At 64.7% G+C, this 218627-nt stretch carries 226 protein-coding genes and 4 pseudogenes (2 of these 230 running past the window's edge); 90 read left to right on the top strand and 140 right to left on the bottom strand.

Features of this window, described 5'->3' with window-relative positions; all coding sequences use genetic code 11:
• The 31 genes from AC1ZV1_RS08885 to AC1ZV1_RS08735 form a co-directional block, all read right to left on the bottom strand.
• On the bottom strand, positions 1-513 hold the 5' portion of the coding sequence (locus tag AC1ZV1_RS08885) for a C40 family peptidase (protein ID WP_484296380.1). The gene continues 249 nt to the left of window position 1, outside the view; only the first 513 of its 762 coding nucleotides appear in the window; the start codon lies at positions 511-513; the stop codon falls past the left edge of the window.
• Positions 514-515: 2 nt separating this feature from the next.
• A complete protein-coding gene (locus tag AC1ZV1_RS08880) occupies positions 516-1262 on the bottom strand; it encodes a phage minor tail protein L (RefSeq protein WP_484296379.1) in 747 nt (248 codons plus the stop codon).
• Positions 1259-1597, bottom strand: a complete 339-nt coding sequence (locus AC1ZV1_RS08875) for a phage tail protein (protein ID WP_024762934.1) — start codon at positions 1595-1597, stop codon at positions 1259-1261. The genes AC1ZV1_RS08880 and AC1ZV1_RS08875 overlap by 4 nt, the downstream gene beginning before the upstream one ends.
• Positions 1597-4851, bottom strand: coding sequence for a phage tail tape measure protein (locus tag AC1ZV1_RS08870; RefSeq protein WP_484296378.1), 3255 nt, complete (start codon positions 4849-4851; stop codon positions 1597-1599). Before AC1ZV1_RS08870 ends, AC1ZV1_RS08875 begins: the two co-directional genes overlap by 1 nt.
• Positions 4852-4890: 39 nt before the next feature.
• On the bottom strand, positions 4891-5118 hold the full coding sequence (locus AC1ZV1_RS08865; RefSeq protein ID WP_484296377.1) for a hypothetical protein: 228 nt from the start codon (positions 5116-5118) through the stop codon (positions 4891-4893).
• Positions 5115-5459 (bottom strand): hypothetical protein, encoded by a 345-nt coding sequence (locus tag AC1ZV1_RS08860; protein ID WP_484296376.1) that lies wholly within the window; start codon positions 5457-5459, stop codon positions 5115-5117. Before AC1ZV1_RS08860 ends, AC1ZV1_RS08865 begins: the two co-directional genes overlap by 4 nt.
• A 44-nt stretch (positions 5460-5503) precedes the next feature.
• On the bottom strand, positions 5504-6004 hold the full coding sequence (locus AC1ZV1_RS08855; protein ID WP_484296375.1) for a hypothetical protein: 501 nt from the start codon (positions 6002-6004) through the stop codon (positions 5504-5506).
• Positions 6005-6036: 32 nt separating this feature from the next.
• Entirely contained in the window at positions 6037-6423 is a 387-nt protein-coding gene (locus tag AC1ZV1_RS08850) for a DUF3168 domain-containing protein (protein ID WP_236225379.1), read from the bottom strand.
• The gene (locus AC1ZV1_RS08845; RefSeq protein WP_484296374.1) at positions 6416-6988 is read right to left on the bottom strand and encodes an HK97 gp10 family phage protein; all 573 of its coding nucleotides are present in this window, start codon (positions 6986-6988) and stop codon (positions 6416-6418) included. The genes AC1ZV1_RS08850 and AC1ZV1_RS08845 overlap by 8 nt, the downstream gene beginning before the upstream one ends.
• 3 nt (positions 6989-6991) lie before the next feature.
• Complete coding sequence (locus AC1ZV1_RS08840; RefSeq protein WP_484296373.1) at positions 6992-7174, bottom strand: hypothetical protein; 183 nt, start codon at positions 7172-7174, stop codon at positions 6992-6994.
• 5 nt (positions 7175-7179) lie between these two features.
• Positions 7180-7503: a head-tail adaptor protein gene (locus tag AC1ZV1_RS08835; protein WP_484296372.1), complete on the bottom strand. Its 324-nt coding sequence runs from the start codon at positions 7501-7503 to the stop codon at positions 7180-7182.
• Entirely contained in the window at positions 7503-7826 is a 324-nt protein-coding gene (locus AC1ZV1_RS08830; RefSeq protein ID WP_484296371.1) for a head-tail connector protein, read from the bottom strand. Before AC1ZV1_RS08830 ends, AC1ZV1_RS08835 begins: the two co-directional genes overlap by 1 nt.
• Positions 7826-8029, bottom strand: coding sequence for a DUF7302 family protein (locus tag AC1ZV1_RS08825; protein ID WP_484296370.1), 204 nt, complete (start codon positions 8027-8029; stop codon positions 7826-7828). Before AC1ZV1_RS08825 ends, AC1ZV1_RS08830 begins: the two co-directional genes overlap by 1 nt.
• A 59-nt stretch (positions 8030-8088) precedes the next feature.
• Positions 8089-9288 carry a phage major capsid protein gene (locus tag AC1ZV1_RS08820; protein WP_484296369.1) on the bottom strand — a complete coding sequence of 400 codons (1200 nt, stop codon included), beginning with the start codon at positions 9286-9288 and terminating at the stop codon, positions 8089-8091.
• On the bottom strand, positions 9285-9929 hold the full coding sequence (locus tag AC1ZV1_RS08815) for an HK97 family phage prohead protease (protein WP_065085425.1): 645 nt from the start codon (positions 9927-9929) through the stop codon (positions 9285-9287). The genes AC1ZV1_RS08820 and AC1ZV1_RS08815 overlap by 4 nt, the downstream gene beginning before the upstream one ends.
• The gene (locus AC1ZV1_RS08810) at positions 9913-11136 is read right to left on the bottom strand and encodes a phage portal protein (RefSeq protein WP_484296368.1); all 1224 of its coding nucleotides are present in this window, start codon (positions 11134-11136) and stop codon (positions 9913-9915) included. The genes AC1ZV1_RS08815 and AC1ZV1_RS08810 overlap by 17 nt, the downstream gene beginning before the upstream one ends.
• Positions 11133-12815, bottom strand: a complete 1683-nt coding sequence (locus tag AC1ZV1_RS08805; protein WP_484296367.1) for a terminase large subunit — start codon at positions 12813-12815, stop codon at positions 11133-11135. The genes AC1ZV1_RS08810 and AC1ZV1_RS08805 overlap by 4 nt, the downstream gene beginning before the upstream one ends.
• Before the next feature lie 3 nt (positions 12816-12818).
• Positions 12819-13319 carry a terminase small subunit gene (locus AC1ZV1_RS08800; protein WP_484296366.1) on the bottom strand — a complete coding sequence of 167 codons (501 nt, stop codon included), beginning with the start codon at positions 13317-13319 and terminating at the stop codon, positions 12819-12821.
• A gap of 101 nt (positions 13320-13420) precedes the next feature.
• On the bottom strand, positions 13421-13759 hold the full coding sequence (locus AC1ZV1_RS08795; RefSeq protein WP_484296365.1) for an HNH endonuclease: 339 nt from the start codon (positions 13757-13759) through the stop codon (positions 13421-13423).
• A 3-nt stretch (positions 13760-13762) separates the two neighbouring features.
• Positions 13763-14092, bottom strand: a complete 330-nt coding sequence (locus tag AC1ZV1_RS08790; RefSeq protein ID WP_279834319.1) for a phage holin, lambda family — start codon at positions 14090-14092, stop codon at positions 13763-13765.
• 105 nt (positions 14093-14197) lie between these two features.
• A complete protein-coding gene (locus AC1ZV1_RS08785) occupies positions 14198-14371 on the bottom strand; it encodes a hypothetical protein (RefSeq protein ID WP_484296364.1) in 174 nt (57 codons plus the stop codon).
• Positions 14349-15011: a hypothetical protein gene (locus tag AC1ZV1_RS08780; protein WP_484296363.1), complete on the bottom strand. Its 663-nt coding sequence runs from the start codon at positions 15009-15011 to the stop codon at positions 14349-14351. The genes AC1ZV1_RS08785 and AC1ZV1_RS08780 overlap by 23 nt, the downstream gene beginning before the upstream one ends.
• A gap of 392 nt (positions 15012-15403) precedes the next feature.
• Entirely contained in the window at positions 15404-15778 is a 375-nt protein-coding gene (locus tag AC1ZV1_RS08775; RefSeq protein ID WP_484296362.1) for an antiterminator Q family protein, read from the bottom strand.
• Positions 15775-16353 carry a recombination protein NinG gene (locus AC1ZV1_RS08770; protein WP_484296361.1) on the bottom strand — a complete coding sequence of 193 codons (579 nt, stop codon included), beginning with the start codon at positions 16351-16353 and terminating at the stop codon, positions 15775-15777. Before AC1ZV1_RS08770 ends, AC1ZV1_RS08775 begins: the two co-directional genes overlap by 4 nt.
• Positions 16354-16356: 3 nt before the next feature.
• Entirely contained in the window at positions 16357-16671 is a 315-nt protein-coding gene (locus AC1ZV1_RS08765; RefSeq protein ID WP_484296360.1) for a hypothetical protein, read from the bottom strand.
• Positions 16649-16936, bottom strand: coding sequence for a hypothetical protein (locus tag AC1ZV1_RS08760; RefSeq protein ID WP_484296359.1), 288 nt, complete (start codon positions 16934-16936; stop codon positions 16649-16651). Before AC1ZV1_RS08760 ends, AC1ZV1_RS08765 begins: the two co-directional genes overlap by 23 nt.
• Complete coding sequence (locus tag AC1ZV1_RS08755) at positions 16923-17108, bottom strand: hypothetical protein (protein WP_484296358.1); 186 nt, start codon at positions 17106-17108, stop codon at positions 16923-16925. Before AC1ZV1_RS08755 ends, AC1ZV1_RS08760 begins: the two co-directional genes overlap by 14 nt.
• Before the next feature lie 56 nt (positions 17109-17164).
• Positions 17165-18025: a helix-turn-helix domain-containing protein gene (locus tag AC1ZV1_RS08750; protein ID WP_484296357.1), complete on the bottom strand. Its 861-nt coding sequence runs from the start codon at positions 18023-18025 to the stop codon at positions 17165-17167.
• On the bottom strand, positions 18022-18756 hold the full coding sequence (locus AC1ZV1_RS08745; protein WP_484296356.1) for a phage antirepressor KilAC domain-containing protein: 735 nt from the start codon (positions 18754-18756) through the stop codon (positions 18022-18024). Before AC1ZV1_RS08745 ends, AC1ZV1_RS08750 begins: the two co-directional genes overlap by 4 nt.
• 59 nt (positions 18757-18815) lie before the next feature.
• On the bottom strand, positions 18816-19250 hold the full coding sequence (locus AC1ZV1_RS08740; RefSeq protein WP_484296355.1) for a phage regulatory CII family protein: 435 nt from the start codon (positions 19248-19250) through the stop codon (positions 18816-18818).
• A 65-nt stretch (positions 19251-19315) separates the two neighbouring features.
• Complete coding sequence (locus tag AC1ZV1_RS08735; RefSeq protein WP_205337549.1) at positions 19316-19492, bottom strand: Cro/CI family transcriptional regulator; 177 nt, start codon at positions 19490-19492, stop codon at positions 19316-19318.
• Between the two features lie 88 nt (positions 19493-19580).
• Between AC1ZV1_RS08735 and AC1ZV1_RS08730 the strand changes: the two genes are divergently transcribed.
• The 4 genes from AC1ZV1_RS08730 to AC1ZV1_RS08715 all read left to right on the top strand — a co-directional run bounded on the left by AC1ZV1_RS08730 (position 19581) and on the right by AC1ZV1_RS08715 (position 22842).
• A complete protein-coding gene (locus AC1ZV1_RS08730) occupies positions 19581-20441 on the top strand; it encodes an XRE family transcriptional regulator (RefSeq protein ID WP_484296354.1) in 861 nt (286 codons plus the stop codon).
• A 45-nt stretch (positions 20442-20486) separates the two neighbouring features.
• Positions 20487-21230, top strand: coding sequence for a HipA family kinase (locus AC1ZV1_RS08725; protein ID WP_484296353.1), 744 nt, complete (start codon positions 20487-20489; stop codon positions 21228-21230).
• The gene (locus AC1ZV1_RS08720) at positions 21227-22060 is read left to right on the top strand and encodes a DUF3037 domain-containing protein (RefSeq protein WP_484296352.1); all 834 of its coding nucleotides are present in this window, start codon (positions 21227-21229) and stop codon (positions 22058-22060) included. The genes AC1ZV1_RS08725 and AC1ZV1_RS08720 overlap by 4 nt, the downstream gene beginning before the upstream one ends.
• 356 nt (positions 22061-22416) lie before the next feature.
• Positions 22417-22842 (top strand): hypothetical protein, encoded by a 426-nt coding sequence (locus AC1ZV1_RS08715; protein WP_484296351.1) that lies wholly within the window; start codon positions 22417-22419, stop codon positions 22840-22842.
• Between the two features lie 70 nt (positions 22843-22912).
• Here the strand turns inward: AC1ZV1_RS08715 and AC1ZV1_RS08710 are convergent, their stop codons facing one another.
• From AC1ZV1_RS08710 to AC1ZV1_RS08700, 3 genes are all read right to left on the bottom strand, one after another.
• On the bottom strand, positions 22913-23161 hold the full coding sequence (locus AC1ZV1_RS08710; protein ID WP_484296350.1) for a hypothetical protein: 249 nt from the start codon (positions 23159-23161) through the stop codon (positions 22913-22915).
• Between the two features lie 98 nt (positions 23162-23259).
• Positions 23260-23598, bottom strand: a complete 339-nt coding sequence (locus AC1ZV1_RS08705; RefSeq protein ID WP_484296349.1) for a DUF1654 domain-containing protein — start codon at positions 23596-23598, stop codon at positions 23260-23262.
• Positions 23599-24224: 626 nt separating this feature from the next.
• Entirely contained in the window at positions 24225-24677 is a 453-nt protein-coding gene (locus tag AC1ZV1_RS08700) for a hypothetical protein (protein ID WP_484296348.1), read from the bottom strand.
• A gap of 98 nt (positions 24678-24775) precedes the next feature.
• Here AC1ZV1_RS08700 and AC1ZV1_RS08695 point away from each other — a divergent pair, with 98 nt between their 5' ends.
• The 10 genes from AC1ZV1_RS08695 to fdxA all read left to right on the top strand — a co-directional run bounded on the left by AC1ZV1_RS08695 (position 24776) and on the right by fdxA (position 32419).
• Positions 24776-25027, top strand: a complete 252-nt coding sequence (locus AC1ZV1_RS08695; RefSeq protein ID WP_484296347.1) for a hypothetical protein — start codon at positions 24776-24778, stop codon at positions 25025-25027.
• 233 nt (positions 25028-25260) lie between these two features.
• A complete protein-coding gene (locus AC1ZV1_RS08690; RefSeq protein WP_484296346.1) occupies positions 25261-25521 on the top strand; it encodes a hypothetical protein in 261 nt (86 codons plus the stop codon).
• Positions 25521-25835, top strand: coding sequence for a hypothetical protein (locus AC1ZV1_RS08685; RefSeq protein ID WP_484296345.1), 315 nt, complete (start codon positions 25521-25523; stop codon positions 25833-25835). The genes AC1ZV1_RS08690 and AC1ZV1_RS08685 overlap by 1 nt, the downstream gene beginning before the upstream one ends.
• Positions 25832-25996 carry a hypothetical protein gene (locus AC1ZV1_RS08680; RefSeq protein WP_484296344.1) on the top strand — a complete coding sequence of 55 codons (165 nt, stop codon included), beginning with the start codon at positions 25832-25834 and terminating at the stop codon, positions 25994-25996. The genes AC1ZV1_RS08685 and AC1ZV1_RS08680 overlap by 4 nt, the downstream gene beginning before the upstream one ends.
• Positions 25997-26055: 59 nt before the next feature.
• Entirely contained in the window at positions 26056-26853 is a 798-nt protein-coding gene (locus tag AC1ZV1_RS08675) for a hypothetical protein (RefSeq protein WP_484296343.1), read from the top strand.
• Complete coding sequence (locus AC1ZV1_RS08670) at positions 26850-27191, top strand: hypothetical protein (RefSeq protein WP_484296342.1); 342 nt, start codon at positions 26850-26852, stop codon at positions 27189-27191. Before AC1ZV1_RS08675 ends, AC1ZV1_RS08670 begins: the two co-directional genes overlap by 4 nt.
• 1023 nt (positions 27192-28214) lie before the next feature.
• The gene (locus AC1ZV1_RS08665) at positions 28215-28418 is read left to right on the top strand and encodes a DUF4224 domain-containing protein (RefSeq protein ID WP_243778939.1); all 204 of its coding nucleotides are present in this window, start codon (positions 28215-28217) and stop codon (positions 28416-28418) included.
• 10 nt (positions 28419-28428) lie between these two features.
• The gene (locus tag AC1ZV1_RS08660) at positions 28429-29409 is read left to right on the top strand and encodes a tyrosine-type recombinase/integrase (RefSeq protein WP_484296341.1); all 981 of its coding nucleotides are present in this window, start codon (positions 28429-28431) and stop codon (positions 29407-29409) included.
• A 20-nt stretch (positions 29410-29429) separates the two neighbouring features.
• Positions 29430-32030: a DNA mismatch repair protein MutS gene (gene mutS / locus AC1ZV1_RS08655; RefSeq protein ID WP_484296340.1), complete on the top strand. Its 2601-nt coding sequence runs from the start codon at positions 29430-29432 to the stop codon at positions 32028-32030.
• A 65-nt stretch (positions 32031-32095) separates the two neighbouring features.
• Positions 32096-32419: a ferredoxin FdxA gene (fdxA, locus tag AC1ZV1_RS08650; RefSeq protein WP_015476292.1), complete on the top strand. Its 324-nt coding sequence runs from the start codon at positions 32096-32098 to the stop codon at positions 32417-32419.
• Between the two features lie 431 nt (positions 32420-32850).
• On the opposite strand, the gene rpoS is transcribed toward fdxA, so the two are convergent.
• The 8 genes and pseudogenes from rpoS to AC1ZV1_RS08610 form a co-directional block, all read right to left on the bottom strand.
• Positions 32851-33855 carry an RNA polymerase sigma factor RpoS gene (gene rpoS, locus AC1ZV1_RS08645; protein ID WP_038803400.1) on the bottom strand — a complete coding sequence of 335 codons (1005 nt, stop codon included), beginning with the start codon at positions 33853-33855 and terminating at the stop codon, positions 32851-32853.
• A 95-nt stretch (positions 33856-33950) separates the two neighbouring features.
• Positions 33951-34718: pseudogene (locus AC1ZV1_RS08640) on the bottom strand (peptidoglycan DD-metalloendopeptidase family protein); the annotation flags it as partial.
• A 154-nt stretch (positions 34719-34872) separates the two neighbouring features.
• Positions 34873-35508, bottom strand: a complete 636-nt coding sequence (locus AC1ZV1_RS08635; protein WP_484296339.1) for a protein-L-isoaspartate(D-aspartate) O-methyltransferase — start codon at positions 35506-35508, stop codon at positions 34873-34875.
• 25 nt (positions 35509-35533) lie between these two features.
• The gene (gene surE / locus AC1ZV1_RS08630; protein ID WP_484296338.1) at positions 35534-36292 is read right to left on the bottom strand and encodes a 5'/3'-nucleotidase SurE; all 759 of its coding nucleotides are present in this window, start codon (positions 36290-36292) and stop codon (positions 35534-35536) included.
• Positions 36280-37338 carry a tRNA pseudouridine(13) synthase TruD gene (truD, locus tag AC1ZV1_RS08625; protein ID WP_484296337.1) on the bottom strand — a complete coding sequence of 353 codons (1059 nt, stop codon included), beginning with the start codon at positions 37336-37338 and terminating at the stop codon, positions 36280-36282. Before truD ends, surE begins: the two co-directional genes overlap by 13 nt.
• Positions 37335-37808, bottom strand: coding sequence for a 2-C-methyl-D-erythritol 2,4-cyclodiphosphate synthase (gene ispF / locus AC1ZV1_RS08620; RefSeq protein WP_484296336.1), 474 nt, complete (start codon positions 37806-37808; stop codon positions 37335-37337). The genes truD and ispF overlap by 4 nt, the downstream gene beginning before the upstream one ends.
• A 59-nt stretch (positions 37809-37867) precedes the next feature.
• Complete coding sequence (gene fghA / locus AC1ZV1_RS08615; protein ID WP_484296335.1) at positions 37868-38719, bottom strand: S-formylglutathione hydrolase; 852 nt, start codon at positions 38717-38719, stop codon at positions 37868-37870.
• Positions 38720-38764: 45 nt separating this feature from the next.
• Positions 38765-39877 carry an S-(hydroxymethyl)glutathione dehydrogenase/class III alcohol dehydrogenase gene (locus tag AC1ZV1_RS08610; RefSeq protein ID WP_484296334.1) on the bottom strand — a complete coding sequence of 371 codons (1113 nt, stop codon included), beginning with the start codon at positions 39875-39877 and terminating at the stop codon, positions 38765-38767.
• Positions 39878-40092: 215 nt separating this feature from the next.
• Here AC1ZV1_RS08610 and AC1ZV1_RS08605 point away from each other — a divergent pair, with 215 nt between their 5' ends.
• From AC1ZV1_RS08605 to yedF, 3 genes are all read left to right on the top strand, one after another.
• Entirely contained in the window at positions 40093-40986 is an 894-nt protein-coding gene (locus tag AC1ZV1_RS08605; protein WP_484296333.1) for a LysR substrate-binding domain-containing protein, read from the top strand.
• A 69-nt stretch (positions 40987-41055) separates the two neighbouring features.
• Positions 41056-42282 (top strand): selenium metabolism membrane protein YedE/FdhT, encoded by a 1227-nt coding sequence (yedE, locus tag AC1ZV1_RS08600; RefSeq protein WP_484296332.1) that lies wholly within the window; start codon positions 41056-41058, stop codon positions 42280-42282.
• The gene (yedF, locus tag AC1ZV1_RS08595) at positions 42248-42496 is read left to right on the top strand and encodes a sulfurtransferase-like selenium metabolism protein YedF (RefSeq protein ID WP_015476281.1); all 249 of its coding nucleotides are present in this window, start codon (positions 42248-42250) and stop codon (positions 42494-42496) included. The genes yedE and yedF overlap by 35 nt, the downstream gene beginning before the upstream one ends.
• 111 nt (positions 42497-42607) lie before the next feature.
• Here the strand turns inward: yedF and ispD are convergent, their stop codons facing one another.
• From ispD to rpsB, 23 genes are all read right to left on the bottom strand, one after another.
• Entirely contained in the window at positions 42608-43306 is a 699-nt protein-coding gene (ispD, locus tag AC1ZV1_RS08590; RefSeq protein ID WP_484296331.1) for a 2-C-methyl-D-erythritol 4-phosphate cytidylyltransferase, read from the bottom strand.
• Complete coding sequence (gene ftsB / locus AC1ZV1_RS08585) at positions 43303-43587, bottom strand: cell division protein FtsB (protein ID WP_484296330.1); 285 nt, start codon at positions 43585-43587, stop codon at positions 43303-43305. Before ftsB ends, ispD begins: the two co-directional genes overlap by 4 nt.
• 63 nt (positions 43588-43650) lie before the next feature.
• Positions 43651-44940, bottom strand: a complete 1290-nt coding sequence (eno, locus tag AC1ZV1_RS08580; RefSeq protein ID WP_416747692.1) for a phosphopyruvate hydratase — start codon at positions 44938-44940, stop codon at positions 43651-43653.
• A gap of 106 nt (positions 44941-45046) precedes the next feature.
• Positions 45047-45892 carry a 3-deoxy-8-phosphooctulonate synthase gene (gene kdsA, locus AC1ZV1_RS08575; RefSeq protein ID WP_484296329.1) on the bottom strand — a complete coding sequence of 282 codons (846 nt, stop codon included), beginning with the start codon at positions 45890-45892 and terminating at the stop codon, positions 45047-45049.
• A 2-nt stretch (positions 45893-45894) separates the two neighbouring features.
• Entirely contained in the window at positions 45895-47523 is a 1629-nt protein-coding gene (locus AC1ZV1_RS08570) for a CTP synthase (RefSeq protein ID WP_484296328.1), read from the bottom strand.
• A 171-nt stretch (positions 47524-47694) separates the two neighbouring features.
• Complete coding sequence (gene tilS / locus AC1ZV1_RS08565) at positions 47695-49014, bottom strand: tRNA lysidine(34) synthetase TilS (RefSeq protein WP_484297529.1); 1320 nt, start codon at positions 49012-49014, stop codon at positions 47695-47697.
• Positions 49015-49084: 70 nt separating this feature from the next.
• The gene (gene accA, locus AC1ZV1_RS08560) at positions 49085-50035 is read right to left on the bottom strand and encodes an acetyl-CoA carboxylase carboxyl transferase subunit alpha (RefSeq protein ID WP_484296327.1); all 951 of its coding nucleotides are present in this window, start codon (positions 50033-50035) and stop codon (positions 49085-49087) included.
• 114 nt (positions 50036-50149) lie between these two features.
• Positions 50150-53680 carry a DNA polymerase III subunit alpha gene (gene dnaE, locus AC1ZV1_RS08555; RefSeq protein WP_484296326.1) on the bottom strand — a complete coding sequence of 1177 codons (3531 nt, stop codon included), beginning with the start codon at positions 53678-53680 and terminating at the stop codon, positions 50150-50152.
• A gap of 154 nt (positions 53681-53834) precedes the next feature.
• A complete protein-coding gene (gene rnhB, locus AC1ZV1_RS08550; protein ID WP_484296325.1) occupies positions 53835-54446 on the bottom strand; it encodes a ribonuclease HII in 612 nt (203 codons plus the stop codon).
• Positions 54446-55588 carry a lipid-A-disaccharide synthase gene (gene lpxB, locus AC1ZV1_RS08545; protein WP_484296324.1) on the bottom strand — a complete coding sequence of 381 codons (1143 nt, stop codon included), beginning with the start codon at positions 55586-55588 and terminating at the stop codon, positions 54446-54448. Before lpxB ends, rnhB begins: the two co-directional genes overlap by 1 nt.
• 2 nt (positions 55589-55590) lie before the next feature.
• On the bottom strand, positions 55591-56367 hold the full coding sequence (gene lpxA, locus AC1ZV1_RS08540; RefSeq protein ID WP_484296323.1) for an acyl-ACP--UDP-N-acetylglucosamine O-acyltransferase: 777 nt from the start codon (positions 56365-56367) through the stop codon (positions 55591-55593).
• Positions 56364-56804, bottom strand: a complete 441-nt coding sequence (gene fabZ / locus AC1ZV1_RS08535) for a 3-hydroxyacyl-ACP dehydratase FabZ (protein WP_138522697.1) — start codon at positions 56802-56804, stop codon at positions 56364-56366. The genes lpxA and fabZ overlap by 4 nt, the downstream gene beginning before the upstream one ends.
• 48 nt (positions 56805-56852) lie before the next feature.
• Entirely contained in the window at positions 56853-57914 is a 1062-nt protein-coding gene (gene lpxD, locus AC1ZV1_RS08530) for a UDP-3-O-(3-hydroxymyristoyl)glucosamine N-acyltransferase (protein WP_484296322.1), read from the bottom strand.
• Complete coding sequence (locus AC1ZV1_RS08525; protein WP_017521188.1) at positions 57914-58417, bottom strand: OmpH family outer membrane protein; 504 nt, start codon at positions 58415-58417, stop codon at positions 57914-57916. The genes lpxD and AC1ZV1_RS08525 overlap by 1 nt, the downstream gene beginning before the upstream one ends.
• Before the next feature lie 48 nt (positions 58418-58465).
• Positions 58466-60841, bottom strand: coding sequence for an outer membrane protein assembly factor BamA (gene bamA, locus AC1ZV1_RS08520; protein WP_484296321.1), 2376 nt, complete (start codon positions 60839-60841; stop codon positions 58466-58468).
• Between the two features lie 73 nt (positions 60842-60914).
• A complete protein-coding gene (rseP, locus tag AC1ZV1_RS08515; RefSeq protein WP_484296320.1) occupies positions 60915-62267 on the bottom strand; it encodes an RIP metalloprotease RseP in 1353 nt (450 codons plus the stop codon).
• Positions 62268-62283: 16 nt separating this feature from the next.
• A complete protein-coding gene (gene ispC / locus AC1ZV1_RS08510; RefSeq protein ID WP_484296319.1) occupies positions 62284-63474 on the bottom strand; it encodes a 1-deoxy-D-xylulose-5-phosphate reductoisomerase in 1191 nt (396 codons plus the stop codon).
• Positions 63471-64286, bottom strand: coding sequence for a phosphatidate cytidylyltransferase (locus AC1ZV1_RS08505; protein WP_484296318.1), 816 nt, complete (start codon positions 64284-64286; stop codon positions 63471-63473). Before AC1ZV1_RS08505 ends, ispC begins: the two co-directional genes overlap by 4 nt.
• Complete coding sequence (gene uppS / locus AC1ZV1_RS08500) at positions 64280-65035, bottom strand: polyprenyl diphosphate synthase (RefSeq protein ID WP_484296317.1); 756 nt, start codon at positions 65033-65035, stop codon at positions 64280-64282. The genes AC1ZV1_RS08505 and uppS overlap by 7 nt, the downstream gene beginning before the upstream one ends.
• Before the next feature lie 16 nt (positions 65036-65051).
• On the bottom strand, positions 65052-65609 hold the full coding sequence (gene frr / locus AC1ZV1_RS08495) for a ribosome recycling factor (protein WP_024766083.1): 558 nt from the start codon (positions 65607-65609) through the stop codon (positions 65052-65054).
• Between the two features lies 1 nt (position 65610).
• Positions 65611-66348, bottom strand: a complete 738-nt coding sequence (pyrH, locus tag AC1ZV1_RS08490; protein ID WP_017521181.1) for a UMP kinase — start codon at positions 66346-66348, stop codon at positions 65611-65613.
• Positions 66349-66554: 206 nt separating this feature from the next.
• On the bottom strand, positions 66555-67424 hold the full coding sequence (gene tsf, locus AC1ZV1_RS08485; protein ID WP_017521180.1) for a translation elongation factor Ts: 870 nt from the start codon (positions 67422-67424) through the stop codon (positions 66555-66557).
• A gap of 125 nt (positions 67425-67549) precedes the next feature.
• Positions 67550-68290 carry a 30S ribosomal protein S2 gene (rpsB, locus tag AC1ZV1_RS08480; protein ID WP_017521179.1) on the bottom strand — a complete coding sequence of 247 codons (741 nt, stop codon included), beginning with the start codon at positions 68288-68290 and terminating at the stop codon, positions 67550-67552.
• A gap of 317 nt (positions 68291-68607) precedes the next feature.
• On the opposite strand from rpsB, the gene map reads away from it, so the two are divergent.
• From map to dapC, 3 genes are all read left to right on the top strand, one after another.
• Positions 68608-69390: a type I methionyl aminopeptidase gene (gene map, locus AC1ZV1_RS08475; RefSeq protein WP_484296316.1), complete on the top strand. Its 783-nt coding sequence runs from the start codon at positions 68608-68610 to the stop codon at positions 69388-69390.
• 141 nt (positions 69391-69531) lie between these two features.
• Positions 69532-72231 (top strand): [protein-PII] uridylyltransferase, encoded by a 2700-nt coding sequence (locus AC1ZV1_RS08470; RefSeq protein ID WP_484296315.1) that lies wholly within the window; start codon positions 69532-69534, stop codon positions 72229-72231.
• A 37-nt stretch (positions 72232-72268) separates the two neighbouring features.
• Positions 72269-73465 carry a succinyldiaminopimelate transaminase gene (gene dapC / locus AC1ZV1_RS08465; RefSeq protein ID WP_484296314.1) on the top strand — a complete coding sequence of 399 codons (1197 nt, stop codon included), beginning with the start codon at positions 72269-72271 and terminating at the stop codon, positions 73463-73465.
• A 292-nt stretch (positions 73466-73757) separates the two neighbouring features.
• On the opposite strand, the gene AC1ZV1_RS08460 is transcribed toward dapC, so the two are convergent.
• Positions 73758-75419, bottom strand: a complete 1662-nt coding sequence (locus AC1ZV1_RS08460) for a Na+/H+ antiporter (protein WP_484296313.1) — start codon at positions 75417-75419, stop codon at positions 73758-73760.
• 213 nt (positions 75420-75632) lie between these two features.
• Here AC1ZV1_RS08460 and AC1ZV1_RS08455 point away from each other — a divergent pair, with 213 nt between their 5' ends.
• The 5 genes from AC1ZV1_RS08455 to AC1ZV1_RS08435 all read left to right on the top strand — a co-directional run bounded on the left by AC1ZV1_RS08455 (position 75633) and on the right by AC1ZV1_RS08435 (position 79361).
• Positions 75633-75941: an arsenate reductase gene (locus AC1ZV1_RS08455; protein WP_484296312.1), complete on the top strand. Its 309-nt coding sequence runs from the start codon at positions 75633-75635 to the stop codon at positions 75939-75941.
• 11 nt (positions 75942-75952) lie between these two features.
• Entirely contained in the window at positions 75953-76579 is a 627-nt protein-coding gene (locus tag AC1ZV1_RS08450; protein WP_484296311.1) for a LysE family translocator, read from the top strand.
• Positions 76580-76621: 42 nt separating this feature from the next.
• The gene (dapD, locus tag AC1ZV1_RS08445) at positions 76622-77656 is read left to right on the top strand and encodes a 2,3,4,5-tetrahydropyridine-2,6-dicarboxylate N-succinyltransferase (protein WP_484296310.1); all 1035 of its coding nucleotides are present in this window, start codon (positions 76622-76624) and stop codon (positions 77654-77656) included.
• 95 nt (positions 77657-77751) lie between these two features.
• Positions 77752-78957: an aminotransferase class V-fold PLP-dependent enzyme gene (locus AC1ZV1_RS08440; RefSeq protein ID WP_484296309.1), complete on the top strand. Its 1206-nt coding sequence runs from the start codon at positions 77752-77754 to the stop codon at positions 78955-78957.
• On the top strand, positions 78954-79361 hold the full coding sequence (locus AC1ZV1_RS08435) for a SufE family protein (RefSeq protein ID WP_484296308.1): 408 nt from the start codon (positions 78954-78956) through the stop codon (positions 79359-79361). The genes AC1ZV1_RS08440 and AC1ZV1_RS08435 overlap by 4 nt, the downstream gene beginning before the upstream one ends.
• A gap of 93 nt (positions 79362-79454) precedes the next feature.
• Here the strand turns inward: AC1ZV1_RS08435 and tcdA are convergent, their stop codons facing one another.
• Entirely contained in the window at positions 79455-80261 is an 807-nt protein-coding gene (gene tcdA / locus AC1ZV1_RS08430) for a tRNA cyclic N6-threonylcarbamoyladenosine(37) synthase TcdA (RefSeq protein ID WP_484296307.1), read from the bottom strand.
• A 302-nt stretch (positions 80262-80563) separates the two neighbouring features.
• On the opposite strand from tcdA, the gene AC1ZV1_RS08425 reads away from it, so the two are divergent.
• From AC1ZV1_RS08425 to AC1ZV1_RS08405, 5 genes are all read left to right on the top strand, one after another.
• A complete protein-coding gene (locus AC1ZV1_RS08425) occupies positions 80564-83164 on the top strand; it encodes a glycosyltransferase (RefSeq protein WP_484296306.1) in 2601 nt (866 codons plus the stop codon).
• Between the two features lie 83 nt (positions 83165-83247).
• Positions 83248-84405, top strand: a complete 1158-nt coding sequence (gene dapE / locus AC1ZV1_RS08420) for a succinyl-diaminopimelate desuccinylase (protein ID WP_484296305.1) — start codon at positions 83248-83250, stop codon at positions 84403-84405.
• Positions 84402-84593, top strand: coding sequence for a hypothetical protein (locus AC1ZV1_RS08415; protein WP_259756614.1), 192 nt, complete (start codon positions 84402-84404; stop codon positions 84591-84593). The genes dapE and AC1ZV1_RS08415 overlap by 4 nt, the downstream gene beginning before the upstream one ends.
• Entirely contained in the window at positions 84587-85396 is an 810-nt protein-coding gene (locus AC1ZV1_RS08410) for a putative RNA methyltransferase (protein WP_484296304.1), read from the top strand. Before AC1ZV1_RS08415 ends, AC1ZV1_RS08410 begins: the two co-directional genes overlap by 7 nt.
• A 10-nt stretch (positions 85397-85406) precedes the next feature.
• On the top strand, positions 85407-85778 hold the full coding sequence (locus AC1ZV1_RS08405; RefSeq protein ID WP_484296303.1) for a hypothetical protein: 372 nt from the start codon (positions 85407-85409) through the stop codon (positions 85776-85778).
• A gap of 69 nt (positions 85779-85847) precedes the next feature.
• Here the strand turns inward: AC1ZV1_RS08405 and AC1ZV1_RS08400 are convergent, their stop codons facing one another.
• Both AC1ZV1_RS08400 and AC1ZV1_RS08395 read right to left on the bottom strand, forming a co-directional pair.
• Positions 85848-86057 carry a cold-shock protein gene (locus AC1ZV1_RS08400; RefSeq protein WP_015476243.1) on the bottom strand — a complete coding sequence of 70 codons (210 nt, stop codon included), beginning with the start codon at positions 86055-86057 and terminating at the stop codon, positions 85848-85850.
• Between the two features lie 548 nt (positions 86058-86605).
• A complete protein-coding gene (locus AC1ZV1_RS08395) occupies positions 86606-87076 on the bottom strand; it encodes a hypothetical protein (protein ID WP_484296302.1) in 471 nt (156 codons plus the stop codon).
• 169 nt (positions 87077-87245) lie between these two features.
• On the opposite strand from AC1ZV1_RS08395, the gene plsB reads away from it, so the two are divergent.
• From plsB to AC1ZV1_RS08370, 5 genes are all read left to right on the top strand, one after another.
• Entirely contained in the window at positions 87246-89756 is a 2511-nt protein-coding gene (gene plsB / locus AC1ZV1_RS08390; protein WP_484296301.1) for a glycerol-3-phosphate 1-O-acyltransferase PlsB, read from the top strand.
• 91 nt (positions 89757-89847) lie between these two features.
• Complete coding sequence (locus AC1ZV1_RS08385; protein WP_484296300.1) at positions 89848-90294, top strand: low molecular weight protein-tyrosine-phosphatase; 447 nt, start codon at positions 89848-89850, stop codon at positions 90292-90294.
• A gap of 28 nt (positions 90295-90322) precedes the next feature.
• Entirely contained in the window at positions 90323-91408 is a 1086-nt protein-coding gene (locus AC1ZV1_RS08380) for a glycosyltransferase (RefSeq protein WP_484296299.1), read from the top strand.
• Positions 91409-91495: 87 nt separating this feature from the next.
• A complete protein-coding gene (locus tag AC1ZV1_RS08375) occupies positions 91496-91894 on the top strand; it encodes a YbaY family lipoprotein (protein ID WP_484296298.1) in 399 nt (132 codons plus the stop codon).
• Positions 91895-92002: 108 nt separating this feature from the next.
• Positions 92003-92680, top strand: coding sequence for a DUF4197 domain-containing protein (locus tag AC1ZV1_RS08370; RefSeq protein WP_484296297.1), 678 nt, complete (start codon positions 92003-92005; stop codon positions 92678-92680).
• A 136-nt stretch (positions 92681-92816) separates the two neighbouring features.
• Here AC1ZV1_RS08370 and AC1ZV1_RS08365 read toward each other — a convergent pair whose 3' ends face one another.
• The gene (locus AC1ZV1_RS08365) at positions 92817-95885 is read right to left on the bottom strand and encodes an efflux RND transporter permease subunit (protein WP_484296296.1); all 3069 of its coding nucleotides are present in this window, start codon (positions 95883-95885) and stop codon (positions 92817-92819) included.
• Positions 95886-95891: 6 nt separating this feature from the next.
• A complete protein-coding gene (locus AC1ZV1_RS08360; protein WP_484296295.1) occupies positions 95892-96995 on the bottom strand; it encodes an efflux RND transporter periplasmic adaptor subunit in 1104 nt (367 codons plus the stop codon).
• Positions 96996-97092: 97 nt separating this feature from the next.
• Between AC1ZV1_RS08360 and AC1ZV1_RS08355 the strand changes: the two genes are divergently transcribed.
• Positions 97093-97731, top strand: coding sequence for a TetR/AcrR family transcriptional regulator (locus tag AC1ZV1_RS08355; RefSeq protein ID WP_484296293.1), 639 nt, complete (start codon positions 97093-97095; stop codon positions 97729-97731).
• A 6-nt stretch (positions 97732-97737) separates the two neighbouring features.
• Here AC1ZV1_RS08355 and AC1ZV1_RS08350 read toward each other — a convergent pair whose 3' ends face one another.
• From AC1ZV1_RS08350 to ppc, 8 genes are all read right to left on the bottom strand, one after another.
• Positions 97738-99018, bottom strand: a complete 1281-nt coding sequence (locus tag AC1ZV1_RS08350; RefSeq protein WP_484296292.1) for a cytochrome P450 — start codon at positions 99016-99018, stop codon at positions 97738-97740.
• A gap of 26 nt (positions 99019-99044) precedes the next feature.
• Positions 99045-99854, bottom strand: coding sequence for a class I SAM-dependent methyltransferase (locus AC1ZV1_RS08345; protein ID WP_484296291.1), 810 nt, complete (start codon positions 99852-99854; stop codon positions 99045-99047).
• Positions 99855-99917: 63 nt separating this feature from the next.
• A complete protein-coding gene (locus tag AC1ZV1_RS08340; protein ID WP_484296290.1) occupies positions 99918-100745 on the bottom strand; it encodes an isocitrate lyase/PEP mutase family protein in 828 nt (275 codons plus the stop codon).
• Positions 100746-100820: 75 nt separating this feature from the next.
• Positions 100821-101681, bottom strand: a complete 861-nt coding sequence (locus AC1ZV1_RS08335; RefSeq protein WP_484297528.1) for a DUF72 domain-containing protein — start codon at positions 101679-101681, stop codon at positions 100821-100823.
• Positions 101678-102025: a hypothetical protein gene (locus AC1ZV1_RS08330; protein WP_484296289.1), complete on the bottom strand. Its 348-nt coding sequence runs from the start codon at positions 102023-102025 to the stop codon at positions 101678-101680. The genes AC1ZV1_RS08335 and AC1ZV1_RS08330 overlap by 4 nt, the downstream gene beginning before the upstream one ends.
• A gap of 66 nt (positions 102026-102091) precedes the next feature.
• The gene (tsaB, locus tag AC1ZV1_RS08325; protein ID WP_484296288.1) at positions 102092-102766 is read right to left on the bottom strand and encodes a tRNA (adenosine(37)-N6)-threonylcarbamoyltransferase complex dimerization subunit type 1 TsaB; all 675 of its coding nucleotides are present in this window, start codon (positions 102764-102766) and stop codon (positions 102092-102094) included.
• Positions 102767-102869: 103 nt separating this feature from the next.
• The gene (adk, locus tag AC1ZV1_RS08320; RefSeq protein ID WP_088417914.1) at positions 102870-103517 is read right to left on the bottom strand and encodes an adenylate kinase; all 648 of its coding nucleotides are present in this window, start codon (positions 103515-103517) and stop codon (positions 102870-102872) included.
• A 248-nt stretch (positions 103518-103765) separates the two neighbouring features.
• Positions 103766-106402 (bottom strand): phosphoenolpyruvate carboxylase, encoded by a 2637-nt coding sequence (gene ppc / locus AC1ZV1_RS08315; RefSeq protein ID WP_484296287.1) that lies wholly within the window; start codon positions 106400-106402, stop codon positions 103766-103768.
• 208 nt (positions 106403-106610) lie between these two features.
• Here ppc and AC1ZV1_RS08310 point away from each other — a divergent pair, with 208 nt between their 5' ends.
• Positions 106611-106946, top strand: a complete 336-nt coding sequence (locus AC1ZV1_RS08310; RefSeq protein WP_484296286.1) for a pilin assembly protein — start codon at positions 106611-106613, stop codon at positions 106944-106946.
• 134 nt (positions 106947-107080) lie between these two features.
• Here AC1ZV1_RS08310 and cadR read toward each other — a convergent pair whose 3' ends face one another.
• Positions 107081-107548 (bottom strand): Cd(II)/Pb(II)-responsive transcriptional regulator, encoded by a 468-nt coding sequence (gene cadR, locus AC1ZV1_RS08305; protein ID WP_017521130.1) that lies wholly within the window; start codon positions 107546-107548, stop codon positions 107081-107083.
• Between the two features lie 87 nt (positions 107549-107635).
• On the opposite strand from cadR, the gene AC1ZV1_RS08300 reads away from it, so the two are divergent.
• From AC1ZV1_RS08300 to lptF, 3 genes are all read left to right on the top strand, one after another.
• On the top strand, positions 107636-109990 hold the full coding sequence (locus tag AC1ZV1_RS08300; protein WP_484296285.1) for a heavy metal translocating P-type ATPase: 2355 nt from the start codon (positions 107636-107638) through the stop codon (positions 109988-109990).
• A gap of 176 nt (positions 109991-110166) precedes the next feature.
• The gene (locus AC1ZV1_RS08295) at positions 110167-110577 is read left to right on the top strand and encodes a DUF4398 domain-containing protein (RefSeq protein ID WP_484296284.1); all 411 of its coding nucleotides are present in this window, start codon (positions 110167-110169) and stop codon (positions 110575-110577) included.
• A 37-nt stretch (positions 110578-110614) separates the two neighbouring features.
• Positions 110615-111406: a lipotoxin F family OmpA-related lipoprotein LptF gene (gene lptF / locus AC1ZV1_RS08290; RefSeq protein ID WP_484296283.1), complete on the top strand. Its 792-nt coding sequence runs from the start codon at positions 110615-110617 to the stop codon at positions 111404-111406.
• A 70-nt stretch (positions 111407-111476) separates the two neighbouring features.
• Here the strand turns inward: lptF and AC1ZV1_RS08285 are convergent, their stop codons facing one another.
• From AC1ZV1_RS08285 to AC1ZV1_RS08215, 15 genes are all read right to left on the bottom strand, one after another.
• The gene (locus AC1ZV1_RS08285) at positions 111477-111986 is read right to left on the bottom strand and encodes an O-acetyl-ADP-ribose deacetylase (protein ID WP_484296282.1); all 510 of its coding nucleotides are present in this window, start codon (positions 111984-111986) and stop codon (positions 111477-111479) included.
• Between the two features lie 38 nt (positions 111987-112024).
• Entirely contained in the window at positions 112025-112351 is a 327-nt protein-coding gene (locus AC1ZV1_RS08280) for a PA3694 family proteiin (protein WP_484296281.1), read from the bottom strand.
• Positions 112348-113283 carry an alpha/beta hydrolase gene (locus AC1ZV1_RS08275; protein ID WP_484296280.1) on the bottom strand — a complete coding sequence of 312 codons (936 nt, stop codon included), beginning with the start codon at positions 113281-113283 and terminating at the stop codon, positions 112348-112350. Before AC1ZV1_RS08275 ends, AC1ZV1_RS08280 begins: the two co-directional genes overlap by 4 nt.
• A gap of 87 nt (positions 113284-113370) precedes the next feature.
• Positions 113371-114675: a flavohemoglobin expression-modulating QEGLA motif protein gene (locus tag AC1ZV1_RS08270; protein ID WP_484296279.1), complete on the bottom strand. Its 1305-nt coding sequence runs from the start codon at positions 114673-114675 to the stop codon at positions 113371-113373.
• Positions 114672-115235 (bottom strand): hypothetical protein, encoded by a 564-nt coding sequence (locus AC1ZV1_RS08265; protein WP_484296278.1) that lies wholly within the window; start codon positions 115233-115235, stop codon positions 114672-114674. Before AC1ZV1_RS08265 ends, AC1ZV1_RS08270 begins: the two co-directional genes overlap by 4 nt.
• Positions 115236-115342: 107 nt before the next feature.
• Positions 115343-116059, bottom strand: coding sequence for a TetR/AcrR family transcriptional regulator (locus tag AC1ZV1_RS08260; RefSeq protein WP_484296277.1), 717 nt, complete (start codon positions 116057-116059; stop codon positions 115343-115345).
• A 392-nt stretch (positions 116060-116451) separates the two neighbouring features.
• The gene (gene lysS / locus AC1ZV1_RS08255; protein WP_484296276.1) at positions 116452-117957 is read right to left on the bottom strand and encodes a lysine--tRNA ligase; all 1506 of its coding nucleotides are present in this window, start codon (positions 117955-117957) and stop codon (positions 116452-116454) included.
• Positions 117958-118039: 82 nt separating this feature from the next.
• A protein-coding gene (gene prfB / locus AC1ZV1_RS08250) for a peptide chain release factor 2 (protein WP_138212621.1) occupies positions 118040-119135 on the bottom strand; the annotation gives its coding sequence in 2 pieces (ribosomal slippage) (positions 118040-119062 and positions 119064-119135; 1095 coding nt in all).
• A gap of 119 nt (positions 119136-119254) precedes the next feature.
• The gene (locus tag AC1ZV1_RS08245; RefSeq protein ID WP_484296275.1) at positions 119255-120265 is read right to left on the bottom strand and encodes a diguanylate cyclase domain-containing protein; all 1011 of its coding nucleotides are present in this window, start codon (positions 120263-120265) and stop codon (positions 119255-119257) included.
• Positions 120266-120289: 24 nt separating this feature from the next.
• Complete coding sequence (cheB, locus tag AC1ZV1_RS08240) at positions 120290-121297, bottom strand: chemotaxis-specific protein-glutamate methyltransferase CheB (RefSeq protein WP_484296274.1); 1008 nt, start codon at positions 121295-121297, stop codon at positions 120290-120292.
• Positions 121294-123570, bottom strand: a complete 2277-nt coding sequence (locus tag AC1ZV1_RS08235) for a response regulator (RefSeq protein WP_484296273.1) — start codon at positions 123568-123570, stop codon at positions 121294-121296. Before AC1ZV1_RS08235 ends, cheB begins: the two co-directional genes overlap by 4 nt.
• The gene (locus AC1ZV1_RS08230; protein WP_484296272.1) at positions 123567-124268 is read right to left on the bottom strand and encodes a chemotaxis protein CheW; all 702 of its coding nucleotides are present in this window, start codon (positions 124266-124268) and stop codon (positions 123567-123569) included. The genes AC1ZV1_RS08235 and AC1ZV1_RS08230 overlap by 4 nt, the downstream gene beginning before the upstream one ends.
• Entirely contained in the window at positions 124261-125496 is a 1236-nt protein-coding gene (locus AC1ZV1_RS08225) for a CheR family methyltransferase (RefSeq protein WP_484296271.1), read from the bottom strand. Before AC1ZV1_RS08225 ends, AC1ZV1_RS08230 begins: the two co-directional genes overlap by 8 nt.
• Positions 125493-126005 carry a chemotaxis protein CheW gene (locus AC1ZV1_RS08220; RefSeq protein ID WP_484296270.1) on the bottom strand — a complete coding sequence of 171 codons (513 nt, stop codon included), beginning with the start codon at positions 126003-126005 and terminating at the stop codon, positions 125493-125495. The genes AC1ZV1_RS08225 and AC1ZV1_RS08220 overlap by 4 nt, the downstream gene beginning before the upstream one ends.
• Positions 125980-127599: a methyl-accepting chemotaxis protein gene (locus AC1ZV1_RS08215; RefSeq protein ID WP_484296269.1), complete on the bottom strand. Its 1620-nt coding sequence runs from the start codon at positions 127597-127599 to the stop codon at positions 125980-125982. Before AC1ZV1_RS08215 ends, AC1ZV1_RS08220 begins: the two co-directional genes overlap by 26 nt.
• A gap of 203 nt (positions 127600-127802) precedes the next feature.
• Between AC1ZV1_RS08215 and AC1ZV1_RS08210 the strand changes: the two genes are divergently transcribed.
• From AC1ZV1_RS08210 to AC1ZV1_RS08200, 3 genes are all read left to right on the top strand, one after another.
• Positions 127803-128240 (top strand): YqaA family protein, encoded by a 438-nt coding sequence (locus AC1ZV1_RS08210; RefSeq protein WP_484296268.1) that lies wholly within the window; start codon positions 127803-127805, stop codon positions 128238-128240.
• Positions 128241-128396: 156 nt separating this feature from the next.
• Positions 128397-130019: a methyl-accepting chemotaxis protein gene (locus AC1ZV1_RS08205; protein ID WP_484296267.1), complete on the top strand. Its 1623-nt coding sequence runs from the start codon at positions 128397-128399 to the stop codon at positions 130017-130019.
• Positions 130020-130137: 118 nt separating this feature from the next.
• A complete protein-coding gene (locus tag AC1ZV1_RS08200) occupies positions 130138-130530 on the top strand; it encodes a hypothetical protein (RefSeq protein WP_484296266.1) in 393 nt (130 codons plus the stop codon).
• A gap of 91 nt (positions 130531-130621) precedes the next feature.
• Here AC1ZV1_RS08200 and AC1ZV1_RS08195 read toward each other — a convergent pair whose 3' ends face one another.
• The 3 genes from AC1ZV1_RS08195 to AC1ZV1_RS08185 all read right to left on the bottom strand — a co-directional run bounded on the left by AC1ZV1_RS08195 (position 130622) and on the right by AC1ZV1_RS08185 (position 134468).
• Positions 130622-130906: a hypothetical protein gene (locus AC1ZV1_RS08195; protein ID WP_484296265.1), complete on the bottom strand. Its 285-nt coding sequence runs from the start codon at positions 130904-130906 to the stop codon at positions 130622-130624.
• A 148-nt stretch (positions 130907-131054) separates the two neighbouring features.
• Positions 131055-132677 carry an MFS transporter gene (locus AC1ZV1_RS08190; protein WP_484296264.1) on the bottom strand — a complete coding sequence of 541 codons (1623 nt, stop codon included), beginning with the start codon at positions 132675-132677 and terminating at the stop codon, positions 131055-131057.
• Positions 132678-132803: 126 nt separating this feature from the next.
• Positions 132804-134468, bottom strand: a complete 1665-nt coding sequence (locus tag AC1ZV1_RS08185) for a GMC family oxidoreductase (RefSeq protein WP_484296263.1) — start codon at positions 134466-134468, stop codon at positions 132804-132806.
• Positions 134469-134735: 267 nt separating this feature from the next.
• Between AC1ZV1_RS08185 and AC1ZV1_RS08180 the strand changes: the two genes are divergently transcribed.
• The 3 genes and pseudogenes from AC1ZV1_RS08180 (at position 134736) to AC1ZV1_RS08170 (ending at position 138046) form a co-directional block, all read left to right on the top strand.
• Positions 134736-135641 carry a LysR family transcriptional regulator gene (locus AC1ZV1_RS08180; protein WP_484296262.1) on the top strand — a complete coding sequence of 302 codons (906 nt, stop codon included), beginning with the start codon at positions 134736-134738 and terminating at the stop codon, positions 135639-135641.
• 158 nt (positions 135642-135799) lie between these two features.
• Positions 135800-137140: pseudogene (locus tag AC1ZV1_RS08175) on the top strand (cache domain-containing protein); the annotation flags it as partial.
• A 150-nt stretch (positions 137141-137290) separates the two neighbouring features.
• Positions 137291-138046, top strand: a complete 756-nt coding sequence (locus AC1ZV1_RS08170; protein WP_484297527.1) for a methyl-accepting chemotaxis protein — start codon at positions 137291-137293, stop codon at positions 138044-138046.
• Positions 138047-138085: 39 nt separating this feature from the next.
• On the opposite strand, the gene eco is transcribed toward AC1ZV1_RS08170, so the two are convergent.
• From eco to AC1ZV1_RS08155, 3 genes are all read right to left on the bottom strand, one after another.
• On the bottom strand, positions 138086-138568 hold the full coding sequence (eco, locus tag AC1ZV1_RS08165) for a serine protease inhibitor ecotin (RefSeq protein ID WP_484296261.1): 483 nt from the start codon (positions 138566-138568) through the stop codon (positions 138086-138088).
• Between the two features lie 109 nt (positions 138569-138677).
• Positions 138678-139415, bottom strand: coding sequence for a tellurite resistance TerB family protein (locus tag AC1ZV1_RS08160; RefSeq protein ID WP_484296260.1), 738 nt, complete (start codon positions 139413-139415; stop codon positions 138678-138680).
• A gap of 123 nt (positions 139416-139538) precedes the next feature.
• A complete protein-coding gene (locus tag AC1ZV1_RS08155) occupies positions 139539-140252 on the bottom strand; it encodes a tellurite resistance TerB family protein (RefSeq protein ID WP_484296259.1) in 714 nt (237 codons plus the stop codon).
• A 245-nt stretch (positions 140253-140497) separates the two neighbouring features.
• Here AC1ZV1_RS08155 and AC1ZV1_RS08150 point away from each other — a divergent pair, with 245 nt between their 5' ends.
• The 11 genes and pseudogenes from AC1ZV1_RS08150 (at position 140498) to AC1ZV1_RS08100 (ending at position 153031) form a co-directional block, all read left to right on the top strand.
• Positions 140498-141409: a LysR family transcriptional regulator gene (locus tag AC1ZV1_RS08150; RefSeq protein WP_484296258.1), complete on the top strand. Its 912-nt coding sequence runs from the start codon at positions 140498-140500 to the stop codon at positions 141407-141409.
• A 176-nt stretch (positions 141410-141585) separates the two neighbouring features.
• Positions 141586-143040, top strand: a complete 1455-nt coding sequence (locus tag AC1ZV1_RS08145; protein ID WP_484296257.1) for a gamma-aminobutyraldehyde dehydrogenase — start codon at positions 141586-141588, stop codon at positions 143038-143040.
• 130 nt (positions 143041-143170) lie between these two features.
• Complete coding sequence (gene ydcS, locus AC1ZV1_RS08140) at positions 143171-144316, top strand: putative ABC transporter substrate-binding protein YdcS (protein WP_484296256.1); 1146 nt, start codon at positions 143171-143173, stop codon at positions 144314-144316.
• Between the two features lie 243 nt (positions 144317-144559).
• Positions 144560-145588 (top strand): ABC transporter ATP-binding protein, encoded by a 1029-nt coding sequence (locus tag AC1ZV1_RS08135; RefSeq protein WP_484296255.1) that lies wholly within the window; start codon positions 144560-144562, stop codon positions 145586-145588.
• Position 145589: 1 nt separating this feature from the next.
• Positions 145590-146540, top strand: coding sequence for an ABC transporter permease (locus AC1ZV1_RS08130; protein WP_038803387.1), 951 nt, complete (start codon positions 145590-145592; stop codon positions 146538-146540).
• The gene (locus AC1ZV1_RS08125) at positions 146530-147336 is read left to right on the top strand and encodes an ABC transporter permease (RefSeq protein ID WP_484296254.1); all 807 of its coding nucleotides are present in this window, start codon (positions 146530-146532) and stop codon (positions 147334-147336) included. The genes AC1ZV1_RS08130 and AC1ZV1_RS08125 overlap by 11 nt, the downstream gene beginning before the upstream one ends.
• Before the next feature lie 275 nt (positions 147337-147611).
• Entirely contained in the window at positions 147612-149036 is a 1425-nt protein-coding gene (locus AC1ZV1_RS08120; RefSeq protein WP_484296253.1) for a gamma-aminobutyraldehyde dehydrogenase, read from the top strand.
• A gap of 293 nt (positions 149037-149329) precedes the next feature.
• On the top strand, positions 149330-151192 hold the full coding sequence (locus AC1ZV1_RS08115) for an FAD-dependent oxidoreductase (RefSeq protein ID WP_484296252.1): 1863 nt from the start codon (positions 149330-149332) through the stop codon (positions 151190-151192).
• An 86-nt stretch (positions 151193-151278) separates the two neighbouring features.
• The gene (locus AC1ZV1_RS08110; RefSeq protein ID WP_045209913.1) at positions 151279-151755 is read left to right on the top strand and encodes an ester cyclase; all 477 of its coding nucleotides are present in this window, start codon (positions 151279-151281) and stop codon (positions 151753-151755) included.
• Positions 151756-151873: 118 nt separating this feature from the next.
• Positions 151874-152167, top strand: a pseudogene (locus AC1ZV1_RS08105) (methyl-accepting chemotaxis protein); the annotation flags it as partial.
• Between the two features lie 132 nt (positions 152168-152299).
• Positions 152300-153031, top strand: a complete 732-nt coding sequence (locus tag AC1ZV1_RS08100; protein ID WP_484297526.1) for a cache domain-containing protein — start codon at positions 152300-152302, stop codon at positions 153029-153031.
• Between the two features lie 70 nt (positions 153032-153101).
• On the opposite strand, the gene AC1ZV1_RS08095 is transcribed toward AC1ZV1_RS08100, so the two are convergent.
• From AC1ZV1_RS08095 to AC1ZV1_RS08080, 4 genes are all read right to left on the bottom strand, one after another.
• Positions 153102-153431: a hypothetical protein gene (locus AC1ZV1_RS08095; protein WP_484296251.1), complete on the bottom strand. Its 330-nt coding sequence runs from the start codon at positions 153429-153431 to the stop codon at positions 153102-153104.
• Between the two features lie 157 nt (positions 153432-153588).
• Complete coding sequence (locus AC1ZV1_RS08090) at positions 153589-154695, bottom strand: NADH:flavin oxidoreductase/NADH oxidase (protein ID WP_484296250.1); 1107 nt, start codon at positions 154693-154695, stop codon at positions 153589-153591.
• Positions 154696-154893: 198 nt separating this feature from the next.
• Positions 154894-155202, bottom strand: coding sequence for a ferric uptake regulator family protein (locus AC1ZV1_RS08085; protein WP_484296249.1), 309 nt, complete (start codon positions 155200-155202; stop codon positions 154894-154896).
• Between the two features lie 8 nt (positions 155203-155210).
• Positions 155211-155831: a hypothetical protein gene (locus AC1ZV1_RS08080; RefSeq protein ID WP_484296248.1), complete on the bottom strand. Its 621-nt coding sequence runs from the start codon at positions 155829-155831 to the stop codon at positions 155211-155213.
• Between the two features lie 302 nt (positions 155832-156133).
• Between AC1ZV1_RS08080 and AC1ZV1_RS08075 the strand changes: the two genes are divergently transcribed.
• The 3 genes from AC1ZV1_RS08075 to AC1ZV1_RS08065 are packed head-to-tail and all read left to right on the top strand — an operon-like array spanning position 156134 to position 158156.
• On the top strand, positions 156134-157318 hold the full coding sequence (locus AC1ZV1_RS08075) for a PepSY-associated TM helix domain-containing protein (protein WP_484296247.1): 1185 nt from the start codon (positions 156134-156136) through the stop codon (positions 157316-157318).
• Positions 157315-157839 carry a thiamine pyrophosphate-binding protein gene (locus tag AC1ZV1_RS08070; RefSeq protein WP_484296246.1) on the top strand — a complete coding sequence of 175 codons (525 nt, stop codon included), beginning with the start codon at positions 157315-157317 and terminating at the stop codon, positions 157837-157839. The genes AC1ZV1_RS08075 and AC1ZV1_RS08070 overlap by 4 nt, the downstream gene beginning before the upstream one ends.
• Entirely contained in the window at positions 157836-158156 is a 321-nt protein-coding gene (locus tag AC1ZV1_RS08065; protein ID WP_484296245.1) for a hypothetical protein, read from the top strand. Before AC1ZV1_RS08070 ends, AC1ZV1_RS08065 begins: the two co-directional genes overlap by 4 nt.
• 114 nt (positions 158157-158270) lie before the next feature.
• On the opposite strand, the gene recJ is transcribed toward AC1ZV1_RS08065, so the two are convergent.
• The 3 genes from recJ to AC1ZV1_RS08050 form a co-directional block, all read right to left on the bottom strand.
• Positions 158271-159986 (bottom strand): single-stranded-DNA-specific exonuclease RecJ, encoded by a 1716-nt coding sequence (gene recJ, locus AC1ZV1_RS08060; protein WP_484296244.1) that lies wholly within the window; start codon positions 159984-159986, stop codon positions 158271-158273.
• A gap of 155 nt (positions 159987-160141) precedes the next feature.
• On the bottom strand, positions 160142-160681 hold the full coding sequence (locus tag AC1ZV1_RS08055) for a YaeQ family protein (RefSeq protein WP_484296243.1): 540 nt from the start codon (positions 160679-160681) through the stop codon (positions 160142-160144).
• Positions 160682-160741: 60 nt separating this feature from the next.
• Complete coding sequence (locus AC1ZV1_RS08050) at positions 160742-161920, bottom strand: GGDEF domain-containing protein (protein ID WP_484296242.1); 1179 nt, start codon at positions 161918-161920, stop codon at positions 160742-160744.
• Positions 161921-162178: 258 nt separating this feature from the next.
• On the opposite strand from AC1ZV1_RS08050, the gene AC1ZV1_RS08045 reads away from it, so the two are divergent.
• The gene (locus tag AC1ZV1_RS08045) at positions 162179-163378 is read left to right on the top strand and encodes a CaiB/BaiF CoA transferase family protein (protein WP_484296241.1); all 1200 of its coding nucleotides are present in this window, start codon (positions 162179-162181) and stop codon (positions 163376-163378) included.
• A 72-nt stretch (positions 163379-163450) separates the two neighbouring features.
• Here AC1ZV1_RS08045 and AC1ZV1_RS08040 read toward each other — a convergent pair whose 3' ends face one another.
• Both AC1ZV1_RS08040 and AC1ZV1_RS08035 read right to left on the bottom strand, forming a co-directional pair.
• Positions 163451-164137, bottom strand: coding sequence for a GntR family transcriptional regulator (locus AC1ZV1_RS08040; RefSeq protein WP_484296240.1), 687 nt, complete (start codon positions 164135-164137; stop codon positions 163451-163453).
• A 72-nt stretch (positions 164138-164209) separates the two neighbouring features.
• Entirely contained in the window at positions 164210-164944 is a 735-nt protein-coding gene (locus AC1ZV1_RS08035; protein WP_024765199.1) for an SDR family NAD(P)-dependent oxidoreductase, read from the bottom strand.
• Positions 164945-165272: 328 nt separating this feature from the next.
• Here AC1ZV1_RS08035 and AC1ZV1_RS08030 point away from each other — a divergent pair, with 328 nt between their 5' ends.
• The 3 genes from AC1ZV1_RS08030 to AC1ZV1_RS08020 all read left to right on the top strand — a co-directional run bounded on the left by AC1ZV1_RS08030 (position 165273) and on the right by AC1ZV1_RS08020 (position 168812).
• Positions 165273-166301, top strand: coding sequence for an ABC transporter substrate-binding protein (locus AC1ZV1_RS08030; RefSeq protein ID WP_484296239.1), 1029 nt, complete (start codon positions 165273-165275; stop codon positions 166299-166301).
• A 109-nt stretch (positions 166302-166410) separates the two neighbouring features.
• Positions 166411-167493, top strand: coding sequence for a phosphotransferase (locus AC1ZV1_RS08025; RefSeq protein WP_484296238.1), 1083 nt, complete (start codon positions 166411-166413; stop codon positions 167491-167493).
• A complete protein-coding gene (locus AC1ZV1_RS08020) occupies positions 167490-168812 on the top strand; it encodes an aspartate aminotransferase family protein (RefSeq protein WP_484296237.1) in 1323 nt (440 codons plus the stop codon). Before AC1ZV1_RS08025 ends, AC1ZV1_RS08020 begins: the two co-directional genes overlap by 4 nt.
• 77 nt (positions 168813-168889) lie before the next feature.
• Here AC1ZV1_RS08020 and AC1ZV1_RS08015 read toward each other — a convergent pair whose 3' ends face one another.
• The 3 genes from AC1ZV1_RS08015 to AC1ZV1_RS08005 form a co-directional block, all read right to left on the bottom strand.
• The gene (locus AC1ZV1_RS08015; RefSeq protein ID WP_484296236.1) at positions 168890-169348 is read right to left on the bottom strand and encodes a sn-glycerol-3-phosphate transporter; all 459 of its coding nucleotides are present in this window, start codon (positions 169346-169348) and stop codon (positions 168890-168892) included.
• Positions 169349-169362: 14 nt separating this feature from the next.
• Positions 169363-169827, bottom strand: a complete 465-nt coding sequence (locus AC1ZV1_RS08010) for an outer membrane lipoprotein (RefSeq protein WP_484296235.1) — start codon at positions 169825-169827, stop codon at positions 169363-169365.
• Positions 169828-169941: 114 nt separating this feature from the next.
• Positions 169942-170871: a LysR family transcriptional regulator gene (locus tag AC1ZV1_RS08005; RefSeq protein ID WP_484296234.1), complete on the bottom strand. Its 930-nt coding sequence runs from the start codon at positions 170869-170871 to the stop codon at positions 169942-169944.
• A 93-nt stretch (positions 170872-170964) separates the two neighbouring features.
• Between AC1ZV1_RS08005 and AC1ZV1_RS08000 the strand changes: the two genes are divergently transcribed.
• A complete protein-coding gene (locus AC1ZV1_RS08000; protein WP_484296233.1) occupies positions 170965-171564 on the top strand; it encodes a short chain dehydrogenase in 600 nt (199 codons plus the stop codon).
• Positions 171565-171617: 53 nt separating this feature from the next.
• Here AC1ZV1_RS08000 and AC1ZV1_RS07995 read toward each other — a convergent pair whose 3' ends face one another.
• Positions 171618-172016: a DUF488 domain-containing protein gene (locus AC1ZV1_RS07995; RefSeq protein ID WP_484296232.1), complete on the bottom strand. Its 399-nt coding sequence runs from the start codon at positions 172014-172016 to the stop codon at positions 171618-171620.
• A gap of 86 nt (positions 172017-172102) precedes the next feature.
• Here AC1ZV1_RS07995 and AC1ZV1_RS07990 point away from each other — a divergent pair, with 86 nt between their 5' ends.
• On the top strand, positions 172103-172771 hold the full coding sequence (locus AC1ZV1_RS07990) for a COG3650 family protein (protein ID WP_484296231.1): 669 nt from the start codon (positions 172103-172105) through the stop codon (positions 172769-172771).
• A gap of 16 nt (positions 172772-172787) precedes the next feature.
• Here AC1ZV1_RS07990 and AC1ZV1_RS07985 read toward each other — a convergent pair whose 3' ends face one another.
• From AC1ZV1_RS07985 to AC1ZV1_RS07935, 11 genes are all read right to left on the bottom strand, one after another.
• Complete coding sequence (locus AC1ZV1_RS07985) at positions 172788-173039, bottom strand: hypothetical protein (protein ID WP_484296230.1); 252 nt, start codon at positions 173037-173039, stop codon at positions 172788-172790.
• Positions 173040-173053: 14 nt separating this feature from the next.
• A complete protein-coding gene (locus tag AC1ZV1_RS07980) occupies positions 173054-173743 on the bottom strand; it encodes an aspartate/glutamate racemase family protein (protein ID WP_484297525.1) in 690 nt (229 codons plus the stop codon).
• A gap of 9 nt (positions 173744-173752) precedes the next feature.
• Complete coding sequence (locus tag AC1ZV1_RS07975; protein WP_484296229.1) at positions 173753-174853, bottom strand: PLP-dependent cysteine synthase family protein; 1101 nt, start codon at positions 174851-174853, stop codon at positions 173753-173755.
• A 38-nt stretch (positions 174854-174891) separates the two neighbouring features.
• The gene (locus AC1ZV1_RS07970; protein WP_484296228.1) at positions 174892-175797 is read right to left on the bottom strand and encodes a DMT family transporter; all 906 of its coding nucleotides are present in this window, start codon (positions 175795-175797) and stop codon (positions 174892-174894) included.
• Between the two features lie 550 nt (positions 175798-176347).
• Positions 176348-176683, bottom strand: coding sequence for a Na+/H+ antiporter subunit G (locus AC1ZV1_RS07965; protein WP_484296227.1), 336 nt, complete (start codon positions 176681-176683; stop codon positions 176348-176350).
• Positions 176680-176949 (bottom strand): K+/H+ antiporter subunit F, encoded by a 270-nt coding sequence (locus AC1ZV1_RS07960; RefSeq protein WP_138212555.1) that lies wholly within the window; start codon positions 176947-176949, stop codon positions 176680-176682. Before AC1ZV1_RS07960 ends, AC1ZV1_RS07965 begins: the two co-directional genes overlap by 4 nt.
• Positions 176934-177434, bottom strand: a complete 501-nt coding sequence (locus tag AC1ZV1_RS07955) for a Na+/H+ antiporter subunit E (protein WP_484296226.1) — start codon at positions 177432-177434, stop codon at positions 176934-176936. The genes AC1ZV1_RS07960 and AC1ZV1_RS07955 overlap by 16 nt, the downstream gene beginning before the upstream one ends.
• Positions 177431-178927 carry a monovalent cation/H+ antiporter subunit D gene (locus AC1ZV1_RS07950; protein ID WP_484296225.1) on the bottom strand — a complete coding sequence of 499 codons (1497 nt, stop codon included), beginning with the start codon at positions 178925-178927 and terminating at the stop codon, positions 177431-177433. Before AC1ZV1_RS07950 ends, AC1ZV1_RS07955 begins: the two co-directional genes overlap by 4 nt.
• Positions 178924-179265, bottom strand: a complete 342-nt coding sequence (locus tag AC1ZV1_RS07945) for a Na+/H+ antiporter subunit C (protein WP_484296224.1) — start codon at positions 179263-179265, stop codon at positions 178924-178926. Before AC1ZV1_RS07945 ends, AC1ZV1_RS07950 begins: the two co-directional genes overlap by 4 nt.
• Positions 179265-182081 carry a monovalent cation/H+ antiporter subunit A gene (locus tag AC1ZV1_RS07940; RefSeq protein ID WP_484296223.1) on the bottom strand — a complete coding sequence of 939 codons (2817 nt, stop codon included), beginning with the start codon at positions 182079-182081 and terminating at the stop codon, positions 179265-179267. The genes AC1ZV1_RS07945 and AC1ZV1_RS07940 overlap by 1 nt, the downstream gene beginning before the upstream one ends.
• Before the next feature lie 259 nt (positions 182082-182340).
• Complete coding sequence (locus AC1ZV1_RS07935; protein WP_192436074.1) at positions 182341-182805, bottom strand: outer membrane lipoprotein; 465 nt, start codon at positions 182803-182805, stop codon at positions 182341-182343.
• Positions 182806-183011: 206 nt separating this feature from the next.
• On the opposite strand from AC1ZV1_RS07935, the gene AC1ZV1_RS07930 reads away from it, so the two are divergent.
• Positions 183012-183248, top strand: a complete 237-nt coding sequence (locus AC1ZV1_RS07930; RefSeq protein WP_484296222.1) for a hypothetical protein — start codon at positions 183012-183014, stop codon at positions 183246-183248.
• Here the strand turns inward: AC1ZV1_RS07930 and AC1ZV1_RS07925 are convergent.
• From AC1ZV1_RS07925 to dinG, 6 genes are all read right to left on the bottom strand, one after another.
• A complete protein-coding gene (locus tag AC1ZV1_RS07925; RefSeq protein WP_484296221.1) occupies positions 183233-184372 on the bottom strand; it encodes a glycerate kinase in 1140 nt (379 codons plus the stop codon). The genes AC1ZV1_RS07930 and AC1ZV1_RS07925 overlap by 16 nt on opposite strands.
• A gap of 195 nt (positions 184373-184567) precedes the next feature.
• Positions 184568-185215 (bottom strand): pyridoxamine 5'-phosphate oxidase, encoded by a 648-nt coding sequence (pdxH, locus tag AC1ZV1_RS07920; protein ID WP_484296220.1) that lies wholly within the window; start codon positions 185213-185215, stop codon positions 184568-184570.
• Between the two features lie 108 nt (positions 185216-185323).
• The gene (locus AC1ZV1_RS07915) at positions 185324-186133 is read right to left on the bottom strand and encodes an OmpA family protein (RefSeq protein ID WP_484296219.1); all 810 of its coding nucleotides are present in this window, start codon (positions 186131-186133) and stop codon (positions 185324-185326) included.
• Between the two features lie 242 nt (positions 186134-186375).
• A complete protein-coding gene (locus AC1ZV1_RS07910; RefSeq protein WP_484296218.1) occupies positions 186376-187521 on the bottom strand; it encodes a serine hydrolase domain-containing protein in 1146 nt (381 codons plus the stop codon).
• 115 nt (positions 187522-187636) lie between these two features.
• Positions 187637-189919, bottom strand: coding sequence for a beta-galactosidase (locus AC1ZV1_RS07905; protein WP_484296217.1), 2283 nt, complete (start codon positions 189917-189919; stop codon positions 187637-187639).
• Positions 189920-190123: 204 nt separating this feature from the next.
• Complete coding sequence (dinG, locus tag AC1ZV1_RS07900) at positions 190124-192268, bottom strand: ATP-dependent DNA helicase DinG (RefSeq protein WP_484296216.1); 2145 nt, start codon at positions 192266-192268, stop codon at positions 190124-190126.
• A 122-nt stretch (positions 192269-192390) separates the two neighbouring features.
• Between dinG and AC1ZV1_RS07895 the strand changes: the two genes are divergently transcribed.
• Positions 192391-192855 carry a CopD family protein gene (locus tag AC1ZV1_RS07895; protein WP_484296215.1) on the top strand — a complete coding sequence of 155 codons (465 nt, stop codon included), beginning with the start codon at positions 192391-192393 and terminating at the stop codon, positions 192853-192855.
• 79 nt (positions 192856-192934) lie between these two features.
• Here the strand turns inward: AC1ZV1_RS07895 and AC1ZV1_RS07890 are convergent, their stop codons facing one another.
• From AC1ZV1_RS07890 to AC1ZV1_RS07880, 3 genes are all read right to left on the bottom strand, one after another.
• The gene (locus tag AC1ZV1_RS07890) at positions 192935-193699 is read right to left on the bottom strand and encodes a collagen-like protein (protein WP_484296214.1); all 765 of its coding nucleotides are present in this window, start codon (positions 193697-193699) and stop codon (positions 192935-192937) included.
• The gene (locus AC1ZV1_RS07885) at positions 193692-193994 is read right to left on the bottom strand and encodes a DUF1145 domain-containing protein (protein ID WP_484296213.1); all 303 of its coding nucleotides are present in this window, start codon (positions 193992-193994) and stop codon (positions 193692-193694) included. The genes AC1ZV1_RS07890 and AC1ZV1_RS07885 overlap by 8 nt, the downstream gene beginning before the upstream one ends.
• A gap of 120 nt (positions 193995-194114) precedes the next feature.
• Positions 194115-194747: an OmpA family protein gene (locus AC1ZV1_RS07880; RefSeq protein WP_484296212.1), complete on the bottom strand. Its 633-nt coding sequence runs from the start codon at positions 194745-194747 to the stop codon at positions 194115-194117.
• Between the two features lie 140 nt (positions 194748-194887).
• On the opposite strand from AC1ZV1_RS07880, the gene AC1ZV1_RS07875 reads away from it, so the two are divergent.
• The 9 genes and pseudogenes from AC1ZV1_RS07875 to AC1ZV1_RS07835 all read left to right on the top strand — a co-directional run bounded on the left by AC1ZV1_RS07875 (position 194888) and on the right by AC1ZV1_RS07835 (position 203133).
• Positions 194888-195376: a DUF6231 family protein gene (locus AC1ZV1_RS07875; protein ID WP_484296211.1), complete on the top strand. Its 489-nt coding sequence runs from the start codon at positions 194888-194890 to the stop codon at positions 195374-195376.
• Between the two features lie 224 nt (positions 195377-195600).
• Positions 195601-196887, top strand: a complete 1287-nt coding sequence (locus tag AC1ZV1_RS07870) for a tyrosine-type recombinase/integrase (RefSeq protein WP_484296210.1) — start codon at positions 195601-195603, stop codon at positions 196885-196887.
• A 402-nt stretch (positions 196888-197289) separates the two neighbouring features.
• A pseudogene (locus AC1ZV1_RS07865) lies at positions 197290-197424 on the top strand (PAAR domain-containing protein); the annotation flags it as partial.
• A 306-nt stretch (positions 197425-197730) separates the two neighbouring features.
• Entirely contained in the window at positions 197731-198909 is a 1179-nt protein-coding gene (locus AC1ZV1_RS07860) for an S-type pyocin domain-containing protein (protein ID WP_484297524.1), read from the top strand.
• On the top strand, positions 198909-199163 hold the full coding sequence (locus tag AC1ZV1_RS07855; RefSeq protein ID WP_484296209.1) for a bacteriocin immunity protein: 255 nt from the start codon (positions 198909-198911) through the stop codon (positions 199161-199163). The genes AC1ZV1_RS07860 and AC1ZV1_RS07855 overlap by 1 nt, the downstream gene beginning before the upstream one ends.
• Before the next feature lie 81 nt (positions 199164-199244).
• Positions 199245-199649, top strand: a complete 405-nt coding sequence (locus AC1ZV1_RS07850; RefSeq protein WP_484296208.1) for a DUF2251 domain-containing protein — start codon at positions 199245-199247, stop codon at positions 199647-199649.
• A 530-nt stretch (positions 199650-200179) separates the two neighbouring features.
• On the top strand, positions 200180-200833 hold the full coding sequence (locus AC1ZV1_RS07845) for a hypothetical protein (protein WP_484296207.1): 654 nt from the start codon (positions 200180-200182) through the stop codon (positions 200831-200833).
• Positions 200834-201910: 1077 nt separating this feature from the next.
• Positions 201911-202384, top strand: a complete 474-nt coding sequence (locus tag AC1ZV1_RS07840) for a YchJ family protein (RefSeq protein ID WP_484296206.1) — start codon at positions 201911-201913, stop codon at positions 202382-202384.
• Positions 202385-202506: 122 nt separating this feature from the next.
• Positions 202507-203133 (top strand): trimeric intracellular cation channel family protein, encoded by a 627-nt coding sequence (locus tag AC1ZV1_RS07835; protein ID WP_484296205.1) that lies wholly within the window; start codon positions 202507-202509, stop codon positions 203131-203133.
• Here AC1ZV1_RS07835 and AC1ZV1_RS07830 read toward each other — a convergent pair whose 3' ends face one another.
• On the bottom strand, positions 203134-203688 hold the full coding sequence (locus AC1ZV1_RS07830; RefSeq protein ID WP_484296204.1) for a hypothetical protein: 555 nt from the start codon (positions 203686-203688) through the stop codon (positions 203134-203136). It abuts the gene before it with no gap.
• A 122-nt stretch (positions 203689-203810) separates the two neighbouring features.
• Here AC1ZV1_RS07830 and AC1ZV1_RS07825 point away from each other — a divergent pair, with 122 nt between their 5' ends.
• The 4 genes from AC1ZV1_RS07825 (at position 203811) to AC1ZV1_RS07810 (ending at position 207980) form a co-directional block, all read left to right on the top strand.
• Positions 203811-204296: an LEA/WHy family protein gene (locus AC1ZV1_RS07825; protein ID WP_484296203.1), complete on the top strand. Its 486-nt coding sequence runs from the start codon at positions 203811-203813 to the stop codon at positions 204294-204296.
• An 8-nt stretch (positions 204297-204304) separates the two neighbouring features.
• The gene (locus AC1ZV1_RS07820; RefSeq protein WP_024765232.1) at positions 204305-204505 is read left to right on the top strand and encodes an SEC-C metal-binding domain-containing protein; all 201 of its coding nucleotides are present in this window, start codon (positions 204305-204307) and stop codon (positions 204503-204505) included.
• A 180-nt stretch (positions 204506-204685) separates the two neighbouring features.
• Complete coding sequence (locus tag AC1ZV1_RS07815; RefSeq protein WP_484296202.1) at positions 204686-207226, top strand: penicillin acylase family protein; 2541 nt, start codon at positions 204686-204688, stop codon at positions 207224-207226.
• 196 nt (positions 207227-207422) lie between these two features.
• The gene (locus AC1ZV1_RS07810; protein WP_484296201.1) at positions 207423-207980 is read left to right on the top strand and encodes an AAA family ATPase; all 558 of its coding nucleotides are present in this window, start codon (positions 207423-207425) and stop codon (positions 207978-207980) included.
• On the opposite strand, the gene AC1ZV1_RS07805 is transcribed toward AC1ZV1_RS07810, so the two are convergent.
• Complete coding sequence (locus AC1ZV1_RS07805; protein WP_484296200.1) at positions 207954-208544, bottom strand: hypothetical protein; 591 nt, start codon at positions 208542-208544, stop codon at positions 207954-207956. The two genes, AC1ZV1_RS07810 and AC1ZV1_RS07805, sit on opposite strands and share 27 nt — an antisense overlap.
• Positions 208545-208570: 26 nt before the next feature.
• Positions 208571-209137, bottom strand: a complete 567-nt coding sequence (gene dcd, locus AC1ZV1_RS07800) for a dCTP deaminase (protein ID WP_017521037.1) — start codon at positions 209135-209137, stop codon at positions 208571-208573.
• On the opposite strand from dcd, the gene AC1ZV1_RS07795 reads away from it, so the two are divergent.
• Positions 209118-209777: a hypothetical protein gene (locus tag AC1ZV1_RS07795; RefSeq protein WP_484296199.1), complete on the top strand. Its 660-nt coding sequence runs from the start codon at positions 209118-209120 to the stop codon at positions 209775-209777. The two genes, dcd and AC1ZV1_RS07795, sit on opposite strands and share 20 nt — an antisense overlap.
• A 4-nt stretch (positions 209778-209781) precedes the next feature.
• Here AC1ZV1_RS07795 and AC1ZV1_RS07790 read toward each other — a convergent pair whose 3' ends face one another.
• Both AC1ZV1_RS07790 and apbC read right to left on the bottom strand, forming a co-directional pair.
• Positions 209782-210393 carry a hypothetical protein gene (locus tag AC1ZV1_RS07790; protein ID WP_484296198.1) on the bottom strand — a complete coding sequence of 204 codons (612 nt, stop codon included), beginning with the start codon at positions 210391-210393 and terminating at the stop codon, positions 209782-209784.
• 15 nt (positions 210394-210408) lie between these two features.
• Positions 210409-211503: an iron-sulfur cluster carrier protein ApbC gene (apbC, locus tag AC1ZV1_RS07785; protein ID WP_138212531.1), complete on the bottom strand. Its 1095-nt coding sequence runs from the start codon at positions 211501-211503 to the stop codon at positions 210409-210411.
• A gap of 186 nt (positions 211504-211689) precedes the next feature.
• Between apbC and metG the strand changes: the two genes are divergently transcribed.
• Genes metG through AC1ZV1_RS07760 form a run of 5 tightly spaced genes read left to right on the top strand, consistent with a single transcriptional unit; the run spans position 211690 to position 216412 of the window.
• On the top strand, positions 211690-213723 hold the full coding sequence (gene metG, locus AC1ZV1_RS07780) for a methionine--tRNA ligase (protein WP_484296197.1): 2034 nt from the start codon (positions 211690-211692) through the stop codon (positions 213721-213723).
• 29 nt (positions 213724-213752) lie between these two features.
• On the top strand, positions 213753-214556 hold the full coding sequence (locus AC1ZV1_RS07775) for a DUF4349 domain-containing protein (protein WP_484296196.1): 804 nt from the start codon (positions 213753-213755) through the stop codon (positions 214554-214556).
• Complete coding sequence (locus AC1ZV1_RS07770; RefSeq protein WP_484296195.1) at positions 214553-214888, top strand: hypothetical protein; 336 nt, start codon at positions 214553-214555, stop codon at positions 214886-214888. The genes AC1ZV1_RS07775 and AC1ZV1_RS07770 overlap by 4 nt, the downstream gene beginning before the upstream one ends.
• A complete protein-coding gene (locus tag AC1ZV1_RS07765) occupies positions 214888-216003 on the top strand; it encodes a glutathionylspermidine synthase family protein (RefSeq protein WP_484296194.1) in 1116 nt (371 codons plus the stop codon). The genes AC1ZV1_RS07770 and AC1ZV1_RS07765 overlap by 1 nt, the downstream gene beginning before the upstream one ends.
• Positions 216004-216013: 10 nt before the next feature.
• Positions 216014-216412, top strand: coding sequence for a DUF350 domain-containing protein (locus AC1ZV1_RS07760; protein ID WP_484296193.1), 399 nt, complete (start codon positions 216014-216016; stop codon positions 216410-216412).
• Here the strand turns inward: AC1ZV1_RS07760 and AC1ZV1_RS07755 are convergent.
• On the bottom strand, positions 216406-216936 hold the full coding sequence (locus AC1ZV1_RS07755; RefSeq protein ID WP_484296192.1) for a hypothetical protein: 531 nt from the start codon (positions 216934-216936) through the stop codon (positions 216406-216408). The two genes, AC1ZV1_RS07760 and AC1ZV1_RS07755, sit on opposite strands and share 7 nt — an antisense overlap.
• 208 nt (positions 216937-217144) lie before the next feature.
• On the opposite strand from AC1ZV1_RS07755, the gene rsxA reads away from it, so the two are divergent.
• The 3 genes in view from rsxA to rsxC are tightly spaced (each overlapping or abutting the next) and all read left to right on the top strand, a layout consistent with a single transcriptional unit that may run on beyond the window.
• On the top strand, positions 217145-217729 hold the full coding sequence (gene rsxA / locus AC1ZV1_RS07750; RefSeq protein WP_484296191.1) for an electron transport complex subunit RsxA: 585 nt from the start codon (positions 217145-217147) through the stop codon (positions 217727-217729).
• Positions 217726-218280 carry an electron transport complex subunit RsxB gene (rsxB, locus tag AC1ZV1_RS07745; protein ID WP_484296190.1) on the top strand — a complete coding sequence of 185 codons (555 nt, stop codon included), beginning with the start codon at positions 217726-217728 and terminating at the stop codon, positions 218278-218280. The genes rsxA and rsxB overlap by 4 nt, the downstream gene beginning before the upstream one ends.
• Positions 218277-218627 carry the 5' portion of an electron transport complex subunit RsxC gene (rsxC, locus tag AC1ZV1_RS07740; protein ID WP_484296189.1) on the top strand. 1959 nt of this gene lie beyond the right edge of the window, so the window shows 351 of its 2310 coding nt (coding positions 1-351); the start codon lies at positions 218277-218279; its stop codon lies beyond the right edge, outside the window. Before rsxB ends, rsxC begins: the two co-directional genes overlap by 4 nt.

Here is a 218627-nt window from a genome sequence, read left to right as displayed (position 1 = left end):
GTAGAAACCCGCCGCCTCGAAGTGCTGCTCATAGAGGCTAGGACCATCGACCCGCTCCCACCATCCGTCCTGGCGCTCGAAGCGCTCGAACTCTAGCCCCCACTCGCGCTGGTACCAGTCGGCGCAGACCTGCCAACAATCCCAAGCACCATGGACGAAAGGTCGCCCCAGCAGAGGAATGTTGCCCGCCGGCGCGATTGTCCGCAGGTCTCCCTCCGGCCAACTGAGGATGTGCCAAGGCAGGCCGGAGGCCTCGCACATGGCCAAATCGTGTGGCGACGGCCTACTGGTGGCGTCCGGGTGGCTATGCACGATGGCCACCACTTCGCCCAGGTCCTCCGCCGCGGCGTAGTCCTCCGGGTGCATCCGGAACTCCTCCAGCGGCTGGCTGGCCGTATTCCGGCAGCGGACGTACTGCTGCGCCCCGCCGTTGCCGATGACCACGCCGCACGCCTCGCGCGGGTACTCCTCGGCCGCGTGCGCCTGAATGGCGTTCAGGATCTGCTTGCGCATGGTCAGCTCCGAGCGATCAGAGACACGGCGGGGAAGCCGCCGAAGGGCAACTGATTGCCCTGCCCCCAACGCTTATTGCAGGACCGATAGAGGCCGGCACACTGGTCCTTCGCCGGGTCGTCGGTCGGGTTGTCGTCGATGTCGAAATACGGGCCGGTGTAGCCGCAGTCAGGACCGCGATAGCCACCAGTCATGCACCAGTGGCACAGCGTGGTCATCTGCCGGCCAATAGCCTCATTGCCGACATCGCCAGGGCTGGCCAGCTCCCACTCGACCACCTGGTTGTCCTCGCCGGTCTTCTGGTCGATGTACCAGATGCTGATCGACTCCTGCGTGGGGTCCGCATCCGGGTTACCGCCAGGGAAGTTCTCCGCATCCAGGAACTCGGCCAACGTCTCGCGGATGGTCAGCTGGAAGTTGGCCAAGTCATCGAAGGCCAGGCAGAGCGCCGTGAGGCGCCCGCTGACGTTACCCGCTGAGAACTTCGGACGAACCGCCGTGCCATCGCCGTTGGCCTCGATGCCGCTGATCTGCACTGGCCAAGCTGCGTACTCCTGCCCCTGCCACCAGATCGACTTCGCCGGCAGCTGATCCGCACTGGCGCCGGCGGCTGCCAGCTCCTGCGGGGTGTGCGGGATGGCGTGTCCGTGAAAGCGCAGCACGTCAGCGCCGAACTCACTGCCGTCCAGTTCGAACAGCATGATCTCGGAGCCAGGCTCCAACTTCTGGAGCTGCAGAATGAGGCTCATGGATGGAATGCCTGGTCAAAAGTGAGCGAGAGAACCTCGATCGCGCCAGGCCGCCGCTGCTTGCGGTACGCCTTGCACTTGTACATGCCCAGCTCGCCGCCGGGCGGCGTCCACAGAAAGGATCGGTAACCCTTGTGCCGGCGAATGAAGTCGAGGATCGGGCCTACCTCATCCGGAAGGCCCCCGAAGGTCAGCGACCAGCTCTGGCTCTCGCCGTTGATCCCATCACCGGACTCCTGCGCATACCCATCGCCGAATTGCGACGTGCGCGTGCGCAGGGTGCCGTCGACATCCGCCTCGTCATCGGGCACCCAGGAAAACGTCTCGATTGCCATCAGCCCCTCCCGGCCGCGTTGCGGTAGCTGACGCCGCCAGGGCGCCACGAATCAGCGACGGCGCGCTCTGCCGCCGCCTTCATCTGCAACTGCATGTTCTGCTGCAGCGCCTCCTGGTCCAGCTCCATGCCTTCCGAACTGCGGTCTTCAACAGTGACCGCGACCGGAGCGTTGACCTGCAGCGCGGTCCCACCGCCGCCGCCCACCGAGCGGACGCCCAGCGAGCCGTCGGCGCCGCGAGCCAGCGGCAGGATCGCCTCCGGCCCAGCCTCGCCCATGACTCCCGTTCGCCCGCCCGCCATACCGAAAGCAGTCGGGCGGCTGACGATGGAGTTGGTGAAGGCCGCGCCGTTGGCGAAGAACTGCACGCCATTGGCCCAGGCGCCGCCGTCGGCCTGAGCAGCTGCCCAGTTCGAATACGCGCTGCTGGTGTAGCCGGAGGCAGAAGCGCCGGCCGAGGCCGAGCCCCCCATCCAGCCACTGACGGCGGAGACACCGATACCGAGCGCGCCACTGAGTAGGCCGGTCGCCGCCTGCTGGCTGGCAATCCGCGCCATGTCGTTGATCACGCTGTTGGAGAAGTCGCGGAACTTGAATTTGCCCGTGGTGGTGAAGTCAGCGAGCGAGTTGCGCGCGGTGTCGAAGCCAGTGGTGAGCATGTCATCGGTGGCCGATGCAACGTCCGCCGCATCCGCCTGGATGTTCTGCCACGCCCGGCGGGCGCCGTTGCGATAGTCCCGCTGCGCATCGAGTCGAGCACCGTAGCCGTCGACCTCCATCTGCAGTTCGCGCGCCTGGAAGTCGGCGAGATCCGCCAGCCGCTGCTCGTAGGCCGCCGGCCCCAGGCGTCGGCTCGCGTCCTCCTGCTGGGCCTCCAGCTCGCGCCGAAGGTCGGCGTACTTCTTCCGCACGGCGTCCAGCCGCTGCACCTGGTCACGCTCATCGTCGCCGAGGCCGATACCAGCGACGTCGGAGTTGATCGCATCCTGGCGCGCCTGCAGCACCACCTCCATGGCCTTCCGGTAGGCATCGGCACTGTTGCGCCGCTGCTCGGCCAGCTTCTGCTCCTGCTGGATGCGCTTCTGAATCGAACCGTCGGCATAGGCCTCGTTCAGGTTCTTGATCCCGAGTTCCATCTCGGCGCTGGTGATTTTGCCGGCGGCCTGCGCCTTTCGCAGTTTTTCCACACCCTCGGCCAGATCCTCCAGGCGCTTCTTCTCCGGCAGCGCCTTGTCGATCAGCGCGTCCAGCGCCTTGACCTCATCCTGTAGCGACTTCGTGCGCGCTTTGCCGCTCGCCGTTGCCGCCTGGTTGGCCTTCTTCTGCGCCTCGATCGCGTTCGCGGCCGAGAGGATCGCCTGGCGGTCAGTCTCGGTCAGGTCGATGTTGTCGGCAATGAACCGATTCGCCGCCTTGATCGCGTCGTTGTTGTCCTGCAGGCCGCCCAGTTGCTTCTGCAGCGTCTCCAGGTAGGTCTGCCCGGCGCTGCTCATGCCGGTCTTGGCGGCGTTGTTTGCGTTGGTCGCCGCCGTGTTTTCCTGGGTGACACCGGTCAGCACGCGCAGGGTTTCGGCGATCAGGCCGGAGCGGTGATCGGCGTCACCGATCGCGCCGGCCTGGCTGATCCACTGCTGCAGGGTGCCGGCCGGCACCTGCATACGATCGGCCACTTCCTTCAGGATCGGCGACAGGTCCTGGCCAGAGGCGCGCGCCTGGTTCAGCCGCTCGATCAGCGACTGGTAATCGCGCAACTGCTGGGTGTACAGCCCGTTGGAATCCCGCGCCGGCGCGGTGACCATCGCCGATCGGATCGACTGGGACAGCGTGCCGTAGGCTTCCTTGACCTTGTCGGTGGCGTTGATCTGCTCCTGCTGCCACTTCACCAGCGAGGCTTCGCGCTGGTCACGGTTGAGCTTGGCGAACTCCTCCCGCAGCTGCTGCACGGGCTTGTGCAGGTCGTCCAGGCTGACGCCCGCCTGGTCGGCGTTGTCGCGCAGCAGCAGGAACGATGCTGCCGCCGTGCCGGCAAGCAGGGCCAGCCCCATCGGGCCGCCCAGTACGGTCAGCAGGCCGGCCGAGGCAGCGCGCAGACCAGCCTGCGCCGTAGCCACCGAGGCCGTGGCAGCAGCTTCACGCTGCCGCGCCTGGGCGAGCTGGATCGACATCTGCGTCTGCACGGCGGTACCGCGCGCGGCAGCCGCCTCCCTGGCCGCCAACACGGTCAGCGTCTCTGCCTTGCGCTGGTCGGCAATCGCCGCCTGCATCACTGCCTCGGCCTGTCCAATACGCGCGGCGCGATCTGCGAGGGCGGTCTTGATGGCGAGCGCGCCACGAGCGGTGTACACCGTCAACGCAGCAACGCCCGCCCCCGCCATGACAGCAGCAACGGAGCCAATGTTATCGCCCACTAGGCTGATCACGCTGGCCAGCCCAGCCACCACGCCGGTGCTCTCCTCCATGCGGCCGAAGAAGTCACCGAGGGCGTTCTGGATGTTGACCAGGGCGTCCTGCACGCTCACCGACATATCGGCGGCGGCTTTGCGGTTCACTTCGACCGTGCGTAACAGGCCAGTGTTGATGTCATCGAGCGATAGTTTGCCCTGCACGCCGAGCTTGCGGATCTCCTCCGCGCTCTTGCCGGTGGCACTGGCGATCGCGTCGACGATGGTCGGCATCGCATCCTGAATGGACACCCAGCCATCGGCCTCAACCTTGCCGGTCTGCAGAGCCTTCGAGTAGGCACCGAGCGCCGAGCTGGCCTTGTCAGCCGACGCGGCGTTGGTCACCAGCAGGAAACTGAAGCTGTCGGTGATGTCGAGGGTTTGCTGGGTGTCGAAGCCCAGCGAACGCATCACGTCCGCCGTGCGGATGTATAGCTCCTGCGCCTCGGCCAACGGCCGGTAGGTCTCCTGCGCAGTGCGCAGCAGGTGCTGCTGAACCTCGTTGTATTCCTCGGTGCTGCCAGTGGCCATCTTCAGGCGGTCGGCAATCTGCCCGTAGGCGTCCACCTGGTGGATGATGCTGCCCACGAGGCCGGCGCCGGCGATCGCGGCGAAGGCGCCACGTATCAGCGTTCCGGCTTGCTGCGCGCCTTGGGCCGTCCGATCAAACGCAGAATCGACCTGCGCCAGGTTGCGGTCGATGCTCTGGGTCGTCTTGGCGACCACGCTGTCCGCGCTCGCCAGCTCCCGGCGAAGCTGGGCAGTGGTGGCCTCCAGCTGGATCAGCATCCCCTGGACTTCTTGGTCGGACATCATGTTCTCCGGGCGCAAAAAAGCCGCCCGAAGGCGGCGCTATGGTTCCTGTCGTCCCCGCAGGAATGCCTTCAAACGATCGGCCACGCTGGCCTTCTGTTTCGGCGCGGACTGCTGCTGAGCCTTACCGCCGCCCATCCAATCCAGGCGGGCATCCAGCGCCATCATGATCTGCGGGATGGGCGTTCTCCATGCAGTGTCAGGCGGCCAAGCCAGCCAGCCGGTGGCCACGCCGAACAGGTAGTCGACGTAACTGCCATTCCTCACTGCGCTGTGCTGGCCGCCACGGGCTTTCCCCGTTCGGCGATGCTCGGCGGCACCGGGCTCAGCAGGCCGGTGATGTAGTCGGTGAGCTGCGCGGAGACCTTGACCACGCCAGTCTCGAAAACCTGCGTAGCGAGTGTCGTGTGCTCCTCCGGCTTCAAGCCGGCGGCAGCGATCACCACGTCAGCGCAGGCACCAATGCTCAGAAGGCGCATGGATTCCATCGCCGGGCGCAGGCCACCGAAGCGCGACTCGATCTTCAGCGCGGCCTCCAGGGTCGGCTGCAGCGTGTAGGTACGGGCACCGATCACCAGCGTGACGGTGCCGTGCAGGGCTTCACTCATGAAGGGTTCTCACTCAGGAGGAGACGGGGCAAAAGCCCCGTCGATCAGGGGCCAGCCGGAGTCGGGGTGACTTCCAGAATGTCGGTGTTGATGCCGAAGGTCATGTTCCGGCGCACCACGTTGTCGGCGCTGCCGGGCGCCACAGTGTTGTTCATCACCTTCACACCGAAGTAGAAGGTGGTCGGCAGGATCACCGGATTGGCCGAGGGGTCGCCGTCGTTGAGGGTGATCTTCAGGTTGTAGTTGCCTTTCGAGCGGTCCTTGTGTGCCACCTTGACTGCGTTCTGACCGGCGTCGCCATTGTCCAGGCCGACAGTGAGGGTCAGGTCACCGGCATCAGCGGTGCCCTTGTACTTTCGCACCCGGCCATCACCCAGCGAGGTGAAGTTCACGCTGCTGAAGGTGTCGCCGAACTCGCCCAGGTCCTCGATCTCGCCGATGTCGACGTAAGTGTCGGCCTTGTACTCGGCCTCGGTGTCCGCCGGCGTTTTGCTGCCGAGGGCCGCGCGGCAGCCGGCAGCCGTGTTGAGATTGTCTTCTGCCATGGTGTCCTCCACTGGCGTTGGGTTGGTGGTGCTCAGGTAGTGGTGATGACGCGCACCGTGGCCGACCCCATGTAGGTTCGGCCGTCAGGCTCGCGGTTGGTGTCCGTGTCGACCAGGCGCACCGAGACGGCGCGGCCGGCCGACAACGCGAGCGGGCGCTCGTCCAGCGCGTCCTCAATCTGACCGAGGATCTGCTTGACCTCGGCCTGCCCCTGGTGGTCGCTCCAGACGCTCAGGTACAGCAGGCGCAGTTTTCGCTTGCGGCCCGAGATCGGGCTGGTGTTGCGCGACACCTCACGATCAAGCGTGACGTAGGGGTAAGGCGTGTCCGCCGGTACCGCGTCGAAGACCGGCACGCTGAGCTCGGCGGTCAGGCGCTGGTAGACGGCCTGCTGCAGAGGGAATCCGTTGTCAGCCACTGCTGGCTCCTTTCGCTGCACGCGCCAAGGTGCTTCTGATGGCGCCGCGGATGATGACCAAGATGTCGTCGCGATTCAGGTCCCAGCTCGGGCGGAGCCAAGGATGAGCCGGCCGCGCCGGAATGTCCGGGTAGTAACCGAAGAAGTGCGTGCCGTCTGACTTGTTCTCGGTCTCACGACGGCCCAGCCGGTTGCGGCCGGAAAGCTTGCTGCGATCACGGTTGACCGTGTGGCCGCCGCCAATTGCATCGGCGTCCTGCCGGCGATAGAGCGTCCCGCTGTAACCCTTGGTCCCGTACTCGATGAACTTCAGGTAGAAGAATTCGCGGTTGTCGGCCTTGCCGATGATGCCGATCCGGGCGTCGAGTCCGTTCTTGCTTACCTTCACCTGGAGCGCGTTGGCGCCATCGCCGGTGTCACGGGCAATCAGGTTCTGCTGCGTGGCCAGCACCAGGTCGGCAGCCTCGGCCATCGCCTTGGGCAGGTCGCTCTTGTCGATGGCTGCGATACGGCGAAGCACACCACGCAACTTGAAGTCGCCCTTGATGCGCGATCGCCTGGCCATGACTTACTCCTTGCGGACGCGCTTGCGGGGTTCCGCCTCAACTGCTTGCGGGTTGGCCTTGCCATCGTCGAAGACCAGCCCGCGGGCGATCAGCTTGTTCAGGGTCTTTGCCGGCAGGTGGCTGACGTCGTCGCCCTTCTCGGCCTTCACCGCGCCGGTGAGGCGCCCGGTAGCTCGAAGCACCATGTGGATTACCTCGGGGTGGGGGCGACGCTCGAGCACAACAGGCGCAGCATGTCGCTGTCGTTGTCCTCGAGCGCGGCCTCGATGGTGTAGGTTTTCTTGTGCACGAGGCGGCGGCCAGCGATTAGGTCATCAGCAGGACGCGCGCGGATCTCCGCGGTGACCGTGGCTTGCAGCTGGCTGGCCACCGTGGAGGTGCGCCCAGTCGGCATGGTGATTTCCACCCAGACCTTCCGAAGCTCCACCCAGTGCTCGCTGTACCCGCCGCCGCCATCAGGGATGCGCTGCAGCGCCTGGAGAGACGCAAGGTGTCGAAGTCCGCCGGCTCTCATCAGAATCGCTTCCTGTACCAGAGAAGGCGCTCGACACCGAGCGGAATGGTCGTGGCGATGGTGCCCAGCGCTACCGCCTCGCGGGTCGCATACCAGTGAGCCACCAGCAGGTAGACCGCTTGCCAGATGTCAGGCGTGACCAGCAACTGATTCGGCTCGCTCGGAGCGGCCTCCACCAGCTCGACGTCGCAGTGCTGCTCGACGTGGAACAGCGCCGCCTCGACATAGCCCTTGATCAGCTCGTCCTCGACGTCGTTGTCGACCTTGGCTTGCAGCTTGATCCGGGTCAGAAGCTCGGGATGCGCGTTCCAGTCGATGACCATCACTTGGCCTCTTTCGGCGCCGCGGGCTTCGCTTCCTTCGGCTTGGCCTTCTCGGTCACTTCTTCGGCCAGGCCCTTGCCGATCAGGACGTGGGCGTACTCGTCGTCTACATCCTCGAACACCTGGCCCGCCTTCACCTTGGCAGACTCAGCGCCCAGCTTCGCGGCATCACCGACGAAGCCCCATTTCGCTTTGATCTTCATGTTTGCTCCAGATGCAAAAAGGCCGGCGTAGCGGCCGGCCTTCATGGATGGGAAGTGGATCAGGCAGTCGGGAACAGGCCTTTCACCAGCGCTTCGCGACGGCGCACACCGAGGCCCAGACGTTCCTCGACCAGCAGTGCGCGCTCGTTCTTGATGAACTGATCGTTGATCAGGCCCATCTTGAACAGGAACGACATACGGTCGAACAGCACCGAGGAGCGCGCGAAGTTGGCCACCAGGAACTCGCCGCCAGTGTCCGCGTCGCCCTCGTCGACGCTGTCCGAAGTGATCACCGGGCGGCCCCAGAGGATCGGGGTAACCAGGCCCTGCAGGTTGGCGAACAGGTAACGGTTCTCGCCGTCCTTCTGCAGCTCGATGTTCATCCAGTCCAGCTCGGACATCACCAGGCCGTCAGCCGACAGCTTCGACTGCTTGCGCACCTGGTAGATGGCACGGCGCATGATGTCGATCGCGGTGTCGCCGGCCTTGGTCAGGTTCGAGTCGTAGGTGGTCGCCTGGGTCATCAGGCCGTTCAGGTTCTCGCCGGTACCGTCGCCCTTGAGGATCTGCGCCTCCTCTTCCAGCTTCAGGTCGTAGCGCAGCAGCTCCTGCAGGTAGGCGAGCAGTTGCGGCACGTCATCCAGGGCCTCATCGGTGACCGGCATCCAGACCGCGATCTTCTTGACGCGATCGGTCTTGGTCTCGAAGGTCACGTTGCTGGTCGGCTTGAGGCCGCCTTCCGCCACCGGCGCGGCGCCGCGAGTGTGGAGCAGCTCGCGGAAGTAGCTGTACTGCTGGCCGGAGACTGGCACGGTGGTGAGCAGGTCGCGAATGCGCAGCTCCTGGCGGATGCCAGGCTGGATGACCGGGTCATAGTTCGGCGCAACGATGCCGGCGCTGGTGACCTTGGTTTCCTTCATCGACGCCAGGTCGGATTTGGTGACATCGAGCTCCGCCAGGGAAACCGACTTCTGCTGCAGGGACTTGTAGCCGTCGTGGTTCTTCACCAGGTCGATGAAGGATTTCCCCTCACCCGGCTGGCCGCGCAGCTTGACGCCCTTCTGCTCCAGATCCTGCACCTGGTCGATGACCTTCTGCAGTTCGTCCTTCTGGGTCTGGATATCCTTCTTCAGCTCGGTGGCAACCTGGTTGCCCTTCTCCAGCTCGACCATCGCCGCATCGTACTTGGCCTGCAAGCCGGTGAAGCCGTTCTTCAGCTGCAGCTCCAGGGAGTCTTTCAGTTCTTTCACTTCGCTCATGGCGTAGCTCCAAAATGGGTTGTGAACAGGGTTGAAATGTCTTTCAGCTCTTCCACGATCGCCGTGGCCTCGCTTCCGCCATCACGGCGGAGCGCGGAGTAGCCGAGCGAAGCGACTGCCGCCGCCTCCTTCTGCGAGAGGCCCATGCGTTCGCGCAGGGCGTTCTCGAAAAGCCGAATGTCCGACTTGACGCTGAGTACTTCCGCCTCGGGGTTCATGCCGAACGGCACGAAGGACGCCTCCCACAATTCGGCAGACTTGATGACGCGGACCTGCCGGCCGGCGCGCTGCTCGAAGGTGGCCTCGATGGTGTTGAAGCCGATGGACATGCTGTCGAGCGAACCGTCCTTCATCAGCTCGTAGGCGTCGCGCGCATAGCTGACTGCGAGGTTTACCCGTCCCTTGAGGTACAGGCCCCGGTCGTCCTGGGTGAACTCCGAGTTGCCTACCAGGCGCGTCAGGTCGTGGTACAGGGCCAGCTTCAGCCGGCCGTTGCGGGCGGTCTTCACCCGGGTGAAGGCGCCCTTGAGGATCACGTCGTCGCCCAAGTCGACGTTGTCGAACACCGCGGCGTAGCCCTCGAAGTTGCCCGCCTCGTCGGCGGCCTTCACCTCGAAGGGGCAATCAAGTTTGCTGAGCATTGGTCTGCATCTCCCAACGGGTGACCTGGTTGTACTTGTCGTCAGCGAGCGGCGGCAGGTTCTCCTTGGCGCGCACTTCATTGACGTGCATCCAGCCCGAACCACCGGAGCCGCCCAGGGCGGCGGTGTAATACGCTGACCGCCCGGCGCTGTCAGCGCGCAGCAAGCCCTCGACCGCGAACTCGACGAAGCGCGGCGAGCCGCCATAGAGCTTGTCGTTGAACTCGTCCTCGACCGCGTCGATGTAGGGCTTCAGGCCAAAGGTGACGAAGCCGATCAGCTGCTGCTCCAGGTTGGAGCCCATGATCGAGGTCTTGCCGGCTCGGTTGGCCAGCCAGAGGGGCACGCCATAAATGCCCGCCAGCGCTTCCTCCTGGAATTGCTGGGACTCGATGAACTGTGCGTCCTTCTGGCTAATGCCGGCGGGGACGATGGTCGGCCCGCCCTGCAGAATCCCCATCTTGCCGAGGTCGTCGACGTCGCCCTCTCGGACGTCCGGGAACTTCGCCAGGATCTGGGCCTGTTGCTTCTGGGTCAGGAAGTCCTTGTAGATGACATAGCCGCCGGTGAAGCCGCCCTTACGCATGAAGCGCGCCGACCATTGCTGGCCTGCCTTGGCCAGGCCCATGGTCTCGGCCTGATACTCAAGCGGCGACAGCCCGACGATTCCGTCAAGGCTGAAGATCTTGAAGTGCAGCATGTTCTCCGGCGAGACCGGGAGCCGGGCGCCGTTCTTCGGCTGCACCCAGTACAGCAGTTCGTCATCGGTATCGATCGTTACCGCGTCGCAGGCCAGCGGCACCAGGCCGATGGGGGCGCCGTTCCTGTTGCGTTCGATCAGAGCGAAGGCGTTGCCCTTCAGGGCCATGTTCACGACAACGAACTTCAGGAAGTTCAGCCTTGTCATGAATGGGTTGGGCTTGCGCAGGAGCTTCTGCGCACCGTCCTTGCGCGGCACCTGCTTGCGCGGGGTGTCGCCGTCCGAATCCTCGTAGAGCTTCAGCGGCAAGCCGGCCAGCGACTCCGAGAGGATCTTGACGCAGGACCAGACCATGCTGATCGACAGCGCGGTCTTAGTCGTCACCCGAACGCCGGACTTGGTGCTCTTGCCGCCGATCTCCATGTCGACTTCGACATAGTTGCCCGTGGCAGGGTCGGTGTACCCGAACATCCGCCAGGTTTTGGGGTTGTACCATCGTGAGGTCATGAGCCGATGAGTCCGAAGAAACCGTTGTCGAGGTAGTCGTCCATGCCGCCGCGCGCCTCAGGGTTGAGGGACAGCAGCGTCACCGCGTTGAAGGTGGCCATCAGCGGGTCGATCTTCGCGGTGCCGGACGCTTGCTTGGTGATCAGGAAGGCGTTCGCCGACGGCACGCCCTTCGCGTTGCCGCAGGCCCAGGCCATCAGCGGTTGACCGCAGTGCAGCAGCACACCCTCAGCCAGCTTCCGCTCGGTGGTCTTTATCGCGCCGGTGAGCTTCCAGCCCTGGGAGATACCGATGGTCTGGTCTTCCTCGATCCCCGCCTCCAGCAAGGCATCGAGCACAGCGCCGATGCCGGCCGGGTCGAGCCCGACTTTGTCGAGCAGCCCTGCGTCATTGACTCGTGCGACGTACCTGGCCAGTTGCTCGACGTCGTCGCCGATCCTCTCAACGATCGTCAGGTCGCCGGCCGCCTCCAGGTCATGCAGGCGAGGTGCCTCCGACTTGCGGCGCTCCAGCACAGAGGGATGTGCCCAGGCATGGGACCAGTGCAGCCAGGTGCGGGCATCTCTCTCTCGCCCCATGATGGCCAGCCCTAAAAGGTCATCCAGGCCGCCGCCATCGACGCCGGCCACGATCACTTCGCAGCGCGTCAGAAGGTCGTCCAGGGTCATGCCCGGCGACGCTTGCGGCTCCCAGAAAGCAGCCCCCACCCAGGCGTCCGACATCAGCGCCAGGCCGATCTCGATGTTGAGGAACTTGGCGAGGAAGCCTCGCACCTCAGCCTCACCGTCCATCTCGGCCTGCATGAACAGGCGTTCGAGTGTCGGCCGGTCTACCGAGAACCCCATGTTGGGGTTCACCAGGTGGAAGTTCTCCGGACGCCGCGCCTCCCCGCTCTTGATCATCTCCGCGGGGAACTCGTAGATGACCGGCAGGAACCGGTTGTCCTCGATGCGCCCGTCGCGGACACCGCGTGCGTAGGTCAGCTTTGACTTGAAGACGCCAGCAGGCGGTTCGTTGGACTGGGTCGTCAACCAGATGATGAATCCTTCTGGTCGCGACAGCAGACCGCCCGTGGCCTCGCGGATCATGTCCGGCGCCTTGGGGTTCTTGCCGAACAGCCAGGCCTCGTCGATCAACACGCCGACGGCCTTTTTCCCGCCCACCACGTCACTGTCAGCAGCGACCACCTTCAGGGTGGCCCCAGTCTCGCGATGGGTGATCAGCCGCATGTGCGGCTGCACATGGAGCAGAGCCGACAGTTCGTCGTCGTGCTTCACCATCGCCGCCGCTGGCTTGAAGCTGTTGTCCGCGATCTCCTTGGTCGGCGCGAGGATGATGAACTCAGCCTCAAGCCGCCAATTGCGGATCAGCGCAGTCAGCATGATCGCGGCGGCGATAGTCGACTTCGAGTTCTTCTTCGGGATGCAGAGGAAGTACTCGGTGATCAGCCGCTGGCCGGTCTCGCTGTCGTAGCTGCCGAAGATTGCGCCTGCGAAGTCCAGCACCCACGGTGCACAAGCCGCCTCGATGGTCGGGCTACCGGGAGCGTCGACGATCTTCAACGCGCGGAAGACCTCGAGACCTTCCTCGGCCTCCGCCGGGAACAGCGGCGGCGGGATGATCGATTCGCCCGCACTCAGGCGCTGCCACCATTCGGGGCACGCAGTTGTCCAGAGCATGGGTTACCTCTTCACGACGGTGAGCGGTGGCTTGCTCTGGCTGAACTTGCCTTTGCCGACCTCCTTCGCTGCTTCCTGCTTCGCTTCCTTCTTGCCCTGCTCGCCCTTCTTGCCGTGCACATAGGGCATGGCGGTTTGGGCGGCATTGCGCCGGTCGAAGACCTTGGCGCGCGGCTCATTCATCAGGGCCAGCAACCACTCCAGGGGGTCTTCCGTGTTCGGCAAGCAGGTGAGGAATTCGCCGTCGGACTCATCGCCCTCGCGCAGATCGTCAACGTCATCAGCGGGCGGCTTCGAAGACTTTGCCGATCGCGCCTTGCCTTTAACATTCAGCTCGGCTTTTAACGCCTCGATCGCCGCGATGATCTTCGGATCTTTGGCCCACCGGGAACCCGACACGGAAGCGCTGGAGCCCAGGCAACCAGCGGCCTCGGCCGCTTCTTTGTTGGACGCACCACGGGCCTTCGCGTCAACAAACCGTCGCTGTTTGTCTGTTAACGCCATTAACAAAAAACCTTGGGGGTGGAAAAAATGTGCGAATGGGATCGGAGGCGGTCTAGCTGAGCGCCGATCCCCATAGTTCGATCCCCCCCTACCCGGGAGGATCAGCGACCGGCTCGGGCTGCCGCTTCCTCGCGCTGCTTGTCCGAGTCGTGACAGGGCTTGCAGAGCGGCTGCCAGTTCTCGCGGTCCCAGAAGAGCTCCGGGTCACCGTGGTGCGCCTCGATATGGTCAACGACGCTCGCCGCCGTGGTCATGCCCTTGCGTTGGCAGTAGACGCACAGCGGGTGATCCAGCAGGAAAGCCTCTCGGGCCTTCTGCCAGCGGTAGTCGTAGCCACGCTGGCTTGAGGTAAGACCGGCACGCCATGACCCAGGAGCTGCAGTTGCAAGCCGGGAGCGCTGCTCAGCCAGCTTCGGGCGTAGCGTCTTCAGCCGTGCCATGCCTTAGCTCTCCCGCCTAGGCAGCTTCCATTCGGCGAAGCGGTCAGCGATGTCGGCCAGCTTCTTCACACCCAGAAAGCCCGTGAATACACCGGCGGCAGTGGCCATGCTTTGAGGCAGGCCAAGCCACTCCATCACGGGGATCAGACCCAGGGTGATCAGCGTACAGAGCGCCGCTTCGAGCAGCGCCTGGCGCCGGGTGCCGCCACCGTAGATAACCCGGATCAGTGCAACCAGGAACGACAGAGCGCCGGCGTACAGCACGGGCGAGTGCTGGCTTAGCCAAGCGAGCACAAGCGCCCACGTCTCCGGTTTGTCGGGCATGTTGGCCATCTCGTTATCCCCTCTGCGGGGCTCAAATGAAATGGCCCAGCACTTGGGCTGGGCCAGAAACGAAAAAGCCCGGCTCAAGGGCCGGGCTCATTCATAAAAAACCGTTTAGCTACGCTTAGCTACCAGCTTCGGGGTTTGAATACCCTGACGAACGCATGCAGCTTGAAGGCTTTCATCGGCCTCCTTGTAACGGCGCAGTTGCTCCAGAGACGTATCCAGGTTCGGCTTCACGTCACCATTGCCATTGAACGCTTTGTTACTCAGCGCGAACGTCTTCATGTGTTGCTCCTTGGTCGGGGAATACGGGGAAGACACAGTCTTTGTTCCCGTAATATGCCTCATACATGTGTTTCAGGTGATGCTGATAAGCGACCTCTTCCAGTACCAACGATGCATTGCTGAGAGTAGTCCATCCTAGCCTATTCAATAATGCATCAAAGAGATCATCAAAAATCTTGATCTTTGCCAACAGAGAGGTTTTCACCGGATCGCCATCCTTTAGGCTCTCTGCGAAGCAGTAGTAATCACCGTTTTGCCCGCAGACTTGGCGGGGGCGGTGGTACATCAAAACCGCAGGCTTCAGCGGCATCAGCGACTTGACATGCGGAGCTGGCCACAGCCAAAACCACAACCACAGAGTCGCAGCGGCGCTCATTAGGTATCGACCAATGGTGATCTCGACTTGAGCCTTCGAATGCACGATCGCTCCAATCAAGGCGAACATCGCATCGACCTCACCACCAGCATTGTGCCGGATATGAACTTCGATCAAATCGCCCTGCTTACCATCCTGCAAGGCCTGAATGATCGGCACAACTGTTGCGACAGTGATCTCGCTGCGCAGTTCAATGACCGTACGACCTACGAGTTCCTCATTCGCCGCTTCTAACTCTGCCGCTGGAGCTGCTCCACCTTCCATCTTTGCCTGATCACCTCATCCCAAAGGCGGCGGATAGTAACTAAATGGCCACATTGTTCACAATGGCATTTAGCCACATCTCTTAATCTGATTTGCAAAAAAACCCGACTCAAGGGTCGGGTTTTAACGCAATCTTCACCGCTAAGCAGACGGATGAGAACATGCAGCAAATTTCGCTCATTTGCGCGCGCAAGTCAACCGCCAACAGCGAATCATGGCAGAAGGCCAGTTCACACATTGGCAGCGATATCACTGAAGAGTGAGGCGGGACAGCCGGTCTAGAGGGGGGCGAGATGTCGTGCGAAGGTTCGCCGAAGCGGCAAAACCGCAATGTGACACGAACTCTATATGCGCTGATTATCACTGTCAATATGTCCAGCCTGTATATCCACTCAGGCTGCCTTGCGTTCCTCCATCAGGAAGCAGGCAGTGATCGCGGACAGCCCTGCGCGAACAAGCATCCGAGCGTCCGCATAGCTGCGGTCCATGCGGTCGCCAACCTCGCGATAGGTGAGGCCGTGGACGAAGTAATAGGTCATGCTCTCCACCACCTCCGGATCATCCGTTACCAGACTGGCGAGGTAGCGATCCACCTGCAGGGCTCGGTCATCACTGATCAGCAAGTCGGGCGACTTGAACCGCTTTTCGTTGGCAGGGTTGCGCAACATGATCGCCAGCAGGGGTGACGCGCAACGCGGCACCCCGTTATCTCGCCACACCCAGAGGCCGTACTGCTCCATCAGGAACTCGGTCGCTTTGATCTTCATGCTGCTCCCCTTTTCAGCTCGCGCACCTTGGCGCGGAAGTGGGCCTTCAGGGCCTTGATCTGTTCAACGTTGAGCTTCAGCGGTTCGTGCTTCCCCTCCAGGCGCGCCACTCGGTCGCTGCCGATGCGCTGGATGAGGCGGATGCGGTACTCCAGGATGTTCCCGGACAGCTGCGTGTTGCAGGGCGAGCACTGCTTGTGGACGTTGTCCTCGTCGAAACGCAGTTCCGGGCAGGCGCCAACGGATCGATAGTGGCCGGCGTCGTACTTGCCCTGGTGGTGGCGGTCACAGGAGATGCAGGGCTTGTCGGCATCGCGCAGGCGGATGTACTCGTTGAAAGCCTGCTGGGCCTCCTTCAGGTGATCCGCCCTGCTCTTCAGCTTCTCTTTGCGCTCCTTGATCTCGCGCCGCTCCCGGCGCTGGAATGCCACCCGATCCTTCTCGCGCTGCGCGGCCACCAGCTTCAGACCACAAAGCGGGCTGCACACGGCCTGCAACTGGCGGTCTGGACTGAAGGGCGCTCGGCATTGCTTGCACTTCTTCGCCTTTGGCTTCTTCTGAAGGGACTGTCGCATTGGTCAGTCCCCTCGATAGTGAGAGCCGCCTGGGCCCTTCTTGTTGTTCCACTCGCTGTCCTTGTTGCCAGCGATGATCGAGCAGCGGATGCGCTCAGACAGGTCGTTCTCGGCCTTGTTGGCCCGCTGCCCGAGCGCCCATGCCAAGTCGTGGATGCTCACGCCCTCTATCCCCCGCGCCACCCAGCCCACGCCGGCGCAATCGCCGCAAGGCAGCTGATAGAACACCCCTTCCACCGTGCCGGTTCCGCGACACGGCCGGCAGCGCTCAACCTGAATCTGATCGCGCTTGAAGTCAGGCCCGTGCTTCTTCGGCATGCGCCCTCCGCTTGATCTCGTCATCCAGGAGGCTGAGTTCGGCGCGGATGTCTCGCCCCTTCGCTTCCAGATCGCGGAGCCTGGTCCAATCGGTCTTCGCCACTTTCCGGGCGCGGATCTTCGAGCCGCCGCGAGTACGCTTGGTCGATACGCCAGCCGCGAAACGCTGGCTCTCACCATTGAGCTTGGCGCGCGCAGCACCATCAGACCTCGCAGCCTGAAGCTGCTCGAAGGTCATTGAGACGATCTGCTCAGGCGTCAGCACGGGCCACCTCGCTTTCTTCCATGTCGGTCTTGATGATCGCCACCACCTCATCACGGGTGGCCAGGTAGAACGACGGTTCGCGGCCACCTGGGCGCGTCACCGTGTAACGGGTCTCCGGCAGCCGGCATACAGCGACGGTGTAGCCGGCATCGGTCATCCAGCAGTCAGTCACCTGTCTACCATCGGCATTACGCTTTGCGCGCCACTTCAAGGGCTCGTTGATCACGGTCACTGCACACCTCCGGTTGTACCTTGCTGCGCTGCCTTGGCCGCCCGCTGTTGCTGGAACATGAGCGTGGCCTGCTGCCGGGAGTACTCCGCCTGAGCCTCTTCGAACGATGGCTTATTTGCCTTCGGCGGCGCCGGCGGTGGCTGGGTGGCCCACTGGGTCCGGTAAGACTCCGCCTTGGCCAGCAGCGAGCCCAGGTCATGGCAGTTCCGCGTCAGGTAGGCATCGCTGATGGTGACGAAGAATGCGGCCACCGCCGGAGCCTCATCGGCACCCAAGCGCTTCAGCAGGTCTCGGACCTGGGCGTTGACCTTGGAGTTGCGAACGGGGTCGGTGCCATAGCGATTGCGATACGCCGCGGCGTATGCCGTCCAGATGGCCCGGCACCCCTCCTGGCGAATCAATTCTTCGTCGGGCTGGCCGGAACCGGCCGGCGAAAGGTTCTTTGATGGTTCTACTGACGGTTCTATTACGGTTCTGGGTGCAGCAGCTGCGGGGGTGGGGTGCACTTCCTGCGGGGCCTGGGGTGCAGCAGGTTCGGGGGTGGGTGCATTTGCTGCGGGGGTGCATTTCTTGCGGGGGCGCACTTTCTGCGGGGGTGCAAATGCTGCTGGGGTTACGGTGAACATGGTCGAGCGGCCCTGGCGGGACTCGATACGCAGAACCTTACATTCGTTCAGCACCTTGATGGCCTGCTGAACCGCCCGCTCGGACAGGCAGGTGCGCTCACCGATCTTCGCCACCGATGGCCAGCAGACACCCTCATCGTTCGCGTTGTCAGCAAGGCTGATCAGGACAGATTTCTGGGCAGGAGTAAGGCCCTGGAGCGGCCAGCAGGCCGACATGATGATCGTGCTCACTGTCCGCGCTCCAACTGGTGCTCGGCCCAGAGACTGGCAACATACTGCACACCCTTCGTGGTGAAGCGCGCTTGGGTGTAGGCGTGGCTGTTGTGCTCACTGGTGCCCGTCCGGGTCTCGAACCGGCCAGCGGCGATGTGGTTGCTGTGGGCTGTGAGCGTGCCGTTCAGGTAGTACATCACCTTCCGCTTGATCAGCATCTCGCGCAGCTGGTGCTCGTTCGCCTTCAGCAGCTTCGCTACCTGGCGGAAGCCCATCGAGCCCTTCGTATCGACGTAGCGGTCGACAAACTCCACCTTCGGAGCAGCGATCATCAGGGCCTGCTCGGCAACCTGGCGCTGCTCGAACTGAACAGCCCAAGCCCTGGCGGCCTCTGCTGGATTGGCGAAGTTGGGAAGCGCCAGCACCGGAGCCTGCATGGCCTCCAGCTCCTGCCACCGATCAACGATCCGGGCAGTGAACTCGGGCGACAGGCGAGCGACCAGTACCAAGCTATCGCGCTTGGACAGAAGGTGCTCGGGGTACTCCTGGCCGTTCTGTTCGTGGACGTAGGGGGTCTCCACAGATTGTGTTACCCCCTGCTCAACCAACTCTCGCGCAGTGCGGAGTACTTGGTCATGGCGTCGACCAGTGAGCTCGGCGATCTCGCGCGAGGTCATCGTCATGCGCGCCACGTTTTGCACAAGGTGATTTCGTGGCGCGGTATTGCTGGTGTCAGAAGTGATGTGCATACTGCCTCCTGCGATCTGAACCCCGGCCCTGTGTCCCCACACCCTGCCGGGGTTTGTTTTTATCGGGCCCCGACCTTCGCTCGAGCGGTCTCGATGACAATGTCGATCTTGTTCTTCGCCTCCTCCCCTTCCCGCTCAATCCGCTTGAACTCCATCCGCGTGACCTTGCCGTCGGCCAGCGCCTCGATGGCAGCTTTCGTCACGTCTGCCGCCTCGCTGGCCATGGCGAGCGTGGCGTTCGCCAGGCAATCGGCCGGCTGAACGTCACGGCGCACCAGGTGGAAGCCAAAGTTGTGCGCCAGTTCCTGCAGCGGTCGGAGATCGCCCGTGTGCAGCAGGATCTGGTAGAGGTGGTTGATGGTCAGCTTGTGCGAGTCGTTGTCCGGGTTCGCGCGCTGCAGCAGGCTCACATGGGGCAAGCCCATCTTGGCCGCCAGCTCCTTGGCCCCGGCGTCTTCTACTGCGTCGTGGCACGCCCTCAGGAACTCTTGCATTCGTAAATCCTCTGGATTCTTTCCGTGGAGCCCGGACAGGGCTGCTGGCAATCTGTAGCTACTGGTCAGGCGGCGCTCTTTGGCGCGCTGGCCCGGAGGACACCCTTCGTGATCAGCTCAAGCTGGTACTGGCGCAGCTCCGGGACTTCTTCCCACTGGCGAACTGCCTCGTAGGAAACCTTCAAGGCTTTGGCCAACTTCGATATCGATCCGAAGTGCTGGATGGCTTGCTTTTTGGTCATGCAGACCTCCTTTGCTGTGCACAAATTCAAGCATGCTTGTACATATAAGGCAAGCATGCTTGGCAAGCGCTCTTGTAGATTGCAGCCAATGAAAACCACTGAACGCATCACCAAGCTCGTGCTCGCAAGGAAACCCGCCATCGGGGTCCGAGGCGTGAAAAGGGACATAGCTACCACTTGTGGGATCAGCTACGAGGCAGTGCGCCAGTGGTTTGCAGGAGACACGGAGAACATCAGGAACGAGAACCTGGTGGCTCTCGCTGAGGGGTACGACACAACTGTCGACTGGCTTCTATCGGGAAAGGGCGAACCGCCGCGAAGGAAATCAACCCCTTCCCCGGAGGGGGCGCCCTCCAAGATACCCACAAGCTCAGCCGACATTGTGCGACGCATGCTTGAGAAGCACGGCAAGGGCCTGAGCGACGATGCTAGACGAAGCATCGTCGATGCTGTCGAAGCAGAGACTCCAGCGCAGGACACCAGCAATGTGATCGTCGCCGACTTTTCCCGGCCTGGCCCAGCAGGCGATGAGATCAGCATCGCGCACTACGACATCCGTGGCGCCATGGGCAACGGCCAGGTGCCGGCCGACTACCCCGAGATGCTGCGCGACGTGAAGGTCAGCCAGGAGCAGCTGCGCAAGCTCGGCGTCACTTACGATGATCCGAATCACCTGAAGATGGTGTACGGCTGGGGCCACTCGATGGCGCCGACCATCAAGCACGCCGATCCGATGATCGTGAACATCAACATCCGTGAGTTCGACGGCGACGGAATCTTCATCTTCACCTGGCAGGGCCACCTCTACATCAAGCGCCTACAGGTTCAGGATGCCGAGCACTTCGAGATGATCTCGGATAACAAGCAGCACAAGGATAGGGTCATCCGGATGGATGAGACCTACATTCACGCCAAGGTGCTCCTGGTGTGGAACGCACATTTGGTTTGAGCAATTGAGGCTTGTGCGTTGAGCCTCGGCAAGCAAGGGAATTGAATGCCAAAACGTGTAATCGCCGAGGAGATCATCCGCCAAAGTGACCAGGGTGTGTCGGTGCGCCCCTTCCTAGTCCGGGCGAGCGATGGTTACCGTTACTTCGTAAAAGGGCTGAACCGTGCCGGCGGGCCCTCTTTGATTTCCGAGGTCATCGCCGCTGAGCTTGGCACCTGCTTAGGGCTTCCGATACCCGAATGGCGCCTGATGGAGATTCCCCAAGGCCTGATCGATTTCAGCCCTGCCGAAAACGTCACGGACCTATCAGGAGGACCAGCCTTCGCCTCAAGGCAGGTTGATAACGTGAACGAGCTGATGTGGGCCGGCTTGAAGAACGTCCCGCTGGAGCTTCAACGCAAACTGCTGGTTTTCGATTGGTGGATCCAGAACGGAGACAGAACCCTTGGCGAGCTAGGCGGGAACGTTAACCTGCTTCTGGACTCTACAGGTAACCTAGTGGTGATTGATCACAACGTCGCCTTCGATGTCACGCTGACCGCGGAGGAGTTTTGCCACAATCACGTATTCCGCGACCAGCTGCGTCATTTCCAAGACCTGGTCACCCGTCAGGATTACGAACGTGAGCTTGACGCAGCGCTTGCACAGTGGGATAGGATTTCAGCCCTGCTCCCCCTAGAGTGGCTTTACCGGGATCAGGATGAGATCGACGAAACTGAACCAACCCTGCGTCAAAGGTATGCAACGCTGCAACTGTTCAGGGATGAGCGCTTCTGGGGGCAGCTATGAACTACTTCTGTAACTACTCGATTCTACGTTTTCTTCCCTATCCTGAGACTGGGGAATTCGTGAATATCGGGGTGGTTCTCCTGGCTAGCAATGGTGAGTTTCGTTACAAGATCGAGACCAAGCGTCAGCGCGTAACCCAGTTCTTCCACAAGCTCGATTCAAAAATCTACATCCGTGCGCGTACCGAGGTAGATCAGGAGCTCGCGCGTCTCTCGAGCTTCTTCAGCAAGCACAGCCATCAGCAGTCGACTCAGCTCGCAGCATTTAAAAGCCTTATCCTTCCGCGCGAAACAATGATGCGCTTCAGTTCGCCAGGTACTATCGCCGTGGATAGGGTCGACGAGGCCCTCGAGTCGATTTTCGATCACTACATCAATTTGAGCTTCGCCAGCAAAGAGTATGAAGAGAAGGTGCTGGAGCGTCAGCTAGGGCACCTATTGGCAGCAGCGAACCTCAAGCAACGCTATAAGGAAGACCGACTGGGTACTAGCGACTACCCGGTGAAATTCCCATATGTGCTGCTCGATGAAGAAGGTGCCGCGCAAGCCATCAAACCCATCCATCTTGGACACGATGAACCCGCCAAAATCCTGGAGCATGGCGATGCTTGGTTGGCTAAAGTTCGGAGACTGCACAAAGTTGATCGGTTGGCGCGTGACACCTTGTTCATTGCTTCTCCGCCGGCACATAAGCCGAAGTTAGTCACAGCCTATAACGACATTGTTGACCAACTCGCTGAAATAGACTCGGTTCGAGTGGTCAGCAATTCGCTACCCGAGCAGCTTTTGCTGGATCAGATTCGGTTAGGAATTCCTGAGTCGATTCACTGAAAAGAGCCCCGCTATTGCGGGGCTCTTTGTTTCTGGCTACCTCTCAGGCTCCATGTCCCTTGCGGCCTTCCGGGCCTCATCGAGGCTAGGGAACGGCCCCGCTCGAACACCCTCGTCGTTGAAGACCACCCAGCCCTTTTCGTTCTGCATGATCTCGTAGCCGTTTTCTCGGTAGATGTCTGGCCCTGCCATAAGAGTCTCCCGCTGGTGAGGTGATATGACGATGCATGAGCCAAAGTGAACCCACAAACGCTTTTTGAAGAGGCTGACAAGTTGTGTATTGCTCACCTCTAAAGCACCTTCCATCTCGCTCAAAAGGTGCATAGCATTCAGCCATCACTGCATGGAGCATCCTCATGGCACGACGCCGACCGCAAACCTTCCAGTCTTGGGCCCTGGGCCTCATCGGCGTGCTCATCACTTGCGTGGTGATGTACTACGCGCGAGTAGCTGCGATCGAGTACATGGCCGAGCGGCAGATTGAGAGGGCGCAGGCAGCCATGGCGAAGATCCAGGAGCAGGCCGCGCACCAGCAACAGCAGCTCCGCCCTGCCCCTCCGTCCCCTCACCAAGTCGATCAGTATGACGCCCAGGTCATGAAGGCTGCAGCTGAGTCACAGCGCCAGCATGACGCTGCATGGGACAAGTTCTACCAAGCACCCCGCGGCTGCGATAACTGGAAGACCGACCAGCAGATGGTCGAGTGCCAGAACCACAAGCTCCGCGCGAAGCGTGAATTTGAGGAAAAGTGGGCAGCAGGACAGCTAAAGACTGACGCCTAGCGGTTCTAAGCCAGGAAAAGGTACAGATATCACCAGCCCCTCATTGGCGGGGCTGGCTTCAAGTAATCCGTCACTTTTTGGGAGGATTGATGGCGCACGCCAGTTTTAGCGCCTTCTCCACCACTATCGAAGCGGCGGCTGCTCCAGCAACCCCAGCTATCGGTATGAGAACGACCTTCAACGCGCCAGCGATCTCATCAATATTGTTGCAGACCGCGCCGGGCATGGCTTGGATCTTTGCTTCACCGGCCAGATCCTCGGCGATAGCGAGTTCAGTTGCTTCCTCCAAAGCCTGCTTAGCTTTAGCTGAAATTGCCATGACTTTTCTCCTTTGGAGTAGCTCCCCATGAGCTACAACGCGGGAGAAATTAGATGGCGCTCGCGGGCGCCGAATCATTCATATGAATGACGGCACTATCAAAACGGCGCCGGCTGATCGTGCAGGTACTGCACCCTGAAGTCGGCCGGTAGCTCCTCCTCTTCTCCCTGGGCGCCCTCGCCCTCCTCTTCACTCGGCTGCCACTCCAGGACAGCCGTCCCATCCTCGAGCTTGGTCACCGTCAGACCATCCGTCTCCGCCAGCTCATCCATCACCTGGCTCCACGCCTCGTCCGTGTCGCTGTCCAGGCGCCAGATCACCGCGCGACGATCCGCCTGAGCCTTCGGGCTTCCCACCATCGCCGAGATTCGCAGGCGCAGACGATCCAGCGTGTGGATGCCGCTTCCCTTGGATGCCGAGACCGCTTGCTTCGTCATTTCCATAGCTCCTTGCCAACACTGTATGCACATACAGTAACTCCAAATCAAGCAAGTTTGCTTGCATATTAAAAACAAGCATGCTTTTATAAATACAAGCCGGCTTGCACGGCGACGCTCTTTAACAACGCACCCAATGACGAATACAGCACCTGCCGCTACCGGCGACCGGCGCACCCATCTAGAGGCCAACTGAGGGGCTGAAAGGTGGGGCGCGGCGAAACGCCAAACCGTGTGAATGACCCGATATGCAGGTGCGAAGGCTGGAGGCCGCCGGTAGCGGCGCCAGCAACCGACAACCAGAGGAGGAGCCTGCCCATGCAGTAGGAAGACCAGCCGGCGAACGGGCCGGCAGTAGCGCGCACCCTGCCCCACACATCAGGGCACCAGAGCTGCGGTAAGGCGCGCTCCATTCACCCAGGACCGATGACCACCACGGCACGCCGATTGGCCGAGGTGACCAGGAAGCTCAAAGCCCACCGAGAAGAAGCTCCCCAAGCGGTCGGCCGCTATGGAAGCAGACGGCACGATGAGTATGCAGCCGCGCAAGAACCCAGCAGGTGCGCGCGGCGCCAATGCATCACTGAAGCGCCTTCCCAAGAGGGCGCTTTGGGATGTGCAAGAAGCTAAGAGCAGGGCAGCTTGCGCAGGCAGGCGGCCGCGGCAGCCCCTCCTATAGCTCCAGCCATGAAGAATATGGGGATAGCGGACAAAAACAGGGAGAAGACGGCGTTTGCTCCTAAGCCCGCGAGTACTCCGGCAATGAGCCTATATCCCAGCGCTAGCGGTTCTCGCTTCCCTATAGCCAGCAAGAGCGCGCCATAGAGCAATCCGGCGAGTAAGGCTGGTATGGAACCCCAAAAGTACACGAACAAAAGGAACAGCATGACGCCTGCAAGAAAGCCGCTGAGACTCACGGAATGCCACCCATAGCCAAAGAATTTGGCGATGTAGCCAGGCAGCAGAAGGCCGAAGGCACCGACGGGGGGACCGATCAGAAGGAATGTCAAAGCCGCTTTACGCAACGGCCGAAGATTCGACCATTGCAACCGCCCTACAGCCACGCCGCGCTCGTCCATGTTTCTCCTCTAGCTCCCTGCGCCAAAGCCCGGCGCCTATACGACGCTTCGAATTCAAGCAGAAAAGCTGAGCACGCGCTGAGCGGGATGGAAAGAAGATGACCACGCAAGCAATGAACGCCCTGACCTGGACGCAGCCCTTCCAGCACGTCAGCCGGCTCGGTACTCCAGGCGCCCAGCGCTGGGCGACGGTCAGCAGCTACGCCAAGACCCTGCACGTGCTCAGCCGCTGGCAGCCGGGCAGCGGCCTTACCCCTGACACCGACAACTTCGAAAGCCTCGATGCCGCCCAGCGCGCCGGCGAGGAATGGACCAACGGTGCCCGCGCCATCCCCACGGGCGATCGCTAGGAGGATGCAGCCATGTAACCGACAGCCCTGGTAGTTCGGCAACAAGCCGGGCGAGCCGCGAAACGCTCACCGACATAAGGCGGACGTGAGCACGGAAAGCCCAGGCCCTAACTGGGCTTTCCTCCTTCCCTTACATGATCCCTTTCGAGAGCACTCCTCCGCGGCGCCCACCGGCGCATAGCCGCGCGCTGGAGTGCTGCCCAAAGGAAGCCACCACCCAGAAGGTGATCGCCATGCAACAGCTGAACATTCGCCCGCAGCTGGCCCAGCTGCTGACCCTGTCCGCCGCCGCCCGCGCGGCCTTCGAAGCGCGGCGCACCATCGTGGTGGAGAAGCCGGCCTACCAGGTGCGCCCCACCGGCCGAGGCTTCTTCCACATTATCGACACCGCCACCGACAAGGCCGCTGGCTTCCGCCGCTCCTACGCCGAAGCGGTCGCCTACGCCAAGCGCCTGACGATCATCAAGCGCGACGACATAGGAGCGGAAGGCTGATGGCCAAGTCCCAGCAAGAACGCAGCAAGGCTGCCGCCGAGAAGCGCCAGCGCCTGGACGAAACGGAGCTGCGCCACCGGGTGCGCCGCGGTACCCGCTCTATGCTGGAGAACCTGATGCGCTGGCATGGCATCGAGGAGCAGGCCGAGGCGATCCAGTTACTGATCATGCATGCCCATGACCTGGGCCCGGAGGGCTCCGCTCCCCTTCTCGCCATTCCGCGCCACGATTTCACGCCATCCGATTTCGTGGCGCGTCAGCTCGAAAGGCTCGGCAGGAAGGAGGCTGAACTGCTGGACCGGAGCGAGGCGTGAGCAGGCCTCTCTGCCTTCACGTCGCCTACTACCAGGGTCGCAAGGCCCGCGAAGAAGGCCGGCCTTTCCTTCCCCCACACGGGTTCAGCGCGGCCCGCTTCTGGTGGGTAGCCGGCTGGAACGACCGCGACATCGAGTGCCACGCCCTCGACGCTGCATAACCCCATCACCACGCCATCCGCTGCACTCGCGGCGCGGCGGCGCTCTACCTGGAGAAACCATGACCACCCAGTCTGACATCATCAAGCCGGACTCTCGCATCGTGGTCCAGTTCAGCTGCGGCGCCGCCTCGGCGGTTGCCGGCAAGCTGGCCTTGGCTCAGTACGGCGCCACCCACGATGTTCAGTTCCTGAACGCCTTCCTGGCCAACGAGCATGAGGATAATCGCCGCTTCCTCGCTGACTGCCAGGTCTGGACTGGCCGGTCCTTCACGGTGCTGCGCGACGAGAAGTACGGCGCCGACGCGCTCAACGTCTTCCGCCGCGAGCGCTACATGAAAGGTCGCACCGGCGCGCCCTGTACCAAGCTGCTGAAGCGCCGCTTGCTGGACGCATGGAAGCGTCCCGGCGACGTCATGGTGCTTGGCTTCACAGCCGAAGAGATCGACCGCCTGGATGACTTTCGCGAGCGAAACCCTGACCGCCCTGTAATCGCCCCGCTGATTGAGCGCGGACTGGATAAGGAGGATTGCAAAGCGATCATCCAGCGCGCCGGCATAGAGCTGCCGCTGATGTACCAGCTGGGCTACGAAAACGCCAACTGCATCGGTTGCGTAAAGGGTGGTGAGGGTTACTTCCGGGCGATCCGTGAAGACTTCCCCGAGCAATTCGAGGCGCTGTGTGTGATCCAGGACGACCTTGGCCCAGGTTCCTACCTGTTCCGGAATCGCGAGACAAACGTACGCTTCTCACTACGCCAGCTTGGCGAGGGGCCAGTAAGGCGTAACGAGAAGATCCCAGCATGCTCGTTCTTCTGCGAGATCGCATCCGCAGAGCTGATCCATAAGGAGCGCGCATGATCCGCCAGTCCGAACCGACTTACTGGGCGCGCCTCTTCCTGTCAGGGCCAGTCGAGGAAGCTAAACAGATCATCCGGCAGGAGTGTCGGCGGGAAGGCCTATGCGTAACGGTGGAGCCCACCACCTTCATCTACACCGGCGGCGAAGAAGCCGGGTATGTGGTCGGCCTGATCAACTATCCGCGCTTTCCTTCTTCACCCGAAGCCCTAGAGCAGAGGGCAAGAACACTTATGGAACTGTTGCTCCATGGCACCTATCAAGACTCCGCCCTGATGATGACCCCAAGCAATACGGAGTGGATCAGCCTTCGCCACGGCATCAACGAAACGGAGGGCTAGTCCACGCAAGGTTTGCCTCACTGATGATGGCAATCTCGCCGGGGTTGTCCGCTCTCCACGCCTTCAGCCAATTGATTGCTTCTTGCAGGTTAAACATTTGCCCCGGCAAACGGCCTGCCAGATGGGTACGCGTCACGAAGTACGGGCCGCAGGCGTAGCAATTGAAGCCAACGCCATCAATCCCCTTCCCGTTCGGCAGGTTCGCTACATCAGCCGCACAAATTACGCACGTCATAACGCCTCCTTGACCCGGCCCCATGCCGGGCCATCCGAACCTACCCCACTCCATGCCATTGCGCCACTACGGCATAAAGATGCCCGGCAGAGCCGGGCTTAGGCGGAATTACACGCGCTGAATTGTGCAGAAGGGCTGTTGAGGCGGATCGACAGACTGCCCCGACGACATCAGGATCAGTCCTACTACGGCGATGTTTTTGAAGAGGTATTTGCAGCTGCATATGCAGCGCCTATGCTTGGGCATGAGTACGTTCTCCTATGATCATGCTCACCTAGGCCCTCAGGTGGTAACGACACCTGGGGGCTTTCTATTTCTGTGCCCCTTGGACCTGCTTTCAAGGATAGATCGTTCTTTGGTGTGTAAAGGGCAAACCCGCGAGAAGTAACAGAAGTTCACTTGGCAAACAGGCTATCACGCTTGTTTCGACCCGCCTGTTTTTCTCCATCGCGCCTTAGCCTTTACGCGCAGACTACACCGCTCCTTCGCGCATGAAGGACGAAGCGCCTGGCCACAGGCCAATCCCCTCCTGACTCCCCTGCCTAACTTCACCAGCGCCGAAATTTGGCGCGAGGATTCCCTATGCCCGCAGAAAAGAGCCTGGCGTCTGGCGATCAGCTGGACGCTTCCACCTGGGACAATTTCGTCCAGCGCCTGTGCCATGACTGCCGTGGCATATCCGCCGGAGCGGCCGGAGTACGACGACCACGGCAGACCGCTGCGCGCCACAAAGGCATGACTACCCCAACACTGAACCCGCCGGCGCCAGCCGGCGAGGAGGCCTCGTCATGTTCATGACACAGGAAGAAGTGGCCGACCTGACCGGCCGCACCCGCGCCAGCGCGCAGATCCGCTGGCTGGATGAACACCAGCTCGGCTACGTGATCGACGCCAACGGGCGTCCGAAGGTCCTGCGGGAGGTAGTATTGTCCCGTCTGGGCTCCCGCCAGCAGCAGAAGAAAGAGCCGCGGCTACGCCTGACAGGCTCGTGAGGAGAGAGGCATGCGCCCGAGGAAGAAGGACCGTCACCTGCCGGCGTGCATGTATCACAAGCACGGCGCCTACTACCTGGTGAGGAAAGGGAAGTGGGAGCGTCTGGGCGAGGACTACCAGGCGGCGCTGCTGGAGTACGCCAGGAAGACCTCCCAGGCGAACACCGGCGGGATGGCGGCGCTGATCGACAAGGCACTGAAGCACCACATCAAGATCAAGAAACTCGCGGCAAACACCGTACTGCAGTACGAGCAGGCTGCGGAGCGGTTGAAGGACATCTTCGCCGAGTTCGAACCTGAGCAGGTACTGCCGAAGCACATCGCGGCGGTGAAGGTCGACTTGGCCGGCACGCCGAACATGTGCAACCGCATTCTTTCCTTCGCCCGCGTGGTGTTCGGCTACGCCCTGGAGTGGGGAATGGTCGACTCGAACCCCTGCATCGGCATCAAGCGGCATGAGGAGGCGCGCCGCGATCGCTACATCACGGACGCGGAGTTCGCAGCGATACTGAACGCTTGCAGCCCCTACATCCGCAACATCCTGGAGATGGCCTACCTCACCGGGCAGCGGATCAGCGACGTGATCAGCATCCACCTCTCCGACATTTCCGAGGACGGGATTGCCTTCACCCAGCAGAAGACCGGGTCGAAGCTCATCGTCTCGATGACGCCAGACCTTGAGGAGGTTATCGCCAGGGCGAAGGCTCTGCCGCGCAAGATCCGAACTCTCACCCTGTTCTGCGCGCGCGCCGGGCGCCCGGTGTCCTACCACACGGTCAAGGAAGCATTCGCCAAGGCCAGGGAGCAAGTCGGTGTGACCGACGTGACCATCCACGATATCCGTGCGAAGTCACTGACCGACGCCGACAACGAAGGGAAGAACGCCCAGGTCTTGGGTGGCCACTCCGATCCGAGAATGACTGCGCGATACCTTCGCGGGCGGTTGCCGAAGATCGCTCAGGCCCCGACAATGCCTGCCAAAGTTCGCTGAAGTATTAGACAGATACCCCCATGTCAAAAAGACAGACCTTCGAAGAGCCCAGCAGTGACGGGCTCTCCGCCCACACACCGATGATGCAGCAGTACTGGCGGCTGAAGAACCAGCACCCGGACCAGTTGATGTTCTACCGCATGGGCGACTTCTACGAGCTGTTCTACGAGGACGCCAAGAAAGCCGCCAAGCTGCTGGACATCACCCTGACCGCGCGCGGCCAGTCCGCCGGCAACTCCATCCCCATGGCCGGCATCCCCTTCCACTCCGCCGAAGGCTACCTGGCCAAGCTGGTGAAGCTCGGCGAATCAGTGGTGATCTGCGAACAGATCGGCGATCCGGCTACCAGCAAGGGGCCGGTGGAACGCCAGGTGGTGCGCATCCTGACTCCCGGCACCGTCAGTGACGAAGCGCTGCTCGACGAGCGCCGCGACAACCTGATCGCCGCCGTGCTGGGTGACGAGCGCCTGTTCGGCCTGGCCGTCCTGGACATCACCAGCGGCCGTTTCAACGTCCAGGAAATAAAAGGCTGGGAAACCTTGCTGGCCGAGCTGGAGCGCTTGAATCCCGCCGAGCTGCTGATCCCCGACGACTGGCCTCAAGGCCTGCCGGCAGAGAAGCGCCGCGGATCGCACCGCCGCGCCCCCTGGGACTTCGATCGCGACTCGGCGAAGAAGAGCCTGTGCCAGCAATTCGGTGTGCAGGACCTCAAGGGCTTTGGCTGCCAGGAATTGACCCTGGCCATCGGCGCCGCCGGCTGCCTGCTGACCTACGCCAAGGAGACCCAGCGCACCGCCCTGCCGCACCTGCGTAGCCTGCGTCACGAGCGCATCGACGACACCGTGATCCTCGATGGCGCCAGCCGCCGCAACCTGGAACTGGATACCAACCTGGCCGGCGGCCGCGACAACACCCTGCAATCGGTAGTCGACCGCTGCCAGACCGCCATGGGCAGCCGCCTGCTGACCCGCTGGCTGAACCGCCCGCTGCGCGACCGCGCCGTGCTCGAAGCCCGTCAGGAATCCATCGCCTGTCTGCTGGAGCGCTACCGCTTCGAAAACATCCAGCCGCAGTTGAAGGAGATCGGTGACGTCGAGCGCATCCTCGCTCGAATCGGCCTGCGTAACGCCCGCCCGCGCGACCTCGCCCGCCTGCGCGACGCACTCGCTGCGCTGCCGGAATTGCAGAACGGGATGACCGAGCTGGAAGCCCCGCACCTGGGCGAATTGGCCACCAGCATCCGTACCTACCCAGAACTGGCTGACCTGCTGGCCCGCGCCGTGATCGAAAACCCACCGGCGGTGATCCGCGATGGCGGCGTCATCGCCCGCGGCTACGACGCCGAGCTGGACGAGCTGCAGATGCTCAGCGAAAACGCCGGCCAGTACCTGATGGACCTGGAGACGCGCGAAAAAGCACGTACCGGCCTACCGAACCTGAAGGTCGGCTACAACCGCATCCACGGCTACTACATCGAACTGCCGCGCGTGCAGGCTGAACAGGCCCCAGCCGATTACATTCGCCGCCAGACCCTCAAAGGCGCCGAGCGCTTCATCACGCCCGAGCTGAAAGCCTTCGAAGACAAGGCACTGTCGGCCCAGAGCCGGGCCCTCGCCCGCGAGAAGCAGCTGTACGAGGAGCTGCTGGAGCTGTTGATCGGGCAGTTGGCGCCCTTGCAGGACACCGCTGCCGCCCTGGCCGAACTGGACGTGCTGTCCAACCTCGCCGAGCGTGCGCTGAACCTCGACTTGAACCGCCCACGCTTTGTCGAAGAGTCCGGCATTCTCATCGAGCAGGGCCGCCATCCGGTGGTCGAGCAGGTGCTGGATACGCCCTTCGTCGCCAACGATCTGAACCTCGACGAAGACACTCGCATGCTGGTCATTACCGGCCCGAACATGGGCGGTAAATCGACCTATATGCGACAAACCGCTCTGATCGTGCTGCTTGCGCACATCGGCAGTTTCGTCCCGGCCGCGCGTTGCGAGCTGTCTCTGGTGGACCGCATCTTCACCCGCATCGGCTCCTCCGACGACCTCGCTGGCGGCCGCTCCACCTTCATGGTGGAAATGAGTGAAACCGCGAACATCCTGCACAACGCCAGCGACCGTAGCCTGGTGCTGATGGACGAAGTGGGACGCGGCACCAGTACCTTTGACGGCCTGTCGCTGGCCTGGTCCGCCGCCGAGCATCTGGCCAAACTGCGCGCCTTCACACTGTTCGCCACTCACTATTTCGAGCTGACCGTGCTGCCCGAGAGCGAGCCAGCGGTAGCCAACGTGCACCTGAACGCGACCGAGCACAATGAACGCATCGTCTTCCTGCACCACGTGCTGCCCGGCCCGGCCAGCCAGAGTTATGGCTTGGCGGTCGCACAATTGGCAGGCGTACCGGGTGCGGTAATTCAGCGCGCCCGCGAACATCTGTCGCGCCTGGAAACCACCAGTCTGCCCCATGAAACACCGCGCTCGTCTGACCCGAAAAGCCCGGCGCCACTGCAAAGCGACCTGTTCGCCAGCCTGCCGCACCCGATCATCGAAGAGCTGATGCGGGTCAGCCCCGATGACCTGACGCCGCGTCAAGCTCTCGAATTGTTATATGCATGGAAGATGCGGGTCTGACGGAGCGCTGGACAAGCTGCTAGAATCGCGCGCGCTTAGCCGCCCGCCTGAGGAGAAAATTAGAAATGACCTTCGTCGTCACCGACAACTGCATCAAGTGCAAATACACCGACTGCGTGGAAGTATGCCCGGTGGACTGCTTCTACGAAGGCCCGAACTTCCTGGTCATCCACCCGGATGAGTGCATTGACTGCGCCCTGTGCGAACCGGAGTGCCCGGCACAGGCAATCTTCTCCGAGGACGAAGTCCCGGATGGCATGCAGGAGTTCATCGAGCTGAACAAGGATCTGGCCGATGTATGGCCGAACATCACCGAGAAGAAGGATTCTCTGCCGGACGCTGAAGAATGGGACGGCAAACCGAACAAGATGCAGTACCTGGAGCGCTGATCCGCGCCACCGGCAAAAAGAAAAGGCCCGCTTAGTGCGGGCCTTTCTGCATCTGGAACATCACTTTTTCGCGGGCAAAAAAAGGGGCGGGATAACCCGCCCACTCTTTCTTCCCTTCTTCATCATCCTGATGAACCGCATCCTGCGGTGGGTCCTGGCCGACATCCTTACCGGTCTGCGTCTTTCCGTGTACGCAGGAGTGATATTACCCGCCTGCCGGAGTGCGGCAACTGGGTCAGTTCCGCACACCCGGGCCAGCCATATGACGAATCTAAAAAAAACCATTTAAAAACAATAAGATAAAAATAATCGACGTGGAGGCTCTCGGCAACTCAAGCTTTACACTCACACATCTTGTAAGCGAATACTTACATCACCGCGCATAAAAAAGCCCGGAATCATCCGGGCTCTTTTGGGGTCAGCGCCCACCGTTACTGGAACAGTGCGTCACTCGACAGGCCGTTCTTCTCGAGAATCTCCCGCAGACGCTTGAGCGCTTCGACCTGAATCTGCCGAACCCGCTCGCGGGTCAGGCCGATTTCCTGGCCGACTTCCTCCAGGGTACTGCTTTCGTGGCCGCGCAGGCCGAAGCGGCGAATTACCACCTCACGCTGCTTATCGGTCAATTCGGACAACCACTGGTCGATGCTCTCGCTGAGGTCATCATCCTGCAGCAGTTCGCAGGGATCGGTAGGACGATCGTCGGTCAGGGTATCGAGCAGCGTCTTGTCCGAGTCCGGACCGAGGGAGACATCCACCGAAGTGACCCGCTCGTTCAGACCGAGCATCCGCTTGACCTCTTCCACCGGCTTCTCAAGCAGGTTGGCGATTTCCTCAGGCGACGGCTCGTGGTCCAGCTTGTGGGTTAGCTCACGAGCTGCCCGCAAATAGACGTTGAGTTCCTTCACCACATGAATCGGCAAGCGAATGGTGCGGGTCTGGTTCATGATGGCCCGTTCGATGGTCTGACGAATCCACCAGGTTGCATAGGTGGAGAAGCGGAAGCCACGCTCAGGATCGAATTTCTCGACAGCGCGGATCAGCCCGAGGTTGCCCTCTTCGATCAGGTCGAGCAGGGAGAGGCCGCGATTGACGTAACGTCGCGCGATCTTCACCACTAGACGCAGGTTGCTTTCGATCATTCGCCGCCGGCCGGCCGGGTCACCCTTCTGCGCAAGGCGCGCAAAATGGACTTCCTCTTCCGGAGTCAGGAGTGGCGAGAAACCGATTTCATTGAGGTACAGCTGGGTCGCGTCGAGTGCGCGGCTGTAGTCGATGTGCTTGTGTTGCTTGAGAGAGGAAAGTGAGGTGGCTTTAGGAGTGACTCGAAGCGATACCTGCTCTTCGGCAAATGACTCTTCGAGGATGATGCCAGGCTCCAGCAGGAGCACTTCATCATCGACGTCAAACTCCGGCCCTTCTTTTTTAAGTGCCATGTCGTTATCCCTTGCTGAGTTCGACAACAAGCCCAGGTGCGTCCTTATCCTTAGGACACCTAGGCCCGCTCACCCACGCAGGGGAACAGCCAGCATCAACGACTTGGCAGGTATTGCAGCGGATCTACAGGTTTACCCTGGCGGCGAATCTCGAAGTGCAGCTTCACCCGGTCGGTCCCTGTGGAGCCCATCTCGGCAATGTTCTGCCCGACTTTGACCTGTTGCCCTTCCCGCACCAGCAACCTGCGGTTGTGACCGTAGGCGCTTACGTAGGTATCGCTGTGCTTGATGATCACGAGTTCGCCGTAGCCCCGCAAACCACTACCGGCGTACACCACCGTGCCATTAGACGCAGCCAGGACAGGCTGGCCCAATTGCCCGGCTATATCAATCCCTTTATTCAAACTGCCGTTTGATGCAAACCGACCAATGAGCGTGCCATTGGTTGGCCATATCCACCCCCCGGGAGCGCCCCCTGCAACCGCCGGAGTTCCGCCACTCGCGGGCGGCTGAGTCGGAGTCGTGGCGGCAGGAGCGGTCGGTTTACTGGCGGTTGCGGGAGGAGTAGTCGGTTTGTTGACGACGACTGGTGCGACAGGCGTCGTATTTTTTGCGACAGACGGTGCTTTCGACGAGCCACCATCGAAGCGGATGGCCTGGCCGGGGCGAATCGTGTACGGCGCGGAGATATTGTTGCGCGCGGCCAGGGCTTTCCAGTCCCAGCCGTAGCGGAAGGCGATGGAGTACAGCGTGTCACCGGGACGCACCACATACTGGCCGCTGGTGACGGCAGGCTTTTGCTGGGCGTTGCGGTCCACCACGGTCGTGGTGCTGCGCGAAGTCGAAGAACAGGCCGCCAGCAGAGAGCAGACGGCAATGGCCACCACGGCGTGGCCCAGGCCCTTGATCCAGTTCCGTTGACACAGGGTCGCTGTCAAGCTCACCCATCCCCCTTATCCATGAATTGACGTCCAGCCTCACTGGCCGGCAGTTACCGCAATCTTGACCGGCCTGCTCTCAGCCTAGCGGACCATTGAGCAACGGGACGAAGCGCACGGAGTCCAGCACCTGGCGCTGGTAACCGTCGTCGGTGCGGACGATCAGCATCAACTGCTGCACTTCGCCGCCGCCAACCGGAATCACCAGACGCCCCCCAGGCGCCAGTTGATCCAACAGCGCCTGCGGGACCTCGGCCGCGGCCGCGGTGACGATGATGCCGTTGTAAGGCGCAAGGGCAGGCCAACCTTCCCAGCCATCGCCCCAACGAAAGACAACATTTCTCAGGTTTAGCTCCGCAAGTCGCTCCTTGGCGCGATCCTGCAGGGCCTGGATGCGCTCGACGGAGAACACCCGCTCCACCAGCTGTGACAGCACGGCGGTCTGGTAGCCGGAACCGGTACCAATCTCCAGCACCTTGTCCAGCGGGCCCGCGGCCAGCAGCAGCTCGGTCATCCGCGCCACCATGAAGGGCTGCGAGATGGTCTGGTTGTGCCCGATGGGCAGCGCGGTGTCTTCGTAGGCGCGGTGCGACAACGCCTCGTCGACGAACAGGTGGCGCGGCGTACGACGGATCACTTCCAGCACGTGGGCGTTGGACAGGCCTTCCTCGTACAGACGCTGAATGAGGCGCTCGCGGGTGCGCTGGGAGGTCATCCCGATTCCGCCACGGCGAGACAATTCATTGGCCATGGTCGAGCCCTCCGAGCCAGTCGCCAAGGACATTGAACGCCTCCCGGTAGGTCCGGTCCATCTGCAACGGCGTGATGGACACATAGCCCTGCATCACTGCGTGGAAGTCGGTGCCCTCGCCGCCATCCTCGGCATCGCCGGCCGCAGCGATCCAGTAGCCTTCCTTGCCGCGCGGGTTGACCACCTTGACCGGCGGCTTGGCGCGGGCGCGATGGCCCAGGCGGGTCAGCTGGATACCCTTGATGCGCTCCAGCGGCAGGTTGGGAATGTTCACGTTGAGCACGGTGCGCGGCGGCAGGTCGAGCGTCTCGTGGGACTCCACCAGCAGGCGGGCGTAGTGCATCGCCGCCGGCAGGTTGTCGGTCAGGCGCGAGCACAGCGAGAAGGCGAAGGCCGGACGCGCCAGGAAACGCCCTTCCAGCGCCGCTGCCACGGTACCCGAATAGAGTACGTCGTCGCCCAGGTTGGCACCGAGGTTGATGCCCGAGACGACCATCTCCGGCACCTCTTCGAGCAATCCGTTGAGGCCCAGGTGGACGCAGTCGGTCGGAGTGCCGTTGAGGCTGATGAAGCCATTGCCGAGGCGATGGGGATGCAGTGGCCGATCCAGCGTCAGCGAACTGCTCGCTCCGCTACGATCAGCTTCCGGGGCGATCACGACGCAGTCCGCATAAGCGGACAGCGCGTCGTGAAGCGCGGCGATACCGGGTGCAGTGACCCCGTCGTCGTTGGCAATCAATATGCGCATGGGCTTTCCGTCTGCCCTGCCGGCACGAGGTCGATCAGCTCGCGCACTACCACGGTGGCGAAGCAGCCAGCCGGCAGGACGAATTCCAGTTGCAGAATGTCAGGGGCGGGATAATGCCATGTAAGGCCCGGGATGGGGAGGCGCAGAATGCGCCGTTCGTGCGCCATGTCCGCACCGGCAAGCCACTGGCACAGCGCCATCTCGGCCTGCTGGACGTGGCGTTCGATGCCTCCGGGCACGCCAGTCGCCGGTGAGTCGCCGTCTCCCCACATCGGACCGGTGGGGTGCAGATCCAGCACCGCAAGGCGTGGATCGGAGCATTCCGCTTCGCCAGCGGGGAAGAAGCTGCGGCTGTCGGTGAACGCCAACAGATCACCGACTTGCGCCTGGTTCCAGGTGCCTTCCGCCACACGGCGGGCCAGCACCTGGTTGAAGATGAAGCTGCGGGCTGCCGAAAGCATCCGCGAGCGCATATTGCGATGCTCCGGCAGTTTGCCCCGTTCGGCGAAGCCACGGGCATCGAAGACGTTGCCGCCGTCATGGCCGAAACGCTGGGTGCCGAAGTAATTCGGCACGCCGTGGGTGACGATGGATTTCAGACGGGTTTCGAGCTGTTCACGGTCCGCCTGCAACTCGGTCAGGCGTAGTGTGAAACCGTTGGCCGAATGTGCGCCGCGCTGCAATTTGCGGCGATGGCGATTGCGCTCGAGGATGCGCAGGCTGTCGTCCTCGGCGGCAGCCAGGTCCGGATCGGACTTGCCCGGCAGGTGCAGGCTGAACCACTGACGGGTCAGCGCCTGGCGGTCCTTGAGACCGGCATAGCTGATCATCTTCACCGGCACACCAGCGGCGCGGGCCAGGCGACGGGCGGCTTCCTCGGTGTTCAGGCCGCGCTTCTCCACCCACAGCCAGAGATGCTCGCCATCACCGGAGAGCGGGATATCCAGCACCTCGTCGACCTGGAAGTCCTCGGCCACCGCCTTGAGCACGGCACGTCCGCAGGCATCGCCATGGGCGCGCGGGCCCAGCAGTTCCAACTCGGTCATGCGCGACCCAGCAGGGCGACGGCGTGAACCGCGATGCCCTCTTCACGGCCGGTGAAGCCGAGCTTCTCGGTGGTGGTGGCCTTGACGTTGACCTGGTCCAGGTCGACCTTCAGGTCGGCAGCGATGGTCTCGCGCATGCTCTGGATGTGCGGCGCCATCTTCGGTGCCTGGGCGATGATGGTGGTGTCGACGTTCTCTACTTTCCAGCCCTTGGCTTCCACCAGGCTCAGCACGTGACGCAGCAGCGCGCGGCTGTCGGCGCCCTTGAATTGCGGGTCGGTGTCGGGGAAGTGCTTGCCGATATCGCCCAGCGCACAGGCGCCCAGCAGGGCATCGGAGAGCGCGTGCAGCAGCACGTCGCCGTCGGAGTGGGCGACGAGCCCGAACTTGTGGGGAATACGCACGCCGCCGAGGGTGATGAAGTCGCCCTCGCCGAAGCGGTGCACGTCGTAGCCATGTCCGATACGCATGAAAAAACGCCCTGTAGATGTCAGGGCGTCGATTCTACCGGATCACCGCCCTGAGGGTGTCAGCCACAGAGCGCCGCGGCGTGGTGGCGCAGGTGATCTTCGATGAAGCTCGCAATGAAGTAATAGCTGTGGTCATAGCCGGGCTGCAGGCGCAACTCCAGCGGATGACCGACCGCTGCGGCCGCTTCGCGCAGGGCATCGGGCTTGAGCTGCACAACGAGGAAGTCGTCGCGATCGCCCTGGTCCACCAGGATCGGCAAGCGCTCGCCGGCGCTGGCCAGCAGTTCAACGGCGTCCCACTCGCGCCAGGCAGCCGGGTCTTCGCCGAAGAAGCGCCCAAGTGCCTTCTGCCCCCAGGGGCAATCGCTGGGATGAGTGATCGGTGCGAAGGCCGACAGCGACAGGTAGCGCCCCGGATTACGCAGGGCGCAGATCAGCGCGCCATGGCCACCCATGGAATGCCCGCTGATGCCGCGCTTCTGGGAAACCGGGAAGTTCGCCTCGACCAGCGCCGGCAGCTCCTGCACCACATAGTCGTGCATGCGGTAATGGCGCGCCCAGGGTTCCTGGGTCGCGTTGACGTAGAAACCAGCACCGAGGCCGAAGTCCCACGCACCGTCCGGGTCGCCTGGCACTTCCGGCCCGCGCGGACTGGTGTCCGGCGCGACGATGACCAGGCCCAGCTCGGCAGCCATGCGCTGCGCGCCGGCCTTCTGCATGAAGTTCTCGTCGGTGCAGGTCAGGCCAGAGAGCCAGTAGAGCACCGGCAGGCCTGCCTCGGGCTCGGCCTGGGGCGGCAGGTAAACCGCGAAGACCATGTCGCAGCCCAGGGTTGCGGACCGGTGGCGGTAGCGCTGGTGCCAGCCGCCAAAGCTTTTCTGGCTGCTGATGAGTTCGATGGAATCCGTCATGGGACCTCCTGTGAAGCCGGGCGCACGCGGCGCCCGGCAATTCGATCAGTAATGGATGACGGAGCGGATGCTCTTGCCTTCGTGCATCAGGTCGAACGCCTCGTTGATCTTCTCCAGCCCCATGGTGTGGGTGATGAAGGTATCCAGCGGGATTTCGCCCTTCTGTGCCTTTTCCACATAGCTCGGCAACTCGGTACGCCCCTTCACGCCACCGAAGGCAGAACCACGCCAGACGCGGCCGGTAACCAGCTGGAACGGACGGGTGCTGATTTCCTGGCCGGCGCCGGCGACACCGATAATGGTGGATTCGCCCCAGCCCTTGTGGCAGCACTCCAGTGCCGCACGCATCAGCTGGACGTTGCCCACGCACTCGAAGGAATAGTCCACGCCGCCATCGGTCAATTCGACGATCACGTCCTGGATCGGCTTCTGGTGATCCTTCGGATTGACGAAGTCGGTGGCGCCCAGTTCCTTGGCGATGTCGAACTTGGCCGGGTTGATGTCCACCGCGATGATGCGCGAGGCCTTGGCCATCTTCGCACCGATGATCGCAGCCAGGCCGATGCCGCCCAGGCCGAAGATAGCGACGGTGGCGCCCTCTTCTACCTTGGCGGTGTTCAGCACGGCGCCGATGCCAGTGGTCACGCCGCAACCGAGCAGGCAGACCTTCTCCAGCGGCGCCTCCTCGGGAATCTTGGCCAGTGAGATCTCGGGCAGCACGGTGTACTCGGAGAAGGTCGAGCAGCCCATGTAGTGGTAGATCGGCTCGCCCTTGTAGGAGAAGCGGCTGGTGCCATCGGGCATCAGGCCCTTGCCCTGAGTGGCGCGCACGGCCTGACAGAGATTGGTCTTGCCGGATTTGCAGAATTTGCACTCGCGACATTCGGCCGTGTACAGCGGGATCACGTGGTCGCCCACTTTCAGCGAGGTCACGCCCTCACCCACCGCTTCGACGATGCCGCCACCTTCGTGACCCAGGATGCACGGGAACACGCCCTCCGAATCCTGGCCGGACAAGGTATACGCGTCGGTATGGCAGACGCCGGTGGCGACGATGCGCACCAGCACTTCACCCTTCTGCGGCGGCGCCACATCCACTTCGACGATTTCCAACGGCTTGTTGGGGGCGAAGGCGACAGCGGCACGGGACTTGATCATCTGGAAACTCCTGAACGAAGGAAACAGCAACGCCCGCCAAGGGCGGACGGGTTCGGCGCGGCGGCCGGGAAACCGGGACGGGCCTGGGCCACGTCGGGGGCGTTCGGGGCAACGCGCCAAAAGCACGACCCAAAGCCTTGGAAGTGTAGAAAACCCCGTTTCAGGGAATAATCAGGCAATAATCAAAACATTATTGCCATACAGGGATAATCCAGATGCATCGCTGGGAAGGACTGGACGAATTCGTCGCCGTCGCCGAAACCGGCCAATTCACCGCCGCCGCCGAACGCCTGGGCGTTTCGTCATCCCATGTCAGCCGCCAGGTGGCTCGACTGGAGGAGCGCCTGCAGACCCGCCTGCTGTACCGCAATACGCGCAAGGTCACGCTGAGCGAGGCTGGCCAGACCTTCCTGCAGCATTGCCGGCGCCTGCAGGACGCCCGCGAGGAAGCGCTGCGTGCGGTCAGCGACCTGTCCGCCGAGCCAAAGGGCCTGCTGCGCATGACCTGCGCGGTGGCCTACGGGGAACGCTTCGTAGTGCCCCTGGTGAACGAGTTCATGGCGCAGTTCCCGCAATTGCGGGTGGAGATCGAACTGTCCAACCGCCAGCTGGATCTGTTCCACGAGGGCTTCGACCTGGCGATCCGCCTTGGCCGCTTGAGCGATTCACGGCTGGTGGCGACGCGCCTGGCACCGCGCGTGATGTACCTCTGTGCTACGCCGGACTATCTGGCGCGGCACGGCTCACCGCAGAGCGTCGCCGAACTGACACAGCACAACTGCCTGGTGGGCAGCAGCGACCAGTGGAGCTTCCTCGAGGAGGGCCGCGAAACCCAGCACCGGGTGCAGGGCAACTGGCGCTGCAACAGCGGCCAGGCGGTGCTCGACGCAGCGCTGCGTGGTTTCGGGCTGTGCCAGTTGCCGGATTACTACGTGCTGGAGCACCTGCGCAGTGGCCGCCTGGTCTCGCTGCTGGAAGCGCACCAGCCGCCCAATACCGGGGTCTGGGCGCTTTATCCACAGCAACGACACCTGTCGCCCAAAGTGCGGCAACTGGTGGACCACCTGAAAGAAGGCCTTCAGCACCTGCCGCCCTCCCTATTGCCCTGAGGCAAGCGTCTGGAGAGCGCCTTGGCTAGAATGGGCGGTTTTCCCACCCTTCGGACCAAGGACGACGACATGTCTGCCCTTTCTTCCTTCCGCGAGCGCTACCTGCTGCGCTTCTGGTCGCCATTGCCGACCCTGGTCGCCCTGGGCGTCATTTCGGCCTACTACTTCGCCATGACCGGCACCTTCTGGGCGGTCACCGGCGAGTTCACCCGCTGGGGCGGCCACGTGCTGTCCTGGTTCGGCCTGCAGCCCCAGGAATGGAGCTACTTCAAGATAATCGGCCTGCAGGGCACACCGCTTGACCGTATCGATGGCGTGATGATCATCGGCATGTTCCTCGGTGCGCTGGTCTGCGCACTCTGGGCCGGCAACGTCAGCCTGCGCTGGCCGACCAGCAAGCGCCGCCTGCTGCAGGGCCTGGTCGGCGGGGTGATCGCCGGCTTCGGCGCGCGCCTGGCGATGGGTTGCAACCTCGCGGCCTTCTTCACCGGCATCCCGATGTTCTCGGTACACGCCTGGGCCTTCATGTTCTCCACCGTGATCGGTGCCTGGTTCGGCGTGAAGATCAGCCTGCTGCCCTTCCTGCGTATCCCGCTGAAGGTCGGCGGCAAGGCCGCCGCCCTGCCGAGCGCTGAATCCCTGGCGCGTCGCGCCAAGCTGCAGTGGCGCCTGGGCATGGGCGTGCTGGCGATCGCCGCGCTGTTCGCCGCGTGGCGTTTCGAAGTCTCGCTGGTGCTGGGCATGGCCTGCCTGTTCGGCCTGCTGTTCGGCGGCCTGATCGAGCGTGCACAGATCTGCTTCACCAGCGCCGCCCGCGATCTCTGGACAACCGGCCGGACCCAGGCTGCGCTGGGCATCCTGCTGGGCATGGCGGCCGCCTGCGTCGGCACCTTCGCGGCTATCCACAACGGCCTGCCGCCGAAGATCTTCTGGATGGGCCCGAATGCCGTGATCGGCGGCGTGCTGTTCGGCATCGGCATCGTCCTCGCCGGCGGCTGTGAAACCGGCTGGATGTATCGCTCAATGGAAGGCCAGGTGCACTTCTGGGTAGTCGGTCTCGGCAACGTGATCGGTGGCACCCTGGTCGCGGTGTACTGGGACCAGCTCGGCACCAGCCTCGCCCTGCCCTATCCCAAGCTCAACCTGCTGCAGGAGTTCGGCCCTGGCGGCGGCCTGCTGATCACCTTCGCCGGCCTCGCCCTGTGCATGCTGCTGGTGCAACTCAACGCACAACGATTCACTCGCAAACGGAAACCATCCGATGCCCGACACCAAGACGCCGACGCTGTCGCTTGATCTGCGCGGCGAACATTGCCCGTATAACGCCATCGCCACCCTGGAAACCCTGGAGACGCTCAAGCCAGGCGACCTGCTGGAGGTGATCACCGACTGCTCGCAGTCCGTGCATGGCATCCCGGAAGACACCCAACGCCATGGCTACCACTGCCTGGCGGTTGAACAGCACGGGGCGCTGTTCCGCTTCCTGATCGAAGTGCCGCTGCTGGGGTGACGGTCGCTCAACCTGTAGGAACGCGCCGCGCACGCGATCGCGGGCATGGCCCGTGCCTACCGGGAGCTTTTGCGATCCGCCAGCAAGCGTGGCGGTCACAAGATCATAAGATCAGTGCTTGGCGAAGTTGCGCTGCAAGCGCTGCAGGTCTTCCGGGGTGGTGACCTTGATGTTGTCCACCCGGCCTTCCACCATCCGCGGCGCGTAGCCCGCCCACTCCATGGCAGAGGCCTCGTCGGTGATGGCGGCGTCGGCCACCAGCGCATCGGCGAGTGCGCGATGCAGCGCACCAAGTCGGAACATCTGTGGGGTGTAGGCCTGCCAGACCACACTGCGGTCGATGGTTTCGACCACGCGGCCATCAGCGCCCACGCGCTTCAGGGTATCCCGTGCCGGGACGCCGAGCAGGCCACCCACCGCATCGAACTCCAGCTCGCCGAGCAGGCGGTCCAGATCAGTGCGTGCGAGGTTCGGCCGCGCAGCGTCGTGCACCAACACCCAGTCGTCGCTGCCTGCGCCCAACTCGGTCAGGCGCAGCAGGCCATTGAGCACAGAATCGGCGCGCTCGCGGCCACCGTCGGCACGCTGGATCAATTCGTTGGAAGCGCTGGGCAGGGTTGGCCACCAGGGATCATCAGCAGCCAGGCACACCACCAGGCCCTTGAGCCGGGGGTGACCGAGGAAACAGTCGAGGGTGCGTTCGAGAATGCTGCGGCCAGCGAGGTCGAGGTATTGCTTGGGGCGGTCGGCGCGCATCCGCGAACCGATGCCGGCGGCCGGGATCACGGCCCAGAAGGCGGGAGTGGTCATTGCGCGAGCTGGTAGAGGGTTTCCTTGTCCTTGACCATGCCGAGTTCGTGCCGGGCACGCTCCTCGACGGTCTCGGTGCCTTTCTTGAGCTCGGCGACTTCCGCCTCGAGGATGCGGTTACGTTCGAGCAGGCGCTCGTTCTCGCCTTCCTGGTCAGCGATCTGCTTCTGCAGCTCGCGCACCTGCGCCAGGCTGCCATCGCCTACCCACAGGCGATACTGCAGGCCAGCCAGGGCCAGTATCAGTATGACGAACAGCCAGTAAGGGCTACGTAACCTCAAACCATCAGCTCCCTATACGCAAAGGGGTGGCTCCTGCCACCCCTTCACCGTACCAGACTCGGATCAGCCGCGGAATTCCGCGCGACCACGGTACGGCGCCTTGGCGCCCAGCTGCTCTTCGATGCGCAGCAGCTGGTTGTACTTGGAAACGCGGTCGGAGCGGCAGAGGGAGCCGGTCTTGATCTGACCAGCGGCAGTGCCGACTGCCAGGTCAGCGATGGTGCTGTCCTCGGTTTCACCCGAGCGGTGCGAAATCACCGCGGTGAAGCCGGCGGCCTTGGCCATCTGGATGGCCTCCAGGGTCTCGGTCAGCGAGCCGATCTGGTTGAACTTGATCAGGATCGAGTTACCGATCTTCTCGTCGATACCGCGCTTGAGGATCTTGGTGTTGGTTACGAACAGGTCATCACCGACCAATTGTACCTTCTCGCCGATCTTGTCGGTCAGGACCTTCCAGCCAGCCCAGTCGGACTCGTCCATGCCGTCTTCGATGGAGATAATCGGGTAGCGCTGGGTCAGGCCAGCCAGGTAGTCGGCGAAACCTTCGGCGCTGAAGACCTTGCCTTCGCCTTCCAGGTCGTACTGGCCGCCCTTGAAGAACTCGGAAGAGGCGCAGTCCAGAGCCAGGGTCACGTCGTCGCCCAGCTTGTAGCCGGCGTTGGCAACGGCTTCGGCGATGGCCGCCAGGGCATCTTCGTTGGAAGCCAGGTTCGGCGCGAAGCCACCTTCGTCACCCACCGCGGTGTTCAGGCCACGAGCCTTCAGCACAGCCTTGAGGTGGTGGAAGATCTCGGCGCCCATGCGCAGCGCGTCGGCGAAATTCTTGGCGCCAACCGGCTGAACCATGAACTCCTGGATGTCGACGTTGTTATCGGCGTGCTCGCCGCCGTTGATGATGTTCATCATCGGAACCGGCATGGAATACTGGCCCGGGGTGCCGTTGAGGTCGGCGATGTGCGCGTACAGCGGCACGCCCTTGGCCTGAGCGGCGGCCTTGGCGGCAGCCAGGGAGACAGCCAGGATGGCGTTGGCGCCCAGCTTGCCTTTGTTCTCGGTGCCGTCGAGGTCGATCATCGCGTGATCCAGACCTTTCTGATCAGCCGCGTCCTTGCCCAGCAGCAGGTCGCGGATCGGGCCGTTGATGTTGGCCACAGCCTTCAGCACGCCCTTGCCCAGGTAACGGCTCTTGTCGCCATCGCGCAGTTCGAGAGCCTCGCGGGAACCGGTGGATGCACCGGACGGGGCGCAAGCGCTGCCGACGATGCCGTTGTCCAGGATCACGTCCGCTTCAACGGTCGGGTTGCCGCGGGAGTCCAGGACCTCACGGCCCTTGATGTCGACGATCTTTGCCATTCTTGATAACACTCCGAAGATAGAGATAAACGGGGCGGCTGGTGAGACATCAGAACCTGCTCGATGCCCCGCCGCGCCTGGCGCAACGGGAACATCGAGCGGACTCTCAGGCAGTCTCGATAGTGGGGAAACTCTTGACCAGGTCATCCAGCTGCTTGAGCTGGGACAGGAACGGCTCGAGCTTGTTCAGGCGCAGGGCGCACGGACCGTCGCATTTGGCGTTCTCGGGGTCCGGATGGGCCTCAAGGAACAGGCCCGCCAGGCCCTGGCTCATGCCGGCCTTCGCCAGGTCGGTGACCTGGGCGCGGCGACCACCGGCAGAATCGGAGCGACCGCCCGGCATCTGCAGGGCGTGAGTCACGTCGAAGAACACCGGGTACTCGAACTGCTTCATGATGCCGAAGCCGAGCATGTCCACCACCAGGTTGTTGTACCCGAAGGAAGAGCCACGCTCGCAGAGGATCAGTTGGTCGTTACCCGCTTCCTCGCACTTGCGCAGGATGTGTTTCATCTCCTGCGGCGCGAGGAACTGGGCCTTCTTGATGTTGATCACCGCGTTGGTCTTGGCCATGGCTACGACCAGGTCGGTCTGCCGGGACAGGAAGGCCGGCAGCTGGATGATGTCGCAGACCTCGGCCACCGGAGCGGCCTGGTAGGGCTCGTGCACATCGGTAATGACCGGCACGTTGAAGGTCTTCTTGATCTCTTCGAAGATCTTCAGGCCTTCTTCCATGCCCGGACCACGGAACGAGGTGATCGAGGAGCGGTTGGCCTTGTCGAAGCTGGCCTTGAACACGTAGGGGATACCGAGCTTCTCGGTGACCTTCACGTACTCTTCGCAGACCTGCATCGCCAGGTCGCGCGACTCCAGCACGTTCATGCCGCCGAACAATACGTACGGCAGGTCATTGCCGATCCGGATATCACCGACGCGGATGATCTTCTGGGTCATGTTCAGGCTTTCCCGGCTTGCTTCAGGGCGGCGTTGACGAAGCCGCTGAACAGCGGGTGGCCATCACGCGGGGTGGAAGTGAATTCCGGGTGGAACTGGCAGGCGACGAACCACGGATGGTCCGGCGCTTCCACGACTTCCACCAGCGCGCCGTCGCCGGAGCGGCCGGAAATCTTCAGGCCAGCGGCTTCCAGTTGCGGACGCAGGTTGTTGTTCACTTCGTAGCGGTGACGGTGACGTTCAACGATCACGTCCTTGCCGTAGCAATCGTGCACCAGGGTACCGACGGACAGCAGGCATTCCTGGGCGCCCAGGCGCATGGTGCCGCCCAGGTCGGAGGCCTCGGTGCGCACTTCGGTGGCGCCGGTGGCGTCCTGCCATTCGGTGATCAGGCCGACAACCGGGTGGCCGCTGGACTTGTCGAACTCGGTGGAGTTGGCATCGGTCCAGCCCAGCACGTTGCGGGCGTACTCGATGACGGCCACCTGCATGCCCAGGCAGATGCCGAGGTACGGAACCTTGTTCTCACGGGCGTACTGGACGGCGGTGATCTTGCCTTCCACGCCGCGCAGGCCGAAGCCGCCCGGAACCAGGATGGCGTCAGCGCCTTCGAGCAGGCTGGTGCCCTGCTGCTCGATGTCCTCGGAGTCGATGTAGCGCAGGTTGACCTTGGTGCGGCTCTGGATGCCGGCATGGGTCATGGCTTCGATCAGCGACTTGTAGGCGTCGAGCAGTTCCATGTACTTGCCGACCATGGCGATGGTGACTTCACGCTCGGGGTTGAGCTTGGCGTCGACCACGCGGTCCCACTCGGACAGGTCAGCCGGGCCGCACTCCAGACCGAAACGCTCGACGACCAGGTCGTCGACGCCCTGGGCATGGAGCACGGACGGAATGCGGTAGATGGTGTCGACGTCTTCCAGCGAAATGACCGCACGCTCTTCCACGTTGGTGAAAAGGGCGATCTTGCGGCGGGAAGACACGTCCACCGGATGATCGGAACGGCAGATCAGGATGTCCGGCTGCAGACCGATGGAGCGCAGTTCCTTGACCGAATGCTGGGTCGGCTTGGTCTTGGTTTCGCCAGCGGTGGCGATGTACGGAACCAGCGTCAGGTGCATCAGCATGGCGCGGCGCGAACCGATCTCCACGCGCAGCTGCCGGATAGCCTCGAGGAAGGGTTGCGACTCGATGTCACCGACGGTGCCGCCCACTTCAACCAGGGCCACGTCGGCATCGCCGGCGCCCTTGATGATGCGACGCTTGATCTCGTCGGTGATGTGCGGGATCACCTGCACGGTGGCGCCCAGATAGTCACCACGGCGCTCCTTGCGCAGCACGTCCATGTAGACGCGGCCAGTGGTGAAGTTGTTGTTCTGGGTCATCGTGGTGCGAACGAAACGCTCGTAGTGGCCCAGATCGAGGTCGGTCTCAGCGCCATCGTGGGTGACGAACACCTCACCGTGCTGGAACGGGCTCATGGTGCCCGGGTCGACGTTGATGTAGGGATCCAGCTTGAGCATCGTGATCTTCAAGCCACGCGCTTCCAGAATGGCAGCCAAGGAAGCCGAGGCGATGCCTTTCCCCAATGAAGAAACAACACCACCCGTGACGAAGATGTAGCGCGTCATGAAAAGCCCTGAATGTCAGCGTTTAGGCGGCTCGGCCGCCGGGGAAGCGAAGGTGTCGGGTCCAGGACCCGGCTCACGACTTCGTCGTGAAAATAGCGAACTCCCACTGATTCGCAGGCGAATCAACAGGAGCGGTACAAGACGGGAGCGTAGTCTACCGGAAAGCCGCTATCAGCTCAAACCCGAGTCATTCGTCGGAGGTGTCCATCGCAGTGTCCAGCCCTGCGCCGCGTCGACCCGCAGGTCCGGCAGCAGCGCCACGCCGAGCAGTTCGTCGGCCCGCCAGAGCAGCGGCAGACGGCCCCGAAGGAAGGCCGGAATAGCCGCTTCGTTGAGCAGGCGCTTGAGGTCGCGCCTGCCGCGCCCGACCAGCGCCATCACCTCTCCACCCTGCCGGTAACGCACCTCCAGCGGCCCGCCCGGCGGCGCACCCTCGAAACGCAACGATCCATTGTCCGGCAATGAAAGCGGCTGTGACGGATCGCGCCAGGCCTGGCATTCCGCGCTGAAGCCGAGCCAGGGATTGGCCAGCCACCAGAGCCGGCCATGGGCTCGACGCAGCTCGCCATCGGCGAGCCGCCAGATCGGTTCGGCGTCTTCGCGAGCGTCGCGCAGGTTCTGCCAGCCGGCCCAGTGAGCACTGTCAGGCAGGCGTGCCAGCGGAGCAAGCCAGTGGCGCAGCGCATTGCGTTGGCGCGCTTCGCTGAGTTCAGCCAGCGCGGCGACGGCCAGCGATGGCAACTGCATGCCGATGTACTCGCTGCGCGCTCCTGCCGAAACCAGGTCGCTCTGTGCCAGTTCACCCAGCAGCCTGTCGGCCTCGGCCAGATGCTCCGCGCAGCGGGCGATGGTTTCGACCGCCGTTGGCCAGCGCTGGACAATGCCCGGCATCATCCGGTTGCGCAGGTAGTTGCGGTCGAAGTCATCGCTGGCGTTGGACGGATCCTCCACCCAGCTCAGCCCATGGCGGCGGGCGTAACGCTCCAACTCCGCACGACCAACCCCCAGTAACGGACGCAATAGCATTCCAGCGCCCAGCGGACGACTGGCGGCGATTCCGGACAAGCCGCGCACGCCTGCACCGCGAAACAGCCGGAACAGCACGGTTTCCGCCTGATCGTCGCGGTGCTGGCCGGTGAGCAGGCAGTCGCCCTCCTCCAACGCCGCAGTGAAAGCCGCATACCGAGCCTCACGCGCCGCGCGCTCGAGGCTGGCCCGGCCATCGACCTGCACAGCCTTCACCAGCAACGGCACGCCGAGCGAGTCGCACAGGCACTGGCAATGCTCCGGCCAGCCGTCAGCGACAGCCTGCAGGCCGTGATGCACATGGATGGCGGAGATCGGGGGCAAGGCCTCGCGGGAAGCGAGTTGCGCCAGGAGATGCAGGAGAACGGTGGAATCCAGGCCGCCGGAGAGGGCAACACGCCACGCCGGCGCAGTGCGCCAGGGTGCGAGCAGGCTCAGCAGTCGGGATTCGAGCTCAGAAGACATGGCGCAGGTCGGCAGGGTCGGGGGACGAGGCAAGGATACCTCGTCACCCGCACTGCGCCGAAGATGTCGATCAGGCGATGCCGTAGCTCATCAGGCGCTCGTAGCGGCGCGCGAGGAGCTCTTCGGTGCTGAGTTGGTTCAGGGTGTCGAGCTGGCCGAGCAAGGACTTGCGGATGGTCTCGGCCATGGCGGCCGGGTCACGGTGGGCGCTGCCCAGTGGCTCGGGAATGACGCTGTCGACGATGCCCAGATCCTTCAGGCGGTTGGCGGTGATACCCATGGCCTCGGCCGCTTCCGGCGCCTTCTCGGCAGTACGCCAGAGAATCGAGGCACAACCTTCAGGCGAGATGACCGCGTAGGTGGAGTACTGCAGCATGTTCAGCTGGTCGCACACACCGATGGCCAGTGCGCCGCCGGAACCCCCTTCGCCGATCACGGTCGCGATGATCGGGGTCTTGAGACGCGCCATGACGCGCAGGTTCCAGGCGATCGCCTCGCTCTGACCACGCTCTTCGGCGTCGATGCCCGGGTAGGCGCCCGGAGTGTCGATGAAGGTCAGGATCGGCATCTTGAAGCGTTCGGCCATTTCCATCAGGCGGCAGGCCTTGCGGTAGCCTTCCGGACGCGGCATGCCGAAGTTACGGCGCACCTTCTCGCGCACTTCACGGCCTTTCTGGTGGCCGATGATCATCACCGGCTGGTCTTCCAGGCGGGCAACGCCACCGACGATGGCGGCGTCATCGGCGAAATGACGGTCACCGTGCAGCTCTTCGAACTCGGTGAAGATGTGCTCGATGTAGTCGAGGGTGTAGGGGCGACGCGGATGGCGAGCAAGCTGGGCGATCTGCCAGCTGGACAGGTTGCCGAAGATGTTCTCGGTCAGCGCCTTGCTCTTCTCCTGCAGACGGGAAATTTCGTCGGTGATGTTCAGGGCGTTGTCGTTACCGACCAACCGCAGCTCTTCGATCTTGGCGTGCAGGTCGGCAATGGGCTGTTCGAAATCGAGAAAATTCGGGTTCATGGGCTATCCGTCGTTCTGTTGGCGGCTGGGCCTGGTCCGTAGGCGCCCTACCTTACGGTATCGGGCGCCGAGGGTCGAGACTGGCGGGCGGGCGGCCGTTGGCCACCGGCTTCACTAGCGGTAGTTCAGGAAGACGTTGTCGCGGCCGAACTGGTCACGCAACGCTTGAATCAGGTTGTCTGCGGGATCGATCCGCCACTGCTCGCCGAACTGCAACAGGGCGCGTGCCTGCTCGCCACTGTAGTCGACGGTGACCGGGCAACTACCGCGGTGACGGGTGCAGAGGTCGGCCAGCCAGCGCAGGCGATCACCCTTGAGCGCGTCGGCGTGGACGCGCACCCGCAGACTTTCCGCCAGCGAGGTGCGGGCTTCTTCCAGGCCCATCACGCGCTTGGCGCGCAGGCGCAGGCCGCCGGAGAAGTCGTCCTGACTGACCTCGCCCTCGATCACCACCAGCGCATCGGTCTGCAGCAGCGCCTGGTTGGCAGCGAAGGCCTCGGCGAACAGCGAGGCTTCGATACGGCCGGAGCGGTCGTCCAGGGTGACGAAGCCCATCTTGTCGCCACGCTTGTTCTTCATCACCCGCAGGTTGACGATCAGGCCGGCAACGGTCTGGGTATCACGCGCAGGCTTCAGCTCGACGATGCGCTGACGGGCAAAACGTCGCACCTCCCCCTCGTACTCGTCGATGGGGTGGCCGGTCAGGTAAAGGCCGAGAGTGTCCTTCTCGCCCTTCAGCCGCTCCTTGAGGTTGAGCTCCTTGACCTTGCGATGGTTGGCGTAGACGTCCGCCTCGGGTTCGGCGAACACCCCGCCGAACAGATCCATGTGGCCGCTGTCATGGCTGCGCGAGGTCTGCTCGGCGGCCTTGACGGCTTCCTCCATGGACGCCAGCAGCACGGCGCGGTTGATGTCGACGTGGGCATGGTAGGCCTTCTGCTCCTCGTGGAAATGCGGGCCGAGGCGGTCCAACGCACCGGCGCGGATCAGCGCTTCCAGGGTGCGCTTGTTGACGCGCTTGAGGTCGATGCGATCGCAGAAGTCGAACAGTGTCTTGAATGGCCCGCCCTCGTTGCGGCACTCGGTGATGGCCTCCACCGGACCTTCGCCGACGCCCTTGATCGCGCCCAGGCCGTAGACGATCTGGCCGTCGTCATCCACGGTGAAGCGGAACTCGGAGTTATTCACGTCCGGCGCCAGGATGCGCAGCTTCATGTGGCGGCACTCTTCGATGAGCGTCACCACCTTGTCGGTGTTCTGCATATCCGCGGTGAGAACCGCGGCCATGAACGGCGCTTTCCAGTGGGTCTTCAGCCAGGCAGTCTGGTACGACACCAGGCCGTAGGCGGCCGAGTGCGACTTGTTGAAGCCGTAGCCGGCGAACTTCTCCACCAGGTCGAAGATGTTACCCGCCAGGTTGGCATCGATGCCGTTGTTGGCACAGCCCTCGATGAAACCGCCACGCTGCTTGGCCATTTCCTCGGGCTTCTTCTTACCCATCGCGCGGCGCAGCATGTCCGCGCCACCGAGGCTGTAGCCCGCCATCACCTGAGCGATCTGCATCACCTGCTCCTGGTACAGGATGATGCCGTAGGTGGGCTTGAGAACGGGCTCCAGGCCGGCGTACTGGTAATCCGGGTGCGGGTAGGAGATTTCTTCCCGACCGTGCTTACGGTTGATGAAGTCGTCCACCATGCCCGACTGCAGCGGACCGGGACGGAACAGCGCCACCAGCGCGATGAGGTCTTCCAGGCAGTCCGGCTTGAGCTTCTTGATCAGCTCCTTCATGCCGCGCGATTCAAGCTGGAAGACTGCGGTGGTTTCCGCCTTCTGCAGCAGGTCGTAGGTCTTCTTGTCGTCCAGCGGGATGCGGTCGATGTCGACGAGGTCAGTCTCGCCGTTCTTCTGCTGGATGCGATGGATGATCTCCATCGCCCACTTGATGATGGTCAGGGTGCGCAGGCCGAGGAAGTCGAACTTCACCAGGCCGGCAGCCTCCACGTCGTCCTTGTCGAACTGGGTCACCAGGCCGGCGCCCTCTTCGTCACAGGCGATGGGCGCGAAGTCGGTCAGCTTGGTCGGCGCAATCACCACGCCACCGGCGTGCTTGCCGGTACCACGGGTGACACCTTCCAACTTGAGCGCCATGTCCCAGATTTCCTGGGCTTCCTCGTCGGTCTTGAGGAAGTCGCGGAGCATCTCTTCCTGCTCGAAGGCCTTCTCCAGGGTCATGCCCACTTCGAAGGGGATCATCTTCGACAGTTTGTCGGCCAGGCCGTAGGACTTGCCCTGCACCCGTGCCACGTCACGCACCACCGCCTTCGCAGCCATGGAGCCGAAGGTGATGATCTGGCTTACCGCGTTGCGGCCGTAGGCACCGGCCACGTAGTCGATTACCCGGTCGCGGCCTTCCATGCAGAAGTCGACGTCGAAGTCGGGCATGGAAATACGTTCGGGGTTCAGGAAGCGCTCGAACAGCAGGTCATAGGCCAACGGATCAAGGTCAGTGATCTTCAGCACGTAGGCGACCAGCGAGCCGGCACCCGAGCCCCGGCCGGGGCCCACTGGCACGCCGTTGTTCTTGGCCCACTTGATGAAGTCCATCACGATCAGGAAGTAGCCGGGGAAGCCCATCTGGATGATGGTCCCCAGTTCGAACTCCAGGCGGTCGACGTAGACCTGCCGTTTCTCTTCGTAGTTCGGCGTGGTGTCCTTCGGCCAGAGCACCGCCAGACGCTCTTCCAGGCCCTCGTAGGAGACGTGGCGCAGGTACTGGTTGATGTCCATGTCGTCATAAGGGATCGGGAAGTTGGGCAGGAAGTACTTGCCCAACTGCACCTCGATGTTGCAACGCTTGGCGATTTCGACGGAGTTTTCCAGAGCCTCCGGGATATCACTGAACAACTCGGCCATTTCTTCCGGGCTCTTCAGGTATTGCTGGTCGGAATAGTTGCGCGAGCGGCGCGGGTCATCCAGAGCGCGGCCTTCGCCAATGCACACGCGGGTCTCGTGGGCTTCGAAGTCAGCTTCCTTGATGAAACGCACATCGTTGGTCGCCACCAGCGGCGCACCACTGCGCACAGACAGGGCCACCGCAGCATGTACGTGCTCTTCGTCGTTGACCCGGTTGGTGCGTTGGATGTCGAGGTAGAAGCGGTCAGGGAAGACCTCCAGCCACTCAGCCAGCAGCGAATCCGCCAAGGCATCATCGCCCTCCAGCAGGGCCATGCCGATCTCGCCTTCCTTGGAGCCCGAAAGTGCGATCAGGCCTTCGGCGGCTTCCTTGACCCACTCGCGCTCGATGATGATCTCGCCATTGCGCTGGCCTTCCTGCCAGCCGCGGGAGATCAGCTCGGTCAGATTACGGTAACCCTTCGCGTTCATCGCCAGCAGGGTCAGGCGGGTCAGCGGGCCGTCCTCGTCGCGGTTGGCCAGCCAGATGTCGGCACCGCAGATCGGCTTGATGCCGCCCCCCATGGCCGTCTTGTAGAACTTCACCAGCGAGCACATGTTGCTCAGGTCGGTCACCGCCACCGCCGGCATACCTGCCCCGCCGACCGCCTTGATCAGCGGCTTGACCCGCACCAGGCCGTCGACCAGGGAAAATTCGGTGTGCAGACGCAGGTGAACGAAGGTGGCGGTCATGGTGGTCCTTGGCAAACGCGAAAAACGGCAAGCCCCGGATTGTACCGAGGCTGTCCGCAAAGCTACAGGGATCAATGGGCCAGCCGTCGCGCCGGGTGACTGACGTCACCGGCGAACCACTAGCCGCGAGGCATTCCAGAGTAATAACAGGGTGTTACAGGATACTGGCAGGGTTTTCCAGCAGGGCGCGCACCGGGCCGAAGGAGCGGCGGTGGATCGGCGTCGGCCCGAGACGCCTGAGGGCTTCGAGGTGCACCGGGGTCGGATAGCCCTTGTGCCCGGCGATGCCGTAGCCAGGGTAAAGCGCTTCCATTTCCTGCATCTCGCGGTCACGACTGACCTTGGCCAGGATCGAGGCGGCCGCGATGGCGGGAACCTTGGCATCACCCTGCACCACCGGCGCAGACGGGACCTTCAGCTTCGGACAGCGATTGCCATCGATCAGCGCGAGCTTCGGCGTGACGCTGAGACCTTCCACCGCGCGCTGCATCGCCAGCATGGTGGCGTGGAGGATGTTGAGCTGGTCGATCTCGTGCACGTCGGCGCGGGCGATGCACCAGGCCAGGGCCTTCTCTCGGATCTCGTCGAAGAGCTTTTCACGCTTGGCTTCGGTGAGCTTCTTGGAGTCATTCAGCCCGTTGATCGGGCGCGCCGGATCGAGAATCACCGCGGCAGTGACCACCGGCCCGCACAGCGGACCCCGGCCGACCTCGTCGACACCGGCAACCAGTTCTTCCACCAGGGTGAAGTCCAGGCCCATCTGCATCAGCGTTTCTCCACCAGGGCGAGCACCGCTTCGGCGGCCTGCACGGACGCATCCTGGCGCAGGGCGCGGTGGATGGCGTCGAAGGATTTGGTTTGCACGCTGCCGTCGTCGAGCAGAGGCAGCAAGGTCATTGCCAGCGCATCGGGCGTTGCCGCGTCCTGAATCAATTCGGGTACCAGCAGACGACCGGCCAGCAGGTTCGGCAGAGAGATGTACGGGCTCTTCACCAGGCGCTTGAGAATGCGATAGGTCATGGGGGCCACCTTGTAGGCGACGACCATCGGGCGCTTGTACAGCAGCGCTTCCAGCGTGGCGGTACCGGAGGCGATCAACACGGCATCGCACGCTGCGAGCGCCTCGTGGGAGGCACCGTCGAGCAACTGCACCGGTAGATCACGGCCGGCGAGCATCTCTTCGATCTGCACACGGCGCTCCGGGCTTGCGCAGGGCAGCACGAAACGCAGGCCGGGGCGATCCTGCAGCAGACGCTGGGCGGTATCGAGGAACAGCGCGCCAAGCTTGCCGACCTCTCCGCCCCGACTCCCGGGCAGGAGCGCGACGACACTAGCTCCCTGCGGCAGACCGAGACGTTCGCGCGCACCGGCACGATCAGCTTCCAGCGAAATGGTGTTGGCCAGCGGATGGCCGACGAAGCGCACCGGCACCGCATGCTCTTCGTAGAAGCGCGCCTCGAAGGGGAATAGCGCGAGCATCAGGTCGCAGGCTTCCTTGATCTTCAGTACCCGCTTCTGCCGCCAGGCCCAGACCGACGGGCTGACGTAGTGCACCGTACGGATACCCGCACGGCGCAGCTTCAATTCGATATTCAGGTTGAAGTCAGGCGCATCGATGCCGATGAACACGTCCGGCTTGGCCGCGATCAGCATCTGCACCAGGTCCTTGCGCCGGCGCAACAGCTCGCGCAGGCGGCCGAGCACCTCGACCAGCCCCATGACCGCCAGGCGTTCCATCGGGAAGTGCGATTGCAGCCCTTCAGCCTGCATGCGTGGACCGCCGACACCGATGAACTCGATGTCGGGGTGACGTTGCTTGAGCGCTTGCATGAGGCCGGAGCCGAGGATATCGCCGGACGCCTCGCCCGCGACCAGAGCGACGCGCAGCTTGCGTGCTGTCGGCTGCATGGTCAGCGGGTGATGCCGCGGGTGGAGCTCTGGATGGAGTCGCGGAACACCGCGACTTCCGGGAACTGCTCGGAGGTTTCAGCCAGCTCGGCGAGCGCCTCGTCCACCGTCAGCCCCTGGCGGTAGACCACCTTGTAGGCCCGGCGCAGCGCCTGGATCGACTCGGCGCTGAAACCGCGACGGCGGAGGCCCTCGAAGTTCATGCTGCGGGCCTCAGCGGGGTTGCCGAAGACCGTCACGTAGGCCGGGACGTCCTTGCCGATAGTGGTACCCATGCCGGAGAAGGCGTGGGCGCCGATGCGGCAGAACTGATGCACCAGGGTATAGCCGGAGAGGATCGCCCAATCATCCACATGAACATGTCCCGCCAGCGCGGTGTTGTTCACGAGGATGCAATGGTTGCCGATCACACTGTCATGACCGATGTGGACATAGGCCATGAGCAGGTTGTGATCACCAATGGTGGTTTCCGAACGATCCTGGATAGTGCCGCGATGGATGGTCACACCCTCGCGGATCACGTTGTGGTCGCCGATCACCAGACGAGTCGGCTCGCCCTTGTACTTCAAGTCGGGCGTGTCTTCGCCAACGCTGGAGAACTGGAAAATCCGATTGTGTTTACCGATCTTCGTGGGGCCTTTGACCACCACGTGCGGACCGATCACCGTACCTTCGCCGATCTCCACATCCGGCCCGACCATGGACCAGGGGCCCACTTCTACGTCGTCAGCCAGCTTTGCGCGCGGGTCGATGATGGCGCGAGGATCGATCAAACTCATAGTTTGCGTTCCGCACAGATGATTTCAGCCGAGCATACCGGCTTGCCGTCCACGGTGGCATTGCAGTCGAACTTCCAGATACCGCGTTTGACGCTGATGAACTGGGCGTTCAGCTGCAACTGGTCACCCGGCAGTACCGGCTGGCGGAAACGCAGCTTGTCGGAACCGACGAAGTAGTAGAGGGTGCCATCGGCCGGCTTCACGTCGAGCATCTTGAAACCGAGAATACCGGCCGCCTGGGCCATGGCCTCGATGATCAGCACGCCCGGCATGATCGGGTGCTGCGGGAAGTGGCCATTGAAGAACGGCTCGTTGATGCTGACATTCTTGTAGGCGCGAATGCGCTTGCCTTCGATGTCCAGCTCCACCACCCGATCCACCAGCAGGAAGGGGTAGCGATGAGGCAGGTATTCGCGAATCTCGTTGATGTCCATCATGTTCAGGGGAGCCTGTTCAGAAAAGGGAAACGCCAAAAAATGCGTGGATCACGCATCTGATGGAGCGTCTCCGCTTGGGGTCACGGCGGCCAGGCGCTTTTCCAGCTGCTGCAGACGACGGGCCATGTCATCCAGCTGACGAATGCGCGCGGCACTCTTCTTCCATTCAGCCGCAGGCTGCATGGCAGTACCGGACGAGTAGGAGCCCGGTTCGGTGATCGAACGGGTCACCATGGTCATCCCGGTGACGAAGACGTTGTCACAGATCTCGATGTGGCCGACCAGGCCGACACCGCCGGCAAGCATGCAGTGCTTGCCGATCTTGGCACTGCCGGAAATCCCGCAGCAGCCAGCCATGGCGGTGTGATCACCGATCTGCACGTTGTGGGCGATCATGATCTGGTTGTCCAGCTTCACGCCGTTGCCCACCAGGGTGTCGGACAGTGCACCACGGTCGATGGTGGTATTGGCACCAATCTCGACATCGTCGCCCAGGGTTACGCCGCCAATCTGCGCAATCTTCTGCCAGACACCCTTGTGGTTGGCAAAGCCGAAGCCTTCGCCACCCAGCACGGCGCCGGACTGGATCACCACACGCTTGCCGATGCAGACGTCGTGGTAAAGCGTCACGCGAGGTGCAAGCCAGCCACCTTCGCCAATCACGCTGCGCGCACCAACGAAGCAATGGGCACCGATGGTGACATTCGCACCAATCTGCGCACCCGCCTCGATCACGGCATAGGGTCCGATACTGGCCGTCGCATCGATCTGGGCACCTTCATCGACCACCGCAGTGGGATGAATGCCGACCGGCGCCTTGGGCTTGCGGTCGAACTGGTGGGACAGACCGGCATACGCCAGATAGGGATTGGGGACGATCAGTGCATTGCCGGCATAGCCTTCAGCGTCGGCGGCGGTCAGCAGGACGGCGCTGGCCTGGCTGTCGGCGAGGAACTTGCGATACTGTGGATTGGCCAGGAAGCTCAGTTGGCCGGCGCCTGCATCCTGCAGGGTAGCCAGCCCACTGATTACCTGAGCAGGATCGCCACGCAACTCGGCATCGAGTTGCGCAGCCAGTTCAGCGAGGGTAAAGGACAACTCGGTCATCATCAGCGCAGTTGGTTCATGCGCTCGATGACCTGGCGGGTGATGTCGTACTGCGGCTTGACGTCGACCACGGCACCACGCTCGACCACGAGGTCATAACCACCTTTCTTGATGGTTTCCTCGACGGCCTGGTCCAGCTTCGGCTTGAGCTTCTTCAGCATGTCACGGTCAGCGACGGCCTTGGCTTCGTTCAGCTCCTTGGACTGGAACTGGAAGTCACGGGCTTTCTGCTTGAAGTCACCCTCGGCCTTTTCACGCTCGGCATTGGACATCTTGCTGCCGCCGTTGACCAGCTTGTCCTGCAGGGACTTGGCATCGCTTTCCAGCGCCTTGAGCTTGTTCAGCTGCGGGCCAAACTTCTTCTCGGCGTCAACGGCGTACTGCTTGGCCGCATCCGACTCGAGGAGTGCCATCTGATAGTTGAGCACCGCGATCTTCATGTCGGCGAACGCGGGGCTCGCTGCCAGGGCGGCGGTGATCAGGACGAACTGGGTCAACTTACGCACAATGCACTCCTGCACAAAGCATGGTTGTCTTTACAACGATACGGCCAATTAGAAGGTCTGCCCCAGGGAGAACTGGAAGATCTGGGTTTCGGCGTTGTCCGGCTTCTTGATCGGAGTTGCCAGGCTGAAGCTCAGCGGGCCCAGCGCCGTGATCCAGGTCAGACCGACACCCGCAGACATCGCCATGTCCTGGAACTTGACGCCATCACAACCCTGGGTGGTTGAAATCGGGCAGTCGGTGTCGAACACGTTACCGATGTCATAGAACAGCACCGTCCGCAGTTGGCGCTGGTCCTTCACGAAGGGCAGCGGGAACAGCAGTTCTGCACCGCCGGTGATCATGATGTTACCACCGAAGGCTTGCGGATCCTGATCCGGGTCGGTGTAGCGGCCTTGGTCGTCAGGGCCGTCGCCGTTGTTGCGCGCCTTACTCGGCGTACTGCGCGGGCCGAGAGAGCTGTCCTTGAAGCCACGCACCGAGTTGAAACCACCGGCGTAGTAGTTCTCGTAGAACGGCAGGCGATCAGTGGAGCCATAGCCATCACCGTAGCCGAGCTCGGTGTGGAAGCGCATGGTGTAGTTCTCGGTCAGCGGCGCGAAGATCTGGCCACGATAGTCGATCTTGTAGAAGGACAGGTCGCTGCCCGGAATGGTGGACTCGAGCACCAGGCTCTGCGAGTGACCGCGGTTCGCCAGCACGCCCTTGTTCAGGGTCGATTCGGACCAGCCGATGGACGCCTTGAAGTTGGTGAAGCTGTCGCCTTCCTTCTCGATGAAGTCGAAGATCTCGTCAACGGTGTAGGCGCCGGTATCGAGGTTGTCGCGCTGCACGGTCAGGCCGTAGGTCAGGCGCGAGGTCTCGCTGATCGGGTAGCCGATGCTGACACCAGCACCCAGGCTATTCACCGAGTAGCTGGATACGTCGACGTCGAGCTTGTCGTAGTCGGTCTTGCGGTAGAAGGCGTTGTAGCCAAGGCTCACACCGTCGACGGTCCAGTAGGGGTCGACAAAGCCGAAGTTGTAACGGGTCTGGTAGTCGGATTTGGTCAGGCCGATGCTGACCTTGTTACCGGTACCCAGGAAGTTGTTCTGGCTGATCGAGCCACCGAGAATCAGACCGGCGCTCTGTGCGAAGCCCACACTGGCGGTGATCGAGCCGGAAGGCTGCTCTTCCACGCTGTAGTTGACGTCAACCTGGTCGTCGGTACCCGGGACCGCCGGGGTCTCGACGTTGACTTCCTTGAAGTAGCCCAGGCGCTCCAGACGCTGCTTGGACTGGTCGATCAGGTACGTCGAGGCCCAGCCACCTTCCATCTGCCGCATTTCGCGACGGAGTACCTGGTCCTCGGTCTTGGTGTTGCCACGGAAGTTGATGCGATTGACGTAGGCGCGCTTGCCCGGATCGACCACATAGGTGATCGACACGGTCTTGTTCTCGTCGTTCGGCTCGGGAACGCCGTTGACGTTGGCGAAGGTATAACCTTCGTTACCCAGGCGGCGGGTGATCAGGTCGGAGGTGGTGGTCATCACCTTGCGGGAAAACACCTGCCCTTTCTTCACCAGCAGCAGCTTCTTCACTTCCTCTTCCGGCACCTTCAGGTCGCCGGAGAGCTTCACGTCGCTGACGGTGTACTTCTCGCCTTCGTTGACGTTGACGGTGATATAGACGTGTTTCTTGTCCGGGGTGATGGATACCTGGGTGGAGGCGATATCCATGTGGATGTAGCCGCGGTCCAGGTAGTAGGAACGCAGACGTTCCAGGTCACCGGAGAGCTTCTCGCGGGAGTACTTGTCGTCGTTCTTGAAGAAGGACAGCCAGTTGGTGGTCTTCAGTTCGAACAGGTCGGTCAGGTCTTCCTCGGAGAAGACAGTGTTGCCCACCACGTTGACATGGGCGATGGCCGCCACGGTGCCTTCGTTGATGTTGATCTTCAGCGCGACGCGGTTGCGCGGCTGCGGCACCACTTCGGTCTCGATCTCGGCGGAGTAGCGGCCCTGGGCCACGTACTGGCGCTGCAGTTCGTTGCGCACGCCTTCGAGGGTCGCGCGCTGGAAGATTTCGCCTTCGGACAGGCCGGATTGCTTCAGCCCCTTCATCAGGTCTTCGGTGGTGATGGCCTTGTTGCCCTCGATCTCGATGCTGGAGATGGATGGACGCTCGACCACATTGACGATCAGCACATTGCCATCACGGCTGAGCTGAATGTCCTGGAAGAAGCCGGTCTTGAACAGCGAGCGGGTCGCTTCGACCAGACGGCGATCGTCGATCTGCTCACCGACGTTCAGCGGCAGCGCCGCGAACACGCTGCCGGCGGACACACGCTGCAGACCGTTGACCCGGATATCGGAAACAGTGAAGGACTCGGCGTGAACCTGGGCGATCATCAGCGCGGAAAGGGCCGCGGGAAGCAGAAAGCGTTTCATGGAGTCCTTTTATTCCAACTGACAAATAGAGAATCTGCCGCAAATGGCGGCAGATCCGAAATCCAATGGGCGGTTACAGCCGACTCAGATCGTTGACCAGGGCCAACAACATGACCCCGACTACCAGGCTGATGCCAATCTGCATCCCCCAAGCCTGGACCCGCTCCGACAGTGGGCGACCTCGCACCCACTCGACCATGTAGAACAGCAGATGCCCGCCATCGAGGACAGGAATCGGCAACAGGTTGAGAACCCCCAAACTGATACTCAGGTAGGCGAGGAAATGCAGAAAATCCCCTACGCCGGACTGGGCTGAAGCGCCCGCCACTTTAGCAATGGTTATCGGCCCGCTCAAGTTTTTTACCGAGAGCTGCCCGAGCACCATTTTCTTTAGAGAATCCAGAGTTAGGAGGCTCATGGACCAGGTTCGGGAGAGCGCCTGCCCCACCGCCGCGACCGGTCCGTAGCTCACTTCCCGGAGCATTTCCGGCGGCCACTGGCCACCCGCCACGCCAGCCCCCAGGTAGCCGGCTCTGGCCTTGCCCTCCCCTTTTGCCGCCAGGGTCAGGACGAGATCTTCATGCTGGCCGACGCGCTCGACGCCCAGAGTGACCTTGGCCTCCGGCCTGGCGCGGACGCGTTCGACCACCTGCTGCCAATCCGTGACCGCTTGCCCCTCAAGAGTGACGATCCGGTCACCAATCTGCAGGCCGGCTGCCTTGGCAGGGCCTTTGTCATCCAGTTCGGCGATGACCGGTGCGACAGCCGGTCGCCAGGGCTGCAGGCCCAGACCACCGATGGGGTCGGGGTTGTCTTCGTTCTTCAGCCAGGCGCTGATTCGCACCTGATGCACAGCGGGAACACTGGAACCCTGCTCCAGCACGGAAACACTGAGCTCACCGGTCTCGCCGAGACGACGCACCAGTTGCAGGTTGACACCACTCCAGCCATCGACCGCCTCGCCATCGACCGCCACCACTTCCTGGCCCGCCATCAGGCCAGCGTGCGCAGCCGGGCTGTCAGCCACCACGGAACCGATGATCGGCTTGACCTGCTGGCTGCCCAGCATCGCCAGCACCCAGAAGAACAGGATGGCCAGGAAGAAGTTGGCAATCGGCCCGGCGGCGACAATGGCAATACGCTGGAAAACCGTCTTGCGATTGAAGGCGCGATCGAGCAGTTCAGCAGGGACATCACCCTCGCGCTCGTCCAGCATCTTCACGTAACCGCCCAGGGGAATGGCGGCGACAACGAATTCGGTACCATGACGATCATGCCAGCGCACCAGCGGCGTGCCGAAGCCCACGGAGAAACGCAGTACCTTGACCCCGCAGCGGCGGGCGACCCAGAAGTGTCCGAACTCGTGGAAGGTGACCAGTACGCCCAGGGCGACAATCAGTCCCACCACCATATAAAGGGCGCTCATCGCTACCTCCTCGGGCTCAACACCCGTGTTCCTGCAACCACGCCTGCGCGGCGCTGCGTGCGCACTGGTCGGCGGCCAGCACCGCATCGAGCGATTCGACCGGCGCGGACGTCTCACGGTTCAGCACGTCGTCGATAATAACCGGGATATCGGTAAAGCGGATGCGTCGCTCGAGGAACGCCGCGACAGCCACCTCGTTCGCTGCATTGAGCATCGCGGGCGCACTGCCACCGGCCTCCGCGGCCTGACGCGCCAGGCGCAGGCAAGGGAAACGCTGCTCGTCGGGCGCACTGAAGTCCAGACGGGCGATGGAGAACAGATCCAGCGGCGAAACACCGGAATCAATGCGCTGCGGCCATGCCAGGGCATGGGCGATCGGGGTGCGCATGTCCGGATTGCCGAGCTGGGCCAGCACCGAACCATCGATATAGTCCACCAGGGAGTGGATCACGCTCTGCGGATGAATCACCACCTCGACCTTCGAGGGCGGCGCGTCGAACAGCCAGCAGGCCTCGATCAGCTCCAGCCCCTTGTTCATCATGCTGGCCGAATCGACGGATATCTTCCGCCCCATCGACCAGTTGGGGTGCGCGCAGGCCTGCTCAGGGGATACCTGTGCCAATTGCTCCAGTGGCGTCTCGCGAAACGGGCCGCCCGAAGCCGTCAGCAGGATACGGCGAACGCCCACTTCACCGAGCCCGCGGGCGTAATCCGCCGGCATGCACTGGAAGATCGCGTTGTGCTCGCTATCGATGGGTAACAGGACTGCGCCGCTGGCGCGCACGGCATCCATGAACAGGGCGCCGGACATGACCAGCGCCTCCTTGTTGGCCAGCAGCACCCGCTTGCCTGCCTCGACAGCAGCCAGGGTGGGCTTCAGGCCGGCAGCGCCGACAATGGCCGCCATCACCGCATCCACCTCGGGATGGGCGGAAACCTCGCAAAGCCCTGCCTCTCCCGCCAGCACGCGAGCCTGCAATCCGGCCGAATTCAGCCGATCCTGCAACGCACGCGCCTGTTCAAGCTCCGGCACCACGACGAAACGCGGCCGGTGGCGCAGACATAGCGTCTCCAACTCGACCAGACGGGAAAAGCCGCTGAGTGCAAAGACTCGATAACGATCAGGGTGACGCCCGATCACGTCGAGGGTGCTGAGACCGATCGATCCGGTCGCCCCCAGCACGGTGATCCACTGCGGATGACTCACGGTGCCCCCCAGCCCACAGCCCAGAGCAACGCGGTGAACACCGGGATTGCCGCTGTCAGGCTGTCGATGCGATCCAGCACACCGCCATGGCCCGGCAGCAGGTTACTGCTGTCCTTGAGCCCGGACTGGCGCTTGAACATGCTTTCAGTCAGGTCACCAATGACCGACAAGGCCACCACGACGGCCGTGCAGGGCAGCGCCAGCAGCAGCTCGCGAACACTCCAGTCACGGTAGATGGAGACAGCGACGGTGATAGCCAGGCACAGCGCCATGCCACCAATGAAACCCTCCCAGCTCTTGCCGGGGCTGACGCGCGGAGCCAGCTTGCGCTTGCCGAAGGCCTTGCCGGAAAAGTAGGCGCCGATATCGGCCGCCCAGACCAGCACCATGACGGCGACGATAAGCCAGTTGGACAGCGGCCATTGCTTGAGCAGCACCAGACCTTGCCAGGCCGGCAGAAGAATCAGCAGACCGATCAGCAGACGGCGCCAGCGGCCGCCCCAGCTCGACGCGCTGTCCGGGTAGGTCAGCACCATGACGGTGGCCAACCCCCACCAGAGCAAGGCCAGCACCAGCACGGCGCCTGCCATCTGCGGCAGCCAGGCCAGCACCAGCATCAGAACCGCCACCACAGCAGCGTAACCGACACGGGCAGGTTGTTCGTTGTAGCCAGCCAGCCGCGCCCATTCCCAGGCCCCCAGGCTGACCACCAGACCGATGAACAGCGAGAACGCTGCACCGTCGAGCAGGAAGAAACCACCCAGCGCGATCGGCAACAGGATCAGCGCCGTGATGATTCGTTGTTTCAACATGACGGGGGTGCCTCGGCCTCGACCTGCTCGCTGGTCTTGCCGAAGCGGCGCTGACGAGAGGCATAGTCCTGCAACGCAGCCTGCATGGCTTCGTGCTTGAAGTCGGGCCAGTAGAGATCGGAGAAATACAGCTCGGCATAGGCCAGCTGCCAGAGAAGGAAGTTACTGATGCGGTGCTCGCCGCCCGTGCGAATGCACAGGTCGGGTAACGGCTGGTCGCCAGTGGACAGACACCCCTGGATCAGCTCCGGGGTAATCTCTTCCGCCGCCAGATGACCGGCCTGCACTTCGCGGGCGAGGCGCTGGGCCGCCTGGGTGATGTCCCACTGGCCGCCATAGTTGGCTGCCACCTGCAGCAGCATGCTGCTGCCATTGGCGGTCAGCGCCTCGGCCTCGCGCATCGCTGCCTGCAATTCAGGGGCGAAGCGACTGCGATCGCCAATGATGCGCAGGCGAATGCCATTGGCGCTGAGCTTGCGAACCTCGCGGCGCAGGGCCATGAGGAACAGCTCCATCAGCGCACCGACCTCTTCGGCCGGACGCTGCCAGTTCTCGCTGGAGAAGGCGAACAGCGTCAGTACGTCGACGCCCGCCTCGGCACAGGTCTTGATCACCGCACGAACGGCATCCACGCCGGCCTTGTGCCCGGCCACGCCGGGCATCAGGCGCTTCTTCGCCCAGCGATTATTGCCGTCCATGATGATCGCCACGTGCCGGGGCACGGGCGTCACCTGCTTGGTCTTTTCCATGACGAGAGTCCGACCGTCAGACGGCCATCAGGTCCGCTTCCTTGGCCTCGAGGGCCTTTTCGATCTCAGCGACGAACTTGTCGGTAATCTTCTGCACGTCGTCACCCGCGCGGCGCTCTTCGTCCTCGCTGATTTCCTTCTCTTTCTGCAGATCCTTCAGCTGAGCAAGGGCATCGCGACGAATGTTGCGAACGGAAACACGGGCCTGCTCAGCCTCAGCGCGAGCCTGCTTGGTGAAGCCCTTGCGGGTTTCCTCGGTCAGGGCCGGCATCGGTACGCGAATAGTGGTGCCTGCAGTAGCCGGATTCAGCCCCAGGTCGGAGGTCATGATGGCCTTCTCGACCGCCTGGATCATGGTCTTGTCAAAGACACTCAGGGCCAGGGTACGGGAATCTTCCACGGTGACGTTGGCCACCTGGCGCAGCGGCGTGTCGGAACCATAGTAGGACACCATCACGCTATCCAGGATGCTCGGGTGCGCACGGCCAGTACGAATCTTGGCGAAGGCATGACCCAGGGCTTCCAGGGTTTTGCCCATACGATCCTGTGCTTCCTTCTTGATCTCGTTGATCATCTCAATCCTCCTCGATCAGGGTGCCTTCAGCACCACCTACAACAATATTCAGCAGCGCGCCGGGCTTGTTCATGTTGAACACGCGCAGCGGCATTTTCTGGTCCCGGCACAGGCAGATGGCGGTAAGGTCCATCACACCCAGCTTGCGATCGAGCACTTCATCGTACGTCAGACGCTCGAATTTCTCGGCATTCGGGTCCTTGAACGGATCGGCAGTGTACACGCCGTCCACCTTGGTCGCCTTGAGCACTACGTCAGCATCTATTTCGATGGCGCGCAGGCAGGCGGCGGAATCGGTGGTGAAGAACGGGTTACCGGTGCCGGCGGAGAAGATCACCACTTCACCACTCTTCAAGTGGCGCATGGCCTTGCGGCGGTCGTAGTGGTCGGTCACGCCGACCATGGAGATGGCGGACATGACGATGGCGGTGATATTGGAGCGCTCCAGGGCGTCGCGCATGGCCAGGCCGTTCATCACGGTGGCCAGCATGCCCATGTGGTCGCCGGTGACGCGATCCATGCCGGCCGCGGACAGCGCCGCACCACGGAACAGATTGCCGCCACCGATGACCAGACCGACCTGCACGCCGATTCCGACGAGTTGGCCGATCTCCAGCGCCATGCGGTCCAGCACCTTGGGATCGATGCCGAACTCCTCGGAGCCCATCAGGGCTTCGCCGCTCAGTTTTAGAAGAATGCGTTTATAGCGAGGTTGACGAGCGCTCAGCTGCTGAGCCATGACCTTTTTCTCCTGCGGCGATTGAATGCTGTGCGCCTTGCGGGCGCTTGGCGGAAAGCTTGGACCAGCCAGCCTTGCGGTGCGTTTAAACCCGCCTTGCGGGTGTGCGCCGCGGAAACCGCCCCTTTTGGTTTCCCCAGTTTGGCAAAGAGGCCGCGCGCGTTAGCGGGCAGCCTCTTGCGGGGCGACAGTCCTGAGACTGTCTATTACTGCTTGGAAGCGGCTACTTGAGCAGCAACCTCGGCAGCAAAGTCAGCTTCGACTTTCTCGATGCCTTCGCCTACTTCGAAACGAACGAAGGAAACGATTTCAGCGCCGGCTTTCTTGGCCAGGTCACCGACCTTGACTTCCGGATCCTTGACGAACGCTTGCTCGACCAGGCTGGCTTCGGCCAGGAACTTCGAGATACGGCCTTTGACCATGTTCTCGACGATGTTTTCCGGCTTGCCAGCGATCTTGTCGGCGTTCAGAGCGAGGAAGATTTCCTTCTCTTTGGCAACGGCTTCTTCGGAAACCTGCGACGGATCGAGGAACTGCGGGTTGCTGGCAGCGACGTGCATGGCGATGTCGCGAGCCAGTTCAGCGTTGCCGCCCTTCAGGGTAACCAGAACGCCGATACGGTGGCCGTGCAGGTAGGCACCAACCACTTCGCCTTCGGTGCGAGCCAGGCGACGGATGTTGACGTTCTCACCGCACTTGGCAACCAGGGCCTCGCGGGCCGGCTCTTGTTCCGCGATCAGCGGAGCAGCGTCGGTCAGCTTCTGGGCAACGGCCTTGTCCAGGCTGGCAGCGACGAAGTTCTTGAAGTCGTCCTGCAGGGCCAGGAAGTCGGTCTGCGAGTTGACTTCGATGATGGTGGCGGATTTGCCGTCGTCAGCGACCTTGGCGGCGATGGCGCCTTCGGCGGCGATGTTGCCAGCCTTCTTGGCAGCCTTGATGGCGCCGGAAGCGCGCATGTCATCGATGGCTTTCTCGATATCGCCTTCGGCGGCTACGAGTGCCTTCTTGCACTCCATCATGCCCTGGCCGGTACGCTCACGCAGTTCCTTGACCAGTGCTGCAGTAATTTCTGCCATTTCGAAATCCTCTTGAGTTGCTCTCAAAACCAGATCGCCCGGCAAACCGGGCGGAATTTTCGGGGTGGCAAAAAGGGGGCCTAGCCCCCTTCCTGCTCACCGTAGGACGTCTGGACGTCCTGGAATCAGCCTTCGGCGGATTCGGCCGGTGCTTCTTCGACGAACTCGTCGGCAGTCACGCCACCGGCGCTCTTGCCACGCAGGACAGCTTCAGCCATCGAGCCCAGGTACAGCTGAACGGCGCGGATGGCGTCGTCGTTACCCGGGATAACATAGTCAACGCCTTCCGGGCTGCTGTTGGTATCGACGATGCCGATGACCGGGATGCCCAGCTTGTTGGCTTCGGTGATAGCAATGCGCTCGTGGTCAACGTCGATCACGAACAGAGCGTCCGGCAGGCCGCCCATGTCCTTGATGCCGCCCAGGCTGCGATCCAGTTTTTCCAGATCACGGGAGCGCATCAGGGCTTCTTTCTTGGTCAGCTTGGCGAAGGTGCCGTCCTGGGACTGCACTTCCAGCTCGCGCAGACGCTTGATCGACTGGCGGATGGTCTTGTAGTTGGTGAGCATGCCGCCCAGCCAACGGTGGTCGACGTACGGCATGCCGCAACGGGCAGCTTCTTCGCGAACGATCTTGCCGGCGGAACGCTTGGTGCCGACGAACAGGATCTTGTTCTTGCCCTGGGCCAGGCGCTCAACGAAGGTCAGGGCCTCGTTGAACATCGGCAGGGTTTTTTCGAGGTTGATGATGTGGATCTTGTTGCGCGCGCCGAAAATGAACTTGCCCATTTTCGGGTTCCAGTAACGGGTCTGGTGGCCGAAGTGCACACCGGCCTTCAGCATATCGCGCATGTTGACTTGGGACATGATAGTTCCTCGATAAGTCGGGTTAGGCCTCCATGCATCCCAACGGCCAACCCTCCGACTGTGTCGAAAGGCACCCAGGCCATCGTGTCGATGCATGTGTGGGTTAATGCTCCGAAATGGCCGTAGCCTTCAGAGCGGGGCGCTTTATACCACAACCCCGGCCAGAACAAAACCCGAAAGGACGCCCGGCACCTCCCTGCCGCCTCGTCCGACCACCCCTGTCGGCCACCCACCCTTAATAGAAAGGCGCCAAATCTGATAGACTTGCGTATTCCTCTCATTTACCCGCGCGTACGCAGCGCCTGAAGAGAAGTCGCATGACCGTCACCATCAAGACGCCCGAAGACATCGAGAAAATGCGCGTCGCCGGCCGTCTGGCCGCCGAAGTGCTGGAAATGATCGGCGAACACGTCAAGCCCGGCGTTACCACCGACGAATTGGACCGCATCTGCCACGACTACATCGTCAACGTGCAGAAGGCCATTCCCGCGCCGCTGAACTACAAGGGCTTCCCCAAATCCATCTGCACCTCGATCAACCACGTGGTGTGCCACGGCATCCCCAATGAGAAGCCGCTCAAGGAAGGTGACATCGTCAACATCGACGTCACCGTGATCAAGGACGGCTATCACGGCGACACCAGCAAGATGTTCTCCGTCGGCAAGACCCCGGAATGGGCCGACCGCCTGTGCCAGATCACCCAGGAATGCATGTACAAGGGTATCGACGTGGTCAAGCCGGGCGCGCGCCTGGGCGACATCGGCGAAGTGATCCAGAAGTACGCCGAGAAGAATGGCTTCTCGGTGGTGCGCGAGTACTGCGGCCACGGCATCGGCAAGGTCTTCCACGAAGAGCCCCAGGTGCTGCACTACGGTCGCGCCGGCACAGGCCTGGAACTGAAGGAAGGCATGATTTTCACCATCGAGCCGATGATCAATCAGGGCCGACCGGAAACCCGCCTGCTGGGCGACGGCTGGACCGCCATCACCAAGGACCGCAAGCTGTCCGCCCAGTGGGAGCACACCGTGCTGGTCACCGCCGACGGCTACGAGATCCTGACCCTGCGCAACGACGAGAGCTTCCCGCGCACCTCGGCCTGAGCGCGGTTTGCATTCTTGCCGACGGCTGGGTAGAAGATACAAATCCCGGCCCGGCACAGCCACCGGGCCTTGCGCCAAGCGCACGGCCCGGTTGCCCTCTTGCCCCTGCCCTCCCCTAAGCCATTGATCAGGAAGGCCGCCATGCCGCAGGTGGATCCCGAGTTGTTCGACCGTGGGCAGTTCCAGGCAGAACTGGCCCTCAAATCCAGCCCTATCGCTGCCTTCAAGAAGGCGATTCGCCAGGCCAACGAGGTACTCGACGCCCGCTTCAACGGCGGCCGCGACATTCGCCGGCTGATCGAGGACCGCGCCTGGTTCGTCGACCAGATCCTGCAACAGGCCTGGAACCGCTTCGACTGGGGAGACGACGCCGACATCGCGCTGGTCGCCGTGGGCGGCTACGGGCGCGGCGAACTGCACCCGCACTCGGATATCGACCTGCTGATCCTGCTCGACAGCGAGGACCAGGAGTCCTTCCGCGAGCCCATCGAGGGCTTCCTCACCCTGCTCTGGGACATCGGCCTGGAAGTCGGCCAGAGCGTGCGCTCGGTCGCCGAGTGCGCCGAGGAAGCGCGCGCCGACCTCACCGTGGTTACCAACCTGATGGAGTGCCGGACCATCTCCGGCCCGGACAGCCTGCGCCAGCGCATGCTCGACGCCACCAGCGCGAAGGAGATGTGGCCCAGCGGCCAGTTCTACCTGGCCAAGCGCAAGGAACAGATCCACCGCCACACCAAGTACAACGACACCGAATACAACCTCGAACCCAACGTGAAGGGTTCGCCCGGCGGCCTGCGCGACATCCAGACGCTGCTGTGGGTCGCTCGCCGCCACTTCGGCAGCCTCAACCTGCACGCCCTGGTGCGCGAAGGTTTCCTGGTCGAGAGCGAATGCTCGGTGCTGGCCTCCAGCCAGGAATTCCTCTGGAAGGTCCGCTACGCCCTGCACATGCTTGCCGGCCGCGCAGAGGACCGCCTGCTGTTCGACCACCAGCGGCGCATCGCCGGCATGCTCGGCTACGAGGGCAACGACGCCAAGCTGGCGGTCGAGCGCTTCATGCAGAAGTACTACCGCGTGGTGATGGCCGTTTCCGAACTGAACGATCTGATCACCCAGCACTTCGAGGAAGTGATCCTGCGGGCCGGCGAGAACGGTCAGATCCAGTCGCTCAACAGCCGTTTCCAACTGCGTGACGGCTACCTGGAAGTCACCCACGCCAACGTTTTCAAGCGCACCCCGTTCGCCCTGCTGGAGATCTTCGTCCTGCTGGCCCAGCACCCGGAGATCAAGGGCGTGCGTGCCGACACGATCCGTTTGTTACGCGACAGCCGGCACCTGATCGACGACGACTTCCGCCACGACATCCGCAATACCAGCCTGTTCATCGAGCTGTTCAAGTGCCAGGAAGGCATCCACCGCAACCTGCGGCGGATGAACCGCTACGGCATCCTCGGCCGCTACCTGCCGGAGTTCGGCCTGATCGTCGGGCAGATGCAGCACGACCTATTCCACATCTATACGGTCGACGCGCACACCCTCAACCTGATCAAGCACCTGCGCAAGCTGCGCCGGCCGGACATGGCGGAGAAGTACCCGCTGGCCAGCAAGATCATGGAGCGACTGCCCAAGCCGGAGCTGATCTACATCGCCGGCCTCTACCACGACATCGCCAAGGGCCGCGGCGGCGATCACTCGGAACTGGGGGCGGTGGACGCCGAGCACTTCTGCCAGCGCCACCAGCTGCCGCCGTGGGACACCAACCTGGTGTCCTGGCTGGTGCAGAACCACCTGATCATGTCCACCACGGCCCAGCGCAAGGACCTGTCCGACCCGCAGGTGATCTACGACTTCGCGCAGTTGATGGGTAACCAGACCTACCTGGATTACCTCTACGTGCTCACCGTGGCCGACATCAACGCCACCAACCCGACGCTGTGGAACTCCTGGCGCGCCAGCCTGCTGCGCCAGCTCTACACCGAGACCAAGCGCGCACTGCGCCGTGGCCTGGAAAACCCGGTGGACCGCGAAGAGCAGATCCGCCAGACCCAGAGCGCGGCCATCGATATCCTGGTGCGCGGCGGCATCGACCAGGACGACGCCGAGCAACTCTGGAGCCAACTGGGCGACGACTACTTCCTGCGCCACACCGCCGCGGACGTGGCCTGGCACACCGAAGCCATTCTCCAGCACCCGGACGACGGTACCCCGCTGGTGCTGATCAAGGAAACCGCCCAGCGCGAATTCGAAGGCGGCACCCAGATCTTCATCTATGCCGGTGACCAGCACGACTTCTTCGCCGTGACCGTGGCAGCGATGGACCAGCTCAACCTGAACATTCAGGACGCGCGAATCATCACCTCCACCAGCCTGTTCACCCTCGACACCTATATAGTGCTCGACGCCGATGGCGGCTCGATCGGCAACAATCCCAGCCGGGTCGAGGAAATTCGCGAAGGCCTGGTCAACGCGCTGAAGGACCCGGACGAATACCCGACCATCATCCAGCGCCGTGTGCCGCGCCAGCTCAAGCACTTCGCCTTCAATCCCCAGGTGACCATTTCCACCGACGCGGCCCGTCAGGTCAGCGTGCTGGAAGTCACCGCACCGGATCGCCCCGGCCTGCTGGCGCGCATCGGCGGATTGTTCCTGGACTTCGACCTGTCGGTGCAGAACGCCAAGATCGCCACCCTGGGCGAGCGCGTAGAGGACGTCTTCTTCGTGACCGATGCGCACAACCAGCCGCTCTCCGACCCGGAGCTGTGCAAGCGCATCCAGACCGCGCTGGTGGACATCCTCTCAGACGGCGGCCAGCCGAGCATGCCGGTCCGCATCAGCATCTAATCCCCACTTTGAAAGCATCAGAACGAAAGAGCCTGCCATGAACCCTGCCCTCGACTCGCTCCAGCCCTACCCCTTCGAGAAGCTCCGCGCCCTGCTGGCCGGCGCCCAGCCGCCGGCCGAGCTGAAGCCCATCGCGCTGTCCATTGGCGAACCCAAGCACCGCTCGCCGGACTTCGTCGCCAAGGCACTGGCCGACAGCCTCGACCAGTTGGCGGTCTACCCGACCACCCTGGGCATTCCCGCCCTGCGCGAAGCCATCGCCACCTGGTGCGAACGCCGTTTCAAGGTGCCGGCCGGCTGGCTGGACGCCGCGCGCCATGTGCTGCCCGTCAACGGTACCCGTGAGGCGCTGTTCGCCTTCACCCAGACCGTGGTCGATCGCAACGCCAGGGGCCTGGTGATCAGCCCGAACCCGTTCTACCAGATCTACGAAGGCGCGGCCCTGCTGGCCGGCGCCGAGCCGCACTACCTGCCCTGCCTGGAAAACAACGGCTTCAACCCGGACTTCGACGCCGTCCCGGCCGACGTCTGGGCACGCTGCGAGATCCTCTTCCTCTGCTCGCCGGGCAACCCCACTGGCGCACTGGTCCCGCTGGAAACCCTGAAGAAGCTGATCGCCCTGGCCGACGAACACGACTTCGTGATCGCCGCCGACGAGTGCTACAGCGAGCTGTACTTCGACGAGCAGAACCCGCCGGCCGGCCTGCTGACCGCCTGCGCCGAACTGGGCCGCTCTGATTTTGCGCGCTGCGTGGTGTTCCACAGCCTGTCCAAGCGCTCCAACCTGCCGGGACTGCGCTCGGGCTTCGTCGCCGGTGACGCCGAGGTGCTGAAGAAATTCCTCCTCTACCGCACCTACCACGGCTGTGCCATGCCGGTTCAGACGCAACTGGCCAGCGTCGCGGCCTGGAAGGACGAGGACCATGTGCGCGCCAACCGTGACCTGTACCGCGAGAAGTTCGACGCCGTGCTGGACATCCTCGGCGGCGTGCTCGACGTACAGCGCCCGGACGGCAGCTTCTACCTGTGGGCGAAGACCCCGGTGGCCGACACCGCGTTCTGCCGCGGCCTCTTCGACCAGCAGCACGTCACCGTGGTACCGGGCTCGTACCTGTCCCGTGAAGTGAAGGGCGAGAACCCCGGCGCCAACCGCGTGCGCATGGCCCTGGTGGCTCCGCTGGCCGAGTGCGTCGAGGCGGCCGAGCGCATCAAGCGCTACGTGCAGGGCCTGTAAGCTGTGCTCTCGTAGGAGCGGAACTCTTCCGCGATCACCGCGATAGCGGTGCAAGTGCCTGTCACCGGCCTATCGGCCGGTTTGCGGATAAGATCCGCTCCTACCGGAAGATCCTGCGTGGACGTCAGCCCGCTCCCCCGCCCTCTCCCTGAAGGGAGAGGGAGCCGTCCACTGCCGCTGGCCAGCTCGGAGTTTCGCTTGACGCCGATCAGTCCCCTCTCCCTTCAGGGAGAGGGAAATCGGCGGTACGAAGTTTCAGGTAAAGACAGTTGCTCCTACCACAGCCGTCTCGCTAGACCCACCTCCCCGCCTTGCTGGTCACCCAGGCCTCCTGGCTGTCCAGCTCCCCCAGCACCTCGCGCATGGTTTCGTCGTCGATCTCGTGCTCGCGGCGCATCCGATACAGCTCCAGCCGCTGCGCCCGTAGCGCCTTGATGCGCAAAGCCTGATCGGCCAACTCCAGGCCACGGGCGCGTTCGCGGGCCTCCTGGCTATCCGGTGCCGGGTCCAGTTCGTGGCGGTATTCGGCCATGAGTCTCGCCTTCAGTTCTGCCAGCCGGGCCGCCTCATCGGCATCCGCGCCATCTTGAGCAGGCATTTCCTCACCTTCCAGCATGTGAATGGCCGCCGCAGCGGTCTTGCGCCAGACCGACTGCACTTCCCGCTCGCGCTGGTCATTGCTGGCCGCTGGCAGCCCCCGAAGCAGAATGGGCAATCCGATGGTGGCGGCGATCAGAGATACCAGGATGACTCCCGTGGCGATAAAGATGATCAGATCGCGCTGTGGGAAGGCCGACCCATCGAGCAGCAGCAACGGCACCGAAAGCACGCCCGCCAGCGTCACTGCCCCGCGCACGCCCCCCAGCGCCGAGATCGCCGACAGCCGCAAGACCGGCTCGCCTGATCGCCCACCCAGTTCGATGCCCCACCACTGTTCGAAGCGCACCGAAACCTTCCAGTAGCACCAGACCCAGCCGAAACGCAGCAGGAGCAGCACGGCGAATACCGCCAGCACGTAGAACAGCAGCAGCGACGAACGCCACATCACGTCGTCGGCATGGTGAGCAACGGACTTGAGGATGGCCGGCAGTTGCAGCCCCAGCAGCAGGAACACCACGCCGTTGAAGGCGAACTCCAGCATCGACCACACACTGCGATTGAGCAGTCGGGTGTTGGTCTGCCGGGGCAGCAGGTCGGCCCAGCTCTGCATCATCCCCGCCGCTACCGCCGCCAGGATGCCGGAGACGCCCAGTTCCTCGGCAATCATGTAACAGGCGAAAGGCAACAGCAGCATCAGCACCACATGGGTCGCCGGGTCATCCCAGCCACGACGGATCATCCAGGCGCGAATCCGCCCCAGCAGCCAACTGATGAATACCCCGCAGGCCAGCCCGCCCATCGCTACCAGCAGGAAGCTCAGGCTGGCGTCCATCAGCGAGAACGTGCCGGTCATGGCCGCCGCGATGGCAAATTTGAACGCCACCAGGCCCGACGCATCGTTCATCAGCGCCTCGCCCTGCAGCACATGCATCAGACGCTTTGGCAGGCGATCCTGGGCGATGGCCGAAACGGCCAGCGCATCCGTCGGCGACAGCACCGCTGCCAGGGCGAAGGCCGCTGCCCAGGGAATCTCGGGAATCAGCAGATGAATGAACACGCCGCCACCGAGCACGGTGAACAGCACAAGCGCGAAGGCCAGGGTGAGGATCGGCCAGCGCATCTTCCAGAACTCGCCCTTGGGCATGCGCCAACCATCAGCGAACAGCAGCGGCGGAATGAACAGGAACATGAACAGTTCCGGATCCAGCCCCACATGCAGCCCCAGACTCGGCCAGGCCAGTGCCGCGCCGGCGGCAATCTGTATCAGCGGCAGCGGCAGCGGGATCAACTGCGCCGCGAGACGGGTTCCCCCCACGACCAGCAGCAGGATGAGCACGGTGTAAACGGTTTGCATCGACGAACTCCCAGCACAGCTCTCCATTGAAGCACCCGTTGCGCGGCGGATCAGCCCCGTAATGGGCAAAAAACTGTTGCAAACGCTCGACCTCCCGGCGGCGTCCCGCAAGCGCTGCGGAAATGGCATAATCCCGCGCCTGAAAAAAGCATCGAAAAGGAGTAGCGCCCCGTGAGTGAGCGGACGCTGTATGGAATCAAAGCTTGCGACACCATGAAGAAAGCCCGCGTGTGGCTGGAAGAGCATGGCGTCGACTACGCCTTCCACGACTACAAGAGTAGCGGTATCGACCGCGAACACCTGCGCCGGTGGTGCACCGAGCATGGCTGGGAAACCGTCCTGAACCGTGCCGGTACCACCTTCCGCAAGCTGGACGACGCGCAGAAGGCCGATCTCGACCAGGACAAGGCCATCGAACTGATGGTCGCGCAGCCGTCGATGATCAAGCGTCCGGTGCTGGAGCTGGGTGATCGGACCCTGATCGGCTTCAAGCCCGACGCCTACGCCGCCGCGCTGGCCTGAGCACTGGAACGATGAGCATCGCCTGGGCCCTGTTCCTCCCCGCCTGCTTCGCCCTGAACCTGGCGCCGGGACCGAACAACCTGCTGTCACTGAACAACGCTGCCCGATTCGGCCTGCTGCGCGCCACCGTCGCCGGTGGTGGGCGCCTGCTCGCCTTCGCCGGCATGCTGGTCCTGGCCGCTTCGGGCCTTGCGCTGGTACTGCAAGCGTCGGCCTGGCTGTTCCTGGCGATCAAGCTGGTGGGCGCCGCCTACCTGCTGTGGCTCGCCGTACAACTGTGGCGCGCCCCGACGGCCCATCTGACGGTCGATGGTTCCCCGGTAGCTGCCACCAGCCTGTGGCGTCTGGCTCGCCAGGAGTTCTGGGTGGCCGCCGGCAATCCCAAGGCAATCCTCATCTTCACCGCTTTCCTGCCGCAGTTCGTCGATCCGCGTCAGGCCGTGGGCGCCCAGTTCGCCCAGCTCGGCGCAGCCTTCCTGCTTCTGGAATGGCTGGCCATCGCCCTTTACGGGCTCGCCGGGGTCCGCCTCGGCAAGCTGCTCGCCGGCGCACGCGCACGGCGCCTGTTCAACCGTGGTTGTGCCGCGCTGCTGGGCAGCGCCGGGCTGGGCCTGCTGCTCAGCCGCCGTCCGGGCTGACCGAATTCATTCTTCACGAATCTCTTTCAAGGAATCCCCCACATGTCGAAATCCCTGTTCAGCATCGCTTTCGGTGTCGGCACCCAGAACCGCCAGGGCAACTGGCTGGAAGTCTTCTACGCACAGCCGCTGCTCAACCCCAGCGTCGAGCTGGTCGCCGCCATTGCCCCGCTGCTGGCCTACGAAGGCGGCAACCAGGCGATCGCCTTCACCGCCCACCAGGCCTACCAGTTGGCCGACGCCGTTGAGTCCGTCGACGCCACCCAGGCTGCCCTGCTGAACCGCCTGGCCGAAAGCCAGAAGCCGCTGGTCGCCACGCTGCTGGCCGAAGACGCCGCCCCCAGCTCCACCCCGGAGGCGTACCTGAAGCTGCACCTGCTGTCCCACCGCCTGGTCAAACCGCACGGCCTGAACCTGACCGGCATCTTCCCGCTGCTGCCGAACGTGGCCTGGACCAACCAGGGCGCCGTGGACCTGGCCGAACTGGCCGAGCTGCAACTGGAAGCGCGCCTGAAGGGCAAGCTGCTGGAAGTCTTCTCCGTCGACAAGTTCCCGAAGATGACCGACTACGTGGTCCCGGCCGGTGTGCGCATCGCCGATACCGCTCGCGTACGCCTGGGCGCCTACATCGGTGAAGGCACCACCGTGATGCACGAAGGCTTCGTCAACTTCAACGGCGGCACCGAAGGCCCGGGCATGATCGAGGGCCGCGTCTCCGCGGGCGTGTTCGTCGGCAAGGGCTCCGACCTGGGCGGCGGCTGCTCCACCATGGGCACCCTGTCCGGCGGCGGCAACATCGTCATCAGCGTCGGTGAAGGCTGCCTGATCGGCGCCAACGCCGGCATCGGCATCCCGCTGGGCGACCGCAACATCGTCGAAGCCGGCCTGTACGTCACCGCCGGCACCAAGATCGCCGTGCTGGACGACCAGAACAATCTGGTGAAAGTGGTCAAGGGCCGCGACCTGGCCGGCCAGGCCGACCTGCTGTTCCGCCGCAACTCCCAGACCGGCGCAGTCGAGTGCAAGACCAACAAGACTGCCATCGAGCTGAACGAGGCGCTGCACGCGCACAACTAAGCTGGGCGCCCCGCTCGCGCGGGGTACGCACTAAGCTTGGAGAAGCGGGGGCTGCGGCCCCCGTTTTACTTTCTTCCGCAACCGGCCGCACGCCCATGTCCATTCCCTCGCCCTGGCGCTCCGACTTCCCGGCCCTCGCCGCCTTCGAGACCGAAGGCCAGACCTACCTCGACAGCGCCGCCACCGCGCAGAAGCCGCGCGCCATGATCGACGCACTGGCCGGCTACTACGCCAGCGGCGCCGCCAACGTGCATCGTGCCCAGCATCTGCCCGGCGAGCGCGCTACCCGTGCCTTCGAGGCGACCCGCACGCTGGCGGCCAACTGGCTCAACGGCGGCAGCCCGGCACAGCTGATCTTCACCCGCGGCGCCACCGAAGCGCTGAACCTGCTGGCCTACGGACTGGAAGGCCAGTTCCGGGCGGGCGACGAGATCGCCGTCAGCGCTCTCGAACATCACGCCAACCTCCTGCCCTGGCAGCAACTGGCACAGCGCCGTGGCCTTAAGCTGGTGGTGCTGCCACTGGACGCCGATGGCCGTATCGACCTGAACCGCGCCGCCAGCCTGATCGGCCCGCGCACCCGTCTGCTCGCCGTCAGTCAGCTGTCCAACGTGCTCGGCACCTGGCAGCCGCTGCCGGAACTGCTGCAGATGGCCCGCCAGCAGGGTGCACTGAGCGTGGTGGACGGCGCGCAAGGCGTGGTGCACGGTCGGCACAACCTGTCGGCACTGGGCTGTGATTTCTACGTCTGCTCCAGCCACAAGCTTTACGGCCCTGAAGGGCTCGGCCTGCTCTGGGGTCGCCCTGACGCACTGGAACGGCTGGCGCACTGGCAGTTCGGCGGCGAAATGGTGCGCGTGGCGGACTACTTCGACGCACAGTTCCATAGCGCGCCCATGGGCTTCGAAGCCGGCACCCCGCCTATCGGACCGGTGATCGCCCTGGGCGCCACCCTCGAGTGGCTGGCCGCGCAGGATAGCGCCGACGTCAGCGCCCACGAGGACTTCCTCCACGCCCGCCTGCTGGCCGGCCTGCGTGCCCGCGATGGCGTGCGCGTGCTGGGCGAGCCGGAGGTGGCATTGGCGAGCTTCGTGGTCGAGGGCGTGCACGTCTCCGACCTGGGCCACCTGCTCACCGAGCAGGGCATCGCCGTTCGCGCCGGACACCACTGCGCCATGCCGCTGATGAAGACCCTGGACGTCGCCGGCGCCCTGCGCGTTTCCGTCGGCCTGTACAACGACGGCGCCGACCTGGAACGCTTCTTCACCGCACTGGACAGCGCCCTGGAGCTGCTGCGGTGAGCCTGTCCGCCGGGGCCGCCGAGGCGCTGCAGTCCTTCACCGCCCTGAAAGGCTGGGAGCAACGCGCCCGCCTGCTGATGCAATGGGGCGAACGCCTGGAACCGCTGAGCGAGGCCGAGCGCGGCGACGAGCAGCGCGTACAGGGCTGCGAAAGCAACGTCTGGCTGGTGGCGGATCGGCGCGACGAGCGCTGGCACTTCCGCGCCTACAGCGATGCCCGCCTGCTGCGTGGTCTGCTGGCGTTGCTGCTGGTACGGGTGGATGGTCTACCGGCGGACGAGCTGTCCGCCATCGACCTACCGGACTGGTTCGATCAACTGGGCCTGGGCAGGCAACTGTCGCCGTCGCGCAGCAACGGTCTGAATGCCGTGCTGAAACGCATGCAGGATTTGATCTCCGCCTGAGGCGCTGGCCTATACGTAGGAGCGGACTCCGTCCGCGATAGGCCCGCATCGTGCCGGAGACCATCGCGGATAAATCCGCTCCTACAAAGGCAGTCAGCCTGCAGCGCGCTCCGAAGGCCGCCGCGCACCGGCGACGATCTTGTCCACCGCCCGCGCCGCCGCCACCATCCCGAAGGTCGCGGTGACCATCATCACCGCGCCAAAGCCGCCAGCGCAGTCGAGTTTCACGCCTTCGCCGACGAAGCTCTTGGACTGGCACACGGTGCCATCCGGCTTCGGATAGCGCAGTTGCTCGGTGGAGAACACGCACTGCACGCTGTAATGCCGGCCCGGCGTGCGCGAGAAGTTGTAGTCGCGGCGCAGCGTCGAGCGGACCTTGGCGGCCAGCGGATCGTTGAAGGTCTTGTTCAGGTCCGCGACCTGGATCTGCGTCGGGTCCACCTGCCCGCCCGCACCGCCAGTGGTGATGATCTGCAGCTTGCGGCGCTTGCACCAGGCAATCAGTGCAGCCTTGGCTGCGACGCTGTCGATACAGTCGATCACACAGTCCAGTTCGGGGGTGATGTAGTCCGCCATGGTCTCGCGGGTGACGAAGTCGGCCACGGCGTGCACGACGATGCCGGGATTGATTGCCCTCAGGCGCTCGGCCATCACCTCGACCTTGGGCTTCCCCACGGCGCCCTGGATGGCGTGAACCTGGCGATTGGTGTTGGTGACGCAGACGTCGTCCAGGTCGAACAGCGAAATTTCGCCCACGCCGCTGCGTGCCAGCGCCTCGGCCGCCCAGGAGCCGACGCCACCGATCCCGACCACCGCCACGTGGCTGGCCGCCAGTCGCTCCAGGCCTTCACGGCCGTAAAGCCGCGCAATTCCGCCGAAACGCTGTTCATCCAGTTGCATCACCCACACCTCATTCCGAAACGGCCGGCATTCTATAACGGCCGGGCTCCTGTAACGACCCGGCTCTGTCACGGCCAGCCCGGGCACGCCTGCAACAAAGCCGGAATGCCAGAGTCTCATTCACGTGCCTGCCACACATTCTAAACTGTCGGGAAACGCCCACGTGCGCCCATGCGGCGGATGGCGCCGGCAACCTGTACAGCCCCTGGAGTGCGGGGTAGGATGCGCCCCGACCGAAGGCTATCCCGTACAGAGATTGCCCCGGCCCCTCCCCGTTCCACCCTTTGGAACCCGATCGCACCATGCCTGCACGCAAGTTCGGCCTCAACCTGGTGGTGTTCGTCGCCCTCGCGGCACTCTTCACCGGCTTCTGGGCTCTCTATAACCGTCCCGTCAGCGTTCCCGACTGGCCGGAAAGCATTTCCGGATTCTCCTTCTCGCCCTTCCGCCTGAACCAGAATCCGCAGAAGAACCAGTTCCCCAGCGACGACGAGATCCGCTCGGACCTGGAGCTGGTCTCCAAACAGACCGACAACATCCGCACCTACTCGGTGAAGGGGTCGCTGGCCGATATCCCGCGCCTGGCCGAAGAGCTGGGCATGCGCGTCAGCCTGGGCATCTGGATCGGCCCGGACGAGGCCGAGAACGAAGCCGAGATCGAGCGCGGCATCGAGATCGCCAACAACTCGCGCAGTGTCGTCCGGGTGATCGTCGGCAACGAGGCGCTGTTCCGTCGCGAGGTCACCGTCGAGCAACTGACGGCCTACCTGGACCGCGTGCGCAAGGCGGTGAAGGTGCCAGTGACGACCGCCGAGCAGTGGCATATCTACGAGAAATACCCGGAGATGGCCAAGCACGTCGACCTGATCGCGGCCCACGTGCTGCCCTACTGGGAATACACGGCAATGAACGACGCCGTGCCGTTCGTCCTGGAACGTGCCAAGGAACTGCGCGCCAAGTTCCCGCGCAAGCCGCTGCTGCTGGCCGAGGTCGGCTGGCCGAGCAACGGACGCATGCGCGGCGGCGCCGACGCCACCCAGGCGGACCAGGCCATCTACCTGCGCACACTGACCAACGCGCTGAACAAGAAGGGCTACAACTACTTCGTCGTCGAGGCCTTCGATCAGCCGTGGAAAGTCGGTGACGAAGGCTCGGTCGGTGCCTACTGGGGCGTCTACAACGCGCAGCGCCAGCCCAAGTTCAACTTCGACGGGCCGGTGGTGAACATCCCGCAATGGCGCGCCCTGGCGGTGGCCTCTGTGGTGATGGCGCTGCTCGCCCTGACCTTGCTGATGATCGACGGCAGCGCTCTGCGCCAGCGCGGACGCACCTTCCTCACCGTGGTCGCCTTCGCCGGCGGCTCGGTGCTGGTGTGGATCGCCTACGACTACAGCCAGCAGTACAGCACCTGGTTCAGCATGACCGTCGGCGGCCTGCTGGGCATCGGCGCGCTGGGCGTGTTCATCGTCCTGCTCACCGAGGCCCACGAACTGGCGGAGACCGTCTGGGTGCGCAAGCGCCGCCGGCCGTTCGACCCGGTCCTCACCGATACCGGCTACCGGCCCAAGGTCTCGGTGCACGTGCCCTGCTACAACGAACCACCGGAGATGATGAAGAAGACCCTGGATGCGCTGTCCAGGCTCGACTATCCGGACTTCGAAGTCCTGATCATCGACAACAACACCAAGGACCCGGCGGTCTGGGAGCCAGTGCGCGATTATTGCGAGGTCCTGGGCCCGCGCTTCCGCTTCTTCCACGTAGCACCGCTGGCGGGCTTCAAGGGCGGCGCGTTGAACTACATCCTGCCGCATACCGCGCCGGACGTCGAAGTCGTCGCCGTGATCGATGCCGACTACTGCGTCGAGCCGAACTGGCTCAAGCAGATGGTGCCGCACTTCGCCGACCCGAAGATCGCCGTGGTGCAGTCCCCCCAGGACTACCACGATGGCGAGGAAAACGTCTTCAAGAAGCTCTGCTACGCCGAGTACAAGGGCTTCTTCCACATCGGCATGGTCACCCGCAACGACCGCGATGCGATCATCCAGCACGGCACCATGACGATGATCCGCCGTACCGTGATGGACGAGCTCAAGTGGGCCGACTGGACCATCTGCGAGGATGCCGAGCTGGGCCTGCGGGTGTTCGAGAAGGGCTATTCGGCCGCCTATTCGCACCAGAGCTTCGGCAAGGGTGTAATGCCTGACACCTTCATCGACTACAAGAAGCAGCGTTTCCGCTGGGCCTATGGCGCCATCCAGATCATGAAGGGCCACGCCCGCGCCCTGTTCCAGGGCAAGGACAGCAAGCTCACTCTGGGCCAGCGCTACCACTTCATCGCCGGCTGGCTGCCATGGATCGCGGACGGCATGAACATCTTCTTCACCGTCGGCGCGCTGCTCTGGTCCTCGGCGATGATCATCGTGCCCAAGCGGGTCGACCCGCCGCTGCTGATCTTCGCCATCCCGCCGCTGGCGCTGTTCTTCTTCAAGTTCGGCAAGATCATGTTCCTCTACCGCCGCGCGGTGGGCGTGGACCTCGTGCGCTCGTTCCAGGCGGCGGTGGCAGGCCTTGCGCTGTCGCACACCATCGCCAAGGCGGTGCTCTACGGGGCGTTCACCAAGACCATCCCGTTCTTCCGCACGCCGAAGATGGCCTCCAACCATGGCCTCCTCGTCGCCCTGGCCGAAGCGCGTGAGGAAGTGTTCATCATGCTGCTGCTGTGGGGCGCCGCGCTGGGCATCGTGCTGGTACAGGGCGTACCGAGCCGCGACATGATGTTCTGGGTGGCCATGCTGCTGGTGCAGTCGCTGCCCTACCTCGCCGCCCTGGTGATGGCGCTGCTCTCCGCCGCACCCAAGGCCCAGGAGGCGCCGGTCGCCAGCCCGGCGACACCGGCGGCCTGACCGCCCATCCGTAACCAAGAACGCCGGCCAAACGCCGGCGTTTTTGCTTTAAGATGGGCGCCTTTTTCCGTTCCACCCCCAGGATGCCCTCAATGTCCCTCTCGCCGACACTGGCCCTCGCCTGCGAGCTGATTCGCCGTCCCTCCGTCACACCGGTCGATGCCGACTGCCAGCAGCTGATGATGCAGCGCCTGGACGCCTGCGGCTTCGCCCTGGAGCCCATGCGCATCGAGGAGGTGGATAACTTCTGGGCCCTGCGCCAGGGCCGCGACGGCGCCAACGGCCCGGTGCTGTGCTTCGCCGGCCACACCGACGTGGTCCCCACCGGCCCCGAGCAGGCCTGGCAGCACCAGCCGTTCGACGCCCTGATCGACGCCGACGGCATGCTCTGCGGCCGCGGCGCGGCCGACATGAAAGGCAGCCTGGCGTCGATGATCATCGCCACCGAGCGCTTCGTCGCCGACCACCCGGACCACCGCGGCAGCATCGCCTACCTGATCACCAGCGACGAGGAAGGTCCGGCCCATCACGGCACCAAGGCCGTGGTCGAGCGCCTGAAGGCCCGCAACGAGCGCCTGGACTGGTGCATCGTCGGCGAGCCGTCGAGCACCACCCTGGTGGGTGACATCGTCAAGAACGGCCGTCGCGGATCCCTCGGCGCGACCCTCAGCGTACGCGGCAAGCAGGGCCACGTGGCCTACCCGCACCTGGCGAAGAACCCGATCCACCTCGCCGCCCCGGCCCTGGCCGAACTCGCCGCCGAGCACTGGGACAATGGCAACGACTACTTCCCGCCGACCAGCTTCCAGATCTCCAACATCAACGGCGGCACCGGCGCGACCAACGTGATCCCCGGCGAGCTGAAGGTGATCTTCAACTTCCGCTTCTCCACCGAATCCACCGTGGAAGGCCTGCAGCAGCGCGTCGCCGCGATCCTCGACAAGCATGGCCTGGAATGGCACATCGACTGGGCGCTCTCCGGCCTGCCGTTCCTCACCCAACCGGGTGAACTGCTCGATGGCGTGGCTGCGGCAATCCGCGCCGTCACCGGCCGCGAGACCACCCCGTCGACCTCCGGCGGCACCTCCGACGGCCGTTTCATCGCCACCATGGGCACCCAGGTGGTCGAACTCGGCCCGGTGAACGCCACCATCCACCAGGTGGACGAACGCGTACTGGCCAGCGACCTCGATGTGCTGACCGAAATCTACTACCAGACCCTGGTGCGACTGCTGGCATGACTGGACCGAACAAAGGCTTCTGCCTGGGCGCCGTACAGCCCGATACCCCGCCGCCCGCGCCAGCCGCCGAGCGTCGCTATTCCCTGCGCGTGTACCAGATCGCCCAGCGCCGCCGCTCGTTGCCCACGGTGCTGCGTAACGACCTGCCGCAGCCTCTGGTGCCGCCGCAAGGGAAGAAAGGATGCTGATCTGCCCACTGTGCCGCGAAGCGCTGACGGAGGCCGACAACGGTGTCGCCTGCTCAGCCGGCCACCGCTTCGACCGCGCCCGCCAGGGTTACCTGAACCTGCTGCCGGTGCAGCACAAGAAGAGCCTCGATCCGGGCGACAACGCCGCCATGGTCGAGGCGCGCCGGCACTTCCTCGGCGCCGACCACTACGCACCGCTGGCCAGGCGCCTGGCCGAACTGGCCGCCGAACGTGCTCCGGGCCGCTGGCTGGATATCGGTTGTGGCGAGGGCTACTACACCGCGCAACTGGGCGAAGCCCTGCCCGGCGCGGATGGCTATGCCCTGGACATCTCCCGCGAGGCCGTCAAACATGCCTGCAAGCGCGCCCCGCAACTGACCTGGATGGTCGCCAGCATGGCCCGCGTGCCTCTGGCCGATGCCTCCTGCCAGCTGCTGGCCAGCGTGTTCAGCCCGATCGACTGGAAGGAAGCCGCTCGCCTGCTGACACCGGGTGGCGGCGTGCTGCGCCTGGGGCCGGCACGCGATCACCTGCTGGAGCTGCGCCAGCGCCTGTACGACGAAGTGCGGGAGTACGTCGAGGACAAGCACCTCGCCGACCTGCCTGCAGCACTCAAGCCGGCACACACCGAACAACTGAGCTTCAAGCTGCCGCTGCACACCCGTGAAGCCCGCGAGCACCTGCTGGCGATGACGCCTCACGGCTGGCGGGTCAACCCCGAGCGGCGCGAGCGCATCCTCGCCGCGCCCTTCGAGGTCACGGTCGCGGTACGCTACGATTGGCTGGAACGCCAAGAACCCTGACGAGGACGCCATGCGCCAACCGGATATCGAGATCTACATCAAGGATGCCGACCAGGCCGCCGTCAGCGCCTGGCTGGAGAAGGCAATCGGCCCCTGCTCCGAATGGCGCACCCAGGGCGAGACCGTCAAGTGCACCGCCGGCAGCATTCCCGTCACCTGGCTGCCCAAGGCCGTGGGCAAGTGGAACAGCCTGTTCCTGGACAGCGACAAGACCCCGTGGGATGACGATGTCGCCTGCGCCCGCGATGCCTGCGCCGCGCTGGACGTGGAAGTACGCTGCGCACCGGGCAGCTGGAGCGAGGATCAGGGCGAAGAGGACGCGGACCGCTGGCTGAAGGTGACTGCCGCGGGCATCGAGGAAATCACCTGGCGCACGAGCTGAACCACCGCTTGCGCAAGACTGTAAAAACAAAGGCCCGTCCACTGGACGGGCCTTTGTACTTTCGGGGGCTCAGACCTTGGCGACGTCTTCCGCCTGGAGGCCTTTCTGACCCTGGATCACCGAGAACTCCACTTTCTGGCCTTCGACCAGGGAGCGGTGACCATCGCCACGAATGGCACGGTAGTGAACGAAAACGTCCGGACCGCTATCGCGTTGAATGAATCCATAACCTTTGGCGTCATTGAACCACTTGACGGTTCCGACCTCACGATCAGCCATTACCACACTCTCCAACTTGCCTATTATTTTTGGATGGCCCCCGGGAATGAGGACTTCGGCAGTCGCCGGCTGAACGCTTTCCTTATCATCCAACCCGCACCGAAAGGCACGCAGGAAGGTAATTCGAATAACGCCCGGTGGCGACAGCGCTCCCGAGTATATAAATCAAAAGTTACAGCTGAAAAGCACTTTTTCATTACCTCCGCGACCCTATGACCAATCCGGCCAAAGTGCCATTTTTCGGGGCCTGCAGAGCCATTTTGGTGCTCGTTACCCCGCGTAACGAAAGTGTTTCGAACGTGGACCTTTTCTCACTTCCCAGCATTTACGGCGGGTAATTTCGTTCCCGTTCATTGCTTTCCAGCGATCTGCGGATATGTATTTCAGATGCTGCGGGAATGCGCCCTCCAGTTCGCACTGCGGCAATATGCCCGCCCATTAATCTGCTGAATCGGTGACCCGCCAATCCATTTTGTTCGCTGAATTACGACTGCAGCTTGCCTCCTGTCCGCAACACCCTGCGGCCAGTCGTGCACCATCAAGGGACGTCAGGGACTGACCTGATAACCCCGCCCCTGCAGGCAGCCACTGTAGGCGCTGGCACTGGCCGAACTCTGCGCCTGGCTCTGGTTGCGGCGGTCCTCCCGGCGATCCTGGCGCTGGCGCGATGCGCCCACGACGGCACCGGCGGCGGCCACGTCACCGGCGCGGTTCTGCCGATACTGCTGCTTCGCATCATCGCTGGCGCGGTCGTAGACCTCATCATGTCGCTGCCCACGCACTTCGGCAGCGACGGCGCCCGCCGCCGCGCCCCTGGCGGCACCTCGAACCCGCCCGCCGACATTCAGGCTGGAACCGGTGGTCGTGCTGCTGGCCGCGTTGGCGGCAACGCTGTTGCACTCGGCCATGTCCTGCTGCATCTGCTGGCTGCTCTGGCCCTTGAGCGGGGAAACAGTCTGGGCCTGGGCAGGCGCCACGACCAGCAGGGCGAGCAGGCAACCCCAGGTGAATGTACGCATCGCGGAACCTCCTCGGAATGTCACCCCCTAAATGGCAGCATAGCCGCGCCCTGCGCGGCATCCGTCCATGCCGACAAAGCGCTCGCGGCTTTGCCGGAACGGGCCTAATCCGGCACACTAGCCGGCCTGAGCAATCGCTCGTTTTACCTCTGCCAGCCATAGGGCCTGTATGCCTCGTTACCCGTTCCGCCGCTTCGGTTTTGGTGCCCTGCGCCGCCTGCTGTACCTCTGGGTGCGCTCGGAAACCATCAACCAGTCGGCCTTCAGTCTGAAGATCGACCGCAGCAAACCGGTCCTCTACGTCCTGCAGCAGCCCTCGGTGAGCGATCTCGCCGTGGTCGATACCGAGTGCCGCAAGGCTGGCCTGCCGCGCCCGGTGATGCCGGTGGCAGTGGGTGAATCCATCGAGCCTGCGGCCTTCTTCTACCTGACGCCGGAGCCCGACTGGCTCGGCCGCCAGGACAAGCGCGGCGCGCCGCCGGCGCTGGTGCGCATGCTCGGTGCCATCGGCCAGAACGGCATCGATGACGCGCAGATCATCCCCGTCAGCGTGTTCTGGGGCCAATCGCCGGACAGCGAGAAGAGCGCCTGGAAGCTGCTGTTCGCCGACAACTGGGCCGTGACCGGCCGCCTGCGCAAGCTGGCGCGCATCCTCATTCTCGGCCGCAAGACCCGCGTGCAGTTCTCCGCCCCCATCCACCTGCGCGAGCTGGTGGAACAGAACAAAGGCCACGAACGTACGTTGCGCATGGTCCAGCGCATCCTGCGCGTGCACTTCCGCAACCAGAAGACGGCGGTAATCGGCCCGGACCTGTCCCATCGTCGCACCCTGGTCAAGGGCCTGCTGCGTGCACCGCTGGTGCGCCAGGCAATCCAGGAAGAATGCGAGACCCAGAAGATCTCCCAGGACAAGGCCGAGGCCGCCGCCCTGCGCTACGCCAACGAGATCGCCGCCGACGTCTCCTACCCGGTGATCCGTTTCCTCGAAGTGACCCTGACCTGGTTCTGGAACAAGCTCTACGAGGGCGTGAAGGTCAACCACATCGAGCGGGTGCAGGATGTCGCCCAGGGCCACGAGATCGTCTACGTGCCCTGCCACCGCAGCCACATCGACTACCTGCTGCTGTCCTACCTGCTGTTCCGCAACGGCCTCACCCCGCCGCACATCGCCGCCGGGATCAACCTCAACATGCCGGTGGTGGGCTCGATTCTGCGTCGCGGCGGCGCCTTCTTCATGCGCCGCAGCTTCAAGGGCAACCAGCTGTACACCGCAGTCTTCAACGAATACCTGCACACCCTGTTCAGCCGCGGCTTTTCCACCGAGTACTTCGTGGAAGGCGGCCGCTCCCGTACCGGACGCATGCTGCACCCGCGCACCGGCATGCTGGCGATCACCCTGCGCAGCTTCCTGCGCGACTCGCGCCGCCCCATCGTCTTCGTGCCCGTGTACATCGGCTACGAGCGCGTGCTCGAAGGCCGCACCTACCTGGGTGAACTGCGCGGCGCGGCGAAGAAGAAGGAATCGATCTTCGACATCTTCAAGGTCATCGGTGCGCTCAAACAGCGCTTCGGCCAGGTCTGGGTGAACTTCGGCGAACCGATCCACCTCGATCAGTTCCTCGACCAGCAGCAACCGGACTGGCGCCAGCAGGAGCTCGGCCCGGAATACCGCCCGGACTGGCTGTCGGACACCACCCATCACCTGGCCCGCGATGTGGCCCGCCATCTCAACGATGCCGCCGCGATCAACCCGGTGAACCTGGTGGCCCTGGCCCTGCTCTCCACCACGCGCCTGGCGCTGGACGAAACGGCGCTCGCCCGGGTGATCGACCTCTACCTCGACCTGCTGCGCAAAGTTCCCTACTCGCCCAGCGCCACGCTGCCCGAGGGTGACGGCCAGCAACTGATCGAGTACGTGAAGAGCATGAACCTGCTTAGCGAGCAGAAGGACGCCCTGGGTCGCATCTGCTACCTCGACGAGCAGAACGCGGTGCTGATGACGTACTACCGCAACAACGTGCTGCACATCTTCGCCCTGCCGGCGCTGATCGCCAGCTTCTTCCAGAACAGCGGGCGGATCAGCCGCGAGCAGTTGCTGCGCTACACCCGTGCCCTGTATCCGTACCTGCAGGCCGAGCTGTTCATCCGCTGGAGCCTGGACGAGCTGGATGCGGTGGTCGATCAATGGCTGCAGGCCATGGTCGCCAGCGAACTGCTCAAGCAGGAAAACGACACCTTCATCCGCCCGGCACCCAGCTCGCGCCAGTACGTGTTGCTGACCCTGCTGGCTCGCGCCATTGCCCAGACCCTGCAGCGCTTCTACATGTCGATCTCACTGGTGCTCAACGCCGGACAGAAGCAGCTCACCGCCGAGGAACTGGAAAACCTCTGCACCGTAATGGCCCAGCGCCTGTCGGTCCTCCATGGCCTCAACGCCCCGGAGTTCTTCGACAAGAGCCTGTTCCGCCACTTCATCCAGACCCTGCTGGACGAAGGCGTGCTGCGCAAGGACGAGAACGGCAAGCTGAGCTACCACGAACTGCTCGGCGAACTGGCCGAAGGCGCTGCCAAGCGCGTCCTGCCCGCGGAGATTCGCCTGTCGATTCGCCAGGTCGCCCTGGAGCGCCCCGAACAGGACGAAAGCGCCCCTGCCGAGCTGCCACCCGTCCGTCAAAACTGAGCCACACCGGACACCTGCCAGCGACTTGACGCCCCTGCACCGCGACCGATAGATTTCTGACGAATCATCGGTCGCGGTCAGGGACGCTCCCGTGTTCAACAGGATTCTGATCGTCTGTGTCGGCAACATCTGCCGCAGCCCCATCGCCGAACACCTGCTGCGAGAATCCCTGCAGGACACCGATATCGCCGTCGCCTCCGCCGGGCTCAGCGCCCTGGTCAACCATCCCGTCGACAGCACCGCCCTCGCCATCCTTCGCCGCCACGGCCATCAGCCCCACCCGCACAGCGCCCGCCAGCTCACCGCCGAACTGGTCCACGAGGCCAATCTCGTGCTGGTCATGGAACATTCGCAGATCCAGAGCGTGATCCGTCTCGCGCCCGAGGCGCGCGGCAAGACCTTCCTTCTGGGCAAATGGCAGGACGAGCGGGACATCCCCGACCCCTACCGACAGGGGCTGGACGCATTCGAGCAGGCCTACACGCTGATCGAGCCGGCCGTCGCCAGCTGGGCCAAGCGTGTCAGGTCACGCCGCTGAGGCATCACCCCAAGGGAGCGTTCGTGACATGGAAAGCCTGGGTACCGCGTCGAGCATCGCGCCCTCGAGCAACCACCAGACCGGCGCTCGCCGGCTGAAGATCCTGCATGTCACCGAGTCATTCGGTGGTGGCGTGACGTCCGCCATCAACTCGTACGTCTTCAACGCGCAGCAGCATCAGCATTACCTGTTCGCCTCGGTACGCGACGGCGACGCGACCGGGGAAGAGAACCAGGGCCTGCTGCACGGCATGGAACTCGTGCCGCGCCGGCTTTCCAGCCTGATGCGCCTGCGACAGTACATCGGCCAGTTGCAGCCGGACGTCATCCATCTGCACAGCACCTATGCCGGCGCCATCGCCCGCATGTTGCCGTTCGTACCGGCACGCAAGCTGGTCTATACCCCGCACGGTTTTGCCTTCCTGCGCGGCGACCATCCACTGCTGCTGCGCACCTACCAGGTCATCGAAACACTGCTGGCCAGGCGAACCGCGGTGATCGCCGGCTGCGGCCTGGATGAGCAGCGCATCGCGCAACGGTTGATCGACCCACAACGCACGCTGGAGCTGATCAATGTCTGCGACGATCTACCCGAGGTAACAGCGGTCCACAGCGAAACATCGCTGCCCGTTGTGGGTATGGTCGGCCGCATTGCCCGGCAGAAGGGTCACGCCTATTTCCGCGAAGTCGCGCAGGCCTGCCGCGGCGTCGCCCATTTCAAATGGATCGGTGGTGGCGAAGCCGACGCGACCCAGGCCCTGCTGGACGCCGGTGTCGAAGTCACCGGCTGGATCACCCGCCCGCAGGTACTGGCCCACATGAAAGGCCTGGATCTCTATTTCCATAGTGCGGCCTGGGACGGTTTTCCGATTTCCGTGCTGGAGGCCGCCAAGCTCGACCTGCCGATTCTCCTGCGGCGCATCGGCCCGTTCGAGGCCGAAGACCTGGCCACCCTGGAGCAGCCGGCCGCGGCGGCCCTTGAACTGAAAGCCTTTGCCGCAGGCGACTCCAGCGTGCGTGAACGTGCGCGCGACAACTGCCTGAAGATCCAGAGGCACCACAGCGCCGGCAACCTGCAGCAGGCCCTGGAGACGCTGTATTCGCGCTTTACCTGAAACCATTTGCCGATCCTGATCATGGCGAGGCAACTATCGCCGTGCACAATGGTCTGACGCCCCTTCGTGACCAAGGAGAGTCCCCTCATGAAAGCCCTGCCACTCCTGCTGATGACCGGCCTGCTCGCCGCCTGCAGCTCCACGCCCTCCGGCGACAAGGCGTCGCTGGACGGTGAAGTTTTCTACCTGCCGCGCATCGCCCTGCCGCCGACCGCACAGGTCACCGTCAGCCTGCAGGACGTGTCGCTGGCCGACGCTCCGGCCACCCATCTCGCCCAGCAGCAGCTGGAGTCCGGTCGCCAGGTACCGCTGGCGTTCCACCTGGATTACGACCGCAACCAGGTCAAACCGGGCCACAGCTACGCGGTCAGCGCGCGCATCGAGGACAACGGCCGCCTGCTGTTCATCACCACCGAACGCCACAGCGTGAAGCTCGATGGCAGCGATCCGCAGCCGCTGCGCGTCCGCGTCGACCCCGTGCGCTGATTCACCGCGCCGCCGGGTTTTCCCCGGCGGCCAACCTCCGTTAATCTCCCCCTCCCTTCTCCACCTCGGCGGTCTTCAGGGCCGCCGCGTTTCGCCAAGGAAGTACCGATGCTGCGATTCCCCGTTCTACTGGCCGGCGCCCTGCTGTCCTTCAATGCCTTCGCCCTGTCCCTCTCGGACCTCAGCCAGAGCGACGCTACCGGCGGCCTGAAGGATGCACTGACCCAGGGTGCGCAGGTGGCCGTGAAACAACTCAGCCAGCCCGGCGGCTTCAGCAATGACCCGGCCGTGCGCATCGAGCTGCCCGGCAAGCTGGGCAAGGCCGCCAAGACGATGAAGCAGTTCGGCATGGGTGCCCAGGTCGACCAGCTCGAAGCGAGCATGAACAAGGCCGCCGAGGCCGCCATGCCGCAGGCCCAGGCACTGCTGGTCGACGCGGTGAAGAAGATGACCGTGACCGACGCCAAGGGCATCCTCCAGGGCGGCGAGCACTCCGCCACCGACTACCTGAACCGCAGCAGCCGCGAGCAGCTGCGCGCCAAGTTCCTGCCAATCATCAAGCAGGCTACCGACCAGGTCGGCGTCGCCAAGCAGTACAACGCCTTCGCCAGCCAGGCCGCCGCCTTTGGCGTGGTCGACGCGAAGAACGCGAACATCGAGAACTATGTGACCGAGGAGGCGCTGGACGGCCTGTTCAAGCTTATCGCCGAGCAGGAGAAGACCATCCGCCAGAACCCGACCGCTGCCGCCACCGGCCTGGCGAAGAAGGTGTTCGGGGTGCTCTGAGCCTCGCCTCGACGAGAACGAAAAAGCCCGGCCATTGCCGGGCTTTTTCCTGCCTGCTCGATGTGCAGCTCATGAACGGGCCGCTCTGGGAGGCGCATGGCGCGCAATCGTGGGCATGGCCCGCCCCTGCCACGGGCTAAACCTCCTTCTTCACCCTGAACCAGGCCGCGTAAAGCGCCGGCAGGAACAGCAGGGTCAGCGCCGTGGCGACGATCAGGCCGCCCATGATCGCCACCGCCATCGGTCCGAAGAACACGCTTCGCGACAGCGGGATCATCGCCAGCACGGCGGCCAGAGCGGTCAGCACGATCGGGCGGAAGCGTCGCACCGTGGCCTCGATGATCGCGTGCCAGGTGTCCAGGCCGTGGGCGCGATCCTGCTCGATCTGATCCACGAGGATCACCGAGTTACGCATGATCATCCCGGCCAGGGCGATGGTGCCGAGCATGGCGACGAAACCGAAGGGCTTCTGGAACACCAGCAGGAACAGGGTCACCCCGATCAGCCCCAACGGTGCAGTGAGGAACACCATGATCATCCGCGAGAAGCTGCGCAACTGGATCATCAACAGGCTGAGCACCACCACGATGAACAGCGGCACGCCGGCATTCACCGAATTCTGTCCCTTGGCCGAATCCTCCACGGTGCCGCCGACTTCCAGCAGGTAGCCGTCAGGCAGCTCGGCACGGATCGGGTCCAGCGTCGGCGAAATCTGCTTCACCAGGGTCGCCGGCAGCGAGTCGTCGTAGATGTCGGCACGCACGGTCACGGTGGGCAGGCGGTTGCGCCGCCAGATGATGCCTTCCTCGAAGCCGTACTCCAGGGTCGCCACCTGCGACAGCGCCACGCTGCGCCCACTGCTGGTCTGCATCGACAGGCTGGGCAGCTGCGACAGGTCATGCCGGCCGCGCTCGTCGCCGCGCAGGAGGATCTCGATCAACTCGTTGTCCTCGCGGTAGTAACTGACGGTGGAACCGGTCAGCGAGCTCTGCAGGAACTGCGAGATATCCGAGGTGCTCACGCCCAGGGCACGCGCGCGTTCCTGGTCGATGTCGAGGAAGATCGCCTTGCTCGGCTCCTCCCAGTCCAGATGCACGTTCACCACATGGGGGTTCTCGCGCATCTTGTCGGCGACCTTGCGCGCCAGCTCGCGGACTTCCGGGATGTGCTCGCCGGAGACGCGGAACTGCACCGGGTAGCCCACCGGCGGACCATTCTCCAGGCGGCTGATGCGTGTACGCAGGGTCGGGAAGTCCTCGTTCATGTGCTTGATCAGCCACTGGCGAACCTCTTCACGCGACTCCAGGCTTTTCGCCAGGACCACGAACTGCGCGAAGCTCGCCGCCGGCAACTGCTGGTCCAGCGGCAGGTAGAAGCGCGGCGAACCGGTGCCGACATAGGCCACGTAGTTGTCGATGCCCGGATGCTCGGCGAGCATCTTCTCCAGGCGGTTGACCTGCTCGGTGGTGGCGGTCAGCGAATCGCCTTCGGCCAGCTTCAGGTCGACCAGCAGCTCCAGTCGCGCCGACGGCGGGAAGAACTGCTGCGGTACCAGGCGGAACAGCATGATCGAGCCGATGAAGGCGGCCACGGTCAGCAGGATCACCGTCTTGCGGTAGCGCACGCACCACTCCACCACGCGCCGGAAGCGCTGGTAGAACGGTGTCGAATACGGGTCGTGGCCCTTGTCGCTGCCGCCGTGCTTTTCCGCATGACGCTTGGCGAGGTCGGGCAGCAGCTTCTCGCCCAGGTAGGGCACGAAGACCACCGCCGCGATCCACGACACCAGCAGTGCAATGGTCACCACCTGGAACAGCGAGCGGGTGTACTCGCCAGTGCCCGACTGCGCGGTGGCGATGGGCAGGAAGCCGGCGGCGGTGACCAGCGTGCCGGTGAGCATCGGGAAGGCCGTACTGGTCCAGGCGTAGCTCGCCGCCTTGAGCCGGTCATAGCCCTGCTCCATCTTCACCGCCATCATCTCCACGGCGATGATCGCGTCGTCCACCAGCAGTCCCAGCGCCAGCACCAGGGCGCCGAGGGAAATCTTGTGCAGGCCGATGCCGAAGTAGTACATGCAGGCGAAGGTCATCGCCAGCACCAGCGGGATCGACAGCGCCACCACCAGGCCGGTGCGCAGGCCGAGGGAGAAGAAGCTCACCAGCAGCACGATGATCAGCGCCTCGGCCAGCACGCGGACGAACTCGCCCACGCCTTCGCGCACCGCCGCCGGCTGGTCGGACACCTTGCGCAGCTCCATGCCCGCCGGGAGCGTCTGCTGCAGGCGCTCGAACTCGGCGTCGAGCTTCTTGCCGAGCACCAGGATGTCGCCGCCGTCCTTCATGGCCACGGCGATGCCGATGGCGTCCTCGCCCATGAAGCGCATGCGCGGCGCGGGCGGGTCGTTGAAGCCACGGTGCACATCAGCCACGTCGCCGATGCGGAAGGTGCGGTCACCGACGCGGATCGGGAAGGAGCGAATGTCCTCCACCGAGTCGAAGCGCCCGGACACGCGCAGCTGCACGCGGTCGGTCGCCGTCTCGAAGAAGCCGGTGGCGGTCACCGCGTTCTGTTCTTCCAGCGCCTTCTGCACCGCCGCGAGCGGCAGGCCGAGGGTGGCGAGCTTGGTGTTGGACAGGTCGATCCAGATCTTCTCGTCCTGCAAGCCGACCAGCTCGACCTTGCCGACGTCCTTGATCCGCTGCAGTTGCAGTTGCAGGCGGTCGGCGTAGTCCTTGAGTACCGCGTAGTCGAAGCCCTTGCCCGATAGCGCGTAGATGTTGCCGAAGGTGGTGCCGAACTCGTCGTTGAAGAACGGCCCCTGGATACCCTGCGGCAGGGTGTAGCGGATGTCGTTGACCTTCTTGCGGATCTGGTACCAGAGCTCGGGAATGTCGCGGGAATGGAAGTCCTCGCGGGCGACGAAGGTCACCTGGGATTCACCGGGACGGGAGAAGGAGATGATGCGATCGAAATCGCCGGTCTCCATCAGCTTCTTCTCGATGCGCTCGGTGACCTGGCGCGAGACTTCCTCGGCAGTCGCACCTGGCCAGTTGGTCTTCACCACCATGGCCTTGAAGGTAAACGGCGGATCCTCGCTCTGCCCAAGCTTGGAGTAGGACAGTGCACCGACGATACCCAGCAGGAGCATGAGGTACAGGACGATGGAGCGGTTCTGCAGCGCCCAGGCGGAAAGGTTGAATTGCATCGGGCGTTACTCCTTCGCCACCAGCTTGACCGACCGGTTTTCCCGGTCGACAGGCCGTACCTCCTGACCTTCACGCAGCACCTGCACACCCGCTGCCACCACCCAGTCGCTGTCCTTCAGGCCTTCGAGTACCGGCACGCGATCCTCGGCGTACGGGCCGATGCGCACCGGACGACGATGCAGGGTGGATGTTTTCGGATCGACCACCCAGACGAACGGCTGGCCAGCTTCCGAAGTCAGCGCGGCGAGCGGCACGGCCAGCGGCACCGTGCCCTCGGCATGGATGTAGACGCGGGCGCTCTGGCCCAGCTCGGCCGGCACCTTGGCATCGTCGAACGCCACCCGCGCGGCAAAGGTGCGCGACTGCGGGTCGGCGGCCGGCGACAGCTCGCGGATCTTGCCGCTGAAACGCTTGTCACGCTGCGACCAGAGTTCGACGCTCACCGCTTCGCCGACGCGGAAGCGTTCGAAGGCATGTTCGGGGAAGCTGATCAGCACTTCACGGTCGCCATCGGCGGCCAGGGTGAAGACGGTCTGGCCGGCAGCGACCACCTGCCCCACTTCCACCCGACGGGTGGCGATCACGCCATCCTGGGGCGAACGCAGCACCGCATAGCCGGCCTGGTTGCTGGCCACATCGTACTCGGCGCGGATCTGCTTCACCCGCGCCTCGCCGGCGCGGTAGGTATTCTCGATGTTGTCGAACTGCGACTGGCTGACCAGCTGACGCTCCAGCAGGGTCTTGTAGCGGGCGTATTCGGAGCGCACGGTCTGCAGGTTGGCTTCGGCGGCGGCCACCTGGGCACGCGTGGCTTCAAGCTGTAAACGAACGTCTTCAGGATCGAGCTCCGCCAGCGGCTGGTCCTTCTTTACTCGTTCTCCGGTTTCCACCAGACGCTTGCTGACTTTTCCGCCGATACGGAAGGCCAATTCCGGCTCGTGGCGCGCATGCACTTCGCCGGGATAGGCTTCGGTGATGTCCCGCGCCGGCAGCGGCTGCACCACGATGGCTGGGCGCACTGCGGGCTTTGGCGGTTCGCCGTTACCGCAGGCGGAAAGGGAAAGGATGAAGGCAGCAGGCAGCGCGACAGACAGAGCATGGCGGAACATGATGTGTGACCTTTCGCAAAACGCGGTTGGAATTCTTATACTCGCCGGTATAGTAAAAATACAGAACCCATCAGTCCAGTATTAGAAATGTAAAGACATGTCACCATCGAACTCATCGAACGGGCCGGGTCGTCCCAAGGATCCGGCCAAGCGCAAGGCCATTCTCGAGGCTGCCAAGGAGCTGTTCGTCCGCTACGGCTACGACGGCAGCAGCATGGAGGCCATTGCCGCCGAGGCTGGGGTGTCCAAGCTCACCGTGTACAGCCACTTCACGGACAAGGAGACGCTGTTCGTCGAGGCGGTACAGGCCAAGTGCGCAGAAAACCTGCCCGAGCTGTTCGCCGAGCCGCCGGCCGATGCGCCGCTGGAAAGCCTGCTGCTGAACCTGGGCCGCGGCTTCAACCAACTGATCAACAGCCCCGAGGCGATTGCCCTGAGCCGGCTGATGGTGGCCCAGGGCGCGGGCAACCCGCATCTCTCGCAGCTGTTCTTCGAGGCGGGCCCGCAACGGGTGCTGGACCAGATGGAGCGCCTGCTGGAACAGGCCCGCCAGCAGGGCAAGCTGGCGATGGACAGCCCGCGCCGGGCTGCCGAGCATTTCCTGATGCTGGTGCAGGGCTGCGTGCACTTCCGCCTGATGATCGGCTGCGAATCGCCGCCCACCCTGGCGGAGTCCGAGGCGCACGTGGAGGAAGTGGTGGCGTTGTTCCTGCGCGCCTTCGCACCCGACGCCTGAGGCGCCTCAGGCGCGGCGCACGAAGCGCACCCGCGCCCGCTGTGGGCGCAGCGAGAACCACCCGCGCGGCGCCAGCTCGCCGTCGTGGACGATGTCCCAATGCTCCACCCAGTAGGCCAGCGCGGCGGCGAGGTCGATCATCGCCATCGCCGTGCCCGGACAGGAGCGGTCACCCAGCCCAAACGGGAAATAGGCACCGCGCGGCCATGACGCGGGCCCTTGGAAACGCTCCGGACGAAACTCCAGCGGCGCCTCGAACCAGCGTGGGTCGCGGTGGGTGATCCAGCTGGAAACCATCACCACATCACCACGCCTGAGCGCATGGCCGAATACCTCGATGTCGGCCGTCACCTGCCGCGGCGCCAGGCCATAGGCAGGCGGATAGAGACGCAGGCACTCCTGCAGCACCGCGCGCAGCAGCGGACAGTCGCGCAGATCGCCCACCGAACGGATCGCCGTCCAGTCGACCAGTGCCAGCTCGGCCCGCAGTCCGTCGAGCAGTTCCGGGCGCTGCGCCAACAGCAGCAGGCACCAGGTCAGGGTGACGCCGGTGGACTGGTGCGACGCCATCAACAGGGTGCACAGCTCGTCGCGCAGCTCGGCCAAGGGCCGCGGCGAACGCTGCGCCACCTCCTCGACCACCGCACGCAACTGCCCCAGCGCCCAGCGTTTGCGCGGACACAGCTTGCTCGGGAACCAATGCCCCAGCGGCAGCCCGGTGGACATTTCCAGCAGCGCCACCCGCGACAACAGACGCACCGCCTTCGCGATCCGGTAGGCCGCGGGTTGCAGGTCCACATCGAACAGGGCATGACCGCTGAGGGTCGCACTGAACGCCGCCATCTCCAGGTCGAGATCGTATTCGCGTCCTTCCTCGATCTGCTCCGCCCACCGAGCGGCAAGACGGCGAACATCACTGGCCGCCGGCGCAGCGAGATGCGGGCGCACCGCCTTGCGCTGCGCCTGTGCCGGTTCGCCCTCGCGCATCATGAAGCTGCGGCCGTTCCACTGCTTGAGCATGCACAGTGCCGGCTGCCAGCGGCGCAGGTCATCACGCCGCTCGACCATCAGCTCGTGTACGGCCTGAGGGTGGAACAGGCACCAGACCCGTTGCGGCCCCATGCGCATGACGGCGACATCCGGCTGCCGGTCCTGCGCCTTCTGCAACCAGGCCAGCGGGTCGCGCTGGATTTCCAGCCAGTGGCGCGCACCGGCGCGGTCGTCGCCGATCCAGGGCAGGTGCGCCAGCCGTCGGCGAATCGGGCAATTCGGATTGGCGTTGAGCATGGTCCGCCTCCTTGCGGTCCGAACGATCAGCCCTTGCTCAGGGCCTTCTTCGGATAGATGTCATAGCGGCTGGACTTGCCTTCCAGGCTGTAGCCGGGCTTCTGGCCTTCGATGATCGGCGCCTTGCGCGGGCGCTTGACCACCACGCGGTGGCTGGCCAGCTTCAGGGCCGCTTCCAGCAGCGCCGGTGCATCGAGATCGTCACCCACCAGCGGGCGGAACAGGCGCATTTCCTTCTTCACCAGTGCGCTCTTGTCGCGGTGCGGGAACATCGGGTCAAGGTAGATCACCTGCGGTGCCTCCCCTTCCCACGCGGCCATGCGTTCGATGGAGTTGCCCGCCAGCAGGCGCATGCGCGCGACGATGGTGCCCACCTCGAAATCCCCGGACGCGCGGGCCAGACCGTCCTCCAACAGCGCGGCAATGATCGGTTGGCGCTCGGTCAGGTCCATCTCGCAACCCAGGGTCGCCAGCACGAACGCGTCCTTGCCCAGTCCTGCGGTAGCGTCCAGCACACGGGGGCGCACGCCTTGCTGGATGCCGACGGCCTTGGCGATCATCTGCCCGGCACCGCCGCCGAACTGCCGACGATGCGCGGTCGCGCCTTCGAGGAAATCGACGCGCACCGGGCCCGGCGAATCCGGCCCCAATTGCAGCAGTTGCAAGCCATCATCCCCCAGTTGCAGGGCAAAATCGGCATCGGCATCGGCATCGGCATCGGCATCGGCATCGCCCATCGGCAGCCCGAGCCGCTGTGCCCACTGCTCGGCGGCGGCCTGCCAGGCAGGCGCCAGCGCCTGGACGACGATGCGCGGCGGGGTGAGGACTTCGGTCATGGCGGGGCGATCCTGGGATAAAACCGTAATTCTATCGCAGCGCATGCCCCAGCGGGCCCGGCATCAGACCCGGAACAACTGGTTGATCCGGTCGAACGGCATGGCGCCGTGCAGGGGCGCAAGGTCGCCGTTTGCCAACGCAGCGGAAGCACTGAAGAAGGCGCCGTAGGCCGCCCGAGCGAGGCAGGAGCCGACACTGACTCGCTTTACGCCGAGCTCGGCCAGCTCCTCCAGGTTCAGTTGCAGCGCCGGAGACCCCACCAGCACGTTGACCGGGCGTGGCGCCACGGCGCGGACCACCGCAGCGATTTCCTCGCGGGTCTTCAGCCCCGGCGCGTAGAGCACATCGGCACCGGCCTCGGCGAAGGCCACCAGGCGGCGGATGGTGTCGTCCAGATCGACGCGACCGTGCAGGAAGTTCTCCGCACGAGCCGCCAGGGTGAAGGTGAACGGCAGCGCACGGGCGGCCTTTACGGTGGCGCTGACACGCTCGACGGCCAGTTCCAGCGGATAGATCGGCGTGTCCGGGCGGCCGGTGGCGTCTTCGATGGACCCGCCGACCAACCCGCAGGCTGCGGCAAGACGCAGGGTCTCGGCACAGTCTTCCGGGTCATCGCCGTAGCCGTTCTCCAGATCGGCGGCAACCGGTAGCGACGTGGCCTCGACGATCTCGCGCGCATTGGCCAAGGCCTCGTCACGGCTCACCGCGCCTTCGGCATCGCGCCGACCAAGAGCGAAAGCCAATCCGGCGCTGGTGGTGGCCAGGGCTTCATAGCCCAGGTGGGCAAGCATCTTCGCCGAGCCGGCGTCCCAGGGATTGGGCAGCACGAACAGGCCGTCGCGCTGGTGCAGCGCGCGGAAGGCGTCGCCACGTTGCTGTTGGTGGGTCATGGCGGGCTCCTTGCCAAACGAGGGAAGGAGCAGGTTAGCCCCCTTGCCTGTCGGGCGCCATGCACAGTTGCCGCTTCAGAGCAGGCCGAGCTGCTCCACGTCCGGCTTGGGCTCGAACAGCGCTGGCAGCCCCGGCAGGCGTTCGCGCAGCAGAGCATGGAAGCGTTGCGCCTGCTCGGCGGCACGCTGGTTGTCCGGGGTGTGGAGGAAGACATAAGGCGTCAGGCCCTGCTCGATCCACTCGGCAACTTTGCCTACCCACGGCGTGAGATGGACGAGATTGGCGTCCAGGTCCGGTCCACCAATGAAGCGCACCTGCGGCGAGTCGCTGAAAGCCACCGGGCGCACAGGCACCCTGGGCTTTTTCGACTGGGCATGGAGCACCGCCGGATCGTCGGAGCGCACCGCAAACAGCGCCCGCGAATCGAGGCAGATGCGCTCGACACCACGGTCCATCAACAGGCGATTCAGTGCCCGCTCCTCGTCACCCTTGGCGAAAAAGGCCGGGTGGCGCACTTCCACGGCAATGCGCCGCTCGGAAAAAGCCTCCAGCCAGGCAGCCAGTTCGCCAAGCCGATCGGGGCCGAAACCGGCAGACACCTGCAACCAGAGCGGGGCGACTCGCTGGCCCAGCGGCGCCAGCAGGTCGAGGAAATCCCGGGTGGTTTCCAGTTGGCCGCGCAGGTCGCCTTCATGGCTGATGTCACGGGGCAGCTTGGCGCAGAAGCGGAACGACTCCGGCATGGTCTGCGCCCAGCGCGCGAGGGTGTCGGCGTTGGGGCGGGCGTAGAACGTGGTGTTGCCTTCCACGGCATTGAACACCTGGGAGTAGAAGCTCAGGGTGTCGGCAGGACGTAGATCGGCGGGATAGAAGGTGCCGCGCCAGGCAGGCTCGTTCCAGGAAGGGCAGCCGAGGAAGTACGGCAGTTGCATCAGGCGTAGAGGTCGAGACCGACGACTTCCTGGCCTTCGTACTGACTGGCCATGCTGGCAGTGCTGGTGTAGCTGGCAAGCGCCTGGGCCGCGCGGGAACTCAGCGGGCGCTGGTAGTCGAGGTTGTCGCGCAGGGTCGCCGGCAGGTTGTAGCTGCTGGCGCTGGAGGACTCCACCCGGCGGGTGCTGGCCTGGGCGTCGAATCCCTGGCTCGCCGACGTCGGCGCGGGCCGCTCGCGGCGGGTCTCGACGTCTTGCTGCACTTCCCGATACGGAGTGACCGCAGTGCCCGTTCGGGAACCGCGCTCCGGTGTCTGGGAAATGGATGTAAAGCCGTCGATACGCATGGAAGAAACTCGGTGGGAATGCACTCACTCTAGCGAGCGGGCGCGACTGCGGTCAATTGGCACAGGTCAGGCTTTCTTGGGTGTCGCCACGTTGTCGCGCAGGTAGACCGGCTGGGCCTGCTCTGCGTCAACGGCCTCGCCCCGAGCCCAGGCGAATTCGGCCAGGGTCAGCAGGTCTTCGGCGTGCGGCAACAGGCTGGCGTCATGGGCGGCAACCTTCACCGCCAGGCGCTCCTCGAAGCCCCAGCCGGTACCGGAACCGAACCACTCGCCCAGCGCATCGCGCGGCAGCTCGACGCGCTCCGGCGGCAGCACCGCCTCGGCGCCGGCCAGACGCATCTCGCCCTGCTCCAGGCGATAGCAACCCCAGTACACCTCGTCCATGCGCGCATCGATGGCCGCCGCTACCTGGCTCGCGCCGTGCTCGCGGTGGGCGCGCTGGGCCAGCACCGCCAGGTCGGAAATCGGCAGCACCGGCTTCTGCAGGGCGAAGGCCAGCCCCTGCACCACTCCAATGGCGATACGCACGCCGGTGAAAGCGCCGGGGCCGCGACCGAAGGCGATGGCGTCGACAGCGGACAGCGCGATGCCGGCCTCGCCGAGGATGTCCTGCACCATGGGCAGCAGGCGCTGAGCGTGCAGGCGCGGGATCACCTCGTGGCGTACGAACCGGCGACCATCATGCAGCAGGGCGACGGAACAGGCTTCGGTCGAGGTATCCAGGGCCAGCAGCGTGGGCATGGTGTTTTCCATAGGGCGTTAAGGGCAGGGCGATAAAAAGCGGGCACGCATTATAAACGCCAAAGGCCCGCATGTGCGGGCCTTTGGCTGATACGGCGATGGATCAGTTCAGAGCGCCGAGCACCTTGGCGGTGATCTGCTCGACCGAACCGACACCCTCGACGCGGGTGTACTTCGGGGTGCCCTGGGCATCAGCCAGCTTCTGGTAGAAGTCGACCAGCGGCTTGGTCTGCGAGTGATAGACCGACAGGCGGTGACGCACGGTGGCTTCCTTGTCGTCCTCGCGCTGAATGAGGTCTTCGCCGGTCTCGTCGTCCTTGCCTGCCACCTTCGGCGGATTGTGCTCGATGTGGTAGACGCGACCCGAGGCCGGGTGAACGCGGCGACCGGCGATACGGCCGACGATTTCTTCGTCATCAACGGCGATCTCGACCACGTGGTCGATGGAAACGCCCGCTTCCTTCATGGCTTCGGCCTGGGGAATGGTGCGCGGGAAGCCGTCGAACAGAAAACCCTTGGCACAGTCGGGTTGGGCGATACGTTCCTTGACCAGGTTGATGATCAGGTCATCGGATACCAGGCCGCCGGCGTCCATCACGCTCTTGGCCTGCAGGCCGAGCTCGGTGCCAGCCTTGACCGCTGCACGCAGCATGTCGCCGGTGGAAATCTGCGGAATGCCAAACTTCTCAGTGATGAAGCGAGCCTGGGTACCTTTGCCGGCACCGGGCGCCCCGAGCAGAATCACACGCATCGATATGCTCCTTAATACTTGTTAAGCGAAATCACGGATCCGCCTCGTGGGGCCAATCTCATCATGCTTGGAATGGCGCAGAGGTGCGCCGAAAGGTTGCTCACGATACACAGCGGTCCCCCACCACACAAGCTGGCCTTGAGGACTGCGCACGCTGAGCCCGGGCCAGTTTTGCACCCGGGATCAGTCATCAAATTAATCTCATCTGGCCGCTCGACAATCCACCTTTGGTGGGGGGTGACACCCTCTCAGCCCGTATTTCGCAAACCTGCCGCGATTCCCGCCACCGTCACCAACATGGCCTGCTCCAGACCGCCGCAGGCATCGCCCGTACAGCGCCGCGAGCGTGCCAGCAGCTCAGCCTGGAGCAGGTGCAGCGGGTCCAGATAGGTGTTTCGCACGCCGATGGATTCGCGTGTCTCGGCGGCATGGGCCAGCAGCTGCGATTGTCCTGTAAGCCCCAGCACCACACGCACTGACTGCGACAATAGGTCGCGTAAATGCGCACCTAATGGTCGCAGTTCCGATTGCACCAGTCGCTCATCGTAGAGTTGGGCGATTTCCCGGTCGGCCTTGGCCAGCACCATCTCGAGCATGTCGATACGGGTGGTGAAGAACGGCCACTCCTTGCGCATACGCCCCAGCAATGCGCCTTCACCGCGCTCGATGGCCTTGAACAGAGCGTCTTCCCAGCCGAGCCAGGCCGGCAACATCAGGCGTGTCTGGGTCCAGGCGAAGATCCAGGGGATCGCCCGCAGGCTTTCCACCCCACCTTCGCGACGCTTGGCCGGACGGCTGCCCAGCGGCAATCGGCCCAGTTCCTGCTCCGGTGTCGCCTCGCGGAAATAGTCGACGAACTGCGGGTTCTCCCGCACCACCGCGCGGTAGGCGAGTACGCCGTCGGCGGCCAGGCGGTCCATCTCCTCCCGCCAGGCCGGCTCGGGCACTGGCGGCGGCTGCAGGGTGGCTTCGAGCACGGCGGCGAGGTACAGGTTGAGGTTCTGCTCGGCGATATCCGGCAGGCCGAACTTGAAGCGGATCATCTCGCCCTGCTCCGTGGTACGGAAACGCCCCGCCACCGAGCCCGGCGGCTGCGAGAGGATCGCCGCGTGGGCCGGTCCGCCGCCACGGCCAACCGTGCCGCCGCGACCATGGAACAGCAGCAGCTCGACGCCATGGTTACGGCAGATGTCCACCAGCGCTTCCTGGGCGCGGTACTGCGCCCAGGCGGCAGCCAGCGTGCCGGCGTCCTTGGCCGAGTCGGAGTAGCCGATCATCACTTCCTGCGGGCCGGCCAGGCGGGTGCGGTAGCTGTCCAGGCTAAGCAGGCGGTCAATGCAGGGGCCGGCGTTGTCCAGGTCATCCAGTGTCTCGAACAGCGGCACCACGCGCATCGGCCGCTTGAGCCCGCATTCCTTGAGCAGCAGCTGGACGGCGAGCACATCGGATGGATGGCCGGCCATGGAGATGACGTAGGAGCCCAGCGAAGCCGCCGGCGCCTGTGCCACCACGCGGCAGGTGGCGAGCACTTCGGCGGTCTCCGGCGATGCATCGAAGTCGAAGGGCAGCAGCGGGCGGCGGCTGGCCAGCTCTTCCAGGAGGAACTCCTGGCGCACGCTTTCGTCCCACTCGGCGTAGTTGCCCAGGCCCAGGTACTCGGTGATTTCACCCATCGCCTTCGCATGCCGCGTGGAGTCCTGGCGCACGTCCAGCCGAGCCAGGAACAGCCCGAACGTGGCGGCGCGGCGCAACGTGTCGAGCAGCGCGCCGTCGGCGATCACGCCCATGCCGCAGGCCTGCAGCGAGCGATAGCAGAGCTGCAACGGCTCCACCAGCTCGTGGTTGTCCTGCAGCACCTCGGCGCCCGGCTCCTCGCCGGTATGGATGGCGCGCTCAGCCCAGGCACGGGTGGCGCGCAGGCGTTCGCGCAGTTGCTTGAGCAGTGCGCGATACGGCTCGGCGAGGTCGCCCACTTCAGCGCGCAGTTCATCACTGGCCTGCTGCATGGACAGGTCCGCGGCCAGGCTGTCGACGTCGCGCAGATACAGGTCGGCGGCCATCCAGCGCGCCAGCAGCAGCACCTCGCGTGTGATGGCGGCGGTGACATTGGGGTTGCCATCGCGGTCACCGCCCATCCAGGAAGCGAAACGGATCGGCGCGGCAGTCAGCGGCAGGCGCTCGCCAAGGGTCTCCTGCAAGGTGCGATCGACGTGACGGAGGAAATCCGGCAGTGCGTGCCAGAGGGAATGCTCGATCACCGCGAACCCCCACTTCGCCTCGTCCACCGGAGTCGGACGGGTGCGACGGATCTCGTCGGTGTGCCAGGCCTCGGCGATCAGCCGCTGGAGCTTTTCCTGCACCGCCTGGCGCTCTTCGGGCAACAGGTCGGAGTGGTCACCGGCGGCCAGTTGCGCGGTGATGGCGTCGTATTTCTGGATCAGTGTGCGGCGCGCCACTTCGGTGGGATGCGCGGTGAGCACCAGCTCGATCTCCAGCTCCGCCACCTGCCGCGCCAGCCCCTCGGCACCCAGGCCGGACTTGCGCAGGCGACCCAGCAACTCCGCCAGCACACGGTTCTCGAACGGCTCCGGCTCCTTGGCCGTGCGCCGCCGGATGCGGTGGTATTGCTCGGCGATATTGGCCAGGTTGAGGAACTGGTTGAAGGCGCGCGCCACCGGCAACAGTTCGTCCTCACCCAGGCCATCGAGGGTCGCGGTGAGCTGCCTGGCGCCTTCGGCCGAGCCGCGCCGGGCGGCCTTGGCGCCCGTGCGGATCAGCTCGATCTTGTCGAGAAAGCCCTGGCCGTACTGGGCACGGATGGTCCGCCCGAGCAATTCGCCGAGCAGGTGAACGTCCTCGCGCAGGCGCGCATCGATATCCGGCATTGCAGTCTCCTGGAGAGAGAGCTCTTGTCTGAGAGAACGGGCGTCGGTGGGTTTCACAGTGCCGCCGGCCAGGCCGGCAGGCAAGCGCTCGACGAACGCCCGCAATCCTGCTCGGACAACGTCTAGGCTGAAAGTTATCCCCATCGACGGGAAAACCTGCGGCGACCTCACGAGGGCCGACCGCCACGCAACGACCCTAGAGGTGAACATGAAAATCCGCGAGCTGGTACGCCATTGGGAAAAGAACGCCAGGGGGCGCATGACCAACCACCAGTACAGCATCCCGCTGGACGTCGAGACGGCCGCGCGTCTGGCCGCGCTGCATGACATGTACCCCAAGCGCAGCGTCGAGGAGCTGCTGGGGGAATTGGTCAACGCGGCGCTGGAGGAACTGGAGGCGAGCTTCCCCTACGTGCAGGGGCAGAAGGTAGTCGCACAGGACGAACAGGGCGACCCGATCTACGAGGACATCGGCCCGACACCGCGCTTCCTGGCCCTGTCGCGCAAGTACCTGCACGAGCTGACGGAGGCCGAGCACTCCTGAACGAGAATGCCCCGGTAGTTGCCGGGGCGTGTGGTTTTCCGTAGGGCGGATAACGCTGGTGCGTCATGCGCCCTAAGGGTCGCCGGGGCATTTGCATTACCTGTAGCAGCGAGCTTGCTCCTACAAGAAGTCGATCAGTGCCGTCCGTGGACGCCGGGCACATGCAAGTGCCCGGCCTCGGCACAGGCCTCCGGAATCACCGACGGCTCCGCCGGCTGCTCCAGTTCCCGCAGGATGCCGCAATCCTCGCTGTTGCCCTCCCCCTGGCACTGCGCGCGCAGGTCACGCAGTTGCTGGCTGAGCGACTGCAGCTCGGCGATGCGCACCTCGACATGGTGCAGGTGTTCGTCGATCAGCCGGTTGGCGGTGCCGCAATCGGATTCGGGGCGATCACGCAGGCCGAGGAGGATGCGGATTTCCTCCTGGGTCATGTCCAGCGAACGGCAATGGCGGATGAACGACAGCCGTTCGACATGGCTGGCGTCGTACTGCCGGTAGTTGCCTTCGCTGCGCGATGGCGCAGGCAACAGGCCTTCACGCTCGTAGTAGCGGATGGTTTCCACCGGGCAGCCGGTCAGTTTCGCCAGTTCACCGATCTTCATGTGCGACTCCTCGCCAACGGACGCTTGACTCTGTAGTTGCTACAGGGTGTGCAATCAGCAGTAACTCGTCAAACAGGAACGGACGACATGACTGCCAATCGCCAGGGGCCGATCATCCACGGCCCTGTCCCACGCCAGCAACAGCACCGCGAACACGAAGCCGCCGGCTGCTGCGGCTGCGACAAGGGCGCGCTGCTGCCTGCCCCGGCGGCCGCCCCTGCTCCGCACGCGCATGATCACGATCACGATCACGATCACGATCACTCCCATGATCACGGCGAGGATCGCAGTGCGCGTGCCGAAAGTGCCGCCACCGCGGCCACCGGTTCGGCCAACGGCGAGCTGCGCTGGACCAGCCTGCGCATCGACGCCATGGACTGCCCCACCGAGGAACGCCTGCTGCGCGACGCGCTGGGCCGCGTGTCTGCCGTGGAAGACCTGGACTTCAACCTGATGCAACGCCTGCTTCGCGTGCAGCATCGCTTCGACAGCATCGAGCCGCTGCAGAAACTGGTCGCCTCCCTCGGCATGCAGGCCGAGCCGGTGGATGAAAATGCCCCGGCTTCCGCATCGCCCGCCAAGCAGAAGCCCTGGTGGCCGCTGGCTCTGGCGGGTGTTGCGGCAGCGGGTGCGGAGTTCTTCGAATGGTTCGCCATCGGCCCGCAGTGGCTGGTGGCGGCACTGGCCATCGCTGCCATTCTTGGCGCGGGCCTGCCGACCTACCGCAAGGGCTGGATCGCCCTGAAGAACCGCAATCTCAACATCAACGCCCTGATGAGCATCGCCGTGACCGGCGCCATGCTGATCGGCCAATGGCCGGAAGCGGCGATGGTAGCGGTGCTGTTCGCCCTTGCCGAACTGATCGAGGCCAAGTCGCTGGACCGCGCACGCAATGCCATTCGCGGCCTGCTGCAACTGGCCCCGGAACAGGCCACGGTGCAGGTCGACGGGCAGTGGCTGGAAGTCTCCGCCAAGTCCGTCGCCCTCGGCGCACGCGTGCGGGTACGTCCCGGCGAGCGCATCGCGCTGGACGGCGAGGTGCTCGACGGTCGCTCCAGCGTCAACCAGGCGCCCATCACCGGCGAGAGCCTGCCGGTGGAAAAGCAGGCCGGCGACACCCTGTTCGCCGGCACCATCAACGGCGAAAGCGCGCTGGAATACCGCGTCACCCGTGTGGCCGACGACAGCACCCTGGCGCGCATCATCCACGCCGTGGAAGAGGCCCAGGGCTCCCGCGCGCCGACCCAGCGCTTCGTCGACCAGTTCTCGCGCATCTACACCCCGGCGGTGTTCCTCATCGCCATCGCTACCGCCTTGCTGCCCCCGCTGTTCTTCGGCGGCGCCTGGCTGGACTGGGTCTACCGCGCACTGGTCCTGCTGGTGATCGCCTGTCCTTGCGCCCTGGTGATTTCCACCCCGGTGACCATCGTCAGCGGCCTGGCGGCAGCGGCACGCCTGGGCATCCTGATCAAAGGCGGGGCGTTCCTGGAAATGGGCCGCTCGCTGGAGTGGATCGCCCTGGACAAGACCGGCACCCTCACCGAAGGTCGCCCGCGCCAGACCGACTTCAGCGCCCTGCGGGAAACCGCCGCCGGTGACGTCCGCGCCCTGGCCGCCAGTCTCGCCGCGCGCTCGGACCACCCCGTGTCGCACGCCGTGGCCCAGGCTGCCGAGGCGGACAACATCGCGCTGTACAGCGTCGGCGAGCTGACCGCCCTACCCGGCCGCGGTGTCAAAGGCGAGATCGACGGCCACACCTACCACCTGGGCAACCACCGCCTGGTGGAGGAACTGGAACTGTGCTCAAGAGAGCTGGAGGCCCGTCTCGATGCCCTCGAACAGCAGGGCAAGACGGTCATCGTATTGCTCGATGCCGACGGCCCGCTGGCGCTGTTCGCCGTGGCCGATGGCGTCAAGGAAACCAGCCGTGAAGCCGTCGCCCAACTGCACGAACTGGGCGTGAAGACGCTGATGCTGACCGGCGACAACCCGCACACCGCCAACGCCATCGGCGCCCAGGTGGGCATCGACGCGGCGCTGGGCAATCTGCTGCCCGAGGACAAGCTGCGCGAAGTGAAGCAACGCCAGGAAGGCGGCAAACGCGTCGGCATGGTCGGCGATGGCATCAACGACGCCCCTGCCCTGGCCCGCGCCGACATTGGCTTCGCCATGGGCGCAGCGGGTACGGACACGGCCATCGAAACCGCCGGTGTCGCGCTGATGGACGACGACCTGCGCAAACTGCCGTCCTTCATTCGCCTGTCACGCCAGACCCACCGCGTGCTGATCCAGAACATCACGCTCGCACTGGGCATCAAGGCGGTGTTCCTCGCCCTCACCCTGGCCGGTGAAGGCACCTTGTGGATGGCGGTCTTCGCCGACATGGGCGCCAGCCTGCTGGTGGTCTTCAACGGGCTGAGATTGCTGCGCCATCGCGGCTGATTCCAGTGGATCGTCCCGCATGCCCGCCACTCCGGCGGGCATTTTTTTTGAACCCCCTGACAAAACACTTAGTCCCCTAATCAGATGCCGACGAAGCCGCAGACCCGCGTGGCAGGCATCCACCGGCACTCGAATCGCCGAGGGAACCCCTTACCAAACGTCAGAGGACTCACCCAATGGAACTGAAATCTCAGAGCGCTCGAACCGTCCCGACCGTCTCCACCTGCGCGTCCCTGCGCCTTGGGCTGCTCGCCCTCGGCAGCGCCGTGCTGCTGGCTGGCTGCGCCGGCAACCCGCCCAGCGAACAGATGGCCGTCACCGAATCGGCGGTGAACGCCGCCGTCAGCTCCGGTGGTCCGGAATTCGCTCCGGTCGAAACCAAGAATGCCCAGGACAAACTCGCCCAGGCGCGCATCGCCCTGAACGACAAGGAATACGAGCAGGCCAAGCGCCTGGCCCAGCAGGCTGAATGGGACGCTCGTGTGGCCGAACGCAAATCGCAAGCCGTGAAGGCCCAGAACAACGTCAAGGACGCCCAGCAGGGCGTGATGGAGTTGCGTCAGGAAGGCCTGCAGCAGGCCCAGTGATCCCTCCCCTACGTCCGGTCATATAAGGAATTTCGACATGAACAAGCTCATCGCACTGCCCGCCATCTCCACCCTCGCCCTGGCGCTGGCCGCCTGCTCCACGCCGCCCAATGCCAATCTGGAGAAAGCCCGCAGCGACTTCCAGGCCCTGCAGGCCGAACCCCAGGCCACTCAGCAGGCCGCGCTGGAAACCAAGGATGCGGGCGACTGGCTGGCCAAGACCGACAAGGCCTACCGTGACGGTGCCGATCCGAAGGATGTCGACCAGCTGGCGTACCTGACCCAGCAACGCATCGAACTGGCCAACCAGACGGTGGCCCTGCGCAACGCCGAGGACCAGATGAAGAACACCTCGGCCCAGCGCGCACAAGCCCGTCTGGATGCCCGTACCGCACAGTTGAACAAGCTCAAGGGTGAGCTGAACGCCAAGCAGACCTCGCGCGGGACCATGGTGTCCTTCGGCGACGTGCTGTTCGACCTCGACCGCGCGGAGCTCAAGCCCGGCGCCATGGGTAATGTGCAGAACCTCGCCGGTTTCCTGCAGCAGAACCCGGAGCGCAAGGTGATCATCGAGGGCTACACCGACAGCAGTGGCTCGGCTTCGTATAACCAGAGCCTGTCCGAGCGCCGCGCCGATGCCGTGCGCATGGCGCTGCTGAGCCAGGGCGTTTCGCCCGAGCGGGTCACTACCCGTGGCTATGGCAAGGAGTACCCGGTGTCGAGCAACGCCACCGCGGCCGGCCGCGCGATGAACCGTCGCGTCGAGGTCACCATCTCCAACGACGCCAATCCGGTGCAGCCGCGCTCTTCGGTGAGCAGCGCCAACTGAGTCATCGGGATAGAGCGCTCTCGTAGGATGGCGTGGAGCGCAGCGACACCCATCCTACGGTCCGGGGCGCTCAATCGAGCAGTCGCCGATACAGTTCCGCCATTTCCGTCGAGAAATGCACCAGCACTACTTCCTTCAATGAACTCCCCTCCCCACGTGGACGACGCAACTCGTCCACGGCAACCTGCGCGGCCGCATCGGCGGGATAGCCGTAGATGCCGGTGCTGATGGCGGGGAAGGCAAGGCTGGTGAGGTGGTGGTCCTCGGCCAGGCGCAGGCAGTTCCGGTAGCACTGGGCGAGCAGCTCCGGTTCGCCGTGCCCACCGCCGCGCCAGACCGGCCCGACGGTGTGGATAACGAAGCGCGCGGGCAGGCGGAAGCCGGGGGTGATCTTCGCCTGGCCAGTCTTGCAGCCACCCAGCGGGCGGCAGGCGTGGACCAGGTCCGGCCCGGCGGTCCGGTGGATGGCGCCATCGACACCACCGCCGCCCAGCAACGAGCTGTTGGCGGCGTTGACGATGGCATCGACGTCGAGACGGGTGATATCGCCCTGCCAGACGCGGATCTCGGGATGGCGCATGATGATTGCTCCCTTGGCCTGCGACGACGGGCTTGCCGTCACTTGACCTCTTGCGGGGTCTGCTCGCCCATGCAGCGCACGGCGCGCTTGCGACCGTCGACCAGCACGCCGGTCAGGCCCTTCTGGGTCATGTCGAACATCACCAGAACGCCATCGATGCACTGTGCCTGTTGGTCGGCCGGGTCCAGGGAGAGCTTGGTGCTGTCCTGGCCGGGAATGCTCTTGAGCATGGTGAACTGAGTCAGTTCCAGCGCATCCTCGGGCTTGGCGAAGTGCAGGTAGCCGTAATACCAGAGCGTGCCGACCGAGACGAAGATGGTGGCGATGACGGTGAGGATGTAGGAAATCGGGTTGCGGTCGTTCATGGGGTGCCTTGTTGTTTCGGGTCCGCCTGCGAATCCTGTGGCGTCGCCGGAGAGGGAGAGTTCGGGACTTCAGCCAGGCGACGCAGGCCGGTGAAGTGCTGCGGATCGTCGAGGAAGCGCAGCATCACTTCACGCCACACGGCTTCACCGAAGGTTTCCACGTGGTTGCCGCGGGTCAGCTGGAAGACCTTGGGCGGCGGCGCGACCTTGTAGAGGCTCAGGCCGTTGTCCAGGGGCACAATGGTATCGTCGATGCTGTGGAAGAACAGCACGGGTGCGCCAGTAAGTCGCGGCATGGACCGAATGGCACTGTCGCCATCGGGCACCAGCCAGGACAGCGGCACCTGCAGCGGCCAGGTCAGCCAGCTGGTACCGAGGGTGTACTGCGCCACGTCGCGATAGCTCGCCGGCACGCCATCGAGCACCACCGCGTGCAACTGTTTCTGCCGCTCGGGGTGCAGGCCAAGGTAATGCACGGCCATGGCGCCGCCCAGGCTCTGGCCGAGCAGGATCACCGGTTTGCCCTGCACGTCCGGCGCCTTGTCCAGCCAGGCGAAGGCGGCGTCGATGTCCTGGTAGATCGCCGGCAGGCTCGGCTCCCCCTCGGAGCGCCCGTAGCCACGGTAATCCACCATCAGGACCTGGTAGCCCTGCTCCGGTAACCAGTAGGCCCCGCCCAGGTGCCAGGCCATGTTGCCGCCGTTGCCGTGCAGGTGCAGCACGGTGCCCTTTACCGGAACTCCCGCCTTCGCCGGCAGCCACCAGCCGGCGAGCTTCACGCCGTCGGCCGTGGTCAGCGTGACATCACGGTAGTCGAGCTTGGCGCGGGCCGGGGTAATGGCAACGTCGTCACTGGGGTAGAACAGCAGCGAGCTGCAGCCGCCGAGTGCGAGGAGTAGCGTGAGGGCAGCGGCCTTGAAGCAACGGAGCATCGGCAAGTCATCCTTGGAGCTGACCTGTAGAAGCGCGCCATGCGTGCGATCGCCGGCATGGCGCGCTCCTGCAGGGTGATCGGCAGGTTAGAGGATATTGGCGTAATCCGCCTCGATGCGATCGAGGCTGAGGTGATTGAGGAAGTTGGAGAAGCACATCCACGCCGACAGCGCGTTGAGGTCGCGGAACTGCGGCGGCAGGTACTTGGGCGGCACCACCAGGCCCTCGTCCACCAGTTGGCGCAGGGTGCGCATGTCTTCCAGGGTCGCCTTGCCGCAGAACAGCAGCGGGATCTGCTCCAGCTTGCCCTTGCGCACGGCGAGCTGGATGTAGTTGTAGATCAGGATGAAACCCTTGAGGTATGACAGGTCCTTGGTGAACGGCAGGCCGGCCGGCGTCGAGCCACGGAACACACGGCTGGAGTTCTGGTAGCTGCTTTCCTGGCTGTAGCCCTGGTCGCGATAGAAGGTGAACACCTCCATGAAGTCCGCTCCCTCCTCGGCCATGTGGATGGCGCGGGTGCGGTTGGTGAGCTTGCGCAGGCGCGTGGGGTAGGAGGCGAAGGCGATCACTTCCATCAGGATCGCCAGGCCTTCCTGGGTCACGGTGGAGGACGGCGGGCCCTTGGCGAGGAAGGTGCAGATCGGCTGATTGAGCCCGTTGAGCGTGGTGCCGACGTGCACCAGCCCCTCATGGACCTCCAGCGCGCGCACATCGCGCTCGTTGAACATGGCGTCGGCGCGCACCTTGATGTAGTCGGCGCCCGCGGCGGCGTCAGCGACGATGCCGTCGGACTCGAAGACGCGGATGGTGTCTTCCTTGCCGTCGAACACCTGGTTCAGCCGCTCCTGCAGCATCTTCACCGCATCGCTGGCGGTGAGCGTCTTGGGTTCGTCCTTGAGGTCGCCGCGGTCGGCGATGTTGTTCAGGTAATCCGAGAGCATCAGCCCGAGGTCCGCCAGGGTCGGGTCGCCGGCATGGAAGGCGTCGGAGGCGGAGCCGTAGAGTTCCTGGGAGATCAGCCCGAAGTCCTGAGTGCCGCGCGCCTCCAGCATGCGGATGACCATGCGGTATTCCTTGCACATGCGCCGCATGATCTGCCCGACCGGGTTGAACTGTCCGAGGTGGCGGGTGATGTCGCGCTCGATGTTCTGGAACTCCTGCTTCTTCGCGCTGCTGTCGAAGGACAGCGGGCGACTGTCGTAGTAGCTGCGGTCGACCTTGGGCGCGTGCTTGCCGCGCCCCTTGAGGAAGTCATCGCGGATGCCGTCGTCCCACTTGATCGCATCGAGCACGCGGATCGGCGTCTGCGCCTCGACGATACGGTCGGACAGGCCACGGATGATCTGCTGGTATTCGTTGGGCGTGGACTTCTTGCGCCGTGGGGTCATTGCTGGTCTCCCTGGGTCACGCGCGAAAAGCGCAGCGCTTCTACGAACACGTCGGAGTTGGCCGGATCGTTCAGGTAGGTGATCACCTCGGCCAGCGGGCTGCTCACCAGGGCGCCGGCGCCCTGCTCGGTGTCGACCTTCTCGCCCTTGAGCGAGCCGTCCTTCATGTCCTGCAGGATGTGGTCGACATCCAGGTTATAGATCACCAGTTCGTCCTTGTCGGTGATCTCGAACCCGGCCAGCGCGAAGTTGCCGCCCATGCTTTTCGGCAGGCCGGCCGAAAGGTACCAGCGCTTGCCGTGGTGAGCGACGGTAAAGCCGAAGTCCTCGACGCTGTCGGTGTTGTCCTTGCTGTCGACGTAGCTGAGCGCACGATAGAGGTTGGAGCCGGAGCGGGTGATGTCGAGGAACTGCTCCTCGCCGTACTCGTCCACACGCGACCACTGGCCCAGCAGGTGAGCCGGCGCGGGCTCGTTGGCCGGAATCGGGTCCTTGAACGTCACCAGACAGCCACTGAGCAGGCAGATGCTCAACAGCAGCAGTGCACGCCAGACTTTCATCACGCCCTCCTTAGGTCCGGATGACTTTCCATGCGATGCACGCAGGCGTCCGGAGTTCCGACACGAAAACCCCGCCGGATGGCGGGGTCGGAATGCAACTGCGGGAGCTACAGGCCCATCACCAGGTCGAGATAGCGGCTAAGGATGGCACGCATTTCCTCGATCTGCAGGTGATCGGCCCCGTCCAGCAGGCCCTGATACTCCATCTGCAGGATGATGGCCGTCAACACCCGGGCATCCTGCTCGGGCTGTCTGGAACCGAGCACTTCGAAGAAATGCACCACGCCCAGGGACAGAATGCGGCGGTGGCGCTGCGCCAGATCACTGAGGCTCGGGTTGAGCAGCGCTTCCTGGCGGAAGGCCTGCTCGGCCAGCAGATGCTCGCGACGCTCGTTGAGCTGGACCATGACGTACTGGATCGCCAGCTCGACGATGTTGGCGGTCAGTTCGCGGCGCGCCTGCGGATCGTCCTCGGCAAGGCCGGCGGCCATGGCCTGGAGATCACCCTCGACGCTGCTCCAGAAGGTCGACAGGGCCTCGGCGCTGCGTTCGACGAAGAGCGCGAAGGTGTCGGTGATGAGATCCTGGATGTCCTTGAAATAGTAGGTGGTGGCCGATAGCGGCACACCAGCCTCGGCGGCCACGGCACGGTGGCGCACGGCGCGGACGCCATCACGCACGATGATCCGCAGGGCGGCGTCGAGGATCGCCTGGCGGCGCTGCTCGCTACCCTGACGGCTGGCCTTGCGGCCCTGGTATTTGACACTTTCTGCGATGGCGCTGGCGACTTGCGCGGCGCTGTCTCGCGGGGACACGTGGGTCACTGGCATTACCTCCGGCGGCGCGGCCTGAAGGCTCATTGTTCGAGCTTTTCTGTGGGAAAACAATTGCCGCTGCACGGCTGCGACATCGGCGCACAGAACGGGCCGCGAGGCAGAGCAGGCGGCTGGGAATCAGGCCTGGGAGTGAGACGTGCCACAGGAATGCCGAGCCACGGAGGGAGCAGGCATTTCGTCGGATGATATACGGCCTGATTCTGTACCCGCAGCCGCGTCGATTTCGCCCTGTTTCACTCCACAGGGAGGCACGTGCAGGAGCGGGCCATGCTCTCGATCGCGCGCGTGGAGCGTTCCAGTAGCGTGCTTCCGGCGCCAGCCGACTGCGCAGAAACAAAAAAGGCCGCCCCGAGGGCGGCCTTTCTGTCCAGCTCCTGCGCTTACGCCTGCGGGCGCATGTGCGGGAACAGGATCACGTCGCGGATCGACGGCGAGTTGGTCAGCAGCATCACCAGGCGGTCGATGCCGATGCCTTCGCCAGCGGTGGGCGGCATACCGTATTCGAGCGCGTTCACGAAGTCGGCGTCGTAGTGCATCGCCTCGTCGTCACCGGCGTCCTTTTCCTTGACCTGCAGCATGAAGCGCTCGGCCTGGTCTTCGGCGTCGTTGAGCTCGGAGTAGGCGTTGGCGATCTCGCGGCCACCGATGAACAGCTCGAAGCGGTCGGTGACGCTCGGGTCGTTGTCGTTGCGGCGGGCCAGCGGGGACACTTCGAACGGGTACTGGGTGATGAAGTGCGGCTGCTCCAGCTTGTGCTCGACCAGTTCTTCGAAAATCATCACCTGCAACTTGCCCAGGCCCTCGTGGCCGAGGACTTTGGCGCCGGCCTTCTTGGCGATGGCGCGGGCCTTTTCCAGGTCGGTCAGGTCGGCCGCGGTGAGTTCCGGGTTGTACTTGAGGATGGCATCGAACACGGACAGGCGGGCGAAGGGCTCGCCGAAGTGGAAGACCTTGTCGCCGTAGGGCACGTCGGTGCTGCCGAGCACAGCCTGGGCCAGCTCGCGGAACAGCTCCTCGGTCAGGTCCATGTTGTCTTCGTAGTCGGCGTAGGCCTGGTAGAACTCGAGCATGGTGAACTCGGGGTTGTGCCGGGTCGAAACGCCTTCGTTACGGAAGTTGCGGTTGATCTCGAAGACCTTCTCGAAGCCACCGACCACCAGGCGCTTGAGGTACAGCTCCGGGGCGATACGCAGGTACATGGCCATGTCCAGCGCGTTGTGGTGGGTTTCGAAGGGCTTGGCCGCCGCGCCGCCGGGAATGGTCTGCAGCATCGGGGTTTCCACTTCGAGGAAGCCGCGATCGGACAGGAAACGACGGATGTGGGCGATCACCTGGGAACGCACGCGGAAGGTGTGGCGGGTTTCCTCGTTGACGATCAGGTCGACGTAGCGCTGGCGGTAGCGCTGCTCGGTGTCGGTCAGGCCGTGGTGCTTGTCCGGCAGCGGGCGCAGGGACTTGGTCAGCAGGCGCACGCTGGTCATCTCGACGTACAGGTCGCCCTTGCCGGAACGGGCCAGGGTACCTTCGGCGCCGATGATGTCGCCCAGGTCCCAGGTCTTGATCTCGGCCAGCGTCTCTTCCGGCAGGGTCTTGCGGTTCACGTATGCCTGCAGGCGGCCGCTGCTGTCCTGCAGAACGATGAACGAACCGCGGTTGAGCATGATGCGACCGGCAACCTTGACCGGGATGGCAGCTGCTTCGAGCTCTTCCTTGGTCGCGGTTTCGTACTGTTTCTGCAGGTCCGCGAAGTAGTTTTCACGGCGGAAGTCATTGGGGAAGGCGATGGCCTTGGCTTCACGCACGGCGGCAAGCTTTTCCTTGCGCTGGGCGATCAGCTTGTTTTCTTCCTGTTGCAGTTCGTGCTGGTCGAGTTGTTGGTCGCTCATGGTCGTCTATCTGCCTGGCGTCTTGATCAATAGGGGTTACTGGCGGGAGCGGGCCGCAGGGCCCGCCCCGCTTCGGTGCTGTTTACAGGCCTTGTTTCAGGCTGGCTTCCAGATACTCGTTCAGGTCGCCGTCGAGCACCTTGTCGCAATCGCTGCGTTCCACGCCGGTACGCAGGTCCTTGATGCGCGACTGGTCGAGCACGTAGGAACGGATCTGGTGGCCCCAGCCGATATCGGACTTGGTGTCTTCCAGCGCCTGCGAGGCGGCAGTGCGTTTCTGCATTTCCTGCTCGTACAACCGGGCCCGCAGCATTTTCATGGCGGTGTCCTTGTTGGCGTGCTGGGAGCGTTCGTTCTGGCACGCCACCACGGTATTGGTCGGCACGTGGGTGATACGCACCGCGGAATCGGTGGTGTTCACGTGCTGACCGCCCGCGCCGGAGGAGCGGTAGGTGTCGATGCGCAGGTCGGCCGGGTTGATCTCGATCTCGATGTTGTCGTCGATTTCCGGCGAGACGAACACCGCGGTGAACGAGGTATGGCGACGGTTGCCGGAGTCGAACGGGCTCTTGCGCACCAGACGGTGCACACCGATCTCGGTGCGCAGCCAACCGAAGGCGTACTCGCCCTTGATGTGCACGGTGGCGCCCTTGATACCGGCGACTTCACCTTCGGAGAGTTCGACGATCTCGGCGCTGAAGCCGTTCTTGTCAGCCCAGCGCAGGTACATGCGCAGGAGCATGTTGGCCCAGTCCTGGGCTTCGGTGCCGCCGGAGCCGGCCTGGATGTCCAGGTAGGCGTTGTTGGGGTCCATCTCGCCACTGAACATGCGGCGGAACTCGAGCTTCTCGAGGATTTCGCGCAGGCGCTGGACTTCGGCTTCGACGTCGCCGACGGCGCCCTCGTCATTCTCCTCGACCGCCATGTCGAGCAGGTCGCGGGAGTCAGCCAGGCCGCCGGTGAGTTCGTCGAGGGTCTCGACGATCTGCGCCAGCATGGCGCGCTCGCGGCCCAGGTTCTGGGCGTATTCGGGCTTGTTCCAGACCGCCGGGTCTTCCAGTTCGCGGTTTACTTCGATCAGACGATCATGTTTCAGATCGTAGTCAAAGATACCCCCGAATCGAATGGGTACGGTCGGAGAGGTCCTTGATGCTGTTGAGGATCGGTTGGATTTCCATGGCGGGCATCTCTCACGGGTAAAGGGCGTAGAAAAGCCGGCAAGTATACGTGATTTTTCGGCGCCCTTTCAGGCTTTACGACAAAGCACGCCCACCGTTTCCGCGTCCTCCCCGCCTCCTCAGCCCGCGATGGCGACCTGGTTGCGACCGCCGTGCTTGGCGTTGTAGAGAGCCTGGTCGGCCAGTTCGATGAGCTGGCGGCAGGCCTGGCCGGACTGGGGAACCAGGGTCGCCACACCGATACTGATGGTCAGCGAGGAACCCGGGGTGGGTAGCTCGTGGCGGATGTTCAGGTCCTGCACCAGGCGCCGCAGCTTCTCCGCCAGCAGGCGCGCGCCGCCGGGCGAGGTGTTGGGCAGGACCATGACGAACTCCTCGCCACCATAGCGCGCCGGGAGGTCCGAAGGGCGGCTGGCACTGGCGCGGATCGCCCCGGCCACCTGGCGCAGCGCCTCGTCGCCCTGCACATGGCCGAAGGTGTCGTTGTAGGCCTTGAAGTGGTCGACGTCGATCAACAGGATCGACAGCTGGGTCTGTTCGCGCAGGCTGCGGCGCCACTCCATCTCCAGGTACTCGTCGAAATGCCGGCGGTTGGACAACCCGGTCAGGCCATCGGAGTTCATCAGCCGCTGCAGTACCAGGTTGGTTTCCAGCAACTGCTGCTGGCTCTCGCGCAAGGCGCGGTAGGCCTCGTCGCGCTGTTGCAGGGCGAGGTAGGAGCGCGAGTGGTAACGCACCCGGGCGATCAGTTCGATGGCGTCGGGCAGCTTGACCAGGTAGTCGTTGGCGCCGGCGCTGAACGCCGCGCTCTTCACCGTCGGGTCCTCCTTGGTCGACAGGACGATGATCGGCAGGTCACGGGTGGCCGGGTTGGCGCGGTACTCGCGCACCAGCGAAAGCCCGTCTGCGCCGGGCATCACCAGGTCCTGGAGGATCACGGTGGGCTTGATCTGAATCGCCAGGGCGATGGCCTGGTGCGGATCGGAACAGAAATGGAAGTCGATGCTGGGATCGTCCGCCAGCGCACGGCGCACGGCCTCGCCAATCATCGGCTGGTCGTCCACCAGCAGCACCATCACCGCGGAGTCGCCTGGGGTGTTCACGGGGTAGTCACTCGTCAAAGGGTTCATCTGATGGGGCTCCGTAGCCTGCGCTCAGGCGCAGACTTCAGCGAGTCGTCGGGCAATATCGCCCAGCGCGCGAATCTCCACTGCAGCGCCGATCGCCGCCGCGGCCTTGGGCATACCGTACACGGCACTGCTTTCCTGATCCTGGGCCAGCGTCAAAAAGCCGCGCTCGCGCATGCGTTTCAACCCCTCCGCACCGTCCCGGCCCATGCCGGTCAGCAGCACGCCGACGGCATCGCCTGGCCAGTACTCGACCACGCTGTCGAAGAACACATCGATGGAGGGGCGGTAGATATGACTGGCGGGCTCGGCGGTGTAGGCCAGCTCGCCGCCCTTGAGCAGGCGGATATGGTGGTTGGTGCCGGCCAAGAGCACGCAGCCCGGCTGCGGCGGTTCGCCGTTGCGCGCCAGGCGCACCGGAATCTTCGACTGGGTGGAAAGCCACTCGGCCATGCCGGCGGCAAAGACTTCGTCGACGTGCTGGACGACCACGATGGCGGCGGGGAAATCCGCCGGCAGCCTGGCGAACAGGTCCGCCAATGCCGCCGGACCTCCGGCCGAAGAGCCGATGGCGATCAGCTTGCGCGCACCGTTGCCCTTGCGCGCCGGCACGGCACTGGTGGCCGGGCGACTGTCACGCGGCGCATTGAGCCAGGCCAGGTTCTGCAGTTTGCGCAGCAGCGGGCGGGCCGCTTCGGCGGGATCGCCCATGCCCATGGTCGGCGTGTTCACCGCGTCCACGGCGCCATTACCCATGGCATCGAACACGCGGCTCATGTTGCGTTCCAGGTCCACCGTGACGACGATGATCGCGCAGGGGCTCTGGGCCATGATCCGCCGGGTCGCCTCGACGCCATCCATCACCGGCATCAACAGGTCCATGAGGATCACATCGGGTTTCTGCGCGGCGCACATCTCCAGCGCTTCCGCACCATTGGCAGCGACCCAGACGATGCGGTGCGCCGGCTCGAAAGCCAGCGCGCGGCGCATTGCCTCCACCGCCAGGGGCATGTCGTTGACGATCCCAATTTTCATCCCTGAGCACTCCCGATCAGATCGACCACCGCATCCAGCAAGGCCTCGTCATGGAAGCTGGCCTTGGCCAGATAATAGTCGGCGCCGGCATCCAGGCCACGTCGACGGTCTTCTTCGCGATCCTTGTAGGACACCACCATCACCGGCAGCGATTGCAGGCGGGTGTCGCGGCGGATCAGGGTCACCAGCTCGATGCCGTCCATGCGCGGCATGTCGATGTCGGTGATGACCAGGTCGAAATGTTCCGAACGCAGCGCATTCCAGCCGTCCATACCATCCACCGCCACCGCGACATCATAGCCGCGCCCCAACAGCAGCTTGCGCTCCAGCTCGCGCACGGTGAGCGAGTCGTCTACCACCAGCACGCGCTTGCGTGCCGGACCGGTGAGGCGGCCGGTGGGGTCGATGCGTTCCAGGCGGCCGGTGGCCAGGAGCTTTTCCACCGAGCGCAGCATGTCCTCGACGTCGAGGATCAGCACCGGCGTGCCGTCGTCCAGCAGCGCGCCGGCAGAGACGTCCTGCACCTTGCCCAGCCGGGCATCCAGCGGCACCACCACCAGGGTGCGCTCGCCGATGAACGTCTCCACCGCCACGCCATAAGCGCTGTCGCGCTCGCGGATCACCACGACCGGAATCTCGTCCGGCGTGGCTTCGCCGTCGGGGCGCTGCAACAGCTGGCTGGCGGAGACCAGTCCGACATGCCGGCCCTCGTGCCAGAACTGCTGGCGGCCTTCGAGCTGGACGATCTCATCCGGCGCCAGGCGCCGCATGCGTTCGATGTGTGCCAACGGGAAGGCATAGGCCTCGCCGCCGATGGTGACGACCAGGCTGCGCACCACCGAGAGCGTCAGCGGCACTTCCAGATGGAAATGCGCGCCCTGCCCGCGCACCTGCTCCATGCGGATACCGCCGCGCAGCTGGCGCACCATGTGCTGCACGGCATCCAGGCCGACGCCTCGCCCGGAGACCTCGGTGACCTCCTCGCGCATGCTGAAGCCCGGCAGGAACAGGAAGCTCAGCAGTTCTTCCTCGGTGAGGCGCGCCACGGTTTCTTCCGTGGATAACTGCCTGCGCACGATGGCCGTGCGCAGGCGGTCGAGATCGACGCCACCGCCGTCATCCTGCAACTCCAGGACCAGCATGCCAGCATGGTGGCGGGCCAGCAGCTGGATGCTGCCCTCCGCCGGCTTGCCATTGCGGGCGCGCACCTCGGCGGGCTCGATGCCGTGATCGACGGCATTGCGCAGCAGGTGGGTCAGTGGCGCTTCGAGCTTCTCCAGCACATCGCGGTCGACCTGGGTGGTGGCGCCCTGGATGTCCAGGCGCACGGTCTTGCCCAGCGAGCGACCGAGGTCACGGACCATCCGCGCCTGCCCGGCCAGTACGTCGGAGAACGGCCGCATACGGCAGGACAGCGCGGTGTCGTAGAGCGACTGGGCGCGCTGGCCGGCCTTGAAACTGAATTCGTCCAGCTCGGCGATCTGTTCGCTGAGCAGTTGCTGGCACTCGCCGACCAGCCGACGCGCATCGGCCAGGTAGGCCTGCGCCTCGGCGTCGACGTTGGCCGTGCTGGCGGCATCGCGGGCTCCGTCCAGCACACGGCTGGCGCTCGCCTGGATGCGCTTGAGGCGCTGCAGCGAATCGAGCAGCGGCTTGAGCCGCTGAGATTCCACCAGCGACTTGCTGGAGTAATCGAGCAACTGGTTCAGGCGCTCGGCGGTGACCCGCAGCACACGCTCGCCGGCTTCATCGCTGTCGCTGGAGCGGCGCCGCGGTGCGCGTTCGGCCGCAGGGGCGGGCGCTGGGGCCGGTGACTCGACGACCGGCGGTGCAGTCTCGACCGGCGCCGACACCATGGGTGGAGGCGGCGCCCCCCTTCCGGCCACCAGCGCCTGCAAGCGTTCGACCATGGCCGGCACACCCTGCTGGGCCTGTTGGGCGCGCTCGGGCTGGGCATCGGCAATGTGCAGGAGGATATCGGTGCCCGCCAGCAAGGCGTCGATATGCCCGGACGTCAGCAGCAGCCGGCCTTCCTGGGCACCGACCAGGCAGTCCTCCATGACGTGGGCGACCTGAACGCCGGCGTCGAGGCCGACGATGCGCGCGGCGCCCTTGAGCGAGTGCGCGGCGCGCATGCAGGCTTCAAGCTGGTCGGCCTGAGCAGGATGGCGCTCCAGCGCCATCAGGCCCTGGACCAGCACCTGCGTCTGGGCCTCCGCCTCCAGGCGGAACAGCTCCAGCATCGACGCATCCTTCATCTGGTCCGGGGTCATGCGAGGCTCCGGGTGGCGGCGTCGAGCAGGGCTTCCTGGTTGAGCAAGCGGATGCTGCGGTTGCGCCACTGCATGACGCCGCGGGTGAAGCGGTCGTTGGCGGCGTGGCGCTGGGCGGAAGCCTCGACGATGGCCCCCTCGTCCAGTTCATGGATGCCGTCCACTTCGTCCACCGGCGAGATGATCGGCCCACCGGTGGCGGCAAGGATCAGCATGCGCGGCACGATGCGGGCGTCCTCGCGGACGGCCGCACGGCGGTCGAGGCCCAGCAGCTCACCGAGGGAAATGCACGCCACCAGGGTGCCGCGCACGTTGGCCACGCCCAGCAGCGCGGGCGAGCGCTGGTGCGGCAGCGAATGCACGACACAGGCAGGCGCCACCTCGGCCAGCGCGCGGGTGGGCAAGCCCAGCCACTCTTCGCCGAGGCGGAAGATCAGGTGCGGGCGGCCCTCCTCGATAGCCGTCTCGGCGACGTCGACCGGCGCCAGCTCGGTGCCTTCGCTGCCGAGCGCATAGCGGTCCAGCAGGCTGATGGCGGCGGCGGCATGCACCGGGCAGTTGCGGCAATGGATATGCTCGAGCAGCTTCGGACAGCTGCGGTCGCCGCGCACGCCGATACGGTTCCAGCAGTCGTCCACGGACGGCAGGTCACCGCCGAAGGAGGAGCGGTCGTCGGATGCAGCGTCGCGCTCAACCATTACGTTTCACTCCTCGCGCGGCACGCTCCTGCAGGCGGCGTGCGCCGGCCGCATCGCCCTGGGCCGCGAGCAGCGCGGCCAGGTGTTGCAGGCTTTCCTGGTGATCGGGTTGCAGGTACAGAGCCTTGCGGTAGTACGCCTGGGCCTCGTTGCCCTGGCCCTGGGCGTCGGCCAGCAGACCAAGCCAATAGAAGGCTTCGGCGTTCGGGCCCCGCTCGGCCAGCAGCGCCTCGCAGCGCTGGCGTGCTTCGGCGGCCTGCCCGGAATTGGCGAGCTGAGCGATCTCCGCGAGCGCGTTGCCGGCAGGGACAGTGGGCGGCTGTTCAGGCTGGTTCGCCGGACGCGGGCGCATCGGCGCGGGCTTGGGCGGAGCCGGGCGGGGAATCGGTGGGGGCGCTGTCCAGTTCAACGGCGCCGCACGAGGCGCCGGCTCGGCATCCTGCAATGGGAAGGCAAAGGATTGCGGCACACCCAGCGGGCGCAGGCCGATGCGCGACATCAGGCTGGCCTCGGCCGGCCCGATGAACAGCACGCCGTCCGGCCGAGCCAGGCGGCGCAGCACGTCCACCACCTGCTCCTGGGTCGGGCGGTCGAAATAGATCAGCAGGTTGCGGCAGAACACGTAGTCATAGGGCGCCTCGCCAGCCAGCAGGCCTGGCGCCAGCAGGTTGCCGACACGAAAGCGAACCTTGCGGCGTACCGCCTCGGCCAGTTGGTAGTCATTGCCGTCAGCGCTGAAATAGCGGTCGCGGAATGCCAGGTTGGCGCCACGGAACGAATTGCGTCCATAGCGCCCCTCCTCCGCCCGTTCCAGCACCGCCCGGCTGACGTCCAGCGCGTCGACCTGGAAGGCCGCTGGCGCGAGGCCCGCATCCAGCAGCGCCATGACGATGGAATAGGGCTCCTCGCCGGTGGAACACGGCAGGCTGAGCATCCGCAACGGCCGGGTGCCCGCGAGTTCCAGCACGCGGCGGGACGCGAGGTCCGCCAGCGCGGCGAAGGATTCGGGGTAACGAAAGAACCAGGTTTCGGGAACGATCACCGCCTCGATGAGCGCCTGCACTTCCTCGGCGGAGCCCTGCAGGATCATCCAGTAATGATCCGGATTGCCGCCACTGACCTTCTGGCAGCGCTGGCGCACGGCGCGCTCGATCACAGCGTCGCCGACCGACTCGGCGTCGAGGCCGATACGCTCCTTGAGCAATTGGGCAAACCGCGGGTCGGTCATTCCGGCGCTCCGTCCGTGTCCTGCAGAAGGCGCGCGCGGGCGTCATCGCTGAGCAACTGGTCCACGCCCACGCGCTGCAGCAGGCCCTGCTCGTCCTCCAGCACGGGGCCGAGGTAGCGGGCGCTGCCGTTGTCCAGGGAGTAGTCGCGGAACGCCGCCGGATCGCGGCGCAGGGTATGGGTCGCCTGTTCGAGGATCAGCCCGAGCCGCTGTTCCGGGCCCACGCCCTGAGCGTGATAACGCACCAGCACCAGCCGCGTGCTGGTGCGGCGCAGTGCGCCACGCCCGAACGCCAGCTGGCTCAGGTCGAGCACCGGCAACAGTTCTCCGCGGTGCGGAAACAATCCGGCGACCCAGGCCGGCGCTTCCGGCACGCGCTTGAGCGCAGGCAGCGGCAGCACTTCGATGACGTCGTGGACGTCCAGCGCATAGCGGTCCGCGCCCAGGCGGAACTGCAGGTACAGCCTGCCCGCCGCGGCGGCGTCAGACCTTGAAGCGGGAGACGCCATTGCGCAGTCCGTTGGCCACGAGGTTCAGCTCGTCGATGGCAAAGCTGGCCTGGCGCAGGGATTCCACCGTCTGCCCGGTCGCCTCGCCGAGCTGCACCAGCGCCTGGTTGATCTGCTCGGCGCCGGTGGCCTGGGCCTGCATGCCTTCGTTGACCATCTGCACGCGCGGCGCCAGTGCCTGCACCTGCTGGATGATCTGCGAGAGCTGCTCGCCGACCTGGCCGACTTCCGAGATGCCACGACGCACCTCTTCGGAAAACTTGTCCATACCCATCACGCCGGCGGACACGGCGGACTGGATCTCGCGGACCATCTGCTCGATGTCGTAGGTGGCCACGGCGGTCTGGTCGGCCAGACGGCGCACCTCGGTGGCGACCACAGCGAAACCACGGCCGTACTCGCCGGCCTTTTCCGCCTCGATGGCAGCGTTGAGCGAGAGCAGGTTGGTCTGGTCGGCGACCTTGACGATGGTGGTGACCACCTGGTTGATGTTGCCGGCGCGCTCGTTGAGGATCGCCAGCTTGGCGTTGACCAATTCGGCGGCGCCCATCACGTGGTGCATGGTTTCTTCCATGCGCGCCAGACCCAGTTGGCCTGAGCCGGCCAGGGTGGAGGTCTGTTCGGCAGCCGAGGACACCTCGGTCATGGTACGCACCAGGTCGCGCGAGGTGGCGGCGATTTCCCGCGAGGTGGCGCCAATCTCGGTGGTGGTGGCGGCGGTCTCGGTGGCGGTGGCCTGCTGCTGCTTGGAGGTGGCGGCGATCTCGGTCACCGAGGTGGTCACCTGGATGGCCGAGCGCTGCGCCTGCGACACCAGGCCCTTGAGTTCTTCGGCCATGCCATTGAAGCCGGTCTCGATCACCGCGAACTCGTCGTTACGTTCCATGTCCAGGCGTGTGGTGAAATCGCCACTGCCCATGACCTGCAGGCCCTTCACCACCTGGCGCACCGGCTCGGTAATGGCACGCATCAGCAGCAGCCCGCAGACTGCCGCAGCGACGATGGCCAGCAGCAGCGAGATGAGCATGATTGCCTTGGCGGTAGCGACCTCGGTGACGATGGTCTCGGCGGCCGCGTCGGCGATTTCCTTGTTCAGCGAGATCAGTTGGGTGAGCGTCTTGCGGCCGTCTTCCCACATCGGTTCCAGGCGCTCCAGCAGCAGCTTGCGCGCACCTTCGCGGTCAGTGCCATAGAGCTGCAGGACGTCGTCCAGCTGGGCATCGTACTGGGTCACCTGTTGCTTGAAGTGGTTGAGCATCTCCAGGTCGCGGGCATCACGCACGGTGCGCTCGTACTGGCCAATCCGCTCGTTCAGGGTGTCGTGGATGGCACGAAAGTCCTGGCGATGCTTTTCGTCGATCTGCTGGCCGTTGGACAAGCCGACCAGGACCTGGGTCAGCAGGATGCTGTCGGTCCAGGTCGAACGCACCTGGGTCAGGGCGTAGGTCCCGGGCATGGCATCTTCATTGACCCGTTTGGTGCTGGCCTCGACGCGCAACAGGCGGGTGTAGGAAATCACCACCATCAGCAGCATGATCGCAATGACGACGGCAAAGCTGGCCAGGATGCGTTGGCGTAGAGTCCAGTTCTTCACAGCGTTCCCCAGAAGATGTGTGGCGTGCCGACGGACGTTTCATTCAGGCGAGCAGTCGCCGCGAATGTAAATTCCTATCAAGTCCTCAGCAAGATAGGACATATAGTATCTGGACACGCCGGAACATCGCCTCTTTATTCCAATTTTTTAGTACGGCGGTGCTTCTCATTCTGTCCGCCCCTTGCCCGCCGTTCGACCAACCGATGCTCAGCCTTGCCCTCGCCGCCCATGCCGGCCTGTTTCTCTCTGCCTTTGTCGCCGCCACCCTGCTGCCGCTGCAATCGGAAGCCGTGCTGGTCGGCCTGCTGCTGGGCGGCCAGTATCCACTGTGGTCGCTGCTGCTGATCGCCAGCCTGGGCAATGTGCTCGGCTCCTGGGTCAACTGGATGCTGGGGCGCGGAATAGAGCGCTGGCACGGCAGCCGCTGGTTCCCGGTCAGCAATGCGGCGCTGGCAAAAGCCCAGCGTCGTTACCGGCGTTTCGGCAGTTGGTCGCTGTTGCTGAGCTGGGCGCCGGTGATCGGCGACCCGCTGACGCTGATCGCCGGTGTCATGCGCGAACCGCTGTGGCGTTTCCTGCTGCTGGTGACCCTCGCCAAGGTCGGCCGCTATGCGGTTCTGGCCTGGCTCACGCTCGTCTGAATCACCCCTTCCACCGATGCGGACAGGTTTTTCGTCTGCTAGTCCTGTTTTGCCACTGCTTCAAAAAAATGGCGGCCAGTAATATCACTGCGCCATCACCGTGCATGGCAGGGCCCACGGGCTCCACACACCGCATAAAAGAAAGGGAATTTCACGATGTTCAGAAGCATGAGTATTGGCCGCCGCGCGTCCCTGGGGTTTGCTGTCATGGGCCTGCTCCTGGTGTTCCTCGGGTTGTTCTCGCTGTACAAGCTCTCCACTCTGCGCGCCGCTTCCGAAGAGATCGACAGCAACTGGCTGCTGAGCATCAACCACATGAACCAGCTGTCCAATGACATCGCGCGCATCCGCCTGGAGTCCATGCGCCTGCTGGTCAACCACGACAGTGCCGCCCGCGAGCGCAGCCTGGGCCTGATCGCCGAGGCGCGACAGGACAAGGACAAGGTGCTCACCGACTACCGCCGGCTGATCCTCAGCGCCGAGGAACAGCAGCGCACCGATGAACTGCACGAGGCGCTGGACGGCTACCTCGGTTTCGTCGATCAACTGGTGGAGAAAATCCGGCAGAACGATGACGAAGGCGCGCTGCATATCCTCAACGGCAACATCGCCCAGCAGGGTGCGGAACTGAACAAGCGCCTCACCGCGCTGATCGACCTCAACCGCAACGGTGCTGCTGCCGCCGCCGATCGCGCCGTGGAGCAGTTCCAGAGCGGCCGACTGGTGGTCAGCGCCGTCCTGCTGCTGAGCGTCGGTCTCACCCTGCTGCTGGCCTGGCAACTCACCCGCAGCATCGTCGTGCCGCTCAACCAGGCGGTGCGCGTGGCGCAGACCATCGCCAGCGGCGACCTCAGCCAACGCTTCAGCGTCGATGGTCGTGACGAACCGGCACAGTTGCTCAATGCGCTGGCGAACATGCAGAACAGCCTGCGCGAGACCATCCGCAGCATCGGCAACTCGGCCAGCCAGCTCGCCTCGGCCGCCGAGGAAATGCACAGCGTGATGGAAGAAAGCAGCCGTGCCCTGCAGCAGCAGAGCGACCAGATCGAGATGGCCGCCACGGCGGTCAACCAGATGACCAGTGCGGTCGAAGAAGTCGCCAGCAACGCCGCTTCCACGTCCGCCGCCTCCCGCGAGGCCATCGATGCCGCGCGCAGCGGCAGCGAGCGGGTGGACGAGACGTCCAACGCCATCGACACCCTGGCCGGCGAAGTGGGCCAGGCCTCGCATCAGGCGGAAGCGCTGGCGAACCAGGCGCAGGACATCGGCAAGGTGCTCGAGGTGATCCGCAGCGTGGCCGAGCAGACCAACCTGCTGGCGCTCAACGCCGCCATCGAGGCCGCCCGCGCGGGTGAAGCCGGGCGCGGTTTTGCCGTGGTCGCCGACGAAGTACGCTCGCTGGCCCAGCGCACGCAGAGTTCGACCCGTGAGATCGAGGAACTGGTCTCGGCCATCCAGAACGGCAGCGACCGCACCGTCGCCGCCCTGCTCAGCAGCACCGCCCACGCCGAGCGCACCGTCAGCCGCACCGGGGAAGCCGGCGCTTCGCTGCAGGTGATCCTGGAACGCATGTCGCTGATCAACGAGCGCAACCTGGTGATCGCCAGCGCCACCGAGGAACAGGCCCAGGTCGCCCGCGAGGTGGACCGCAACCTGCTGAACATCCGCGACCTGGCCACCCAGACCTCGGCCGGCGCCACCCAGACCAGCGCGGCAAGCCAGGAACTGTCGCGCCTGGCCGTGGACCTGAACGGGATGGTGGCGCGCTTCGTGGTCTGACGGCCCGCAATCCTTCTCCCGTTTCGCCAACTGGGTAGCGAAACGGGACGGGCGGACAGGGAATTTTTCCGGCCTTTTCCTATCCAATGGCCATCATGGAACGCCACAGGGTGGATAGATGAACGTATTGAAATTGTCGGCCGTGCTGGCCGCCGCCGCACTGCTGAGCGCTTGCGGAGGCAACCAGGCCAAGGTCTGCGGCTCGGACGACGTGAAGAACCAGTTGGTGAAGATCTTCCTCTCGGGAGCGCTTTCCGCCCAATCCGACGCGCTGAGCAAGGCCGAACTGAAAGACGTGGCCATCATCGACAAGGACCCGGACAGCGGCGTGCTGGAATGCGTCGGCACCCTGACCGTGCCGGTGGTCGGCCAGGTCGCCTCGGGCACTCTGAAATACCAGATCGCCCCAGCGGCCAAGTCCGAGCACGACTACCTGCTGCTGCTCGCCGATGGCCCGCTGGCGAACGCCTTCGCCAAGCGCATCGAAGGGATGATCCCGCAGCAGCAGTGAGGGTTATCCATAGGCAATAAAAAACCGGCCCTTGGGGCCGGTTTTTTATTGGACTGGCTTTTTGTAGGAGCGCCCGCAGCCTTTGGGGAAATCAGAAGCCTTCCAGATCGATCAACTCGCCCTCAAAGCGAATCGACCCACCCTCCGCGTTCGCCTCACCACCCTGGATCTCACCGTAATAAGAGAGCCCGTTCTCCAGCGTCACGCAGACGTGAGTCGGTTCTTCCGGCGCGTCCAGCTGGCCCTTGAAGCTCACCTCGATGACACCCTCCTGCGGCGCGCTGAGCGTCACCGTCACCCGGGTGTTATCCACTGCTTCGGCCTCGCGCCCCCAGTGTTCGGCGCTGACGGTCACGGTGGCGATTTCCTGTTTCATCTTCGGTGGTTCTCCGCAAAGGCTCCGGCGCAACGCGCACCGGGAAATACCGCAAGGGTATTCCAGCGGCGCCTCTCAGGCGAGCCCGTCCCGAATCCACCAACGCGAAGGGCGCCACTGGCGCCCTTCAGGCCGGCATCGACCTCATTCAGTCAGCGTGGATATCGTTGTTCTTCGTCTCCTTCAGGAACAGCAGCGAGCAGACCAGGCTCATCGCCGTGATCAGCACCGGGTACCACAGGCCGTAGAAGATGTTGCCGGTGTACACCACCAGCGCGAACGAGATGGTCGGCAGCAGCCCGCCGAACCAGCCGTTGCCGATGTGGTACGGCAGCGACAGCGAGGTGTAGCGGATGCGCGTCGGGAACAGCTCGACCATCAGCGCCGCCAGCGGGCCGTAGCAGCAGGTGGCGATGAAGATCAGCGCGACGATGATCGCCACCACCATCGGGCGGTTCACCAGCGAGGAATCGGCCACGGTCGGGTAGCCGGCGTCCTTCACGGCAGCGCCCAGCGCGGCGGCGTCGAAGCCCTCGATACGTTTATCGCCGACGGTCACCACCAGCTCGCTGCCGGCCGGCGCCGCCACCGAGCTGTAGGGCACGCCGCCCTTCACCAGCAGGGTCTTGGCCTTGTCGCAGGCGCTGTCGAATTTGGCCTTGCCCACCGGGTCGAACTGGAAGGTACAGGTGGCCGGGTCCGCCATCACGGTGACCGGCGCCTGGCGCGTGGCCGCATCGATCTGCGGGTTGGCGTAATGGGTCAGCGCCTTGAACAGCGGGAAGTACAGCACCGTGGCCAACAGCAGGCCGGTGATCAGCACCGGCTTGCGGCCGACCTTGTCCGACAGCCAGCCCATGATCACGAACAGCGGTGCGCCGATCACCAGGGAGATGATCAGCAGTCCGTTGGACAACGCCGGATCCACCTTCAGCACCTGGGTGAGGAAGAACATCACGTAGAACTGCGCCGCGTAGAAGGTCACCGCCTGGCCGGCATTGATGCTGAACAGCGCGATCAGGACGATCTTCAGGTTGCCCCAGTGGGTGAAGGACTCCTTGAGCGGCGACTTGCTCACCTTGCCCTCGGCCTTCATCTTCAGGAACGCCGGCGACTCGTGCATCGACAGGCGAATCCAGGTGGAAATACCCAGCAGCACGATGGAGATCAGGAACGGCAGGCGCCAGCCCCAGATCTCGAACTCGGTACCGGTGAGCTGGCGACACCCCCAGATCACCACCAGCGAGAGCAGCAGGCCACCGGTGGCGGTGCACTGGATCCAGCTGGTGTAAGCGCCACGCTTGTGGTCCGGCGCGTGCTCGGCCACATAGATCGCCGCGCCACCGTACTCGCCACCCAGCGCCAGGCCCTGCAGCAGGCGCAGCACGATGAGGATGATCGGCGCCGCCACGCCGATGGTGGCGTAGGCCGGCAACAGGCCTACCGCAAAGGTCGACAGGCCCATCAGCAGGATCGTGACGAGGAAGGTGTACTTGCGTCCGATCATGTCGCCCAGGCGGCCGAACACCAGCGCGCCAAAGGGTCGGACGAGGAAGCCGGCGGCGAACGCCAGCAGGGCGAAGATGAACGCGGTGGTGTCGTTGACCCCGGCGAAGAAATGCTTGGCGATGATCGCCGCCAGTGAGCCGTAGAGAAAGAAGTCGTACCACTCGAACACCGTGCCGAGCGATGAGGCGAAGATCACCTTGCGCTCGTCGCGACGCGAGGTCGCGGGCCGTTCATAGGAACTGGTCTGTGCTACATCGGTCATTGCAGGCTCTCCTGCCCCTTCTGGGGGCTTTTGTTTTTGTCAGCCTCGACTGCCACGGCTTTCACGCCGCGCGATACCGGTTGTCTTGCTACACGCCAAATAGAAAGTGGGCAGACGGGATCGCCGTCAGGCCACCGGAGCTTCCTCCTGTGCGCGCCCACTGGAAGGGATGACCTCCGCGCTGCGCGCAGGTTCGCGCAATATCATCTGCGCGGCCTTCTCGGCGATCACCAGCACCGGCGAGCAACTGTTGCCGGAGGTCAGGCTGGGCATGATCGACGCGTCGGCGATGCGCAGGCCGGGAATGCCGTGCACGCGCAGTTGGCTGTCCACCACCGCGCCCTCGCCCTGCCCCATCCGGCAGGTGCCTGCCGGGTGGAAGATGGTGGTGCCGATCTCGGCGGCGGCGCGGTGCAGGTCTTCCTCGGTCTGGTAATCCGGGCCGGGCTTGAACTCCACCGGCTGGTAGCGCGCCAGTGCGGGCGCAGCAGCGATACGGCGGGTCAGGCGGATGGCATCGGCAGCCACGCGCAGGTCCTCCGGGTGGCTCAGGTAGTTGGGCTGGATCACCGGCTTGTCGCGCGGGTCCAGCGAGCGCAGCGTGACCGTGCCACGACTCAGCGGACGCAGGTCGCACACTGACGCGGTGAAGGCCGGGAAGCTGTGCAACGGCTCGCCGAAGCGCTCCAGCGACAACGGCTGTACGTGGTATTCGAGGTTGGCCGAACGCTGACCGGGGTCGGACTTGGCGAACGCGCCCAACTGGCTCGGCGCCATGGACAAGGGGCCGCTGCGCTTGAACAGATACTCCAGGCCCATGCCCATCTTGCCCCACAGCGTCGAAGCGATCTGGTTCAACGAGGGCGCGCCGTTCATACGGTAGATCAGGCGCAGCTGCAGGTGGTCCTGCAGGTTGCCGCCCACGCCGGACAGCTCATGGCGCACGCCGATGCCGTGCTTGTCCAGCAGGCTACGCGGGCCGATGCCGGAACGCTGCAGCAGCACCGGCGTGTTGATCGCACCGGCGCAGAGGATCACCTCGCGCCGGGCTCGCAGCTCGCGCCGCGCGCCCTGCCAGTTCACTTCCAGCCCGGCGGCGCGGCCGTTCTCCAGCAGCACGCGCAGCGCCTCGACATGGGTCAGCACGGTGAGATTGGGGCGGTTGGCAATGGGCCGCAGGAAGGCCTTCGAGGCGTTCCAGCGCACGCCGGCACGCTGGTTCACCTGGAAGTAGCCGCAGCCTTCGTTGTCGCCGCCGTTGAAATCCTCCACCGGTCGCACGCCGGACTGCGCCGCCGCCTCGCGGAAGGCATCAAGGATCGCCCAGGAGAGCCGCTGCTTCTCCACTCGCCATTCGCCTCCCGAACCGTGCAATTCGCTCGAACCACCGAAGTGGTCCTCCATCTTCATGAACAGCGGCAGCAGGTCGTTCCAGCCCCAGCCGGCGTTGCCCTCGGCAGCCCAGCCGTCGTAGTCCAGCGCCTGGCCGCGCATGTAGATCATGCCGTTGATCGAGGAGCAGCCGCCCAGGGTGCGCCCGCGCGGGTACTTGATCGCGCGACCGTTCAGCCCCGGCACCTGCTCGGTATCGAAACACCAGTCGGTGCGCGGGTTGCCGATGCAATAGAGGTAGCCGACGGGAATGTGGATCCAGGGATAGTTGTCCGGGCCGCCGGCTTCGAGCAGCAGCACGCGGTTGGCGGGGTCGGCGGACAGGCGGTTGGCCAGCAGGCAGCCGGCGGGCCCCGCGCCGACGATCAGGTAGTCATAAGCATCCAGTGCCTGGGGCATGGAGAAGTCCCTCGTCGTTCTTGTTCTTTTTACTCTGACGACCGAGCCGAGGCTCAGTTCGACAGTCGTCGAGCGACGGTAAGGCGAGGCAAAAATCGCTGAGGACGCGGAGTCAACACGCCGTTAATGAGCAGTCCGAAGCGATTTTTAACGAAGCATCACCGAAGCGCAGACACTGACGGACTGAGCCTAGTCGTTCGTTCGTGATAAAAGAACAGTCGTTTCGAGTCACCTGCTGTGCGTTTTCTAACAACAAGGACTGCCGAGATGTTCGACTGGAATGACCTGCGCTACTTCCTGGAACTGCACCGCAGCGGCCGCCTGCTGACCACCGCCAAGCGCCTGGGCACCACGCACGCCACGGTGGCGCGGCATATCGAGGGCATCGAGCGCGACCTCGGCACCCAACTGTTCGCCCAGCACACCGGCGGCTACCAGCTCACCCCGGCCGGCCAGGCGCTGCTCAAGCACGCCGAGGCCATGGAGAACACCGCCCTCCTTGCCCAGGAAGAAATGAGCCAGGCCATCTCGCCCCTGGGGCAGATCCGCATCGGCGTCACCGAAGGCCTGGGCACCATGTTCCTCGCCCCGCGCCTGGGCGAACTGATGCAGCGCTACCCCGGCCTGGAAGTGGAGCTGGTCTCCGTGCCGCGCTTCGTCAGCATCACCAACCGCGAGGCGGACATCGCCATCACCCTGGAGCGCCCCAGCGCCGACCTGGTGATCAGCCGCCGCCTCACGAGCTATCGCCTGAGCCTGTTCGCCAGCCCCGCCTACCTGGAAAACGCCCCGCCCCTGCGCGACCGCGAAGACCTCAGCCGCCACCCGTGGATCGGCTATGTCGACGACCTGCTGTTCAGCCAGGAACTGCTGTTCCATCACAGCTTCTGCCGGCACCCGCAGGTGGTGTTCCGCAGCACCAGCGTGGTCGCCCAGCAACAGGCCGCCCAGGCCGGCATCGGCATCGCGATCCTCCCGCAGTACATGGGCCTGCACGATCCGCGGCTGGTGCCGGTGCTGCCGGATGAGTTCATCGAGCGGGAATACTGGATGTGCACGCGGCGCGAGTTGCACCGCTCGGTAAGGCTGAGATTGGTGTGGGATTTCCTCGTGGAAATCTGTGGGCGCGAACAGGGAATCCTGGTGGGCGGCGAAACCTCCGTCTCCCTATAGGAGCGGACCATGCGCGATTTCATGCACGGCCAGCTCCGGTGGGTAATCGCTGCAGTTTTGCAGCGATTATTGGCAGGATTGCCGACAGGGAGTCTGCATGGATATTATAAATCCAATATAAATCAGAAACTTAGCCTCTGGCACAAAATCTGCTGGCGATGCGCCACTCTCCGGACGCATCGACCATCCCCTCCCGCGCGGCACCACCTGCCGCTTCCGTTTGGCTGCTTCGTCCGTCCCACCGCCCACGCAAGGACAGCAGCATGTTCCTCCGCCAGATTTCCATCCAATGGAAGGTCACCCTTCTCGCCGGCATCTGCCTGCTCGGCATCGTCTCGTTGCTGGTCGGCCTCTCGCTGTTCGGCATGGAGCGCACGTCCGAGTATGTGAAGGACTCCAGCAGCCGCATGCTCAACGAAACCGCCGAGCTGCGCATCGAGGCCCAGGGCGAAGCGCAGGCGATGGCGATCAACCGCCAGTTCGCCGACGCCTTCCTCTACGGCAGCGGCTTCGCCCGCGAGGTGCTGTTGCTCCGCGAGCAGGCGCAGAAGAATGGGCTGGACGCCACCCAGGTGCGCGAAGACCTGACCCACCTGGCCAAGGCCGCCGTGCAACGCAATCCGGCGCTGCTCGGCCTGGCGCTGACCTTCGAGCGCGGTGCGCTGGATGGCGAGGACGCGCGCTTCATCGACCAACCCGAGCGCGGCGGCAATGATTCCGGGCGCTTCTCGCTCTACTGGTCGCAACCCACGCCAGGCCAGCTGACCCTGCAACTGCTGGGCGAAAGTGACCTGACCGACAGCAGCGCCGGCCCCAGCGGAGAGCCGACCAACGCCTGGTTCGCCTGTCCGCGCGCGGCCCAGAAGCCCTGCGTGATCGAGCCCTACCTCTACGAGATCAGCGGGCAGAAAGTCCTGATGACCAGCATCGCGCTGCCCCTGATGGCGGACGGCAAGCTGGTTGCCTCGCTGTCGGTGGACATCAACCTGGGCAGCCTGCAGGCACTCAGCCAGAAGGCCAGCGCGCAGCTGTACAACGGCCGCACCAGCGTGAGCATTCTCAGCGCCAAGGGCGTGGTGGCAGCGAACAGCAGCGACGCGAAACAACTCGGCCAGCGCTTTGCCCAGGGCAATCAGGATGCCAGCCTGCAGCAGCTGATCGAGCACGGTGACGGCGACCAGAAGCTGCACAGCGAAGGTCAGCTGAAGGTGCTGGCATCCTTCCAGCCGATCCCCGGCGCCAGTCCCTGGCGCGTGCTGCTCAGCGTGCCGGAAAGTGTGCTGGTCGGCCCGGCGGAATCCCTCAAGGTCGAGCTGAGCGAACGCAACCGCAGCGGCACCTGGCTGGAACTGGGCCTCGGCCTGCTGGCGGCGGTAGTCGGCCTGGCGCTGATCTGGCTGACTGCGCTGGGCGTGACCCGGCCCATCCTCGGCGTGTCGCACATGCTTGAGGACATCGCCAGCGGCGAAGGTGACCTGACCCGCCGTCTCGTCTACGACAAACGCGACGAACTGGGGCGCCTGGCCGGCTGGTTCAACCGCTTCCTCGACAAGCTGCAGCCGGTGATCGCCGAGGTGAAGAGTTCGGTGCAGGACGCCCGAGGCACCGCCGATCAGTCTGCCGCCATCGCGACCCAGACCAGCGCCGGCATGGAGCGCCAGTACAAGCAGGTCGACCAGGTCGCCACGGCCTTCCACGAGATGAGTGCCACTGCCCAGGAAGTCGCCCGCAGCGCCGCACAGGCCGCGCAGGCTGCCCGCGAGGCGGACCAGGCGGCGCGCCATGGCTTGTCGGTGATTGACAGCACCACTGCGAGCATCACCCGCCTCGCCGCCGGCATGAGCGACGCGATGAGCGAGGTGCGCGGGCTGGCCAGCAACAGCGAACGCATCGGCTCGGTGCTGGAAGTGATCCGCGGCATCGCCGAGCAGACCAACCTGCTGGCGCTCAACGCCGCCATCGAAGCCGCACGCGCCGGCGAGGCCGGACGCGGCTTCGCGGTGGTCGCCGACGAGGTGCGCAACCTCGCGCGGCGTACCCAGGAATCCGTGGAGGAAACCCGTCTGGTGATCGAGCAACTGCAGGCCGGTACGCGGGAAGTGGTGGAGTCCATGGGCAGCAGCCACGGCCAGGCGCAGGACAGCGTCGAGCACGTCAGCCAGGCGGTGGTGGCCTTGCAGCAGATCGGCAGCGCGGTGTCGGTGATCACCGACATGAGCCACCAGATCGCCAGCGCCGCCGAGGAGCAGAGCGCGGTGGCCGAGGAAATCAACGGCAACGTGGCGAACATCCGCGACGTCACCGAATCCCTCACCGGCCAGGCCAATGAATCGGCGCGGGTCAGCCAGTCGCTGAACAACCTGGCGAACCAGCAGCAGCGACTGATGGATCAGTTCCGCGCATAACGATAGGAATGCATCGTGTGCGCGCCTACCGGGAGCGAATTACTCCGCGCGCGCCTTCTCGACCTTCTCGGAGGCCGACCACAGGCGGTAGCGGACTTCGACATCCCTGGGCGCGTAGATCACGATCGGCAGCTTGCTGTTGTAACGCAGCACGAAGCCCTCGCCGACCACCGGGACGAAGTCCTTGCGGGTCTTGCCATCCGGGCAGGCCATCAGGGTGCTGGCCGGACCGCTGACCTTGTCCAGGCGATAGTAGGCGTAGCCCCAGCCTTCCAGGGTCTTTTCTTCCAGGTTGCCGCCCAGGCGCTGGCGGTTGCAGTCGACGGTCAGCGTCTTGCCGGCGAGGATCTCGACCTTGAAGTTCTCTTCCTGCGCCTGCTTGGGCAGGTGGATAACCTGGCGCACGAAGCCGTCTTCCGCCTTGGGATAGGGCGCGACGTCTTCCAGCTTGGCGGCGTTGGCGAAGGTCGCAGTAGCACTGAGCAGCAGTGCGGTGGGGAGAGTGAAACGAACGAACGGCATGAAGCCTCCTTGCAGAAATGAAGAACGAACGCACCGAGCGGGTGCGTTCGTTCGAGCCCTCTGACCGGCAAATTGTACGAACGCTCCTACAACCCTGTGCTGAGTTGTATCAAGCTACTTCACCGCCGGACTTGGCCTGCTGCTCCAGGTGTGTCTGGAGTTCCGGGGCAAGCCTGAGGTTGTAGGCGAGCTCATCGAGATAGGTGCGCTCGGCGCCCTGCTGATCGTCCACCAGCATCACGCTGACCAGGTACATCTCGGCGGCCACGGCCGGGTCGTCCTGGGCGGATTCGGCGACCTCCGCGGCGTCCAGCGGCTTGCGCACCTCGGCGTCGAGCCAGTCCTGCAACTCCGGCTCATCGGTATGGCGGGCGATCTCCGCCTGGATGGCAGCCTTTTCCTTTTCGTCGATGCGGCCATCGGCCTTGGCGGCGGCGATCAAGGCGCGCAGGATCGCGTGGCTATGAGCTTCGGCTTCCGGGCCGGACAGCTGGTCCACGGTCATCAGCGACTGTTGCTGCGGAGCCGCGGCCGGATGCTGGCGCTGGTAATTCTGATAAGCCTGGAAGGCCATCATGCCGAGGGACGCGAGCATCGCGTAATTGATGCCGCCGCTGCTGCCCGTGCGGCCTTGCGGCGCACCGGCATTGTGGGTGCCGCCGCCGAGCATGCCGCCGAGTACGTCACCCAGGCCGCCGAGCCCGCCGCCGGCACCACCGGAGGAGCCGCCGAGCAGTCCACCCAGCAATCCGCCCAGGCCACCCAGGCCTCCCGCACCGCCACCCTGTTGGGTCTGTGCACCTTGGCCGGCGCGCAGCAGTTGTTCCAGTAGATCCGCCGTGTTCATCAGAAGTCCCTCGCTATCGCTCGGTGTGCGTTGGGCAACGATAGTCCCGCCACACCGATGCGCCAGCGCCGTTCGCCGGGCCGAATACCCGGCGCAGGCTTCAGCCGGCGCTTGCGAGCGAGGTCACGCCGGGACGGCGTCCAGCGCTTTCTGCGCCTGGGCTTCCAGCTCGACCTTCAGGCCGGCATCGATACTCAGCTGGCGTGCCAGCTCGTCAAGGTAGGCGCGTTCCATGTAGCTGGTCTCATCGACCATCAGCAGGCTGGCCAGGTACATCTCGGCGGCCATTTCTTCGCTGGTGGCGGCGCGGGCGACTTCGGCCGGGTCCAGCGGCTTGGCCAGCTCGCGGTCGAGCCAGCCCTGCAGCTCGACATCGCCGGTGAGCTTGGCGATCTCGCCCTCGATCAACTGGCGTTCGCGCTCATCGATATGTCCGTCGGCCTTTGCGGCCGCCACGATGGCCCGCAGGATGGCGTGGCTGTGCTGCTCGGCCTGGGCCGGAGGCAGCCGGTCGACGGTCTGTGGCTCGCCGCGTGGGGCGCTGGCCTGCTTCTGCTGCCAGTTGCCATAGGCCTTGTAGGCCAGCACGCCCAGGGCGGCGAGACCGCCGTAGGTGACGACCTTGCCCCCCATCTTGCGCGCCTTCTTGCTGCCCAGCAGCAAGCCAAGCGCACCCGCTGCCAGGGCACCACCGCCGGCGCCGGAGAGCAGGCTGCCGAGGTCCAGGCCGCCGCTCTTGCTGGATGGCTGACCGCCGTCCTGCCGGGCCACGCCCTTGTTCTGCAGGAGGTCCTGGCCGGATCTGAGGAGCTGGTCGAGCAGGCCGCGTGTGTTCATGGCGATCTCCACTGTCTATCGAAAAATGTGGATTCCGACTCTAGTCCAGCGCACGTCAGGGACGCAGCGACAGTGTGCTTCCGGATATTGCGGGCCTGTCCCGGCGGGACCGCAGGATAAACAGGCCACTTTCATTCGATTAAAAAGAATGCTCCTATAGATTTTCGATAATCAACAATGAAATGCGCCGAGACCGGCTAGACAAGGCTCTAGATCGCGACTCCGCGCTCCAGCGGCAATCGCCCATGATGACCCTTCGCCAGATTCGCCATTTCATCGCCGTCGCCGAGACCGGCTCGATCTCCGCCGCCGCCCAGGCGGTGTTCATTTCCCAGTCGACCCTGACGCTGGCCATCCAGCAGTTGGAGGACGAGATCGGCGTGCGCCTGTTCGATCGCCATGCCAAGGGCATGACGCTCACCCACCAGGGCCATCAGTTCCTGCGCCAGGCGCACCTGATCCTGGCCACGGTGGAGAATGCCAAGCGCAGCCTGCAGCAGAGCACCGACCAGGTGGCCGGCAGCCTGACCATCGGCGTGACCAGCCTGGTGGCAGGCTATTACCTGGCAGACCTGATCAACCGATTCCAGCGCGCCTACCCCAACGTGCAGACCCGCGTGGTAGAGGATGAGCGCCCCTACATCGAGCACCTGCTGGTCAGCGGCGAGATCGACGTCGGCGTGCTGATCCTCTCCAACCTGGAGGACCGTCATGCCCTGCAGACCGAAGTGCTGACCCACTCGCCGCACCGCCTCTGGCTGCCGGCGCAGCACCCGCTTCTGGAGCGCGACAGCATCGGCCTGGCCGACGTGGCAGGCGAGCCGTTGATCCAGCTGAACGCCGACGAGATGGGCCTGCACACCCAGCGCATCTGGTCCCGCGCCGGCCTCGTGCCGCAAGTGACGCTGCGCACGGCCTCCGTGGAAGCGGTGCGAAGCCTGGTGGCGGCTGGCCTGGGGCTGTCGATCCAGCCGGACATGACCTACCGCCCCTGGTCGCTGGAAGGCGACATCATCGAAGCGCGGCCGCTGGTGGACCTCTCCGAGCCGCTGGACGTCGGCCTGGCCTGGCGTCGCGGCACCGCGCGGCCGCCGCTGGTGGACCCGTTCCTCACCGTGGCCCGCGAGCAGCCCAACGCAAAACGCCTTTCGATCTAGAGGCTTACAGCGTTCGATTTAATCGAACGGCGCTTTCAGTAATTAGAATTTGTCGACCCCACGCCCGGACTCTAGTCTCTCGTCCCATACCAAAGGGCCAGTTCCGGGCAACGCCCCTACGCCGGAGCACGCACATGGCCCCTGAAAACAAGACAGATAAACGACGAGCTTCCAAGATGACCGGCGCAACCCTGCATACCGCCTTGCTGATCGACGGCCAACTGGTCGCCGGCGAAGGCATTGCCGAGCCGATCATCAACCCGACGACCGGCGACACCATTGCCAGCATTGCCGACGGCTCCCTGGATCAGGTCGAACAGGCCATTGCGGCCGCGCACCGCGCGTTCCCCGGCTGGGCCCGCACCACGCCCGCCCAGCGCGCCACCGCCTTGCTCGCCATCGCCGACGCCATCGACCAGCACGGCAACGACCTCGCCCAGCTGGAATCGCTGAACTGCGGCAAGCCGCTGCATCTCGCCCGCCAGGACGACATCCCCGCCACCGCCGACGTGTTCCGCTTCTTCGCCGGCGCCGTGCGCTGCCAGCAGGGCCAGCTCGCCGGCGAATACGTGCCCGGCCACACCAGCATGGTGCGCCGCGACCCGGTGGGCGTGGTCGCCTCGATTGCGCCGTGGAACTACCCGCTGATGATGGCCGCATGGAAGATCGCCCCCGCCCTGGCCGCCGGCAACACGCTGGTGTTCAAGCCGTCCGAACACACGCCGCTGAGCATCCTGGCGCTGGCCCCGGCACTGGCGGAGATCCTCCCTGCTGGCGTGATCAACATCGTCTGCGGCGGCGGCGAGGGCGTCGGCAGCCATCTGGTCAGCCACCCGAAGGTGCGCATGGTGTCGCTGACCGGCGACATCGTCACCGGGCAGAAGATTCTCCAGGCCGCCGCACGCACACTCAAACGCACCCACCTGGAACTGGGCGGCAAAGCACCGGTGATCGTCTGCAACGACGCCGACCTCGACGCCGTGGTCCAGGGCGTGCGCACCCACGGTTACTACAACGCCGGCCAGGATTGCACTGCCGCCTGCCGCATCTACGCGCAGGCCGGCATCCATGACCGCCTCGTCGCCGAGCTGGGCGACGCCGTGGCGAGCATCCGCTTCGCCCGCAAGCGCGACGCCGATAACGAGATCAGCCCGCTGATCAGCGCCCGCCAGCGCGACCGCGTGGCCAGCTTCGTCGAGCGCGCCCTCGGCCAGCCGCACATCGAGCGCGTCACCGGCGCCGCCGTGCATTCCGGCCCCGGCTTCTACTACCAGCCGACCCTGCTGGCCGGCTGCAAGCAGCAGGACGAGATCGTCCAGCGCGAGGTGTTCGGCCCGGTGGTCACCGTGACCCGCTTCGACCAGTTGGAGCAGGCGGTGGACTGGGCCAACGACTCCGAATACGGCCTGGCCTCCTCGGTGTGGACACAGAACCTCGACAAGGCCTTCCAGATCGCCAACCGCCTGCAATACGGCTGCACCTGGATCAACACCCATTTCATGCTCGCCAGCGAGATGCCCCACGGCGGGCTCAAGCGCTCGGGCTATGGCAAGGACCTGTCCAGCGACTCGCTACAGGACTACAGCGTGGTGCGCCACATCATGGCGCGACACGGCCAGCAACTGGATTGAACGACCCCGGCGGCGCCCCCGCCGGTCCATAAGAAAACACCCCGGCGAATCGGCGCGCCCGCTCGCACGAGGGTGGTTGCTCGATTGAACTGCCCCACCAATAGAGACAACAACGAGAGGGAGACACCCGATGCGCAAGACCGCACTGCTCAGTGCCATCACCACCGCCCTGCTGGCCAGCGCCGGCGTCCAGGCCGCCGAGGCCCTGAAGGAAGTCGGCAAGGGCGAAGGCCGCCTGGACATCATCGCCTGGCCCGGCTACATCGAGCGCGGCCAGTCCGACAAGAACTACGACTGGGTCACCCAGTTCGAGAAGGACACCGGCTGCCAGGTCAACGTGAAGACCGCTGCCACCTCCGACGAGATGGTCAGCCTGATGGCCAAGGGCGGCTACGACCTGGTCACCGCCTCGGGCGACGCCTCCCTGCGCCTGATCTACGGCAAGCGCGTGCAGCCGATCGATCCGTCGCTGATCCCCAACTGGAAGAACATCGACCCGCGCCTGAAGGACGCCGCCTGGTACGTGGTCAACGGCAAGACCTATGGCGCGCCGTACCAGTGGGGCCCGAACCTGCTGATGTACAACACCAAGGTCTTCCCCACCGCGCCGGACAGCTGGAAAGTCGTGTTCGACGCCCAGAACCTGCCCGACGGCAAGCCGAACAAGGGCCGCGTGCAGGCCTACGACGGCCCGATCTACGTCGCCGACGCCGCGCTGTACCTGAAGGCCACCCAGCCGGAACTGGGCATCACCGATCCGTACCAGCTCGACGAGAAGCAGTACGCCGCCGTGGTCGACCTGCTGCGCAAGCAGCATGACCTGATCCACCGCTACTGGCACGACACCACCGTGCAGATGAGCGACTTCAAGAACGAAGGCGTCGCCGCCTCCAGCGCCTGGCCGTACCAGGCCAACGCCCTGAAGGCCGAAGGTCAGCCGATCGCCACCGTGTTCCCGAAAGAAGGCGTCACCGGCTGGGCCGACACCACCATGCTGCACGCCGAAGCCCAGCACCCGAGCTGCGCCTACAAGTGGCTGAACTGGTCGCTGGAACCCAAGGTCCAGGGCGACGTGGCGGCCTGGTTCGGCTCCGTGCCGGCCGTGCCCGAAGGCTGCAAGGCCAGCACCCTGCTCGGTGCCGAAGGCTGCGCCACCAACGGCTACAACCAGTTCGACAAGATCGCGTTCTGGAAGACCCCGGTGGCCGAGGGCGGCAAGTTCGTCCCCTACAGCCGCTGGACCCAGGACTATATCGGGATCATGGGCGGCCGTTGAGGCAGGGAACTTCCCCGAGCGCCTGACTGGCTCCCTCTCCCTTCAGGGAGAGGGGCTGGGGGAGAGGGTGATGCCGCTGGCTCCGATGCCCGGCCGCCCTCTCCCCAACCCTCTCCCTGAAGGGAGAGGGAGCTGTTCGGCGCAACGCCTACCCGCGAACCACATCCGTACCGATTCACCCGTATTTCAGATTCACGGGCAGGGCTCCCCTACGCCGGATTCCTGCCCCTTGGAGCGTGCACCATGACCACTCCCGCTGTTCAATTCACCCAGGTCTCCCGCCAGTTCGGCGACGTCAAGGCCGTTGACCGGGTGTCCATCGACATCAAGGACGGCGAGTTCTTCTCCATGCTCGGCCCGTCGGGCTCGGGCAAGACCACCTGCCTGCGGCTGATCGCCGGCTTCGAGCAACCCAGCGCAGGCTCCATCCGCATCCATGGCGAGGAGGCCGCCGGCCTGCCGCCCTACCAGCGTGACGTCAACACGGTGTTCCAGGACTACGCGCTGTTCCCGCACATGAGTGTGCTGGAGAACGTCGCCTACGGCCTGAAAGTGAAAGGCATCGGCAAGGCAGAGCGGCTGAAGCGTGCCGAAGAAGCCCTTGGCATGGTCGCCCTGGGCGGCTATGGCGTGCGCAAGCCGGTGCAGCTCTCCGGCGGCCAGCGCCAGCGCGTGGCCCTGGCCCGTGCGCTGGTGAACCGTCCGCGCGTCCTGCTGCTGGACGAACCCCTCGGCGCCCTCGACCTCAAGCTGCGCGAGCAGATGCAGAGCGAACTGAAGAAGCTGCAGCGCCAGCTCGGCATCACGTTCATCTTCGTCACCCACGACCAGAGCGAAGCGCTGTCCATGTCCGACCGCGTCGCGGTGTTCAACAAGGGCCGCATCGAGCAGGTCGACACCCCGCGCAACCTCTACATGAAGCCGGCCACCCCGTTCGTGGCCGAGTTCGTCGGCACCTCCAACGTGCTGCGCGGCGACATCGCCCAAAGCCTGACCGGCAACGCCCAGCCGTTCTCCATCCGCCCGGAGCACATCACCTTCGCCAAGGGCGAGCGCGCCACGTCGGATATCGAGATCAGCGGCCTGCTGCACGACATCCAGTACCAGGGCGCGGCGACCCGCTACGAGATCCGTCTCGACAACGGCCAGAACCTCTGCCTCAGCCAGGCCAACAGCCAGTGGGCCGACATCGACCTCGCCCACCAGCCGGGCCAGCGCGTGACCGCTCGCTGGGCGCGCGAGGCGATGGTGGTGCTGAACGAGGGCGCGTGAGATGGAACTGACGATGAATGCAGCGCTGCCCGCGGCCAGCAATGGCCCGCTGCGGCGCCTGTCCAACCTGCTCTACCGCAAGCCGACGCTGTACCTCTCGCTGCTGCTGATCCCGCCGCTGCTGTGGTTCGGCGCGATCTACCTGGGCTCGCTGCTGACGCTGCTGTGGCAGGGTTTCTACACCTTCGACGACTTCACCATGACGGTGACGCCGGACCTGACCTGGGCCAACTTCGGCTCGCTGTTCAGCGGCTCCAACTTCGACATCATCCAGCGCACCGTGCTGATGGCGGTCGCGGTATCCATCGCCAGCGGCGCGGTGGCCTTCCCCATCGCCTACTACATGGCGCGCTACACCACCGGCAAGACCAAGGCGTTCTTCTACATCGCCGTGATGATGCCGATGTGGGCCAGCTACATCGTCAAGGCCTACGCCTGGACCCTGCTGCTGGCCAAGGGCGGCGTGGCGATGTGGTTCGTCCAGCACCTGGGCCTCGAGCCCGTGCTGAACCTGCTGCTGGGCATTCCGGGGATCGGTGGCAACACCCTGTCCACCTCCAGCTTCGGGCGCTTCCTGGTGTTCGTGTACATCTGGCTGCCGTTCATGATCCTGCCGATCCAGGCCTCCCTGGAGCGCCTGCCGCCGTCGCTGCTACAGGCCTCGGCGGACCTCGGCGCGCACCCGCGGCAGACCTTCTTCCAGGTCATCCTGCCGCTGTCGATCCCCGGCATCGCCGCCGGCTCGATCTTCACCTTCAGCCTGACCCTGGGCGACTTCATCGTGCCGCAGCTGGTGGGCCCGCCGGGCTACTTCATCGGCAGCATGGTCTACGCCCAGCAGGGCGCGATCGGCAACATGCCGATGGCCGCCGCCTTCACCCTCGTGCCGATCGTGCTGATCGCCGTGTACCTGTCCATCGTCAAACGTCTGGGGGCTTTCGATGCACTCTGAGAAAGCGTCGTTCGGCCTCAAAGCGGCCGCCTGGGGCGGGTTGGTGTTCCTGCACTTCCCGATCCTGATCATCTTCCTGTACGCCTTCAACACCGAGGACGCGGCCTTCAGCTTCCCGCCCAAAGGCTTCACCCTGCACTGGTTCAGCGTCGCCTTCGCCCGCCAGGACGTGCTCGAGGCCATCGAACTGTCGGTGAAGATCGCCAGCGTCGCCACGCTGATTGCCATGCTCCTGGGCACCCTGGCCGCGGCCGCGCTGTACCGCCGCGACTTCTTCGGCAAGGAAGGTATCTCGCTGATGCTGATCCTGCCGATCGCCCTGCCCGGCATCATCACCGGCATCGCGCTGCTGTCGGCGTTCAAGACCCTCGGCATCGAGCCGGGCTTCCTGACCATCGTCATCGGCCACGCCACCTTCTGCGTGGTGATCGTCTACAACAACGTCATCGCGCGCTTCCGCCGCACCTCCCACAGCCTCATCGAAGCCTCGATGGACCTGGGCGCCGACAGCTGGCAGACCTTCCGCTACGTGATCCTGCCGAACCTCGGCTCGGCGCTGCTGGCCGGCGGCATGCTGGCGTTCGCGCTGTCCTTCGACGAGATCATCGTCACCACCTTCACCGCCGGCCATGAACGCACTCTGCCGATCTGGCTGCTCAACCAGCTGGGCCGCCCGCGCGACGTACCGGTAACCAACGTGGTGGCGATGCTGGTGATGATCGTGACCATGCTGCCGATCCTCGGCGCCTACTACTTGACCAAAGGTGGCGAAGGCGTGGCGGGGAGCGGCAAATGACAGTCATGTGCCAAGCGGCCCTCTCCCCCCGCCCTCTCCCTGAAGGGAGAGGGAGCCTGTTCGGCGTGCCCGGTTAGCACCGAATTCGCCGGCAGCCACGAAAGTTCGCCTGGCACGGATATCCCCTCTCCCTTCAGGGAGAGGGTTAGGGAGAGGGGAAGCCCCCGCTCCCAACTCACAGAACCCCTCAGGCCCGCCGCCCCGAAACGGCAGGCCCCTAAAAAGAAACACCCCAACCGAATTTGCACCACGCTTCTGAACAAGAGGACTCAACCATGCAAACCAACCTGCTGATCAACGGCCAACTGGTCGCTGGCGAAGGCGAGAAGCTCGCCGTCCTGAACCCATCGCTGGGCACCACACTGGTGGAAATCGCCGAGGCCACCCCGGCCCAGGTCGACGCCGCCGTGCTGGCCGCCGACGCGGCCTTCGACAGCTGGTCGCAGACCGCGCCGAAGGACCGCTCCCTGCTCCTGCTGGCTCTGGCCGACGCCATCGACGCCAACGCCGAGGAACTGGCCCGCCTGGAATCCAACAACTGCGGCAAGCCCTATTCCGCTGCGCTGAACGACGAACTGCCGGCCGTGGCCGACGTGTTCCGCTTCTTCGCCGGCGCCTGCCGCGTGATGCAGGGCTCCGCCGCTGGCGAATACCTGCCGGGCCACACCTCGATGATCCGTCGCGACCCGGTGGGCGTGGTCGCCTCCATCGCGCCGTGGAACTACCCGCTGATGATGGTGGCCTGGAAACTCGGCCCGGCCCTGGCCGCCGGCAACACCGTGGTGCTCAAGCCGTCCGAGCAGACCCCGCTGACCGCCCTGCGCCTGGCGCAGCTGATGGCCGGCATCTTCCCCGCCGGCGTGGTCAACCTGGTCTTCGGCCGCGGCCCGACCGTCGGCGAACCGCTGACGACCCACCCGAAAGTGCGCATGGTGTCCCTGACCGGCTCGGTCGCCACCGGCAGCCGTATCATCGCCGGCACCGCCGACACCGTGAAGCGCATGCACATGGAACTGGGCGGCAAGGCCCCGGTACTGATCTTCGACGACGCCGACATCGACGCCGCCGTGGAAGGCATCCGCACCTTCGGCTTCTACAACGCCGGCCAGGACTGCACCGCGGCCTGCCGCATCTACGCGCAGAAGGGCATCTACGCCAAGTTCGTGGAGAAGCTCGGCGCCGCCGTCGCCAGCATCCAGTACGGCGAGCAGGACGACCCGAATACCGAACTGGGCCCGGTCATCACCGAACAGCACCTGGAGCGCGTGATCGGCTTCGTCGAGCGCGCCAAACAGGTGCCGCACATCGAAGTCATTACGGGTGGCAAGCGGGCGGATCGTGCAGGCTTCTTCTTCGAGCCGACCGTGCTCGCCGGCGCCCGCCAGGACGACGAAGTGGTACGCCGCGAAATCTTCGGCCCGGTGGTTTCGGTCACCGAGTTCGAGGACGAAGCACAGGCGCTGGCCTGGGCAAACGACTCCGACTACGGCCTCGCATCGTCGGTATGGACGAGTGATGTCGGTCGCGCCCATCGCCTGTCCGCTCGCCTGCAGTACGGCTGCACCTGGGTCAACACGCACTTCATGCTGACCACCGAGATGCCCCACGGCGGCATGAAGCTGTCGGGCTACGGCAAGGACATGTCCATGTACGGCCTGGAGGATTACACAGCGATCCGCCACGTCATGATCAAGCACTGATTGGAGCGCGGCCTGCTGCGCGTCGGCGGAGCTGCGTTGGAAACAGGTCCGGGCCCAGTCATTTACTACTCGTAAACTCCTGGGCCCGGACCTGCTTCCGCCTTGCTGCGCTCTAGCTCGCGAGGCCCAACAGTACGGTGAAAAAAGCAACCAGCGGACCAAGGTCCGCGGGTTCAACGGCGCCCCGCTCGACCGGGACCGCCGCGCGGCCACGCATGCCGCAGCCCCTTCCGGAGGGAAGGGCATAACCATGACAGCCCCTGCCCCGGGCCATCACCTTGCAAGGATTCCCCATGACCATCACCCGCCGCGACTTCCTCAACGGCGTTGCCCTCACCATCGGCGCGGGGCTCACCCCGCTGCAACTTCTCCAGGCCGCACCGTCCGGCCGCTACTACCCGCCCGCCCTCACCGGCATGCGCGGCAGCCATCCCGGCGCGTTCGAGGTCGCGCACCAGATGGGCTGGGAGAAGAAGGTATTCGACACCGATGGCCTGAAGATCGAGGAGCAGTACGACCTGGTGGTGGTCGGTGGCGGCATCAGCGGCCTGTCCGCGGCCTGGTTCTACCGGCAGAAGCACCCCAAGGCGCGCGTGCTGATCATCGAGAACCACGACGACTTCGGCGGCCACGCCAAGCGCAACGAATTCCAGGCCGGCGGCCGGATGATCCTCGGCTATGGCGGCAGCGAGGCCTTCCAGTCGCCCAAGCACCTGTACAGCGACACGGTCAACAACCTGCTCAAGCAGCTCAACGTCGATGTGGACCGCTTCGAAACCGCCTTCGACCGCGACTTCTACCCGAACCTGGGCCTCTCGCGCGGCGTGTTCTTCGACAAGGCCGGCTTCGGCGAGGCGAAGCTGGTATCCGGCGACCCGACGCCGATGGTGGCCGACGACATCGCCCCGGAAAAACTCAACGCCCGCAGCTGGCGCGCGTTCATCTCCGACTTCCCGCTGCCCGAGGCCGACCGCCAGGCGCTGATCGACCTGCACGAGGCACCGAAGGATTACCTCGCCGGCAAGACCCGCGAGGAAAAGGAAGCGCACCTGGCCAAGACCAGCTACCAGGACTTCCTGCGCAAGGACGTGGGCCTGAGCGAAGCCGCCACCCGCTACTTCCTCAGCCGCACCAACGACTTCTCGGCGCTGAGCATCGACGCCGTAGCCGCTGGCGACGCTTACTCCGTAGGCTTCCCGGGCTTCGCCGCCATGGACCTCTCGCCCATCAGCGAGGAAGCCAAGGCCGAGATGGAGGAGCCGTACATCTATCACTTCCCCGACGGCAACGCCTCGCTGGCGCGCCTGCTGGTGCGCGGCCTGATTCCGGGCGTGGCGCCGGGCAAGGACATGAACGACATCGTCCTGGCCACCTTCGACTACTCCAAGCTGGACCAGCCGAAGAACGCCGTGCGCCTGCGCCTGAACAGCACCGCCGTGAGCGTGAAGAACCGCGACGGCGGCGTGGACGTCGGCTATAGCCGCGCCGGCGCCCTGCACCGCGTGCGCGCCAGGCACTGCGTGCTGGCCTGCTACAACATGATCATCCCGTACCTCCTGCGCGACCTCTCCGCCGAGCAGAGCCACGCCCTGGCGCAGAACGTGAAGTTCCCGCTGGTGTACACCAAGGTGGTGATCCGCAACTGGCAGAGCTTCATGAAGCTGGGCGTGCACGAGATCTATGCGCCGAGCCAGCCGTACAGCCGCGTGAAGCTGGATTACCCGGTGGACATCGGCGGCTACAGCCACCCGCGCGACCCGAACCAGCCCATCGGCCTGCACATGGTCTACGTGCCCACCAGCCCCAACGCCGGCATGGACGCGCGCACCCAGGCCCGCGTCGGCCGCGGCAAGCTCTACGCCATGAGCTTCGAGCAGATGGAAGGCATGATTCGCGACCAGCTGCAGGCCATGCTCGGCCCGGCGGGCTTCGACCATCAGAAGGATATCCAGGCGATCACCATCAACCGCTGGTCGCACGGCTATTCGTACTTCTCCAACAGCCTCTTCGATGATGAGCAGGAGAGCGAAAAACTGATGAACCTGGCGCGCACCAAGGTCGGCAACGTCACCATCGCCAACTCCGATGCGGCCTGGGACGCCTACGCGCACGCGGCCATCGACGAGGCCTGGCGCGCGGTGGGCGAACTGGCCTGAAGAATCCGGCGCCGCGCACCGCGTGGCGCCGCACTTAACGGCCGTCCGGCCGACAACCCGCGGGCACGCCCGCAACGGAGGCAAGCATGCGTCACCTCGTCAGAGCGTTCTACCTGCTGTCGCTGTTCACCTTTGCTGGCCTGGTTCAGGCAGCTGAGTCGCCCAAACAGATCGTCGATGCCTACATGGCCGCGTGGAACGCCCACGATGCCGAGAAGGCCGCCGGCTACCTGGCCAAGGATGCGGAATACTTCGACGTCACCGTCGGCACCCCGCAGAAAGGCCGCGACGCCGCGCGTGACAATGTGATCAAGGTGTTCGTGGGGGCCGTTCCGGACCTGAAATGGAAGATGAACGGCAAGCCGATCGTCGACAAGGATGGCATCGCCTTCCAGTGGACCTTCAGCGGCACCAACACCGGCGCCTGGGATGCCCAGACCCCGGCGACCAACAAGCCGCTGTCGTTCGACGGTGTGAGCTACGTGAAGGTCAAGGACGGCAAGATCGTCTACCAGGGCGACTACTACGACGCCCTGGGCCTGCACAAGCAGCTCGGCTGGTAAGCGACGTCCGGAACGCCCTGCGTCCCGCAACAGCCGCGCCTCCGGGCGCGGCTGACATAACCAGAAAACGCTCCCTCGCCTACCCCTGCCCTCCTCCGCCACTGCAGTGTCCCACGCCATGTCAATCACACGCGAACCACGGCCCGCCAAGGCCGAAGACAGCTCCAGCACGCGCTCCACCATCGACCAGGTTAAGCAGCTGATCGCCGATCTCAACGTGCGCTGGACCGAGATCAGCAAGGTCTCCGAAGTCATCAAGCAGATCGCCAAAAACACCAACCTGGTGGCCCTCAATGCCGCCATCGAAGCCGCCCGTGCCGGTGAAAGCGGGCGCGGATTCGCCGTGGTCGCCGACGAGGTACGCCGCCTGGCGACCCAGTCGGCCAACGCCACCGCCGACATCGGCAACGTCGTTGCCTCGATCAAGAGCGAAAGCGCCCGCGCCCTGGCCGATGTCGAGCAGGCCGAGCACTCCAGCCTGCTGGACACCGCTCGCGTGGTACTCGCCAGCGAGACCCAGCGACTGGAAGCGCGCTTCGCCGTGATGGCCACCGCGCTCTATGGCCTGAAGCATTTCATCCTCGGCCTGAAGAGCCGCAACCTCGGCCCGCAGCGCGAACAGATCGACGCGGTGATGCACGAGTACCTGACCCGCAACCCCGAGCTGCTCGCCTTCGCCTGCGGTTGCGAACCCAACGCCTTCGACGGCCGCGACCGCGAGTTCATCGACGCCCCCGGCCACGACGCCAGCGGTCGCCTCATGGCCTACTGGCACCGCGGCAGCGGCGTGGCCCAGCGCGAATGCCTGGTCGGCTACGACAAGGCCGACGGCAGTGGCGACTGGTACCAGATCCCCCGCGACAAGGGCCGCGACGTGTTCATGGAACCCTACGAGTACAGCGTCGGCGGCAGCACCGTGCTGATGACCTCGTTCATGTCACCCATGACGGCCAACGGCCGCTTCCTCGGCATCCTGGGCGCCGACTACACCCTGCACCAGCTGCAGGAAAGCCTCGGCAAACTGACTCCCATGGGCAATGGCCAGTACACCCTGCTGTCCAACGCCGGCGTCTACGTCACCCACCCGGACGCCAGGCGCCTGGGCGACAAAGCGGGCGAACTGCCGCAGGAAGCGCGCAGCGCCATCGCCCACGGCCGGAGCTGGGAACAGGTGAAGGGGCGCCGCGTGCAATTGCTGCAACCCATCCGCGTGGGCGACAGCGATGCACCCTGGGCGCTGATGATGAGCTTCGAACTGGCGCAGTCCGGCGAATAGAGCATCAACCTGCAGGAGCGCGCCATGCGCGCGATCGCGGGCATGGCCCGCTCCTGCAGGGGAGTTCGGATCACGTCCGCTCGGGCAGCTCGGTGATGTGGATTTCCGTCACCAGCGCCGGCTTCACCAGCGGCGTGCGCGACAGCAGCGGACAGAAGCGCGCCAGGGCGCCGATCAGCTCCCACTGGGTATCCAGGGATTTCGCCAGCACATCCACATCCGCCAGCACCCGATGGCCCACGCGCTGCAAATGCGGGTCGGGACTATGGCCGAGCTCCACCGACAGTTGGGTGATCAGCGTGCTGAGGTTGGACATGTTGCGGGTGGCGAGCGCGAGAATATTCGCCAGCAAGGCAATTTCGGATTGCGGGATGACAGCAGGCGTAGCAGAGGCGTCCATGCGTGCTCCAGTGGTGCTCAGGTGGGTGGCTGCGCAGTCCTTGCGCAAGCGCGGTGAGAGTAGCATCAGACTGCCACCCTGCGACAGATTTCACATTTCAATTCTTTTCCTGACCTTTTGGTCACACGAGCTTGCGCCCGTGTGACCTCGGTCGGCGTCACACTTGCCCGAAGGCCTTGCGCTTCGGCGTCCCGCGTTGCGCGGCACGCAGGTACTGCGCCGGCCAGGGAACCGGTTGGCCGCCCAGTTCATCGGCGGCGTGCAGCGGCCAGTACGGGTCGCGCAACAGCTCGCGGGCCAGCAGGATCAAGTCGGCCTGGCCCGTGCGCAGGATGTGTTCGGCCTGCACCGGCTCGGTGATCATCCCCACGGTGCCGCTGGCGACGTCAGCTTCCTTGCGCACGCGCTCGGCAAACTGCGTCTGGTAGCCGGGTCCCACGGGAATCTCGGCGTTCACCGCGGTTCCGCCGGAGGACACATCGATCAGGTCCACGCCCAGGTTCTTCAGGCGGCGTGCCAGCTCCACGGTTTCGTCGGGATTCCAGCCGTCTTCCACCCAGTCGGTCGCCGACAGCCGGACGAACAGCGGTAACTCCTGCGGCCAGACGGCCCGCACGGCTTCGGTGACTTCCAGGAGGAAGCGGATGCGGTTCTCGAAGCAGGTGCCGTACTGGTCGCGGCGCTGGTTGGAAAGCGGCGAAAGGAACTGATGGAGCAGGTAGCCGTGAGCCGCATGCACCTCGGCGATCTTGAAGCCGGCCGCCAGGGCGCGCTCGGCGCCGCGCACGAACTGGTGCTTGATCGTCGCCATCTGCTCTTCGCTCAGGGCGATGGGCACGGTGTGCTGCGGGTCGAAGGCGATGGCCGAGGGCGCCACCGGCGTCCAGCCGCCTTCGCTGATCGGCACCGAACCGTGCTTGCCCAACCAGGGCGCCCAGGTGCTCGCCTTGCGCCCGGCATGGGCCAACTGCACGCCCGCCACGGCGCCCTGGGACTCGATGAAGCGGGTAATACGCCGTAGCGGCTCGACCTGTTCGTCATTCCAGATGCCCAGGTCCTCGGCGCTGATCCGCCCTTCCGGGGCGACCGCCGTGGCCTCGACGATCACCAGACCGGCACCGCCCACCGCGCGACTGCCCAGGTGCACCAGGTGCCAGTCGTTGGCCATGCCATCCTGGGCGGAGTACTGGCACATGGGGGAAACGGCGATGCGGTTGGACAGGGTCAGCTGGCGCAGGGTCAGGGGCTCGAACAACTGGCTCATGGTGGCACTCCCTCTCTGGTCTTCAGATCTTGTCCTACAACTGTAGACCGGGATCGCCTAAGGATAGGCCTAGATGATCGGTGGCTCCGTCGCAGCCGGGACCGCTGCAACAGGACGGAACCGCCGGCGCCCCTTGCAGGAGCGCGCCTTGCACGCGATCGAGGGCGAGGCGCGCGCCTACAGGGAGATTCGCCGCTGTCAGTGCAGCTCGTTGGACTTTCCCATGGCAGCCACGGCGCCGGGCGCCAGGCTGTAGCGCTTGCTGGCGTCGCGCTCGAGCAGACCGGAGAGGTGCAGCCGGCGCAGTGTCTGGCTGACGCAGCTGAGGGAGATGGGCAGGCCCGGCTCCTCCAGGTAGGCGTGCAGCTCGACCGAGGTCGCCTTGCCGCAGATCACCAGCGCATCGAGGATGTTCAGCCGCGGCAGGCTGCTGCGCAGGCCGGCATGCTCCAGCAATTGGCGCGCGGGGCGCGGCAGACGCGGCGGCACCGGAGTACTGACTTTCATAGCGGCTCTCATTTGCGCACCTCGAAAGACAGCGTGGAAACGTGGATCAAGCTGTCATAGCGCTTGCCCTCGACGCTGGCGCCGCCATTGACCTGGGCGGAGACCTCCAGCACGTAGCGCGCCGGGAACGGCGTAATCAGGGTCACCGTGCCGTCCGCCGCCGGCTTCAGGCTGCGTGTCCACTGCTCGGAGGTGTACACGTTGACCTGCGAGGCCGGCACCACGGTGCCTTTCCAGTGCAGGGCGAAGGTGTTGCCGCCGGGTGTGGTCGGCACCAGTTCCAGATCATTCTGCGCCCGGGTTTCAGTCCGTCCCTCACGCGCCTGATAGATGGTCAGGGTGTTGCCTTCGGCACGCTGGGCCGCGACCCGCAGGTCGCCCGCCGGCGCATCGTCAACCGCGAAGGAGTCGACGCCGGCCCTCATTGGCGCACTCTTGCCCTCGCCCAGCACGACGCGGGCGTTCTGCAGCTGGGCCACCGGCAGGTGCTCGCCAGGCTGCAACTCGCTGAAATAGCTTTTCGCGCTCTGGCCTGCACTGCGCTCCAGCCACAGGTAGTCCGCGTTGGCCAATGGCGCGCAGCTCAGCGCCAGGGCCAGCAGCACGGGCTGGCGAAGGGAAACGTTCATGCGGGGATTCTCCTGTTTGGGGCGCTCTTTAAAAAACGTCGCTCGCATCCGTTGCGAATCGATCGCTTTCACATAACAAGACGGATGAGCCGCAAAAAACACGCAGCGAAATTGTGTAAAGAAATCGAAAAGGTCGGGAAACACGCTCCGAAACATTTGTTTGCAACTGGAAATGGCCGGTTTTTCGATCTCATCCGTCCTTATTGCTAGAAGACCGCTGCTCCTTGGGTGTCTTCGCGCCTCGCCGGCCTGGTTCGGCGAGGGGCCTTTTCCTTTGTCCCTTTTGCGTGGCCGTGATTCCCATGTCCAAGAAATCCCGCTCCAGGCTCTGGTTCCTGGTCCACAGCTGGCTGGCCCTGCCCATCTGGTTCTTCGTCTTCCTGGTGTGCATCACCGGCACCCTGGCAACCGTTAGCCAGGAGATCGTCTGGCTGGCCGACGCCTCCGTGCGGGCCAACCCGCCAGACGACGACGCCCAACGCCTGGGCTACGACCAGGTGCTCGCGGCCATGGCCCAGCAGCAACCGCAGGCCGCCGTGCGCATGATCAGCGCGCCCAGCGAAACGCATTTCGCGCTGCGGGTCAGCGTGACCTACCCCGACAGCGCGACCGCCATGCTCTACGTGAACCCCTACACCGGGGTCATCCAGGGCAAGATGCCGCTGTTCGACTTCCGCCAGTTCACCCGCGCGCTGCACGGCTGGTGGCTGGTGCCTTTCAGCCACGGCTACAGCTGGGGCTGGTACCTGGTCTCGCTGCTCGGCCTGCCACTGCTGGCGTCGCTGGTCACCGGCCTGGTGGTGTACAAGCGCTTCTGGCGCGGCTTCCTCAAGCCGACCCTGCGCCTGCGCCAGGGCGCGCGCATCTTCTGGGGCGACCTGCACCGGCTGATGGGTATCTGGTCGATCTGGTTCATCGCGGTGATCTCCCTCACCGGCACCTGGTTCCTGATCCAGGCGACGCTCGCCGACAACAGCATTTCCCTCTCCAGCGAAGGCGTGCCAACCATCATCCAGCGCGACAGCATTCCGCAGGGGGAGAACGGCGCTGCACCGCCGCGCGTCGGCCTGGACGCCGCCGTGCTCGCCGCCCAGCAGCGCATCCCCGGATTCGAGGCGACCTTCTTCCGTCTTCCCTCCAGCGCCTACGACCCGGTGACGATCGTCGGCAAGGCCTGGTACCCGCTGATGGTCGAAAGCGCCCAGGTGAACCCCTACGACGGCAGCGTGGCCTCGACGCGCCTGCTCAGCGACCGCTCCGGCCTGGAGTTCGTCACCGAATCCATGCGCCCGCTGCACACCGGCGATTTCGGCGGCGTGTGGGTCAAGCTGATCTGGTTCGTGTTCGGGCTGATCCTCAGCATGATGGTGCTCAGCGGCCTGATGATCTGGAGCAAGCGCACCCTGATCGCCACCGCCAAGGAGCTGAAGAAGCAGAAGACCCGCGAGCGGATCACCGTCGCAGCCACCCCGGAGGCCAGCCAATGAGCGGCAACAGCACGCTGCGCCGCCAATGGCTGCGCTGGCGTTTCCACCTCAGCGCCCTGCTGGTGCTGATTCCCCTGGGCTTCATGCCCCACTATTTCCACGAAGCCAAGCTGGACCGTGGCCTGCGTGGCCTGGGCGAACGCGAGATCGGCGCCGTGCAGGTCGGCCCGTGGACCGCGCGCATGGCCGAATGGGAAGTGGCTGAGCCCGAGGACGAAGGCCGCGCCGGTTTCGTCAAGGCTTTCACCCTGGCCTTCTGCGACAGCTGTTATCCACAGGTGAAGGCCGCCTACCTGCGCATCGGCCAACCGCGCAGCCTGCGCGCCGCCGGCGGACTGTTCGCCGGCACGCGCTACCAGCAGTTCGCCGAAGTCACGATCCCGGCCCGCGTCACCCCGGCCGACGAACTCTGGCTGACCGTGGAAGGCTGGGACGGCGCTGTCCACCAGGCGCAGATCCCACTCGACAAGGCCTCACCCTCGCTGGTGGCCTGGCTGGAAAAGACCCGGAGCAACCGATGAACGCGATCCTCAAGTGCGGCACCGTGCTGCTTGGCCTGAGCGCCAGCGCCAGCGCCCTGGCCCACGCGCCTTTCTGCGAATGCTCGGCGCTGGATGCCGAGACCATCCGCTGCGTCGGCGGCTTCACCGACGGCAGCGCCGCACCGGGGGTGACCCTCGACGTGATGGGCAGCGACAACCAGGTACTGATCCCTGGCAAGCTCGGAGCGGATTCCAGCCTGACCTTCAAGCGCCCGAGCGGGGACTTCTACATCCTCTTCGACGTCGGGCCGGGGTATATGGTCGAGGTCGATCCGAGCGAGATCAAAGGCATCTGAATAGCGCTGCGGAACGGTGCGCCACCTGTCGGAGCGGGCCTCTTTCTAGAAAGGCGTTGTGGGCGCGATCACGCCCATGGGGCGCTCCTACAGGGAGCGCTCGTGTAAGCCGGCTCAACGTGGCGCGATATGCGCCACCATCAGTTGCACCGTCTCGTTGCCGCGGAATTCGTTGACGTCCAGTTTGTAGGCCACTTCCGCCCAGCGCACGGTGGGGTTCGGCCAGATGTCGCGGTCGATGTTGAAAGCGATGGCGTCCAGCTGCAGCGAACCGCATTCGGTCTTGAGCACTAGCTTCAGGTGACGTTCGCCGACCACGCGCTGCTGGACGATCTGGAAGATGCCGTGGAACAGCGGCTCGGGGAAATGCTGCCCCCAGGGACCGGCCTGACGCAGGGCGCGGGCCAGCTCCAGGTGGAATTCCTCGGCGCCCAGCTGGCCGTCGGAGAGCAGGCGGCCGGTGAGATCGTCTTCATCCAGTTGGCGGCGCACCTCGGCGTCGAAGGCGGCAGCGAAGGCACCGAAGTGCTCCTGGGGCAACGACAGGCCGGCTGCCATGGCGTGGCCGCCGAACTTGCTGATCAGCCCCGAATGACGCGCAGCCACGGCGTCCAGCGCATCGCGGATGTGGAAGCCCGGCACCGACCGCGCCGAGCCCTTGAGCGTGCCGTCGCCGGCATCGGCGAAGGCGATGGTCGGCCGGTGGTAACGCTCCTTCAGCCTTGAGGCGAGGATGCCGATCACGCCCTGGTGCCATTCCGGGTCGAACAGGCACAGGCCGAAGGGCATCTGCTCCACCGGCAGTTCCTTGAGCTGGGCCAGCGCCTCGCGCTGCATGCCCTGCTCGATGGCCTTGCGGTCCTGGTTGAGCTGGTCGAGCTGCACCGCCATGTCGCGGGCGACGGCTTCGTCCTCGCACAGCAGCAGTTCGATGCCCAGGGACATGTCGTCCAGGCGACCGGCAGCATTCAGACGCGGACCGAGGATGAAGCCCAGGTCCGTGGAGGTGATCCGCCGGCAATCACGCCCGGCGACTTCCAGCAGCGCGCGCAGGCCCGGACGGGCACGGCCGGCACGGATGCGCGCAAGGCCCTGGTGCACCAGGATGCGGTTGTTGGCGTCCAGCGGCACCACGTCGGCGACGCTGCCCAGGGACACCAGGTCGAGCAGCTCGGCAAGGTTCGGCTCGGCGATACCGCGCGCAGCGAACCAGCCGCGCTCACGCAAGCGGGCACGCAGGGCAAGCATCACGTAGAAGATCACGCCGACGCCGGCCATGGCCTTGCTGGGGAATTCGCAGCCGGGCTGGTTCGGGTTGACGATGGCGTCGGCGGCGGGCAGCTCCGCCCCCGGCAGGTGGTGGTCGGTGACCAGCACGCGCAGGCCGGCAGCCTTGGCCGCGGCGACGCCGTCGATGCTGGAGATGCCGTTGTCCACGGTCACCAGCAGTTCCGGGCGCTTCTCCAGTGCCACGGCGACGATTTCCGGGGTCAGGCCGTAGCCGTACTCGAAACGGTTGGGCACCAGGTAATCGACCCAGGCCGCGCCGAGCATGCGCAGCGCCAGCACACCGACGCTGCTGGCGGTGGCACCGTCGGCGTCGAAGTCGCCGACATAGAGAATTCGCTGGCCCTTCTCCAGCGCATCGACCAGCAACTCCACCGCGGCGTCCACGCCCTTGAGCTGCTGATACGGGATCAGCCGCGCCAGGCCCTTGTCCAGCTCTTCAGCGCTCTGCACGCCACGGGCGGCGTAGAGGCGGGTCAGCAGCGGCGGCAGGTCGCCCAGGTCGGGCAGGGTTGGCGGGAGGGGGCGGGATTCGATGCGCATCAGGGTTCCAACTGTTCCTTTTTCGACTCAATCTCGCGCCTTGCGAGCCAAAGCACAGCAAGGCGCGAACAGGCGTGGGCCGCAGTTTGCTGCAGCAAATGAGCAGGCCCGCGCCTGTTTGCAACGCAGCCGGGCCGACGCGCAGCTAGCGCAAATCAGCGCTCGCCCATCAGCCATTCAACCTGCAACTCATGCTGGCCGCGCTCGTCGGTCACGAAGATCGTCCCTTCGCTGATCATCACGGTCCAGTTGATCGAACGCGGCAGGTCGCGGGAGATTTCCTCCAGCGCTTCCTGGGGCATGGCCACGACGTTGAGGTTCTTCAGGTGACGCACGCTGTCGAGCACCTTGGTCGTCCACACGCGCAGGTTGCCGTAGGCGACCAGGGTCAGTTTTTCGCAGCGGCGCGAGCACCAGGTCAGGCGTTCGGCGTCGGGCTGGCCGACTTCGATCCAGTGCAGCACGCGATCGTCCAGGCTCTTTTCCCACAGCGAGGGCTCTTCCACGTCCGACAGGCCGCGTCCGAACGCCAACTGCTCGCTGTACCAGATGACGTAGGCGAGCAGGCGCACCGCCAGGCGCTCCTCGGTTTCCGAGGGGTGACGGGCGACGGTGAAGCGCAGGGTCTCGTAGACCCCACGGTCGAGGTCGGTCAGGCTGATATCGGCTTTGTAGGGCGTGGCGGACAGGGCCATGGGGGTTCCCGGCGAATTTTGAAGGCGGCAAGTCTACCGCGAAAGCGTCGGCGCCGTGGCTTATGTCCGCGGACGTCGGTCGGTTCCCGGCTCCGGCGCGGCCAGTTCGATGCGGTTGCGGCCCTTGGCCTTGGCAGCGTAGAGCGCCTGATCGGCCAGCGACAGCAGACGCAGCAGGTCATGCCCGGCTTCGCGAGTGGTGGCGATGCCGATGCTGACGCTGAGTTGGCCCTCGGCCATGAACGGCAATTCGGCGAACTCGCGGCGTACCCGCTCCGCCACCTGGCAGGCACCTTCGGTGTCGGCCGCCACCAGCAGGCAGGCGAACTCTTCCCCGCCGATGCGGGCAAACTGGTCGTGCTTGCGCATCCGCGAGGCGGTGATGCGGCTGAACTCGACCAGCACGCGGTCGCCGGCAGGATGGCCGAAGGAGTCATTGAGACGTTTGAAGTTGTCCAGGTCGCAAAGCAACAGCGAGGCCTGCTCGCCACGCTCGACGCACAGGCGCAGTAGTCGTTCGCCGGTTTCCATGAAGGCGCGGCGATTGCCCACGCCGGTCAGCGGGTCGCTCAGAGCGGCGCTGCGGAACTGCAACTCGGCCCGCTCCTTGACCATCGCCAGAGTGGCAAACGCGATGCCGATAGCAAAGAGCATGGTCTCGAAGACCAGAAAGGTGAAGAACGTCGAGCCCTGGCCATTGTTCGACACGCTCTCGAACGGCATGCCACGGTCGACCACCAGGCGCACCGAATAAACCAGGGTATGGAACAGCAACAACGCCAACGTCGGCCTGAGCTCCACTTCGAGTTTCCGGCGGTCCCGCCACAACTCGCTGAGGGCCGCGATGCAGTAGATGACCGTGATACCCGTACTGACAGCGATACGCGCCGCCAGGGACTCATAGAACGGAGGCACCAGGCACAGCAGTGCCCACAATGCCGCGCCCGCGCCAATCAATGGCCAATGCGGTTTGCGTCCGGTGAAGACGCGCATGGACGTCCAGGTCATTGCCGAACAGAGGTGCAGGACCACGTTGCCGATCAGGATGGGCAACCAGTCCATGCCGATGCCACGCAGGGTGGCCAGTAGAGTGCCCAGCGCCCCCAGCAACAGCGCGGCACTCATGTAGCCCAGCGTGTGCTCGCGGCGGCCACCGTGCCAGGCAAAGGCCATCAGCACACCGACCAGGGTCAGCACGTAGAGGTCGACGACAACCAGCGTCGGCAAATGCAACGTCATGCCGCCCCCTCGCCACCCGCCGGCAAGCATTCATCAGAGAATGCCGCCGGGCCATCGGGCTGTTGGAAGGAAGACGAACGCATCACGGTATACCTGCGCGAAACCGCGCGAGCGGAAGTAGGAAGTATCTGAATGTCGCTACTCTACGCGCGCCAAAGGTCGGCGCAAAGCGCCAGTGCCAGGCGCCTGCCCGGCGGCCTGTTCGAAGCGGCACACACGCGTTAGAGTCCGGCGATTCCTATCTGATCGGACAGACCGATGAACAGTACCGCCAAACCCCTCGCCGGCCTCAAGGTCATCGAACTCGGCACCCTGATCGCCGGCCCCTTCGCCTCGCGCCTGTGCGCGGAATTCGGCGCCGAAGTCATCAAGGTCGAGTCGCCCGACGGCGGCGACCCGCTGCGCAAGTGGCGCAAGCTCTACGAGGGCACCTCGCTGTGGTGGTTCGTGCAGGCGCGCAACAAGCGTTCGCTGACCTTGAACCTCAAGCATGAGGCCGGCCGCGAGGTGCTGAAGAAGCTGCTGGCCGAGGCCGACATCCTGATCGAGAACTTCCGCCCCGGCGTGCTGGAGAAACTCGGCCTGGGCTGGGACGTGATCCATGCGCTGAACCCGAAGCTGGTAATGGTGCGCCTGTCCGGCTTCGGCCAGAGCGGCCCCTACAAGGACCAGCCGGGCTTCGGCGCGGTGGGCGAGTCGATGGGCGGGCTGCGCTACATCACCGGCTTCGAGGACCGCCCGCCAGTGCGCACCGGCATCTCCATCGGGGACTCCATCGCTGCGCTGTGGGGCGTGATCGGCGCGCTGATGGCGCTGCGTCACCGCGAGGTGAACGGCGGCGCCGGGCAGGTGGTGGACGTGGCGCTCTACGAGGCAGTGTTCGCCATGATGGAATCCATGGTCCCGGAATTCGATGTGTTCGGCTTCATCCGCGAACGTACCGGCAACATCATGCCCGGCATCACCCCCTCCTCCGTGCACACCACGGCCGACGGCAAGCATGTGCAGATTGCCGCCAACGGCGATGCCATCTTCCGCCGCTTCATGACCGCGATCGGCCGCCTCGACCTCGCCGACGACCCGAGCCTGGCCAGCAACGACGGCCGCGATGCGCGCCGCGACGAGCTCTACGGCATCATCGACCGCTGGGCACGCTCCGAATCGCTGGATAGCGTGCTGAAGGTGCTGACCGAAGCCGACGTGCCGGCCAGCCGCATCTTCTCGGCCGAGGACATGTTCAGCGACCCGCAATTCCTCGCACGGGAGATGTTCCTCTCGGCCAAGCTGCCGGACGGCAAATCCTTCCGCATGCCCGGGATCGTCCCGAAGCTCTCCGACACCCCCGGCAGCGCCGAGTGGATCGGCCCGAAGCTGGGCGAGCACACTGATGAGGTGTTGAGCGGACTGGGCTATGACGCTGCGGCCATCGCGGCGCTGCGCAAGGATGGGGCGGTCTGACATCCAAACCCGTAGGAGCCGGCCATGCCCGCGATCACGGGCGTGGCACGTGCCTGCAGGGAACGGGCAGGCTCAGCCCGCCTCCTGCTCCGACTCTTCGGTCTGGGCAATGAATTCCAGCATCTTCTCGCTGCCGTCCAGCAGGTCTGCATGGATCGCCTCGCGGGCGCCAGGACCATTGCGCTCGCGCAGGGCTCGCAGAACGTCCCAGTGGTGTTCGATGGCCATGCGCTCATTGAAGTCGGCATAGGCCTGGGCGATCAACGGGCCGGTGCGCATCCACAGGCTGTCGAGGAAGGCGCGCAGCAGCGGCATGCCGGCGATGTCGGCCAGGGCGAAGTGGAAGGCCTGGTTGAGCTTGAGCGCCAGGACCATATCCTCCGCGTGGATCGCGTCGAGGTTCTCGCGGATGTTGGCTTCCAGTTCGTCCAGTTGCCCATCGCTGGCACGTGCGGCGGCGGTCTCGGCGGCGAGGCCTTCGAGCGCTACGCGGATGCTGCGGATCTCCAGGTATTGCTCGCGGGTGAGCAACGGCACGCGGATGTCCCGCGGCGTCTTGAGCACCAGCGCCTGTTCCTTGGCCAGTTGCAGGATGGCGTCGCGCACCGGGGTGACGCTGGTGCCCAGCTGCTGGGCCAGGTCACGGATGCGCAGGCGGTCGTCCGGCTTGAAACGGCCGGTGACCAGCGCCTCGCGCAGCAGCGCGTAGACGCCGCTGCCGAGGTAGGAGTGATTCAGGCCATCGATCGGGTAGTTCATCGCTTTCTCATCGCGTGCTGCGGCATTTCCGGCGCGCATGATGCGGATTGAGCGCACTGGATGCCAGCGGGATCACACATGCTGGCCGCCGTTGACATGGATTTCCGCGCCGTTCACATAAGACGCGCCACTGGTGCAGAGGAAGTGGATCAGCGAGGCGACCTCCTCCGGCTTGCCCAGGCGGTGCATCGGAATGTCGCGCTCGACGATCAGTTCGGTGCCCGAGGACAGGATCGCCGTGTCGATCTCCCCCGGCGCGATGGCGTTCACCCGCACACCATGCGGGCCGAAGTCATGGGCCATCTCGCGGGTCAGCGCCGCCAGTGCGGCTTTCGAGCAGGCGTAGGCGGCACCGGCGAACGGGTGTACGCGGGAGCCGGCGATCGAGGTGACGTTGATCACCGAGCCCTTGGCCGCCTTCAGTTCGTCGAACAGGCCACGGGCCAACAGCGCCGTGGAGAAGAGGTTGACGTTGAACACCTTGAGCCAGGTGGCGTAGTCACTGCCCAGCACACCCAGGCGCTCGCCTTCCGGGCCCTTGGGCGAAATGCCGGCGTTGTTCACCAGCGCGTGCAGGCTACCGCCGAGCTTCTCGCGGATCATCGGCAGGCTGGCCTGGACGCTGTCGATGTCTTCCAGGTCCAGGTGGATGTGGTTGATCAGCCCCTCGGCCCAGGGGCATTCGGCGCTCCAGTCCTGGCGCGAGGCGGTGAACACGCGCCAGCCGGCGGCATTGAAGTGCTTCACCGTGGCGTGGCCAATACCGCGGCTGGCGCCGGTAAGCAGCAGGGTGCGAGTCTGGTTCATGGTCTTCCCTCTTGATTCTGAGCCGCTGTCTGCGCCCCATCGGGCGTGCGATCCGTAAACATCCGTGGAGCCTGGCGCCAATAAAAACATGATGCATCATGTTTGGGAAGGTGTTTTAATCGGCTCAGCTTGGTCCTACAACGAGCTATCCGAACAACAACAAGAAACGGAGCACATTCCAATGATCGACCACACCCGTTCCGCCCGTTCTTCTCCCTGATGTCCGAGGGCGTATCAGCCGGCCTTCCAGCTTGGTCCGGCGCAGCGCCCCACTCTTGAAGCTGCCCTCTTATTCATGGGCCGGATTGGCCCGCTCAGGAGTCATCGCATGTTCAAGAAAGCCATAGCACTGATGATGCTGGCCGGCGGCGCCGCCCAGCTGCATGCCGAAACACTCACCGTGGTGTCCTTCGGTGGAGACAACAAGGTGGCCCAGGAAAAGGCCTTCTACAAACCCTTCGAACAGCAGGCCAAGGTCACCGTCCAGGGCGCCGAGTACAACGGCGAGATGGCCAAGATCAAGGTCATGGCCGACACCGGCAAGACCAGCTGGGACGTGGTCGAGGTCGAATCCCCGGAACTGATGCGCGGTTGCAGCGAAGGGCTGTTCGAGCAGCTCGACTGGTCCAAGCTTGGGAAACAGGCCGACTTCCTCGATGCTGCCGTGAGCGATTGCGGCGTGGGCATCTTCATCTGGTCCACCGTGCTCACCTACGACGCCAAGAAGCTCGCCAACGCCCCCACCGGCTGGGCCGACTTCTGGGATGTGAAGAAATTCCCCGGCAAGCGCGGCCTGCGACGCGGCGCCAAGTTCACCCTGGAATTCGCCCTCGAAGCCGACGGCGTGAAACAGGCCGACCTGTACAAGGTGCTGGGCACCAAGGAAGGCGTGGATCGGGCGTTCAAGAAGCTCGACGAGATCAAGCCGTACATCCAGTGGTGGGAAGCCGGTGCGCAACCGCTACAGTGGCTGGCCGCCGGTGACGTGGTGATGACCAGTGCCTACAACGGTCGCGTCGCCACTGCGCAGAAGGAAGGTCGCGACTTCGCCATCCAGTGGAACGGCAGCATCTATGACCTGGACCACTGGGCCATCGTCAAGGGCAGCCCGAAGAAGGAACTGGCCGAGCAGTTCATCGCACTGGCCAACAAGCCCGAGCACCAGAAAGTCTTCGCCGAGAACATTCCCTACGGCCCGACCAACAAGAACACCATTCCGCTGATCGACCCGGCCATTGCGCCGAAGCTGCCCACCGCGCCGCAGAACCTGGAGAACGCGCGCGCCATGGACACCGAGTTCTGGATCGACCACGGCGAAGAGCTGGAACAGCGCTTCAACGCCTGGGCCAGCAAGTAAGCCCGCGCCGACCGCTCGGCTCCACGCCGGGCGGTCGCACTTGTTCGCCGCACTCTGGAAACACCGCTCGACCCGCAACACCTCGCTGAACCCTGCTGGAGATGTACCCGTGCCCCTCAATACCGCTCCCGTCCACGACCACCTGCTGGAAGCGGCCCCCGCCCAGGTGAGCGACGCCCAGGCCGCTGCCATCGCCGAGGAATACTTCGGCCAGCGCGGCGCGCTGCACCGCCTCGCCGGCGAACGCGACCTGAATTTCCACATCGCCCACGGCCATGGCGACGATCGCCTGCTGAAACTTTCCCACCCGCTGGAAGACTCGCAGGTGGTGGACTTCCAGACCCGCGCCCTGCTCCGCGTCGAGGCCGAAGACCCGACCCTGGCGGTCCAGCGCGTCTATCCCTCATTGAATGGCGAACACCAGATTCCCATCACCGTCGACGGCCAGCCGATGATTGCCCGGCTGTTCTCCTTCGTCGACGGCGTCCCACTGCACCGCGTCGTGCAACGCAGCCGCGCCCTGCGCGAAAACCTGGGCGACGACCTGGCCCGCCTGGGCCTGGCGCTCAAGGGTTTCGAGCACCCGGCCACCGCCGGCCACGAGTTGCTCTGGGACCTCAAGCACGCCTCGCGCCTGCGTAACCTGCTGACCTACATCGAGGACCGCGAGCAGCGCGCGCTGGTCGAACGCTTCCTCGACAACTTCGAGCGCCATGCCCTGCCCCGCCAGGCCTCGCTGCGCGCCCAGGTCATCCATAACGACCTCAACCCGCACAACGTCATCGTCGACGCGCAGCACCCGGACCAGGTGCGCAACATCCTCGACTTCGGCGACATGGTCCATGCGCCGCTGATCAACGACCTCGGTGTCGCCGCCGCCTACCAGGTGGGCGAACCGGACGCACCGCTGGCCACCGCTTGCGAAATGATCGCCGCCTACCACCGCCGCTGCCCGCTGCTGGTCGAAGAACAGGAAATCCTCGCCGACCTGATCGCTACGCGCCTGATTATGACCCTGAGCATTACCGCCTGGCGCGCCAGCCTGCACCCCGAAAACCGTGACTACATCCTGCGCAACACCCGCCATGCCTGGCAGAGCCTGCAGGGCCTGGCCGGCTTGAGCCGGGGGCAGGCGCAGGAGCAGATCGCCGCCGCCTGCGCCAACGCGAATCAACAGGAGCCCCGCCCATGACCATGCCCAACGGATTCAACGCCGCCGACGCCGAGCGCCTGAGCGAACAGGAACGCCGCCTGATCGAGCGCCGCGCGCGCCTGCTCGGCCCGGCCTACCGGCTGTTCTACGAGCGCCCGCTGCACACCGTGCGCGGCGAGGGCGTGTGGCTCTACGACAACCAGGGCAACCGCTACCTCGACGCCTACAACAACGTCGCCTCCATCGGCCACTGCCATCCGCGCGTGGTGCAAGCCATCGCCAACCAGGCAGCGCTGCTGAACACCCACACCCGCTACCTGCAGGAAGGCATCCTCGACTACGCCGAAGACCTGCTCGCCACCTTCCCCGACGGCCTGGACCAGGTGATGTTCACCTGCACCGGCAGCGAAGCCAACGACCTCGCCCTGCGCATCGCCCGCCAGTACACCGGCGGCACCGGCGTGATCATCACCCGCTTCGCCTACCACGGCGTCACCGGCACCATCTCCGAGCTGTCGCCATCACTCGGCGCCGGCATCACCCTCCCCGCCCACGCGCGCACCGTGATTGCGCCGGACGCCTACCGTCTGGGCGCGGAGAACGTCGGCAAGCGGTTTGCCGATGACGTACGCGCCGCCATCGCCGACCTGCGCGCCCACGGCATCAAGCCCGCCGCCCTGCTGCTCGACGGCATCTTCGCCAGCGACGGCGTGCTGGCAGGGCCGGCCGGCTTCCTCGCCGAAGCCGTGAAGGTCGCCCAGGACGAAGGCCTGCTCTACATCGCCGACGAAGTGCAGAGCGGCTTCGCCCGTACCGGCGACGCCATGTGGGGCTTCCAGCGGCATGGCGTGCAACCGGACCTGGTCACCCTCGGCAAACCCATGGGCAACGGCCAGCCTATCGCCGGCGTGGTGGTGCGCCCGGAAATCCTCGAAAGCTTCGGCCGCGAAGTGCGCTACTTCAATACCTTCGGCGGCAATCCGGTGTCCTGCGCCGCGGCCCAGGCGGTGCTCGACGTGATCCGCGACGAGCAACTGCTGGAGCGCTCCCGGCGCATCGGCACCTTCCTCGCCGACGGTATCCGTCAGTTGGCGGAACGCCATGAGATGATCGGCGACGTACGTGGCGCGGGACTGTTTCTCGGTGTCGAACTGGTCACCGACCGTGCAGCCAAGACACCCGCCGCCGATCAGACACGCCACGTGGTCAACGGTATGCGCGAACGCGGCGTACTGATCAGCGCGGCCGGGCCGCTGGAGAACATCCTGAAGATTCGCCCGCTGCTCGCCTTCGAGCAGGAGCATGCCGAGCTGTTCATCGACTGCCTGGACAAGACCCTGAAGGACGTTACCGCCTGAGGCTTTCCTCCCCCAGAAACGGCGCGGGCCGCGATGATCACTCATCGCGGCCCGTTTCAATTGGGCTGTCGAAAGAATCAGAAGCGTACGCCGACATTGACCATCGCGGCGGCATTGCCCAGCACCACGAATTCGGCGCCGACCGGGCCGTAATGCGCACCGACCGACGGAATGATCGCTGGCGCTACGCCCAGGTGGTTGAGCGGAATCTTGTCGCGGTACTCACCGCGATAGCCCTGCAGCGCACCGCCGGTGACCTTGGCGTAGAAGGGCGTGCCGTCCCAGTCGAAGCGCTTGCCGGCATAGACATAGTTGGAGCGCTGGCTGAAGGAGTTCTTGAAGGTCGCACCGCCCCAGACCACGCCATCGGCGCGATTGCGCTCAAGGCCAATCAGCTCCTGGTGGTTGTTGTGGTCCGGGTCGTGGTTCCAGTGGGTGGTATAGACGCTGGTCTGCAGGTACCAGAAGCCCCCTTCTTCGGCCATGGCAATGCCACAGCCGAACAGGACCAGCGCGGCAATCAACAGGCGGCGCATGGGGCGTCCTCCGCTCAGATAGTGACGCGGCTGGCGCCGTTGACGGTCATGATGCGGACGCGATCACCGATGCGGAACTGCTGGTTCGCATCGACCGCCTGCACATAGGCGCGGGTACCACCGTCGTCCTCGCGGACCACGATTTCGACGCCCTGGGTGCGGGTGATGCCCTCTTCCACTGCCGAACCCGCTGCGCCACCCGCGACGCCACCGAGAATGGTGGTGATGGCCTTGCCACGGCCGCCACCGATGGAGTTGCCGGCGATGCCGCCGACGGCGGCACCGGCGAGGGTGCCGATGGGGGTCTTGGTTCCCTCGATCTGTACCGGGCGCAGCGACTCGATGGTGCCCATGCGCACGTTCTGCACGGCGCGGGCGTCGGCACGGGAGTAGGAGGAACCCGACAGGTTGGAAGCGCAGCCGCTCAGCAGAGCGGCGCTGGTGAACAGAGCGGTCAGCAGCAGAGTGGGACGGTTCATGGTAGTTACCTCGGAAGGCTCTCAAAAGTGATGGTGAAAGCCTAACGATCAGTCCCTGAACTCCCCCTGAACCCTCTCTGAACCATCGCTGAACGAAGCTGAACGAAACCTCTGTCAGCCTTCCAGAGCGACCAACTGCATCCGGCTGCGCTCGAACCAGCGCAGCAGATAATCCGCCAGCAGCTGCGTGCGGCGCGGCAGGCGGCTCTGGTAGGCATGGATGAGAAACACCGGCTGGGTCCGGGTCTGGTAGTCGCGCAGCAGCCAGACGAGGCTGCCGTCAGCCAGTTCCTGCTGAATCATGTAGGACGGCAGCCGGCTGATTCCCGCGCCGGCCAGCGCCGCCTTCTTTAGCAGGGTGTAGTGGTTGCTTGCCAGCAGGCCCTTCACCGTCACGCGGAACAGTTCGTGATGACGCTGGTAGAGCCAGACGTCGCTGTCCTGGTAATGGGTGTTCTGCAGGCAGGAATGCCCGGCCAGCTCCCCCGGTACCTCCGGCACACCGTGTTCGGCGAGGTAGTCCGGGGTGGCACAGGTCAACTCCTGCAGGGCGAACAGCGGCCGTGCCACCAGGCGCTCGTCCACCGCCAGGCTGCCGGAGCGGATCGCCAGGTCGAAGCCATCGGCCACCAGGTCGCGGCGTTCGTTGGACAGGTCCAGCTCCAGGCGGATTTCCGGGTACTGCCGGGAAAACTCCATCAGCCACGCATCGAAGAAGGTCTCGCCCAGGGAGACCGGCACACTCAGGCGAACCTTGCCCTGCGCCTCCTCCTGCAACGCCAGCACCGCCTGCCGCGCCCGCGCAGCCTGGGCATTGAGCGCCTGGGCCTCGGGCAACAGCGCGGCGCCCGCGGCGGTCAGCGACAGGCGTCGGGTAGTGCGGTGCACCAGCGTCGTGCCCAACGCCTGCTCCAGCGCGGAAATCCGCTTGGACAACTGGCCCTTGCTGCACCCGAGCTTCTCCGCCGCACGGGTGAAGCTGCCGCACTCCAGCAGCACGGCAAACGCGGAAAGGTCTTCCAGATCGCTGGCGATTGTTTCCATATGAAAACCAAAGGTTACCGATTGGCGTGATTATCTGAACAGGAGACCACTCTACTCTGAAGCCGTCTTCAGCCAAATCCCTTCGGAGCCTTCATGAAAATCATCCTGATCGGTGCCAGCGGCACCCTCGGCCAAGCCGTCGCCAACGAACTGGGCCAGCGCCACGAGATCGTTCGCGTCGGTCGCAACAGCGGCGACTATCGCGTGGACATCACCGACAGCGCCTCTATCCGTTCCCTGTTCGAACAGATCGGCGGGTTCGACGCGCTGATCAGTGCCGCCGGCAAGGTGCACTTCGGCGCGCTTGCGGAAATGGGCGAGGCGGAAATGGCCGTGGGCCTGAAGGACAAGCTGATGGGCCAGGTGAACCTGGTGCTGGTCGGCAGCCGGTACGCCAACGACGGCGCCTCCTTCACCCTCACCACCGGCATCCTCAGCGAACAGCCCATCGTGCTGGGCAGCTCGGCCAGCCTGGTCAACGGCGCGGTGGAAGGCTTCGTGCGCAGCGCCGCCCTGGAGCTGCCGCGCGGCCAGCGGATCAACGCCGTGAGCCCGAACGTGCTGGTGGAATCGATGGAAGGCTACGCCCCGTTTTTCCGCGGCTTCAAGCCGGTGCCGGCCGCCGACGCCGCCCTGGGCTTCGCCCGCAGCGTGGAAGGCAAGCAGAGCGGGCAGGTGTACAAGATCTGGTAACCGGCGAACTCTGTCGCCCCGTGCAGGAGCGGGCCGTGCCCGCTCCTGCACGGTCATTCTGACTTGCCCGCGTAGCAAACAGGCGAGCTGCCCTCGCCCTGCTCCTCCAGCGCGTCTTCGAGGAACTCCGCCAGCACCTGGGCATTGTTGTGCGCTTCGTCCTTGGCTGCGTAGAGCAGCGTCAGCGTGCCCTTTCGCGCGAGGTCGAGCAGCCCCATCCAGTGCTCGGGGTGGGCGTTCAGCTCGCCGTGGTAAGCCTTGCGGAAGTCCTCGAACAGGCTCGGGTCATGGTGGAAGCGCTGGCGCAGTTCGTTGGACGGCGACGCCTCCTTGGCCCACCGCTCCATGTGCAGGTCTTCCTTGCGAATCCCCCGCGGCCACAGGCGGTCCACCAGCACCCGCTGGCCGTCCTCCTTCGCCGCCGGTTCGTAGGCGCGCTTGCAACGAATCATCCGAAATACTCCTCGTCCGTGGCATTGCCCTTGAGATGACCGGCCGTGCTGGGTAACGTGGGCCCACTTTCGAGGGAGCCCGTTCCATGCGATCCAGCCGTTTCATTCTCTTCAGCCTGCTACCCCTGTTCGCCGCCTGCCAGGTGTGGACGCCGAACAAGACCGATCTTAACGCCTCGACGCGCCTGCAGGGCGAGCTGAGCCGGCTGGATGGCAAGCTGGTCTTCCGCACCTGCACCGAGCAGCGTCGCTTCAGCATCGAGGATACCGGCAACACCGGCCTGCCCCGCGATGCGCTGGAGATGTTCAACGACGGCGCCACCTCGCTCTATGCCGACCTGCGCGGCAGCTTCAGCGGCAGCAGCGCCCAGGGCACCGACGGCAAGCTGGAAGTGGCCAAGGTCTACCGCCTGCAGAACGAAGGCTCCGGCTGCGACGACCCGAACTTCAAGCGCGCAGTGGTCCGTGCCCACGGCAACGAGCCGGGCTGGAGCGTACTGGTGAACGGCCAGGGCATGCTGATCGAGCAGCCCGGCAAGCAATCGCTGGTCCTGCCCTACATCGCCGAGGGCGTACCCGACGGCAGCACCAGCTACTCCAGCGAGGCCAATGGCGAGAAGGTCGAGCTGTGGGTCGCGCCGGCGCGTTGCCAGGACAGCATGAGCGGCGCCCTGAGCAACCTGTCCGCCGAACTGCGCCTGGACGACAAGGTGATGCGCGGCTGCGCCTATCCGGGCGGCTCCAGCGGCGACTGATCGCCGCCGGCGGGGCTCAGACCAGCAGCCCCGCCGCCACCAGCCGCGCCTTCAGTACGGCAAATTCCTCGTCGTACTCCCAATAGGCCAGCCGGCCATCGCTGGCGGTCACCAGCACGTACTTCTCGCTGATCGACTGGATGCGCTCGACGCGCACCAGCTTCTCGACGAAATCCGGGTCCGAGACCTGCTCGATCACCTCGCGATTCTGCTCGTCGTAGCCGTGCATGATGAACGCCGCGCGGACCTTCAGACTGATGAAGCTCATACTGTCATTTCTCCTCAAAGGGCCGCGTCGGCCGCGTGCAGAGCGTGGAGCGCCGTAGTGTCGAACAGCGGCACCGTGGCGTCCGCCGGGCCGACCAGCAGGGAAATCTCGGTGCAGCCCAGGATCACCGCCTCGGCGCCCTGCTCCACCAGCGCAGCGATGATGCGCTGGTACTCGCCCCGCGACTCATCGCGAATCCGCCCCAGGCACAGCTCCTCGTAGATGATCCGGTGCACCACCTGACGGTCGCCCTCGTTCGGCGTCAGCACCTTCAGCCCGAACCTCTCCACCAGGCGATCCCTGTAGAACGCCTGCTCCATGGTGAAGCGCGTGCCGAGCAGGCCGACCGTAGCAACGCCCGCCGCGCGGATCGCCTCGGCAGTAGGGTCGGCGATGTGCAGCAGCGGGATGTCCACCGCCGCCTCGATGGCCGGCGCCACCTTGTGCATGGTGTTGGTACAGAGCACGAGGAAATCCGCGCCGGCTGCCTGCAGCGAGCGCGCCGCGTCCGCCAGCATGCGGCCGGCGGCGTCCCAGTCAGCAGCATGCTGCAGGCGCTCGATCTCGTGGAAGTCCACGCTGTACAGCGCGACCTTCGCCGAATGCAGGCCGCCCAGGCGTTCCTTGATGCGTTCGTTGATCTGCCGGTAGTAGGGAATGGTCGATTCCCAGCTCATGCCGCCAATCAGGCCGATGGTCTTCATGGACATGGTTCACTCCAGTCCGATGCAGGGCAGCTCGCCGGGCAACGCCGCGCCCTGCTCAGCGCACTGGCGCACGGCCTCGATCAGCGGATCGAGGTCGAAGCCCTGGGAAATCAGCCACAACGGGTTGTAATAGGTGGTCTCGTAGCGCTCGCCGCCGTCGCAGAGGATCGCCACCACCGAGCCGCTCTCGCGCCGCGCCACCATTTGCCGCGCCACCAGCAGGGCGCCGATCAGGTTGGTGCCGCTGGAGCCACCGACGCGCCGGCCCAGGCGTTGGGCCAGGTAGTGCATGGCCGCCAGCGACAGGTCATCCGGCACCTTGCAACAGGCGTCGAGCACCTTGGGCAGGAACGAGGCTTCCACGCGCGGGCGGCCGATGCCTTCGATGCGCGAGCCGTAGCTCAGGGTCAGGTCGCGGTCGCCGGTGCGGTAGGAATCGAAGAACACCGAGCGTTCGGCGTCTGCGCAGAGCACGCGGGTGTCATGCCGGCGGTAGCGGGCGAAGCGCCCCAAGGTCGCCAGGGTGCCGCCGGTACCGGGGCTGGAGACCAACCAGGAGGGCTCCGGGAAACGCTCGTGGCGCAATTGCTGGAAGATCGACTCGGCGATGTTGTTGTTTGCCCGCCAGTCGGTGGCGCGTTCGGCGTAGGTGAACTGGTCCATGAAGTGGCCGCCGGTTTCCTTCGCCAGGCGCTCGGACTCGGCGTAGATCTGCGTCGGGTCTTCCACCAGATGCGCCTGGCCACCGTAGAAGGCGATCTGCGCGATCTTCTCCTTCGAGGTACTGGCCGGCACCACGGCAATGAACGGCAGGCCCAGCAGCCGCGCGAAGTAGGCCTCGGAGATCGCCGTCGAGCCGCTGGACGCCTCGATCACCGGCGCGCCCGGCTTCAGCCAGCCGTTGCACAGCGCGTAGAGGAACAGCGAACGTGCCAGGCGATGCTTGAGGCTGCCGGTGGGGTGGCTCGATTCGTCCTTGAAGTACAGGTCCACGCCCGGTAGGCCGGGCATCTCCAGGGGGATCAGGTGGGTATCGGCGCTGCGCTGGAAATCCGCTTCGATGATGCGGATCGCTTCGCGGGTCCAGTTGCGTTCCTGGGTGGCCATCGTGTCGTTCTCCTGGCAGGGCAAGCGATTCAACAGGTTCAGTCCAGCACACCGGCGGGCGTTGTGGGCGGCGTGCTGCGCCATTGGCTGAGGGCGACACCGGCGAACACCAGACCGGCGGCCAGTGCCTGCTGGCCGCTGAGTACCTCGCCCAGTAGCAGCGCGGCGAAGATCAGGGTGAACACCGGGATCAGGTTGATGAAGCCGGTCGCCTGGCTCGCCGGCAGGCGGCTGACGCCGAAGTTGTACAGCCCATAGGCTCCGACGGTAACCACGCTGCCCAGGTAGACCAACGAGAACCAGCCGGTCGGCCCGGGCGCTGGCGGCAAGCCGGAGGTCGCCAGTGCCAGCGGCAGGAAGAACACCGACCCGATGAACGCCTGCATGGCGGTGAGGATGAAGGGCGAGTAGCGCGCCGACAGGTGCTTGAGCAACAGCGTGTAGCCGGTGGCGCAGAGCATCGCCAGCAGTTCGTAGAAATTGCCCAGCAGCGGATTGGGCGCGTGGCGGTCCGGCTCGCTGGCCAGGGTCAGCCAGAGCGAGCCGAGCACCGCCAGGGCGAAGCCCAGCCAGGTGTTGCGGGCGATTTTCTCATGCAGCAGGAAAAACGCGCCGACCGCCACCAGCAAGGGCAGCAGCGCGGTGATCATCCCGGCCTGCGCGGCGCTCGTCTGCTGCAGCGCCAGGGACTCGAAGATGAAGTACAGGCAGGGCTCGCAAGCGGCCAGCGCCAGCAGCCATTTCCAGTCGCCGGGGCGGTAATCGATGCGCCCGCGCCAGCGCCAGGCGGCGATGAAGATCAGGCTGCCCAGCGCCATACGGGCGAAGATCACCCACATGGCCGGCATTTCCTGGAAGGCGAACTTCAGCGCGATGAAGGAACTGCCCCAGAGCGCCATGGCCAGCACCAGGCACGCGAGGGCGAACGGCCGGGATTGCTGCACGGGACGCTCCAGTCAAAAGGTCCCCGGAGTATAGGAGGCGCGCACCGGCGGCCGACAGGTACAGAATCGTGGGGAAACTGTATGGGCCGGATTCGAACGGTAGGAGCGAGCTTGCTCGCGATCAAACTCACCGGCGGCTCCGGCGCTGGGGCGGTTCGCGAGCAAGGACTAGACGTCCCCCTCGGTCCCACGAAGAGCCCCGCCTCCCCGACTCTGGATTTGGATTTGGCGCTTAAGGTCTTCCAGAGAAATATCCGCACGCGCCGACTGCCCCGTTCAGGAGGTCTCGTTGAATTGGAGTTTCCGGGGTTGAGCGACATGGATGTCGCGAGAGCGCTGTCGGGCCAGGGATGGTCCGTCAGCGCGCGCCCCTGAAACTTCAATTCAACGAGGGTATTTTTCGCCTAAGCGAAAAACCGGATGTCCAGGGCAAGACCTTTGCCTCCTTGGGGTCGTTTGCCAAAGGAGGTCGCCCGAGGGGGGCGAAACACAGACTTCACGCGCGCGCCGAAGCGGCGCAAAGCACCCAATCCACAAGCATCGCAAACAATCACTCCCAGGGCTTGCCCCTGGTCCCCCGCTCCACCGGCACGCGCTGCTGCATCGCCGCCTTGGCCAGCAGGTGCGCGCTCACCGGCGCGGTGATGAAGAGGAACACGGTGATCAGGATCTCATGCAGGCTGACGCCCTCCCCGCGCGTGCTGAAGTACAGCAGCGATGCCAGCACCACGCCGCCCACGCCCAGGGTCGAGGCCTTGGTCGGGGCGTGCAGGCGCGTGTAGAAGTCCGGCAGCCGGTACAGGCCGATGGCGCCGAGCAGGGCGAACAGGCTCCCCGCGAGCAGCAGCAGGCACACCAGCGCCTCAACGATCATGTCGCCATTCATTCGATGATGTCTCCGCGCAGCAGGAACTTGCACAGGGCCACGGTGCTGACGAAACCCATCACCGCAATCAGCAGCGCCGCCTCGAAGTACAGACCGCTGCCCTTCCAGATGCCGAACAGCACGATCAGCGCGATGGCCTCCACTGACAGGGTGTCCAGGGCCAGGATGCGGTCCGCCACCGACGGTCCGCGAACCAGCCGCGCCACGGTGAGCAGCACGGCGATGCCCAGCAGCGCCAGGCAGATCGGGATCACGATGCCGAGCATGCGAACACCTCCTTCAGCGGCGCTTCGTAGCGCGCCTTGATGTCCGCCACCAGCGCCTGCGGGTCGGGCACATCGATGCCATGGACCAGCAGCGTGCGGCGGTCGGCGGACAGATCGGCGGAACAGGTGCCCGGGGTCAGGGTGATGACGCTGGCCAGGATGCTGATGGCGAGGTCATCGGTCAGCTCCAGGGGAATCTCGACGAAGCCCGGCTGCAGCTTCGCCTTCGGCCCCAGCACCAGCTTGGCCACCTGCAGGTTGGCGACCACGATGTCGTAGAGCACCAGGCCGATGAAGCGCAGCAGCAGGCCCGGCCGCTGGATGCGCGGCGCGGCCAGCAGCAGGTTGCGGCACAACAGCGGGATGGCCAGGCCAAGGAACGCGCCGAGCAGCCAGTGGCCGAGGGAGAAGTCGTTGACCAGCAACAGCCAGCTCAGCAGCAGCACGCCGCTGAGCAGCGGGTGCGGAAGGATGCGCCGGATCATGCGCCACCTCCCAGCAGGATAGCCTGGCGATAGAGCCCGGCATCCAGCAACTGCGCGGCGGTTGCCTGTGCATAGGTGATCAGCGGCCGCGCGGCGACCACCATCAACAGCGCGCTGGCCAGCAGGCCGAAGGTCGCCAACATCTTCACCGGTTCGCGATTGGCGCTGCCCAGCACGCTCAGCCCCGTACGCCAGAACAACGTGCTGCCGGCGCGGCTCAGCGCGACGATGGTGACCAATGCGCTGATCAGCACCACGCTCCACAGTGCGATGGCTTCGCTGCCCCCGCTTACCGAACGCAACAGCATCAGTTTGCCGAGGAAGCCGGACAGCGGCGGCAACCCGGCCACGGCGATAGCGCCGAAGAAGAACGCGCCACCCAGCAGGTGCGGTTGCAACAGCGCCGGGCCCTGTACCAGTCGGCCACCCTTTTCGCCCCGCTGGCGGGCAATCAGGTCAGCCAGCAGGAACAGGCCGCCGGCGACCCAGATGCTGTGCAGCAGGTAGTAGAGCGCGGCGGACAGCGCCTCCGGCGTGCCCAGCGCGATAGCTGCCAGCAGCGTACCGGCGGAGACCACCACCAGATAGGACAGCAGGCCTTGCAACGTGGTCGCCGCCAGCGCGCCCAGCGCACCAGCGACGATCCCGGCCAACGCCAGCGGCCAGAGCCAGGCTTGTGCCAGGTTCGCCAGTTCGCCGGCCTGGTCGCCGAAGATCAGCGTGTAGACCCGCAGGATCGAGTAGATGCCGACCTTGGTCATGATCGAGAACAGCGCCGCCACTGGTGCGCTGGCCTCGGCATAGGCTTTGGGCAGCCAGAAATACAGCGGCAGCAGCGCCGCCTTCAGGCCGAAGACCACCAGCAACAGCAACGCCGCCGCACGCACCAGCGGCGCCTGCTCGGCGCTCAACTGGGCCACGCGCTCCGCCATGTGCGCCATGTTCAGGGTGCCGGTGATGCCATAGAGCGTGCCCACCGCGAGGAGGAAGAACGCCGAGCCGACGAGGTTCAGCACCACGTAGTGCATGCCTGCACGCACCCGCCCTGCCCCACCGCCGTGCAGCAGCAACGCATAGGAGGCGATCAGCAGGATCTCGAAGAACACGAACAGGTTGAACAGGTCGCCGGTGAGGAACGCCCCGTTCAGACCCAGCAACTGGAACTGGAACAGCGCATGGAAGCGCTTGCCGCGCCGGTCGTCGCCACGCACCGCGTAGATCAGCGAGAGGCTGGCAAGCAGCGCGGTGGCGGCAATCAGCAGCGCGCTGAGGCGGTCCAGCATCAGGATGATGCCAAACGGCGGCTGCCAGTTGCCCAGGGCATAGAACTGCACCACGCCGCTGTCGGCCTGCTGCAGCAAGACGGCGGAAAGCGGCAGCAGCGCCAGGGTGGCGAGCAGCGACAGGCCGCGCTGCAGGCGCTCGTTCACGAGCAGCAGTGCGCAACCGGCGAACAGCGGCAGCAGGACCGGAAGAATCAGCCAGTGGTTCATTGGCTTTGCTCTCCTGCGTGACCATCACCGCCATCCACATGGTCGCCGCCGGTTTCCGCCAGCCCGCGCAGGGCCAGGACGATGACGAACGCGGTCATGGCGAAACCGATGACGATGGCGGTCAGCACCAACGCCTGGGGGATCGGGTCCCCGGCGTTGGCGACCTTGCCGATCACCGCCGGGTCGCCGGCCAGCCGGCCCATGGCGAAGAGGAACAGGTTGACCGCGTAGGACAGCAAGGTCAGCCCCAGCACGACCGGGAAGGTACGCGCACGCAACAGCAGGTAGACGCCGCTGGCGGTCAGCAGGCCGAGGGCGATGGCAAACAGCGCTTCCATCAGGGCGCCTCCTTGGACAGCAGCGGCTCTCTTGGCTCTAACAAGGGGGGTGGCGCAGTGACCGAACCGAGGCCCGAGAGGATCAACAGCGTCGCACCGACCACGGTGAAGTAGACACCCAGGTCGAAGAGCATGGCGGTGGCCAGCTCGATGTCACCCACCAGCGGAATGTGGACGTGGCCGAACGCCGAGGTGAGGAACGGGAAACCGAAGAACCAGGCGCCCAGCCCGGTCAGCCCGGCGATCAGCACGCCGAGGCCGGCGAGGCGGCTGTAGTCCAGCGGCAGGCGCGTGCTCACCCAGCGGCTGCCGCAGGCGATGTACTGGAGGATCAGCGCCACCGAGGTGATCAGGCCGGCGATGAAGCCACCGCCCGGCAGGTTGTGCCCGCGCAGGAAGATGAACACCGAGACCAGCAGTGCCAGCGGCAGCAACAGGCGCGACAGCGTGGCAAGGATCGGCGGGAAGCGGTCCTTCGCCCAGGCACGGCCTTCGTCATCCTGCTCGCGGCGCAGCAAGCGCAGGCCGTCGAGCAGCGCGAAGATGCCGACCGCCGCGATCGCCAGCACGGTGATCTCGCCGAGGGTATCGAAGCCGCGGAAGTCGACCAGGATCACGTTCACCACGTTGTGCCCGCCGCCACCGGAGACGCTGTTTTCCAGGTAGTAGCCGGCGATGCTGTCGTAAGGGCGCGTGAGGACGGCGTAGGCCAGCAGCGTGACCATCAGACCGGCGCCGACGGCGATCAGGAAGTCGCGCAGGCGGCGCAGGCTGCTGGAGCTTTTCGGCGTGCGCGCCGGCAGGTAGTACAGCGCCAGCATCAGCAGGACCATGGTCACCACTTCCACCGACAGCTGGGTCAGCGCCAGGTCCGGCGCGGCGAAGCGGGCGAAGGCCAGCGCCACCAGCAGCCCGGCGATGCTGAGGATCACCAGCGCGGTCAGGCGCTGGCGGTGGAACCAGACAGTGAGCGGCCCGGCGATGGCCAGCAGGACCAGGCCCAGCGCGGTGATGCCATCCAGCGGCGTCTGCGCGCGGTCACCCTCGATAGCAGGCAGCGGCGCGAGGCCGGCGAATACCACCACCACCGCGGCCAGCACCAGCAGCATGGCGTAGCGCTGCAGCGAACCGTTCTCCAGGTAACCGGTGACGACCGTCGCGAAGCGCACCACGCGCTGCACCTGCTGCTCGAACACCTGCTTGGCGTCCATCGCCGGCAGCCCGGCATACCAGTCGAACAGCGGCTTGCGCAGGACATAGAGCAGCACGCCACCGGCGGTGGCAACGAAGCTCATCACCAGCGGCGCGTTGAAACCGTGCCAGATCGCCAGGCTGTACGCCGGCAGCGCACCGTTCAGGCTGGATGCAGCGGCGCCGGCCAGCAGCGGACCGACGGTCAACGACGGCAGCACGCCCACCAGCAGGCAGATCAACACAAGGATCTCCACCGGCACCTTCATGTAGCGCGGCGGCTCGTGGGGATGCGGGTTGGGCAGGTTGATCGGCTCGCCGTTGAAGAACACGTCGTGGATGAAGCGCACCGAGTAGCTCACCGAGAACAGCGCACCCACGGTCGCCAGCGCCGGGATCACCCAGTTGAAGCTGCCCATCATGTTCTGCGCCAGGGTCTCGCCGAAGAACATCTCCTTGCTGAGGAAGCCGTTGAGCAGCGGCACGCCAGCCATGGACGCCGACGCCACCATCGCCAGCACGGCGGTGTGCGGCATGTACTTCCACATGCCGTTGATGCGGCGCATGTCGCGGCTGCCGGTCTCGTGGTCGATGATCCCGGCGGCCATGAACAGCGAGGCCTTGAAGGTCGCGTGGTTGATGATGTGGAAGATCGCCGCAACGTTGGCCATGGGAGAATCCAGGCCGAACAGCAGGGTGATCAGGCCCAGGTGGCTGATGGTCGAGTAGGCCAGCAGGCCCTTGAGATCGTTCTGGAACAGCGCCATGAAGGCGCCCATCAGCAGGGTCGCCAGGCCGGTCAGGCTGACCAGGTAGAACCACAGGTCGTTGCCCGAGAGCAGCGGGTACAGGCGCGCCAGCAGGAACACGCCGGCCTTCACCATGGTTGCCGAGTGCAGGTAGGCGGAAACCGGCGTCGGTGCCGCCATCGCATGGGGCAGCCAGAAATGGAACGGGAACTGCGCGGACTTGGTGAACACGCCCAACAGCACCAGGCACAGCGCCAGCGGGAACAGCGGGCTGGCCTGCAGCACCTCGCGGGCGCCGAGCACGGTGGAGAGTTCGTAGCTGCCCACCACATGGCCGATCAGCAGGATACCGGCGAGCAGCGCCAGGCCGCCGCCACCGGTGACCGCCAGGGACATGCGCGCGCCCTTGCGCGCATCCGAGCGATGTCCCCAGAAGCCGATCAGCAGGAACGACGACAGGCTGGTCAGCTCCCAGAACACCAGCATCAAGAGCAGGTTTTCGCTCAGCACCACGCCGAGCATGGCGCCCATGAACAGCAGCAGGAAGGCGAAGAAGCGCCCGGCGGGCTCCTTATCGGACAGGTAATAGCGCGCGTAGAGGATCACCAGCAGGCCGATGCCGAGGATCAGCAAGGCGAACAGGAAGCCCAGGCCATCCAGGCGCAGGCTGAGGTTCAGGCCCAGCTCCGGCAGCCAGTCCAGGCGCTGGACCTGCGGCTCGGCACCCAGCACCGAGCGCTGGCCCATCAGCAAGACAAGACCCAGCAGCGGCACCAGCCCAGTGGCGGTGGCGCAGGCGGTCCGGCCGAAACGCTCGGCCAGCAGCGGCAGCAATACCCCGAAGAAAGGCAGCGCGATGATCAGCGCCAACGTCATGACCCACTCCTTTTCACCGCCGGACGGCGTTCAGACAGGCAACACCGCACACAGGCGGCCGGCTTGCAAAGGCGACGATTATCCATATCTATCGATTATGCGTCATGGATTGAAGTATTACGAAAATACAGGCCTGAGCCGCGCCCGCATTGAGCTGCGCCGGATTTTACGATCCCCCAAACGATAGCGCGCGACAGTCGAAACGACTGTCGCGCGCTGGGTTTCGCTGGCTGCCACGAACCGGGCAGCCGGTAGCCGGTCAGTGAGCGACGCGGCTGGTACCGTTGACGGTCAGGATGCGCACGCGCTCGCCGACACGGAACACGGCACCTTCGTCGACCTGCTGGACGTAGGCGCGGGTGCTGCCATCGTCTTCGCGGACGGTGATTTCCACGCCCTGGGTGCGGGTCAGGCCTTCTTCGGTGGCTGCACCGAGCAGGCCGCCGGCCACGGCGCCGATGATGGCGGTGACATAACTGCCTCTGCCGCCACCGATGGCGCTGCCACCGATACCGCCGACCGCGGCGCCGGCAACGGAGCCGATCGGAGTCTTGGTGCCTTCGATCTTCACAGGACGAAGAGCCTGGATAGTACCCATGCGAACGTTCTGCACGGTACGTGCTTCTTCACGGGTGTAGGTGTCGCCGGTCAGGCTGGACTGGCAACCGCCGAGAGTCATGGCCAGGGCGGCGAAAGTCACGGCGATGAGGGCAGTTTTACGCATTAGGGAACCTCCGAGTAGGGCTACGGCTATTAGACTCCGACGGCAGCCCGCGTGTCACGCCAGGTCGTGAAACAGCTGATCTCGATTCAGCTTTCGTACAGTTTGTGCCAGATACGCCGAAAACGCCTGCCGTAGCTCAGTTTTTCGTGCAGAGGGATCGGTTAGGCTGGTGCCCGCCCCAGAAGCGCCCCACACGGACACCCCACATGGACTACTTCATCATCGTCGTCACCACCGCTGCCGGCCTGTACTTCCACTGGTGGATCTACTGGCGCATCCGCCGCTGGATGGACCGTGACCTGGCGCTGTCGCTGGCCGGCGATGACCCGCAAAAGCGCGGCTACCTGCTCGAACGCCTGGCCGATGCCAAGCGCCAGAAGGTGAAGCGCCGCGACCTGCCCGACTGGCTGCAGCGCGCCGCCGACGACTACCGCGCGGCCTGAGCGAGTGACCAGAAGCGCGCCAGTGCCTCCGCGCGGTTCTCGAGTTCCTGCGCCGCCCGTGCACAGGCATCCGCCAGGGTGATAGGCCCTGGCGCCAGGCTGAACGCCGCCGCGATCCCGACGTCCCGCAACTCGGCCAGTCCTTCACCGACGCTGCCCGCCAGCGCGATCACCGGCACGCCCGCGCGACGCGCCACATGGGCCACGCCCACCGGCGTCTTGCCGTGCAGGCTCTGGCCATCCAGCCGGCCTTCCCCGGTGATGACCAGGGATGCACCTGCCAGCGCCGACTCGAGCGCCGATAGTTCGGCAATCAACTCGATGCCCGGACGGAAGCGCGCCTTGAGGAAGGCCCGGCAAGCGAAGCCCAGGCCGCCAGCCGCACCAACGCCAGGAAACAGGCTGTGGTCCTGCCCCAGGGCCAGCGCAGCGACTTCCGCGAAACGCTTGAGGGCGGCATCCAACTGCTGCACCTGGGCCGGGGTCGCGCCCTTCTGCGGGCCGAATACCGCTGAAGCGCCGTGGGCGCCGCACAGGGGATTGTTCACGTCGGCAGCGACTTCGATCTCGACCTGGCCCAATCGCGCGTCGAGGTTCGACAGATCGATGTGCTCCAGTTCCGCAAGCTGCGCACCACCGGCGCCCAACTGCCGGCCCTGGGCATCACGGAAACTCGCACCCAGCGCCTGTAGCAGGCCCAAGCCGCCGTCGTTGGTGGCGCTGCCGCCCAGGCCGATGATGATCTTGCTCGCCCCGGCATCCAGCGCTGCGCGAATCAGCTCGCCGGTGCCCCGGCTGGTGGTTCGGGTGGCGTCGCGCTGACCTTCGGGAACCCAGTGCAGGCCGCTGGCGGCGGCCGTCTCGATCACTGCCGTGGCGCCCTCCAGCCAGCCCCAGTGGGCCTTCACCGGTTGCTCCAGCGGGCCGCAGACATCCAGCTCGCGGCGCTCGCCCGGCCGCGCTGCCAGCACGGCGTCCACCGTGCCCTCGCCGCCGTCGGCCATGGGCCGCAGCACGGTTTGGTCGCCGGGCCGCGCGCGCAACCAGCCACGGGAAATGGCCTCGGCGACATCAGGGGCCGAGAGGCTTTCCTTGAAGGAGTCGGGAGCGATGACGACTTTCATGGGGGCAGGTCTGCCGTGCAGGAAGATGAAGGGCATCCTACACCGCCAGCGCAGATCAGCACCCGCGGAAGCAGGCCCTGCCCGCGATCCACCGGCAGGGCCTGCGCTGGCGACAGGACACGGTTACTGCGGGACCGATGAGCCCATCGCAGGAGTCGAGGGCAAGGCACGCTTTTGCCGAGCCCCTGGGTCAGATCATGGTGCCAGGCGCTCGCGAACCCAGACGCCGTTTTCGTTGCGGAAGTTGAGGCGATCATGCAGGCGGCTCGGGCGGCCCTGCCAGAACTCGATGCGGCTGGGCAGCAGGCGGAAGCCGCCCCAGAAATCCGGGCAGCTCGGCGCCGTGTCAGCAAAGCGCTGCTTGGTTTCTTCCAGCAGTTGCTCCAGCTCGCCACGGCCATCGATCACCCGGCTCTGCGGCGACGCCCAGGCCCCCAGGCGGCTGCCCAGCGGGCGCACACGGTAGTAGGCGGCTGACTCTTCGGCGGACACCTTCTCGACCTGCCCTTCGATACGGACCTGCCGCTCCAGGGCCGGCCAGAAGAAGGTCATGGCCGCACGCGGGTTCTCCCCGAGCTGCTGACCCTTGGCGCTTTCGTAGTTGCTGAAGAAGGTGAATCCGCGCTCGTCCAGCCCCTTGAGCAGGAGCACGCGGCAGTGCGGCTGGCCGTCAGCGTCCACGGTGGCGAGCATCATCGCGTTGGGTTCGACCGGCAGTTGCTCGGTCTTCACCGCGTCCTCGAACCACTGGTTGAACAGGCTGAACGGCTCGGCGGGCGCCTGGGCCTCGGTCAGTCCGTCACGGGTATATTCGCGGCGCATATCGGCCAGGGTCTGGGCCATCGGAAATCTCCTGCAGAAGAAGTTCTTTAGCTTATCCAGACTTGCGCCTTCGCGCTTGATCCACGACAAGCGTCATTCCAGGCGGAATGACGCTTCGCGCGCGCCGGATCAGTTGGACTGGGCGAGCGCCAGCAGGCTGGTGCGCTGGGTCACCAGCACTTCGACACGGCGGTTCAGCGCACGGCCTTCGGCGCTGGCGTTGTCGGCGCGCGGCAGGCTCGAGCCAACGCCCTTCAGGCGCAGACGGTCGGCACCCAGGCCGCTGAGGCGGAAAATCGAGGACACCGCCTGGGCACGCTGCAGGCTGACCTTGTCGTTGGTCGCCTTGTCGCCCGAGCTGTCGCTGTGACCGAGCACCAGCACACCACTCTCCGGATCGTTCTGCAGCATCTTCGCCACGTTGCCCAGCGGCGCCAGGGTGATCGGCAGCAGCAGCTCAGGACGCTTGGGGTTGAAGGAGCCTTCTACCGGCGCGATCAGCACCAGGGCATTGTCGCGACGCTCAACGGTGAACTTGCTGCCCGCAACAGCGGCGCGCAGCGACTGCTCATGCTGATCCAGCCATTCCTTGCTGACCTTGGCATCCTGCGGCTTGGCGGCCTTGTCGGCGCCCGGCTTGCTGTCGCTCACGCCGAACGGCCACCACCAGTGGCCACCGGGCTGCTTGCTGCCCGCGTCGGCGACTGCCGGCGTTTCAACGGGCTTTTTCTCCGGCGCGGGCGCAGCGGCAGTCTCGTCGCCACCGAACGGCCACCACCAGTGGCTGGTACCTGCGGCCGGCTTGGCCGCTGCGGCGCTTTCCGACGCCTTGGCCGGGCCGCTGGCCTGATCCTGGGATTGGAACTGGCTGCAGGCGGAAAGGCCAACGCAGAGGGCAAGGGTGGAGACTTTCAGCGAATTCGAGAACGGCACGTTCATGGGGGCGATACCATCAGTCGGAACATGAAGAGAGGCCGGGCGCGACTGGCAGGCAGCAGCACCCTGACTTCAGCAATCAGCTTAAGAGTTGTACATAACTTACTCAGTTGGAACGAGATTTTAATCTCGAACTGACGAGCGGCGTATCTCCACGCCAGGGAGAAAGCCGTCGCGGCAGCGCGACGGCAACTGCGGACGCCCTTAAGAAGGCGCAGCGGAAGGAAGGTTCCTCCCGCTCGTCGTTACAGGCAGTCGCCGGCGAGGCGCGCCAGGCGCTGGGCGCGCGGGTCCATCAGCACGTAGGGGCCGAGGGTGTTGACGACGAACCCCAAGGCCAGCTCGCGCTCGGGGTCGGCGAAACCGATGGAACCACCGGCCCCCGGATGACCGAAGGCCTGTGGGCCAAGGCCGTAGGTGGCATTGGCCACGCTCGGCTGGTCAAGCATGCAGCCCAGACCGAATCGTGTACAGGTCAACAACGTTCGATCCTCGCCAACGGCATGCTCGCGGGTGAGTTCGGCCAACAGCGCGTCGTCCAGCAACGTGCCCTGCAGCAGGCCGCTGTAGAAGCCTGCCAGCGAGCGCGCATTGCCGTGGCCGTTGGCTGCCGGCTGCGACATGCGCCGCCACTCCGGCTTGTTGGTGCTGGTGAGTACCGAGGGCGGATTGGTGAAGGCGCGGGTCGAAAGTGCGGCAGCGTCGGTCATCATGGTGCGCAGCAGGCGCTGCGCGGCGGCGTCGCCCAGATTGCCCTTGCCGCGGGCAATATGCGCGACGCGGTGGAACTCCGCGTCCTCCAGGCCAATGTGGAAATCCAACCCCAGCGGCTCGGCGGTTCGCGCGATGATGGCAGCGCCCGGCTCGCGACCGTCGACTCGGCGGATCACCTCGCCAATCAGCCAGCCATAGGTGATCGGCGCGTAGCCATGCTCGCTGCCCGGCGTCCACCAGGGCGTCTCGGCGGCCAGCGCGTTGGTCATGGCCTGCCAGTCATACAGCGCCTCGGGCGCCAGCGGCTCGCGGATCGCCGGCAGGCCGGCGCGATGGCAGAGCAACTGGCGCACAGTGATGTCCTGCTTGCCGGCCTGGGCGAACTCAGGCCAGTAGCGCGCCACGGGGGCATCCAGCTCCAGGCGCCCTTCCCCCACCAACTGCAAGGCGGCAACGGCGGCGAAGGTCTTGGTACAGGAGAACAGGTTGAGCAGCGTATCGGCCTGCCAGTCCTGCCCCGGTTCCTTGCCCGCGCTACCGGCCCATAGATCGACCACTGTCTCCCCGCCGACCTGAATGCACAGCGCTGCGCCGCGCTCCTGCGGGTCCTCGAACAGCGCGCTGAACGCGTCGGCAACGGGGGTGAAGCGTGGATCGCAGTGGCCGTTCAAGGTCATCTCAAGCTCCGGAAAAGCACAAGGGCGGAAGGCGCCATTCTTTCAGCGCGGTCCGCCCCTGGGAACCCTGCCAAAGGCAGGGTGCGGTCTCACGAATGTCGGATCATCGCTGCGCCTACTGGTCCGACGCCTGCTCCTCGTCGTCGCTGTCGTCGCTGGAAGGCGCCGGTTTCGGCTCGGGCTCCGCCGGTGCCTTGGCGGCAGCACGGGCTTGCTCGTCGATGCCTTTCAAGGTCTGCTGGTTGGCCTTGCGCACCGCGTCGACGAAGCCGCTGAACGGCAGGTCGGTGATGCCGACGAGGCCAATGTGGCCGTTCTCACCGTCGAGCAGGCGCCCGGTCACCGGCTGGTCGAGGTACTGGAACCAGTGTGCGCCGACGATATTCGGCTCCTTCGCCGCCTCGGCGAGGAAGCGCTGGTAGGCCTCGCCACGCTGTTGTTCGTTGTAGACCTCGGCGACACCGCCCCAGAACGGTCCGCGGTCGCGGGAACCGAAGTGGAACTCGGTGATCAGCACCGGCTTGTTCAGGCTGCGCACGTAGTTGGCGTCGAAGCCCTGCTGCGGCAGCGGCACGTAGAGGTTGAAACTGAGGATGTCGCAGTACTGCGCGCAGGACGCCAGCGCTTCCGGCGTGCTGACGGCGAAGCGCGGGCCGAGCAGCAGGTGGTTCGGCGCATGCCACTGCAGTGAGTCCTTCAGCGTCTTGAAGTACTGGTCGGCGTACAGGCGCAGAAAGGCGCTGTAGTCCTGGGCAATGGCCGGGTGCGCCTCGCTCGGCAGCGGCGCCTGATAACCCGGTGCGTCGAGGTCTTCCCAGGCACCAAGCTGCACGCCCCAGGCCTCGGCCAGTTGCTCGTGCTCCTGGTACTTGTCCTTGAGCTGCTTGATGAAGGCGCGCTTGGCCGGGCTGTCGGTGGACAGCTTCAGCGCACCGAAAGCCAGGGCGAAGTGTGCCTGAGGATCATCCCCCCGGCCCGCCCAGGCCAGCTCGTTGTCGGCGTAGTAGCCCAGCAGCCAGGCGTCCTCTCGGTGGTCGCGGGCAGCGATGGCGATGGCCCGCTCGGCGGCCATGGCGAAACGCGGGTCGAACGGATCGGGCATGGCACCCCACCAGTCGTAGCCGGTGCTGACCGTGGCGTAGTCGCCGCTGATGGACAGCGGCACGCTGTAGGGCAGGCGTGGCTCGCTGGCGAAGGCCGGATCGCTCCAGTCACCCAGGGTGTTGAAGCCCCAGGAGCCGAGGCGTTGCACGGTACGCTCGCGCCAGGCGGCGGCGGCAGCGTCGGCGCTCAGGCCACCGTCGGCACGGAAGCGGTTGGCGGCGTAGAAGTCGAACCAGCGGCCATTGCCGAAGGCGCGGCCCTGCTGGGCGCCTACGCCGCTGCGGTCATCACGCTGGCCGTAGAAGGCGGCCAGCGGCTCGTCTTCCTTGGGCAGACTGGCGAACATGTATTCGCGGCCTTCGACATAGGTCTGGCTGCTGTCGGCGTTCACCGCGTTGACGCCGAGGGACCAGAACGAGTGCCCCTCCGGCGTCACCAGCCACCAGCGGCCATTGCGCTTCTCGGTGCGGAAGAAACCGGTGCCTTCGAAGGCCGGGCCGTCCAGCAGGCCGCCAAAGGCGTCGCGGCCGGGCGCGGGCTGCCACTTCTTCAACTGCTCGCCTTCGGCTTTCCAGGCGCTGGCCAATTGCTCGGGGCTCTTCACCTTCTCCGGCCAGTCGCTGCGGGTGGACTGGCCGAAGCCGTCGACGATCCCGGTGTAGGCCTTGTGGTACTCGTCGTTGCCGGCGCGGGTGCCGAAGCGGCCGACGAGGATGTCCTGCGCTGCCTTGGGCAAGGTCAGGAACAGTTTCACCGCGCCAACCTGGCTGCGGTTCAGCTCGCCGGTAACCTTGCTCGCCAGCAGCAGTCGCTGGCCGTCCTGGGTGACGGGCATGGGCACGCCGGCGCGCATGCCGAAGTCTTCCGGGGCGATGGCGTGCAGCGGGATCACCAACGTCTGCGCCGGGCCTGGCGGCAGGGCGATGCTCGCACGCAGGCCGGGGGCACCGGCGACGCCTTCGATTTCCACTTCCAGGGTGATCGCCCAGTCCATGGCATTCTGGATGCGCAGGCTCATGCTGTCCGACTGCGACCAGTCCCAGCTGCCACTGGACGGTGCCAGGCGCAGGGTTGGTTGCGGTGCCGGGTTGAAGTTCACCCGACGCAGGATCTCGCCCTCGGGCGTGGCTTCGGCGGTGGAACTGGGCAGATCGGCGTTCTGCGTGGTGATCGAGACCACGGCCATGGGCTTGACGAAGTTGAACAGGGTTTCATTGCCGCCGGCCGACCAGGCCGGGGCACTGGCGATGGCCAGGCTGAGCAGCAGAGGCAGATGCCAACGCGGAGAAATCATGTGTTCGGGTCCTTACTAGTCGCCGCCACAAGGCAGGCGCTGAATTCAACCAGGAAGGCTTGCCCGCTCAGTTCTCATGGATCTTGCGAGCTAGAGCAGAACAAGGCGGAAGCTGGCCCGGAAGCGGAGTTTACACGCAGTAAATGAGCATTCCGGGCCAGCTTCCAACGCAGTTATGCCGACGCGCAGCTGATCAAACTCCAATCAGGCGATTTCACGGCGGAACGGAGGCAGTGCGTTAAGAATGGCCTTGCCATAGCGTTGCGTCACTACGCGGCGGTCCAGCAGTGTGATGGTGCCGCGGTCCTGCTCGGTCCGCAGCAGGCGACCGCAGGCCTGCACCAGGCGCAGCGAGGCGTCAGGCACGGCAATCTCCATGAATGGATTGCCGCCACGCGCCTCGATCCATTCCGACAGCGCCGCCTCCACCGGATCGTCCGGCACGGCAAAGGGAATCTTGGCGATCACCACGTGCTCGCAGTAGGCACCCGGCAAATCCACGCCTTCGGAGAAGCTGGCCAGACCGAACAGCACGCTCGGCTCGCCGTCGTCGACCCGCGAGCGGTGCTTGTTCAGGGTTTCCTGCTTGGACAGGTTGCCCTGGATCAGCACGCGCTTGCGCCAGTCGCGATCCAGGCCGTCGAAGACTTCCTGCATCTGCTTGCGCGAGGAGAACAGGATCAGCGAACCGCGCGAACCCTCGACGATCTCCGGCAGCTCGCGAATGATCGCCGCCGTGTGGGCGGCCGCATCTCGCGGGTCGGCCTTGAGGTCGGGCACGCGCAGCACGCCGGCGTCGGCATGGTGGAAGGGGCTCGGCACCACGGCGGTGACGGCGGCGCGCGGCAGGCCGGCGCGCATGCGGTAGCGGTCGAAGGTGCCCAGCGCGGTGAGGGTCGCCGAAGTCACCAGCACGCCGTAGGCGACGTTCCACAGGTTGCGGCGCAGGGTTTCGGCGGCGAGGATCGGGCTGGCGTTGGCCTCGATGTCGTAGAAGGTGCCGCTCTCGGCGAGGGTCAGCCAGCGCGCCATCGGCGGGCTGTCTTCCGGGTCCTCGCAGGTGAAGGCGGTCCACAGCTCCCAGTTGCCCTGGGCGCGCGACAGCAGGCTGCCGAACAGCGGATACCACTCTTCGGCCTGGTGGCTGGCGATACCGACGCTGCCCTCCCCGTCCATGGCCTCCTTGAGCAGTTCGGTCAGGCGGGTGAAAAGGTCGGTGAGCTTGGAGAAGCCCTTCTTCAGCTCGATGCCCATCTCGCGGATGTGCTCAGGGATCACCCCGCCCTCGAAGCGATGGCGCGGCCGCTCGCGGCCTTCCATGTCCTCGCCGGCACGGAAGTCGCCGATCTCCTCACAGGCGGTGAACATGAACTGCTGGTGCGTGCGCAGCTCGCGGGCCAGTTCCGGCACCTGCTCGATCAGGCGGCCGAGGTCGCCCGGCAGCGGGTTCTGCGCCAGCAGCTTGGTCAGGTTCTTCTCCACCTGGCCCAGCCAGTCGGCGGTGGCGCGCAGACGGGTGAAGTGGGCGAAGTGGCCGATGGCCTTGTCCGGCAGGTGATGGCCTTCGTCGAAGACATAAAGGGTGTCGCGCGGATCCGGCAGGATCGCACCGCCGCCCAGGGCGAGGTCGGCCAGCACCAGGTCATGGTTGGTGACGATCACGTCGACCTTGGTCATGCCTTCGCGCGCCTTGTAGAAGGCGCACTGCTGGAAATTCGGGCAATGGCGGTTGGTGCACTGGCTGTGGTCGGTGGTGACCTGCGCCCAGTGCGCGTCCTCGATGGCTTCGGGCCAGGAGTCGCGGTCGCCGTCCCAGCGGTTGCCGGCCAGGCGCTCGATCATCTGGTTGAACAGCTTGGTGGAGGTCTCGTCCACATCGATGCGGAAGCCTTCCTCCTCGAACAACTGGGCGGTGGCGCTCTGCGCTTGGCCCTCCTGCAGCAGGTGGTCGAGCTTGGACAGGCACATGTAGCGCCCGCGCCCCTTGGCCAGCGCGAAGCTGAACGACAGGCCGGAATTGCGCAGCAGGTCGGGCAGGTCCTTGTGGACGATCTGCTCCTGCAGGGCGACGGTGGCGGTGGCGACGACCAGGCGCTTGCCGGCGGCCTTGGCGCAGGCGATGGCGGCAAGGCTGTAGGCGACCGTCTTGCCGGTGCCGGTGCCGGCTTCCACGGCGACCACGGCGGCATCGCCCAGGCGATGGCCTTCCTCGTCGCTGGCGATGGTCCCCAGGACCTTGGCGACTTCGGCGATCATCAGGCGCTGGCCGTAGCGCGGCTTGAGTTCCTTGGCCTCGAGGAAGCGCGAGTACGCGCCCTGGATCGTGGCCTTGAGTTCGGTGCTGAGCATGGACTTCCCGGGCCCCGGAGCGCGCCTCGTGGACACATCCGGATGCTGGATAAATTTTCAGTGGTTCGAATCGGCGGCTATGATAGCGCGCTTGTCTTCAATCGCCAGCGGAGATCGTCCGAATGACACCCTTTGCCTTCGTCTATGCCCTGCACCTCCTGGCCGCCCTGGTCTGGGTCGGCGGCATGTTCTTCGCTTGGATGGTGCTGCGCCCGGCCGCCGTCGCCGCGCTGGAGGCGCCGTCCCGGCTGAAGCTGTGGCTGGAGGTATTTCCGCGCTTCTTCCGCTGGGTATGGGCCGCGGTGATCCTGCTGCCGGTGACCGGCGTGGGCATGCTGCACCTGAGCTTCAACGGCATGGCCGGCGCGCCGCGCTACGTGCAGGTGATGATGGGCCTGTATGTGGCGATGCTCGCGCTGTTCCTGCGCATCCAGGCGCTGCAACTGCCCGAACTGCGCCGCGCAGTCGGTGCCGAAGACTGGCCTGCCGGCGGCGCGGCTCTGGGCAAGATCCGCAAGACCGTGGGGCTGAACCTGCTGATCGGCATGGCGCTGGTGGCCTTCGTCGCCGCCCGCCCGCACTGGTAAGAGCCGTACCGCCAGGAAAAAAGCCCGCTCGATGACCGGGCGGGCTTTTCTCAGGAACAGCGAGTCAGGCGACGTCGACTCAGAAGCGTTTCACGTCCAGGCGACCTTCGCCGCCTTTCGCCCCTTCCGTACCGCCCTGTCCTTCTGCGCCGGGCTTCTCGCCCGCCACCGAGTAGAACCAGCAGCCCTTCTCGTCGCTGCGCGGTCCGGCCTTGCCGGGCTTGCCGCCCGCTCCGCCAGCGCCACCTTCCAGGCGCACCCGGACCTTCTCGACAGCGAACTGCTCAGGGACTTCCAGGCGTACCACGCCGCCGGGCGCACCTGTCTGGCCGTCCGCGCCGTTCTGGCCGTCACCCGCCGATTTTCCGCTGCCCCACAGGCAGCCCGACGTCTGCGCGCTGCCACCGTCCAGGCCGTCATAGCCCGGCGCACCGACACCGCCACGGACGTCGATCAGCAGGTTTTCCACCTGCACGTCCTGCAAGCGCAGCACCAGGTTGCGACCACCGCTGGCCGGCTTGTCGAAGCTGCCGGAGCTGCCTTGTGCAGCGATCACGCTGCCGTCAGCGAGATTACCGTGCAGTACGTCGATCTGCAGCGCGTCGCTGCCGGGGAACACGCCAATCCGCGCGTTCTTCGCCAGGTCCAGTTCGCCAATCTTCAGCTCCTTGACCCGCGACGGGATCAACAGCGCGCCTTCCGGGCCAATGCTGATGCGGTCCAGGCTCAGGCTGTCGCCCTTCACCGGCAGGCGCAGCACGGTGTTGGCTTCCACCGAGACAGTGCCGGCGGCCGAGCACGCCAGCGGGGCGAACAGCGCCAGGCCGAGCAACGACTTACGCATGGGTATCTCCTTCTACGTGTGCGGGTTCCGGTTGCTCTGCTACCGGCTGTGGCAGGGTCGCGAAATGGAAGACGCCGAACAGCAGGATCTGCAGGCGGTCCACGCCCGGATGCGGGCGGCCCTGCAGACGCTTGCGCAGCGCCAGGACTTCGAGGATATGGATCAGCAGGATCAGCGCGCCTGCCGCATTGAGCAGCAGTGCGAAGGGATGAGCGAAGGGTTGGATCAGGTTGGCCAGCACCGCCAGCCAGAACAACAGGGCAATCAGTTTGCCCAGCCCCAACAACGCTTTCATGAAGTGCCCCCGTATTTTTCTTTGCCGGGGAACATACGCCTCTGACCCGGGCTATGCCAGTGGCAACCGGGAATGACAAAGGGGGCCATGAGGGCCCCCTTTGCGCAGATCACGCCAGGCTTACTGACGGGTGATCTTGATTTCCACGCGACGGTTCTCGGCGCGGCCTTCCTTGGTCTTGTTGTCAGCGACCGGTTGGCTCTCGCCATAGCCGACGACGGACTTGATGCTGCTGGCAGGCACACCAGCTTCGACCAGGTAGTTGGACACGGCGTTGGCACGGCGCTCGGACAGTTTCTGGTTGTAGGCGTCGGTACCGATGCTATCGGTATGGCCGCCAATGTTCAGCTCGGTGCTCGCAGCCTCACCTTTCAGGCGGGTAGCGATGGTATCGAGCTTGTCCTTGTCCTGCGCATCGATCTTCGACGAGTCGAAGGCGAAGTGCAGGTCGCGCACGACAATGGTCTCTTCCTTGGGCAGCGGAGCCGGTGCCGGTTCCGGAGCCGGAGCGGGCGGCGGGACCTCGGCCACTTGTTCTGCGGCGCCATGCACCCAGCAGTAGGACGCCCCCAGTACACCGCCAATCAGGGCACCCCAACCCGCCCAGGCGCTGCTTTCAATGGAACCCAGACCGGCGCCGCCGACACCGCCAACCACGGCGCAAGTCGGCCAGTCGGACTTCTGCAGCCCTGCGCAACCGGTGAGCAACGTGCTTACCAGCAGCAGGGGTAAAGCGGTCCTTTTGATGCTCATAAAGTTAAGTCTCCTCTAATGATCGGGTCTTGACCGACAATTACCGAGTAAAGACGTGACTGACAGAATGCGCCAGCACTAGGCCATATGGGTGTCACACGCTAGTCTTCGTTCATTATTTTTCGCCTTCGACGAGCCTCATGATTTCGACACGCACGCCACAGCAAGCCCTCGCCGCACTGCTCGATCGCTACGCACCGCAGCGCCTGCTGCTGGTGGGCGCCAGCCAGATTCCTGCGGTGGATGCCTTCCTGGCGGCGCACCCGGATTGCGAACTGTTTCACGCCGACGCCGGTCCCCTGCCGACCGAGCTGGCCGGTCAGCGCTACGACCTCGCGTTGCTGGCCGATTGCCTGGAACACCTGCCGCGCCGGGAGGCACAGCAACTGGTGGGTGGCATCCGCAACCTCAACAGCAACCGCGTGGCCGTACTGGTCGATCTCGACGCCGCGCAGGCCCGGGACGCTGACTTCTATGCCCTGGCCATGCAGGCCAGCGAGCGCTTCCAGCGCGACGCCCAGGTGATCACCCTGTTCACCTACGATCTGCACGAATACAAACAGGTCCCGGACTGGCTCAACGCGAAGTTCTGGGCCAACCCGGAAAATTTCGGGAAGTACTGGTGGTAAACCCATGAACATCAAGGGCTTACCTCACAATGACAGACCTCAACGCCACGCCCGAGCAGGGCCAGGTGTCACCCGCCTGTAACCAACACTGTCACCAGCCCTGGCAAAGACTGTCGGTTTGGCACTACCGCCGCTCAGGAATCTACTACCTCAGGGTCCGCCCTCGGGGTCGCTCTGATTGCTGCTGTACCGTTTCTCTTCGCACCACTGATAGGCCCACCGCAATGTCACGCTCCCAGGAAATTCTCCAGGCTCTCGCTGCCTTCCACATTGATCAGCCAGAGGCGGACTGGGAGGTCTTGAAAAACCATCTGCTGGACCATGCCCACTCGATCCTGAGCCAGCACTTTGCCGAAGAGGAGTTAGGGGTCTACGACATGATCTACAGCGACCTCTCCGTAAGTCTCGCGAAGGCTGCCGCCACTGCCCCTCTAAGCGTCACCCAGCACAGGGCATTGGATATCGCTCGGGAGATCGCCAAGGCCGCACAGGAACGCTTCAAGGGCAACACCAAGCCCCTCAGGGAAATCATCGACCGCCTGGAGGCCCCTGAACAATCAGGGGCAACTGGGGCTTCTTCGGTTTCCCTATCTGTAGGCACTCCTAACGTCCCTATTACCTTTAGCGAACTCGCTGAGCTGTTCATCAAGGAACGCCAAGGCAACGTCGAGCCATCCAGTCTGCGCACCATCCAGTCCAGCTGTCGGACCCTCTCCGGGCTTCTGGGAGACCTCAATATCCGAACCCACACTCGGGCTGACATGGTGCGCCTCAAGGACAAACTGATAGCCGACCGGAAGCCCCTTACCGTGAATAAGCTGCTCACCCAGTTGTCGTCCGTTTTGGATTGGGCAGAGAACAATGGCTATATCGAGAGGGGCTACCACAAGGGCTTGAAGATCGAGAAGGGCGCCGAGAGCGAACGTGAGCCCCTAACTCAGGATCAGGTAGTAACCCTCATGGGCCACGCTAACGGCCTGCCTGCACAGGATTGGAAGCGCTGGGCGTTGTCTCTGGGGACTCTCACAGGCGCCCGTATAGGCGAGTTTTACCAACTGAATCAGGATGATGTGAAACAGGTCGACGGCATCACCGTCATTGACATCAACAGGAACGACCAAGACAAGACCCTGAAGAATGACTTCTCAGTAAGGCAGGTCCCGCTTGTCGATGGTGCCTATGGGTTCTCCCTGGCTGAATTCCTTGAGTGGGTCGCCGTCGAGCCTGGGAGGCTGTTCAAGCAGAAGGAGCATTACTTCAACAAACCGCTGAATGACGCACTGCGCGAGCCACTGGGACTGGAAGTTGGTGGTAGCCAATCGTTCCACTCTCTGCGGCATTCCCTCTGCGGGCTCCTGAAGTCTGCCGCAACACCCGAGGTGATTGCCCAGAGCATCACGGGACACAGCTCAGGGAACATCACTTACGACCTCTACGGAGGTGGCACAAGGGTGGGAGTCGATAGACTCCATGAAGCACTGCGGGCAGCGTTTTTCGGAGCGTTGAAATAGGAGTGGGAGATTGAATAGCCCACGACGGCAAGCCGATCAAGAACCGCCCCCTTCAGTCTGACCTGATGCGCGGATTCATGGGCCGTAAGACCGAGCAGGTCCCGGCTGCTGATGTACTCGCCTCGGGCGTTCAGGCTGGTTACTCCGGCTATCAGCTGCTTCAGGACAAGCGGGGAACTGACCTCCAGGGACACCGAACGTGCCTATGGAACGCCCTCAAGCAGTTCGTACCGAACGACACGGTGAGCCAGAGCTTCATGCGCAAGCTCGCCGAGGACCAAGGCGTGGAGCGCTCGCGGTAGCCTCCGCGTGTTCACTCTTGCATTTCGGACCGTTCCTATAGTCAGCAGATGGCGGCATGTGTGAATCCTTGGCGCTCAATCCTGCAACCAAGGAAAGGCTATGGCAGTTGGATATTTTATTCGTCAGGGGGACAAAACCACTTGCGGTGGCGTGGTAATTGAGGGCGATCCGACGTTCACACTGGACGGCAGCCCCTTAGCTCGCCAAGGGGACCGGGTTCTATGTGGAAAGGATAAGAAAGCCTACCCAATCATTGGCGGCGTATACAGTTTCATGTCAGAACAACCAGCCGCTGGCACTTTGGATAGTTTCAGCGGGTGTCCCTGCAAGTCTCGGCTTATTCCATCGAGGTACGACGCGTCCTACGAATCAGCGCCCAGTCCAGCCCCCAGCGTAGCGGCCGCCCGTTCTCCGGCATTCACACCTCCACCCCCATCCTCGCAGAACTCTGGATTCGCTCAACAGGCAGAGAGGCCAGTAAGAAAGGCCGCCTCAGAGAGCTGTACATTCGCAAAATGCAGCAAGCTCCCCGACTCGGAAATTGACTACAACACGTCCTCAGGATCATTCCCCGTTGATGCAGTGAACGACTACGGCAACCTTGTGCTGCTTGGTGGTCGGAATGTTGATGAAGACGGCAAGCTCCAGCTCAAGAAAATCAGCGGGAATGTCCCTGCTGGTTTCGGCTCATTGGCACTGCGGGGGCTCTCCTCAGGAGGCGTTGCTGCTGAATCCTGCGGTGGACTGTGTGGGGTCGCTTCGGCAGGCGGTGCTGTTGCCACTGGGGGCCGTGTCATCGTCGGAGGGGGTGGCCGCGTTGTCGGCGGTGGCATCCTAACCGGTGGTGTGGTCGGCGGTGCATTGCTGGGGGTCGTTGCGATGCTCTGGCCATCGAGCTTGGGCGATAGCGCGCTCTACACCGAAGAACAGCTCCGTTCGATGCGGCAGGCCCGCACCCGTGTGCGTATCAGAGTTGAGGAGCGACCGGACGGAACACTGAAGGGATACGGCTACAACACCCAGCTTCGCAGCGATTGGGAAACGGTTCCTGTCATTCAGTTCAAACCTGTTGGCAGTCAGATGGTTGCGGACTTCGGGGGCGGTGTTGAGCTGATCTGGACGCCCGCTGCGAATCCTTCCGACACACTGGGCATCCCGGCGCTTGAAGCAGCTCCCCAAGCTCCGCAGATCACGATTTACCCACCCGTGGAGCAGGCCGACAACCTCATCGTCAATCCGATCTACCCGCCAGAATACAAAGATTTCATTCTGGTATTCCCTGCCGGTTCCGGGGTCGCTCCGCTCTACATCGTGATGAATGCCCGGCATGATCCGGGGACGGTGACAGGTGTTGGTAAGGACGTATCGGGCATCTGGTTAGCTGGAGCTGGGCAGGGGCTTGGTGTTCCAATCCCGACACGAATTGCAGATAAGCTGCGTGGTAGGACATTCAACAGCTTCGATGCTTTCCGAAATGCAGTTTGGTCTGCTGTGTCTGAGGATGCTGAACTTCGTTCGCAGTTCCGCCCTGTGAACCAGAAGTTGCTGAACAAAGGGTATTCACCATTTACCCGTGAAATTGATAGGGTGGGAGGGCGAGAGAAATACGAACTCCACCATATTGATGAGATCGCAAAAGGGGGGAAAGTCTACGATATTGATAACCTTTCAGTGGTTACTCCCAAGCAGCACATAGACATACATAGAGGGATGAAGTGATGAGCGGACCGCATATTTCCGACTATACCGAGAAAGAATTTTTAAAGTTAGTGAAGGATATCTGTGAGGTTAATTGTTCCAGCGAAGACGAGCACTTGGCTTTAGTTGGAAAGTTCCGCTCCTTGGCTGAGCACCCTTCTGGCTCTGATCTGATTTTCTACCCTGAAGATGGAGCCGACGAATCTCCCGAGGGGATCACTCGCACAGTGAAAGAGTGGCGTGCTGCCAACGGACTGCCCGGATTCAAAACTTGAGATTTACTTATAGATAAGGCCTGCATTTAGGGATTTAAGCTGTGCAGATAGGTTTCTGAAGAAGGCTCAAGGATTTTCCAGATGGCAATTTTGGTGACTATCCAGGCTCAACTGGTTGTTGGTGACGCACAAGTTATAAACAGCTTTGCTCCAGAAGGAGACTTCTCGGCTGTTTTTGAGGATGATGGGATGACGGGGTATTTCTATGCCCTTGATGAGTCTGGTGATGGAAACAAAATTCAGGACGCTTTGCATATCTATAACGTCGAAGACATTACAGATGGGCACATACCCTCTGATGTAAAGATTGGTTGGTCAGAAGATAGTCAGAAGTGCGTGCTTCTAATCAATGGATACCCGCATGGCGTGTTTGATTTCAGTAGCAAGAACGGCTATTGCAGGAGTGGTTTTCCACCTCCGATCAGCAAAGACTGGTCCGTCTCAGGCCATGACTGGACTGATGCTGTGGATAATTTTTTCCGGTGAGTTATTAAGGTCGGAGCAGATTTCATCTTGCCTGAGAGGGCGCATGGCCTTTGGATACCGGGACAGAGAGTTCTTCTTCATGAAGATCAAGGCTGCTTTCCCCGGTAATGCGTGAAGAGCCCAAAATTAGGCGTGGGTTGTTTTTCTGCCATTGATTCCCTCACTGTAATACTCCAGTCCCGAGGAGTGCCGTGAACAGGCTGCAGGACAGGGCTTCAATAGCTTTGACTCCCTCAAGCACGCACTTTGGAAGGCTGCTGGCAGAGACACTGTTCTAAGGAAACTCTGAAAAAGCTTCCCGAATCCGGTGAAATACGTCGATCCCGTTGCCTGAGTTATCCGCTGCGCGGCAGACATGCGGCGACCAGTTATTGGATTATCTGAAGCAGCACACGAATTACGAGCGGGCTCGACTGCACAGGGAGGCTTGAACGGACAAAGAGTGCCGCGCGCATTTATTTGGTGTCGTTAAAAACCCTCACTTGAAGGGGAGGCAGTCCGCCAACCCAACGAGTTCGAGGAGGCGCCATTTGAATCACGCGAGCCCCATAGCGACCAGCCCTGCTGCCCTGCTGCATCGATACATCGACTATGAGACTGGTCACGCCATCCGAGTTGACCCGCATACGGGGGAGGTCGTCAGTCGAAAGGAACTGGCGTCACTCACGACACCAGAAGCCCAGTATCAGGTGTGGGCTGCTGAACGCAGAGCCGATGTGTCAATCTCTGAGGACCACAAAAAGATCACTTCGGCAGTCACTGATATTGCCCAACGTGAAGCCACTGGGACTAAAGCTGGAGAAGTCGCCAAGAAAGGCCGTGGACGTCCGAGGGCCGCCTACATGAATCCAGTAGCAGCCTACATGCATGTTCTCGCCATTCCCAACCCGCTGCCATGGGTGGATGACATAATTCATGGATCAATCGTCACCAGCGCCGGAGTTGCTAACGGAAAAATCAACGTGAAGCCGAGGGCGGTAGTCGGCGCGCTGTTTCTCTCGGACATCACAGCGGAAGCATGCAAGTCCAGTACGTATTCATTGCGAACAGCTCAACGAATCGCCAAGGCTGCGCGACACGCTGCCCACGGGATAGCCGCGTGCGTGGAGCGACACCCAAAGATCAAGGCGCGGATCAATGAAGAAATTAGAGAAGAGCCTCTATCTCAAGGGTTTCCGAATTAGCGACGGATACTATACGGATACTATAGAGATGACCTTACGGACCACATAAGGACAACATTTGGAGCCTTCCTGTCAACGAACTGGCTCACAGTATTTGTCTTGTGCAAACAAGAAAATCACATTCTCTCAGGACCTTAAGGTTCTGCTCTCCGTTGTCCTAAAGTTGGTTTGGGTCTGGTCAGACCACGCCCCTGATCACCTCAGTTAACTCAATGACCTTGGGTCTACCTGCCCCGCCTCTCCTCATCTTCGCCCGTCGCTGGGTTTCTCCATCAACGCAGTTCTTCCGTTTGCTCCTCGTGCCTACTGCCAGCCCCTTGTCGTGGGTCTGTGTGCTGGCCGTGGGGAGCGAACTCAGGGGAGCAAACGAAAGGAAAACGACATCATGGATATTGAACAGTCCTGACACCTGCCCATTTTCATTAAGGGTCATGCCTTCGAGCCGAATGTCGAGGGGCTGTGGCTATTAACTGCGATCAGCAAATCGCTACCGGAATTAACCAAGCCCCCTGCCCAATGGAGTGATCGATATAGGGAGTACTTCGAGCGATGTACAGATTTGCATATCGTCCACGGAGACCATGGCGGCACTTGGGCAACTGAGCGAGCCACTATTGCTTATGCGATAGCCTGTTCCCTCGACTTCTTTGCCATGGTCGTGGATGCGTTCGTGATTATGCGTAATGACTCCATACGGAGTGCCCGAATGGCGTCCCTGGCGCTGACCGAGAATGACAAGTTCCTGGCAGACAACATACCCAAGGTAAGTGCCCTGATGCATTGATCACTTGCATACCGGACAGAAAGTAAAGAGCCGTGGGAAGCCAGTCTATCGGCCTTCCGAGAAAAATAGCCAAAAATCTGAGCTCCCATCTAATCATTCAAATCGCCTCGAATCCCCCCATGGCCCTCCTTTGAGACGTGCGCCGCAACCTGAAATCTGTCGCCAATGGTGTAACCTTCATGTCACCAGAGTCTCTTGAGGTCCCCTATGAAGCCCGCTACGCTTGGCTCGCAGCCACCGACCTCCCAGTTCTGGGCCAACCCGGAAAATTTCGGCAAGTACTGGTGGTGACCATGATCGAACCGACCTGCCCCTGCGGCAGTGGCCGCCCGTTACCTGACTGCTGCGGGCGCTTCCACGGCGGCGTCCCCGCGCCCACCGCCGAGGCGCTGATGCGCTCGCGCTACAGCGCCTATGCGCTGGGCCTGGTGGACTACCTGCGCGATACCACCCTCCCCGCCCAGCAACAGGGCCTTGACCTGGATGCCATCCGCACCTGGAGCCTGGGCAGCACCTGGCTGGGCCTGGAGGTGGTGAGCCACGAAGTCCTCGGCGGGCAGCCGGAACACGCTCGGGTGACGTTCATCGCACGCTGGCACGACGCCAGCGGCGAACACAGCCACCGCGAGTGCTCGGGATTCGTCCAGCGCGACGGCCGCTGGTACTTCCTCGACCCGACCGTGCCGATGAAGCTGGGCCGCAACGACCCATGCCCCTGCGGCGCCGGCGGCAAGCTGAAGAAGTGCTGCGGTCCCTGGATTGAGTAGGACAGCATCGAGTGAGGTGCTAGCCCGCCCCACTTGGGGGCGTTCGGTGTCTGGGCTAGAATCCGCGCTTTTTCCGGGGCGGCGGTGTGTCGTCGCTCCGGCTCCCCCTGCCGGACCTCGCCATGCTGCTGACCGTTCTCTACATCATCGCCATCACCGCCGAAGCCATGACCGGCGCGCTGTCCGCCGGCCGGCGCAGCATGGACCTGTTCGGCGTGGTGCTGGTCGCCTGCGTCACTGCCCTGGGGGGCGGCTCGGTACGCGACATGCTGCTGGGCCATTACCCGCTGACGTGGGTGCGTCATCCCGAATACCTGGCGCTCACCGCTGGCGCCGCACTGGTCACCGTTTTCATCGCCCCGCTGATGCGCCACCTGCGCTCGATGTTCCTCGCGCTCGACGCCGTGGGCCTGGTGGCCTTCACCCTGATCGGCTGCCAGGTGAGCCTGGAGATGGGCCACAGCCTGCTGATCGCCGCCGTGAGCGGCGTGATTACCGGAGTGTTCGGCGGCATCCTGCGGGACATCTTCTGCAACGACGTGCCGCTGATCTTCCGCCGCGAGCTGTACGCCAGCGTGTCCTTCGCCAGCGCCTGGTGTTACCTGATCTGTCTGCAGATCGACGTGCCCAAGGAGCAGGCCATGCTGATCACCCTGTCAGCAGGCTTCCTGTTCCGCATGCTGGCGATCCGCTTCCGCTGGGAAATGCCCAAGTTCGTCTACCAGGACGACCCGCACCAGGGCGACTGATCAGTCTGCGAGCTTCAGATGGCTGGTGTCCGGAGTCGGCCCTGCCGGCGCAGGCTTGGCCTGTCCCATGTCACTGCCTACCGGCGCCACGCTGAACTGGCTGAGATCCACGCGGGGTGCCTGGGCCTCGGGCTTTTCGTCCTGCAAGTCGGCGCCCACCGGGGCGAGGCCGAAGTCCGGCGCGTCCACGTCGGCGAAAGCGGCCATGTATTCGTCCCGCGGCGCCACCTTCAGGCGACCCTGCGCCGAGGGGACTGCCGGCTGCGCCGGAGCGCTGGCGGGCTCGGCGGGCGGCGGCGGAGCCAGCTCGATTTCCTCGATCTGCGCGTCCATGTCGACCACGTCGACGACGGCGCCGGCACGCTCGATCACACTGCGGTACTTTTCCGCCGCCTCGGCATCGAGGTTGTTCTTGATCACCATGCGGCGGCCGGAGAACAGCAGCTCGATACGTTGGGCGTCGGCCTGGAACAACCTGGCCAGATTGGCTTTCACCGTGTCCAGTTGTGCGCCCGGCACCGTCTGACCCGAGAAGGCGATCTCATAGCGGCTCATTTTCACTCTCCTGTGTTAACCCGCCGGTTACATTCGGCCAGTATGGTGCAGCTTCTTTTAACGTAACAACAACTTGCGGCCGAGCAGGTGCTTGGTACACTGGGGCGTCTTGAGGGGTAGACATGAATTATCAGGCGCAAATGATAAGAATTCTCAGCCTGTTCTGGCTGTGCAGCCTCGTCTCTGGCTGCGGCTGGATGGCAGGCAATTTCGAGCAACCCGACGTGAAACTGCAGAAAGTGGACGTCGTGAAAGCTCGCTTGCTGGAGCAGGAGTTTGTCCTGCATTTCCGTATCGACAATCCGAACGATTTCAGTCTTCCGGTTCGCGGCCTGGCCTACAAGGTCAAACTGAACGATATCGACCTGGCCGAAGGCGAGTCGAATAACTGGTTCACAGTGCCGGCCAACGGTCACGAAACCTTCGAAGTACCGGTCACCACCAACCTGTGGCGGCACATGAAGTACATCGTCAAGCTGCTGGAAGACCCGGACAAGCCGATCCGCTACCGTCTCGACGGCGAAGTGAAGACCGGCCTGCTCTTCGGACAGAACGTGCACATTGCCCGCAATGGCGAGATAATTCCCGGCGATTTCATCCCCGAGTGAGCGTCACCATGAGCCAGGAACCCCACGTACACGGTCCGAACTGCAACCACGACCACGATCATGACCACCACCATGACCACGGTCACGTGCACGGCCCGCACTGCAACCACAGCCACGAGCCGGCCCGTAACCCGCTCAAGGATGTGGGCCGCAACGATCCTTGCCCCTGCGGCAGCGGCAGCAAGTACAAGAAGTGCCACGGCGCCTGATCCAGGTCCGGCACTGCGAAGAAGGCCCGCCCAGTGCGGGCCTTCTGCTGTCTGACACCACGATCGACCAACCACTGAAAATCCCGTCGCGCGCGGCTTGCACAGCTATCCTCGGCTCACTAACGTAGCGCGCTTCAAGCAACCTCTTCCAAGCGACCTCTTGTGCAGGAGCACATCCCCATGGCCCCGCGTGCCTTCCGCCGGCTTCCCAGCTTCGGCCTTGCCGCCACCGTCACTGCCGTTGTCAGCCTCACCGGCTGCCAAGGCTGGCTGAATGACCGCTATTCCGACAGCCTGCCGCCGAGCTATGGCGTCCAGCCGATCAAGGGCCTGGCGGATAACGTATCGATCCGCCGCAACAGCCTCGGGATGCCGCTGATCGAGACCAGCACCTTCCACGACGCCCTGTTCACCCTGGGCTACGTGCACGCCAGCGATCGCATCAGCCAGATGGTCGGCCTGCGCCTGATGGCCCAGGGCCGCCTTTCGGAGATGGTCGGCCCCGGCGCGCTGGAGACCGACCGCTTCATGCGCACGGTGAACCTGAAGAAGGCCGCGGATGCGCTCTATGCCGGCGCCTCGCCGCGCCTCAAGCGTTTCTTCGAGACCTACGCGCGCGGCGTCAACGCCTACCTGTACCGCTACCGCGACAAGCTGCCGATGGACCTGGCCGAGTCCGGCTATCGCCCCGAGTACTGGAAGCCGGAAGATTCCGCGCTGGTCTTCAGCCTGCTGAACTTCGGCCTGGCGGTGAACCTGCAGGAAGAGATCGCCTCCCTGGTGCTCGCGCAGAAGGTCGGTGCCGACAAGCTGCCCTGGCTGACGCCGATCTACCCGGACGAGCCGCTGCCGTTCGAAGAGGCGGAAAAGCTCAAGGGCCTGCGCCTGGACGGCAAGATCGCCGGTCTCGACGCCCTCGACCGCGCCGCCGGGCAAGTCGCCTCGCTGCAGATGATGGGCGTCGCCGCCTCCAACAACTGGGCCATCGCCCCGCAGCGCACGCGCAGCGGCAAGAGCATCCTGGCCAACGACACCCACCTGCCGCTGTCCATGCCCTCGGTCTGGAACTACGTGCAGATCCGCTCGCCCAAATACAACGCCGCGGGCGTCTCCATTGCCGGCGTGCCGGGCGTGGTCGCCGGCTTCAACGGCAAGCTGGCCTGGGGCATGACCATGGTCATGGGCGACAACCAGGACCTCTTCCTCGAGCAGGTGAAGCGCCAGGGCAGCAAGCTCTACTACCTTGCCGACGGCCAGTGGAAACCCGCCATCGAGCGCAACGAAACCTTCTTCATCAAGGGCCAGAGCCCGGTCCGCGAAACCATCTACGAGACCCGTCACGGCCCGCTGCTCAACAGCGCCCTGGGCGAGCGCAAGCACGACCTGCAGCCGCTGCCGCTGTCCAGCGGCTACGGCATTGCCTACCAGAGCATCCAGGGCGAGACCGACCGCACCCTCGATGCCTTCTTCGACCTCTCCCGTGCGAAGAACGTCGAACAGGCCTTCGACGCCACCCGCGACGTGCGCGCCATGGCGCTGAACATCGTGTTCGCCGACGAGAAGCACATCGGCTGGCAGGTCACCGGACGCTTCCCCAACCGCAAGGAAGGTCGCGGCCTGCTGCCTTCCCCTGGCTGGGACGGCCGCTATGACTGGGATGGCTACGCCGATCCGATCCTGCACCCGTCCGACCAGGACCCGGCGCAGGGCTGGCTGGGCACCGCCAACCACCGCAGCGTACAGCCTGGCTATGGCGCACAGCTGTCCAGCTCCTGGTACTACCCGGAGCGCTACGAGCGCATCGCCCAGCTCGCCGGCGGCAGCAAGAGCCACGACTACCGCAGCATGATCGCCATGCAATACGACCAGACCACGCCCTTCGCCGGCAAGCTGCAGGCAATGTTCGATGCACCGGGCATGGCGCAGCCGCTGAAGAAGGCCATCGACGCCCTCCCCGCCGACCAGCGTGCTCGCGCCCGTGAAGCGCTGGACCGGATCATGGCCTTCGACGGCAAGCTCTCGCCGACCTCCGGCGACGCCGCGCTGTACGAGGCCTTCCTGCAGGAAAGCAGCAAGCAGATCTTCCTCGACGAACTGGGCCCGGAAGACAGCCCGTCCTGGAAAGCCTTCGTCGAGACCGCCAACCTGTCCTACTCGGCCCAGGCCGACCACCTGCTGGGCCGCGAAGACAGCCCGTTCTGGGACGATACCCGCACCCCGCAGAAGGAAGACAAACCGGCGATCCTCGCCCGTAGCCTGGCTGCCGCCACCACCTTCTGCGAGCAGAAGCTGGGCAGCGACCGCCGTGCCTGGCAGTGGGGCAAGCTACACACCTACGAGTGGGTCAGCGACAGCACCAAGATGGCGCCGAACCTGAGCGCCGGCGAGCGCGCCAGCCTGGGCGCGATCAAGGGCTACCTGGACCGCGGCCCCTACCCGGCCGGCGGCGACCACAGCACGCTGAACGTTTCGGCCTACCACTGGGGCCAGGACTTCAACACCTGGCTGATCCCGGCCATGCGCATCGTCGTCGACTTCGGCCAGAGCGAGCCGATGATCGGCCTCAACAGCAGCGGCCAGTCCGGCAATCCGGCCAGCCCGCACTATGCCGACGGCATCGATGCCTGGCTGAAGGGCAACTACATGAGCTTCCCCTTCCAGTCGCAGAACCTGGAGAAGGTCTACGGCGTGAAACGCCTGACGCTGGTGCCGGAGAAGTGATGATCTGAAAAATATTTCCGGGAGCCGGGAACTTGCTTCCCGCCCCGGAATCAGATTTGTCGACTTACTCCATGATCATATTCAGGCACCCTCTGGGTGCCTTTCTTTTTCCCCTGCCCCGCTCCCGCTGTACTTCCCTTCGCACCACCTTTCCCCGGCCGGTACTCCCGCATCCTTTCCCCCAGGAGTCATCGTCATGTCCGAATTCCTCATCGTCATCACCGGCGGCCCCGGCGCCGGCAAGAGCACGCTGCTCGACCACCTGCACCAGCATCACGGCCTGAACATCGTCGAAGAAGGCGGCCGCGCGATCATCCGCGAGCAACTGGCCCGTGGCGGCGATGCGCTGCCGTGGGCAAACCGGACGGGCTTCTGCCTGGCGATGTTCGAACATGCGCTGGCGACCCGCGCGCAAGCGCTCGACGCGGGCGGACTGTGGCTGTTCGATCGTGGCCTGCCGGATGTGCTGGGGTACGCGCGGCTCTGCGGCCTGCCGGTTCCGGCCCCGCTGGAAACCGCCATACGGGAGCAGCGCTACGGGCGGCCCGTGTTCCTGGCACCGGCCTGGGAAGCCATCTACCGCAAGGATGCCGAACGCCGGCAGGACTTCGCCGAAGCGCAGCGGACAGCGACGGTGATGGCCGAGGTCTATCGGGAGCTGGGATATCGTGTCGTGAAATTGCCGCTCGCCGGGCTGGAGGAGCGAGCGGCGTTCGTGCTGGACGCCCTAGGGGCGCGTCATCACGCCCATTGAGGCGGCTGCGGCCGGCGGTTCGGGAATGCTCACACTGAGGGACACCACGACCTGTCGGCTCTCGCCCTGGATGCCATAGTCGTCGGAGTTGCCATAGCCGAGCCAGATTTCGCTGCCATCACGCACGCGGACGTCGGAGAGCTCGTCGCCATCGCCTTCCAGGCCGTTGAACCAGCCCGAGCTTGCGCCACGTTCCTGGCCCAGGTGCAGCGTGCCGTCCACGGCGAAGGTCAGCGGGTCCTTGCCTGGCTCGACCTGGTTCAGCCAGCCGAGGAACAGCGGCGGCGTGAACCGACTGTGCAGCCAGCAGCGCACCTCGGTGAGGCGCTGACCCTTGAACACCAGCAGCGTGGCGTTGCCATAGAGCAGGCCTTGCTCACCACCGAGCATGGGCAAGCGCGCCGTGGGCTCGCCCAGGCGTTCGACAAAGTCATTCAGGGGGGCATTGGACGGCAGGCCGAGCACGTCGCCACCGGGGGTGACGTTGAGTTCGGCTGCCGCCAGATGGCCGCTGGCGCCCAGCATCAGGGCGCACAGCAGGCCCCGCAATCCTTGCGAGGTCATGTCCGTTTTCTCTCTGTGCGGTGAAATCAGGCCTTGGGCAGGGTGACGCCGGTCTGGCCCTGGTACTTGCCACCGCGATCGCGGTAGGACACTTCGCAGGCTTCGTCCGACTGCAGGAACAGCATCTGCGCCACGCCTTCGTGGGCGTAGATCTTCGCCGGCAGGTTGGTGGTGTTGGAGAATTCCAGGGTCACGTGGCCCTCCCACTCCGGCTCCAGCGGGGTCACGTTGACGATGATGCCGCAGCGCGCGTAGGTGCTCTTGCCCAGGCAGATGGTCAGTACGTCACGCGGGATGCGGAAATACTCGACGGTGCGGGCCAGGGCGAAGGAGTTCGGCGGGATGATGCAGACGTCGCTGTTGATGTCCACGAAGCTCTTCTCGTCGAAGTTCTTCGGATCGACCACCGCCGAGTGGATGTTGGTGAACACCTTGAATTCGGCGGCGCAGCGTACGTCGTAGCCGTAGCTGGAAACACCGTAGGAAATCACCCGGCTGTCATCGGCACCGCGAATCTGGCGCTCGACGAACGGTTCGATCATGCCGTGTTCCTGAGCCATGCGGCGAATCCACTTGTCCGATTTGATGCTCATGGCGGGTGTCCTGTGCGGCGGCTGGAAAAAGAAGGCGAATCTTACCGGGCGTCACAATTTCCGGCAAAGGGTGCGGCCGGATGGTCGACGGCCTTCAGTGGAGTTCCGTAACCTGCGCCGCACTGACTCAAGGAAGAGGCTCCACATGTTTGATCATTTTTCGTCCACTCTTTACCTGAAGCTCTCCCGCGACTGGATCAGCGGCCTGGCGCTGCCGTCTGGCGAAGCATTCGGTGAACCACCGCTGCTCGCCCTGCGCCACGAGGATGGTAAACCCAGGGTTCTTGCGGCCGGCGCCGCCGCCCAGCAGTTGCAGGGCCAGGAGGGCATCGAGATCGTCAACGGCTTCGACCATCCCCGTTCCTTGCTGGCCAATTTCTCCTTCGCCGAGATGACCCTCAAGCTGCTGGTCGGCCGACTCACGCCCAAGTCTCTGTTCAAGGCCGCGCCGGTGCTGATCCTGCACCCACAGGAGCTTCTCGAGGGCGGGCTGACGCAGGTGGAAGTCCGCGGGCTGTACGAGCTTTGCCGCGGTGCCGGGGCACGCAAGGTCCGACTCTGGACCGGGCGCGAGCTCAGCCAGGACGAATTGCGCAGCGGTCAGTTTCCTGTCGGCGCCGGGACGGAATGGCTTCCGTGAGTCCTCAGCGCAGCCAAGCGGTGCGCAAGGTGCGCTGGTCCACCGAAAAGCGCAGCCAGTCTTCGGCATAGCCGTCCGCGCAATCGCACTCGGCGCCGGGCACGGCCTCGCGCACCAGGCGCAGGTCGACGCCTTCGGCTGACTGGCGCAACACCAGGCTGGCGGTTTTCAGCAGGCCTTCCACTGCGCCAGGATCACCCAGGCGCTGGTCGACCACCTGCAGGGTGGCGAGGTCCAGCAACAGCGCATCCACCACCGGCAGGCCGGGGCGGTTGTCGCGCACCACGAGCAGCAGGCCGAGGCCGTTGCCCATGTCCAGCAGCGGCACTGGGTCGCAGGCGCTCTGCGGACTGCCGAGCAGGCCGGTGGCGTGATAGAGGGCCGGCGGTAGTGGCAGCGGCACGCTGGAGCCATCGGCCCGGCGCGCCTGCACGGCCATGTCGTCTTCGAAGGCGTCGCCCGAGGCGGAGCGGAAGTCCAGGGTCACCGGCTGGCCGCCGATCACGCACTGAGCCTGCCAATCGGCGGCGTCTTCGTCTGCCCAGGCCGAATTGCCGGCGAGGCACAGGCTCGCCGCCAGCAGCCAGCCGGCGGCGGTATTCGCATCCTTGCGCATGGCAGTGTTTCCGTATCAGTCGTCGCTGATGGAGATGTTCGGCATGTCCGGCGCGGCCTTCTCGCTCAGGGCGATGCGGGCGCCGACGCAGCGCGCCATTTCCTGGTAGATCATCGCCAGTTGGCTTTCCGGATCGGCAATCACGGTGGGCTTGCCGCCGTCGGCCTGCATGCGGATGGCCATCGACAGCGGCAACGACGCCAGCAGTTCCACGCCGTACTGCGCCGCCAGCTTCTCGCCGCCGCCTTCACCGAACAGGTGCTCGGCATGGCCGCAGTTGGAGCAGATGTGCACGGCCATGTTCTCGACCACGCCCAGCACCGGGATGTTGACCTTGCGGAACATCTCCACGCCCTTCTTCGCGTCGAGCAGGGCCAGGTCCTGCGGGGTGGTGACGATCACCGATCCGGCCACCGGGACTTTCTGCGCCAGGGTCAGCTGGATGTCGCCGGTACCCGGCGGCATATCGATGACCAGGTAGTCCAGGTCATTCCAGGCGGTCTGCGTGATCAGCTGCAGCAGTGCACCGGAGACCATCGGGCCGCGCCAGACCACCGGCGTGTTGTCGTCGGTGAGGAAGGCCATGGACATGACTTCGACGCCGTGGGCTTCCAGCGGGATGAACCACTTCTGGTCGCGGATCTTCGGCCGGGTACCTTCGGGAATACCGAACATGATGCCCTGGCTCGGACCATAGATATCGGCGTCGAGAATGCCGACCTTGGCGCCTTCGCGGGCCAGCGCCAACGCGAGGTTGGCCGCCGTGGTGGACTTGCCCACGCCGCCCTTGCCGGAGGCCACGGCGATGATGTTCTTGACGTTGCTCATGCCGGGCACCTGGGCCTGGGCCTTGTGCGCGGCGATATGGGTTTCCACCTTGACCTGGGCCGAGTCGACGCCGTCCAGCGCTTCAAGGGCCATCTGCACGGTCTGCGCCAGACCGTTCTTGAACAGGCCGGCGGCGTAGCCCAGCTCCAGGGTCAGCGAAATGCGCCCGCCCTGGATATCCAGCTCCCGCAGGTAGCCGGCGTCCAGCAGGTTCTGGCCGGTGTGAGGGTCGTTGATCTGGCGGAGAAGGTTTTCCACCGTGGCTCGGTTGGCGGCGCCCATGGGTACTCCCGATGAAAGACTGAGCAGAATGGGCGGGTATCTTACGCCTCTCGCCGCCGCCTTGCTCGGGATCATCGGGGGCAGGTCGGGGTCCGGCCTTACAGCCAGGCGGGCCACGGATGAAAATTTCCCCCCGCCCCTATATAGTTGCCGATTCCCTCGTTTTAACCGGAACGGCCGATCATCATGTCCGAAGCCCGCAAGATCCTCGTCACCAGCGCCCTGCCCTACGCCAATGGTTCGATCCACCTGGGTCACATGCTGGAATACATCCAGACCGACATCTGGGTGCGCTTCCAGAAGATGCGTGGCAACCAGGCGGTGTACGTGTGCGCGGACGACGCCCACGGCTCGGCCATCATGCTGCGCGCCGAACGCGAAGGCATCACCTCCGAGCAGCTGATCGACGGCGTGCGCGCCGAGCACATGGCCGACTTCGCCGACTTCATGGTCGACTTCGACAACTACCACTCGACGCACTCGGACGAGAATCGCGAGCTGTCCTCGGCCATCTACCTGAAGCTGCGCGACGCCGGCCACATCGCCACCCGTCCGGTGACCCAGTACTTCGACCCGGAAAAGCAGATGTTCCTGGCCGACCGCTTCATCAAGGGCACCTGCCCGAAGTGCGGCACCGCCGACCAGTACGGCGACAACTGCGAAGCCTGCGGCGCGACCTACTCGCCCACCGAGCTGAAGGACCCGAAATCGGCCATCTCCGGCGCCACCCCGGTGCTCAAGGAGTCGCTGCACTACTTCTTCAAGCTGCCTGACTTCCAGACCATGCTGCAGCAGTGGACGCGCAGCGGCACCCTCCAGGACTCGGTGGCCAACAAGCTCGCCGAGTGGCTGGATTCCGGCCTGCAGGAGTGGGACATCTCCCGCGACGCGCCCTACTTCGGTTTCGAGATTCCCGACGCGCCGGGCAAGTACTTCTATGTCTGGCTGGACGCGCCGATCGGCTACATGGCCAGCTTCAAGAACCTCTGCGCGCGCCGTCCGGAGCTGGACTTCGACGCCTACTGGCAGCAGGGTTCCGACGCCGAGCTGTACCACTTCATCGGCAAGGACATCGTCAACTTCCACGCGCTGTTCTGGCCGGCCATGCTCGAAGGCGCCGGCTACCGCAAGCCGACCGCACTCAACGTGCACGGTTACCTGACCGTCAACGGCCAGAAGATGTCCAAGTCGCGCGGTACCTTCGTCAAGGCGCGTACCTACCTGGACCACCTGGACCCGGAATACCTGCGCTACTACTACGCCTCCAAGCTGGGCCGCGGCGTGGACGACCTCGATCTGAACCTCGAGGACTTCGTGCAGAAGGTCAACTCCGACCTGGTCGGCAAGGTGGTCAACATCGCCAGCCGCTGCGCCGGTTTCATCCACAAGGGCAACAACGGTCTGCTGGTCGACGCCAACCCGGCGCCGGAACTGGTCGAAGCCTTCCACAGCGCCGCACCGAGCATCGCCGCCGCCTACGAAGCCCGTGACTTCGGCCGCGCCATGCGCGAGATCATGGCCCTCGCCGACCAGGCCAACGCCTGGATCGCCGACAAGGCGCCCTGGTCGCTGAACAAGCAGGAAGGCAAGCAGGACGAAGTCCAGGCCATCTGCGCCCTGGGCGTGAACCTGTTCCGTCAGCTGGTGATCTTCCTCAAGCCTGTGCTGCCGAAACTGGCCGAAGCCGCCGAAGCCTTCCTCAACGTCGCTCCGCTGAAGTGGGCCGACCATGAGCAACTGCTGGCCAACCACCCACTGAACCCGTTCAACCCGCTGATGACCCGTATCGAGCCCGCGAAAATCGAAGCCATGATCGAAGCCTCCAAGGAAGACCTCGCCGCCGCCAACAAGCCCGCCGGCAACGGCGAACTGACCAAGGACCCGCTGGCCGCGGAGATCAACTTCGACGCTTTCGCCGCCGTCGACCTGCGCATCGCGCTGATCGAGAAGTGCGAGTTCGTCGAGGGCGCCGACAAGCTGCTGCGCCTGTCCCTGGACATCGGCGACGAGAAGCGCAACGTGTTCTCCGGCATCAAGAGCGCCTACCCGGACCCGAGCAAGCTCGAAGGCCGTCTGACCCTGTACGTGGCCAACCTGGCCCCGCGCAAGATGAAGTTCGGCATATCCGAAGGCATGGTCCTCGCCGCCGGCCCCGGCGGTGAAGAGATCTACCTGCTGAGCCCCGACAGCGGCGCCAAGCCGGGTCAACGCGTCAAGTAACGCGCACCGTCACGGCAAGGAGGCCATCGATGAAACTGCACCGCCTGGCAGCGCTCGCCCTGAGCGCTGCCATTGCCGGCTGTGGCGCCTCTTCGGAGCACACAGCCAACTCTGGCGCCGCTTTCCAGGGAGAAGCGGCGAAAGCCGGTTCCTTCCTCGCCTATGAACACCAGGTCGGCATCCGCCTCGCCAGCGAGCGCATCGACGCGCAACTGGCCGACGCCCGCGATGCCTGTATCCAGGACCGCTTCGGCCCCTGCGAGCTGATCGCCATCGAACAGAGCGGCGACAGCCAGATGCGCAATGCCCATCTGGTGGTGCGCATCGTCCCCGAAGGCGTGGAAAGACTCGTCGCTCTCGCCGCCGAGGGCGGGCAACTGCAGAGCCGCAGCACCCGGGCCGAAGACCTCGCCCAGGCCGTCAGCGACAACCAGCAGTTGCATGACCGTCTGCAGCGCGAATACCAGACCCTGCAGGGCTTCCAGGGCCGCAAGGACATGAGCGTCAGCGACCTGCTGGCCCTGGCCAAGGCCACCGCCGAGGTCGAGCAGCAATTGCATGCCGCCCGCCAGGACGCCGCCCAGCAGCAACGCCGCATCGCCACCAACCTGCTGACCCTGGACTTCTCCAGCGAATACCAGCCTACAGGCCGCTGGTCGCGCATTGGCAAAGCCTTCGGCAACTCGCTCGACGAACTCACCGATGGCACCGTCAACGCCATCCAGGTGGCCGCGTTCGGCCTGCCGCTGCTGGTGGTGCTGCTGATCGCCGGCCTGATCCTGCGCTGGCTATGGCGCAAACTCGGAACCCGGCGCGCCGCGAACAACGCATGAAGAAATCCAACATCGTCTTCACCACCCTGCTCACCGGCGGGGTGCTCTACAGCGTGCTGCACCACAACCCGGTGTACCGCGACCTCTACGCCAACCGCGATGACTGCCTGAAGGACTGGGGCAGCACCCCCAATGCCTGCGAGCCGGAGTCCGGCACCAGCAGCAGCGGTGGCGGCGGTTACACCGGCAGCAGCTCGGGGCGCTACCGCGGGCCGAGCTACGAGGAAGGCTCGCGACCGAAGACCGCGCAGACCTACCAGGTGCAATCGCGCCAACTGGTCACCCGCGGCGGCTTCGGCCACTCCGGCGCGCGCTTCTCCGGGGGCGGCTGATGCGTCGTCTGGCCATGACGCCGCGCGTCGACTGGCGCGAACGCTGCGAGGCGGTCGGCTTCACCTTCCACAGCATCGACGGCCTGTACTGGGACGAGTCGGTGGCCTACGAATTCAGCCTCGAACAGATCGAGATGCTGGAGGCCGCCAGCGAAGACCTGCACCAGCGCTACCTGGACTGCGTGGAATGGGTGATCCGCACCGGCCACTTCGAGCCTTTCCAGCTGCCGCCGGGCGCCCGCGAGGAAATCATCCGCTCCTGGAACCGCGAGGACCCGAGCCTGTATGGCCGCTTCGATTTCGCCTGGAATGGCGAGGGCCAGCCGAAGATGCTCGAGTACAACGCGGACACCCCCACCGGCCTGCTGGAGGCCAGCGTGGTGCAGTGGCAATGGCTGAACGACGTGAACCCGGCAGCCGATCAGTTCAACTCACTGCACGAGAAGCTCATCGCGCGCTGGAAGGCCATCGCACCCGACGACCTGCTGCACTTCACCACCATCGACGGCCACGAGGAAGACACCGGCAACGTCCTCTATTTGCTCGACACCGCGCATCAGGCCGGGCTGCCCACGCGCTACCTGCCGCTGGAGTTCATCGGCCACCACGCCGGGCGTGGCACCTTCATCGACCAGTACGAGCAGGACATCCGCCACTGCTTCAAGCTCTATCCCTGGGAATGGCTGCTGCAGGACAGTTTCGCCGAGCATCTGGAGCGCAGTGACATCCGCTTCCTCGAGCCGGCGTGGAAGCTGCTGATGTCGAGCAAGGCCATGCTGCCGATCCTCTGGAAACTCAATCCGCAGCATCCCAACCTGCTGCCCGCCAGCTACCGCCAGGACTTCCCCGGCGCCTACGTGCGCAAGCCGTTGTATTCGCGCGAGGGCGAGAATATCCGCATCGTCGCCGGCGACCTGCAGCTGGAAAGCGACGGTCCTCACGCCAATGCGCCCTGTGTCTACCAGGGCTACGCACCGCTGGCCAACCACGACGGCAACTACGCGGTGCTCGGCTGCTGGGTGATCGACGGCCAGGCCGCCGGCCTGGGCATCCGCGAGGATGCCAGCGCCATCACCCGCGACAGCAGCCGCTTCGTTCCCCACTATTTCGTCTGAAGGATCCGCCATGAACCTGCTGCAGACCCTGCCCAATTTCCTCGCCTACTTCGCCTCGGCCATCGGCCTGTTCGGCCTGTTCACCAGCTTCTACATACGCCTGACGCCCTACGCGGAAATCCAGCTGATCCGCCAGGGCAACATCAGCGCCGCCGTGGCCCTGGTCGGCACCCTGCTGGGCTTCGCCCTGCCGCTGGCGAGCGCCATCGCCCACAGCGTCAGCCTGGTGGACATGCTGATCTGGGGCGTGATCGCCATGCTGGTGCAGGTGCTGGTGTTCCTCGGCCTGTCGCGCCTGGTGCCGGAGCTCAAGAGCGGCATCGAAAGCAACACCCTGGCCCACGGCGTCTTCCTCGGCGGCGCCTCGCTGTGCGTCGGGCTGCTCAACGCCGCCTGCATGACCTACTGAGCGTCCTCGCAATCCACGTCGCCACCCCCCATGTGCTCGAAGCCTTCCAGGTAGAGACACGAGGCATCCGACGCGCAGTCCTGCAGTGAGGCATTGCTCAGGTTGTCCCGCGAGGTGGGGTCGTCGAGGTTCACGTCCGGGAAGATGTCGGCTACCTCCTCCGCAGTCATGATTCTGTCGAAGGTGACGTTGACCGACTGCAGCCGGCCGTACTCCCAGTCCAGCTCGACCATGCTGATGCGTGGATCCAGCTTGCTCACCAGCGCGTCGGGCAATTGCGGGCCGACATAGCTGAGGTCGGTGTCATGGCAGGCATCGCCCCAGTTGCTCAGTTTCTTGCTGGCGGCGCAGCTGAACTGGGCGTCGGGCTGGCCCGTGCGCTGCTCCAGCAGGCAGGCGAAGTCGGCGACGCTCATGCGCGGCCAGCTGACCAGGTCAGCCGTGGTGAAGGGGGCCGCCGAGGCCAGGCCACTGGAAAGCAGCAGGCAAAGGGCGGTGAAGCGTCCGGACAAGGGTTTGCGCATCGCGACTTCCGTGAGGGGAACCGATCAGGTTCGGCAGCCGCCGATATTCCTCCCGCCGCCCCCGACACCGCAACTGATTTCGGGGAGGTACAATTACCTACTTCGCCTCCTGTACTCGACCTATGCCCCCTCGCCGCCATCAACCCGCTGACCATCGGTCTCCGAGCATGATCCGCCTCTCCTTGCGCCCGGCTGCGAGTACCCGGCCATGACCGAACTCGCCCTGATCCTGGTCAGCGCCATCCTGGTCAACAACTTCGTGCTGGTGCAGTTCCTCGGCATCTGCCCGTTCATGGGGGTGTCGCGCAAGATCGAAACGGCGCTCGCACTGGCCCTGGCAACCACCTTCGTCCTCACCCTCGCCTCGGCCGTCAGCTACGTCCTCCAGCGCTACGTGCTGCAGCCGCTGGACGTGGAGTTCCTGCGCACCATCGGTTTCATCCTGGTGATCGCCGTGCTGGTGCAGTTCACCGAGCTGCTGGTGAAGAAGGCCAGTCCGCTGCTGGCGCGAACACTGGGCATCTTCCTGCCGCTGATCACCACCAACTGCATCGTGCTGGGCGTGGCGCTGCTCAATGTGCGCAATCCGGCGCTCGGCTTCCTGCAAGCCACCTTCCAGGGCTTCGGCGCTGGACTGGGCTTCACCCTGGTGCTGGTGCTGTTCGCCGCCCTGCGTGAGCGCATCGCCATCGCCGACGTGCCCAGGCCGTTCAAGGGTGCGGCCATCGGCATGATCACCGCCGGGCTGATGTCCCTGGCGTTCATGGGCTTCAGCGGACTGCTCAAGCCATGATTGCGGCATTGCTGATCATCCTGGCCTGCCTCGCGAGCGCCGTGGCGCTGCGTCAGGCCTCGGCGCGGGTGAACGTCGCGGACGCGTCCATTGCCGGGCGGATCAACGACCTGCTGCCGCAGACCCAGTGCGGCCAGTGCGGCTACGCCGGCTGCAAGCCCTACGCCCAGGCCATTGCCGACGGCGATGCCATCAACAAGTGTCCGCCCGGCGGCGCCGCGACCATCGCCGCCCTCGCCGAACTGCTGGACGTTGCCCCCCTGCCGCTGGACGCCGCCGAGGAGACGCCGCTGCGCGTGGCCTATATCCGTGAGGCCGAGTGCATCGGCTGCACCAAGTGCATCCGCGCCTGCCCGGTGGATGCCATCGTCGGCGCGGCCAAGCTGATGCATACGGTGATCGCCGACGAATGCACCGGCTGCGACCTGTGCCTGGAACCCTGCCCGGTGGACTGCATCGAGATGCGCGACCTGCCGGTGCGCGTCGACGACTGGACATGGCCGCTGCCGCCAGGCCGACTGATCCACAGCGACCGGGAGCGGGCGGCATGAACGTGCAGGTCTGGAACTTCCCCGGCGGCCTGCACCTGCCGGCCAACAAGCAGCAATCCACCGCCACGCCGATCCAGCAGCCGCCGCTACCGCGCCGCCTGGTGCTGCCGCTGCAGCAGCACATCGGCGAGCCCGCCGTGCCCTGTGTCGAAGTCGGCCAGCGCGTGCTCAAGGGCCAGCTGATCGCCGAGGCTGGTAGCGCCATCAGTGCTGCGCTGCATGCGCCGACTTCCGGCAGCGTGGTGGAGATCAGCGAGCAACCTTATCCGCACAGTTCCGGCCTGCTGATGCCCGCCATCGTCATCGAGAGCGACGGCGCGGAGACGTGGATCGAGCTCACACCCGAG

The organism is Pseudomonas sp. BB438, assembly GCF_057180225.1.
The sequence above is the reverse complement of the archived record's forward strand: the minus strand, read 5'-3'. Positions and strand labels throughout refer to the sequence as shown.

Excerpts from the sequence above, each read along its gene's own strand:
- AC1ZV1_RS08150 (WP_484296258.1), top strand. The coding sequence starts at position 140,498 with ATGATGACCCTTCGCCAGATTCGCCATTTCATCGCCGTCGCCGAGACC.
- pdxH (WP_484296220.1), bottom strand. The coding sequence starts at position 185,215 with ATGGCCCAGACCCTGGCCGATATGCGCCGCGAATATACCCGTGACGGA.
- kdsA (WP_484296329.1), bottom strand. The coding sequence starts at position 45,892 with ATGACCCAGAAGATCATCCGCGTCGGTGATATCCGGATCGGCAATGAC.
- AC1ZV1_RS07775 (WP_484296196.1), top strand. The coding sequence starts at position 213,753 with ATGAAACTGCACCGCCTGGCAGCGCTCGCCCTGAGCGCTGCCATTGCC.
- AC1ZV1_RS08700 (WP_484296348.1), bottom strand. The coding sequence starts at position 24,677 with ATGGACGAGCGCGGCGTGGCTGTAGGGCGGTTGCAATGGTCGAATCTT.
- AC1ZV1_RS08300 (WP_484296285.1), top strand. The coding sequence starts at position 107,636 with ATGACTGCCAATCGCCAGGGGCCGATCATCCACGGCCCTGTCCCACGC.
- dcd (WP_017521037.1), bottom strand. The coding sequence starts at position 209,137 with ATGAGCATCAAATCGGACAAGTGGATTCGCCGCATGGCTCAGGAACAC.
- AC1ZV1_RS07895 (WP_484296215.1), top strand. The coding sequence starts at position 192,391 with ATGACACCCTTTGCCTTCGTCTATGCCCTGCACCTCCTGGCCGCCCTG.
- ydcS (WP_484296256.1), top strand. The coding sequence starts at position 143,171 with ATGCGCAAGACCGCACTGCTCAGTGCCATCACCACCGCCCTGCTGGCC.
- AC1ZV1_RS08210 (WP_484296268.1), top strand. The coding sequence starts at position 127,803 with ATGCTCAGCCTTGCCCTCGCCGCCCATGCCGGCCTGTTTCTCTCTGCC.
- AC1ZV1_RS08570 (WP_484296328.1), bottom strand. The coding sequence starts at position 47,523 with ATGACGCGCTACATCTTCGTCACGGGTGGTGTTGTTTCTTCATTGGGG.
- AC1ZV1_RS08020 (WP_484296237.1), top strand. The coding sequence starts at position 167,490 with ATGACCATGCCCAACGGATTCAACGCCGCCGACGCCGAGCGCCTGAGC.
- AC1ZV1_RS08075 (WP_484296247.1), top strand. The coding sequence starts at position 156,134 with ATGTCCAAGAAATCCCGCTCCAGGCTCTGGTTCCTGGTCCACAGCTGG.
- AC1ZV1_RS08035 (WP_024765199.1), bottom strand. The coding sequence starts at position 164,944 with ATGAACCAGACTCGCACCCTGCTGCTTACCGGCGCCAGCCGCGGTATT.
- map (WP_484296316.1), top strand. The coding sequence starts at position 68,608 with ATGACCGTCACCATCAAGACGCCCGAAGACATCGAGAAAATGCGCGTC.
- AC1ZV1_RS08330 (WP_484296289.1), bottom strand. The coding sequence starts at position 102,025 with ATGCGTATCGACGGCTTTACATCCATTTCCCAGACACCGGAGCGCGGT.
- AC1ZV1_RS07765 (WP_484296194.1), top strand. The coding sequence starts at position 214,888 with ATGCGTCGTCTGGCCATGACGCCGCGCGTCGACTGGCGCGAACGCTGC.
- pyrH (WP_017521181.1), bottom strand. The coding sequence starts at position 66,348 with ATGGCTCAGCAGCTGAGCGCTCGTCAACCTCGCTATAAACGCATTCTT.
- lpxA (WP_484296323.1), bottom strand. The coding sequence starts at position 56,367 with ATGAGTTTGATCGATCCTCGCGCCATCATCGACCCGCGCGCAAAGCTG.
- AC1ZV1_RS08360 (WP_484296295.1), bottom strand. The coding sequence starts at position 96,995 with ATGTTCCGCCATGCTCTGTCTGTCGCGCTGCCTGCTGCCTTCATCCTT.
- AC1ZV1_RS08840 (WP_484296373.1), bottom strand. The coding sequence starts at position 7,174 with ATGGTGCTTCGAGCTACCGGGCGCCTCACCGGCGCGGTGAAGGCCGAG.
- fghA (WP_484296335.1), bottom strand. The coding sequence starts at position 38,719 with ATGACGGATTCCATCGAACTCATCAGCAGCCAGAAAAGCTTTGGCGGC.
- rpoS (WP_038803400.1), bottom strand. The coding sequence starts at position 33,855 with ATGGCACTTAAAAAAGAAGGGCCGGAGTTTGACGTCGATGATGAAGTG.
- AC1ZV1_RS08660 (WP_484296341.1), top strand. The coding sequence starts at position 28,429 with ATGCGCCCGAGGAAGAAGGACCGTCACCTGCCGGCGTGCATGTATCAC.
- AC1ZV1_RS08115 (WP_484296252.1), top strand. The coding sequence starts at position 149,330 with ATGACCATCACCCGCCGCGACTTCCTCAACGGCGTTGCCCTCACCATC.
- AC1ZV1_RS08265 (WP_484296278.1), bottom strand. The coding sequence starts at position 115,235 with ATGAAAGTCTGGCGTGCACTGCTGCTGTTGAGCATCTGCCTGCTCAGT.
- AC1ZV1_RS08010 (WP_484296235.1), bottom strand. The coding sequence starts at position 169,827 with ATGAACCGTCCCACTCTGCTGCTGACCGCTCTGTTCACCAGCGCCGCT.
- AC1ZV1_RS07910 (WP_484296218.1), bottom strand. The coding sequence starts at position 187,521 with ATGACCTTGAACGGCCACTGCGATCCACGCTTCACCCCCGTTGCCGAC.
- AC1ZV1_RS07995 (WP_484296232.1), bottom strand. The coding sequence starts at position 172,016 with ATGATTCGTTGCAAGCGCGCCTACGAACCGGCGGCGAAGGAGGACGGC.
- AC1ZV1_RS08280 (WP_484296281.1), bottom strand. The coding sequence starts at position 112,351 with ATGAACGACCGCAACCCGATTTCCTACATCCTCACCGTCATCGCCACC.
- AC1ZV1_RS08170 (WP_484297527.1), top strand. The coding sequence starts at position 137,291 with ATGGAGCGCCAGTACAAGCAGGTCGACCAGGTCGCCACGGCCTTCCAC.
- AC1ZV1_RS07850 (WP_484296208.1), top strand. The coding sequence starts at position 199,245 with ATGGCAATTTTGGTGACTATCCAGGCTCAACTGGTTGTTGGTGACGCA.
- AC1ZV1_RS08185 (WP_484296263.1), bottom strand. The coding sequence starts at position 134,468 with ATGCCCCAGGCACTGGATGCTTATGACTACCTGATCGTCGGCGCGGGG.
- AC1ZV1_RS08080 (WP_484296248.1), bottom strand. The coding sequence starts at position 155,831 with ATGAACGTTTCCCTTCGCCAGCCCGTGCTGCTGGCCCTGGCGCTGAGC.
- AC1ZV1_RS07815 (WP_484296202.1), top strand. The coding sequence starts at position 204,686 with ATGGCCCCGCGTGCCTTCCGCCGGCTTCCCAGCTTCGGCCTTGCCGCC.
- AC1ZV1_RS07960 (WP_138212555.1), bottom strand. The coding sequence starts at position 176,949 with ATGCTCGGCATCGTGATCCCGATCTGCCTGGCGCTGCTGGGCATCGCC.
- AC1ZV1_RS07950 (WP_484296225.1), bottom strand. The coding sequence starts at position 178,927 with ATGAACCACTGGCTGATTCTTCCGGTCCTGCTGCCGCTGTTCGCCGGT.
- lptF (WP_484296283.1), top strand. The coding sequence starts at position 110,615 with ATGAACAAGCTCATCGCACTGCCCGCCATCTCCACCCTCGCCCTGGCG.
- surE (WP_484296338.1), bottom strand. The coding sequence starts at position 36,292 with ATGCGCATATTGATTGCCAACGACGACGGGGTCACTGCACCCGGTATC.
- AC1ZV1_RS07760 (WP_484296193.1), top strand. The coding sequence starts at position 216,014 with ATGAACCTGCTGCAGACCCTGCCCAATTTCCTCGCCTACTTCGCCTCG.
- AC1ZV1_RS08880 (WP_484296379.1), bottom strand. The coding sequence starts at position 1,262 with ATGAGCCTCATTCTGCAGCTCCAGAAGTTGGAGCCTGGCTCCGAGATC.
- AC1ZV1_RS08195 (WP_484296265.1), bottom strand. The coding sequence starts at position 130,906 with ATGAAACAGGAAATCGCCACCGTGACCGTCAGCGCCGAACACTGGGGG.
- AC1ZV1_RS08135 (WP_484296255.1), top strand. The coding sequence starts at position 144,560 with ATGACCACTCCCGCTGTTCAATTCACCCAGGTCTCCCGCCAGTTCGGC.
- rnhB (WP_484296325.1), bottom strand. The coding sequence starts at position 54,446 with ATGCAGATGGGCCTGGACTTCACCCTGGTGGAAGAACTGGTTGCCGGT.
- dnaE (WP_484296326.1), bottom strand. The coding sequence starts at position 53,680 with ATGACCGCCACCTTCGTTCACCTGCGTCTGCACACCGAATTTTCCCTG.
- AC1ZV1_RS08130 (WP_038803387.1), top strand. The coding sequence starts at position 145,590 with ATGGAACTGACGATGAATGCAGCGCTGCCCGCGGCCAGCAATGGCCCG.
- AC1ZV1_RS07880 (WP_484296212.1), bottom strand. The coding sequence starts at position 194,747 with ATGAGCATCAAAAGGACCGCTTTACCCCTGCTGCTGGTAAGCACGTTG.
- recJ (WP_484296244.1), bottom strand. The coding sequence starts at position 159,986 with ATGCGCATCGAATCCCGCCCCCTCCCGCCAACCCTGCCCGACCTGGGC.
- AC1ZV1_RS08740 (WP_484296355.1), bottom strand. The coding sequence starts at position 19,250 with ATGCAAGAGTTCCTGAGGGCGTGCCACGACGCAGTAGAAGACGCCGGG.
- AC1ZV1_RS08270 (WP_484296279.1), bottom strand. The coding sequence starts at position 114,675 with ATGACCCCACGGCGCAAGAAGTCCACGCCCAACGAATACCAGCAGATC.
- ppc (WP_484296287.1), bottom strand. The coding sequence starts at position 106,402 with ATGCCGGATATCGATGCGCGCCTGCGCGAGGACGTTCACCTGCTCGGC.
- AC1ZV1_RS08610 (WP_484296334.1), bottom strand. The coding sequence starts at position 39,877 with ATGATCAAGTCCCGTGCCGCTGTCGCCTTCGCCCCCAACAAGCCGTTG.
- AC1ZV1_RS08690 (WP_484296346.1), top strand. The coding sequence starts at position 25,261 with ATGCAACAGCTGAACATTCGCCCGCAGCTGGCCCAGCTGCTGACCCTG.
- adk (WP_088417914.1), bottom strand. The coding sequence starts at position 103,517 with ATGCGTGTGATTCTGCTCGGGGCGCCCGGTGCCGGCAAAGGTACCCAG.
- AC1ZV1_RS07930 (WP_484296222.1), top strand. The coding sequence starts at position 183,012 with ATGGACTACTTCATCATCGTCGTCACCACCGCTGCCGGCCTGTACTTC.
- AC1ZV1_RS07825 (WP_484296203.1), top strand. The coding sequence starts at position 203,811 with ATGAATTATCAGGCGCAAATGATAAGAATTCTCAGCCTGTTCTGGCTG.
- AC1ZV1_RS08800 (WP_484296366.1), bottom strand. The coding sequence starts at position 13,319 with ATGGCGTTAACAGACAAACAGCGACGGTTTGTTGACGCGAAGGCCCGT.
- AC1ZV1_RS07990 (WP_484296231.1), top strand. The coding sequence starts at position 172,103 with ATGCGATCCAGCCGTTTCATTCTCTTCAGCCTGCTACCCCTGTTCGCC.
- rpsB (WP_017521179.1), bottom strand. The coding sequence starts at position 68,290 with ATGTCCCAAGTCAACATGCGCGATATGCTGAAGGCCGGTGTGCACTTC.
- AC1ZV1_RS08220 (WP_484296270.1), bottom strand. The coding sequence starts at position 126,005 with ATGGCGTCTCCCGCTTCAAGGTCTGACGCCGCCGCGGCGGGCAGGCTG.
- AC1ZV1_RS08235 (WP_484296273.1), bottom strand. The coding sequence starts at position 123,570 with ATGACCCCGGACCAGATGAAGGATGCGTCGATGCTGGAGCTGTTCCGC.
- AC1ZV1_RS08145 (WP_484296257.1), top strand. The coding sequence starts at position 141,586 with ATGACCGGCGCAACCCTGCATACCGCCTTGCTGATCGACGGCCAACTG.
- AC1ZV1_RS08820 (WP_484296369.1), bottom strand. The coding sequence starts at position 9,288 with ATGAGCGAAGTGAAAGAACTGAAAGACTCCCTGGAGCTGCAGCTGAAG.
- AC1ZV1_RS08720 (WP_484296352.1), top strand. The coding sequence starts at position 21,227 with ATGAACTACTTCTGTAACTACTCGATTCTACGTTTTCTTCCCTATCCT.
- AC1ZV1_RS08785 (WP_484296364.1), bottom strand. The coding sequence starts at position 14,371 with ATGAAGACGTTCGCGCTGAGTAACAAAGCGTTCAATGGCAATGGTGAC.
- AC1ZV1_RS07830 (WP_484296204.1), bottom strand. The coding sequence starts at position 203,688 with ATGAGCCGCTATGAGATCGCCTTCTCGGGTCAGACGGTGCCGGGCGCA.
- AC1ZV1_RS08410 (WP_484296304.1), top strand. The coding sequence starts at position 84,587 with ATGCTGATCTGCCCACTGTGCCGCGAAGCGCTGACGGAGGCCGACAAC.
- bamA (WP_484296321.1), bottom strand. The coding sequence starts at position 60,841 with ATGAAACGCTTTCTGCTTCCCGCGGCCCTTTCCGCGCTGATGATCGCC.
- tcdA (WP_484296307.1), bottom strand. The coding sequence starts at position 80,261 with ATGCAACTGGATGAACAGCGTTTCGGCGGAATTGCGCGGCTTTACGGC.
- AC1ZV1_RS08470 (WP_484296315.1), top strand. The coding sequence starts at position 69,532 with ATGCCGCAGGTGGATCCCGAGTTGTTCGACCGTGGGCAGTTCCAGGCA.
- metG (WP_484296197.1), top strand. The coding sequence starts at position 211,690 with ATGTCCGAAGCCCGCAAGATCCTCGTCACCAGCGCCCTGCCCTACGCC.
- AC1ZV1_RS08440 (WP_484296309.1), top strand. The coding sequence starts at position 77,752 with ATGTCCATTCCCTCGCCCTGGCGCTCCGACTTCCCGGCCCTCGCCGCC.
- plsB (WP_484296301.1), top strand. The coding sequence starts at position 87,246 with ATGCCTCGTTACCCGTTCCGCCGCTTCGGTTTTGGTGCCCTGCGCCGC.
- cheB (WP_484296274.1), bottom strand. The coding sequence starts at position 121,297 with ATGAAAATTGGGATCGTCAACGACATGCCCCTGGCGGTGGAGGCAATG.
- AC1ZV1_RS08090 (WP_484296250.1), bottom strand. The coding sequence starts at position 154,695 with ATGAGCCAGTTGTTCGAGCCCCTGACCCTGCGCCAGCTGACCCTGTCC.
- AC1ZV1_RS08415 (WP_259756614.1), top strand. The coding sequence starts at position 84,402 with ATGACTGGACCGAACAAAGGCTTCTGCCTGGGCGCCGTACAGCCCGAT.
- dapD (WP_484296310.1), top strand. The coding sequence starts at position 76,622 with ATGTCGAAATCCCTGTTCAGCATCGCTTTCGGTGTCGGCACCCAGAAC.
- AC1ZV1_RS08765 (WP_484296360.1), bottom strand. The coding sequence starts at position 16,671 with ATGCCGAAGAAGCACGGGCCTGACTTCAAGCGCGATCAGATTCAGGTT.
- AC1ZV1_RS07890 (WP_484296214.1), bottom strand. The coding sequence starts at position 193,699 with ATGCGTAAGTCGTTGCTCGGCCTGGCGCTGTTCGCCCCGCTGGCGTGC.
- AC1ZV1_RS07975 (WP_484296229.1), bottom strand. The coding sequence starts at position 174,853 with ATGGCCACCCAGGAACGCAACTGGACCCGCGAAGCGATCCGCATCATC.
- AC1ZV1_RS08635 (WP_484296339.1), bottom strand. The coding sequence starts at position 35,508 with ATGACCTCCCAGCGCACCCGCGAGCGCCTCATTCAGCGTCTGTACGAG.
- rsxA (WP_484296191.1), top strand. The coding sequence starts at position 217,145 with ATGACCGAACTCGCCCTGATCCTGGTCAGCGCCATCCTGGTCAACAAC.
- AC1ZV1_RS07820 (WP_024765232.1), top strand. The coding sequence starts at position 204,305 with ATGAGCCAGGAACCCCACGTACACGGTCCGAACTGCAACCACGACCAC.
- AC1ZV1_RS08155 (WP_484296259.1), bottom strand. The coding sequence starts at position 140,252 with ATGAACACACGCGGCCTGCTCGACCAGCTCCTCAGATCCGGCCAGGAC.
- AC1ZV1_RS08370 (WP_484296297.1), top strand. The coding sequence starts at position 92,003 with ATGCTGCGATTCCCCGTTCTACTGGCCGGCGCCCTGCTGTCCTTCAAT.
- AC1ZV1_RS08770 (WP_484296361.1), bottom strand. The coding sequence starts at position 16,353 with ATGCGACAGTCCCTTCAGAAGAAGCCAAAGGCGAAGAAGTGCAAGCAA.
- dapC (WP_484296314.1), top strand. The coding sequence starts at position 72,269 with ATGAACCCTGCCCTCGACTCGCTCCAGCCCTACCCCTTCGAGAAGCTC.
- AC1ZV1_RS07885 (WP_484296213.1), bottom strand. The coding sequence starts at position 193,994 with ATGAAAGCGTTGTTGGGGCTGGGCAAACTGATTGCCCTGTTGTTCTGG.
- AC1ZV1_RS07985 (WP_484296230.1), bottom strand. The coding sequence starts at position 173,039 with ATGAGCTTCATCAGTCTGAAGGTCCGCGCGGCGTTCATCATGCACGGC.
- AC1ZV1_RS07980 (WP_484297525.1), bottom strand. The coding sequence starts at position 173,743 with ATGAAGACCATCGGCCTGATTGGCGGCATGAGCTGGGAATCGACCATT.
- AC1ZV1_RS07905 (WP_484296217.1), bottom strand. The coding sequence starts at position 189,919 with ATGATTTCTCCGCGTTGGCATCTGCCTCTGCTGCTCAGCCTGGCCATC.
- AC1ZV1_RS08085 (WP_484296249.1), bottom strand. The coding sequence starts at position 155,202 with ATGAAAGTCAGTACTCCGGTGCCGCCGCGTCTGCCGCGCCCCGCGCGC.
- AC1ZV1_RS08350 (WP_484296292.1), bottom strand. The coding sequence starts at position 99,018 with ATGCTCAACGCCAATCCGAATTGCCCGATTCGCCGACGGCTGGCGCAC.
- AC1ZV1_RS07790 (WP_484296198.1), bottom strand. The coding sequence starts at position 210,393 with ATGCGCAAGGATGCGAATACCGCCGCCGGCTGGCTGCTGGCGGCGAGC.
- AC1ZV1_RS07770 (WP_484296195.1), top strand. The coding sequence starts at position 214,553 with ATGAAGAAATCCAACATCGTCTTCACCACCCTGCTCACCGGCGGGGTG.
- AC1ZV1_RS08065 (WP_484296245.1), top strand. The coding sequence starts at position 157,836 with ATGAACGCGATCCTCAAGTGCGGCACCGTGCTGCTTGGCCTGAGCGCC.
- AC1ZV1_RS08715 (WP_484296351.1), top strand. The coding sequence starts at position 22,417 with ATGGCACGACGCCGACCGCAAACCTTCCAGTCTTGGGCCCTGGGCCTC.
- AC1ZV1_RS07955 (WP_484296226.1), bottom strand. The coding sequence starts at position 177,434 with ATGATCCGGCGCATCCTTCCGCACCCGCTGCTCAGCGGCGTGCTGCTG.
- AC1ZV1_RS08450 (WP_484296311.1), top strand. The coding sequence starts at position 75,953 with ATGAGCATCGCCTGGGCCCTGTTCCTCCCCGCCTGCTTCGCCCTGAAC.
- uppS (WP_484296317.1), bottom strand. The coding sequence starts at position 65,035 with ATGGAAAAGACCAAGCAGGTGACGCCCGTGCCCCGGCACGTGGCGATC.
- AC1ZV1_RS07915 (WP_484296219.1), bottom strand. The coding sequence starts at position 186,133 with ATGAACGTGCCGTTCTCGAATTCGCTGAAAGTCTCCACCCTTGCCCTC.
- yedF (WP_015476281.1), top strand. The coding sequence starts at position 42,248 with ATGCCCGACACCAAGACGCCGACGCTGTCGCTTGATCTGCGCGGCGAA.
- truD (WP_484296337.1), bottom strand. The coding sequence starts at position 37,338 with ATGACCGAGTTGGAACTGCTGGGCCCGCGCGCCCATGGCGATGCCTGC.
- mutS (WP_484296340.1), top strand. The coding sequence starts at position 29,430 with ATGTCAAAAAGACAGACCTTCGAAGAGCCCAGCAGTGACGGGCTCTCC.
- AC1ZV1_RS08425 (WP_484296306.1), top strand. The coding sequence starts at position 80,564 with ATGCCTGCACGCAAGTTCGGCCTCAACCTGGTGGTGTTCGTCGCCCTC.
- AC1ZV1_RS08745 (WP_484296356.1), bottom strand. The coding sequence starts at position 18,756 with ATGCACATCACTTCTGACACCAGCAATACCGCGCCACGAAATCACCTT.
- AC1ZV1_RS08100 (WP_484297526.1), top strand. The coding sequence starts at position 152,300 with ATGGCCACCGCGCTCTATGGCCTGAAGCATTTCATCCTCGGCCTGAAG.
- fabZ (WP_138522697.1), bottom strand. The coding sequence starts at position 56,804 with ATGATGGACATCAACGAGATTCGCGAATACCTGCCTCATCGCTACCCC.
- AC1ZV1_RS08795 (WP_484296365.1), bottom strand. The coding sequence starts at position 13,759 with ATGGCACGGCTGAAGACGCTACGCCCGAAGCTGGCTGAGCAGCGCTCC.
- AC1ZV1_RS08340 (WP_484296290.1), bottom strand. The coding sequence starts at position 100,745 with ATGACCCACCAACAGCAACGTGGCGACGCCTTCCGCGCGCTGCACCAG.
- AC1ZV1_RS08870 (WP_484296378.1), bottom strand. The coding sequence starts at position 4,851 with ATGTCCGACCAAGAAGTCCAGGGGATGCTGATCCAGCTGGAGGCCACC.
- AC1ZV1_RS08455 (WP_484296312.1), top strand. The coding sequence starts at position 75,633 with ATGAAGAAAGCCCGCGTGTGGCTGGAAGAGCATGGCGTCGACTACGCC.
- AC1ZV1_RS07755 (WP_484296192.1), bottom strand. The coding sequence starts at position 216,936 with ATGCGCAAACCCTTGTCCGGACGCTTCACCGCCCTTTGCCTGCTGCTT.
- AC1ZV1_RS08705 (WP_484296349.1), bottom strand. The coding sequence starts at position 23,598 with ATGACGAAGCAAGCGGTCTCGGCATCCAAGGGAAGCGGCATCCACACG.
- AC1ZV1_RS07935 (WP_192436074.1), bottom strand. The coding sequence starts at position 182,805 with ATGCGTAAAACTGCCCTCATCGCCGTGACTTTCGCCGCCCTGGCCATG.
- AC1ZV1_RS08395 (WP_484296302.1), bottom strand. The coding sequence starts at position 87,076 with ATGCGTACATTCACCTGGGGTTGCCTGCTCGCCCTGCTGGTCGTGGCG.
- AC1ZV1_RS08725 (WP_484296353.1), top strand. The coding sequence starts at position 20,487 with ATGCCAAAACGTGTAATCGCCGAGGAGATCATCCGCCAAAGTGACCAG.
- AC1ZV1_RS08055 (WP_484296243.1), bottom strand. The coding sequence starts at position 160,681 with ATGGCCCTGTCCGCCACGCCCTACAAAGCCGATATCAGCCTGACCGAC.
- AC1ZV1_RS08860 (WP_484296376.1), bottom strand. The coding sequence starts at position 5,459 with ATGAGTGAAGCCCTGCACGGCACCGTCACGCTGGTGATCGGTGCCCGT.
- AC1ZV1_RS08030 (WP_484296239.1), top strand. The coding sequence starts at position 165,273 with ATGTTCAAGAAAGCCATAGCACTGATGATGCTGGCCGGCGGCGCCGCC.
- rseP (WP_484296320.1), bottom strand. The coding sequence starts at position 62,267 with ATGAGCGCCCTTTATATGGTGGTGGGACTGATTGTCGCCCTGGGCGTA.
- AC1ZV1_RS08345 (WP_484296291.1), bottom strand. The coding sequence starts at position 99,854 with ATGACCGAAGTCCTCACCCCGCCGCGCATCGTCGTCCAGGCGCTGGCG.
- AC1ZV1_RS08825 (WP_484296370.1), bottom strand. The coding sequence starts at position 8,029 with ATGAAGATCAAAGCGAAATGGGGCTTCGTCGGTGATGCCGCGAAGCTG.
- AC1ZV1_RS08735 (WP_205337549.1), bottom strand. The coding sequence starts at position 19,492 with ATGACCAAAAAGCAAGCCATCCAGCACTTCGGATCGATATCGAAGTTG.
- cadR (WP_017521130.1), bottom strand. The coding sequence starts at position 107,548 with ATGAAGATCGGTGAACTGGCGAAACTGACCGGCTGCCCGGTGGAAACC.
- AC1ZV1_RS08310 (WP_484296286.1), top strand. The coding sequence starts at position 106,611 with ATGAAAATCCGCGAGCTGGTACGCCATTGGGAAAAGAACGCCAGGGGG.
- AC1ZV1_RS07855 (WP_484296209.1), top strand. The coding sequence starts at position 198,909 with ATGAGCGGACCGCATATTTCCGACTATACCGAGAAAGAATTTTTAAAG.
- AC1ZV1_RS07870 (WP_484296210.1), top strand. The coding sequence starts at position 195,601 with ATGTCACGCTCCCAGGAAATTCTCCAGGCTCTCGCTGCCTTCCACATT.
- AC1ZV1_RS08380 (WP_484296299.1), top strand. The coding sequence starts at position 90,323 with ATGGAAAGCCTGGGTACCGCGTCGAGCATCGCGCCCTCGAGCAACCAC.
- lpxB (WP_484296324.1), bottom strand. The coding sequence starts at position 55,588 with ATGCAGCCGACAGCACGCAAGCTGCGCGTCGCTCTGGTCGCGGGCGAG.
- AC1ZV1_RS08375 (WP_484296298.1), top strand. The coding sequence starts at position 91,496 with ATGAAAGCCCTGCCACTCCTGCTGATGACCGGCCTGCTCGCCGCCTGC.
- eco (WP_484296261.1), bottom strand. The coding sequence starts at position 138,568 with ATGCCGTTCGTTCGTTTCACTCTCCCCACCGCACTGCTGCTCAGTGCT.
- AC1ZV1_RS08230 (WP_484296272.1), bottom strand. The coding sequence starts at position 124,268 with ATGGTTGAGCGCGACGCTGCATCCGACGACCGCTCCTCCTTCGGCGGT.
- ispF (WP_484296336.1), bottom strand. The coding sequence starts at position 37,808 with ATGCGTATCGGACATGGCTACGACGTGCACCGCTTCGGCGAGGGCGAC.
- yedE (WP_484296332.1), top strand. The coding sequence starts at position 41,056 with ATGTCTGCCCTTTCTTCCTTCCGCGAGCGCTACCTGCTGCGCTTCTGG.
- AC1ZV1_RS08845 (WP_484296374.1), bottom strand. The coding sequence starts at position 6,988 with ATGGCCAGGCGATCGCGCATCAAGGGCGACTTCAAGTTGCGTGGTGTG.
- AC1ZV1_RS08810 (WP_484296368.1), bottom strand. The coding sequence starts at position 11,136 with ATGACCTCACGATGGTACAACCCCAAAACCTGGCGGATGTTCGGGTAC.
- AC1ZV1_RS08275 (WP_484296280.1), bottom strand. The coding sequence starts at position 113,283 with ATGCTCCGTTGCTTCAAGGCCGCTGCCCTCACGCTACTCCTCGCACTC.
- AC1ZV1_RS08125 (WP_484296254.1), top strand. The coding sequence starts at position 146,530 with ATGCACTCTGAGAAAGCGTCGTTCGGCCTCAAAGCGGCCGCCTGGGGC.
- AC1ZV1_RS08040 (WP_484296240.1), bottom strand. The coding sequence starts at position 164,137 with ATGAACTACCCGATCGATGGCCTGAATCACTCCTACCTCGGCAGCGGC.
- AC1ZV1_RS08710 (WP_484296350.1), bottom strand. The coding sequence starts at position 23,161 with ATGGCAATTTCAGCTAAAGCTAAGCAGGCTTTGGAGGAAGCAACTGAA.
- lpxD (WP_484296322.1), bottom strand. The coding sequence starts at position 57,914 with ATGATGACCGAGTTGTCCTTTACCCTCGCTGAACTGGCTGCGCAACTC.
- tsf (WP_017521180.1), bottom strand. The coding sequence starts at position 67,424 with ATGGCAGAAATTACTGCAGCACTGGTCAAGGAACTGCGTGAGCGTACC.
- ispD (WP_484296331.1), bottom strand. The coding sequence starts at position 43,306 with ATGACCACTCCCGCCTTCTGGGCCGTGATCCCGGCCGCCGGCATCGGT.
- AC1ZV1_RS08835 (WP_484296372.1), bottom strand. The coding sequence starts at position 7,503 with ATGAGAGCCGGCGGACTTCGACACCTTGCGTCTCTCCAGGCGCTGCAG.
- dinG (WP_484296216.1), bottom strand. The coding sequence starts at position 192,268 with ATGCTCAGCACCGAACTCAAGGCCACGATCCAGGGCGCGTACTCGCGC.
- AC1ZV1_RS08675 (WP_484296343.1), top strand. The coding sequence starts at position 26,056 with ATGACCACCCAGTCTGACATCATCAAGCCGGACTCTCGCATCGTGGTC.
- AC1ZV1_RS08120 (WP_484296253.1), top strand. The coding sequence starts at position 147,612 with ATGCAAACCAACCTGCTGATCAACGGCCAACTGGTCGCTGGCGAAGGC.
- AC1ZV1_RS08050 (WP_484296242.1), bottom strand. The coding sequence starts at position 161,920 with ATGACGTTGCATTTGCCGACGCTGGTTGTCGTCGACCTCTACGTGCTG.
- AC1ZV1_RS08000 (WP_484296233.1), top strand. The coding sequence starts at position 170,965 with ATGAAAATCATCCTGATCGGTGCCAGCGGCACCCTCGGCCAAGCCGTC.
- rsxB (WP_484296190.1), top strand. The coding sequence starts at position 217,726 with ATGATTGCGGCATTGCTGATCATCCTGGCCTGCCTCGCGAGCGCCGTG.
- AC1ZV1_RS07940 (WP_484296223.1), bottom strand. The coding sequence starts at position 182,081 with ATGACGTTGGCGCTGATCATCGCGCTGCCTTTCTTCGGGGTATTGCTG.
- AC1ZV1_RS08805 (WP_484296367.1), bottom strand. The coding sequence starts at position 12,815 with ATGCTCTGGACAACTGCGTGCCCCGAATGGTGGCAGCGCCTGAGTGCG.
- accA (WP_484296327.1), bottom strand. The coding sequence starts at position 50,035 with ATGAACCCGAATTTTCTCGATTTCGAACAGCCCATTGCCGACCTGCAC.
- AC1ZV1_RS07810 (WP_484296201.1), top strand. The coding sequence starts at position 207,423 with ATGTCCGAATTCCTCATCGTCATCACCGGCGGCCCCGGCGCCGGCAAG.
- AC1ZV1_RS08015 (WP_484296236.1), bottom strand. The coding sequence starts at position 169,348 with ATGCGCCGCCTGTTGATTGCCGCGCTGGTCCTGTTCGGCTGTGGCATT.
- AC1ZV1_RS08460 (WP_484296313.1), bottom strand. The coding sequence starts at position 75,419 with ATGCAAACCGTTTACACCGTGCTCATCCTGCTGCTGGTCGTGGGGGGA.
- AC1ZV1_RS08695 (WP_484296347.1), top strand. The coding sequence starts at position 24,776 with ATGACCACGCAAGCAATGAACGCCCTGACCTGGACGCAGCCCTTCCAG.
- AC1ZV1_RS07945 (WP_484296224.1), bottom strand. The coding sequence starts at position 179,265 with ATGGAAGCGCTGTTTGCCATCGCCCTCGGCCTGCTGACCGCCAGCGGC.
- frr (WP_024766083.1), bottom strand. The coding sequence starts at position 65,609 with ATGATCAACGAGATCAAGAAGGAAGCACAGGATCGTATGGGCAAAACC.
- AC1ZV1_RS08160 (WP_484296260.1), bottom strand. The coding sequence starts at position 139,415 with ATGAACACGGCGGATCTACTGGAACAACTGCTGCGCGCCGGCCAAGGT.
- AC1ZV1_RS08365 (WP_484296296.1), bottom strand. The coding sequence starts at position 95,885 with ATGCAATTCAACCTTTCCGCCTGGGCGCTGCAGAACCGCTCCATCGTC.
- dapE (WP_484296305.1), top strand. The coding sequence starts at position 83,248 with ATGCCCTCAATGTCCCTCTCGCCGACACTGGCCCTCGCCTGCGAGCTG.
- AC1ZV1_RS08355 (WP_484296293.1), top strand. The coding sequence starts at position 97,093 with ATGTCACCATCGAACTCATCGAACGGGCCGGGTCGTCCCAAGGATCCG.
- tilS (WP_484297529.1), bottom strand. The coding sequence starts at position 49,014 with ATGTCTTCTGAGCTCGAATCCCGACTGCTGAGCCTGCTCGCACCCTGG.
- AC1ZV1_RS08855 (WP_484296375.1), bottom strand. The coding sequence starts at position 6,004 with ATGGCAGAAGACAATCTCAACACGGCTGCCGGCTGCCGCGCGGCCCTC.
- AC1ZV1_RS08225 (WP_484296271.1), bottom strand. The coding sequence starts at position 125,496 with ATGACCGACCCGCGGTTTGCCCAATTGCTCAAGGAGCGTATCGGCCTC.
- AC1ZV1_RS08670 (WP_484296342.1), top strand. The coding sequence starts at position 26,850 with ATGATCCGCCAGTCCGAACCGACTTACTGGGCGCGCCTCTTCCTGTCA.
- lysS (WP_484296276.1), bottom strand. The coding sequence starts at position 117,957 with ATGAGCGACCAACAACTCGACCAGCACGAACTGCAACAGGAAGAAAAC.
- AC1ZV1_RS08005 (WP_484296234.1), bottom strand. The coding sequence starts at position 170,871 with ATGGAAACAATCGCCAGCGATCTGGAAGACCTTTCCGCGTTTGCCGTG.
- apbC (WP_138212531.1), bottom strand. The coding sequence starts at position 211,503 with ATGGGCGCCGCCAACCGAGCCACGGTGGAAAACCTTCTCCGCCAGATC.
- AC1ZV1_RS08180 (WP_484296262.1), top strand. The coding sequence starts at position 134,736 with ATGTTCGACTGGAATGACCTGCGCTACTTCCTGGAACTGCACCGCAGC.
- AC1ZV1_RS07805 (WP_484296200.1), bottom strand. The coding sequence starts at position 208,544 with ATGACCTCGCAAGGATTGCGGGGCCTGCTGTGCGCCCTGATGCTGGGC.
- AC1ZV1_RS08815 (WP_065085425.1), bottom strand. The coding sequence starts at position 9,929 with ATGCTCAGCAAACTTGATTGCCCCTTCGAGGTGAAGGCCGCCGACGAG.
- AC1ZV1_RS07925 (WP_484296221.1), bottom strand. The coding sequence starts at position 184,372 with ATGAAAGTCGTCATCGCTCCCGACTCCTTCAAGGAAAGCCTCTCGGCC.
- tsaB (WP_484296288.1), bottom strand. The coding sequence starts at position 102,766 with ATGCCCACGCTGCTGGCCCTGGATACCTCGACCGAAGCCTGTTCCGTC.
- AC1ZV1_RS08605 (WP_484296333.1), top strand. The coding sequence starts at position 40,093 with ATGCATCGCTGGGAAGGACTGGACGAATTCGTCGCCGTCGCCGAAACC.
- eno (WP_416747692.1), bottom strand. The coding sequence starts at position 44,940 with ATGGCAAAGATCGTCGACATCAAGGGCCGTGAGGTCCTGGACTCCCGC.
- AC1ZV1_RS07840 (WP_484296206.1), top strand. The coding sequence starts at position 201,911 with ATGATCGAACCGACCTGCCCCTGCGGCAGTGGCCGCCCGTTACCTGAC.
- AC1ZV1_RS07875 (WP_484296211.1), top strand. The coding sequence starts at position 194,888 with ATGATTTCGACACGCACGCCACAGCAAGCCCTCGCCGCACTGCTCGAT.
- AC1ZV1_RS08190 (WP_484296264.1), bottom strand. The coding sequence starts at position 132,677 with ATGACCGATGTAGCACAGACCAGTTCCTATGAACGGCCCGCGACCTCG.
- AC1ZV1_RS08730 (WP_484296354.1), top strand. The coding sequence starts at position 19,581 with ATGAAAACCACTGAACGCATCACCAAGCTCGTGCTCGCAAGGAAACCC.
- AC1ZV1_RS08665 (WP_243778939.1), top strand. The coding sequence starts at position 28,215 with ATGTTCATGACACAGGAAGAAGTGGCCGACCTGACCGGCCGCACCCGC.
- AC1ZV1_RS08295 (WP_484296284.1), top strand. The coding sequence starts at position 110,167 with ATGGAACTGAAATCTCAGAGCGCTCGAACCGTCCCGACCGTCTCCACC.
- AC1ZV1_RS08095 (WP_484296251.1), bottom strand. The coding sequence starts at position 153,431 with ATGGACGCCTCTGCTACGCCTGCTGTCATCCCGCAATCCGAAATTGCC.
- AC1ZV1_RS08685 (WP_484296345.1), top strand. The coding sequence starts at position 25,521 with ATGGCCAAGTCCCAGCAAGAACGCAGCAAGGCTGCCGCCGAGAAGCGC.
- AC1ZV1_RS08505 (WP_484296318.1), bottom strand. The coding sequence starts at position 64,286 with ATGTTGAAACAACGAATCATCACGGCGCTGATCCTGTTGCCGATCGCG.
- AC1ZV1_RS08070 (WP_484296246.1), top strand. The coding sequence starts at position 157,315 with ATGAGCGGCAACAGCACGCTGCGCCGCCAATGGCTGCGCTGGCGTTTC.
- AC1ZV1_RS08780 (WP_484296363.1), bottom strand. The coding sequence starts at position 15,011 with ATGGAAGGTGGAGCAGCTCCAGCGGCAGAGTTAGAAGCGGCGAATGAG.
- AC1ZV1_RS08205 (WP_484296267.1), top strand. The coding sequence starts at position 128,397 with ATGTTCAGAAGCATGAGTATTGGCCGCCGCGCGTCCCTGGGGTTTGCT.
- AC1ZV1_RS08875 (WP_024762934.1), bottom strand. The coding sequence starts at position 1,597 with ATGGCAATCGAGACGTTTTCCTGGGTGCCCGATGACGAGGCGGATGTC.
- AC1ZV1_RS07965 (WP_484296227.1), bottom strand. The coding sequence starts at position 176,683 with ATGAATGGCGACATGATCGTTGAGGCGCTGGTGTGCCTGCTGCTGCTC.
- AC1ZV1_RS07835 (WP_484296205.1), top strand. The coding sequence starts at position 202,507 with ATGCTGCTGACCGTTCTCTACATCATCGCCATCACCGCCGAAGCCATG.
- AC1ZV1_RS08285 (WP_484296282.1), bottom strand. The coding sequence starts at position 111,986 with ATGCGCCATCCCGAGATCCGCGTCTGGCAGGGCGATATCACCCGTCTC.
- AC1ZV1_RS08405 (WP_484296303.1), top strand. The coding sequence starts at position 85,407 with ATGCGCCAACCGGATATCGAGATCTACATCAAGGATGCCGACCAGGCC.
- AC1ZV1_RS08110 (WP_045209913.1), top strand. The coding sequence starts at position 151,279 with ATGCGTCACCTCGTCAGAGCGTTCTACCTGCTGTCGCTGTTCACCTTT.
- fdxA (WP_015476292.1), top strand. The coding sequence starts at position 32,096 with ATGACCTTCGTCGTCACCGACAACTGCATCAAGTGCAAATACACCGAC.
- AC1ZV1_RS08200 (WP_484296266.1), top strand. The coding sequence starts at position 130,138 with ATGAACGTATTGAAATTGTCGGCCGTGCTGGCCGCCGCCGCACTGCTG.
- AC1ZV1_RS08045 (WP_484296241.1), top strand. The coding sequence starts at position 162,179 with ATGAACAGTACCGCCAAACCCCTCGCCGGCCTCAAGGTCATCGAACTC.
- AC1ZV1_RS08790 (WP_279834319.1), bottom strand. The coding sequence starts at position 14,092 with ATGGCCAACATGCCCGACAAACCGGAGACGTGGGCGCTTGTGCTCGCT.
- AC1ZV1_RS08775 (WP_484296362.1), bottom strand. The coding sequence starts at position 15,778 with ATGAAGATCAAAGCGACCGAGTTCCTGATGGAGCAGTACGGCCTCTGG.
- AC1ZV1_RS08400 (WP_015476243.1), bottom strand. The coding sequence starts at position 86,057 with ATGGCTGATCGTGAGGTCGGAACCGTCAAGTGGTTCAATGACGCCAAA.
- AC1ZV1_RS08830 (WP_484296371.1), bottom strand. The coding sequence starts at position 7,826 with ATGGTCATCGACTGGAACGCGCATCCCGAGCTTCTGACCCGGATCAAG.
- AC1ZV1_RS08245 (WP_484296275.1), bottom strand. The coding sequence starts at position 120,265 with ATGAACCCTTTGACGAGTGACTACCCCGTGAACACCCCAGGCGACTCC.